General features: G+C 56.2%; 213 protein-coding genes and 4 tRNA genes (2 of these 217 cut by a window edge). 127 read left to right on the forward strand and 90 right to left on the reverse strand.

Translation table 11 applies throughout. The annotated features are described in order from the left end of the window. The 7 genes from LOS15_RS00555 to map all read right to left on the reverse strand — a co-directional run. A protein-coding gene (locus LOS15_RS00555) for a hypothetical protein (protein WP_263067407.1) crosses the window boundary here: on the reverse strand, window positions 1–389 show its 5' portion. It extends 1 nt beyond the left edge of the window; the window shows 389 of its 390 coding nt (coding positions 1–389); its start codon is at window positions 387–389; the stop codon is cut by the window's left edge — 2 of its three bases fall inside, at window positions 1–2. Continuing rightward, on the reverse strand, window positions 386–1558 hold the full coding sequence (gene dapE, locus LOS15_RS00560; protein ID WP_263067408.1) for a succinyl-diaminopimelate desuccinylase: 1173 nt from the start codon (window positions 1556–1558) through the stop codon (window positions 386–388). The genes LOS15_RS00555 and dapE overlap by 4 nt, the downstream gene beginning before the upstream one ends. Then, window positions 1545–2570 (reverse strand): 2,3,4,5-tetrahydropyridine-2,6-dicarboxylate N-succinyltransferase, encoded by a 1026-nt coding sequence (gene dapD / locus LOS15_RS00565; RefSeq protein ID WP_263067409.1) that lies wholly within the window; start codon window positions 2568–2570, stop codon window positions 1545–1547. Before dapD ends, dapE begins: the two co-directional genes overlap by 14 nt. Before the next feature lie 72 nt (window positions 2571–2642). Further along, a complete protein-coding gene (locus tag LOS15_RS00570) occupies window positions 2643–2987 on the reverse strand; it encodes a Spx/MgsR family RNA polymerase-binding regulatory protein (RefSeq protein WP_263067410.1) in 345 nt (114 codons plus the stop codon). 8 nt (window positions 2988–2995) lie between these two features. Further along, complete coding sequence (gene dapC, locus LOS15_RS00575; protein ID WP_263067412.1) at window positions 2996–4192, reverse strand: succinyldiaminopimelate transaminase; 1197 nt, start codon at window positions 4190–4192, stop codon at window positions 2996–2998. Window positions 4193–4282: 90 nt separating this feature from the next. Continuing rightward, window positions 4283–6958, reverse strand: a complete 2676-nt coding sequence (locus LOS15_RS00580) for a [protein-PII] uridylyltransferase (RefSeq protein WP_263067413.1) — start codon at window positions 6956–6958, stop codon at window positions 4283–4285. Next, window positions 6958–7749, reverse strand: coding sequence for a type I methionyl aminopeptidase (gene map / locus LOS15_RS00585; protein ID WP_263067414.1), 792 nt, complete (start codon window positions 7747–7749; stop codon window positions 6958–6960). The genes LOS15_RS00580 and map overlap by 1 nt, the downstream gene beginning before the upstream one ends. A gap of 363 nt (window positions 7750–8112) precedes the next feature. On the opposite strand from map, the gene rpsB reads away from it, so the two are divergent. The 18 genes from rpsB (at window position 8113) to tilS (ending at window position 28842) form a co-directional block, all read left to right on the forward strand. Next, the gene (rpsB, locus tag LOS15_RS00590) at window positions 8113–8862 is read left to right on the forward strand and encodes a 30S ribosomal protein S2 (RefSeq protein WP_263067415.1); all 750 of its coding nucleotides are present in this window, start codon (window positions 8113–8115) and stop codon (window positions 8860–8862) included. Between the two features lie 218 nt (window positions 8863–9080). Then, on the forward strand, window positions 9081–9950 hold the full coding sequence (gene tsf / locus LOS15_RS00595; RefSeq protein WP_263067417.1) for a translation elongation factor Ts: 870 nt from the start codon (window positions 9081–9083) through the stop codon (window positions 9948–9950). 120 nt (window positions 9951–10070) lie between these two features. Beyond that, window positions 10071–10841 (forward strand): UMP kinase, encoded by a 771-nt coding sequence (pyrH, locus tag LOS15_RS00600; RefSeq protein WP_263067418.1) that lies wholly within the window; start codon window positions 10071–10073, stop codon window positions 10839–10841. Between the two features lie 4 nt (window positions 10842–10845). After that, entirely contained in the window at window positions 10846–11403 is a 558-nt protein-coding gene (gene frr / locus LOS15_RS00605) for a ribosome recycling factor (protein ID WP_263067419.1), read from the forward strand. Between the two features lie 106 nt (window positions 11404–11509). Continuing rightward, window positions 11510–12295 (forward strand): polyprenyl diphosphate synthase, encoded by a 786-nt coding sequence (uppS, locus tag LOS15_RS00610; RefSeq protein WP_263067420.1) that lies wholly within the window; start codon window positions 11510–11512, stop codon window positions 12293–12295. Further along, complete coding sequence (locus tag LOS15_RS00615; protein ID WP_263067422.1) at window positions 12288–13109, forward strand: phosphatidate cytidylyltransferase; 822 nt, start codon at window positions 12288–12290, stop codon at window positions 13107–13109. The genes uppS and LOS15_RS00615 overlap by 8 nt, the downstream gene beginning before the upstream one ends. Continuing rightward, complete coding sequence (gene ispC / locus LOS15_RS00620) at window positions 13106–14293, forward strand: 1-deoxy-D-xylulose-5-phosphate reductoisomerase (protein WP_263067423.1); 1188 nt, start codon at window positions 13106–13108, stop codon at window positions 14291–14293. Before LOS15_RS00615 ends, ispC begins: the two co-directional genes overlap by 4 nt. Before the next feature lie 58 nt (window positions 14294–14351). After that, window positions 14352–15710 carry an RIP metalloprotease RseP gene (gene rseP, locus LOS15_RS00625; protein WP_263067425.1) on the forward strand — a complete coding sequence of 453 codons (1359 nt, stop codon included), beginning with the start codon at window positions 14352–14354 and terminating at the stop codon, window positions 15708–15710. Window positions 15711–15810: 100 nt separating this feature from the next. Next, complete coding sequence (gene bamA / locus LOS15_RS00630) at window positions 15811–18162, forward strand: outer membrane protein assembly factor BamA (RefSeq protein ID WP_411537275.1); 2352 nt, start codon at window positions 15811–15813, stop codon at window positions 18160–18162. A gap of 17 nt (window positions 18163–18179) precedes the next feature. Continuing rightward, entirely contained in the window at window positions 18180–18680 is a 501-nt protein-coding gene (locus tag LOS15_RS00635; RefSeq protein WP_263067426.1) for an OmpH family outer membrane protein, read from the forward strand. 52 nt (window positions 18681–18732) lie between these two features. Next, complete coding sequence (gene lpxD / locus LOS15_RS00640; protein WP_263067427.1) at window positions 18733–19770, forward strand: UDP-3-O-(3-hydroxymyristoyl)glucosamine N-acyltransferase; 1038 nt, start codon at window positions 18733–18735, stop codon at window positions 19768–19770. A gap of 133 nt (window positions 19771–19903) precedes the next feature. Further along, window positions 19904–20347: a 3-hydroxyacyl-ACP dehydratase FabZ gene (gene fabZ / locus LOS15_RS00645; protein WP_078090340.1), complete on the forward strand. Its 444-nt coding sequence runs from the start codon at window positions 19904–19906 to the stop codon at window positions 20345–20347. Beyond that, entirely contained in the window at window positions 20344–21111 is a 768-nt protein-coding gene (lpxA, locus tag LOS15_RS00650) for an acyl-ACP--UDP-N-acetylglucosamine O-acyltransferase (protein WP_263067429.1), read from the forward strand. Before fabZ ends, lpxA begins: the two co-directional genes overlap by 4 nt. 30 nt (window positions 21112–21141) lie before the next feature. After that, a complete protein-coding gene (gene lpxB / locus LOS15_RS00655; protein ID WP_263067430.1) occupies window positions 21142–22341 on the forward strand; it encodes a lipid-A-disaccharide synthase in 1200 nt (399 codons plus the stop codon). Continuing rightward, a complete protein-coding gene (gene rnhB / locus LOS15_RS00660) occupies window positions 22331–22948 on the forward strand; it encodes a ribonuclease HII (protein ID WP_263067431.1) in 618 nt (205 codons plus the stop codon). Before lpxB ends, rnhB begins: the two co-directional genes overlap by 11 nt. A 38-nt stretch (window positions 22949–22986) precedes the next feature. Next, window positions 22987–26490 (forward strand): DNA polymerase III subunit alpha, encoded by a 3504-nt coding sequence (gene dnaE, locus LOS15_RS00665; RefSeq protein ID WP_263067432.1) that lies wholly within the window; start codon window positions 22987–22989, stop codon window positions 26488–26490. A gap of 131 nt (window positions 26491–26621) precedes the next feature. Continuing rightward, window positions 26622–27578, forward strand: coding sequence for an acetyl-CoA carboxylase carboxyl transferase subunit alpha (accA, locus tag LOS15_RS00670; protein ID WP_263067433.1), 957 nt, complete (start codon window positions 26622–26624; stop codon window positions 27576–27578). Continuing rightward, the gene (gene tilS / locus LOS15_RS00675) at window positions 27559–28842 is read left to right on the forward strand and encodes a tRNA lysidine(34) synthetase TilS (protein WP_263067434.1); all 1284 of its coding nucleotides are present in this window, start codon (window positions 27559–27561) and stop codon (window positions 28840–28842) included. The genes accA and tilS overlap by 20 nt, the downstream gene beginning before the upstream one ends. Here the strand turns inward: tilS and ppx are convergent. Then, complete coding sequence (gene ppx, locus LOS15_RS00680) at window positions 28826–30364, reverse strand: exopolyphosphatase (RefSeq protein WP_263067435.1); 1539 nt, start codon at window positions 30362–30364, stop codon at window positions 28826–28828. The genes tilS and ppx overlap by 17 nt on opposite strands. Before the next feature lie 471 nt (window positions 30365–30835). Between ppx and rho the strand changes: the two genes are divergently transcribed. The 8 genes from rho to LOS15_RS00720 all read left to right on the forward strand — a co-directional run bounded on the left by rho (window position 30836) and on the right by LOS15_RS00720 (window position 37660). After that, window positions 30836–32095 carry a transcription termination factor Rho gene (gene rho / locus LOS15_RS00685; RefSeq protein WP_263067436.1) on the forward strand — a complete coding sequence of 420 codons (1260 nt, stop codon included), beginning with the start codon at window positions 30836–30838 and terminating at the stop codon, window positions 32093–32095. 71 nt (window positions 32096–32166) lie between these two features. Further along, window positions 32167–33660: a 4-hydroxy-3-polyprenylbenzoate decarboxylase gene (gene ubiD, locus LOS15_RS00690; protein ID WP_263067437.1), complete on the forward strand. Its 1494-nt coding sequence runs from the start codon at window positions 32167–32169 to the stop codon at window positions 33658–33660. Window positions 33661–33702: 42 nt separating this feature from the next. After that, entirely contained in the window at window positions 33703–34470 is a 768-nt protein-coding gene (locus LOS15_RS00695; protein WP_263067438.1) for an NAD(P)H-flavin reductase, read from the forward strand. A gap of 64 nt (window positions 34471–34534) precedes the next feature. Further along, complete coding sequence (locus LOS15_RS00700; RefSeq protein ID WP_263067439.1) at window positions 34535–34663, forward strand: hypothetical protein; 129 nt, start codon at window positions 34535–34537, stop codon at window positions 34661–34663. Between the two features lie 77 nt (window positions 34664–34740). Beyond that, window positions 34741–34884: a hypothetical protein gene (locus LOS15_RS00705; protein ID WP_263067440.1), complete on the forward strand. Its 144-nt coding sequence runs from the start codon at window positions 34741–34743 to the stop codon at window positions 34882–34884. A 314-nt stretch (window positions 34885–35198) separates the two neighbouring features. Next, window positions 35199–36269, forward strand: coding sequence for a 3-deoxy-7-phosphoheptulonate synthase (locus tag LOS15_RS00710; protein ID WP_263067441.1), 1071 nt, complete (start codon window positions 35199–35201; stop codon window positions 36267–36269). A 102-nt stretch (window positions 36270–36371) separates the two neighbouring features. Then, window positions 36372–36884, forward strand: a complete 513-nt coding sequence (locus tag LOS15_RS00715; RefSeq protein WP_263067442.1) for a DUF3087 domain-containing protein — start codon at window positions 36372–36374, stop codon at window positions 36882–36884. Window positions 36885–36931: 47 nt separating this feature from the next. Next, the gene (locus tag LOS15_RS00720; protein ID WP_263067443.1) at window positions 36932–37660 is read left to right on the forward strand and encodes an MliC family protein; all 729 of its coding nucleotides are present in this window, start codon (window positions 36932–36934) and stop codon (window positions 37658–37660) included. Window positions 37661–37675: 15 nt separating this feature from the next. Here LOS15_RS00720 and LOS15_RS00725 read toward each other — a convergent pair whose 3' ends face one another. Beyond that, a complete protein-coding gene (locus tag LOS15_RS00725) occupies window positions 37676–38746 on the reverse strand; it encodes a metal-dependent hydrolase (protein ID WP_263067444.1) in 1071 nt (356 codons plus the stop codon). Window positions 38747–38823: 77 nt separating this feature from the next. Here LOS15_RS00725 and LOS15_RS00730 point away from each other — a divergent pair, with 77 nt between their 5' ends. Genes LOS15_RS00730 through LOS15_RS00740 form a run of 3 tightly spaced genes read left to right on the forward strand, consistent with a single transcriptional unit; the run spans window position 38824 to window position 40211 of the window. Next, window positions 38824–39273 carry a DUF411 domain-containing protein gene (locus LOS15_RS00730; protein ID WP_263067445.1) on the forward strand — a complete coding sequence of 150 codons (450 nt, stop codon included), beginning with the start codon at window positions 38824–38826 and terminating at the stop codon, window positions 39271–39273. Window positions 39274–39291: 18 nt separating this feature from the next. Next, window positions 39292–39732, forward strand: coding sequence for a lactoylglutathione lyase (gloA, locus tag LOS15_RS00735; RefSeq protein ID WP_263067446.1), 441 nt, complete (start codon window positions 39292–39294; stop codon window positions 39730–39732). Window positions 39733–39758: 26 nt separating this feature from the next. Next, window positions 39759–40211 (forward strand): META domain-containing protein, encoded by a 453-nt coding sequence (locus LOS15_RS00740; protein ID WP_263067447.1) that lies wholly within the window; start codon window positions 39759–39761, stop codon window positions 40209–40211. Window positions 40212–40240: 29 nt separating this feature from the next. On the opposite strand, the gene LOS15_RS00745 is transcribed toward LOS15_RS00740, so the two are convergent. The 14 genes from LOS15_RS00745 to LOS15_RS00810 all read right to left on the reverse strand — a co-directional run bounded on the left by LOS15_RS00745 (window position 40241) and on the right by LOS15_RS00810 (window position 58437). Next, the gene (locus LOS15_RS00745) at window positions 40241–41386 is read right to left on the reverse strand and encodes an FAD-dependent oxidoreductase (protein ID WP_263067448.1); all 1146 of its coding nucleotides are present in this window, start codon (window positions 41384–41386) and stop codon (window positions 40241–40243) included. Then, entirely contained in the window at window positions 41383–43527 is a 2145-nt protein-coding gene (locus LOS15_RS00750; RefSeq protein WP_263067449.1) for an FAD-dependent oxidoreductase, read from the reverse strand. Before LOS15_RS00750 ends, LOS15_RS00745 begins: the two co-directional genes overlap by 4 nt. Window positions 43528–43603: 76 nt before the next feature. Beyond that, window positions 43604–44236 carry a TIGR04282 family arsenosugar biosynthesis glycosyltransferase gene (locus LOS15_RS00755; RefSeq protein WP_263067450.1) on the reverse strand — a complete coding sequence of 211 codons (633 nt, stop codon included), beginning with the start codon at window positions 44234–44236 and terminating at the stop codon, window positions 43604–43606. After that, on the reverse strand, window positions 44226–44972 hold the full coding sequence (locus tag LOS15_RS00760; RefSeq protein WP_411537283.1) for a TIGR04283 family arsenosugar biosynthesis glycosyltransferase: 747 nt from the start codon (window positions 44970–44972) through the stop codon (window positions 44226–44228). Before LOS15_RS00760 ends, LOS15_RS00755 begins: the two co-directional genes overlap by 11 nt. Beyond that, window positions 44920–45564: an ATP-binding cassette domain-containing protein gene (locus tag LOS15_RS00765; protein ID WP_263067452.1), complete on the reverse strand. Its 645-nt coding sequence runs from the start codon at window positions 45562–45564 to the stop codon at window positions 44920–44922. The genes LOS15_RS00760 and LOS15_RS00765 overlap by 53 nt, the downstream gene beginning before the upstream one ends. Before the next feature lie 24 nt (window positions 45565–45588). Then, on the reverse strand, window positions 45589–47271 hold the full coding sequence (locus LOS15_RS00770) for an ABC transporter permease (protein WP_263067453.1): 1683 nt from the start codon (window positions 47269–47271) through the stop codon (window positions 45589–45591). Between the two features lie 3 nt (window positions 47272–47274). Further along, complete coding sequence (locus LOS15_RS00775) at window positions 47275–48492, reverse strand: ABC transporter substrate-binding protein (protein WP_263067454.1); 1218 nt, start codon at window positions 48490–48492, stop codon at window positions 47275–47277. Window positions 48493–48516: 24 nt separating this feature from the next. After that, entirely contained in the window at window positions 48517–49551 is a 1035-nt protein-coding gene (locus LOS15_RS00780; RefSeq protein WP_263067455.1) for a phosphotransferase family protein, read from the reverse strand. Between the two features lie 138 nt (window positions 49552–49689). Continuing rightward, window positions 49690–50766 (reverse strand): TauD/TfdA dioxygenase family protein, encoded by a 1077-nt coding sequence (locus LOS15_RS00785; RefSeq protein WP_263067456.1) that lies wholly within the window; start codon window positions 50764–50766, stop codon window positions 49690–49692. 198 nt (window positions 50767–50964) lie between these two features. Continuing rightward, window positions 50965–53811, reverse strand: a complete 2847-nt coding sequence (locus tag LOS15_RS00790; RefSeq protein WP_263069578.1) for a valine--tRNA ligase — start codon at window positions 53809–53811, stop codon at window positions 50965–50967. Between the two features lie 100 nt (window positions 53812–53911). Next, window positions 53912–55102: an MFS transporter gene (locus tag LOS15_RS00795; RefSeq protein WP_263067458.1), complete on the reverse strand. Its 1191-nt coding sequence runs from the start codon at window positions 55100–55102 to the stop codon at window positions 53912–53914. 28 nt (window positions 55103–55130) lie between these two features. After that, complete coding sequence (locus tag LOS15_RS00800) at window positions 55131–55562, reverse strand: DNA polymerase III subunit chi (protein WP_263067459.1); 432 nt, start codon at window positions 55560–55562, stop codon at window positions 55131–55133. Between the two features lie 81 nt (window positions 55563–55643). Continuing rightward, on the reverse strand, window positions 55644–56765 hold the full coding sequence (locus tag LOS15_RS00805) for a branched-chain amino acid aminotransferase (protein ID WP_263067461.1): 1122 nt from the start codon (window positions 56763–56765) through the stop codon (window positions 55644–55646). A gap of 148 nt (window positions 56766–56913) precedes the next feature. Further along, window positions 56914–58437, reverse strand: a complete 1524-nt coding sequence (locus tag LOS15_RS00810; RefSeq protein WP_263067462.1) for a leucyl aminopeptidase — start codon at window positions 58435–58437, stop codon at window positions 56914–56916. A 133-nt stretch (window positions 58438–58570) separates the two neighbouring features. Here LOS15_RS00810 and lptF point away from each other — a divergent pair, with 133 nt between their 5' ends. The 6 genes from lptF (at window position 58571) to LOS15_RS00840 (ending at window position 63491) form a co-directional block, all read left to right on the forward strand. After that, a complete protein-coding gene (lptF, locus tag LOS15_RS00815) occupies window positions 58571–59650 on the forward strand; it encodes an LPS export ABC transporter permease LptF (RefSeq protein ID WP_263067463.1) in 1080 nt (359 codons plus the stop codon). Continuing rightward, window positions 59651–60715 (forward strand): LPS export ABC transporter permease LptG, encoded by a 1065-nt coding sequence (gene lptG / locus LOS15_RS00820; RefSeq protein WP_263067464.1) that lies wholly within the window; start codon window positions 59651–59653, stop codon window positions 60713–60715. Continuing rightward, a complete protein-coding gene (locus tag LOS15_RS00825) occupies window positions 60708–61226 on the forward strand; it encodes an RDD family protein (RefSeq protein WP_263067465.1) in 519 nt (172 codons plus the stop codon). Before lptG ends, LOS15_RS00825 begins: the two co-directional genes overlap by 8 nt. A gap of 158 nt (window positions 61227–61384) precedes the next feature. Continuing rightward, the gene (locus LOS15_RS00830; protein WP_263067466.1) at window positions 61385–61591 is read left to right on the forward strand and encodes a (2Fe-2S)-binding protein; all 207 of its coding nucleotides are present in this window, start codon (window positions 61385–61387) and stop codon (window positions 61589–61591) included. A 199-nt stretch (window positions 61592–61790) separates the two neighbouring features. Beyond that, window positions 61791–62276, forward strand: a complete 486-nt coding sequence (gene bfr / locus LOS15_RS00835) for a bacterioferritin (protein WP_263067467.1) — start codon at window positions 61791–61793, stop codon at window positions 62274–62276. Between the two features lie 192 nt (window positions 62277–62468). Continuing rightward, window positions 62469–63491, forward strand: coding sequence for a porin (locus tag LOS15_RS00840; protein WP_263067469.1), 1023 nt, complete (start codon window positions 62469–62471; stop codon window positions 63489–63491). 132 nt (window positions 63492–63623) lie between these two features. Here the strand turns inward: LOS15_RS00840 and sodC are convergent, their stop codons facing one another. The 5 genes from sodC to LOS15_RS00865 all read right to left on the reverse strand — a co-directional run bounded on the left by sodC (window position 63624) and on the right by LOS15_RS00865 (window position 68962). Next, window positions 63624–64160, reverse strand: coding sequence for a superoxide dismutase [Cu-Zn] SodC (sodC, locus tag LOS15_RS00845; protein WP_263067471.1), 537 nt, complete (start codon window positions 64158–64160; stop codon window positions 63624–63626). 68 nt (window positions 64161–64228) lie between these two features. Beyond that, the gene (locus LOS15_RS00850) at window positions 64229–65662 is read right to left on the reverse strand and encodes an ABC transporter ATP-binding protein (protein ID WP_263067472.1); all 1434 of its coding nucleotides are present in this window, start codon (window positions 65660–65662) and stop codon (window positions 64229–64231) included. Then, entirely contained in the window at window positions 65659–66486 is an 828-nt protein-coding gene (locus LOS15_RS00855; RefSeq protein WP_263067473.1) for an ABC transporter permease, read from the reverse strand. The genes LOS15_RS00850 and LOS15_RS00855 overlap by 4 nt, the downstream gene beginning before the upstream one ends. Continuing rightward, on the reverse strand, window positions 66483–67442 hold the full coding sequence (locus tag LOS15_RS00860) for an ABC transporter permease (protein WP_263067475.1): 960 nt from the start codon (window positions 67440–67442) through the stop codon (window positions 66483–66485). Before LOS15_RS00860 ends, LOS15_RS00855 begins: the two co-directional genes overlap by 4 nt. Beyond that, the gene (locus LOS15_RS00865) at window positions 67439–68962 is read right to left on the reverse strand and encodes an ABC transporter substrate-binding protein (protein WP_263067476.1); all 1524 of its coding nucleotides are present in this window, start codon (window positions 68960–68962) and stop codon (window positions 67439–67441) included. Before LOS15_RS00865 ends, LOS15_RS00860 begins: the two co-directional genes overlap by 4 nt. A gap of 150 nt (window positions 68963–69112) precedes the next feature. Between LOS15_RS00865 and LOS15_RS00870 the strand changes: the two genes are divergently transcribed. From LOS15_RS00870 to LOS15_RS00885, 4 genes are read left to right on the forward strand one after another with little or no spacing between them, the layout of a single operon-like run. Beyond that, entirely contained in the window at window positions 69113–69886 is a 774-nt protein-coding gene (locus tag LOS15_RS00870) for a pseudouridine synthase (RefSeq protein ID WP_263067477.1), read from the forward strand. A gap of 10 nt (window positions 69887–69896) precedes the next feature. Beyond that, entirely contained in the window at window positions 69897–70763 is an 867-nt protein-coding gene (gene tcdA / locus LOS15_RS00875; RefSeq protein ID WP_263067479.1) for a tRNA cyclic N6-threonylcarbamoyladenosine(37) synthase TcdA, read from the forward strand. Then, window positions 70760–70978, forward strand: a complete 219-nt coding sequence (locus LOS15_RS00880) for a DUF1653 domain-containing protein (RefSeq protein ID WP_263067480.1) — start codon at window positions 70760–70762, stop codon at window positions 70976–70978. The genes tcdA and LOS15_RS00880 overlap by 4 nt, the downstream gene beginning before the upstream one ends. Window positions 70979–71006: 28 nt before the next feature. Beyond that, window positions 71007–73052 (forward strand): ATP-dependent DNA helicase RecQ, encoded by a 2046-nt coding sequence (locus tag LOS15_RS00885; protein ID WP_263067481.1) that lies wholly within the window; start codon window positions 71007–71009, stop codon window positions 73050–73052. 25 nt (window positions 73053–73077) lie between these two features. On the opposite strand, the gene zigA is transcribed toward LOS15_RS00885, so the two are convergent. From zigA to LOS15_RS00900, 3 genes are all read right to left on the reverse strand, one after another. Continuing rightward, window positions 73078–74304 (reverse strand): zinc metallochaperone GTPase ZigA, encoded by a 1227-nt coding sequence (gene zigA / locus LOS15_RS00890; protein WP_263067483.1) that lies wholly within the window; start codon window positions 74302–74304, stop codon window positions 73078–73080. A 112-nt stretch (window positions 74305–74416) separates the two neighbouring features. Beyond that, window positions 74417–74692, reverse strand: coding sequence for a TIGR03643 family protein (locus LOS15_RS00895; RefSeq protein ID WP_263067485.1), 276 nt, complete (start codon window positions 74690–74692; stop codon window positions 74417–74419). 154 nt (window positions 74693–74846) lie between these two features. After that, window positions 74847–75461 carry a class I SAM-dependent methyltransferase gene (locus LOS15_RS00900; RefSeq protein ID WP_263067486.1) on the reverse strand — a complete coding sequence of 205 codons (615 nt, stop codon included), beginning with the start codon at window positions 75459–75461 and terminating at the stop codon, window positions 74847–74849. Window positions 75462–75567: 106 nt separating this feature from the next. Between LOS15_RS00900 and LOS15_RS00905 the strand changes: the two genes are divergently transcribed. The 8 genes from LOS15_RS00905 to LOS15_RS00940 all read left to right on the forward strand — a co-directional run bounded on the left by LOS15_RS00905 (window position 75568) and on the right by LOS15_RS00940 (window position 84349). Continuing rightward, window positions 75568–76983 (forward strand): ethanolamine ammonia-lyase subunit EutB, encoded by a 1416-nt coding sequence (locus LOS15_RS00905; RefSeq protein WP_263067493.1) that lies wholly within the window; start codon window positions 75568–75570, stop codon window positions 76981–76983. Further along, window positions 76973–77812: an ethanolamine ammonia-lyase subunit EutC gene (gene eutC, locus LOS15_RS00910; RefSeq protein ID WP_263067494.1), complete on the forward strand. Its 840-nt coding sequence runs from the start codon at window positions 76973–76975 to the stop codon at window positions 77810–77812. Before LOS15_RS00905 ends, eutC begins: the two co-directional genes overlap by 11 nt. 64 nt (window positions 77813–77876) lie before the next feature. Next, window positions 77877–78371, forward strand: a complete 495-nt coding sequence (locus tag LOS15_RS00915; RefSeq protein WP_263067496.1) for a CIA30 family protein — start codon at window positions 77877–77879, stop codon at window positions 78369–78371. A 162-nt stretch (window positions 78372–78533) separates the two neighbouring features. Further along, window positions 78534–78917 (forward strand): photoactive yellow protein, encoded by a 384-nt coding sequence (gene pyp / locus LOS15_RS00920; RefSeq protein ID WP_009100820.1) that lies wholly within the window; start codon window positions 78534–78536, stop codon window positions 78915–78917. A 98-nt stretch (window positions 78918–79015) separates the two neighbouring features. Continuing rightward, entirely contained in the window at window positions 79016–80146 is a 1131-nt protein-coding gene (locus LOS15_RS00925) for an AMP-binding protein (RefSeq protein ID WP_263067498.1), read from the forward strand. 22 nt (window positions 80147–80168) lie between these two features. After that, complete coding sequence (hutH, locus tag LOS15_RS00930) at window positions 80169–81749, forward strand: histidine ammonia-lyase (protein WP_263067499.1); 1581 nt, start codon at window positions 80169–80171, stop codon at window positions 81747–81749. A gap of 86 nt (window positions 81750–81835) precedes the next feature. Continuing rightward, the gene (gene aceK / locus LOS15_RS00935) at window positions 81836–83602 is read left to right on the forward strand and encodes a bifunctional isocitrate dehydrogenase kinase/phosphatase (protein WP_263067500.1); all 1767 of its coding nucleotides are present in this window, start codon (window positions 81836–81838) and stop codon (window positions 83600–83602) included. 33 nt (window positions 83603–83635) lie between these two features. Then, window positions 83636–84349 (forward strand): SIR2 family NAD-dependent protein deacylase, encoded by a 714-nt coding sequence (locus tag LOS15_RS00940; protein WP_263067501.1) that lies wholly within the window; start codon window positions 83636–83638, stop codon window positions 84347–84349. On the opposite strand, the gene bioA is transcribed toward LOS15_RS00940, so the two are convergent. Genes bioA through bioB form a run of 6 tightly spaced genes read right to left on the reverse strand, consistent with a single transcriptional unit; the run spans window position 84346 to window position 90072 of the window. Further along, window positions 84346–85626, reverse strand: a complete 1281-nt coding sequence (gene bioA / locus LOS15_RS00945) for an adenosylmethionine--8-amino-7-oxononanoate transaminase (RefSeq protein WP_263067502.1) — start codon at window positions 85624–85626, stop codon at window positions 84346–84348. The two genes, LOS15_RS00940 and bioA, sit on opposite strands and share 4 nt — an antisense overlap. Then, window positions 85626–86348 (reverse strand): dethiobiotin synthase, encoded by a 723-nt coding sequence (bioD, locus tag LOS15_RS00950; RefSeq protein WP_263067504.1) that lies wholly within the window; start codon window positions 86346–86348, stop codon window positions 85626–85628. The genes bioA and bioD overlap by 1 nt, the downstream gene beginning before the upstream one ends. Beyond that, a complete protein-coding gene (gene bioC / locus LOS15_RS00955; protein ID WP_263067505.1) occupies window positions 86345–87136 on the reverse strand; it encodes a malonyl-ACP O-methyltransferase BioC in 792 nt (263 codons plus the stop codon). Before bioC ends, bioD begins: the two co-directional genes overlap by 4 nt. Beyond that, window positions 87133–87873: an alpha/beta fold hydrolase gene (locus LOS15_RS00960; RefSeq protein ID WP_263067507.1), complete on the reverse strand. Its 741-nt coding sequence runs from the start codon at window positions 87871–87873 to the stop codon at window positions 87133–87135. The genes bioC and LOS15_RS00960 overlap by 4 nt, the downstream gene beginning before the upstream one ends. Then, a complete protein-coding gene (bioF, locus tag LOS15_RS00965) occupies window positions 87861–89015 on the reverse strand; it encodes an 8-amino-7-oxononanoate synthase (protein WP_263067508.1) in 1155 nt (384 codons plus the stop codon). Before bioF ends, LOS15_RS00960 begins: the two co-directional genes overlap by 13 nt. Next, window positions 89002–90072 carry a biotin synthase BioB gene (bioB, locus tag LOS15_RS00970; RefSeq protein ID WP_263067509.1) on the reverse strand — a complete coding sequence of 357 codons (1071 nt, stop codon included), beginning with the start codon at window positions 90070–90072 and terminating at the stop codon, window positions 89002–89004. Before bioB ends, bioF begins: the two co-directional genes overlap by 14 nt. Window positions 90073–90254: 182 nt before the next feature. Here bioB and LOS15_RS00975 point away from each other — a divergent pair, with 182 nt between their 5' ends. Then, window positions 90255–91019 carry a tRNA-uridine aminocarboxypropyltransferase gene (locus LOS15_RS00975; RefSeq protein ID WP_263067510.1) on the forward strand — a complete coding sequence of 255 codons (765 nt, stop codon included), beginning with the start codon at window positions 90255–90257 and terminating at the stop codon, window positions 91017–91019. Here the strand turns inward: LOS15_RS00975 and LOS15_RS00980 are convergent. From LOS15_RS00980 to def, 7 genes are all read right to left on the reverse strand, one after another. Then, window positions 91016–92269, reverse strand: a complete 1254-nt coding sequence (locus tag LOS15_RS00980; RefSeq protein ID WP_263067511.1) for a TraB/GumN family protein — start codon at window positions 92267–92269, stop codon at window positions 91016–91018. The two genes, LOS15_RS00975 and LOS15_RS00980, sit on opposite strands and share 4 nt — an antisense overlap. 67 nt (window positions 92270–92336) lie before the next feature. Beyond that, entirely contained in the window at window positions 92337–93785 is a 1449-nt protein-coding gene (locus LOS15_RS00985; RefSeq protein WP_263067512.1) for a TrkH family potassium uptake protein, read from the reverse strand. Window positions 93786–93834: 49 nt separating this feature from the next. Continuing rightward, window positions 93835–95208 carry a Trk system potassium transporter TrkA gene (trkA, locus tag LOS15_RS00990; RefSeq protein WP_263067513.1) on the reverse strand — a complete coding sequence of 458 codons (1374 nt, stop codon included), beginning with the start codon at window positions 95206–95208 and terminating at the stop codon, window positions 93835–93837. Window positions 95209–95331: 123 nt separating this feature from the next. Next, on the reverse strand, window positions 95332–95538 hold the full coding sequence (locus tag LOS15_RS00995; RefSeq protein WP_263067515.1) for a dodecin: 207 nt from the start codon (window positions 95536–95538) through the stop codon (window positions 95332–95334). Window positions 95539–95587: 49 nt separating this feature from the next. After that, a complete protein-coding gene (gene rsmB / locus LOS15_RS01000) occupies window positions 95588–96922 on the reverse strand; it encodes a 16S rRNA (cytosine(967)-C(5))-methyltransferase RsmB (RefSeq protein WP_263067517.1) in 1335 nt (444 codons plus the stop codon). Further along, window positions 96919–97905 carry a methionyl-tRNA formyltransferase gene (gene fmt / locus LOS15_RS01005; protein WP_263067518.1) on the reverse strand — a complete coding sequence of 329 codons (987 nt, stop codon included), beginning with the start codon at window positions 97903–97905 and terminating at the stop codon, window positions 96919–96921. The genes rsmB and fmt overlap by 4 nt, the downstream gene beginning before the upstream one ends. Before the next feature lie 137 nt (window positions 97906–98042). Beyond that, window positions 98043–98555: a peptide deformylase gene (def, locus tag LOS15_RS01010; protein ID WP_263067519.1), complete on the reverse strand. Its 513-nt coding sequence runs from the start codon at window positions 98553–98555 to the stop codon at window positions 98043–98045. A gap of 191 nt (window positions 98556–98746) precedes the next feature. On the opposite strand from def, the gene LOS15_RS01015 reads away from it, so the two are divergent. The 5 genes from LOS15_RS01015 to aroE all read left to right on the forward strand — a co-directional run bounded on the left by LOS15_RS01015 (window position 98747) and on the right by aroE (window position 103389). Then, entirely contained in the window at window positions 98747–99796 is a 1050-nt protein-coding gene (locus tag LOS15_RS01015) for a LysM peptidoglycan-binding domain-containing protein (protein WP_263067520.1), read from the forward strand. Between the two features lie 40 nt (window positions 99797–99836). Beyond that, window positions 99837–100958 carry a DNA-processing protein DprA gene (gene dprA, locus LOS15_RS01020; RefSeq protein ID WP_263067521.1) on the forward strand — a complete coding sequence of 374 codons (1122 nt, stop codon included), beginning with the start codon at window positions 99837–99839 and terminating at the stop codon, window positions 100956–100958. A gap of 69 nt (window positions 100959–101027) precedes the next feature. Further along, complete coding sequence (locus LOS15_RS01025; protein ID WP_263067522.1) at window positions 101028–101582, forward strand: L-threonylcarbamoyladenylate synthase; 555 nt, start codon at window positions 101028–101030, stop codon at window positions 101580–101582. 40 nt (window positions 101583–101622) lie between these two features. After that, a complete protein-coding gene (gene hemF, locus LOS15_RS01030; protein WP_263067524.1) occupies window positions 101623–102555 on the forward strand; it encodes an oxygen-dependent coproporphyrinogen oxidase in 933 nt (310 codons plus the stop codon). A gap of 9 nt (window positions 102556–102564) precedes the next feature. Beyond that, window positions 102565–103389: a shikimate dehydrogenase gene (gene aroE / locus LOS15_RS01035; protein WP_263067525.1), complete on the forward strand. Its 825-nt coding sequence runs from the start codon at window positions 102565–102567 to the stop codon at window positions 103387–103389. A gap of 122 nt (window positions 103390–103511) precedes the next feature. Here the strand turns inward: aroE and LOS15_RS01040 are convergent, their stop codons facing one another. Both LOS15_RS01040 and LOS15_RS01045 read right to left on the reverse strand, forming a co-directional pair. Next, entirely contained in the window at window positions 103512–103769 is a 258-nt protein-coding gene (locus LOS15_RS01040) for a hypothetical protein (protein ID WP_263067527.1), read from the reverse strand. A gap of 22 nt (window positions 103770–103791) precedes the next feature. Beyond that, window positions 103792–104595, reverse strand: coding sequence for a M48 family metallopeptidase (locus tag LOS15_RS01045; protein ID WP_263067529.1), 804 nt, complete (start codon window positions 104593–104595; stop codon window positions 103792–103794). A gap of 100 nt (window positions 104596–104695) precedes the next feature. On the opposite strand from LOS15_RS01045, the gene LOS15_RS01050 reads away from it, so the two are divergent. Continuing rightward, on the forward strand, window positions 104696–105565 hold the full coding sequence (locus LOS15_RS01050; RefSeq protein WP_263067531.1) for an ATP-binding protein: 870 nt from the start codon (window positions 104696–104698) through the stop codon (window positions 105563–105565). Between the two features lie 36 nt (window positions 105566–105601). Here LOS15_RS01050 and LOS15_RS01055 read toward each other — a convergent pair whose 3' ends face one another. The 15 genes from LOS15_RS01055 to LOS15_RS01125 form a co-directional block, all read right to left on the reverse strand. After that, window positions 105602–106216 (reverse strand): hypothetical protein, encoded by a 615-nt coding sequence (locus tag LOS15_RS01055; RefSeq protein ID WP_263067532.1) that lies wholly within the window; start codon window positions 106214–106216, stop codon window positions 105602–105604. Between the two features lie 186 nt (window positions 106217–106402). Beyond that, entirely contained in the window at window positions 106403–107806 is a 1404-nt protein-coding gene (der, locus tag LOS15_RS01060) for a ribosome biogenesis GTPase Der (protein ID WP_263067533.1), read from the reverse strand. After that, window positions 107803–108984 (reverse strand): outer membrane protein assembly factor BamB, encoded by a 1182-nt coding sequence (bamB, locus tag LOS15_RS01065; protein ID WP_263067534.1) that lies wholly within the window; start codon window positions 108982–108984, stop codon window positions 107803–107805. The genes der and bamB overlap by 4 nt, the downstream gene beginning before the upstream one ends. Next, window positions 108984–109643 carry a YfgM family protein gene (locus LOS15_RS01070; RefSeq protein ID WP_263067536.1) on the reverse strand — a complete coding sequence of 220 codons (660 nt, stop codon included), beginning with the start codon at window positions 109641–109643 and terminating at the stop codon, window positions 108984–108986. Before LOS15_RS01070 ends, bamB begins: the two co-directional genes overlap by 1 nt. Before the next feature lie 86 nt (window positions 109644–109729). Beyond that, window positions 109730–111025, reverse strand: a complete 1296-nt coding sequence (gene hisS, locus LOS15_RS01075) for a histidine--tRNA ligase (RefSeq protein ID WP_263067537.1) — start codon at window positions 111023–111025, stop codon at window positions 109730–109732. 75 nt (window positions 111026–111100) lie between these two features. Then, on the reverse strand, window positions 111101–112216 hold the full coding sequence (ispG, locus tag LOS15_RS01080; RefSeq protein WP_263067538.1) for a flavodoxin-dependent (E)-4-hydroxy-3-methylbut-2-enyl-diphosphate synthase: 1116 nt from the start codon (window positions 112214–112216) through the stop codon (window positions 111101–111103). Between the two features lie 8 nt (window positions 112217–112224). Beyond that, window positions 112225–113199, reverse strand: coding sequence for a RodZ domain-containing protein (locus LOS15_RS01085; protein WP_263067540.1), 975 nt, complete (start codon window positions 113197–113199; stop codon window positions 112225–112227). Between the two features lie 40 nt (window positions 113200–113239). Beyond that, window positions 113240–113932, reverse strand: coding sequence for a type IV pilus biogenesis/stability protein PilW (pilW, locus tag LOS15_RS01090; RefSeq protein WP_263067542.1), 693 nt, complete (start codon window positions 113930–113932; stop codon window positions 113240–113242). Between the two features lie 211 nt (window positions 113933–114143). Then, on the reverse strand, window positions 114144–115328 hold the full coding sequence (rlmN, locus tag LOS15_RS01095; RefSeq protein WP_263067543.1) for a 23S rRNA (adenine(2503)-C(2))-methyltransferase RlmN: 1185 nt from the start codon (window positions 115326–115328) through the stop codon (window positions 114144–114146). A gap of 84 nt (window positions 115329–115412) precedes the next feature. After that, window positions 115413–115838, reverse strand: coding sequence for a nucleoside-diphosphate kinase (gene ndk, locus LOS15_RS01100; RefSeq protein ID WP_263067545.1), 426 nt, complete (start codon window positions 115836–115838; stop codon window positions 115413–115415). A 165-nt stretch (window positions 115839–116003) separates the two neighbouring features. Next, a complete protein-coding gene (locus tag LOS15_RS01105; protein ID WP_263067546.1) occupies window positions 116004–116330 on the reverse strand; it encodes a HesB/IscA family protein in 327 nt (108 codons plus the stop codon). Between the two features lie 54 nt (window positions 116331–116384). Further along, window positions 116385–117563: an aminotransferase class V-fold PLP-dependent enzyme gene (locus LOS15_RS01110; protein WP_263069580.1), complete on the reverse strand. Its 1179-nt coding sequence runs from the start codon at window positions 117561–117563 to the stop codon at window positions 116385–116387. Between the two features lie 25 nt (window positions 117564–117588). Then, window positions 117589–118056: a Fe-S cluster assembly transcriptional regulator IscR gene (gene iscR, locus LOS15_RS01115; protein WP_263067547.1), complete on the reverse strand. Its 468-nt coding sequence runs from the start codon at window positions 118054–118056 to the stop codon at window positions 117589–117591. 77 nt (window positions 118057–118133) lie between these two features. Then, entirely contained in the window at window positions 118134–119009 is an 876-nt protein-coding gene (gene cysE / locus LOS15_RS01120; RefSeq protein WP_263067549.1) for a serine O-acetyltransferase, read from the reverse strand. A gap of 113 nt (window positions 119010–119122) precedes the next feature. After that, on the reverse strand, window positions 119123–119893 hold the full coding sequence (locus LOS15_RS01125; RefSeq protein WP_263067550.1) for an RNA methyltransferase: 771 nt from the start codon (window positions 119891–119893) through the stop codon (window positions 119123–119125). A 143-nt stretch (window positions 119894–120036) separates the two neighbouring features. Between LOS15_RS01125 and LOS15_RS01130 the strand changes: the two genes are divergently transcribed. Beyond that, a complete protein-coding gene (locus tag LOS15_RS01130; RefSeq protein ID WP_263067552.1) occupies window positions 120037–120831 on the forward strand; it encodes an inositol monophosphatase family protein in 795 nt (264 codons plus the stop codon). Window positions 120832–120925: 94 nt separating this feature from the next. Here LOS15_RS01130 and secF read toward each other — a convergent pair whose 3' ends face one another. From secF to queA, 5 genes are all read right to left on the reverse strand, one after another. Then, entirely contained in the window at window positions 120926–121852 is a 927-nt protein-coding gene (secF, locus tag LOS15_RS01135; protein WP_263067553.1) for a protein translocase subunit SecF, read from the reverse strand. Window positions 121853–121886: 34 nt separating this feature from the next. Then, window positions 121887–123740, reverse strand: a complete 1854-nt coding sequence (secD, locus tag LOS15_RS01140; protein WP_263067554.1) for a protein translocase subunit SecD — start codon at window positions 123738–123740, stop codon at window positions 121887–121889. A 133-nt stretch (window positions 123741–123873) separates the two neighbouring features. Further along, the gene (yajC, locus tag LOS15_RS01145; RefSeq protein WP_263067556.1) at window positions 123874–124200 is read right to left on the reverse strand and encodes a preprotein translocase subunit YajC; all 327 of its coding nucleotides are present in this window, start codon (window positions 124198–124200) and stop codon (window positions 123874–123876) included. A 77-nt stretch (window positions 124201–124277) separates the two neighbouring features. Continuing rightward, window positions 124278–125423: a tRNA guanosine(34) transglycosylase Tgt gene (tgt, locus tag LOS15_RS01150; protein WP_263069582.1), complete on the reverse strand. Its 1146-nt coding sequence runs from the start codon at window positions 125421–125423 to the stop codon at window positions 124278–124280. A gap of 16 nt (window positions 125424–125439) precedes the next feature. Then, on the reverse strand, window positions 125440–126471 hold the full coding sequence (queA, locus tag LOS15_RS01155) for a tRNA preQ1(34) S-adenosylmethionine ribosyltransferase-isomerase QueA (protein WP_263067558.1): 1032 nt from the start codon (window positions 126469–126471) through the stop codon (window positions 125440–125442). A gap of 113 nt (window positions 126472–126584) precedes the next feature. On the opposite strand from queA, the gene LOS15_RS01160 reads away from it, so the two are divergent. Then, a tRNA-Leu gene (locus LOS15_RS01160) sits at window positions 126585–126671 on the forward strand. A gap of 288 nt (window positions 126672–126959) precedes the next feature. Further along, window positions 126960–127697: a PRC-barrel domain-containing protein gene (locus LOS15_RS01165; RefSeq protein WP_263067559.1), complete on the forward strand. Its 738-nt coding sequence runs from the start codon at window positions 126960–126962 to the stop codon at window positions 127695–127697. A 61-nt stretch (window positions 127698–127758) separates the two neighbouring features. On the opposite strand, the gene LOS15_RS01170 is transcribed toward LOS15_RS01165, so the two are convergent. Continuing rightward, window positions 127759–128145: a glycosyltransferase gene (locus LOS15_RS01170; RefSeq protein ID WP_263069583.1), complete on the reverse strand. Its 387-nt coding sequence runs from the start codon at window positions 128143–128145 to the stop codon at window positions 127759–127761. A gap of 27 nt (window positions 128146–128172) precedes the next feature. Continuing rightward, window positions 128173–128565, reverse strand: coding sequence for a hypothetical protein (locus tag LOS15_RS01175; RefSeq protein ID WP_263067560.1), 393 nt, complete (start codon window positions 128563–128565; stop codon window positions 128173–128175). A 178-nt stretch (window positions 128566–128743) separates the two neighbouring features. On the opposite strand from LOS15_RS01175, the gene LOS15_RS01180 reads away from it, so the two are divergent. The 9 genes from LOS15_RS01180 to LOS15_RS01220 all read left to right on the forward strand — a co-directional run bounded on the left by LOS15_RS01180 (window position 128744) and on the right by LOS15_RS01220 (window position 137090). Next, complete coding sequence (locus LOS15_RS01180) at window positions 128744–129511, forward strand: helix-turn-helix transcriptional regulator (RefSeq protein WP_263069585.1); 768 nt, start codon at window positions 128744–128746, stop codon at window positions 129509–129511. A 116-nt stretch (window positions 129512–129627) separates the two neighbouring features. Continuing rightward, window positions 129628–129984 carry a RidA family protein gene (locus tag LOS15_RS01185; protein WP_263067562.1) on the forward strand — a complete coding sequence of 119 codons (357 nt, stop codon included), beginning with the start codon at window positions 129628–129630 and terminating at the stop codon, window positions 129982–129984. Window position 129985: 1 nt separating this feature from the next. Next, window positions 129986–130927: an ornithine cyclodeaminase family protein gene (locus tag LOS15_RS01190; RefSeq protein WP_263067564.1), complete on the forward strand. Its 942-nt coding sequence runs from the start codon at window positions 129986–129988 to the stop codon at window positions 130925–130927. 111 nt (window positions 130928–131038) lie between these two features. Next, window positions 131039–132112, forward strand: a complete 1074-nt coding sequence (dctP, locus tag LOS15_RS01195) for a TRAP transporter substrate-binding protein DctP (protein WP_263067566.1) — start codon at window positions 131039–131041, stop codon at window positions 132110–132112. Window positions 132113–132165: 53 nt separating this feature from the next. Further along, window positions 132166–132711: a TRAP transporter small permease gene (locus LOS15_RS01200; protein WP_263067567.1), complete on the forward strand. Its 546-nt coding sequence runs from the start codon at window positions 132166–132168 to the stop codon at window positions 132709–132711. Further along, on the forward strand, window positions 132708–133982 hold the full coding sequence (locus LOS15_RS01205; protein WP_263067569.1) for a TRAP transporter large permease: 1275 nt from the start codon (window positions 132708–132710) through the stop codon (window positions 133980–133982). Before LOS15_RS01200 ends, LOS15_RS01205 begins: the two co-directional genes overlap by 4 nt. 20 nt (window positions 133983–134002) lie before the next feature. Further along, window positions 134003–135034 carry a histone deacetylase family protein gene (locus LOS15_RS01210; protein ID WP_263067570.1) on the forward strand — a complete coding sequence of 344 codons (1032 nt, stop codon included), beginning with the start codon at window positions 134003–134005 and terminating at the stop codon, window positions 135032–135034. Next, complete coding sequence (locus LOS15_RS01215) at window positions 135031–136137, forward strand: class II histone deacetylase (protein ID WP_263067571.1); 1107 nt, start codon at window positions 135031–135033, stop codon at window positions 136135–136137. The genes LOS15_RS01210 and LOS15_RS01215 overlap by 4 nt, the downstream gene beginning before the upstream one ends. Beyond that, entirely contained in the window at window positions 136134–137090 is a 957-nt protein-coding gene (locus tag LOS15_RS01220) for a branched-chain amino acid transaminase (protein WP_263067572.1), read from the forward strand. The genes LOS15_RS01215 and LOS15_RS01220 overlap by 4 nt, the downstream gene beginning before the upstream one ends. A 29-nt stretch (window positions 137091–137119) precedes the next feature. Here the strand turns inward: LOS15_RS01220 and LOS15_RS01225 are convergent, their stop codons facing one another. From LOS15_RS01225 to LOS15_RS01240, 4 genes are all read right to left on the reverse strand, one after another. Then, the gene (locus tag LOS15_RS01225) at window positions 137120–138229 is read right to left on the reverse strand and encodes a pyridoxal phosphate-dependent aminotransferase (RefSeq protein ID WP_263067573.1); all 1110 of its coding nucleotides are present in this window, start codon (window positions 138227–138229) and stop codon (window positions 137120–137122) included. A gap of 160 nt (window positions 138230–138389) precedes the next feature. Next, window positions 138390–139718: a TRAP transporter large permease subunit gene (locus tag LOS15_RS01230; protein ID WP_263067574.1), complete on the reverse strand. Its 1329-nt coding sequence runs from the start codon at window positions 139716–139718 to the stop codon at window positions 138390–138392. Beyond that, window positions 139715–140230 carry a TRAP transporter small permease subunit gene (locus LOS15_RS01235; RefSeq protein ID WP_263067575.1) on the reverse strand — a complete coding sequence of 172 codons (516 nt, stop codon included), beginning with the start codon at window positions 140228–140230 and terminating at the stop codon, window positions 139715–139717. Before LOS15_RS01235 ends, LOS15_RS01230 begins: the two co-directional genes overlap by 4 nt. Window positions 140231–140319: 89 nt before the next feature. Further along, window positions 140320–141372 carry a C4-dicarboxylate ABC transporter substrate-binding protein gene (locus tag LOS15_RS01240; protein ID WP_263067576.1) on the reverse strand — a complete coding sequence of 351 codons (1053 nt, stop codon included), beginning with the start codon at window positions 141370–141372 and terminating at the stop codon, window positions 140320–140322. Between the two features lie 287 nt (window positions 141373–141659). On the opposite strand from LOS15_RS01240, the gene LOS15_RS01245 reads away from it, so the two are divergent. The 7 genes from LOS15_RS01245 to LOS15_RS01275 all read left to right on the forward strand — a co-directional run bounded on the left by LOS15_RS01245 (window position 141660) and on the right by LOS15_RS01275 (window position 150424). After that, window positions 141660–145322, forward strand: a complete 3663-nt coding sequence (locus LOS15_RS01245) for an ATP-binding protein (RefSeq protein WP_263067577.1) — start codon at window positions 141660–141662, stop codon at window positions 145320–145322. After that, a complete protein-coding gene (locus tag LOS15_RS01250) occupies window positions 145319–145948 on the forward strand; it encodes a condensin complex protein MksE (protein WP_263067578.1) in 630 nt (209 codons plus the stop codon). Before LOS15_RS01245 ends, LOS15_RS01250 begins: the two co-directional genes overlap by 4 nt. Next, a complete protein-coding gene (locus LOS15_RS01255) occupies window positions 145945–147210 on the forward strand; it encodes a hypothetical protein (protein WP_263067579.1) in 1266 nt (421 codons plus the stop codon). Before LOS15_RS01250 ends, LOS15_RS01255 begins: the two co-directional genes overlap by 4 nt. Beyond that, on the forward strand, window positions 147207–148073 hold the full coding sequence (locus LOS15_RS01260; RefSeq protein ID WP_263067580.1) for a hypothetical protein: 867 nt from the start codon (window positions 147207–147209) through the stop codon (window positions 148071–148073). Before LOS15_RS01255 ends, LOS15_RS01260 begins: the two co-directional genes overlap by 4 nt. 189 nt (window positions 148074–148262) lie before the next feature. Continuing rightward, window positions 148263–148997 carry a hypothetical protein gene (locus LOS15_RS01265; protein WP_263067581.1) on the forward strand — a complete coding sequence of 245 codons (735 nt, stop codon included), beginning with the start codon at window positions 148263–148265 and terminating at the stop codon, window positions 148995–148997. A 51-nt stretch (window positions 148998–149048) separates the two neighbouring features. After that, window positions 149049–149342 (forward strand): HigA family addiction module antitoxin, encoded by a 294-nt coding sequence (locus tag LOS15_RS01270; protein ID WP_263067582.1) that lies wholly within the window; start codon window positions 149049–149051, stop codon window positions 149340–149342. 119 nt (window positions 149343–149461) lie between these two features. After that, the gene (locus LOS15_RS01275; protein ID WP_263067583.1) at window positions 149462–150424 is read left to right on the forward strand and encodes a ribonuclease Z; all 963 of its coding nucleotides are present in this window, start codon (window positions 149462–149464) and stop codon (window positions 150422–150424) included. Between the two features lie 50 nt (window positions 150425–150474). Here the strand turns inward: LOS15_RS01275 and LOS15_RS01280 are convergent, their stop codons facing one another. Both LOS15_RS01280 and LOS15_RS01285 read right to left on the reverse strand, forming a co-directional pair. After that, on the reverse strand, window positions 150475–150792 hold the full coding sequence (locus LOS15_RS01280) for a CcdB family protein (RefSeq protein WP_263067584.1): 318 nt from the start codon (window positions 150790–150792) through the stop codon (window positions 150475–150477). Beyond that, window positions 150792–151037 carry a type II toxin-antitoxin system CcdA family antitoxin gene (locus tag LOS15_RS01285; protein ID WP_074397356.1) on the reverse strand — a complete coding sequence of 82 codons (246 nt, stop codon included), beginning with the start codon at window positions 151035–151037 and terminating at the stop codon, window positions 150792–150794. The genes LOS15_RS01280 and LOS15_RS01285 overlap by 1 nt, the downstream gene beginning before the upstream one ends. A 279-nt stretch (window positions 151038–151316) precedes the next feature. On the opposite strand from LOS15_RS01285, the gene LOS15_RS01290 reads away from it, so the two are divergent. The 8 genes from LOS15_RS01290 to LOS15_RS16965 all read left to right on the forward strand — a co-directional run bounded on the left by LOS15_RS01290 (window position 151317) and on the right by LOS15_RS16965 (window position 156613). Further along, the gene (locus LOS15_RS01290; protein ID WP_263067586.1) at window positions 151317–152441 is read left to right on the forward strand and encodes an RNA-guided endonuclease InsQ/TnpB family protein; all 1125 of its coding nucleotides are present in this window, start codon (window positions 151317–151319) and stop codon (window positions 152439–152441) included. 216 nt (window positions 152442–152657) lie between these two features. Then, entirely contained in the window at window positions 152658–153311 is a 654-nt protein-coding gene (locus LOS15_RS01295; RefSeq protein ID WP_263067588.1) for a DsbA family oxidoreductase, read from the forward strand. A 121-nt stretch (window positions 153312–153432) separates the two neighbouring features. Further along, window positions 153433–153573, forward strand: a complete 141-nt coding sequence (locus tag LOS15_RS16980) for a DUF1330 domain-containing protein (RefSeq protein ID WP_411537312.1) — start codon at window positions 153433–153435, stop codon at window positions 153571–153573. Next, window positions 153567–153728 carry a DUF1330 domain-containing protein gene (locus tag LOS15_RS01300; protein ID WP_263067590.1) on the forward strand — a complete coding sequence of 54 codons (162 nt, stop codon included), beginning with the start codon at window positions 153567–153569 and terminating at the stop codon, window positions 153726–153728. The genes LOS15_RS16980 and LOS15_RS01300 overlap by 7 nt, the downstream gene beginning before the upstream one ends. A 63-nt stretch (window positions 153729–153791) precedes the next feature. Then, entirely contained in the window at window positions 153792–154754 is a 963-nt protein-coding gene (locus LOS15_RS01305; RefSeq protein ID WP_263067591.1) for a calcium/sodium antiporter, read from the forward strand. A 73-nt stretch (window positions 154755–154827) separates the two neighbouring features. Beyond that, on the forward strand, window positions 154828–155523 hold the full coding sequence (locus LOS15_RS01310; protein WP_263067592.1) for an aspartate/glutamate racemase family protein: 696 nt from the start codon (window positions 154828–154830) through the stop codon (window positions 155521–155523). Between the two features lie 22 nt (window positions 155524–155545). Continuing rightward, complete coding sequence (locus LOS15_RS01315) at window positions 155546–155971, forward strand: lysozyme inhibitor LprI family protein (RefSeq protein WP_263067593.1); 426 nt, start codon at window positions 155546–155548, stop codon at window positions 155969–155971. Window positions 155972–155980: 9 nt separating this feature from the next. Then, entirely contained in the window at window positions 155981–156613 is a 633-nt protein-coding gene (locus tag LOS15_RS16965; protein ID WP_317629622.1) for a PAS domain-containing protein, read from the forward strand. A gap of 173 nt (window positions 156614–156786) precedes the next feature. Here LOS15_RS16965 and LOS15_RS01330 read toward each other — a convergent pair whose 3' ends face one another. Together LOS15_RS01330 and LOS15_RS01335 are read right to left on the reverse strand one after the other, a co-directional pair. Beyond that, entirely contained in the window at window positions 156787–157983 is a 1197-nt protein-coding gene (locus LOS15_RS01330) for an E22 family MetX-like putative esterase (protein ID WP_263067594.1), read from the reverse strand. A gap of 76 nt (window positions 157984–158059) precedes the next feature. Beyond that, window positions 158060–159232 carry a UbiH/UbiF/VisC/COQ6 family ubiquinone biosynthesis hydroxylase gene (locus tag LOS15_RS01335; RefSeq protein WP_263067596.1) on the reverse strand — a complete coding sequence of 391 codons (1173 nt, stop codon included), beginning with the start codon at window positions 159230–159232 and terminating at the stop codon, window positions 158060–158062. Window positions 159233–159328: 96 nt separating this feature from the next. Here LOS15_RS01335 and LOS15_RS01340 point away from each other — a divergent pair, with 96 nt between their 5' ends. Further along, a complete protein-coding gene (locus LOS15_RS01340; RefSeq protein WP_263067597.1) occupies window positions 159329–160186 on the forward strand; it encodes an NAD-dependent protein deacetylase in 858 nt (285 codons plus the stop codon). Here LOS15_RS01340 and LOS15_RS01345 read toward each other — a convergent pair. Continuing rightward, entirely contained in the window at window positions 160183–160773 is a 591-nt protein-coding gene (locus LOS15_RS01345) for a DNA-3-methyladenine glycosylase (protein WP_263067598.1), read from the reverse strand. The two genes, LOS15_RS01340 and LOS15_RS01345, sit on opposite strands and share 4 nt — an antisense overlap. 133 nt (window positions 160774–160906) lie before the next feature. On the opposite strand from LOS15_RS01345, the gene LOS15_RS01350 reads away from it, so the two are divergent. The 4 genes from LOS15_RS01350 to LOS15_RS01365 all read left to right on the forward strand — a co-directional run bounded on the left by LOS15_RS01350 (window position 160907) and on the right by LOS15_RS01365 (window position 164888). Continuing rightward, window positions 160907–162400 carry a protein adenylyltransferase SelO gene (locus tag LOS15_RS01350; RefSeq protein WP_263067599.1) on the forward strand — a complete coding sequence of 498 codons (1494 nt, stop codon included), beginning with the start codon at window positions 160907–160909 and terminating at the stop codon, window positions 162398–162400. Between the two features lie 235 nt (window positions 162401–162635). Further along, window positions 162636–163682: a DNA polymerase IV gene (gene dinB, locus LOS15_RS01355; protein WP_263067601.1), complete on the forward strand. Its 1047-nt coding sequence runs from the start codon at window positions 162636–162638 to the stop codon at window positions 163680–163682. Between the two features lie 104 nt (window positions 163683–163786). After that, window positions 163787–164596 (forward strand): alpha/beta fold hydrolase, encoded by an 810-nt coding sequence (locus tag LOS15_RS01360; protein ID WP_263067602.1) that lies wholly within the window; start codon window positions 163787–163789, stop codon window positions 164594–164596. 43 nt (window positions 164597–164639) lie between these two features. Further along, the gene (locus LOS15_RS01365; RefSeq protein WP_263067603.1) at window positions 164640–164888 is read left to right on the forward strand and encodes a thiamine-binding protein; all 249 of its coding nucleotides are present in this window, start codon (window positions 164640–164642) and stop codon (window positions 164886–164888) included. A 49-nt stretch (window positions 164889–164937) separates the two neighbouring features. Here the strand turns inward: LOS15_RS01365 and gabT are convergent, their stop codons facing one another. From gabT to csiR, 6 genes are all read right to left on the reverse strand, one after another. Continuing rightward, window positions 164938–166212 carry a 4-aminobutyrate--2-oxoglutarate transaminase gene (gene gabT, locus LOS15_RS01370; RefSeq protein ID WP_263067604.1) on the reverse strand — a complete coding sequence of 425 codons (1275 nt, stop codon included), beginning with the start codon at window positions 166210–166212 and terminating at the stop codon, window positions 164938–164940. A gap of 68 nt (window positions 166213–166280) precedes the next feature. Then, a complete protein-coding gene (locus LOS15_RS01375; protein WP_263067606.1) occupies window positions 166281–167219 on the reverse strand; it encodes a sensor domain-containing diguanylate cyclase in 939 nt (312 codons plus the stop codon). Continuing rightward, window positions 167206–168012 carry an EAL domain-containing protein gene (locus LOS15_RS01380; protein ID WP_263067607.1) on the reverse strand — a complete coding sequence of 269 codons (807 nt, stop codon included), beginning with the start codon at window positions 168010–168012 and terminating at the stop codon, window positions 167206–167208. Before LOS15_RS01380 ends, LOS15_RS01375 begins: the two co-directional genes overlap by 14 nt. 231 nt (window positions 168013–168243) lie before the next feature. Next, window positions 168244–169458, reverse strand: a complete 1215-nt coding sequence (locus LOS15_RS01385; protein WP_263067608.1) for a CaiB/BaiF CoA transferase family protein — start codon at window positions 169456–169458, stop codon at window positions 168244–168246. Window positions 169459–169500: 42 nt separating this feature from the next. Further along, window positions 169501–170679 carry an acyl-CoA dehydrogenase gene (locus LOS15_RS01390; protein WP_263067609.1) on the reverse strand — a complete coding sequence of 393 codons (1179 nt, stop codon included), beginning with the start codon at window positions 170677–170679 and terminating at the stop codon, window positions 169501–169503. Window positions 170680–170763: 84 nt separating this feature from the next. After that, window positions 170764–171453: a DNA-binding transcriptional regulator CsiR gene (gene csiR, locus LOS15_RS01395; protein WP_263067610.1), complete on the reverse strand. Its 690-nt coding sequence runs from the start codon at window positions 171451–171453 to the stop codon at window positions 170764–170766. 112 nt (window positions 171454–171565) lie between these two features. Here csiR and lhgO point away from each other — a divergent pair, with 112 nt between their 5' ends. The 4 genes from lhgO to LOS15_RS01415 all read left to right on the forward strand — a co-directional run bounded on the left by lhgO (window position 171566) and on the right by LOS15_RS01415 (window position 176461). Further along, a complete protein-coding gene (gene lhgO / locus LOS15_RS01400) occupies window positions 171566–172762 on the forward strand; it encodes an L-2-hydroxyglutarate oxidase (RefSeq protein ID WP_263067611.1) in 1197 nt (398 codons plus the stop codon). Between the two features lie 148 nt (window positions 172763–172910). Then, window positions 172911–173870, forward strand: coding sequence for a TAXI family TRAP transporter solute-binding subunit (locus LOS15_RS01405; protein WP_263067612.1), 960 nt, complete (start codon window positions 172911–172913; stop codon window positions 173868–173870). 24 nt (window positions 173871–173894) lie between these two features. Beyond that, complete coding sequence (locus tag LOS15_RS01410) at window positions 173895–174410, forward strand: DUF1850 domain-containing protein (RefSeq protein ID WP_263067613.1); 516 nt, start codon at window positions 173895–173897, stop codon at window positions 174408–174410. A 32-nt stretch (window positions 174411–174442) separates the two neighbouring features. Then, entirely contained in the window at window positions 174443–176461 is a 2019-nt protein-coding gene (locus LOS15_RS01415) for a TRAP transporter permease (RefSeq protein ID WP_263067614.1), read from the forward strand. Window positions 176462–176552: 91 nt separating this feature from the next. Here LOS15_RS01415 and LOS15_RS01420 read toward each other — a convergent pair whose 3' ends face one another. Then, window positions 176553–179081 (reverse strand): penicillin-binding protein 1A, encoded by a 2529-nt coding sequence (locus tag LOS15_RS01420; protein WP_263067615.1) that lies wholly within the window; start codon window positions 179079–179081, stop codon window positions 176553–176555. 193 nt (window positions 179082–179274) lie between these two features. Between LOS15_RS01420 and LOS15_RS01425 the strand changes: the two genes are divergently transcribed. From LOS15_RS01425 to eno, 12 genes are all read left to right on the forward strand, one after another. Next, on the forward strand, window positions 179275–180336 hold the full coding sequence (locus tag LOS15_RS01425; protein WP_263067616.1) for a pilus assembly protein PilM: 1062 nt from the start codon (window positions 179275–179277) through the stop codon (window positions 180334–180336). After that, window positions 180327–180899, forward strand: coding sequence for a PilN domain-containing protein (locus LOS15_RS01430; RefSeq protein WP_263067617.1), 573 nt, complete (start codon window positions 180327–180329; stop codon window positions 180897–180899). The genes LOS15_RS01425 and LOS15_RS01430 overlap by 10 nt, the downstream gene beginning before the upstream one ends. Further along, window positions 180896–181540, forward strand: coding sequence for a type 4a pilus biogenesis protein PilO (locus tag LOS15_RS01435; protein ID WP_263067618.1), 645 nt, complete (start codon window positions 180896–180898; stop codon window positions 181538–181540). The genes LOS15_RS01430 and LOS15_RS01435 overlap by 4 nt, the downstream gene beginning before the upstream one ends. After that, entirely contained in the window at window positions 181537–182058 is a 522-nt protein-coding gene (locus LOS15_RS01440) for a pilus assembly protein PilP (protein WP_263067619.1), read from the forward strand. The genes LOS15_RS01435 and LOS15_RS01440 overlap by 4 nt, the downstream gene beginning before the upstream one ends. 30 nt (window positions 182059–182088) lie before the next feature. Continuing rightward, entirely contained in the window at window positions 182089–184113 is a 2025-nt protein-coding gene (gene pilQ, locus LOS15_RS01445; protein WP_263067620.1) for a type IV pilus secretin family protein, read from the forward strand. Next, window positions 184113–184691 (forward strand): shikimate kinase AroK, encoded by a 579-nt coding sequence (gene aroK, locus LOS15_RS01450; protein ID WP_263067621.1) that lies wholly within the window; start codon window positions 184113–184115, stop codon window positions 184689–184691. Before pilQ ends, aroK begins: the two co-directional genes overlap by 1 nt. After that, window positions 184688–185794 carry a 3-dehydroquinate synthase gene (gene aroB / locus LOS15_RS01455; protein WP_263067622.1) on the forward strand — a complete coding sequence of 369 codons (1107 nt, stop codon included), beginning with the start codon at window positions 184688–184690 and terminating at the stop codon, window positions 185792–185794. The genes aroK and aroB overlap by 4 nt, the downstream gene beginning before the upstream one ends. A gap of 480 nt (window positions 185795–186274) precedes the next feature. Continuing rightward, complete coding sequence (gltB, locus tag LOS15_RS01460) at window positions 186275–190717, forward strand: glutamate synthase large subunit (RefSeq protein WP_263067623.1); 4443 nt, start codon at window positions 186275–186277, stop codon at window positions 190715–190717. Window positions 190718–190750: 33 nt separating this feature from the next. Further along, window positions 190751–192169 (forward strand): FAD-dependent oxidoreductase, encoded by a 1419-nt coding sequence (locus LOS15_RS01465; protein WP_263067624.1) that lies wholly within the window; start codon window positions 190751–190753, stop codon window positions 192167–192169. 138 nt (window positions 192170–192307) lie between these two features. Next, a complete protein-coding gene (locus tag LOS15_RS01470; RefSeq protein ID WP_263067625.1) occupies window positions 192308–193963 on the forward strand; it encodes a CTP synthase in 1656 nt (551 codons plus the stop codon). Window positions 193964–193974: 11 nt separating this feature from the next. Then, on the forward strand, window positions 193975–194838 hold the full coding sequence (gene kdsA, locus LOS15_RS01475) for a 3-deoxy-8-phosphooctulonate synthase (protein ID WP_263067626.1): 864 nt from the start codon (window positions 193975–193977) through the stop codon (window positions 194836–194838). Between the two features lie 68 nt (window positions 194839–194906). After that, window positions 194907–196196 (forward strand): phosphopyruvate hydratase, encoded by a 1290-nt coding sequence (gene eno / locus LOS15_RS01480; RefSeq protein WP_263067627.1) that lies wholly within the window; start codon window positions 194907–194909, stop codon window positions 196194–196196. Window positions 196197–196710: 514 nt separating this feature from the next. Here the strand turns inward: eno and fdxA are convergent. Further along, on the reverse strand, window positions 196711–197034 hold the full coding sequence (gene fdxA, locus LOS15_RS01485; protein WP_263067628.1) for a ferredoxin FdxA: 324 nt from the start codon (window positions 197032–197034) through the stop codon (window positions 196711–196713). Window positions 197035–197190: 156 nt separating this feature from the next. Then, window positions 197191–199770, reverse strand: a complete 2580-nt coding sequence (mutS, locus tag LOS15_RS01490) for a DNA mismatch repair protein MutS (RefSeq protein WP_263067630.1) — start codon at window positions 199768–199770, stop codon at window positions 197191–197193. Window positions 199771–199880: 110 nt separating this feature from the next. Here mutS and LOS15_RS01495 point away from each other — a divergent pair, with 110 nt between their 5' ends. From LOS15_RS01495 to LOS15_RS01535, 9 genes are all read left to right on the forward strand, one after another. Next, window positions 199881–200414 carry a CinA family protein gene (locus LOS15_RS01495; protein WP_263067631.1) on the forward strand — a complete coding sequence of 178 codons (534 nt, stop codon included), beginning with the start codon at window positions 199881–199883 and terminating at the stop codon, window positions 200412–200414. An 89-nt stretch (window positions 200415–200503) separates the two neighbouring features. Further along, window positions 200504–201568: a recombinase RecA gene (recA, locus tag LOS15_RS01500; protein WP_263067632.1), complete on the forward strand. Its 1065-nt coding sequence runs from the start codon at window positions 200504–200506 to the stop codon at window positions 201566–201568. A 39-nt stretch (window positions 201569–201607) separates the two neighbouring features. Further along, on the forward strand, window positions 201608–202072 hold the full coding sequence (locus LOS15_RS01505) for a regulatory protein RecX (protein WP_263067633.1): 465 nt from the start codon (window positions 201608–201610) through the stop codon (window positions 202070–202072). A 154-nt stretch (window positions 202073–202226) separates the two neighbouring features. Beyond that, window positions 202227–204836 (forward strand): alanine--tRNA ligase, encoded by a 2610-nt coding sequence (gene alaS / locus LOS15_RS01510; protein WP_263067634.1) that lies wholly within the window; start codon window positions 202227–202229, stop codon window positions 204834–204836. A gap of 106 nt (window positions 204837–204942) precedes the next feature. Beyond that, window positions 204943–206193, forward strand: a complete 1251-nt coding sequence (locus tag LOS15_RS01515) for an aspartate kinase (RefSeq protein ID WP_263067635.1) — start codon at window positions 204943–204945, stop codon at window positions 206191–206193. Window positions 206194–206387: 194 nt separating this feature from the next. Next, complete coding sequence (csrA, locus tag LOS15_RS01520; RefSeq protein ID WP_263067636.1) at window positions 206388–206576, forward strand: carbon storage regulator CsrA; 189 nt, start codon at window positions 206388–206390, stop codon at window positions 206574–206576. A gap of 124 nt (window positions 206577–206700) precedes the next feature. Beyond that, window positions 206701–206793 (forward strand) — tRNA-Ser (locus LOS15_RS01525). Between the two features lie 30 nt (window positions 206794–206823). Next, window positions 206824–206900, forward strand: a tRNA-Arg gene (locus LOS15_RS01530). Window positions 206901–206968: 68 nt separating this feature from the next. Beyond that, window positions 206969–207045 (forward strand) — tRNA-Arg (locus LOS15_RS01535). A 207-nt stretch (window positions 207046–207252) separates the two neighbouring features. Here LOS15_RS01535 and LOS15_RS01540 read toward each other — a convergent pair. Next, window positions 207253–208257, reverse strand: coding sequence for a tRNA dihydrouridine synthase (locus LOS15_RS01540; RefSeq protein ID WP_263067637.1), 1005 nt, complete (start codon window positions 208255–208257; stop codon window positions 207253–207255). A gap of 127 nt (window positions 208258–208384) precedes the next feature. Here LOS15_RS01540 and LOS15_RS01545 point away from each other — a divergent pair, with 127 nt between their 5' ends. The 3 genes from LOS15_RS01545 (at window position 208385) to LOS15_RS01555 (ending at window position 211894) form a co-directional block, all read left to right on the forward strand. Continuing rightward, window positions 208385–208642, forward strand: a complete 258-nt coding sequence (locus tag LOS15_RS01545) for an OadG family protein (protein ID WP_263067638.1) — start codon at window positions 208385–208387, stop codon at window positions 208640–208642. Window positions 208643–208735: 93 nt separating this feature from the next. After that, window positions 208736–210559, forward strand: coding sequence for a sodium-extruding oxaloacetate decarboxylase subunit alpha (gene oadA / locus LOS15_RS01550; protein ID WP_263067639.1), 1824 nt, complete (start codon window positions 208736–208738; stop codon window positions 210557–210559). Window positions 210560–210571: 12 nt separating this feature from the next. After that, on the forward strand, window positions 210572–211894 hold the full coding sequence (locus tag LOS15_RS01555; protein WP_263067640.1) for a sodium ion-translocating decarboxylase subunit beta: 1323 nt from the start codon (window positions 210572–210574) through the stop codon (window positions 211892–211894). 95 nt (window positions 211895–211989) lie between these two features. On the opposite strand, the gene LOS15_RS01560 is transcribed toward LOS15_RS01555, so the two are convergent. Together LOS15_RS01560 and LOS15_RS01565 are read right to left on the reverse strand one after the other, a co-directional pair. Then, window positions 211990–212610, reverse strand: coding sequence for an IMPACT family protein (locus tag LOS15_RS01560; protein ID WP_263067641.1), 621 nt, complete (start codon window positions 212608–212610; stop codon window positions 211990–211992). A gap of 36 nt (window positions 212611–212646) precedes the next feature. After that, the gene (locus LOS15_RS01565; protein ID WP_263067642.1) at window positions 212647–213051 is read right to left on the reverse strand and encodes a LexA family protein; all 405 of its coding nucleotides are present in this window, start codon (window positions 213049–213051) and stop codon (window positions 212647–212649) included. Window positions 213052–213318: 267 nt separating this feature from the next. Between LOS15_RS01565 and ccmA the strand changes: the two genes are divergently transcribed. The 13 genes from ccmA (at window position 213319) to LOS15_RS01630 (ending at window position 228828) form a co-directional block, all read left to right on the forward strand. Further along, the gene (ccmA, locus tag LOS15_RS01570; protein ID WP_263067643.1) at window positions 213319–213939 is read left to right on the forward strand and encodes a cytochrome c biogenesis heme-transporting ATPase CcmA; all 621 of its coding nucleotides are present in this window, start codon (window positions 213319–213321) and stop codon (window positions 213937–213939) included. Between the two features lie 48 nt (window positions 213940–213987). Further along, a complete protein-coding gene (gene ccmB, locus LOS15_RS01575; RefSeq protein ID WP_263069586.1) occupies window positions 213988–214686 on the forward strand; it encodes a heme exporter protein CcmB in 699 nt (232 codons plus the stop codon). A 14-nt stretch (window positions 214687–214700) separates the two neighbouring features. Continuing rightward, a complete protein-coding gene (locus LOS15_RS01580) occupies window positions 214701–215441 on the forward strand; it encodes a heme ABC transporter permease (protein ID WP_263067644.1) in 741 nt (246 codons plus the stop codon). Continuing rightward, complete coding sequence (gene ccmD / locus LOS15_RS01585) at window positions 215441–215689, forward strand: heme exporter protein CcmD (protein ID WP_263067645.1); 249 nt, start codon at window positions 215441–215443, stop codon at window positions 215687–215689. The genes LOS15_RS01580 and ccmD overlap by 1 nt, the downstream gene beginning before the upstream one ends. After that, window positions 215679–216188: a cytochrome c maturation protein CcmE gene (ccmE, locus tag LOS15_RS01590; RefSeq protein ID WP_263067647.1), complete on the forward strand. Its 510-nt coding sequence runs from the start codon at window positions 215679–215681 to the stop codon at window positions 216186–216188. The genes ccmD and ccmE overlap by 11 nt, the downstream gene beginning before the upstream one ends. 62 nt (window positions 216189–216250) lie before the next feature. Further along, the gene (locus LOS15_RS01595) at window positions 216251–218257 is read left to right on the forward strand and encodes a heme lyase CcmF/NrfE family subunit (RefSeq protein WP_317629623.1); all 2007 of its coding nucleotides are present in this window, start codon (window positions 216251–216253) and stop codon (window positions 218255–218257) included. Continuing rightward, window positions 218254–218781 carry a DsbE family thiol:disulfide interchange protein gene (locus tag LOS15_RS01600; RefSeq protein WP_263067648.1) on the forward strand — a complete coding sequence of 176 codons (528 nt, stop codon included), beginning with the start codon at window positions 218254–218256 and terminating at the stop codon, window positions 218779–218781. Before LOS15_RS01595 ends, LOS15_RS01600 begins: the two co-directional genes overlap by 4 nt. Next, window positions 218772–219242 (forward strand): cytochrome c-type biogenesis protein, encoded by a 471-nt coding sequence (locus tag LOS15_RS01605; protein WP_263067650.1) that lies wholly within the window; start codon window positions 218772–218774, stop codon window positions 219240–219242. The genes LOS15_RS01600 and LOS15_RS01605 overlap by 10 nt, the downstream gene beginning before the upstream one ends. Beyond that, a complete protein-coding gene (ccmI, locus tag LOS15_RS01610; protein ID WP_263067652.1) occupies window positions 219239–220486 on the forward strand; it encodes a c-type cytochrome biogenesis protein CcmI in 1248 nt (415 codons plus the stop codon). Before LOS15_RS01605 ends, ccmI begins: the two co-directional genes overlap by 4 nt. Before the next feature lie 37 nt (window positions 220487–220523). Then, window positions 220524–224027, forward strand: a complete 3504-nt coding sequence (gene smc, locus LOS15_RS01615; protein WP_263067654.1) for a chromosome segregation protein SMC — start codon at window positions 220524–220526, stop codon at window positions 224025–224027. A 537-nt stretch (window positions 224028–224564) separates the two neighbouring features. Then, the gene (zipA, locus tag LOS15_RS01620) at window positions 224565–226430 is read left to right on the forward strand and encodes a cell division protein ZipA (RefSeq protein ID WP_263069591.1); all 1866 of its coding nucleotides are present in this window, start codon (window positions 224565–224567) and stop codon (window positions 226428–226430) included. 89 nt (window positions 226431–226519) lie between these two features. Beyond that, entirely contained in the window at window positions 226520–228556 is a 2037-nt protein-coding gene (ligA, locus tag LOS15_RS01625; protein WP_263067655.1) for an NAD-dependent DNA ligase LigA, read from the forward strand. Beyond that, window positions 228553–228828, forward strand: a complete 276-nt coding sequence (locus LOS15_RS01630) for a YheU family protein (protein WP_263067657.1) — start codon at window positions 228553–228555, stop codon at window positions 228826–228828. The genes ligA and LOS15_RS01630 overlap by 4 nt, the downstream gene beginning before the upstream one ends. Here LOS15_RS01630 and mnmC read toward each other — a convergent pair. Continuing rightward, window positions 228822–230686, reverse strand: the 3' portion of a protein-coding gene (gene mnmC / locus LOS15_RS01635; protein WP_263067659.1) for a bifunctional tRNA (5-methylaminomethyl-2-thiouridine)(34)-methyltransferase MnmD/FAD-dependent 5-carboxymethylaminomethyl-2-thiouridine(34) oxidoreductase MnmC. The gene runs 166 nt beyond the window's last position; the window shows 1865 of its 2031 coding nt (coding positions 167–2031); its start codon lies beyond the right edge, outside the window — the gene reads right to left on this strand; its stop codon occupies window positions 228822–228824. The two genes, LOS15_RS01630 and mnmC, sit on opposite strands and share 7 nt — an antisense overlap.

A 230686-nucleotide genomic window follows, 5' to 3' on the forward strand; every position in this document is an offset into this window, starting at 1 on the left:
TAGCGCCCTGAATCTGGCCACTCAATGGCTTTTTCTTGTCCCCCTGGCAATACTTGCCAAAAACGGTCAGGGTCATCGCCTGGGTGCCAACCACCTAACGAGCAGCGCACTTCGGTTTGCAGCGCCTCGGCGGCGTGTTGGGCGCACTCTTGGTCGGTATGCCACGGCGTATGCTGGCTATCAAACCATAAGCTGGCAAAACCGTCAGCGGCCTTGTCAACTAACAGCACCGGAACGGCTTGACCTTCATGCTGGCCACGGGTTTTCCACTTACCTTTACCCGCCGGGTTGAGTGGAGGCGCGCTCAGCGACTCCTGCAGCCATGTGTTGATATGCTCCAACGACACCTGGGCAAGGTACACCTCAATATCTGGAAACCGCTCCATCATACGCTTACCTCTTCGCTGGTTAGCAGCGCTTGAAGCGTGGCCTCGTAAATGCGGCTTAGTTGATCAAGGTCGCTGGCGAGCACGCGTTCATTGGCCTTATGAATCGTGTCGTTCAGCGGGCCAAGCTCGACGACCTGGGCGCCAAGGGTGGCGATAAACCGACCATCCGAGGTGCCGCCGCTGGTAGAGAGCTGCGGGCGTTCGCCGGTCACGGCTGCCACTCCGCGAATCGCCGCGTCCACCAGTTCGCCTTCAGCGGTTAAAAACGGCTCGCCGTTGAGTGTCCAGTCAATATGATACTCAAGACCGTGCTGATCCAAAATCGCCTCGGTGCGCGTCCTCAGCTCTTCATGGGTGACTTCAGTGGAGTAGCGGAAGTTAAAGACAACTTCGACTTCGCCCGGAATCACATTGGTAGCCCCGGTGCCCGCTCGGAAATTAGAGATCTGAAAGCTCGTTGCGGGAAAGAAGTCGTTACCTGCGTCCCAGTGTTCCGTGGTCAGTGCATCAAGCGCTGGCATCGCTTGATGAATTGGGTTGCGTGCCAAGTGAGGGTAGGCGACGTGGCCCTGTATACCTTTGATATGCAAAACGCCACCTAGCGACCCACGGCGGCCATTCTTGATCATATCTCCCAAGCGGGAGGTGGATGAGGGTTCACCGACAATGCAGTAATCCAGGCGCTCATTGCGTTCACGTAGGTGCTCAACCACCGCACGGGTGCCGTCAACTGCCGGCCCTTCCTCGTCGGAGGTGATTAAGAACGCAATACGGCCATCGTGCTCAGGATGGGTAGTAACGAAACGCTCAACGGCGGTCAGCATGGCGGCCAGACTGCCCTTCATATCAGCGGCGCCGCGCCCACAGAGCATCCCGTTGTCATCGATACAGGGGGCAAAGGGCGGGAACTCCCAGCTGGTATGTGGCCCGCTGGGCACGACGTCGGTATGTCCGGCAAAGGCCAACACCGGACCGTGATGGCCGCGTACTGCCCAGAAGTTCTTTACATCGCCAAACGGCAGCTGCTCTACATGAAAACCGAGCGCCGTTAAGCGCTCGATCATAATGTCCTGGCAGCCTTCGTCATCGGGTGTCACCGATGCACGGCCCAGCAGTTCAAACGCCAGCTTCAGAGTAGGCGACAGCGCGTCAGGCTCAGTTATGGGCATGCAACGCCTCGTTCAGCGCAATGGCGCTTTTATTGGTCAGGCACTCGATACGGCCATTTTGCGAATTGCGACGTAGCAGCAGGTCATCTTGGTTCGCCAGCTCGCGGGCGGCCACGGTGTTGACTTCCTGGCCCTGGTCATCCAATAGGGTGACTTTGGAGCCTGCCGTGATGTAAAGGCCTGCTTCTACCGTGCAGCGGTCGCCTAGCGGAATGCCGATACCGGCGTTGGCGCCGATCAAGCAGCCTTCGCCGACTTTGATGATGATATTGCCACCGCCGGAGAGCGTGCCCATGGTGGAGCAGCCGCCGCCTAGGTCAGAGCCTTTGCCGACCATAACGCCTGCTGAGATGCGTCCTTCAATCATGCCGGGGCCTTCGGTGCCCGCATTGAAGTTGACGAAGCCTTCGTGCATGACGGTCGTGCCTTCACCCAAGTAAGCACCTAAACGTACGCGGGAGGTGTCGCCAATGCGAATGCCGGTGGGCACCACGTAATCGGTCATTTTGGGGAATTTATCAACGCAGTCGACCGATAGTGCACGGCCAGCCAAGCGTGCTTTTAGGCGGCGGGCGGGCAGCTCTTCGATATCGATGGCACCTTCGTTCGTCCAGGCGATGTTACGCAGCAGGCCGAACATGCCGGTCAGATCCAGCCCGTGAGGCTTCACTAAACGGTGGGAAAGCAGGTGAAGCTTAAGGTACACCTCGGGAGCGGTTTGCGGCGCCTGGTCGCTCTCTAGGAACATGGCTACCAGCGGACGGTGGCTAGCCGCCAATGATTCAGCAAGCTCTGCTTGCTCTGGATGGCCTGCCGCTTCCAGCGCTTTGGCCAGGCGTGTGCAGTCTTCCGGTAAGAAGCTGACCGGTGCATTGCCTGCCGGCGCATCTAGCGCTTCTTTCGCGGCGGCTACCAAGCTTTCTGCTGGGTTAAGCAGCGGCGCCGGGTAGTAAATTTCCAGCCAGTCGCCCTGAGTGTTTTGAGTGCCGATTCCAAGCGCGAAGCTCAGCATAACGCGTATTCCTTTAAGTTTTTAAGAGCGTGAAAGAGAGTAAGAGCGGTTAAGAGCGTATGAGTAAGGGGGCTAGCCGCTTAGTTTGTCGTAGTCGCCATCGCGGTAGCCTATCAAAATGGTGCCATCGTCCAGCTCCAACAGCGGTCGTTTGAGCAGAGTGGGATGCTGGAGCAGCAGCTGACGAGCCGAATTCGCATCGTAATCTTTCTCTTCATCCGAAAGTTCGCGCCACGTTTTGCTGCGTTTGTTGATCACCTCGACTAAGGGGACGCGATGTAAAATATGTTCTAGTAGTGCAGCAGAAAGACCGTCTTTGCGCAGATCGTGGGTTTTATAAAGCAGTGCTTTGTCATCCAGTGCTTTGCGTGCCTTGCGGCAAGTATCACAGTTGCTAATCATGTAGAGCGTTAGCATGCAGCCTCCTAGCTGAGTTCGATCAATTGACGTAGGCGCTTGGCCGCTTCTAACGTTGGCTCAAGCTCGGCCACTAGGGCCAAGCGTAGCCGGCCAGCACCGGGGTTATGACCGTTTTGCCCTGGGCGGCCCATCAAGCTGCCGGGCAGCACGCTCACATGCTGTTCGCTGAACAGCCGCTGGGTGAAGGCGATATCGTCACCGCCGGGCACTGCAGGCCAAAGATAGAAGCTTGCTTCTGGAGTGGGGAAATCCATCACTGGAGCAAGTACTTCCGTTACCGCACTGAATTTTTCGCGGTAGGCATCGCGGTTAGCGCGTACGTGGGTTTCGTCTTGCCAGGCGGCGATAGAAGCATGCTGTAGCGGCAGCGACATGGCGCAGCCGTGATAAGTGCGGTAACGCTTAAACGGGGCTAGCAGGTCCGCATCCCCCGCCACAAAACCAGAGCGCAGCCCCGGCAGGTTGGAGCGCTTAGAGAGAGAATGGAAGACCACACAGCGGCGGTAGTCATCGCGGCCTAGCTCGGCGCAAGCCTGCAGAAGCCCCGGAGGCGGCGTGTTTTCGTCCAGGTAGAGCTCGGAGTAGCACTCGTCGGAGGCGATGATGAAATCGTGCTCGTCCGCCAGCGCGATGAGCTGTTTGAATTCAGCAAGCGGCGTCACTGCGCCGGTGGGGTTGCCCGGTGAGCAGATAAATACAATTTGAACGTCACGCCAGGTCTCTGCGCTAATTGCTGAAAAGTCGGGGCGGAAGCCGTTCTCGGCGGTGCAATCCAGGTAGAGCGGTGAGCCGCCGGCCAGCAGAGTAGCGCCTTCGTAAATCTGGTAGAACGGATTGGGTACGGCTACGTTGGCCGGGCGAGTACGATCCAGCGCCGCCTGTACGAAGGCGAAGATGGCTTCGCGAGTACCGTTGACGGGCAGTACCTGGCGCTCGGCATCGAGTCCGGCTAAGCCAAAACGCTGGGTAGCCCAGTGCGCAATGGTCTCGCGTAGCGCAGGCAGGCCGTTGGTGGCTGGGTAGCGTGCCATCTCTAGCTGGTGAGCCATAAGCGCATCAAGCGCGCCTTGGTAAGGGGCGTGCTGAGGCTCACCAATCGTTAAGGGAATATGCGCAAGCCCCGCTGGGGGTGTCAGCGGCGCTTTGAGGGCGGCCAGCTTCTCAAACGGATAAGGATGCAGGGCGTTTAAGTCAGGATTCATAGCGTGTCCGTTGATGGCTGGCGGGCGTAAGCTGCCGATTATAGGCAAGCCCCGGTGTAGGCTCAAACCTAACCGGGTTTACAAACGTTATTAAACCCCTAATACCTCAATTAGGCGTTCACGAAGCTGCTGCTGGCGTTCGGGGTCGATAAGCGGCTCGCCTGCCTTGGTCGTGATAAAGAAAACGTCCTCCACCCGTTCGCCTAGCGTGGCAATTTTAGCGGCTGAGAGCGAGATATCCTGCTCCATAAAAATACGCCCCACCCGGGCCAGTAGGCCGGGGCGGTCGGGGGCGGTGAGCTCTAGCAGGGTGCGCTCGTTGGCGGGGTCCTGCTCAATCACCACTTCGGTGGGGACTTTGAAGTGCTTAAGCTGGCGCGGTGTGTGCCGAGTGACGATTTCTGGGTAGTCGTCTGGGTCATCCAGCTCTTCTACTAGGTGGCTGCGCATCTCTTCAATGCGTTCAGGATCGCGAATGGGCTGGCCGTGGCTATCCAATACAATAAAGGTGTTGAGCGTCCAGTCGTTGTGCGACGTGGCGATGCGGGCATCGTGGATCGAGAGCCCGAGCTGCTCCATGGCGGCAGCCGTGGCGGCGAACAGATCATCCACCGAACGGGTGTGAATAAACACCTTGGTGCCGCCTTCGGCCATATCCGCCGTGGGGGCGCTGATTAGCACCAGCGGCAGCGGCGATGGCTGATGATTGAGAATACCTTGGGTCTGCCAAACGATCTCGCTGGGCGCGTACTGCAGGAAGTAATCCTCTCCCAATGACTCCCATAACTGGTTGATATGGGCGCTATCGACACCGACCGTTTGCAGCAGCGAGCGCGCTTCGGTGCGAGTTTCGCGTACCCAGTCATCTCTGTCGGGTGGGTTGTTTAAGCCGCGCCTTAATGCGCGCTTGGTTTCAGCGTGGAGCTGACGTAGAAGAGAAGCACGCCAGCCATTCCATAGGGTGGGGTTGGTGGCGTTGATATCGGCAACAGTGAGCACGTAGAGATAGTCTAAGCGGGTTTCGTCCCGCACCACAATGGCAAAATCACGGATAACATCAGGGTCGCTAATGTCGCGTTTTTGCGCCGTCATCGACATCAGTAGGTGGTGCTCTACCAGCCAGCTGACTAAGTTGGTATCGCGCTGGGAAACGTGGTGGCGTTTGCAAAACTGCTCTACATCCCGTGCCCCAATTTCCGAGTGGTCACCGCCGCGGCCTTTGCCTATGTCGTGAAATAGTCCGGCTATCCACAGTAAGTCCAGTTTGGGCAGTTGGTGGATCAGCGTGGCAGCTACGGGAAAGTCGTCTTTGGCATCGGGCTTGCGAAAGCCGTGTAGAAATTTCAGCAGTCGCAGGGTGTGGGCATCCACCGTGTAGATATGAAACAGATCATGCTGCATTAGTCCCACGGCGCGGCCAAACTCCGGCAGATATTTGCCTAGAATGCCGTAGCGGTTCATGCGCCTAAGCTGGCGGGGAACATTGCCCGGTGCGCGAATAATGGCCATAAACAGTCGCTGGTGGCGCGGATCTTCCCGGTAGTGGTCATCAATTTGATGGCGGTGATCGCGAATTAAGCGAATCGTGTCCGCACGCACGCCCTCTATCTCAGGGTGTTTCGCCATGAGTAAAAACAGCTCTAGCATGGCCGACGGGCGCTCACGGAACAGGCTGCGCGAACGCACCTGAATATAGCCGCCTTTGGTCTCAAAGCGCTCATTCAGCTTGACCGTTTCCAGCGACTCTTTACTGCGCAAGATCACTTCATCGAAATGCTGCAGCAGCATATCGTTCAGCCCAGCAAGAGCGGTGACATGGCGATAGTAGCGCTTCATAAACTGCTCGACTGCCAAGCGCTCTGGCGTGTCTTTGAAGCCAAACATCTCGGCAATGGTGCGCTGATGATCAAAGAGCAGGCGGTCTTCGGCGCGTCCTGTCAGCATGTGCAGGGCGTAGCGTACTTGCCACAGAAAGGCTTGGCCTTGGCTAAGAATGCGCAGCTCAGCATCGTTCATAAAGCCGTTGGCGACGATGTCCGTGTACTGTTCCGTGCCAAAGTGGCGCTTGGCCACCCAGCCGATCATTTGAATGTCGCGCAGTCCGCCCGGCGAGCTCTTTAGATTGGGCTCTAAGTGGTATTCAGAGTTGTTGTAGCGGTAGTGGCGGGCAATTTGCTCTTGCCACTTGGCTTCGAAAAAGCGATTGGCAGGCCAGAGGTGGTCAGCGTTTAGCCGCTCGCGCATCTGCTCTCGCAGCCATTCGGGGCCAGCGATCAGACGTGATTCCAGTAAATTGGTGATGACCGTTACATCTGCTTCGGCTTCACGCACACAGTCGTTGAGCGAGCGCACGCTGTGGCCAATCTCCAGACCGATATCCCATAAGAAGGTAATGAAGGCGGTCAGCGACTCCCGGTAAGGCGTGTCATCATCACGTTCGAGTAGAAATAGTAAGTCGATATCAGAGTGGGGGTGCAATTCGCCGCGACCATAGCCGCCCACCGCTACCAGGGCGACGCAATCATCGGGCCATGTGTGCTGCGCCCAAGCAATGGCTAACAACTGATCGAGATACCACGCCCGTCCGCGCACAAGATCGCGGATATCAGCGCCGCCACGGAACTGCTCATCTAGCCGGGATTGAAGCTCACGTAGTGCCGCTTTGAACGGCGCGACGGGAGAGCGCGCCCCCGCAAGCTCGGTGCGAAAGGCGTCAAGATCATACAGTGCGGTGTCCGGCTCGAACCGGTAGTGGTGGAGTAGCATCAGCGATTCAAAAAGCTAAAGTCTTCATCACTGCGTGCGGTGAGCACTTCAACACCGGACTCGGTGACCAGCAGTGTATGCTCCCACTGCGCGGACAGGCTGCGGTCTTTGGTGACGGCGGTCCAGCCATCGCGCAGCACCTTTGTTTTGTAACCGCCGACATTAATCATTGGCTCAATGGTGAAGCACATGCCGGCTTCCAGCGGGATATCTGCATCTGGCGCATAGCCGTCGTAATGCAAAAACTGCGGGTCTTCGTGGAAGTCAGCGCCAATGCCGTGGCCGCAGAAGTCGCGCACGACCGAGTAGCCGTGCTCTTCAGCATGCTTTTGGATGACGCGTGCAAGTTCTGAGAGGCGAACGCCGGGCTTGATCAGTTCAATGCTTTTATAGAGACACTCTTGTGTGATGCGACACAGGCGCTCGCCCTGAATGGTCTCGCCGATCACAAACATCACGCTGGAGTCGCCGTGGTAGCCATCGGCGGTTTTGACCGTAATGTCCAGGTTCATGATGTCGCCGTTTTTAAGCTTTTTGGCATCGTCAGGAATGCCGTGACATACCACATGGTTAATCGAGGTGCAGGTTGCTTTCGGAAAACCGTGGTAATTAAGCGGCGCTGGCGTCGAGCCTAGCTCGTTGACAATGTACTCATGACACAGCCGGTCGATCTCCCCCGTGCTGATACCCGCTTTGACGTGGGGGGTGATCATTTCAATAGCGCTGGCCGCTTGGCGCCCGGCCTCACGCATTTTCTCGATTTCAGAAGGCGACTTAATAGGAACGTTCATGAATTCTCGATGTGGGGTCTAAGTAAGTGGTAGACAGTAAGTGCTGGAAAGCAAGTGGTAAACGGCAAATGGAAGTGGCGAAGTAACGCCGTTTTATGGACGGCGACTTCATCTTGGTAAGGATCTATGGTATAAAGCCGCGCGCTTTCCTGCAATCGCCATCCCACGCTTCTTGGCGGATAGAGCGATTAATAGAAGGCAATTAGATAGCAGCAAGGATACCCCTGTGCTGCTTAACAGCAAGCCTTGAAAACACACATGCACCGGCACATGGTCCCGGGTGCCTTTAGTGACGCTTAGCGGCGCTACTGGTCGGATCCATGGGGTGCGTGGAGGCCTAACCCGAGTTTCAGGAGTTTTATCATGTCTCACGTTAATATGCGTGACCTGCTGAAAGCAGGCGCTCACTTCGGTCACCAGACCAAGTACTGGAATCCGAAGATGGGTAAATTTATCTTCGGCGCGCGCAACAAGATTCACATCATCAACCTTGAGCACACTCTGCCTGCACTGAACGAAGCGGTCGATGTGATTGAGAAGATGGCGGCATCCAACAACAAAATTTTGTTTGTTGGCACCAAGCGCAGCGCTAGCAAGATTATCAAAGAAGAAGCGAATCGCGTTGGCCAGCCGTTCGTCAACCATCGCTGGTTGGGCGGCATGCTGACCAACTTCAAAACTATCCGTCAGTCTATCAAGCGTCTGCGTGACTTAGAAACCATGCGCGAAGATGGCACTTTCGAGAAGTTGACCAAAAAAGAAGTACTGATGGCAACGCGCGAGCAAGATAAGCTTGAGCGTTCTATCGGTGGTATCAAGAACATGGGCGGCCTGCCGGACGCACTGTTCGTTATCGACGTTGACCACGAGCGCATCGCGATCAACGAAGCCAACAAGCTGGGTATCCCGGTTATTGGCGTGGTAGATACCAACTCCAACCCAGATGGCGTTGATTACGTGATCCCGGGTAACGATGACTCTATCCGCGCGATTCAGATCTACGTGAAGGCGATTGCCGATGCGTGTGGTCGTGCAAAAGAAGGTCGTCCGGATGAGTTCGTCGAAGTAGCTGAAGAAGCCGCTTCCGCCGATACTAACGCTGCTGCCGAGTAAGACAGGTAGTAGGTGCGGCGGGCAGTGAAGCCGCATCGCGTTAAGAGGGGGCCTTATGCCCCCTTTTTCCCGCTTTGGGTACGCTCAAACGGGTCGAACACGCCGGTTACGTAACGCCGGCAAGCGCACTGCACAGTAAGTCGCGGTGGTCATCAACCGAGCTTATACTTTGTGGCGCGTTTAACTCTCAGCTAGAACCATTTCCGAGGTGAATTCTCATGGCAGCTATCAGCGCCTCCCAGGTTAAGGAACTGCGCGAACGTACCGGTCTTGGCATGATGGAGTGTAAAAAAGCACTCACTGAAACCAACGGTGATATCGAAGTCGCAATCGAGAATCTACGTAAAAGCTCTGGTCTTAAAGCCGCGAAGAAAGCAGGCCGTACCGCAGCAGAAGGCGCGGTGGTTACCCGTGTAGCCGAAGACGGCAGCTACGGCGTGATGGTTGAAATCAATTCCGAGACTGACTTCGTTGCCCGTGACGACAACTTCATCGCGTTCACCAACAAGATCGCTGATGCGTTCTTTGCGGCGAAAAACGAAGACGTTGCAGCAGTTATGGCGGGTGACCTTGAGTCTGCTCGCGAGCAGCTTGTTCAGAAAATTGGCGAGAACATCGGCGTACGTCGTGCCGTTGTCGTGAATGCCGTTGAAGGTGGTCTGGTGGGCGAATACGTTCACGGCGGCCGTATTGGCGTTTTGACCGTCCTGAAAGGCGGCACCAGCGAAGCCGCCAAAGACGTTGCTATGCACGTTGCCGCGATTAACCCGTCAGTCGCTCATCCTGAAGATATGCCTCAGGAAGAGTTGGACAAAGAGAAAGCGATCATCATGGCCCAGCCTGATATGGCCGGTAAGCCAGAGCAGATCGCTGAGAAGATGGTGGGTGGTCGTCTGAAGAAGTACCTGGCTGAAAACAGCCTGACCGAGCAGCCGTTCGTAAAAGATCCGAACCAGTCCGTGGCTGAGTTCGTGAAAGCGGCCGGTGGTGAAGTCGTTGGCTTTACCCGCTTTGAAGTGGGCGAAGGCATCGAGAAAGAAGAAGTCGACTTTGCTAAAGAAGTCATGGAACAGGCTGGCCGTCGCTAAGGTCAGAGGTTCAAGTAAGAAGATGGCGTGCGCGCGAGCGCACGCCTTCGTGTATCCGGCCCTTACTAAATTGGGCTACCTCCACCCACCGCTGCCTAGTTCTGCCTCAGGAGAGATGCCATGTCACATGATGCTCAAGAGTCTACCCCCGTTGCTACCGCGAAAATTGATAAGTCGAAATCAAAGTACAAACGTATTTTGCTGAAACTGTCAGGCGAAGCGCTGATGGGGGAGCACGATTTTGGTATCGACCCTAAAGTGTTGGATCGTATGGCGCTTGAGATTGGCCAGTTGGTCGGAATTGGTGTTCAGGTGGGGATTGTAATTGGGGGAGGTAACCTGTTCCGTGGCGCAGCACTCAATGAAGCGGGCATGGATAGGGTGACGGGTGACCATATGGGAATGCTGGCAACGGTGATGAACGCGTTGGCCATGCGTGATGCGCTGGAGCGCTCTAATATCCGCTCGCGGGTTATGTCAGCGATTCCCATGAGCGGTGTGGTGGAACATTATGACCGCCGTACCGCCATCCGCTATTTAACGTCGGGTGATGTGGTGCTGTTTTCTGCAGGTACCGGAAACCCTTTCTTCACCACCGACTCTGCTGCCTGTTTGCGCGGCATTGAAGTGGACGTCGACGTTGTCATCAAGGCCACTAAGGTGGACGGCGTGTACAATAAGGATCCGGTGAAGTACCCCGACGCCATTAAATACGACCAGCTCTCCTATGACGATGCACTGGAACAGAAGCTGGGCGTGATGGATTTGACCGCTATCTGCCTGGTACGTGACCATAATATGCCAGTGCGGGTATTCGATATGAACAAGCCTGGTGCCTTACTGAATTTGGTAGTAGGGGGCAAGGAAGGCACGCTGATAGACAGAGGGTAACAACGTGATCAATGATATTAAGAAAGATGCAGATTCCCGTATGAAAAAAAGTGTTGAAGCGCTGAATAGCAACTTCAACAAAATTCGTACAGGGCGCGCGCACCCCAGTATTTTGGATGCAGTAACGCTTGATTATTACGGCAGCCAAGTACCGCTAAGTCAGGTGGCCTCGGTGAACGTAGAAGACGCGCGTACGCTGACGGTCGTTCCTTGGGAGCAGAGCATGGTGCCGAAAATTGAAAAGGCCATCATGACCTCTGATCTTGGGCTGAACCCGTCAAGTGCTGGCAACGTCATCCGTGTGCCAATGCCGATGCTTACAGAAGAGACGCGTAAAGGCTATATCAAGCAGGCCCGCAGCGAAGCCGAACACGCCCGTGTCGCCGTTCGTAACGTGCGCCGCGATGCTAACGGCGATTTCAAATCTTTACTAAAAGATAAAGAGATCACCGAAGACGATCAGCGCCAGGGCGAAGATGAAATCCAGAAGCTGACCGATAAGTATATTGCTGAGATCGACAAGGCGCTTGCTGCCAAAGAGCATGATCTCATGCAGGTTTAGTGGTTGTTACTATCACTAACTGTTTTTGTTTAGTCGCGGGCAGTCAAGCGCTGCCCGTCAGGCCATGGCTTGGCTTACCTATGACTGATCTTTGGTGCGAGAACCCATGACGTCACCGCAGCTTCCTGACAAGCAGCCGGGCGGCGCAACGCCTTCTCACTCCGAGGAGTCGCTGCCGCTACATGTCGCTATCATTATGGATGGCAACAACCGCTGGGCGCGTGCACGCGGACTTTCTGGTGTGCGCGGCCATCGTGCGGGTGTTGAAGCCGTCAGAGCGGTGATTCAGCGCGCCGCCGAACGCGGTGTGAAAACCTTAAGCTTGTTCGCCTTTTCCAGTGAAAATTGGAAACGTCCTGCGAATGAGGTCAATGCGCTTATGGAGCTTTTTTTAATGGCGCTCAAGCGTGAAGTTAAAAAGCTTAATGAGCGTAATGTTCGCCTTTCCATTATCGGTGAGCAGCGCGGCTTTTCCCACGCCATCCAAAAACATATCCAGCGCGCTGAGGCGCTGACCGCTGCCAATACGGGCATGCATCTGGTGATTGCGGCTAATTATGGCGGTCAGTGGGATATTGCCCGAGCGGCAAGGCAGTTGGCGGAGCAGGTCGCCGCGGGAGAGATCGTGGCCGCTGATATCGATGAAGCGCGACTCGATGCGGCGATGAATACCCAGCAGGTGCCGCCGGTGGACTTGTGTATCCGCACCAGTGGAGAACAACGCCTATCCAACTTTATGTTGTGGCAACTGGCTTATGCTGAGCTGTATTTTTCCCCCCTGTTGTGGCCTGACTTTGACGCTGCGGCGTTTGATACGGCGCTGGATGATTTTTGCCAGCGCCGCCGCCGCTTTGGCATGACTGACGAACAAATAGAGGCGCAAGGTGCTTAAACAGCGGATTATCACCGCAGCCTGGTTAGCTCCCCTAACGCTGATCGGCCTGTTCGGACTGCAAGGCGGCGCGTTTGCGCTATTTACAGCGCTTATCGTGCTTCTAGGGGCGTGGGAGTGGGCCAACTTGGCCGGTGTTACCCGCCATCGTTCGCGGTTGCAGTATGTCGCAACGCTGGTGCTGCTCATGGTCTTCATGTGGGTGAGCGGTGCCGCTTTTGCTGTTTGGCCGCTATGGATCGGGGCCATTGGTTGGCTGCTGAATCTTTTTTGGGTCACTCGTTACCCAGAAGCTGGTGAGCAGTGGCAAGCGCGCTCTCGCCGTTTGTTGATGGGGGTGTGGGTGCTGTTGCCGTGTTGGGTCGGTTTCAACGTCCTCCGCGATAGCGGGGCTGTGTGGTTGCTGTTTGTCCTGCTGCTCGTATGGAGTGCCGATATCGGCGCCTATTTTGCTGGCCGCCAGTGGGGCAAGCGCAAGCTGGCACCGAAGGTGAGTCCCGGGAAATCCTGGGAGGGCGTTGCTGGGGGGCTAGTCGCCACCTCGCTGCTGGCCATCGGGTTTGCTTTTTGGCAGGCGCTAGGTCTTGTCGGCGGTTTAGCGCTACTCATTATCACCGCGCTGGTGACACTCATTTCGGTACTGGGTGATTTGCTAGAAAGCATGCTGAAGCGCCATCGCAATATTAAAGATTCCAGCCAATTATTGCCCGGCCACGGTGGCGTGTTGGATCGTATTGACAGCTTAACGGCGGCTATCCCGATCTTTGCGCTGCTCTATTTGCAGGTGCTTCAGTTACAGGTGAGTGCGTTATGAGTCAGCCGCCGCTGCAGCACGTCACAGTGCTTGGCTCTACCGGCTCCATAGGCACTAACACGCTGAATGTGATTGCCCGCCACCCTGACCGCTATCGGGTATACGCGCTAACGGCCCATACCTCAAAAGAAGTATTGCTGGCTCAGTGCAAAGTGCACCGCCCTCATGTGGCGGTGCTCAACGATCCGCGTGATGCGCAGTGGCTGCATGATGAATTAGCCGAGGCGGGTATCACTACTCAAGTGCTGGCGGGGCCAGAAGCGCTTTGCGATGTTGCCCGAGAGTCTCAAGTCGATACGGTGATGGCGGCTATCGTAGGTGCCGCAGGGCTACTACCCGCGTTAGCAGCAGCAGAGTCGGGCAAACGCGTGCTGCTCGCCAATAAGGAAGCGCTTGTCATGAGTGGAGCGCTTTTTATGGATGCTGTGGCGCGTTCAGGCGCAACGCTATTGCCGATTGATTCTGAACATAATGCTATCTATCAGTGTCTACCTGCTCAGCACCGGGGCGGACTTGCGCGCCACGGAGTACGGCAACTTCTGCTGACCGCTTCGGGTGGCCCATTTCGTACCTGGAGCTTAGAAGATATTGCCACGGTGACACCCGACCAAGCTTGCGCGCATCCTAATTGGTCGATGGGACGCAAGATTTCTGTCGATAGCGCCACACTAATGAATAAAGGCCTCGAATTAATCGAAGCCTGCTGGCTGTTCGATGCCTCCCCTGAGCAAATTCAGGTGGTCGTGCACCCCCAAAGCGTGATCCACTCTATGGCAGCATACGACGATGGTTCGGTGATTGCGCAGTTGGGCAATCCTGATATGCGTACGCCGATTGCTTATGGGCTGGCTTGGCCTGAGAGAATTGATGCAGGCGTTGAGACACTAGACCTTTTTCAGGTCGCTAGGCTCGATTTCGAAGCGCCGGATGAAAAGCGCTTCCCCTGCCTGCGCCTGGCCAGAGAGGCGATGGTAAAAGGCGGGGCAGCGCCGGCGATTCTTAACGCCGCCAACGAAGTCGCGGTAGACGCCTTTTTAGAGGGACAACTTGGCTTTAGCGCTATTGCAGAGGTGGTTGCCGAGGTGATGGGGCAGCCGTTTGAGGGCAGCGCGGATTCGCTTGAGCAAATTTTAGCGGCAGATAAGTGGGCGCGTGAACAGGCAGCGTTGAAAATACAGCGATAACACCAGTATGGCGCGCAGGCATCAGCCATTCGCTGAGCAGCGTGTAAAGGAGCGAAGTGTGGGCCTGATACAAAATATTCTTGCGGTAATCGTGGTGCTTGGGTTGTTGGTAACCTTCCACGAATTTGGCCATTTCTGGGTGGCGCGACGCTGTGGTGTGAAGGTGCTGCGCTTTTCCGTTGGCTTTGGTAAACCGCTCTGGTCCACCGTGGATCGTCATGGCACAGAGTTCGCCGTGGCAGCAATACCTCTGGGTGGCTATGTGAAAATGCTCGATGAGCGTGAAGCCCCTGTTCCTGAAGAGCAGCTTGACCGAGCCTTTAACCGCAAAAATGTTTGGCAGCGAATCGCGATTGTGGCTGCTGGCCCCCTAGCTAACTTTTTACTGGCTATCGTCGCTTATTGGGCGCTGTTTGTCGCAGGTACGACAACGGTAATGCCTATCGTAGGCGACATTGAGCCAAACTCGCCCGCCGCTGAAGCAGGCCTTGTTCGTGGCAGCGAAATCACGGCTATCCAGGGCGATGCGATGCGCTCCTGGGAAGAGATCAACCTCAAGCTGGTATCTATTATTGGCTTTAGCGGCGAGCTCTCCGTTGAGGCGCTACCCGAAGGGGCGAGTACGCCGCGCGCTTATCAATTGCCGGTCACTAACTACCTCGTTCGCCAAGACCCACCACAGCCATTGCAAAGCTTGGGCATTACGCCGTGGCGCCCCGATTTCCCTGCCGTATTGGGTCAAGTAGTGGATGGTCAAGCGGCGGCTCAGGCAGGGCTTCAGCCGGGTGATCGCATCCTTTCCTTAAATGGTGAGCCGGTGGGCGACTGGATGCAGTTTGTCGCCACTATTCGTGATAGCGCTGGTCAAACCTTAGACGTTCGCTATCAGCGCGGCGACGAGCAGGGTACGCTGTCGCTTACGCCAGGTACCAATACCCTAGAGGGTGGCAGAGAGGTCGGCTATATCGGTGCCGGCGTACAGCAAGTCTCATGGCCTGCGGAGCTTCAGCGTGAAATCCGCTACGGCCCTGTCGAGGCCGTTGGGCAATCGTTATCTCGCACCGGTGAAATGACGCTGCTGACGATAGACGCTATTCGTAAAATGCTGGTGGGGCTGATCTCGCCCTCTAATTTGTCTGGGCCTATCACCATCGCGCAAATTTCAGGTGACTCTGCCCGTGCAGGGATGGAAGCGTTTGTTGGCTTTCTAGCGTATCTTTCCATTAGTCTGGCGGTGCTCAACTTATTGCCAATCCCGGTGCTCGATGGTGGGCACTTGCTTTATTATTTTATAGAGGTCGTGCGTGGCCGGCCGGTCTCTGAACAAACGCAAGCGGTAGGGTTACGCATCGGGCTTGCCATGGTAGGCACCCTAATGCTGATGGCCCTCTATTTTGATCTGATGCGCCTGTGGTAATGACGCGTGTAGCGCGCTGGATGCCTTGTCATCCACCTGCACAAATGTATATGGTGCCTGTCTGGAACGACAGGCAGACCAACGCGAGCGAACTGACTGCATGAAAATCAAGACCCTTGGAATGGCGGCACTTTTGCTGGCAGGCGCCAGCGGCGCCCAAGCACAATCCTTTGATGTTTCGGACATTCGTGTGGAAGGACTACAGCGGGTTTCCGCCGCCTCGGTCTTTAATGCGTTTCCCGTGAGTGCCAATGACCGCGTTAGCGAACAGCAGCTGTCAGCGGCTGCGCGTGACCTATTTGCAACGGGCCTGTTCGAGGATGTTTCCCTGGCACGAGAGGGTGACGTTCTCATTGTTCAGGTTGTTGAGCGGCCGACGATTGCACGGCTAAATATCAGTGGTAACCAGCAGATTGATGAAGAGGATCTCCGTAATGGGCTGCGCCAATCGGGCTTATCCGAAGGCCAAGTGCTGCAGCTGTCTACGCTAGAAGAAATTCAGCGCGAGCTGGAGGGGGTCTATCAGGCCCAAGGCCGCTACAGCGCGGGTATTAATGTTGATGTTGATGAAATTGATGAAGGCCGCGTTCAGGTCAATATCAATATTAATGAAGGCGAAGTAGCAAAAATCCGTCAAATCAATATTGTTGGTAACGAAGACTTTGATGACGATACGCTACGCTCTGTCTTTGAACTCAATGATCGTCCTGGGCGGATATTTGGCTGGTTTTCAAAAGATGAGTACTCAAGAGAGGCGCTCTCAGGCGATATCGAGCGTCTGCGCTCTTTCTATCTGGATCGTGGCTATGTGAACTTCGATGTCACTTCTACCCAGGTATCAATTGGCCCAGAGAAATCTGAAATATTTATTACGCTCAATATTGATGAGGGTAATCAGTACCGCGTGGGGGATATCCGTTTTGCGGGTGACCTGCAGATTAGCGAAAACGAGGCGCGCCAACTGCTTGAAATTAGTAGTGGCGATACGTTCTCTCGTGGTCAAGTAAATGCCTCCACCGAAGCATTGCGTCAGCGTCTTGGCGCCGAAGGGTTTGCCTTTGCTGACGTTCAGGGCGTACCGGAAATGGCCGGCGATGGTGATACCGTCGACCTCGTCATAGCAGTGAACTCAGGCCAACGTGCCTATGTGCGCCGTATCGAATTCTTTGGTAACACCACCACTCAGGACGAAGTGCTGCGTCGTGAAATGATTCAGCTAGAAGGGGCGCCGGCATCGACTGAGTCGATTACTCAGTCCCGACAGCGCCTTGAGCGTCTTGGCTTCTTTAGCCAAGTGGAAGTCGATACTCAGCCTGTACCCGGCCAGCCTGATTTGTTAGATGTGACCTATAACGTTGAAGAGCAGCCCTCAGGCTCGGTTTCAGCCAGCGTTGGCTTCTCGCAAAGCGCTGGGGTGATTTACGGCGTTGGTTTGGCCCAAAATAACTTTTTGGGTACAGGTAACCGTGTCAATGTTGGTGCCCAGCGTAGCGATACGTTCACCAGCGTCAATTTTGCGTTTACCGATCCCTATTGGACACTAGACGGTATTTCCCGCGGCTATAACGTGTTTTACCGTGAGACGGATTACGCTGATTCGGATATTTCGACGTTCTCGACGGATGCCTATGGTGCGGGGATTAATTTTGGCTACCCGATAAGTGAGCTTTCGCGGCTTAATTTCGGTGCGAGTATCGAAGACTTAACGGTGAAAACCTATTTCGATACGGCATCAGAAATCCGCCGCTATGTAGAAGATCAAGGTGAAAATGCGCAAAGCCTTAAATTAACGGCAAGCTGGACACGCAATAACCTAAACCGCGGCATTATGCCCACGGCAGGTAGTTACCAACGGTTCTCGGCAGAAACCGGCGTGCCGGGAAGCGATGCGGAGTACTACAAGCTGCAAGCGCGTGGTCAGCAGCTATTCCCAATTAATGATGATCAAACCTGGGCGCTTAAATTTAGCGGTCACCTAGGCTATGCCGACACGCTTGGCGGCAATGACCCTTACCCCTTCTACGAAAACTTCTACGCAGGTGGTTTAGGCTCAGTACGTGGCTTTACCTCCAACACGCTTGGTCAACGCACAACGCCTGCGCGTGAAGGCGGTCGTGACCGTACAATGGGCGGTAACGTGCTGGTTCAAGGGAGCGCCGAAGTGCTCTTCCCTTTGCCGTTTATTGAAGACCAACGCTCGCTGCAAACATCGTTTTTTGTGGATGCCGGGAATACTTTCCTGACCTCTTGCTACGATGTGTTGGAAGAAGATGCCGATCGTCAGCGGTGCAGTTCAGGCGTTGATTTTGGTGACCTGCGCTACAGCGCTGGTATTGGTCTATCCTGGCTAACACCGGTAGGTCCGCTAACCTTCAGTGTTGCTGAGCCGCTGAATGATGAAAGTGGGGATGATACTCAGTTCTTCCAGTTCTCGCTGGGTCAAACTTTCTAATACAAGGAGTTATCACGATGCGTAAATTGGCAGCAGCTGTGTGTCTACTTGGAGCGATGGTGCTACCCGCTCACGCCGCTGAGGTTGCAGTACTTGATTGGCGCGCTGCGTTGATGAATACCCAGTCGGCTCAATCTTCGCTCAGCCAGTTGGAAGGGCAAATTGGCAGCCAGCAGCGTGAGGCGCAGTCGCTCGGCAATGAGCTTCAGCAGTTGCAGGAGCGACTGCAGCGAGAAGGCGACACCATGTCGCAATCTCAGCGAGATTCACTAATGGCTGAACTCCAACAGAAGGGCAGCCGTTTTGAACAGTTGCGTCGCGAAGTGCTTCAAGCCCAGCAGCGTTCTGAACAGCAGTTTTTAGAAAGCGCGGAGTCCAAGCTTGAGCGTGCCGTTGAGCAAGTGCTGGAGCGTCACAATATTGACGTGTTAGTAGAGCCACAAGGCGTACTGCACTCATCGACAGATCTGCCTAACGTGACGAATGAAGTCACACAGATTTTCGATTCGCTAAACTAATTTTATGACTGCGGGTGCGGGCTTGCCCGCACCATTGATTTTCTGGGCTCCTATGACGCACGCTTCTCACCACCTCACCCTAGCGGATATCGCACGTCACTTGGATGTAGCATTCGAAGGAGACGCCAATCAAACCATTCGAGGCTTGGCGACACTTAAAGAAGCTGCACCCGATCAAATTGCATTTCTGGCGAACCGTGCCTACTTAAAAGATTTAGCAACCACTCAGGCAGCCGCCGTGCTGCTGCATCCGGAGCACGGTAAAAATTGCCCGGTTGCCCGCTTGGAAATGGACAATCCCTACTTGGGTTATGCCAAGCTGTCCCAGCTGTTCGACCCACTTCCTGCACGAGATGTACCCGGTATCCATCCCACCGCCGTTGTTGCAGAGGGTGTGACGCTAGGCGCTGATGTGTCTATTCAGGCGCATGCGGTGATTGAGGAGGGGGTAGTGCTGGGCGATCGTGTCGTGATTGGCGCGGGCAGCGTGATAGGCGCCGACAGCATCATTGGAGAAGGCACGCGATTGCATGCCAATGTTACTGTTTGCCACGGTGTTGTTATTGGTAAACGCAGTATTTTGCAAAGTGGCTGCGTGATTGGCGGTGATGGTTTTGGTTTTGCCCACGATGGTGCGGGTTGGCACAAGATTGCGCAGCTGGGTGGTGTCGTGCTGGGCGATGATGTTGAAGTGGGCAGCTGCTCCAGTATTGATCGCGGTGCACTCGGCGATACGGTGATTGGTAACGATGTAAAAATCGATGGGCAGGTGCAAATTGCGCATAATGTGACGATTGGGGATCATAGCGCGCTGGCAGGCTGTGTGGGCATTGCCGGTTCAACTAAAGTCGGCAAACACTGCATGCTTGGCGGTGGCGTGGGGCTCTCAGGCCACCTCACCATTTGTGACGGCGTACAGGTTACTGGCATGAGCCTGGTCACTAATTCCATCCATGAGCCAGGTGTGTACTCTTCGGGGACCGGGGCAATGAGTAACGCACAGTGGCGTAAAAATGCCGTGCGTTTTAAACAGCTTGACGATATCGCTAAGCGATTGTCTCGGGTGGAAAAAAGTCAGCGCTCAGAGTAGTAGACGCTTGAGTTTCTTAGGTAGTGGCTTGAGGCTTGTTTATAGCAGGTTATAATCCACCGCCTTTTAACCAGCTTTGTGCTGGTGAGTGCCTGATTTTTTCAGGCCTTTTGTCATTTTAGAGGTCGTTACGATGGTTATGGATATTAACGAAATTCGCGAATACTTGCCGCACCGCTACCCGTTTTTGCTGGTAGACCGTGTGACGCAGTTAACCGTTGGCGAATCCATCGTTGCGTTCAAAAATGTTAGTATTAACGAACCGTTTTTCAACGGTCACTTTCCCCATCACCCGATTATGCCCGGTGTGCTGGTGGTGGAAGCGCTAGCCCAAGTGTGCGGTATTTTAGGTTTCAAAACGGTGAATAAACTGCCCGCTGATGGTTACGTCTACTATTTGGTGGGCAGTGATAATGTACGTTTTAAGCGCCCCGTGATGCCTGGTGACCAGCTGGTATTGGAAGCAAACGTGATTCGTGGGAAACGAGGGATTTGGAAATTTGCTTGTCGCGCAACGGTTGACGGTGAGCTAGCGTGCGAGGCTGAAATTATTTGTGCCGAGAGGAAGGTGGCTTGATACATCCTACTGCACTGGTGGACCCAACGGCGAAGCTTGCTGATGACGTCGAGGTAGGCCCTTTTAGCGTTATTGGGGCAGACGTAACGATAGGCGCCGGCTCAATTATAGGCCCCCATGTGGTGGTCAAAGGCCCGACGGTGTTGGGAGAGCGCACACGCATCTTTCAGTTCGCTTCGGTGGGTGAGGACTGCCAAGACAAAAAATACGCTGGTGAACCAACGCGCTTGGTGATGGGCGATGATAACGTGATCCGTGAAGGGGTTACTCTCCATCGCGGCACGGTACAGGATCGTGGTGAGACGACCATTGGTTCGCGTAACTTATTCATGGCTTACGTGCACGTTGGACACGACTGCGTGATCGGTAGCGACTGTATACTGGCGAATCAGGTAACGCTGGCAGGCCACGTTACGCTCGGCGACTTTGCCATTCTTGGCGGTCTGTCAGCCGTTCACCAATTCTGTCACTTTGGTGAGCACGCGATGGCGGGCGGCGGTTCGATTATTACTAAAGATACCCCCGCCTATGTGATGATTAACGGCAACCCGGCTGAAGCCCGAGGCCTTAATTTGGTGGGTTTAAAGCGCCGAGGCTTTAGCCGTGACGCGATCAATGCGCTAAGCACTGCTTATAAAATGGTGTATCGCCAAGGTTTAACTGTAGAGCAGGCAGTTAGCGAGATGCGTAGCCGGTTCGAGTTGCCGGAAGTCGCTCTCTTCGCTGACTCAATCGAGCGCTCGACCCGCGGTATTGTGCGCTAACCACTCATCTCCCATCGGTTTTCCCATCATATGACCCTTGAGCGCGTATACCTTGTGGCTGGCGAGCTTTCCGGCGATATCTTAGGCGCTGGATTGATGCGCGAGTTAAGCGCTCACCATCCCGGCGTCGAGTTTCGTGGAATCGGGGGGCCACGGATGGAAGCCCAGGGGCTTGCCAGCCGCTTTCCGCTGGAAACGTTATCGGTAATGGGACTGGTCGAAGTGGTCAAACACCTGCCGGAACTTATCCGTGTACGCCGAACGCTCCGTGCAGACGCATTGATTTGGCAGCCGGATATCATGATTGGTATCGACGCCCCCGACTTCAATATCGGCTTAGAAAAACAGCTGCGTGATGCTGGCCTTACAACCGCTCACTACGTCAGCCCCTCGGTATGGGCGTGGCGGCAGGGGCGAGTTAAAAAGATCGCTAAGGCCGTTGATGGCATGTTAACCCTGCTGCCTTTTGAAGCCGATTTTTACCACCGCCATCATGTGCCCGTCGCCTTTGTGGGCCACCCCTTGGCCGATGAACTGCCCCTTGAGAACGACCGCGACGCGGCTCGTCGTGAGTTGGGCTTAGTCGCAAACTCGCCTGTATTAGCGCTGCTGCCCGGCTCCCGTGGCAATGAAATCCGCTTTATGGGCGCTACGTTTCTAGACGCGGTCACGCTGCTCTGCCAGCGCCATCCAGGCCTGCAAGTAGTCATCCCTGCGGCTACCGCCCAACGTCACCAAGAGCTTCGCGAGCTGCTGGCTGGCTACCCCGCACTAGCCCAGCAGGTAACGCTACTAGACGGCCAAGCCCGAGAAGCGATGGTAGCCAGCGACGCGGTACTGCTGACCTCAGGGACGGCGGCGCTAGAGGCCATGTTGTGCCATCGAGCCATGCTGGTCGCCTACAAAATGGCTCCGGCGACTCACTGGCTGGCAAAACGATTGGTGAAAACCCAGTGGATTTCATTGCCTAACCTGATTGCTCAAGAGAGCGTGGTGCCCGAACTCATTCAGGACGCCGCCACGCCGGAAGCGATTGCCGGTCAGCTTGACCAGCTATTGGCGGATGAGACGACGCGGCACGCTCTGGAAAAACGTTTTGCACGCATGCATCAAAGCCTTCAGCGCAACGCCAGTCAGCGCGCTGCCCAAGTCATTACCGCGCTGGTGGCTGGTGACCCTTTAGATAACGATGAAATAGCGGGCCAAGAAGGGCGTCATCATGGCCGTTAAGCTCGCTGACTATCCAGCACTGGTCATTAATTACCAGGGTGATCGTCTGGCGGGTGTAGATGAAGTCGGCCGGGGGCCGCTGATCGGTAGTGTGGTGGCCGCGGCGGTGATTCTTGATTCTTCCCAGCCTATTGAAGGTCTGACAGATTCAAAAAAGCTCACCGCTCGCAAGCGAGAAGCGCTGGACGTGCAGATCCGCGAACGAGCGCTGGCGTTTGCTGTTGCCGAGGCAAGTGCTGCTGAGGTGGATCAGCTTAATATTTACCATGCGACCCACCTGGCCATGCGCCGCGCGGTGGATGCATTGGCTCCCCAGGCGGAGTACTTACTGGTGGATGGTAATCGGCTGCCGGGGCACTTTCTACCTGGCCAGGCAGTCGTAAAGGGGGATGCCCGCCATTCGGCGGTTGCCGCCGCATCTATTTTAGCGAAAGTTGCTCGCGATGCGCAGATGGTCGAGCTGGATATGCGCTATCCTGAGTATGGCTTTGCCCGACATAAGGGCTATCCAACCAAAGAGCATTTGGCGGCCCTCGCCGCTCATGGCCCGCTTGCTGAGCATCGCCGCAGTTTCGCGCCGGTACAGCGCCAGTTAGCGCTGCTGTAAGCCTCATCTATTTATCTAGTCTTGTTATTGAGAGTCCCATGACGGTTCCGTTCGTTCATCTTCGTTTGCACAGTGAATACTCGCTGGTTGATGGCTTGGTAAAGCTCAAGTCACTGGTCAGTACCACCGCTGAGCGCGGGATGCCGGCGTTGGCCTTGACCGACGAGGCCAATCTGTTTGGCTTGGTAAAGTTTTATAAAGCCGCCCAAGGAGCTGCGCTCAAGCCTATCATTGGCAGCGATTTGTGGTTGCACAACCCCCATGACGACGCTCATCCGTACCGCATTACGCTCTTAGCAATGGACAGCGTGGGGTACCGTAACCTCACCGAGCTTATCTCAAAAGGGTGGAGTGACGGACAGCGCCAGGGTCGTGCGATCTTGGATAAACAGTGGGTGCTGGATCAAAGTGAGGGGTTAATAGCTCTCTCTGGCGGGCGTGAAGGTGAGATTGGGCGCCATTTATTATCTGAGCATGAACGCGAAGCGCGGCTGTTGCTGAAAGAGTGGCAGCGCGCTTTCCCTGACCGTTTTTATCTAGAGCTAATCCGTACCGGAAGGCCGCTTGAGGAGGAGTGTGTTCACGCGAGTGTTCAACTGGCTATTGAGTCAAACACGCCGGTAGTCGCCACGAACGACGTACGATTTTTAGAGCGTGAGGACTTTTGGGCCCACGAAACCCGCGTAGCGATCGGCGAAGGCAAAGCCTTGGATGATCCACGACGCGAACGGCGCTACACCGAAGAGCAGTACTTGAAAAGCCCTGAGGAAATGGCCGCCCTGTTCGCGGATATCCCAGAAGCGCTAGAAAACAGTGTGATGATCGCTGAGCGCTGCAGCGTGGATGTGCGTTTGGGCGAAATTTTCTTACCAGAGTTCGAAATTCCTGAGGGCATGACCCAGGATGAGTTTTTCCGCAAGGTCTCCCACGATGGTCTCACCGAGCGGCTGGATTTTCTTTTTCCTGCTGAGCAGTACCCGCGTGACAGCGATGCCTACCGCGAGATCGATCAGCGCTACCGCGATCGGCTTGAGTTTGAGCTGAACGTTATTATCCAGATGGGGTTTCCTGGCTACTTCCTGATCGTGATGGACTTTATCCAGTGGGCCAAGGATAACGATGTGCCCGTCGGGCCAGGTCGTGGTTCGGGCGCAGGGTCACTGGTGGCCTACGCGCAAAAAATCACCGACCTGGATCCCATTGGTTATGACCTGCTGTTCGAGCGCTTTCTCAACCCCGAGCGTGTTTCCATGCCCGACTTTGACGTCGATTTCTGCATGGAAAAGCGCGATAAAGTGATTGAGTACGTCGCCGACCGTTACGGTCGTAATGCGGTTTCTCAGATTGTCACTTTTGGGACCATGGCCGCTAAAGCGGTGGTGCGCGACGTAGCTCGCGCCCAGGGCCGCCCCTACTCGCTGGGCGACAAACTCTCGAAGCTGATTCCTTTTGAAGTGGGCATGACCCTAGCCAAAGCGATTGAGCAAGAGCCCGCGCTCAAAGAGTTTATCGAGAAGGACGAAGAGGCCGAAGAGATCTGGGAGATGGCGCTCAAGCTAGAGGGCACCACCCGGGGCACCGGCAAGCACGCCGGGGGCGTGGTGATTGCCCCCACCAAGCTGACCGACTTCTCACCGTTGCTCTGCGATGAAGATGGTTCCGGCTTAGTGGTTCAGTTTGATAAAAACGACATTGAAGAAGCCGGGCTGGTGAAGTTTGACTTCCTCGGTCTGCGTACGCTGACGATTATCGACTGGGCGCTTAAGATGGTCGATAAAGTGCGGGGTGTTAACGGCCAAGAGCCGCTAAACATCGACGCTATTCCGTTAGACGACGGCAAAACCTTCGAGATGCTCAAGCGGGCTGAAACGACCGCCGTCTTCCAGCTGGAATCCCGCGGTATGAAAGAGCTGATCAAGCGTCTGCTGCCGGATTCGCTAGACGATATGATCGCTTTGGTGGCCCTGTTCCGCCCCGGGCCGCTGCAGTCGGGCATGGTCGATGATTTTATTAACCGTAAGCACGGCCGCGCGGAAGTCTCTTATCCACACCCGGATTATCAGCACGAGCTGTTGAAGCCGGTGCTCAGCCCCACCTACGGCATCATCTTGTACCAAGAGCAGGTTATGCAGATTGCTCAGGTGATGGCGGGATACTCGCTGGGGCAGGCGGATATGCTGCGCCGTGCTATGGGTAAGAAAAAGCCTGAAGAGATGGCCAAGCAGCGCGCAGGCTTTATGGAAGGGTGTGCGGCTAACGGCATCGATAAGGATTTAGCGGGCAATATCTTCGATCTGGTAGAAAAGTTTGCGGGCTATGGTTTTAACAAATCCCACTCCGCTGCTTACGCCCTGGTGTCCTATCAAACCGCTTGGCTGAAGGCTCACTACCCAGGGCCGTTTATGGCTGCGGTTATGTCCACGGAAATGGATAACCTGGATAAAGTGGTGCCATTAATTGAAGAGTGCCGCAACCTCAAGCTCACCGTTACCCCGCCGGATGTTAACGTCGGTGGCTACCGGTTCACCGTCGATACCGAGGGCCGTGTGGTGTACGGGCTGGGCGCGATACGTGGTGTCGGTGAAGGGCCGATTGGCGCCATTGTTGAAGCCCGCAATGCGGATGGCCCCTTCAAGGATTTGTTTGATTTCTGTCGCCGCCTAGACCCTAAACGGATGAACAAGCGCACCTTGGAAGCGCTGATTCGATCAGGGGCGCTAGATACGTTAGGGCCTAACAGGGCAGTGCTTGCCGCCGCCATGGAAGACGCCCTAAAAGCTGCGGCCCAAAACCATGCTAACCAGAACCTGGGCATGATGGATATGTTCGGCGAGGCGTTCACAGAGGCTGAGGAGCCGGTAGATCCTTATGCTGAGTATCGCCACGTGCGCGAGTGGACTGACCGCGAGCGGCTCTCAGGGGAAAAAGATACCCTGGGCCTCTACCTGACCGGCCATCCGATTGATGAATATGAGCGGGAGCTAAAGCGTTTTGTCTCTACTCGGATTAGCGACCTAAAACCTTCCCGCGAGCCGCAGCGGGTAGCGGGATTGGTCGTGGCAATGCGCACAATGAAGTCCAAACGCGGCGATACCATGGCGTTTATTACCTTGGATGACCGTACCGGTCGCATCGAAGCGTCGCTGTTTGGTGAGCTGTTCGAACAGTTGCGTGGTCAAATTGAGTCTGATCAGGTGGTGATTGTTGAAGGGGAAGTCTCCAATGATGACTTCTCTGGTGGATTACGCCTGCGCGGCAAAGACGTAACGCCCATGGTGACGGCACGTATACGCTATGGGCAAGCAGTAGAGTTGGCAGTAGATGCCGGTCAGATCAACGGTCGGCTGGTGGAAAGCCTGCGAGAAAGCCTGACTCCCTACCGAGATGAAACAGGCTTACCGGTGCGTTTGCAGTACCGCCATCCAGAGGCGGTGGCGTGGCTGGAGCTGGCCGATGAGTGGAAGGTGTCCCCCAGCGATGACTTGCTGCTAGCGCTGCGCGATGTTCAAGGGCAGGCAGGCGTGCAACTGCGCTATCGCTAGCGCTTGTGGATAGATAGTGCCCGGTTAAATGGCGGTAGGGCGGGTACCCAACTTGCGTGCCAGGGACAGGGTGCGATAATGCTCTTTATTTTCTTATTACATATGCATGCTACTTTGATCAGGCAGAGCCGATGAATCCTAACTACCTCGATTTTGAACAGCCCATTGCGGAACTCCAGGCAAAAATTGAAGAGCTGCGTTTGGTCAGCTCCGATAGCCAGGTGAATCTTTCCGATGAGATCGCTCGGCTGGAAGAGAAAAGCCGCAAGTTAACCGAATCGATCTTCAAGGATTTAACGCCCTGGCAGGTGTCCCAGATTTCCCGCCACCCCCAGCGCCCTTACACGCTGGATTATCTTGAGCATATTTTTACCGATTTTGACGAGCTGCACGGCGATCGTAATTTTGCCGATGACGCGGCACTGGTAGGTGGTATCGCACGCTTAAACGATGCGCCGGTTATGGTTATCGGCCATCAAAAAGGCCGTGATGTTAAAGAGAAAGTGCGCCGCAACTTTGGCATGCCGCGCCCAGAAGGTTATCGTAAAGCCTGCCGTTTAATGGAGATGGCCGAGCGCTTTAAGATGCCGATTCTGACGTTTATCGATACGCCTGGCGCTTACCCGGGTATCGATGCTGAGGAGCGCGGTCAGTCAGAAGCCATTGCGTATAACCTAGCTGTGATGTCGCGACTGAAAACACCGATTATCTCCACTGTCGTTGGTGAGGGTGGCTCTGGAGGCGCGCTTGCAATCGGTGTATGTGATGAGCTGCATATGCTGCAGTACTCTACCTACTCGGTAATCTCACCCGAAGGCTGCGCGTCTATCCTTTGGAAGAGTGCGGAAAAAGCCTCCGAAGCAGCACAGGCCATGGGCATAACCGCCGAGCGATTAAAAGAGCTGGGCTTTGTCGATGCGCTGATCAAAGAGCCATTAGGGGGCGCTCACCGCCACCCGCTCACAACGGCTGAGCGGGTTAAAGACGCTTTGTCAGCCAGTCTTGAGCGTTTACAAAGCTTTGATACCGATGCGCTGCTTGAGCGCCGCTACCAGCGTTTGATGAGTTATGGCGCCCCCGCTGCCTAAGCCACTGCTACGCTTGCTAAATGACGCCCTGGCGGAGACCCCGCCGGGGCGTACTGTTTGGGTAGCGCTTTCTGGCGGGCTGGATTCGTCGCTGCTGCTCACGTTAGCGGCCCACGTTTGCCAAGCTGCAGGGCGCCCGCTGCGTGCGATTCACATCAATCATGGGCTACAAGCAGCCGCTAGCGCCTTCGAAACACGCTGCCGGTTACTGTGTGATAACCTCAGTGTCCCGCTGACCGTCGCTCATGTGGTGGTGGATAGCCAAGGCAAGGGCGTTGAGGGTGCCGCGCGGCAGGCGCGTTACGGCGCCTTCAAACAGTCGATTCCCCACGGTGATACGCTTTGGTTAGCCCAGCATCAGGATGATCAGGCGGAGACTCTGCTGCTAGCGGCGCTGCGGGGCAGTGGTATCCGCGGTTTAGCGGGCATGCCTTATCGGCGATATTGGCAAGGATTAACCCTGCTGCGCCCCTGGTTAAGTATTAGTAGGCGCACGTTAGCGGAGACTGCTAAGGAGCTAGCGCTTGAGTGGTGTGAAGACCCCACCAACCTAGATGCCTCGTTAGACCGCAATCGTCTGCGCCACTACGTGATGCCGCAGCTCCAAGCGCGCTGGCCAAGCACTGCAAGCTCGCTGGCAAAAAGTGCTCAGCACGCCGGAGAAGCGGACCAGCTTCTGGAGGAATATGCGGCGGGCGAGTTGGCAAGTCTCTCTGTGGGAGACAGCTGCCTCAATGCTGCTGCGCTTAACCAGCGCAGTCCGCCCCGCCAGCGCTTGCTGGTGCGTACTTTCTGCCAACAGTTAGGTTTACCCACCCCGCCGCAAAAACGTTTGGAGAGCTTGCTGGCGCAGCTGGCGGTTTCCTCCGATGCCCAGGTGAAGGTGGTTTGGGAAGGTGTTGAGGCGCGGGTATGGCGTCAGCGGCTCTATCTTATGACCATCTTGCCACCGCTGCCTGACTGGGAAACGGTTTGGGATGGTCAGCCAGGACTTTCCACCCCCCTAGGCAAGCTGATGGTTTCAATACCGACGTCTCGCCCGTTGATGCTGCGTTGGCGCCAAGGCGGTGAGGTTATTGATCTTCCTGGCCGTGGCCGTCGGGATTTAAAACGGCTGCTACAAGAGAGCGAGCTGCCGCCCTGGGAGCGTCAGCGTCTAATCGTGGTGTTAGAGGGCGAGGCGTGCGTTGGCGTTATTCAGCCGCCTGACCAGGTTTTGTGGCAAGCGGCCGGGAGTCGCTTTGTGGCTACTCCAGTACGGTAAACGTAAACCCGGCGCCTGCCATATACGCCTGTTCCTGCTCCATATCAGTACTGAGCAGGGTGGGTTCATCGCTTGCAGGCAGCGTCAGAGTGAGCGCTGAGCCTTCTGCGCTAATGTCTGGTAGCGGCGGCGCGCTTTCTGGACGTGAGTGGTTAATCAGTACCGCCAAGCGCAGCAAGCGAGCAAGCTTGGCATAGCTTGCCTGTTGCGAGTCAGGGAGTGCTTGCCACTCTTTGAGTGGGAATTTGCGTCGGTGGGCGCGTACTAAAAACGCCAGTAATCGCTGTTCTGGGCGCGAAAAACCGGCGAGGTCAGAGTGTTCTAGTAGGTAAGCACCGTGGCGATGGAACTGACTGTGGGAAATAGCCAGGCCAATTTCATGCACATGGCTTGCCCACGCAAGATAATGTCCTTGAGGCTTTGTTAGCCCCCATGCTTGTTTTACGTTGGCAAAGAGTCGCATAGCGGTATCGGCGACGTTGTCGGCTTGCCGCGTATCTACATCGTAAACCCGTTTGAGCATTTCCAGCGTTTTAGAACGGGTGTCCTCAGCGCTGTTGCGTCCTGCCATATCGTATAACACGCCTTCACGGAGCGCGCCGTCGGCAAAGCGCATCTGGGTGAGGTCGAAAGCTTCAAATACAGCGCTTAAAATGGCCACGCCTGCCGGAAAGACTTTTGAACGATCAGGCTTTAAGCCATCCAGCTCAATTTTCTCCAGCTGCTTATATTTGAGCAGCCGCTCGCGGAGTTTCTTCAGCCCGCTACGGGTAATAACGCCTTCCTGCGTACTGTCGCCGTAAGCGAAGATAACGCTTGCCGCCGCTTTAATAGTGCCGCTGGACCCCACCGGGTCATCCCAGCCCAGGCGCTGGTAGGGGCGCTGTATATTGGCTAATTCCGACAGCGCCGCTAGCTCTGCGCGGCGCATGCGCTTTTCGCTTAGCTCACCGTCAGGGAAAAAGCGGCGGGTAAAGGTGACACAGCCCATGCGCAGGCTTTCCAGTGCTTTAGGCTCAAAGGACTCACCAATGATGAATTCGGTAGAGCCGCCGCCAATATCCACAATGAGTCTGCGGCCATTTTCCGCTAATGCGTGGGCGGCGCCTAAGTAAATCAAGCGAGCTTCTTCACGCCCGGCAATAATTTCGATGGCGTGGCCTAGCTGTGCCTCGGCGCGCTCGATAAAGGTTTGACTATTATAGGCATCGCGCAGCGCATTGGTGCCCACAATGCGCAAGTTGGCGCTCTCAATGTCTTTTAAAAAGGGCGCAAAGCGGCCTAAGCAGTCTAGCGCCCGCTGGATAGCGGCTTCGCTGAGATAACCTTGGTCATCTAGTCCGGCGGCTAACTGTACTTTTTCTCCTAGCCGGGCGACCACCTGCAAGCGTTCATTTTGGTAGTTCGCCACCAGCAGATGGAAGCTGTTTGAGCCTAGGTCGATGGCAGCCAAACGCTGCGGATCACCATGGTCAATGTCTTCCTTTATCGCAGTGCTAGGGAGTGAAATGTCCTTGGGCATGAGCTATCCTTCGTGTTGGCTATGCCAAGGTTGCGGCGCCCTATGACGATTGTCAATTGCCAAAGGCTTGCGTTTATCGCAGCCCTTGACTACCATCGAGCTACTGGCTTGATCCGAGCTAGCTTGTTAGCTTATTTAACACTTGTAGTAACCTAACAAGCACAGTAACTCGGTTATTCCAAGCAGTACGTACCTAGATGGCATCAGCCAGATGTCAAAGTCGTCAGATAACCCGCTGAAACAGCATTTTCTTTGCCGATCAGATTAACTAGTTTATTAGCACCCTCTCGCTAAGCAGTCATTGATGCCCTCATCTCTTATCCGGTATCTGATTTTTGACTGCCCAGCTTTCAGTATTCGAGCGTGTGCCTAGATGGGTTCTGAACGCATCACTCGGCGGAATAACCACGCCTCCTGTCTTATTCCCGGCGCTTGGCGCCCAGCTTTCATGAGCAACTTTCTAACACACCGATGAATCTCACTGAACTCAAGCAAAAACCCGTTCCCGAGCTGCTCGATATCGCCCGCGACATGGGGATCGACAACTTAGCCCGCTCGCGCAAGCAGGACATCATTTTCGCCATCCTCAAGAAGCACGCTAAAAGCGGTGAGGATATTTATGGCGATGGTGTGCTGGAAATCCTCCAGGATGGTTTTGGCTTCCTGCGCAGCGCCGACAGCTCCTACCTCGCCGGTCCGGACGATATCTACGTATCGCCGTCACAGATTCGTCGTTTCAATCTGCGTAAAGGCGACTCCATTTCCGGCAAAATTCGTCCGCCAAAAGAAGGTGAGCGCTACTTTGCGCTGCTCAAAGTTAGCCAGATTAACTTTGATCGTCCTGAAAACGCCAAGCATAAGATTCTCTTTGAGAACTTAACGCCGCTGTTTCCAGACGACCGCATGCGTATGGAAATCGGCAATGGCTCAACCGAAGACCTTACCGCTCGGATCATCGATCTGACTGCGCCGATCGGTAAAGGCCAACGTGGCCTGCTGGTGTCGCCGCCGAAAGCGGGTAAGACACTGATGCTGCAGAACATCGCGACATCGATTACGCGCAACAACCCAGAGTGTCATCTGATTGTCCTGCTGATCGATGAGCGCCCTGAGGAAGTGACCGAGATGTCGCGCACCGTGCGCGGTGAAGTCGTTGCCTCTACGTTTGATGAGCCACCGGCCCGCCACGTGCAGGTGGCCGAAATGGTCATCGAAAAGGCCAAGCGTCTGGTTGAGCACAAAAAGGACGTGGTGATTCTGCTTGATTCCATCACACGTTTGGCCCGTGCATACAACACTGTGGTACCTAGCTCCGGCAAAGTACTGACCGGTGGTGTAGATGCCCACGCGCTTGAGAAACCAAAGCGCTTCTTCGGTGCGGCGCGTAATATCGAAGAGGGCGGCAGCCTGACGATTATTGCCACTGCGCTTGTTGATACCGGTTCGAAAATGGACGAGGTCATCTTCGAGGAGTTCAAGGGTACCGGCAACATGGAAGCGCACCTTGACCGCAAGCTGGCGGAGAAGCGCGTATTCCCGGCGATCAACATTCGTCGCAGCGGCACACGCCGTGAAGACCTGCTGGCCTCTGAAGATGAGATGCAGCGCATGTGGATTCTGCGCAAGCTGCTCAACCCTATGGAAGACACAGCAGCAACAGAGTTCTTAATCGATCGTCTGAAAGATACCAAGACGAATCTGGAGTTCTTTGAAGCGATGAAGCGCCGTTAGGTGCGGCATTACGTTCAGGCACTAGCAGCTTAACGCCTGACAGCCAGGGCAAGTACCTTGAGGAGAGAGCCTTGAAGTACCACGACTTGCGCGATTTTATTGCGGCGCTTGAAGCGCAGGGTGAACTTAAGCGAATTAGCGCTGAGGTTGACCCTTACCTGGAAATTACTGAAATCTGCGACCGCACGCTGCGTGCCGGTGGCCCCGCACTGTTATTTGAGAATGTGAAGGGCCACGATATGCCGCTGTTAGGCAACCTGTTTGGTACGCCTAAACGGGTGGCGCTGGGGATGGGGCAGGATTCAGTAGAAGCGCTGCGTGAAGTGGGCAAACTGCTGGCGTTCCTAAAAGAGCCAGATCCGCCTAAAGGTTTGAAAGATGCCTGGGACAAGCTGCCGATCTTCAAACAAGTGCTAAGCATGGGGCCAAAGAGTGTTAAGCGTGCGCCTGTCCAGGATGTCGTGTATGAAGACGATGAGGTGGATCTCGGTCGCTTACCCATTCAGCACTGCTGGCCTGGCGATGCAGCACCGCTCGTTACTTGGCCGCTGGTGATCACCAAAGGTCCGCATAAAAAGCGTCAAAACTTGGGGATTTACCGCCAGCAGAAAATCGCCAAAAACCGCCTGATTATGCGTTGGCTATCCCATCGCGGTGGTGCCCTGGATTTTCTTGAGTTTCAAAAAGCCCATCCTGGCGAGCCGTTTCCGGTCGCCGTCGCGTTAGGTGCTGACCCGGCCACGATTTTGGGTGCCGTGACTCCCGTGCCCGATTCGCTCTCTGAATATGCCTTTGCCGGGCTACTGCGCGGCTCACGCACTGAACTGGTGAAATGTGGCCACGCGGACCTTGAAGTGCCAGCCTCTGCTGAGATTATTCTTGAAGGGTTTATTTACCCGGATGATATGGCACCAGAAGGACCGTTTGGCGATCATACCGGTTATTACAATGAGGTCGATCACTTCCCAGTGTTCACCGTGACGCGGATGACCATGCGCCGCGACGCTATTTATCACTCAACCTATACCGGCCGCCCACCCGACGAGCCTGCCATTCTAGGCGTTGCGCTTAACGAAGTGTTTGTGCCCATTCTGTGTAAGCAGTTTCCCGAAATTGTCGACTTCTACCTGCCGCCAGAAGGGTGCTCTTACCGTATGGCCGTGGTGACGATGAAAAAGCAGTACCCCGGGCATGCCAAGCGCGTGATGATGGGCGTTTGGAGCTTCTTACGTCAGTTTATGTACACCAAGTTTGTCATTGTGCTGGACGACGACGTGGATGCGCGTAACTGGGAAGATGTCATGTGGGCGATCACCACCCGGATGGACCCGGCTCGGGATACGGTCATGGTGGAAAACACCCCCATCGACTATCTCGATTTTGCGTCGCCTGTCTCGGGGCTAGGGTCCAAGATGGGGCTGGATGCGACCAATAAATGGCCTGGCGAAACCGACCGCGAATGGGGCACGCCGATTGTGATGGATGAAGCGGTGAAAACGCGGGTCGACGCGCGTTGGGATGAGTTGGGCATCGATATTCCGTTACCCGCATCTCGCCACAGCTAGTTCGGTGTCGCGGGCCAAACGACTTTCCACAAAGAGGCTTTAATGAGCGCAACGACGTTAACGTGCAAAACGCTAACCTGCCAAGTCACCGCCGTTGAGGATTTAAATCCTGACGTATTTGGAGTGACCGTTGAAGGGCGCGCTGAAGCCATGCAGCATGCACCAGGGCAGTATCTAGAGCTCAAGCTAGACGACGAAACGTGGGTGCCGTTTTCCATTGCCAGCGCCGACCGACGTGATGGCACCATTGAATTACATATTCAGCACTGGCCAGAACGCGATAATTCAGCGCGCTTGCGTGACCTGCTGCAAGTGGCCAACCAGCTAACAGTACGGCTGCCCAACGGCGAGTGTGTGTTGAGTTCGGAGGGTGAGCGCCCGCTGCTGCTGATTGCTGCTGGCACCGGTTTTGCTCAAATGAAAGCCATTATGGAAGCCGCCCTGCAGAGCCAGCCCGAGCGGCCTATCTCACTTTGGTGGGCAGCGCGTGAGCATCGCGATCTTTATGCTGAAAGCTTAGCGACTCAATGGGCGCAGCAACACGACAATGTGTCCTTTCAAGCAGTGACGGAATTTCCGCTAACTGAACCCCTCGCGCAGGGCGAGCGTATTTTTCATCATCAGGGCCGCGTAGATTTAGTGTTGGAGAGCGAGCTTGCCAATACGCCCATTACGCCCAGCGACTGTGATATTTACCTGTCGGGCTCGCCGGGCATGGTATACGCCTGTGTTGATGTGCTGGAGCGCCTTGGGGTCAGCAGTGAGCGAATGTTTTCAGATGTATTTGCCTACGCTCCGCGGCCTCAATAAAATGACCCACCACCCTACGCTATCTCTGTCTCGGTAAATTTCTACCTTAATAAATGGAGGCTTTATGGCCGATCATGACGACAACTTTAAAGATGAATCTGGTTTGCTTGCCATTGTGCTGGGCGTTGTAGTGCTGGTGAGTATGAGCGCACTACCTGCAACGATTGGCTGGGTACAAGCATTTAGCGGCTGATAGTTGCCATTTTGCGCATATGCAGGCAGGATTAAGCACTAGCCCTTTTGGCGAACTCATTAAACGAGAACACTGTTATGTATAACGCACCTTCTACACAGCGCCTTGCCGCCAAGCCGGAAACGGCCGTTAGCGCATATCCCGCTGTGCGTGTAAGTGCGTTTGCATTTGCTTATGCAGGTTATTGGTTTAGCCACGGTGTGCCCATGGCCGACCAGTAACGTCGCGCCAACAGGCACACCACCTTGGTTGCCTGCCGCATGCAAAGAAGCCTCGGTTGGTAACCCAACTGAGGCTTCTTTGGTTTCAAGCCTCTCAAAACGTCTACAGAACATTCATCAAGGAGCTGCACCATGTCTTACCGCGCACACGCTATCGCCCCTTCCATCGCCCTTTGCTATCTCGGCTATGGCTATGGCTGGCGATTTAGCGGCGCGCGGTCGGTGCAAGCTGCCACCTCCGACCGTGCCTGCTTGGGTGGCCCATTAGTCACAGGTAGTCATACGCGATGTCATACGCTTTCGGAGAGATAAACATGAATGCCCATGCCAGCCCTTTAAAGTCACCGCTGTCGCCATTAACAAATTCGCCGGTGGGGTCTTCCCAGCCACTGCCGCTGCCTACAGAGCTTCGCCGCCGTATAGGCGTTAGTGCGCCACTCAGTGAGCAAATTAACCAACAGCGCCTCGCCGTTCAGCGTGTACTGAATGGTCAAGACAATCGCCTCCTGGTTGTAGTGGGCCCGTGCTCTGTACATGATCCCGATGCAGCCCTTGAGTACGCCGACAGGTTAGCAGCACTGAGCGATGACATCAGTGAGCATATTCTGCCGGTCATGCGTGTTTATGTGGAAAAACCCCGTACCACTGTGGGATGGAAAGGGCTCGCTTATGACCCGGACTTAGACGGTAGCGGCGACATGTCGCGGGGTCTCGCACTCTCTCGAGAGTTAATGCACGCCGTCGCAGCACGGGGCCTGCCGGTGGCCACCGAGCTTTTGCAGCCTATGCTGGCACCTTACCTGGATGACCTGCTGAGCTGGGTCGCTATCGGAGCGCGAACGACCGAATCCCAGCTGCACCGAGAGCTGGCCAGCGATTTAAGCGCTGCCGTGGGGTTCAAAAATGCGACAAGCGGTGATGTGCAGGTAGCGATTGATGCCATGCAGGCAGCGGCCCACTCCCACCAGCGGTTTGCGATTGATAGCGAAGGTCGTCCAGTGATGCAGGAGACGGCTGGCAACCCTCATACTCACCTTGTACTGCGTGGCGGCCACGGCGAGCCGAATTACCAGGCCCACCATGTGCGCTCATCGGTCAATACCCTACAAAAAGCCGGTCAAAACCCGCGCTTGATGGTGGACTGCAGCCATGCCAATGCGCGTAAGGATCATCGCCGCCAAAGCGAGGTAATGCTGGATGTGCTTGCCCAGCGCAACGCGGGCGATGCCAACGTCGTCGCGTTGATGCTCGAAAGCTATCTACACGAAGGTAAACAGGCGCTTAAACCCAACAGTATGCGCTACGGGGTGTCGGTAACTGATGCCTGCGTGAGCTGGGAGACGACGGAGCGGCTGCTAAAAACCGCCGCTGAGCGAATGCGTTAGGCCGCGTTATTTGAGCATACGTGCTCACCATCCTCGATCGCCTCTTGTTTGCCCTGGCCAGCTCCGTATCATAAGAAGCTTCTATTGATAATGAGGTTGGCCATGGCTTTCACCCTTGAGCAGCACAGTCCCGATGCTTACCGTCGCAAAGCGCGTATGATCAGTATCGCGATGGCGGGTCAGCTAGTCGTGTTTGGTCTGCTGTTTTCGATGCTATTAGCCGCCACCTTTGGCGGCAGTTTCTGGATGAATGCCCTTGGCGTATTGCTCGGGTTGCTAGCCACTAGCGCGATGTTCGCGGTACTGCGTGACCGGCCCTGGATGACAGAAATGCGCTACGTCTGGCAGCTCAAACATCATCTTTCGCATATTAGTGGCTACCTAAAGCCCCTGCGTAAAGGGGTAGAGGAGAATAATCGTGTAGCGCTGGATATCGTGACTTTTTACCACCAGGGCATGACGCAGCTCGCTGAGTTAAATGGTCGTACTACCGACGATGATGCCGAGCGGCTGGCTGAAAAGATGCAGATAAAAATCAAGCGTGAAGAGTTAGGCCTGCCAGAGCAGGTTAATCGCTTTGACCCACAGGATTTGAGTGCTTTTAAACGCCGCTAGACGCTTGTTTAATGCCGTTAGGGTTATCCAACAGGGAGCATTGAGTCATGATCCACGCAAGAAAATCGCTCGTCGCCATGGCAATTATGACCACAACACTGGCTATCGCTGGCTGTGCCACGTCTACAACGGCGCCAAGTGAGTCTGCCAACATGACGGTAAACAGCAGTGCGCCTTTGCTGCCTGCCGCTCTATTCCCTGGTAGCGCCGAGAGGTTTGATGCCTGGGAGTGTCAACCTGCCAACCAGAACCTAGTAACCGCAGTGAACGATGACAATCTGCGTCTCTGGTCACTGCACGGCGCCTGGCGTTTACCTCAAGCCATTGTTGCCAGCGGTGCGCGCTACCAAGATGGTGTTATTAGTTTCTGGAACCGTGGCGATCAGGCGCAGGTAGAAACTCCACGCGGCCAGCTACAGTGCCAGCAAGGCTTAGCGCGCGAGGCGTCAACCCGTGCGGGTCACCCCGGCGTCATGTTTTTGGGGCGTGGTAATGAGCCAGGCTGGTCGATTGAGCTGGCCCATGACGAACCGGTAATGACCTGGACAACGGCTTACGGTACTGAAACGCACACCTTGCCCTATATGGTGAGCGTGATGGATAACGACGCGGGCCGTGTTGTGATTGAGAACGCCAATGCAGAGCGCTTTTTCCGCGTGCGTATCGAAGCTGGCGCCTGTTTTGATGACATGAAAGGCCAGCCTTATCCTGCCCGTGTGACACTGACGATAGATGGCCAGCAGTACAACGGCTGCGGCCAGGGCATCGCTCCGTAATCAATCGCTAACATTTTAGCAGTGGTAAAGGAAAGGAGCTGCGCGCCATTGAGGCTCAATAAAATCGCTAGCGCATAACGCCGTCACATTGCCTGTTGCTCTAGCCGCGAGCCTAGAAAGTGTTGTGAGCTGGAGCCCGCGTGAGGTGTCTAGCTCCTCGCTGATGTCGACGGGGCGCCAAAGCTCCCCATCCCGTGTTGCCAGGGTAAAACTGAAAGGGTGAAAACCCGGAAAACCGAGACGAATATCCGTCGCAACTAAGGTTTCCTGATTATCAATCCACTGCGTGTCATAACGTAGAAAGGGGCCAGTAAACCATGCTAACCGCTGTCCAAGCGGCCCTGCGAGCGCGCTCTTCTCAAGTGCGACATTACGCTTTATAGGCTCAAGCGTAGGGGAGCGCTGGCCATCAAAGACGCTGATTAGACTCTCAAAATAGCGATCGTCGTCAATCACGGTGGCACGCCACAAAGCAATATTAAACGGTGTTGGTTGAACCAATACGGGCGCCTCTTGCAAACCAGCGTCGGCTAATGCAGGCGCTAAACGTTGCTCAATGCTCCATTTCGCGCCAGCTGCCAGCAGCAAATAGAGGCTTGATACCGTTAATCCGACGGCGCAGGCTTTGCGTACTTTTTTAACTGTAACGGCGATAATCAGCGCAATCAGTAGGGGCAAGGTGTAGAAAGGATCGATAATAAAGACGATAGGCCACGCTGCAGGCGGAATATCGAGCGGCCAGAACAGCTGAGTGCCATAGGTGGTCAATGAATCTAGTAGCGGATGAGTGATCAAAATGAGCGCAAAAAAGCACCACCACTTTCCCAATGATATATCACGAGCAGGTGCGAAGCGGTGGCAAAGCAGTGCCAGTACCGTGGCTAACCCGGTCAGCACAAACAGTGAGTGACTAAAACCGCGATGCTCTGTCACATTGGCAACGGCATCGCCATAATCGAGCACTACGTCCAGGTCGGGTAAGGTGCCAAGCAGTGCACCGATCAGTACGGCTTTTCGGCCCAGTCGTTTGCCAAGAACCGCACCGCCAATGGCGGCCCCAAGAGCAGCTTGTGTGATTGAGTCCACGAATGTCTCCTTGGGGTGATCCCCGAATGCTAAGCAAGTAGCTTATTATTATACAGAACTGTAAAGAGGATGTTTGAATGTCGCAAAATCGTCTAATTAAACGTCTGGGAGTCACTCTTCTTGCTGCGTATTCGCTTAACACCCTGGCAGCACCTACGATTGACGTGCACAGTGACCCCAACTGTGGCTGCTGCGGTGCTTGGGTGAGCCACCTCGAAGAAGCCGGGTTTGATGTTAACCATCATCGCGATGGGGACGTTCGGGCTATCAAAATGGCCAATGGCGTTCCACCCGAGCTTGCCTCTTGTCATACGGCCATTGTGGATGGCTACGTGATTGAAGGTCATGTGCCCGCATCCGATATTCAGCGCCTGTTAGAAGAGCAGCCAGAGGTCGTTGGGCTAACGGTACCGGGTATGCCGCATGGTTCTCCGGGGATGGAGACAGGCCGCGTGGATGATTATGCGGTGCTCAGCTGGACGCGTAATGCTAACCCGCCCGCTATCTTTAGCGAATATACCCAGTAATGATGAAGGGAGAGTGACATGCAATTTTTGCACACCATGGTTCGGGTAAGCGACTTAGATGCATCGCTGACGTTCTACTGTGATCTGCTGGGCCTGAAAGAAGTGCGCCGCAAAGAGAATGAAAAAGGCCGCTTTACGCTGGTCTTTCTCGCTGCACCGGAAGACGAAGCGCGCTCAGAGCGCCTAACGGCCCCAGAACTAGAACTGACCTATAACTGGGACCCTGAAGAGTATACCGGTGGACGCAACTTCGGCCATTTGGCCTATCGAGTCGACGATATTTACGCGCTATGCAAAAAGCTTCAGGAGAATGGCGTTACTATTAATCGCCCTCCGCGGGACGGGCATATGGCGTTCGTGAAGTCGCCCGACGGAATCTCGGTAGAGCTGCTGCAAAAAGGTGATGCGCTCTCGCCCCAGGAGCCATGGGCATCCATGGAAAACAGTGGAAGCTGGTAACGTCAAATAGAAGGAGTAACGATAAGGTGAAAGGACTAACCCGTAATGCTTTGGTGGGAATGGGTCTGGCGCTTCTTGTCAGTGCATGCAGTAGCGCCCCGCAACAAGAGCGTGTAGATGTCCCGCAAAGCACTGAATTATCGGGCCCGATTGTCGATCAGCGTTGGAATTTACTACTGGTAGGTACCGATGAGCGGCTATCCATGCAAGAAACCCCGTTTTTCCGCATTGAGCGTGACGGTAAAGTAAGTGGTTCGGATGGCTGTAACCGCTTTACCGGTAGCGTGAGTTTAGGCGAAAGTCAGCGCATCGAGTTTAGCGAGCTGGCGTCCACCCGCATGGCCTGCCCTAATATGGAGGATGCCAAACGGGTAACCGATATGCTTGATACGGCTTACCGCTATCTGATCGACCACGACCGACTGGTGTTTTTTGGCCCAGATAGTCGCGTGTTAGGCGGCTGGCGCGAAGCCAATTAAGTCTTTAGCCACCACCTGATCGCCATTACTTATTGCTTAAAAGGCGGATTGAAGCGGGCGATAAAGCGCGCATCAATCCGCTTTTTCCATTCCCATACCCAACGGCCTGAAAAGCCGATGGCTCCCCGGCTAGCAATCGCATGACCGTCACCGGTGCCGATCAGGGCCAGAACGCGTTTAGGTGGCTGCCAAGCGGTCTGCGGTTCATGGTGGCAGGCGGCGCGCAGGTTCTCTGCCAGCACTGGCCCCTGGCGCACGGCGTATACCCCGGCTTTGGGTAGCGGAGGATTAAACTGGGCACAGTCGCCTGCGGCAAACAGCTGAGGAATACCGGTAACCGCTAAGGTTCGTTCGGTAAGAATAAAGCGTCTGTCATCGAGAGGCAGACGGGTCTCAGCCAGCCATGGATGCCCCGACGCGCCGGTGGCCCAGAGGACGATATCTGCTGGTAGCGTCTGCCCTTGCTCATCCTGTACGCCACCGTTCACCAAGGCAGCACCTCGCCGTTCAGGATGAACCTGAATACCGGCTCGCGTCAGGGCCCGGCGGGTTAACTGGCGAGGTAGCCAGCCAGCATCGCCGAGCAGCGTAGCGGAAGCGCTCAGCAGATGCCCCTGCCAATCAATGTCTGAGCGGCGCTGGCGCAGCTGGGCGAGTACGCTCATCAGGGTTTCGCAACTGGCGGCACCGCCGCCTACGCTGACAACCTGCTGGGTTGAACCGGCAGGCAGCGCCTGAATGCGCGTTTGCAGCGCCTGCCAACGTTGATGCAGCGAGCTTAACGGACGCATGGCCAGTAGATAAGGCCGCCCATCGTCGTGAGTTGCGGGGAGTTCCAGAGTAGAGCCAACGTTGATTGAAGCAACATCAAAGGAGAGTGTCTGACCGTTCGCTAGGGTGATCTGTTGAGCGTTGTGATCTAGCGCCACGACGGGTGATTCAATCAACGTTGCCTTGGCTTGCTGGCACAGCGCGGCCACGTCAATCTGAGTGTCACGCAGCGAGCAGTCACCGGCTAGCCACGCGGGCACGCTGCCAGAGTAAGCGGCCAGACCGCTATCGCTAACCACGGTAATAGCGATCGCAGGGTCCGGACGCTGGGCAAAGGCTTCTAGCACAAAGGCGTGAGCATGGCCCGCGCCAATCAGGACGAGTTTTTGTAGGGATGCGGTCATTTTTCCTCGCCACGACGCCAGCGAAAGTAACGTTCTAATAGAGAGAGAATGCGCTCGGGCTTGTGGGCGTTTTTCCATACCCCTGCGGTGGCTTTGGCGGCTTCGCCCAGAGTGGGGTAGGGGTGAATCGTGCCTAGTAGTTTGTTAAGCCCCAGCCCATGCTTCATCGCGATGGTGAACTCGCCTAGCCACTCACCCGCATTTTCCGCCACGATGGTCGCGCCAAGGATTTTATCTTTGCCGGGCACGGTAAGTACCTTGATACATCCTTCCGTAGCGCCTTCCGCAATGGCACGGTCGCTTTCACTCATGGCGTAGCGTGTGACTTCAAACGCCACGCCTTTGGCAGTGGCCTCTTTTTCGTTTAGCCCCACCCGTGCCACTTCCGGCTGGACGTAGGTGACCGCCGGCATAAAGCGGTAATCGACAGCAAAACTTTTCAGCTCACCAAACAGGGCGTTAACGGCGGCGTGCCACGCTTGATGCGCAGCGGCGTGGGTGAGCTGGTAAGGGCCGGCTAGGTCGCCGCAGGCCCAAATATTGGGCAAGCGGGTTTGCAGGCGCTCGTTGAGCGCTAGCGTGCCGCCCTCGGTGGTGGTAATGCCCAGCGCTTCTAGCCCTAACCCTTCTACATTGGCTTGGCGGCCAGCACTCACCAGCAGGTAATCGAACGCTAGGGTGCTGCGTTCCCCCAAGTGCTCAATGACAAGCTGGTGCTCGTCGCCTGTTTGGTTCACCTCCAGCGCTTTTGCGCCGGTCATCACGGTTACGCCCTCTTGGGTGAGCGTACGCTTCACGTGCTCTCCCACCTCGTTATCTTCCCGGCTCAGTAGCTGCGCCATGCCCTCCACGAGCGTTACATGGCTACCTAAGCGGGCAAAGCTTTGGCTAAGTTCGCAACCAATCGCCCCGCCTCCCAGTACGACCAAGCGTTTGGGCAGCTCGGTGAGCGACCATAAATTCTCCGAGGTCAGGAGGGGAGCGTGCTCAATGCCAGGAAGCGAAGGCACGCGGGGGCGTGCGCCGGTGGCCAGCACGATATGGCGGGCAGTGAGGGTTTTCTCACCCACTTTAATTTCCCAGGGTGACGTGAGCGTGGCGTGATCTTGATACACCGTCACGCCAAGCTTGGTATAGCGCTCGACACTGTCATGGGGTTCGATATCGGTAATCGATTGATGAACGTGGCCCATCACCTTAGCAAAATCGACCTGCAGCTCGCTGGCAGTCACCCCGAACCTGTTCGCCGTGCGAATCTCATGGGTGGCGCGGGCGGCACGAATTAATGCTTTAGACGGCACGCAGCCGGTATTCAGGCAGTCGCCGCCCATCTTGTGTTTTTCCACCAGCGCGACCTTGGCCTTAACGGCGCTGCCAATGTAGCTGGTGACAAGCCCCGCCGAGCCGCCGCCAATCACAACGATGTCGTAATCAAAGCGGTCCGGACGGGTGAATCCGCGGTAAGCATTGCGTTTTTGCACCAGTAGCGCAATGCGTCGGGCTATCCAGGGAAACACCGCCAGCAGCGCAAACGATCCCAGTAATCCAGGGGAAATAATGCCGCTAAGGTTTTCCAGCTCGCCCAGTTGTCCGCCAGCGTTTACGTAAACCGCCGTGCCGGGCAGCATGCCAAGCTGGCTTACCCAATAAAACGTGGAGGTTTTGAGCCGCGTTAGCCCCATCACCAGGTTGATCATAAAAAACGGAAAAATAGGCACTAAACGGAGGGTGAACAAATAAAAGGCGCCATCTTTCTCGACGCCACGGTTGACCGTTTCAAACTGGCGGGGAAAGCGTTTCTCAATCAGTTGGCGAAATAGAAACCGTGAAAGCAAAAACGCCAACGTTGCGCCGAGGGTGCTGGAAAAGGAGATAATTAGCAGCCCCCAGCCAAGTCCAAACAGCGCCCCGCCCAGTAGGGTGAGCAGTGTTGCCCCAGGTAGCGAAAGGGTGGTCATGACCACATAGACCGCAAAGAAAATACCCGCCACTTGCCAAGGTGATTGCTGAAACGCTGTTTGGAAATCGCTGCGATAGGCTTGCAGGGTTTCCAAGGTGAAAAACGTGTGGGCGCCGCTTAGGTAAAAGCCAAGCACGGCCAGTAGCAGCAGAGTGATAATCAGCAGGCGCTGACGGTTCATGGCAGGCTCCATCGGAACTGAGTAGTTTTAAAAGCAGAACATTCGTTCAGTGTCAGTGACGCGCAGCGTCAATTACTTACACGCTGGCTGCGTTCTGCAGGGTTTGTTGCCAGCGCTGCCAATCTTCTGGGCGGTCAATGTCCCACATGGTGTCGGGAAAGGAAGCTTTTAACGCCAGCGCGGCTAGCCGTTGACAGGTGACCTTGAGCACTTGCTCAGTGCCCCAGGGAATTCCCTCAAACAGGCTTGGGTGGTCGTCGTACGTGCCAATCAACCCGTAGCCGCCATCTTCGGCAGGTAAAATCACCACAGGTGCGCTTTCAAACGCTGCGCGGCACTGCTTTAGCATGCCAACGGTAATGCTAGGGCAGTCGGTGCCCATCACCATGGAGGGGCCTGGCGTGCTGTTGAGTGCATAGCGTACGCGCATTCCCACGTCACCCTGTTGTTGAGCGGCAAGGGCTATACCGTGGTGCGACTGGAGCTCCAAAAACAACGGATGCTGATGCTCCAGGGAGGTCCATAGTGTGACGTTCAATGCTCCTAATGCTTGGCAGGCGGTAGCAACGCAGTGGCGAACCATAGTGGCATGGGCTTGCGCCGCGCCTTCTGGCCCCAGATAAGGAATTAAGCGCGTTTTCGCCCGTCCTGGGAGGGGCGCTTTGGCCAGCAGGTGTAGATGGGGCTGTACGGTTGGCTTAACGGGCATGGCGATACTCCTTGGCCAGTTGGCTGGCGCTGACGCCGCGCCAGTAGCGGTAGCGCAACCGCCACATCAGGCAAATGGTTTTCCAAGCGCCGAACTGATCCCAGCGCCGTCCTGAGCTTACCACTTTAGTGCGTAGGCTAGCGGGGGAAGAAAGTGCCTTCAGCCGCTTGCTTAATGCGATATCTTCCATTAGCGGCTGATCGGGAAAACCGCCCACCGCGTCAAACGTCTCGTGGCGTAGAAACATTCCCTGGTCGCCGGTGGCGATACCGCTTAGCCGTGAACGCAGGTTCATCATTTGGCTAACGATGGGCAGCCAGCGGCTATGGCCTTCAAGCTGAATATCAAAGCGTCCCCAGCCGTGCGTGCTCAGCGCCTGGGTGATCTGTTCAACAGCGCCTTCGGAAAGCCGCGTATCAGCGTGTAAAAACAGCAGCGCCTCAGCGCGTGCGTGTTTGGCACCCAGATTCATCTGTCGTGCCCGGCCAGGCTCGCAGGCCAAGAGCGTATCCGCGAGCGGGGAGGCCAGTGCCACGCTGTGATCCTGGCTGCCGCCATCCACGACGATAATCTCAATGCCTGAGGCGCGCAGTGATTGCAGTCGCGCCAGCGTCGCTTGAATGCTGGCTGCTTCGTTGAGCATAGGAATGATAATGCTAAGTTTTGGCACTTCAGCGCCTGAATTAGCCAAGGGCAATAATCGGTCCTCCAGCAGCAGTAGCATCGGCTTCATCATGGGTGACCAGCAGGGCGGGCAGTCCCGCTTCCCGCAGTTGCCCAAAGACCAGCGCGCGCATCTCTTGGCGAAGCGCGGTGTCGAGTTTGGAGAAAGGCTCATCCAGGAGCACAGCGCGAGGTTGTGAAAGCAGTAAGCGTATCAGTGCTACCCGGGCTTGCTGACCGCCAGAAAGCGTGGCGGGATCGCGCGCCTCGAAGCCCGCCAGCCCCACCTGTTCAAGTGCCTGGGCGATTCGGGCTGTTTTATCGCGAACGCGGCGGGGTAACCCAAAGCGACAATTACCCGCCACGCTCAGGTGAGGAAACAGCATGGGGTCTTGAAACAGCAAGCCAATACCGCGCTGTTCGGCAGGCAGTGAAAGCACATTACGCTGGCCTAGGTGCACGCTGCCTTGAGCCGCAAAGGCGCTATTTAAAAAACCTGCCACAAAGGCCAATAGCGTGGATTTACCTGAACCTGATGGCCCCATGACGGTGAGCACTTCCCCAGGCGGCACCGTGGCATCGACGCGCAGTAGCTCTCGGTCTGTTAAGCGAATACGCACCTTATCTAAGATCAGCGCTTCAGTAGCGGTGTCGTTCACATTCATCCTTATTCGCTCATTGCTTGTTATTCAGGTGCTAGCCCTTGAAAACGTACGGCGGGACACGCCTATCCAGCGCGGCGCAGCCAGGGCGACGATAAAGCCCACCAGCGGCAGAGCTGCCTGAACCAGCGCCCATACGCCGATCAAGCGCCGATTTCCGCCGGAGGCCAGCGCCACGGCTTCAGTGGTCACCGTTGAGACTCTGCCCGCGCCAAGAAGTTGAGTGGGTAAATATTGACCAATACTCACCGCCAGCCCTACAGCAAACGCAGTGAGCAGGGGTGCCACCATTAAGGGCAAGCGCACCCGCCAAAAAGCGCGGTTGCGGGAAACGCCTAGCGATTGCGCGACCGACAGCCAGCGAGGGTCTAAGCGGCGGTAGGCCTCTGCTAACGAGAGGTACACATAGGGCAGTACAAACAGTAAATGGCCGGCTACCACGAGTGACAACTGTGGGCGAATTCCCAGCTTTTCAGCGGCGACTACCAAGCCAAACAGGAAGGCGATTTGCGGGACAAGTAGCGGTAAATAGAGCAGCCATAGCGCACGGGTAGGGTGAAGGTGCTGGCGCTGCTCATGCTCTAATGCCGCCACCACCAGCAGGGCGGCTAAGCCGGTTGAAAGCAGTGCAATGAGCGCCGTTGTGCGCAGTGGGGCCGCCAGCATGGCTGTGCTACGCTGCCAGTGGTCGAAGGTAAATGATTGCGGCAGTAGTTCTGGGAAGCGCCAGAAGCCTGCGAGAGAAAAAAGCACAAGCCCCACCAGCGCCACTAAGGCACAAAGGCTGGCAAGGGTTAACCCTCCGCGCCCGATGATTTTAAGGGCCGCCTCGCCACGCTGGCGGTTACCGTTGGTCAGCCATGGCTGGCTGATGAAACGCACTAGTTGCTCCAGTAGCCACCACGTCACAAGCGCCGCCAGGGTGACCCCTAGCTGCAGTACAGCCGCTGCAGATGCCATAAAACGGCGCGTAATATCAGGGTCGTTAAACCACCCCAGAATCGAGACACTCAAGGTGGGCGGTAAGCGTGGCCCTAGAATCAGCGCCATATCCACCACGGACGTTGCATAGGCGATAACCGCATAGACCGGTAGTCGAATGAGTGGATAGAGAGACGGGAGCACGACTTTTAGCCAGGCGGTCGTGGGTGCATAGCCCAGCGAGCGCGCCAGGCGTAAGCGTTTCTCCGAGTGCAGTTGGGGTAGTGCTGCCAAGCTCATTAGCAGTAAAAACGGCGCCTCTTTCAGCACCAGGCCGAAGGTTAAGGCAAGGCCCCAGGGATCATTAACAATCAGTGCATCCGGAGGGAATTCCCAGCCGGAAAGCCAGGGGGAAATAGCGCGTGACATTAAGCCAGAGGGAGCGATCAAGAAGGCTACGCCAAACGCGACTGCCGCGTGGGGAATGGCCAGCAGCGGCGATACTAAGCGGCGCAAGCTGCGATCCAGCCAGGTATCCTGATTGGCCGCTAAAAACAGCAGGACGATGAGTAAGGCTGCTGCAGTGCTGGCCAGACCGCTGGTAAAACTCACCGCAACTGAGCGCCATAACCCCGGCTGGGCGAACAGCATTTGCCATGGAGCGAGCGTTGCGCTTTCGCCGCCCAGCACTGGTAGATAGCCAAAGGCAGGCAGTAGCACCATGCCCAGCCCTGCGGCGACGGGCATCACCAGCAGGGCAATCATCAGTAGAGGGGCGAGTCTAAGCATCTATTAATTGACGCCATAACGCGTAAGCCATGCGTCCTGAAGGGCATTCATCCAGCTGGGGTGAGGTTCAGCCAAGGTGTTGGAAAGTGCATCAGCAGGCAGCGCCGAGGGGTGGTTTTCCGCTTGTTCAAACAGTGCCTTGTCGTTTTCATCTAATTGATTAACGGCCAATACGGTGCGGTCGCCCCACATGCTGAGTGACTGCTTCTGGGCCTGCGCTTCAGGGGAGAGCAGGAAGTTGGCCAACGCCATGGCACCCGCTTTATGGGGCGAGTTATAGGGAATCGCCACAAAGTGCACGTTGCCCAAGGTGCCGCCTTCCAGCACATAACTGCGCACGCTGTCCGGCAGCTCATACTCCATCACTGCCACAGCGGCATCGGTGGGGTAGAAGGAGAAAGCGAGGCTAAGCTCACCGTCACTCATCAGCGTGCGAAGATTGGGGCCAGACGCGGGAAAGCTACGCCCACTGCGCCATAAATGCGGGTGCAGTTCGTCTAAATAGGCCCACAGCGGCGCGGTGATCTCCTCAAACGCGGCGTCATCAACCGGTGCATAGAGGGCATCCTCTTGATCGGTCAGCTCGATGAGCGCCTGCTTTAAAAACGTGCTGCCGGTGAAGTCGGGGATACGTGGATAGCTGAACCGGCCAGGATTCTCGTTGGCCCAGGCGAGTAACTCCTCGATGCTTTGGGGCGGCGTGTCGGTTTGCGCGCTGTCGTAGTAGAACGTAATTTGCGCTTTGCCCCAAGGCGACTCGTAGCCTTCCGTGGGCAGGGTGAAGTCGGTCACCACTTCGGGGTTATCGTCTGGGTGAGTCAGTGCAAAGTTGGGCAGCGATTCGGCAAAGGGGCCAAACAGTAGGTCCTGTTCGCGCATGGCAGCGAAGTTTTCACCGTTAATCCAGATGAGATCGATACTCCCATCCTGATGGTTACTGGCTTGCTTCTCTCCGAGCACCCGCGCCACGGCGCTGCTGGTATCGTCTAATTTAACGTGCTCTACATCGACGTTATAGCTTTCCTGCATCCGCGCTGCCACCCAGGCAATGTAGCGGTTAGTGCGTGCATCGCCGCCCCAGGCGTTCCAGTACACGGTTTGGCCGTCGGCCTCAGCCAGCACGGCTTCCCATGCCTGCGGGTCGGGTTCAGCGACCGCAGGTGTGGTCAGGGTCACAAGAGCAAGCGCTACGGCGGAGGCCAGAGCAGAGCATGGATTCATTTTACACCTCATCAAATCAGTTAGTTATAGAGCAGCTTGTAGGCACTGAAGTTCACTGTGGACGTGTTCGATAATCGGCAGTGACAGATAGTGCTCAACGCGGTCGCGTACGTGGTCGATCACGGCCGCATCGGTTAACTCTGCTGACCAATCCTGGCCTCGGTGCTCGGTATCTGTACTTTGCAGGTGCTGGGCGCGCCACTTGGCGCACCACGTTAGCGACCACAGCCACGTGGCTCGGCGGCAGGCCACCAGGGTTACCGCACTGGGTGATTTGCCCATACGTGTCTGCCAGCGCTGATAAAAGGCGACGACTTCGTCCAGGCTGAGCACCGCTTGGCTGTTAACATCCCAGGTGGTGGAGGTGTAGAGCGAGGTGTGAGCTAAATCGATACCTGGTAGCCCGTAGCGGCATTTTTCTAAATCTACCAGCACTGCGCGGCCTTCTTGGGTTATCAAAAAGTTGCCAGGGTGGGTATCAAAACTGATCAGGCAGCGTTCGGCATCGGGTAGTGAGGTTGGAAGAGCGTTTAGCTCAGCGCGAATACGTGCAATAACAGCGCTACTTAAATTGGCTTTTTCAAGCCACTCGGCTTGGTGGCTGACTTCCTCACGCATTGCCTGCCAAGGGTCATTGGGGGCGAGTAGAGGAGCGGGGTGTGCTGGCAACGGCAGCTGGTGCAAGCTGGCCAGGGCCTCGGCGATACGCGGTAAATCCTGCGGGAGCTGCGCCAGACGACCTTCAATGGCATCGACCAGCAGTGCACCGCGGGGCAGGGCATCGCTTACGGGTAAAATGCCATGCAGGCGCGGCGTATGCTCGCCCTGGCTGGCGCGCTGGTAGCACGCGGCTTCATAGGCCAGGTTATCTGCAGGGGCAAGGTTCATTTGGCTCTGCTTAGGCAGCCGTGCCACCCAGTCATCCCCTTTGCGGTGAATCCACACGTGGTCATGAGCCAGCCCAGTATCGGCCATGGGCGACAGTGATTGATAATCAATTTTTGCCTTCTGCAGGACACTGTTTAGTGCCTGCAGGCGAACCTCTACAGGTGCGGGCATAGCGTTATCCTTGTTACACAAGCTTTTGTTGCCACGTCTATGTGGCTTTTCTAACGCTAACCTTACACGGTTCGTTGAAAAAAATGATGCAGGCGCGGCTGATAGGCACATTCATCCGCCGATAGAGTATCCAAAACACTAGTTTTGCATAGGAATATCATCTTTCCAGCGAAACCCAACGCCACCTGCTTTCCAAATGCCGTCTTCATTAAAGGGGTGGGGGCCATCCAGGTTGATGTATTGCGGTAAGCCAAAATGGGGGGCTAGGTTTTGTTTAGACTTAATAGTGACTCGATCCATAATCCGCAGGCCTTGCTCTTCAGCCGACATATGCGCTTCAGGCGCTGCTCGATGGGCGAGCGCCCAGTTGTCAATATAGAGTAAATCGCCGGTGTCATAGTGGTACCGTATGCCGTAGTTCTTCTCGAATGATGCATTCAACAAGTCGTTGTAGTCATTGAAAAGCTGTTGCATCTCGGTTCCGTTGAGTAAGCGAAGCTGTTCGACGCTGGCAGCGGCTTGCTGCAGTTCATCAATGGGTATGTCCTGTTCGGGCAACCGCTCTATGACCGCACCGGTCATGCCTAGGTGCAGCCACACGCTCTTGCGACCCGACACGGGGTGTGTATGGACAACGGGATGGCTAACACCGGATGCCGAGTTGACCGACACCAGTCTCTCCCAGAACGCTTGCTTTTCCTCCGGCAGCGCATCAAAGGCGGCGCCTTGGTGGGCAAAGTGCGTGCCGCCGCCTTGTTCAGGGGCGCGTGCCATGTAGTAGGCGGAGTGAGAGAACGTCGCTGCCTCGAAGCTGCCGTCGTTATGCCACTGAGGGCCAACGCCTAGAATGCCGTAGCGTTGGTCATTGGAGCAGCGAAATATATCCCGGTTCATATCCGGTGTTGCTGGGTGTACCCCATGCGTTGAGTGGATTTCCCCAGTGCTCCACCATTTACTTACGTTAATGAGTTCGTCGGCTGAAAGGGCAGCTTGGTGTTTAAAGACCACAAAACCTCTGTTCGCCATTTCCACTTCCAGCGCCTCAATAACCGGTTGGGGCAGCTTGGTGCGAACGTCAGCGCCGTAAATCTCAACGCCAAGCGGCTCCAACGGCTTTACTGTTAGTCCTGCGCCCTCTAACAGTGCAATTCGCTCAGGGTCTAACGGCGGTATGGTTGGCGATGTATTGCCGAGATTATTGGATAGTGACCGCATGATTATAGTGACCTCGGTGGGTGAGCTTGGTGTCGCTGAGCTCAGCAACAAAGGACTGAGTCACAGGAACAGATGATCTAGCCACATTGGTCAGGCGAGGAAAGGTTTTGTTCCTACTCCCGGCCGTATTCTGGCAGTAGGTTAAAACCAAAACGGCACCCCGCAGGGTGCCGTTTTGGTTGTGCAATCAGCGCTGAGTTACATTGCGCCGATCTTCGCCTGCTGCTCTTCCAGCAGCTTTTTGGCGGACTGGAATTCCGCCAGCTTGCCGCGCTCTTTCTCAATCACAGCGTCGGGCGCTTTAGCGATAAAGCCTTCGTTGCCCAGTTTCTTCTCAATGCTGCCGATGAGTTTATCCTGCTTCTCGATCTCTTTGGCAAGACGGGCAAGCTCGGCGTCTTTATCGATCAAATCCGCCATCGGCACCAGTACTTCCATATCGCCGACCAGCTGAGTAGCCGAGAGAGGGGCGTCGTCTGGGTTGGCCAGCCAAGTGGCGCTTTCCAGCTTGGCCAGCTTGGCCAGGAAGTGACGGTTGCTTTCCAGACGCTCGGCGTCTTCGGGCTGGCCTTTGGTGAGCAGCACATCCAGCGGTTTACCCGGGGCAATATTCATCTCGGCGCGGATGTTACGCACCGCGATGATCACGCCTTTTAGCCATTCGATATCTTGAGTGGCCTGCTCGTCGATTTTACTCTCATCGGCTTCCGGCCATGCTTGGAGCATGATCGAGGCGCCTTCGCCTACGTAAGTGCCCGCCAGCGGTGCCACGCGCTGCCAAATCTCTTCAGAGATATAGGGCATCATCGGGTGGGCCAGGCGCAGGATAGTTTCCAGTACCCGAACCAGCGTGCGGCGCGTTCCACGCTTAGCTTCGGCGCTGGCATTTTCGTCCCATAAGACAGGCTTGGAAAGCTCCAGGTACCAGTCGCAGTACTCGTTCCAAACGAACTCATACAGCGCTTGGGAGGCGTGGTCGAAGCGGTATTCATCCATCGCCTTGGTAACTTGCACTTCCGTTTTCTGTAGCTGAGAAATAATCCAACGATCCGCAAGAGAGAGTTTGACCTCTTCGCCGCTGGTGCCGCAATCCTCGCCTTCGGCGTTCATCAGCACGTAGCGCGAGGCGTTCCACAGCTTATTACAGAAGTTGCGGTAGCCATCCAGACGGTTCATATCGAACTTGATATCGCGCCCGGTGGTGGCCTGTGACAGGAAGGTAAAGCGCAGCGCATCGGTGCCGTGGGCTTCGATACCGTCTTTGAACTCGTCCTTGGTGGCCTTGGCAATCGCTTTGGCCTGTTTGGGCTGCATCATATTGCCGGTGCGTTTTTCCAGCAGCGCATCCAGCGTGATGCCGTCGATCAGGTCGATGGGGTCCAGCACGTTGCCCTTAGACTTGGACATCTTCTGACCCTGGCCGTCGCGTACCAAACCGTGTACATAGACGGTTTTGAACGGCACTTCGCCGGTGAATTTCAGCGTCATCATGATCATCCGGGCGACCCAGAAGAAGATGATGTCAAAACCCGTCACCAGAACGCTGGAGGGGTGGAAGGTCTCCAGCTCCGGGGTTTTTTCTGGCCAGCCGAGGGTGCCAAACGTCCACAGACCCGAGCTGAACCAGGTATCCAGCACGTCTTCGTCCTGGGTTAGCACGACGTCAGCGCCCAGGCCGTGCTTCTCGCGGGCTTCCTCTTCGCTTCTGGCCACGTAAACATTGCCCTCGGCGTCGTACCAAGCAGGAATGCGGTGGCCCCACCACAGCTGGCGAGAAATACACCAGTCCTGCAGGTCACGCATCCAGGCGAAGTACATGTTCTCGTAGTTCTTCGGCACGAACTGAATGTCGCCGTTCTCTACCGCCGCGATGGCGGGCTTGGCGAGGCTCTCTACCGCCACGAACCACTGATCGGTGAGCAGCGGTTCGATGACATCGCCGGAGCGGTCGCCATAGGGCAGGGTGTTGTTGACGCTCTCTACCTGCACCAGAAGGCCGAGTGCATCCATATCCGCGACGATCTGCTTGCGCGCTTCAAAACGATCCAAGCCCGCGTATTTGGCCGGTAGGCTAGCGTCTTCATCGGGCTGCGGCTGGCCTTTCAGGTCAAAAATTTCCGCCTGCTCCAGGATCGTCGCATCTTTGGTGAAAACGTTGATCAGCAGATGGTTCTGGCGCTTGCCGACTTCGTAGTCGTTGAAGTCGTGGGCCGGGGTGATCTTCACGCAGCCGGAGCCTTTCTCCATATCGGCGTGCTCGTCCGCCACAATGGGGATGCGGCGGCCTACCAGCGGCAGCTCGATAAACTTGCCCACCAAGGAGGCGTAGCGCGGGTCTTCCGGGTTAACCGCCACGCCGGTATCGCCCAGCAGGGTTTCCGGTCGGGTGGTGGCGACCACTACGTAATCGTTGCCGTCGTCGGTTGTCACGCCGTCGGCCAGCGGGTAACGGAAGTGCCAGAAGCTGCCCTGCTGCTCTTTGTTTTCCACTTCTAGGTCGGAAATGGCGGTGTGCAGGGTAGGGTCCCAGTTCACCAGACGCTTGCCGCGGTAGATCAGCTTCTCTTCATGCAGGCGCACGAACACTTCCTGAACCGCTTTATAGAAGCCGTCGTCCATGGTGAAGCGCTCGCGGCTCCAGTCGACGCTGGCGCCCATGCGGCGCAGCTGGCGGGTAATATGGCCGCCAGACTCTTCCTTCCACTCCCACACTTTATCGATAAACGCATCGCGGCCGAGGTCATGGCGCGTTTTGCCCTCTTCGGCGGCAATTTTACGCTCCACCAGCATTTGTGTAGCGATACCGGCGTGGTCGGTGCCTACCTGCCACAGAGTGTTGTTGCCCTGCATCCGCTTCCAACGCGTCAGGGTATCCATGATGGTGTCCTGGAACGCGTGACCCATATGCAGGCTGCCGGTCACGTTGGGCGGTGGAATCATGATCGAGAAGGGCGCGCCCTGGCCGGAGGGGGCGAAGCGGTTGTCGGCTTCCCAGCGCTCGTACCAGCGGGTTTCGATCTGTTCGGGTTGGTAGGTCTTTTCCATGGAATCACTCACAGCAGAGACGCCCCGCGTGGCGAGGTATCGAATTCATTGGTCGAGGATGCAAAATGGCGACAAGTATAGCGCGACTCGGGGGGAGTCGTCAGGCGCGTGTGGCTCGAAGATATAAACCGCGCATGGTGATTAAACCGATGATCGGCCCAGGCAGCAGCCACCAAATGACCCAGGGGCCTTGGCTTGCCCATAAAGTAGTGACTAGCGCAATGGATGGAATCGTGAGACCAAAGCCAATTGCATTCATCATGGCAAGCGCCGCGCCGAGGCGCTCCGGTGGGGCGGCGGCTGATGCTAGAGCGGAAAACTGCGCGGAGTCGGCAATCACGCTGATGCCCCAAACCCCTAACAGGGCGAGCAGTAGCCAAGGTGATGTGTCGCTTAGCAATGGATAGACCAAGCACAGCGCACCGGAGGTGGCGAGCGCCACACAGGCTACGCGTGCACTGCCCACTCGGCGACTCCACCAGCCAGCTAACACACAACCGGGGAGGCCCAATGCAATAACGGCAAAGCTTACCCATGGCTGGGCGCTGCTGGCCGCGCCCAGGCGCTCAAGCTCTCTTGCCACCAAAAACGGCACCAGTGCCCATAGGGCGTATAGTTCCCAGCAGTGGCCGAAGTAGCCCAGTGCGGCAGCGCGGAAGTGCTTTTGTCTGAATGCCGCAAAACCTGCCCAAGGACGTCCGCCATTAGCCTTGGCGGGAAGATGGGGGCCAACGCCCAATAGAAAAATCATCAGTGCCGCTAGCAGGGCAAGGGCCGAAGCCAGTAGCAGCGGCCACTGCCAGGGGAGGTGCAGGGTAAGCCCCCGCAGCAGGTGCGGCGAGGCAATGCCAAGCGTGAGCATGCCGACTAACCAGCCCAGGGCGGCGCCTGCATGGTTAGGTGTCCAGCTTACGACTAGCTTCATCCCGAGTGGATAAATGCCGGCGAGACACAGCCCGACCAAAAAACGTGCCACTGCTGCTAACCCCACGCTTTCTGCCATGCCAATAAACGTTGCGTTAATCAGTGCGCCAAGCACGGCAGAAATCGCAAAAAGATGGCTGGCACGTATCCGGTCGGCAAGGCCGGTAGTCGCAATCAACAGCGTACCGGTAATAAAGCCTGACTGAACAGCAATGGTAAGCAGCCCCAGGTCGCCTTCACTCAGGCCCACGGTTTCCTGCAGCGCCAAGCCAACGCCATTAACGCTAAACCAGAGTGACGTGCCAAACAGTTGGGCGATGACGATGACCGCCAGCGGTGTGCGGGCTAACAGGGCATGAGAAAGCATGGGGTGTCTCATCCATTGAGTGGTTGTTTTACCCTAATTTATGCGGCACGACCTCATGCCCCAGCGCTTTATAGCGCTGCCAGCAGGCGCGTTTAGCCACCAGCACGTGCTGGTGCTGATTGATAATTTCGGCAATGCGGGCGTAATGCTCAATACCTTCGGGAATATCGGGGTGTAGGTTAAGCAGGGCCGTCTCTGCCTGGGGAGTGGGCAGGGTTTGCCAGCCAAGGGTGATGGGCACGCTGGCGGCCATGTCGCTGTCTTCCAGGGCATGGGGCAGGTACGCGTCTTCACGAAACTGCCATAGCGCTTCGTCGGCCTGTTCTGCGAGGGTTTTATCTTCGCAATGTAGATGTAACCGATAGCCTTTGCGGTGAATGGTTTCCGCAAGTTTGCAGGCAAACTGCAGGCGTGCTTCCAGAGTGGTGTCAGGAAGAATATAAAAATCGATACGTGCCATCGGAGGCTCCAGCGGGGTCAACGCGCTTGGCAACCCCGCCGCCAAGTTAAGTGGCGGCGGGGTTTAGGTGATGCTAGGGGGTTATACCAGGCGGGTCAGCCAGCCGTGCTTATCTTCGCTGCGGCCGTATTGGAGGTCGAGCAGTGTCTTGCGGATACGCTTGGCCACTTCGTTGCTGCCATCGCCCTTGAGGCGAATGCGCTCGTTTTCTGTAACCAGCTCACCCACTGGGGTGATAACGGCAGCCGTACCGCAGGCGAACACTTCGGTAATCTCGCCAGACGCTGCGCCTTCGCGCCATTCGTCGATGCTGATCGCGCGCTCTTCCGGTGTTAAACCCGCATCTTTTGCCAGAGTCAGCACGGAGTTTCGGGTCACGCCTTCCAAGATGGTGTCGGTGAGGCGAGGTGTCACTAAGCGACCATCTTTATAAACGAAGAATAGGTTCATACCGCCCAGCTCTTCGATCCACTTGTTCTCAGCGGCGTCCAGGAAGGCGACCTGGCTGCAGCCGTTGTCTGCGGCCTCTTTCTGAGCGGCTAATGACGCCGCGTAGTTGCCGCCGCATTTGGCAAAGCCGGTGCCACCAGGAGCCGCACGCTTGTAGTGGGATGAAAGCCAGATAGAGACCGGCTCGATGCCGCCTTTGAAATAGGCCGCCGCCGGAGAGGCAATCACGTAGTAGTCCACCTCGTGGGCCGGGCGCACACCTAGGAAAGCTTCAGAAGCGATCATAAACGGACGCAGGTAGAGACTGCACTCGTCGGCATCGCTTGAGGGCGTGGGCACCCACACGTGGTCTTGAGCCAGCAGCGCTTTCAGCGAGCCAACGAAGTCCTCGTCCGAAAGCTCCGGCAGCGCTAGACGGCGAGCGCTACGGCGGAAACGCTCGGCATTTTTCTCTGGGCGAAACGTCCAAATCGAGCCATCGGCATGGCGGTACGCTTTGATGCCTTCGAAAATTTCCTGACCGTAGTGCAGCACGGAGGCGGCAGGGTCAAGGGTGAGCGGGCCGTAGGGGCGCACTTGGTGGCCGTGCCAGTCAGTGTCGACTGTCCAGCGAACGTGGGCCATATGATCTGTGAAGTGCTTACCAAAGCCTGGGTTTTGCAGAATGTTGTCACGGATCTCATCAGCCATCGGTTGATTGGACGGCAGTGTTTCAAAATGTGATTTAAGCTGGGTATCTGAAGCTGTGGGCACGGCGTGTTCTCTCCGCTTTAGCCTGGCCCCGAAGGGCGAATGCAAGTGATTGTTTGACGTAGCGTGCGCGCTGATAGCACGCACACGCTAATACCCTTAGATGTAACGTTTACGTCAACGAAAGGCAACCGTTGATCGTCTCGTGGTGTTATTTGGTGTCGCTATTTTCTACTTGGGCGTCGGCTTCACGATCCAGCAGGTACTGAGTTAGCAGCCCGACCGGACGACCGGTGGCACCTTTTTGCTTGCCAGAGTGCCAGGCGGTGCCGGCGATATCGAGGTGCGCCCACGGGAAACGGTCGGCAAAGCGCGATAAGAAGCAGGCGGCGGTAATCGTGCCCGCCGGGCGGCCACCGATGTTGGCGAGATCGGCGAAGTTAGAGTCTAGCTGCTCCTGATACTCATCCCATAGCGGCAGGTGCCAAGCGCGATCCCAAGCGGCTTCGCCTGCGTCTAACAGGTCAAGCGCTAGGTCGTCATCATTGGAGAGCAGGCCCGTTGCGTGGTGGCCAAGGCCAACAATGACCGCGCCGGTTAGGGTGGCAATATCAATGACGCTTGCTGGGGTAAAACGCTCCGCGTAGGTCAGCGCATCGCACAGCACTAGGCGACCTTCAGCATCGGTGTTGAGCACTTCAACTGTTAACCCTTTGAGGGTTTTGATGATGTCACCGGGCTTAGTAGCAGCGCCGTCAGGCATGTTTTCAGCAGCGGCAACAATAAAGACCACGTTCAGCTTGGGTTTGATGGCGAGCACGGATTTTACGGTGCCAAATACGCTCGCTGCCCCGCCCATGTCGAATTTCATTTCATCCATGCCTTCGCCGGGCTTCAGCGAAATACCGCCGGTATCGAAGGTGATGCCTTTGCCCACTAGGACATGAGGCGCTTCTTTCGGGTTTTCCGCGCCTTGATATTTCATCACAATCAGCCGCGATGGCTCTTGGCTGCCCCGTCCAACAGAGAGTAGCGAGTGCGCACCGAGGGCTTCTAGCGCCTCTTCATCTAAAATGTCGACTTCAAGCGCGCCTTGGGAGTCGCGGCCCAGCTGCTCGGCTTGCTCGGCTAAATAGCGCGGCGTACACACATTGCCCGGCAGGTTGCCCAGCGTGCGCGTAAGATTGATGCCCTGGCCAATAGCGGTGCCTAGCGCCGCGCCCTGCTTGGCCATGGGCGCGGCATCGGCGTCACTAATAATAAGATGTAACGTTGCCAAGCTTATGGGAAGCTGAGGCGATGATTTGAACTGGTCAAAGCGATAAATTGCTCGCTCGGCAGCCTCAAGGGTTTTGCGTGCTTTCCAGGTTATGTCACGATCTTCGAGGGGCACATCGGTAAAGGCGATGCAGGCTTCATCGATAGGCAGTTTCACCAGCGCCGTCATTGCCGCGTCCAGGGCTTTAATAAACGCCGTTTCTTGACATTTTTCGCGCTTACCCAGGCCTACCAGCAGCAAGCGTTCAGCGCCTAAACCGGGTGCAAAGGGGATAAGTTGCACATTGCCGAGGGCGGCATCGAAGTCGCCGCGCTCCAGAAGTTGGCCAATCAGCCGCTCACTGGCATCGTCTAATTTGGCGGCGGCAGGCAATAAATCACTACCTTTAAATACGGGGAGAACGAGGCAAGCCGTTTCGGCTTTGGCTGGGTTCGCGGTTTGAGCGGAAAATTCCATGACGTCTCCAACAAGACAAGCATCAAGTGATTCGGGATAATGCCCCGTTATTAGGGTTTGATAATAGTTGGATTAGTGTACCCAAGCCATGGGCGCATTGCATGGCAACCTGCATCTTTAGCCGGAGAGTGCGTTGATTTTATTTCGGTACTTAACTCGTGAAGTGCTACTGACCATGTCGGCTGTGGCCGGAATTCTTTTGTTGGTCATTATGGGCAGTCGCTTTATTCGCTACTTCTCTGATGCAGCAGAGGGCGATATTCCCGTAACGATTCTGGGCAGTTTAATGGTCTTCCATCTGCCGGGGTTTATGGAGCTGATTCTGCCGCTGTCGTTTTTTCTAGGCATCTTGCTGGCCTACGGTCAGCTTTACATGAACAGCGAAATTACCGTGATGGTAGCCTGCGGTATGAGCCCCACGCGGCTGTTGCGGGTAACGCTGCTGCCTGCTTCCGTGGTCGCCGTGTTGGTTGGGGTGTGTAGCCTGTGGTTAACACCCACTGGGGCACTGCTAACTGAAGCCACCTTGGAAGAGCAGCGCAGCCGACTGGATGTGTCCGTGTTAGCGCCGGGGCGCTTTCAAGACTTTGGCGGTGGGCGGACTGCATATATCAAAGATTTTAGTAGCGATGGTACGCAAATGCAGGATGTACTGGTGCATGAGCAGGCGCAGCCCCATGCAGAAATTACCCATAGCTACGTGACCCGCGCCGGTGCTGGTTATCAGGAAACAAACTTAGCCACCGGCAGCCGTTTTTTGGTGCTGGAAGAGGGTGAGCGCTATGGCGTGACGCCAGGACGCAATGACGCCGAACGTTTAACCTTTGAACGCTACACGCTTCGCTTAGGGCTGAGCCGCAGCCGACAGGAGCTAGACTCACTGGAGTACGCCACTACCTTTGAGCTATGGAGTGATCCTGACCCGCGCGCTCAGGCGCAGTTTCAGTGGCGAACGGGCCTGCCGCTCATGGTATTCATCTTAGCGCTGCTTGCTCAACCGCTCGCCCGTGTTAACCCCCGCCAAGGACGCTTTGCCAAATTATTGCCGGCGGTATTTATCTATGTTGCCTATTTGAGTCTGCTATTGGCTGCCGTCGACGCGATTGGCAGCGGCTCCTTATCAGCCACCATTGGCGTGTGGCCAGTGCACGCGCTGTTCCTGGGGCTTGGCTGTCTCCTGCTTTGGCACTCACAACGTAAGGGGATGCGCTAAATGGTGTTCGATCGTTTGGATCGCTATATCGCTCGTAATGTACTAGCCGCCATTGTTGTGGTGCAGATTGTGCTGTTAGGTCTGGACATCACCATTGCTTATATCGGTGATTTAAGCGATACCCAGGGGGACTATACCGCCCTCGATGTGCTGCTCTATTTAGGGATGCGCTTACCCTGGCGTTTTTATCAATATGCGCCGGTCGCGGTACTCATTGGCGCGTTGATTGGCTTGGGGAGTATGGCGTCAAGTAACGAGTTGACCGTGATGCGTGCGGCTGGCCGCTCTTTAGCACGCATTGTGTGGGGCGTGATGAAGCCCGTGCTGCTTGTGGTGGTGGTGGTACTGCTGGTAGCGGAATTTATCAGCCCGCGAACCGAGCAATACGCCGAAGCCTGGCGTTTAGAGCAGCGCCAAGGTGAAGGGGCCATGCTCACCAGCCGCAGCGGGTGGCAATTTGAGGGTGATAGTGTGTATCGCTTTGGTGCTATCCGAGCAGACAACGTTGTGCTGGATTTAACCCGCTATCGCTTCGACGAACGCCGCCTTGTTGAAGCGACTCATGCCCAGCGTGCTAACTGGGAAGGGGGGGAATGGCAGTTAGAAAACATTACAACCACCCATATTTTTGATGATCGCACCGCGTCAGGGTTTCAGGCACAGGCTCGATGGGAGACAGCCTTTACCCCAACCCAGCTAGAGCGCCTTCTGCGTGATATCGAGAGCCAATCGCCCAGTGAGCTTTGGGCTTACGCCAACTTCTTGGAAAGTCAGGGGTTACAGGCCGATCAGCCGCTGCTCTACTTTTGGCAAAAAATGCTGATGCCACTCACGATGGGCTCTTTAGTATTGATTGCGGCTTCCTTTGTTTTTGGCCCCTTAAGAACGGTAGCGGCAGGGACCAGGGTGTTCTATGGAGTGGTAACCGGGTTGATCTTTAAGTACGTACAAGACCTGTTAGCACCGGCGTCAACAATTTTTGGTTTTTCACCCGTCTGGGCCGTATTGGTACCCACACTTGCCTGCGCTGTGGTGGGGATCTACTTCCTGCGCCGCAATGGCTAGTGGCGGTGCAGCGGTTAATGAAGAGGAAACAGCAGTGACAAATACGCGACGCTTTAGCCAGTTAGACGACGTTTGGCCTGCCGGGCTGGGTCGCCGCTTAGGCGCTATGCTCTACGACGGCTTTTTAGTGACGGCTATTTGGATAGCGGTGACGGTCGCGCATCTGGCATTTTTTCGGTTGGCGCTAGGACAGCAGGCCGAAGAAATTGGAACGACGCCTTTCGATATCTGGAGCCTGCGGCTTATGTTGCTATTTTTTGTCACGCTGTTTTTCATTTACTCCTGGCGTCGAGGGGGGATGACGCTGGGCATGCAGGCGTGGCGGTTGCGGGTACAAACGCCGGACGGCCATGCAATTACGTTGAAGCAGAGCCTGATTCGCTGTGCGACCGCGTGGCTCTCCCTCGCGGCCTTCGGCATTGGCTATTGGTGGGTGCTATTTGATGGACAGCGCAGAAGCTGGCCCGATATCGCTTCCAAGACTGAAACTGTAGTGCTGCCTAAAAAATAATTTTGCGCCGGTAGATGTGAAAATAATCGTCCAAACAAGCGGTTGGCGAGTCCCTTGTTCGGCTGAAGGCGAATCGATACTAAAGAGCAACGTTTTCTACTTGAAAAGATGTATGCGAATCATTTACATTTGCCTCATGACTTTTATGAGGTGTCGCCATGTACGTATGCGTGTGCAAGGGAGTTACCGACCATCAAATTCGCCAGCAGGTTAGCGACGGAGCGCGCAGCTGGAGAGAAGTACGTGAAGCTACCGGCTGCGCTACCCAGTGCGGCAAATGCGCTTGCTTCGCTAAGACGCTTACCCGAGAGGCAGTGCAAGAAGCGCGCTGCGACGCCGATATGAGTCTCGCTTACGCAGTATGACGCGAATCACTCTTGTTATGGTTTTTGTTAGCAAATATATGATTCTTTTGAGTTTTTAGTCACTTTCTATATACTCCTTGTAGCGCTGGGAGTACGCTTTTTTATGGCCTATACTCTTTAATTAGCGTAATCAAGAGCATAGTCTTTTAGAGTGTAGTCTTTAAAAGCATAGTAATTGCACACTAAGAAAGGTGACGGCATGAAAGGTGATCCCAAGGTTATTCAGCATCTCAATATCGCCCTCGGCAACGAACTGGTAGCGATCAACCAGTACTTTTTGCATGCCAAAATGTACAAGGATTGGGGCTTTAAAGAGCTTGCAAAGTGGGAATATGACGAATCCATTGAAGAGATGCAGCACGCCGACAAGCTGATCGAGCGCATCCTGTTTCTTGAAGGCATTCCTAATCTTCAAGATCTAGGTAAGCTTCACATCGGCGAAAACGTCCAAGAAATGCTAGAAAGTGATCTAAAAATCGAGCATGACGGACGTAAAGACTACATCGAAGCGATCACTTACTGTGAAAGCGTCAAGGATTACGTAACGCGTGATCTGTTGCGCGATCTGCTAGCCGATGAAGAAGGTCATATCGATCATATCGAAACGCAGCTTGGCTTGATTGATAAAGTAGGTATTCAAAATTACCTGCAAAAGCACATGCAGCTGGCGACCGACGAAGAGTAACTCTCTCGGTTTAAGTAACAAACGGGCAGCCTTTTGGCTGCCCGTTTTGCTTTTCTAATGTCTGTCCTTCATAAGCGTTTCCCATTCACAACCTTTGAAACAACTGACTTAAATAGCCATTTTGTTATGTTATAATATTATTTTTGGTGTTAGCAGACTTCTATTAATACATTAACAAAGAAGGTGTCGGAAATGAGGGCAGTGCGAATGGCCGCTGCGGCGGTTGGTGTGTTGTGGGCAACCTCTGCGCAGGCTACGCCGATTTATGACCAAGCTGGAACAAAGCTCGATATTTATGGGCGCATTGCTATGGGGTTCTCCGGGGGTGGCGCGGAGTTTGATAGGACAGGCAGCCAGGTGGATAATGGCGTTGAGTTTAAAGATGTATACTCTCGACTGGGCTTTCGCATGAGCCACGCCATTAACGATGACTTAACGGCCTTTGGGCGACTTGAGTGGCGCTTTAGGAGTGATGAGAACCAAGCGGAGGCAGGTTTTAGTGAAACTCGCCAAAGCTACATAGGATTGGCGAGCGAGCGTTTCGGTACGCTACAGGCGGGCAATTTCGATAGCCTTTACTCTCAGTTTGTATCAGCGCCGTTTGATGTTTACCTCGATAGAGGCTTGCTCTTCAATTCGACAGGCATTCAGTCGCGTGGCGATTCAATTGGTTACTACACACCCGAGCTCAATGGCTTTACCTCTTTCATTCAATTAAAGCATTACAGCGAACGAGGCCTGTCAGTCGAGGAGCAGCGTAATGAAGGCAGCGAGGTAGCTACACAGGGAGGGATTCAATATAAACAAGGTCCTCTCACCCTTGGTCTTGGCGCGGTAGCGGATAAAGTGCGAGGGAAGGGTAACGGTGAGATGCTTTATGGCCTTATAGGGTCTTATGCATTCACAGATCAATTTGTAGCTCGTTTGGGCTTTGAGACCCAAGATAGCAGCACTCGTTTTGGGGGAGGTTTTGAAACTATCGGAGTAGGAGGCACCTACACCACCGGGCCTTGGGCGTTCACCGCTGACTATTATCACGTAAACCGAGATAATGAAGCTAACAGCAATGCCTGGGCTGCGGGTGCCTATTATAAAGTTACGCGTGCCTTTGATGTGTTTATGGAGCTGGCTGAAAGTGACGCTCCGAAACCCGCTGGCGTTAGCGGGTTATCAGAGGATGTGTACTGGTTAACTGGCGCACGTTACCACTTTTAAGAAAGGCTTATGCCAAGGTGCAGGGTTAGCCGACCGATAAACTAAAGTGTAATAAACGGGCAGCCTTTGGCTGCCCGTTTATTGTATTGCTAAGGGACCTGCTGATTTTTTATCGCTGTGTCACTTAACGACTCACGACTCTACAACACCACACACCATGCGGGCGCCGCCACCGCCTAGATGGGGCTCATCGGCGTAGGTATCTCCCCCGGCGTGAATCATCAGGCTTCGACCTGGCATATCCTCCATACTTAGGCGAGGTGCCAAAACCGGAAGGTTGGCTTCGCCATCTTCGTTCACTGTTAAGACAGGCAGGTCACCTAAATGGCCATTACTGTAAGGCCCTTGGTGTGTGTCGGTATTCTCAGGGTCATAATGACCACCTGCCGCCTGGGCTGCGGTCATTTCGCCGGCATCATTTTCAGCAGGTTCGCAGCTGGCGTTTTGGTGTACGTGGAAGCCATACACTCCCGGTTCAAGTCCGCTTAGTGAAGGGGTCAGCAGTAAGCCGTGCTCTGTGTGCTCAATAGAGACGCTACCAATGGCGTCTTCAATACCGTCAGAGCTGACTTTATTCATTTCCACTTCAAGCTTTTCATTAGCGTGCGCTGCTGACGTAGCGAGCAGTAACGAGGCAGCAATGGCGGTAAGTGGTGTTGAATAGCGCATAAACACTTCTCCTTCCTAATCCATGGAGCGCGATTTTACGTTGCTTATTTAAGGTAGCTGCCGGTTGCCTACACCGCCAACGTCAGTTGCCGGTCGCATACCTTCGCGATCAGTGATGGATCGTGACTAACCAGCATCACGGCGCAGGCCTGCTCTCGCGCAAGCTCGATGAGCAGGCCTAGCGTATGTTGTTGCGTCACCGGATCGAGCCGCGAAGTGGGCTCATCCGCAAACAGGAAATGCGGTTTTAGCAGCAGCACCCTTAGGATCGCAAAGCGCTGGAGTTCACCGCCAGAAATTTCGCCAGGACGCCGCGTCAGTAGACGCTCATCAAGGCCTAATCGCGTCATTAATGGCGCAACGGCATTCAGGTCTAACTGATGGCGTTGGCGTAGATCTTTAAGCAGCTGGCGCAGTGTCCAATGGGGAGAAAAAGCAGCAGGAGGGTCTTGGTAGAGTTTCTGGCGGCCCAGTTTAGGCATGTTACTGCCGTATGCTATGCGCCCACGGCTGGGTTTAGTGACGCCTAAAAGTATATCGCCCAGGGTGCTTTTGCCGCAGCCGGATGGGCCAACAACACCAACAATTTCACCAGGACGCACTGACACCTCTAATCCGCTAAATAGCTCACGCCCTCCACGTGCCATGCTTAGTCCACTGGCGCTAACTACCGGAGCGCTCTTTTGATGGGTGAATGGCGGCGGGGCGGTCCAGCGGCTCGGTTCAGCCCCCAGGAGCCGATTGGCGTACTCCGTCTGTGGCTGATTAAGTAGCTGCTCGGCAGGGCCGCGCTCAACTACTTTTCCTTTGCGAAGAATAATCACCTCGCCCCCCAAGCGCCGAGCGACATCAATATCGTGTGTGATGGTCAGCAGTGCTCCGCCGTTATTCGGGGTTTTGGCCAGCAGTTCGACGACTTCGTCCCGCCGAGGGGCGTCCAGCCCTTTGGTCGGTTCGTCGGCTATCACGATTGGCGCACCTGCCGCACTCGCCGCGGCAAACGCCACACGTTGCGCCATGCCACCAGAAAGCTCGCCAGGTAATTTATGCAACGCCTGCTCAAGGCCTAAGGTGGATAAGTCGCTCCGTGCAGCAGCCGTCGCGGCTTTCTTTGTTCTGCCTGCCACAATATGATGTGTTTCAGCCACTTGGTGAAGAGCACGCATGGTAGGGTCTAACGCATGCCAGGGTTCTTGGGGGAGCAGCGCCAGAGTGCGGCCCCAAAGGGCCCGCCGTGAGGAACTGTTTGCCGCTTCCAAATCCTGGCCTGAAATAGTCAATTGCCCTTTGGCAGTTAACCCTTTGGGCAGTGTGCCCATGACGGCCTGGGCGATTAGACTTTTGCCAGAACCCGTTTCCCCCAGTAGGGTTAGGCGTTCTCCGGCGGCCAGCGAAAAGGAAACCGGCGCAATCGTTACACCATCGCCCTCAATCGTGAGCGCTTTGACGCTAAGTAATGAGGTTGTCTGTGTTTTGGGCATTATGGCGGTCATAGACGTCATCGCGGATCCTTCCCTGCTAGCAGGTTTAAGCTCATCACTACCACAAACAGCACGATAATAGGCTGTGCCATCGCCCAAGGAGCTTCGTGATAGTAGGGCAGCAGCTCAATCATCATCAGCCCCAGCTCGGCAGTAGGTGGGCGCAGCCCAACGCTGACAAACCCTAACGCGGCCATCGCCAGAATCGCGCTGGCCGCGCCAAATGCCGCCAGGGTGAATACCTGCGGGGCTAACTCAGGCCATAAATGCCGGCGAAAAAGCATCACGGGCCCAAAGCCAAGTAGGCGACTCGCTTCAATTTGTGGTGTCGCTACCAGCGCTTGAGTACGGGCACGCACCACGCGGAAGTACTCAATCCATAGCACGAGCGAGATGCCGACGTAGAGCGCCCAGAAGTTACCCGGCGCAATGGCGACTAACAACAAGACCAGTAGCAGGCCAGGCAGTGCTAAACAGGCATCGGCCACGCTACCCAATAACCGGTCGCTCCAGCCGCCCCGCCAACCTGCTACAACCCCCAACAACACCCCCGGAATGGCCGCAGTGGTAACGCTCAATAAAGCCATCCCCAGTGAGAGGCGAATAGCTGCAGCAAGGCGAGCCAGCATACTGCGTCCTAAATGATCAGTACCAAAAGGTTCCGCCAGAGAGGGCGTTTGCAGAATGCGCGTAAGCTGCTGGCGGGCCGGATCAGCGTCGAATAACCACGGCACTAGCCAAGCAAACGTGAGTAGAAAGGCGAGCATGGCAGCCCCCAAGCATTGGCGCTGGGAGAGCTTGGGTAGCACGACGCGGGATGAAAAACGTGAAGTATTGGTAATCACGCCTGGCGCCTCCTTGGGTCAAGAAAGTGGCAGGCGATGTCTACCGTAGTATTCAACATGACAAACAGCAGCCCCATCACCAGTGCTGTGCCCTGGATCATCGGCACGTCGCGAGCAACAATCGCATGGACTAACGCATGTCCAATACCAGGCCAGGCAAATAAAGTTTCCACCACCACCACACCTTCAATCAGATAAACGAATTGCACGCCCAAGTAGGCCACCACGGGCACCGCAGCATTACGCAGGCCGTGACGCATAAAGCTTTGGCGCTCATTTAACCCTTTGGTGCGTGAGAACGCGTAATAAGCAGAGTGAGAAACATCGGCCATCGCGTTGCGTGCCACACGGCTTGAAACAGCGGCAAGGCCAAGTGCAAGCGTTAGTGCAGGCAGTAGGTTATGCAGGGCGCTCCCATGACCGGCGACGGGTAGCCAGCCTAAGGAGACGGCAAATAGCATGATTAACAGCAGCCCAACGGCAAACGGAGGCAGCGCCCGCAGCACGTTGGCAGCGACTTCGCTCAACCGGTCAAGCGCACCATGGGGCTTTAGGCCTGCCACCAAACCTAACGGCGGGCCGATCAGCAACGACAGTAAAACCGCCATAATGGCGAGACTTAACGAATGGCCTAGCTGGTGGGAAAGTTCCTGGATAACGGGCGTTCCGCTGACCAAAGAGCGGCCTAAGTCCAGCTGTAATAAGTCCCAAAGCCAGCTGAAATAGGCGCTGGCAGCAGGTTGATCCAGCGCTAACTCTGCTCGTACGGTTTCTGCGGCGGCGCCATCCACCATGTCATGACCGTACCTACCAGCAGCGATACGGTAGGCCATATCGCCGGGCAAGCTGCGGGTTAAAATGAACGTTAACGTACCGACCAACCAGGCGACTAACCCGGCCTGAAAAAGTCGCGATAGCAGCAGGCGGCCAAGGCCATGGCTTGCGCGAGAGGTCATTCAGCCCACTCCAGTTGATCTATACGGTAGCTACGCTCTAACGGGTCGATGGAGAAACCTTCAACGGCGTGACTCACCGCGGCAGTTTGTTGGTACCAGGCCACGGGAATCAGCGGCATTTCTTGATGTAAGCGTTCCGCTACTAGCGGTGCTAAGTCGTTTAGCGCCTGCTCATCGGTGGATTGACGAAGTTCATTCAACCACTGAGCCACGTCATCATCACGCCAATTCATGGTCCCCCAGTCGCCGCCCATGCCTTCCGGGTCATAGCCGATGTCATCCAATAGCGAACCTAGTGGATTAGGCACTAATCCGTAATTACGGCCCACCAGCCCGACCTCTAAGCTATCATCATGGTGGCCGGAGGGTATTGCACTGGCGTTACCCACCGCGACTTCAAGAGCAATGCCTATCTCACGCCATTGGCTCTGCAGCGCGGTGGCGACCACGGGAAGTTCAGGTCGATCAGAGTAGGTATGCAGCGTTAGTTGGAAGGTCTGACCATCTCGTTCTAATAAACTTTGATTGCCTATTTCCCAGCCTAGCTCGCTCAGCAACGCCTTGGCGGCATCAATATCTTGGGCGTTGCCGGGAGCCAAGCCTAGATGCCAAGGGCCAAGACTTTCAGGAAACAGCTCTGCAGCGGCGGACTCAGGTGCTCGCAGCAAGCCTGCTGCAATGCCTACACGGTCGATCGCCATGCTCAGGGCTTGGCGAGCACGGTGGTCATCTAAAAACGGGTGGCTAGCATTGAGCTTAAGCATAATTGTGCGCGGCAGCGGTTCGCTATGCAGGGACAGCTTAGCGTTGCGGCTTAAGCGCGCGTGGCTTGCCGGGTCAAGGGTAAAGACGATATCAGCATCGCCGCTTTCTGCCATTAATGCGCGAGTTTCGCCCCGGCTAACCGCCAAGTAGCTGGCACTGCTAATAGCTGGCGTGCCGCCCCAGTAATCGTCAAAGCGGGTAACGGTCATACGTTGTGGCGGGCTTAGTTGGTCAACTTGATAGGGCCCACTGCCGATCATCTGGACGACTTCTCCGCTTTCAGCGAAGGACGCCTTTGCCAATATTAACGTTGTTGAATGAGCGAGCAGTGCTGGCATGGGTGAGAAAGGGCTTTCAAGCTCAATGATGACGGTGCTGTCATTTGCATGGACTCGGCTGATAGGTGCGCTATCTAAGATGCCTGGTTTTGCCAGTGCAGCTTCAAGACTTTTGACCACCGCCATGGCTGAGACAGGCGTGCCATCGTGAAACTGTGCCCCCTCCTGAAGCGTAAAGTGCCATTGAAGGCCATCTTCAGAAACGTCCCAAGCGCTTGCCAAGCCTGCTGTCAGTTGGCCCTGGTTGTCAGTGTCTACTAGCGTTTCGGCCACCCGCATGCGGCTGAATACGTGCCCCGAGGTGGCAGGGTCTGCGCTTTTTATTTCCCAGGGGGCAACGATATCTAGACGATGATCAGCGGCCCAGGTAGTCGATGCGAGCAGTAGTGTAATTCCTGCGGCCAAAGCATTCTTCATTAAGGGGCTCCTGTTGAGTTAAATAAGTTATTTTATAACATAACTAATATTTTGTGAAAGTCATTCTCAATTGCGTAACAGATGACATCTCACGGCCAAGTCGCGACAATAGCGCCCTGTTTTGATAGTTAGCCTTTACCGGGGAGCGTTATGACGCCACTCAACATCCTCTATCAGGATGAGTATCTTGTTGCGGTGCATAAGCCATCTGGGCTTTTGGTGCATCGCTCGGCGTTGGCGCGTGGTGAAACTGAATTTTTACTCCAGCGTTTGCGGGATCAGTTGGGCAAACGCGTATATCCTGTCCATCGGCTGGATCGTCCGACCTCGGGCGTCATTGTGTTTGGCCTCTCCTCCGAGTCGGCCGGTCTGCTTAGCGAAGGGTTTAGCGAGCGTCAGGTAGAGAAGCGCTACCTGGCGGTGGTACGCGGTAAAGCACCAGAAAGCGAGCGTTTGGATTATCCGCTACGGGAAGAGGATGGCACCCGCCCCAAGGCAGAAATGCCCGCAATGCCCGCGATGACCGATATACGTCGCTTGGATAGCGTTGAGTTGCCGGTGCAGGTAGACCGCTACCCCGTCGCGCGCTACTCGCTGGTGGAGGCGCGCCCCTTGACCGGGCGACGGCACCAAATTCGCCGCCACTTATCCCGCCGCGGCTACCCGATCATTGGTGACGCCAAACACGGAAAAAGTGTCCACAACCGCTTTTTTGCCGACCAACTAGCCGCTTCAAGGTTACTGCTTGCCGCGACATATTTAGCCTTCGATCATCCGGTGTTGGCTAAGCGTGTACAATTAAGCTGCGCCTTAGACGACACCATGACCGCCCTGTTTCATCACCTGGGCTGGGCAGGACATCTGCCGCTGGATAGCGTGCGCACACCGCCACAAACCACACCTTCTGCGCTAAAAGCGCTATGAGCCTTCTGTTATGTCATTGAATGAGCCAACCACTTCGCCAGCGATTGGCGGCGCTTCCAACGATTATAATTTCCGCTTTGGCGGAATTCGGCGCCTCTATGGTCAGCGCGCTTTTGATACATTTCGACAGGCTCACGTCGTTGTCGTAGGCGTCGGTGGGGTGGGTAGTTGGACGGTGGAAGCGCTGGCGCGCTCGGGCATCGGCAAGCTCACGCTGATCGATCTTGATGACGTCTGTGTGTCAAACGTTAACCGCCAGCTACACGCGCTGGAGGGCACCATTGGTCAGCCCAAGGTTGACGTGCTGGCCAGCCGCTGCCGGCTGATAGCCCCTGAGATTGAGATTATCGCCGATACCGCCTTCGTCACGCCCACCAATCTGGCCGAGCGCATTCCCGACGATGCCGATCATGTGGTGGATGCCATCGACAGCGTGATTGCCAAGGCCGCGCTGATCGCTTGGTGCAAGCGGCGCAAAATCCCGATTACCGTCACCGGCGCGGCGGGCGGGCAAACCGACCCCACGCGCATTCAAGTGGCGGATTTGACCCGCACTGAGCATGACCCGCTGCTGTCCAAGGTGCGCTCCAGGCTGCGCCGCGACTACGGTTTCTCCCGCAACCCCAAACGGCGCTTCTCGGTGGAGTGCGTCTACTCCGATGAGCAGCTGATCTACCCCGGCGCCGACGGCGAAGTGTGCCTGCAAAAGCCCGGCAGTGGCGATGCTACACGGCTGGACTGCGCTTCCGGGTTTGGCGCGGCGACCTTTCTCACCGGCACCTTTGGCTTCGTGGCCGCCTCCAAAGTGCTGGAGCGGCTGGCCAAAAAAGCGCAACAGCCCGCCGCCACACAAACAACCGACGAGGAAAGCGAATGAACACCCCGGTCCCTGGCATTTACCGCCACTACAAAGGCAACCTTTACGAAGTGATGGGCACCGCCCAGCACAGCGAAAGCGAAGAGCCGCTGGTGGTCTATCGTGCGCTCTACGGCAACTACGGCCTCTGGGTGCGCCCGCTGACAATGTTTACCGAAAGCGTCACCAAAGAGGGCCGCACACAGCCGCGCTTTGCGTTGGAAAAGGCGTTTTAAGCCTCTGCTTTCTTAATCAGGATCTGTTATGCGCTCTACATCACCCCAGCAAACGCTGAAAGACGTATTCGGTTTCGATGGCTTTCGCGGCGGCCAGCAGGCGGTGGTGGAAAGAGTGTTAGCGGGGCACTCCACAGCGGCGATTTTTGCCACCGGCGCGGGGAAGTCGCTTTGCTATCAGTTGCCTGCGCTGCATCTGCCACATTTAACCCTGGTGGTGTCTCCGCTGCTGGCGCTAATGCAGGATCAGCTTTCGTTTCTAACCCGCCACGGCGTGGCCGCCGCCAGCATTGATTCCACCCAAGACCGCGAGACGACGCGCGAGGTCATGGAACGGGCTAAAAGCGGCGAGCTAAAAATTCTCATGGTCTCGGTAGAGCGGCTCAAAAACGAGCGCTTTCGCCACTTTCTACGCCAGGTTCAGATATCGCTCTTAGTGGTGGATGAAGCCCACTGCCTTTCCGAGTGGGGGCATAACTTCCGTCCCGATTATCTCAAACTGCCGGACTACCAGCGCGATTTCGCTATCCCACAGGTGCTACTGCTGACGGCCACGGCAACGCCCACGGTGATTGCTGATATGGGAGAGAAGTTTGCCATTGCGCCGGATAACGTTATCACCACTGGCTTTTACCGTCCCAATCTTGAGCTGCTGGTGGCACCGGCCATGGAAGATCGCCAGCAGCAGCTGATTAACTGGCTGAAGCCACAGATGCAGCCGGGTAGCGAAGCACCGACGATTATTTACGTGACCCTGCAGCAAACTGCCGAGCAGGTGGCGAAGGCATTGGCGGCCCAGGGAATTGCCGCCCAGGCCTACCACGCAGGGCTAGATTCAGGCCGCCGCGATGAGATCCAGCGCCAATTTATGGGCGGTGAGTCCCCATGTATCGTGGCCACCATTGCGTTTGGCATGGGTATTGATAAGGGCGATATCCGTAACGTGGTGCACTTTGACCTACCCAAATCCATCGAGAACTACAGTCAAGAGATTGGTCGAGCGGGGCGCGACGGCAAGCCCTCCACCTGCCTGACCATGGCCGGACGGGATGGCCTGCGGGTGCTAGAAAATTTTGTTTACGGCGATACCCCCGAATACGCGGGCATCTACCGTTTGCTGAAAGAGATCGCTACCGCGGGCAAAGCGCCAGATCGCCAGTGGGAAGTGCTGCTCAACACGCTTTCCCGGGATACCAATATCCGCCTGCTGCCACTGAAAACGTTGCTGGTGCGGCTGGAGATGCATGGCATTATCGCTCCACGGTATGCATTTCTAGCCGAGTATCGGCTGCGCTATCATCTTAAGCCTAATGAGCTGGTGGGTCGTTTTGAAGGCGAGCGTGCGGCGTTTGTACGTTTGCTAGTGGATAATATTCCTATTGCGCGCACTTGGGGCACGGTGGATTTTGAGCGTCTACACCAAGCGGGGCTAGCTCAGCAGATCGACGCCTCCCGCGGCCGAGTGATCACTGCGCTTGAGTACTTTCAGGATAAAGGCTGGCTGACACTGGAAGGCAAGCGGATGACTGATGTTTATGAGGTGTGTCAGCCCGGTTTTGCCATTGAGACGCTGGCGAGCCAGCTCTATGACGAGTGCCTCAATCGTGAGCGTATCGAAATTGAGCGGCTGCAAGCGATGCTGGCGCTGTTTGAGTCAGAAACGTGCCTCACGCGGCGATTAGCCATACACTTTGGTGATAGTACCTTTGGTGACAGCATATTTGACGCGCCCCGCGATGCACCGCTTCGGACTGAGCAGGGCCGCTGTGGGCACTGTTCGGTATGTTACGGCCACCCGGTAAAACTACCGGATGCGCCGCCTGAGCCAACGCTAACGGCGGCCGATTTTCAGCGCTATGCCGCGCCGCTGATTGAGCGCCACACCGAACAGTTCAGCCAGCCGCCCAATGCCCAGCGGCTGGCGCACTTTCTATGTGGCTTGACCATGCCGGTGTTTACCCCGCTCAAAGCTCGCAGCCTGAACGGCTTTGCGGTCTTTGAGCAGCGTGCTTATACTGAGGTGCGTGAGTGGGCGCAGGATTATATAGCGAACGCGGGCAACGGCAACGAGTAGTGTGCAGGCCTGGGCAGGCAGTATTTCACTCCCAAGCTGGGAATGGGTCGGGCAGCTGCTTCCACGCTTCCATGCCTTCCAGCAGCTCACCTTCACTCAATAGGCAGGCATCTAGCGCTGCACGCATTTTGGCTTGATCCATATTTTGGCCAATAAACACCAGTTCCTGGCGCATATCGCCAAACGGTTCCTGCCACTTTTCCATAATAAACTGGCGGTATTCGGGGTCCTCCGGCCAGCTGTCTTCCGGGATGGCTTTCCAAAATACTCCCGCCGGGCCGTGGTGGGCAATGCCGCCCGCTTGGCTCCATTGGCCTGCATAGCGTGGCCGTGTGGCAAGCCAGAAGAAGCCTTTCGAGCGCAGCAACCCTTTACCAAACCACTCTTGATTTAACAGGTCGTGGAATTTCTCCGGATGGAAGGGGCGGCGGGCATGGTAGGCAAAGCTGCCAATGCCATACTCTTCGGTTTCGGGCACATGCTCGCCGCGCATCTCTTTTAGCCAGCCGGGTGCCTGCTGGGCGCGTTCAAAGTTGAACTTGCCGGTATCGAGTACTTTCTCAAGGGGGACGCCACCTTGGGTGATCGGTACTAGCTCTGCGTCGGGGTTAAGCGAGTGCAGAATCGCTTTCAGCGCTTCTAGCTCTTTCTCACTGATCAGGTCGGTTTTACTAATCAAAAGGACATCGCAAAACTCAATTTGGTCGACCAGCAGGTCGGCAACGTTGCGCTCGTCGTCTTCGCCTAAACTCTCGCCAGCTTCTTCCAGGCTTTGCGCTTCACGGTACTGCTCAAGGAAATTGGCACCGTCCACCACGGTGACCAGTGTATCCAGCCGCGCAACGTGGGAAAGGCTCTGGCCGCTTTCATCTTCAAAGGTGAACGTTTCCGCCACGGGTAGGGGCTCTGAAATACCGGTGGACTCAATCACCAAGTAATCGAATTTACCTTCGCGTGCTAGTTGGCTGACTTCTTCCAGCAAGTCCTCGCGCAGGGTGCAGCAGATGCAGCCGTTGCTCATCTCTACCAATCGCTCTTCAGAGCGGTTGAGTGCCACGTCACCATCCAATGTCGACTCGCCAGGGCCGCCGCGTACCAGTGCGCCGTCGATATTCACCTCGCTCATATCGTTAACGATGACCGCCACCCGGCGACCTTCGCGGTTGGCAAGAATATGATTGAGCACGGTGGTTTTACCGGCACCTAAAAAGCCCGACAGTACGGTGACGGGCAGGGGAGAGAACGCGGTCATGGTAGTGAACCTCTAAACAGGCTTGTGTTATGTGATAATATAACAATAAAGAAGCGTTTTAAGAAAGCTCTGTTTTGATGACCACTGTTTAAGAGAATACGGGTTGGGGGAATTAACGCTTATATTGCGTAGGGCAGTAGCCCCGTAACACATCGGGGGAGCGCAAGGCTTTGTGTTTGGTAGCGCGACCGGTAACCCGCTTGCGCCATAGCCGGAATGAAGCGGATTTTAGCTGATGGCGCATCACCTCGATGACATCCGGCTCGCCCAAGCCAAACAGTCCTTCGATGGCTTCAAACGGCGTGCGATCCTCCCAGGCCATCTCGATAACGCGGGATTGCTCTTCTTCGGGTAAGCGACGGAAGCGTTTCACGGCAGCTTTAGGCATTGGACACCCTGAGTATTGGCTAATAGGCGACGCGTATAAATAGCGAAATATCTGGCTGTACAAATACTTTACGCGCCTAGGATGATTGTACTAAAAGTACGGATTAAAATGCAGGTTTTCTGAATGCGCTAGCTAACAAACAGCTTAGTAGGGCTTATTTTGTCGCCAGCAGGGCGCGGAATAAACCCTTCATAAGTACCGGTTCGTCGCGCTGAATGGTAAAGCCAGCCTGTTGTATAAGAGGCGTGGCCTGGCGTGTGATATCGGTAGCGATAAAAGAGGTGAAGGCGTTTAGCGCCCGCCTGCTTGGCCCAGCAGGTTGAACATCTGGCTGAAATTTGTCCATCACGCAGAGCTGGCCGTCTGGCTTCAGTACTCGGTTAGCTTCTGCTAACCCCTGTTCTGGGCAGGGCATGACCGCGAGGATAAGGTGCATTACCACCACGTCGAAGTGCTCATCAGGGTACTCCAGCGCGGCGGCGTCCATCACTCGGCACTCTACATCCCGCCTCGCTTTTTCTGCCCGTTCACGGGCGCGCTTCACCATGGCGGGCGTTAAGTCGGTCAGATGTGTTTCTAGCTCATGGGGCAAATACGGCAAGTCTAAGCCTGTGCCTGCGCCTACTAATAAAACGCGCATTCCCGGCTCCCAATCGACTTGGCCAAGGGCCATGCGTCGCGGCTTACAAAATGCTTTGGTGGCCACAAGATCATACAGTGGGGCGTAGACGGTATAGCGAAGTCGATTCCAAGCTGTTGTATTTATCATCTTACTTCTTAGCTCCCGCTTATTTTAACGGCTGACGTGCAGCAGATCAGCGGCTAAGTTAAAAGTCACCCATGCCTATTAGCATAGCTACTATAAGGGTGATGCGATGTCACAGTGTTATCACACCATGTTGGGAGAGCGTACCTACCGTTTTTCCAATTTAGCGGCATTAATGGCTAAGGCCACGCCGCCCCGTTCCGGTGACCGTTTGGCTGAGGTGATAGCGGAATCCGCTGAGGAGCGGGTGGTGGCGCAAATGGTGCTTGCCGAACTGCCGCTCACGACGTTCTTAAATGACGTTCTGATTCCTTATGAGCAGGATGAAATTACCCGGTTGATTATCGATGAGCACGATGCTGGTGCTTTTGCTCCGTTGCGACATCTGACCGTGGGGGACTTTCGTAACTGGCTGCTGTCTGATCATGCTACTAGCGAGATACTTGCCGCCGCACGCTCTGGTATTACACCCGAAATGGCTGCCGCGGTGAGCAAGCTAATGCGCAATCAGGATCTGATTTTGGTGGCCAAAAAGTGCCAGGTAACGACAGCGTTCCGCAATACGATTGGGCTGCCGGGGCGGCTCTCTACACGGCTTCAGCCCAATCATCCTACTGATGATGTCACCGGCATTGCCGCTAGTATTCTTGATGGACTGCTGTACGGCAGCGGCGACGCGGTGATTGGTATTAATCCTGCCACCGATAACGTCGCCCAAAGTATCAAGCTGATGCGCTTGATGGATGATGTCATTCAGAAATATGAAATCCCTACCCAGTCCTGCGTGCTTACCCATGTGACGAACACGTTAGAAGCGATTGAGCAGGGCGCCCCGGTCGATCTGGTCTTCCAATCCATCGGCGGTACAGAAGCGACCAACCGCAGTTTTGGGTTCGATTTGAGCACCTTGGCTGAAGCTGAGGCAGCGGCGCAGTCGCTCAATCGCGGGACAGTGGGCCGCAACGTAATGTATTTCGAAACCGGCCAAGGCAGCTCGCTTTCTGCTGATGCCCACCATGGCCTTGATCAGCAAACCTGTGAAGCCCGCGCCTACGCCGTGGCGCGTAAGTTCAATCCGCTGTTGGTGAATACCGTGGTGGGCTTTATCGGCCCTGAGTATTTGTTTGACGGTAAAGAGATCACTCGGGCGGGGCTTGAGGATCACTTCTGCGGCAAGCTGTTAGGGGTGCCTATGGGGTGTGATGTTTGCTACACCAACCACGCTGAGGCCGATCAAAACGATATGGATAACCTGCTGACGCTACTCAGCGTAGCGGGCTGCAACTTCATTATGGGCATCCCTGGCTCTGACGACATTATGCTCAACTACCAAACCACTTCTTTTCATGACGCACTTTATGCGCGGCGTGTACTGGGGCTAAAAGCAGCGCCCGAATTTGAGCGCTGGTTGGCGGACATGCAGATTTTCCAGGATGTCAGTACTTACCGTTTGAATGACCAGCTCCCCGCCGCCTTTGCGAACAGCCTACGTCACCTGCCTAAGGATCCGCGCCATGGTGCATAAACCCGTATCCCCCATCGTGGTGGAAAACCCTTGGCAGCGATTGAGTGCCTTTACCGATGCACGAATTGGCCTAGGGCGCGCTGGTGTCAGTCTACCCACCAGCAAGCTATTAGCGTTTCAGCTGGCCCACGCTCAAGCCCAGGATGCTGTTCACTGTGCGTTTGATGGTGAAGCTTTAGAGGCAGCGCTAACCGACACGCTTAACCTCACTGCGTCGCCTATTCGCTTACACACGCTTGCAAAGGATCGCGCTACTTATCTACAGCGGCCCGACTATGGTCGACGCTTGAGTGAGTCGTCGCGGGAGCAGCTGCAGCAAACTGCCGAGTCAGGTCAGCGCTTCGATTTGGCGGTGGTGATTGTCGATGGGCTTTCCGCGCTGGCGGTGCTGCAGAATAGCGCCCCGTTTCTTACTGCGCTGTATCGCGCTTTTGAGAGTGATCAGCAAGCGTGGCAGCTCGCACCTTTAACCCTTGTCGAGCAGGGCCGTGTCGCCATTGGCGATGAAGTGGGCGCGCTGCTTAACGCCGATGCGGTGCTGGTGATGATTGGCGAACGCCCGGGATTAAGCTCCCCCGATAGCCTCGGGTTGTATATGACCTGGGCACCTGAAGTGGGCTTAAAAGATGACCGTCGCAACTGTATTTCAAACGTTCGCCCGGCAGGGCTGAACCCCGAGGAGGCTGCTCGGCGGATGCTATTGCTATTAAAAGCTGCCCGGCAGCTAATGCTTTCCGGTGTAAAGCTGAAAGATCGCAGCGAAGATAACGTGCTAGAAGACAGCGCCGTTGCCACAGGTTTTAAGGGTAACTTCCTCGTCGCTGATTGAAGTCAATATTGCATTCATTAAGCGGTAGTGAAACGCTGGATATCCCACTTTTTGAGGAGCCACTATGACGTTAATCTTTACCGATCCAAGCGAACAGCAGCGCTGGTATGCCGTGGACGATGGCGTAATGGGCGGCGAGTCCCATAGTGGGTTTCGTATTGAAGCAGACACAGGCTGCTTTTATGGCGAGGTCTCATTGGAAAACGGCGGCGGCTTTGCCTCGGTACGCCGCGAGCCGAACCACGTTGAATCTTTTCTTACCCAGGGAGACGGCATAAGGCTTAGGGTGCGCGGCGATGGTCGCACCTACCAGCTGCGTTTAAAAAGTACATTGCTGGATGAGGCCAGTGCCTACCGGGTGGCGTTCACGCCTAGCAAAGGTGAGTGGGAAACCTGGGATTTTCCTTGGCATAGTTTTGAAGCCGTGCGCCGCGGCAAGTTGCTGGCCAATGCGCCGCTGCTAGACCCCGAAAGCATTCATCAACTTGGATTTTTAATTGCCGATAGAGACGCTGGGCCGTTTGTTCTCTACGTGAGTCGATTAGAGAAATTAAGCTGAAATAAGTAGGGCTTCTGTTTTCTCATCAAATAGCATTAGCTGTTTGCTTTGAATCTCTCATACTGCTAGATTCAAGTGGTAATTACAATTAATGTATACCTTTTGTATAGCTATTTGATTTGTTAAATATGTTTGCAAGGTATTCAGACAGGAGATGTGGTAATGGCAATGGAAACAGTACGTTTCGGCGGCGATGATATTGAAAATGCCCTAGCCAATATGGATGATAAGAAGCTTGATACGCTGGCTTTTGGCGCCATCCAGCTAGATGCCAATGGCAAGATCATTCAATACAACGCAGCGGAAGGTGGTATTACCGGTCGTGACCCTAAAAGCGTCATTGGCAAAAATTTCTTTACTGACGTTGCTCCCTGCACACAAAGCAAAGAATTTCAGGGCCGTTTCAAGGAAGGCGTTAAAAATGGTGATTTAAACACCATGTTTGAGTACGTGTTCGATTATCAGATGACGCCCACAAAAGTAAAAGTGCATATGAAAAAGGCGCTTTCTGGAGATACTTTCTGGATTTTCGTTAAACGCTTATGACCTAGATTACCCAAGGGCCGCCCGCTCAATGGATATTATGAGTGGGCGGTTTTGTGTTTAAACCGTACGATATTTCTGGCGTTATTAAGGATCATCCAATGCCCCAGTGGCTAAGCGAAGCCGATTGCAAGGCGGTGCTGCAATCTCTGCTAAGCGCTGAACTTGCTGCCTACCGCGGAACTCCCGCGCCAGACTGGCAACATCCACCCGCCATCGACTCCCTTGAAAGACTCCACCTTGCCGCCTGTGTGAACGAATTCTTTCGTTTACACGAGACCGGTGTAGAAGACCGTCTTCTCATGACCAAACACATCGATGGGTGGGCAGCCATTGTGGCTCAGGCGCTCGACGATACCTCAGGCCTTACGTTTCGCACGTCAGGGAGTACAGGAGATCCGACGACCCATGTGCATCACTGGGCCAACATACAAGCTGAAACGGACGCATTGATACAGCGTTTAGCCCCCGTTATGCCGATAAAGCGAGTCGTGAGCTGGCTGCCGCTACACCACCTTTACGGCCTTATGTGGGGCGTTGCCCTGCCAGCAAAGCTAAATATACCGCGCGTTAGTGTAGAGGGAGCCGCTATGCCCGCTTTGGCGCCTGGCGATATGTTGGTCACTGTGCCTGCGTACTGGGACTATTTGGCTCGTGCGGGTAAGGAGTGGCCTAATAAGGTAACGGGCGTTTCCTCATCGGCGCCTCTTTCTGCGGCAACATCAGACGCATTGATTCAACAAGGCTTAGCTGGCTTGCTCGATATTTATGGCAGTACGGAAACTGGAGGAGTGGCAACCCGTTGGCGTGCCTCTGAACCCTACCAGCTGCTAACCCACTGGCAACGCCACGATACACAGCACCTTCAGCGTGTTAATAGTGACCACCCGGTGCCGCTTCTGGACGCTACGCAGTGGGTCGACGATACCCATTTTACGGTGAAAGGGCGCCTTGACGATGTGGTCATCATTGGTGGTGTCAACGTTAGCCCCCAGCATGTGGCGCGTAAGCTATGCGCGTTAGACGATGTGGCTGATTGCAGCGTGCGGGTCGCTGGGTCTGCCGCATCGCCACGCTTAAAGGCGTTTGTTGTGCCTGTGCAAGACGAACATGAAACCGCTAGTACGATTGCCCAAGCTACGGCCCACTGGCCAGCAGCAGAGCGCCCGGTAAGCGTTACTTATGGTGCATCCCTGCCAACTAATGCGATGGGCAAACTCACTGATTGGTAATTTTTGTACAGGAAGTGCTGATATGAACGATGGCTCTCGGACGTTGGAAGAGATTGAAAACATCGCCCTTGGGCGTCAGATGCTTGTGCTGTCGCAAGAAGAAAAACGAGCGACCGCACAAGCACATGCTTTTCTGTGCGACGCTATTAACCAACGACGCCGTATCTACGGAGTGACAACGGGATACGGGCCGCTGGCCACCACCGACGTAGACCCTAAGCAGTCAGCGCTCCTGCAGCAGAATTTGGTCTATCACCTATGCAGCGGTGTGGGAGAGCCACTGGCACACACCCAGGTTCGCGCCATGATGGTGGCCCGCGTCGCGAGTCTAGTTCGCGGACACTCCGGCGCGAACCCTTTACTTATAGAGCGTTTGCTTGCATGGCTTGAGGCTGACGTGGTGCCTGAAGTGCCCTCGCGGGGCACGGTAGGGGCGAGCGGTGATTTAACGCCGCTGGCGCACCTGGCCCGCGCATTGAGCGGTGAAGGCAGAGTGAGTCTGCGTGGCGGCCGTTGGATCGACAGCGCCGAGGCTCACCGGCAGCTGGGGTGGGAGCCGCTTGTCCTACAAGGCAAAGATGCGATTGCGCTCGTCAACGGCACTTCGACCACGGCCGGTATTGCGGCGTTAAATGCCACCGCTGCGCAACGGGCGGTAAAGCTCAGTGCTTTACTGGTACTGCTTTACTCGGAACTACTGGGAGGGCATCGCGAGGCGTTTCATCCGCGGATTGGCAAGCTTCGCCCACACCCAGGCCAGCAGCAGCTTCATCAGTGGCTTTGGTCGCTATCCGCAACTAGCGATGCACTCATCCCCTGGCGGCCCGTATCGGAGCAGCTTCCAGAGATGCCCAGTGATATTACCCAGCACCGGCCGCTACCCCAGGATGCCTACACGCTGCGCTGCGCGCCCCAAGCGCTAGGCGCCGTGTGGGACGTTGTTGAGCAGCACGCACAAACGGTGCGCATCGAACTGGAAGCGGTCACTGATAACCCGCTACTGTTTGCCGATGACGGCTTGGTTTTGCACGGTGGGAACTTTTTCGGTCAGCACTTAGCCTTTGCCAGCGACCACCTTAACAATGCGCTTATCCAAATGGCGCTCTACAGCGAGCGTCGCATCGCAAGAATTACCGACCCGCTCAAAAATAAAGGCTTGCCAGCGTTTATGCAGCCGCTTGAGACGGGCTTGCACAGCGGTTTTATGGGCGCGCAGGTGAGCGCAACGGCGCTAGTGGCTGAGTTACGTAGCCACGCCATGCCCGCCTCTATCCAGTCTATTCCGACGAATGCGGATAATCAGGATATCGTGCCGCTAGGAACCATCGCCGCGCGCCGCGCAAGCACGAGTTTAGAGCAGCTTTATCAGATATTGGCGATTGAAGCCTTGGTGCTGGTGCAGGGCGCTGAGTTGAAGAACACCCATGCGCTTAGTCATGCTTCCCAAGCGTTCTGCCACTGGGTTCGAGACTTTATCCGCCCGCTTGAGCAAGACCGCCCTTTGTCAGAAGACATTACCCAACTCTCACAGCTGCTTGCCGACCCCGACCACGTTGCACCGCTGATGGCGCTGCTGGATACAGCCCCGCAGGAGAGCGCTTAACGCGCGCTCCTCCACTAAGGTCGTCTCGTATGTAGTCAGGCATTAAGAGAGTCTTTGTGCACTCTCTTTTTAAACGAGCAACCCTCATGAAGCTCTCTCCGGCCTACCGCTTAGCCGCCACAATTCTGCATGGTTTTGATGCCTATCGTGGGCGCTTTAAACAGATCACGGCGGATGCCAGTCGTCGTTTCCGCGATGCCGCGTGGCGTGAGGCGCAGCAAGCGTCCGCTGCCCGTATCAACCTCTACGAAGAGCGGGTAGGCGATACCCTAGAGCGTTTGCAGCGCACTTTTGAACATGATGTGCTGGCGCACTGTGAAACTTGGGGAGAAGCCCGCGGTCACTATGCCGAAATGATCGCGCAGCGGCTGGATTACGAGTTGGCAGAGACGTTTTTCAACTCACTCTTTTGCTCAGTGTTTCACTATCGCCACATCCGTAACGAGTGGATGTTTGTTTACAGCTCCCGCGAAGACGCTGCTCACCACTCGGGCATTGAACTGTGCCGAAGGCAAGCAGTCAACGGCGACTGGCAAGCGGCACTGGCCTGGGCGTTGGATGAGGCACCGTTTGATAACCCATTTGCTGACTTGGAGGGTGATATTGCCCTAGGGGCCGATCTGCTGAAAAGCCAGCTCCCAGCGGCTATTTTGCAGGCTGAAGATGCCCAGATTGAGCTGCTTAAAAACGTCTTTTATCGCAACAAAGGGGCGTACTTGGTGGGTCGTATTTTAGGCGGCGGCGAGCAGGTGCCGCTGGTACTGCCAGTGCTTCACGGCGAAGGCTTTGGTGAGCAGCAGGGCGGCGATCCGTGCCTGCATTTGGATACGGTGCTCACAGAAACGGATGAAGTCTCGATTATCTTTTCGTTTACCCGCGCCTATTTTCAGGTGGAAGTACCGGTGCCGAGCGAATTTGTCAGCTACCTAAAGACGCTGATGCCCCATAAGCCCGAGAGCGAGCTTTACGCGGCGATTGGCTTTTTTAAATACGGCAAAACGGCGTTTTTCCGGGCGCTTAATCTGCAGGTCGCTAAGCGCGAAGATCAGTTTATTATCGCGCCCGGTGTGCGCGGCATGGTGATGGCGGTGTTTGTACTCCCCAGCTTTCGCACTGTCTTTAAGATCATTAAAGATAAATTTGACCCCGCCAAGGAGGTTACCCACGCCGTGGTGCGCGAGAAGTATCGGCTGGTAAAGCGCCACGACCGGGTAGGCCGCATGGCGGATACGCAGGAGTTCTCTAACTTTACCGTCCGCAAAGACCATTTCGCGCCGGACTGCCTAGAGCATCTGCTGGAAGTCGCGCCCTCTACGGTATCGCTTAAAGATGACAAGGTGATCATCAAGCACTGCTACACCGAGCGGATGATGACACCGCTCAATATCTATCTTGAGCAGTGCAGCGCCGATGAGCAGGTGATGGTGCTCAAGGATTACGGCAACGCCATCAAGCAGATGGCGGCGGCAAATATTTTTCCTGGCGATATGCTGCTGAAAAACTTCGGTGTCACCCGCCATGGGCGGGTGATTTTTTACGATTATGATGAGGTCAGCTACCTCACCGAGTGTCGTTTTCGGCACATTCCCAAATCCTACGGTAACGACTTTCAAGGGGGCGGGGCCGAGAGCTTCTCCATTGGCCCCAACGACATCTTTCCTGAGGAGTTTGGCCCCTTCATGTTTGCCAACCCTGGGCTACGCGCCGTTTTTATGCAGCAGCATCCTGAGCTATTCGACCCGGATTACTGGCTGGAGCTGCAGCAGGCGATTGTCGATGGGCGGGTGATCGACGTTTATCCCTACCGTAATAAACAGCGTTTCGCGGGAACGATAGGGCAGCTGGTATATTAGTCTGTATGAAGAGCAACCTATTTGAGGAGCAACATGGCGTCTCCCCCACACTTAGTGGTTTTTACCGGTTCAGGTATCAGTGTCGAGAGTGGCATTAGGTCGTTTCGCGCCAGTGACGGGCTATGGGAGGAGTACCCTCTAGAGGAAGTGGCCACACCGCAAGGGTGGCGCCGTGACCCCGAACGCGTCTTGGAGTTTTATAACCAACGCCGAGAGCAGATTCGAAAGGCAAAGCCGAATGCGGCCCATAAAGCGCTGGCGGCGCTTGAAAAAGACGGCTTTAAAGTAAGCGTTGTGACGCAAAATATTGACGACCTGCACGAGCGAGCGGGGTCGCGGGAGGTGCTGCATCTGCACGGTGAGATTCTGCAGGCGCGCTCTTCTGTCGATATGCGTCTTCGCTACCGGCTGCCCAAGGGCGGTATTGCGCTGGGTGATGTATGCGATATGGGCAGCCAGCTGCGCCCCGATGTGGTGTGGTTTGGCGAGTCGGTGCCGCTATTTGAAGACGCCTGTGAGCTGGTCAGCGAAGCCGACTTTTTTCTGGTGGTCGGTACCTCCTTGGCGGTGATGCCCGCCGCTTCGCTGCTGAGCTATATCGACTACGATACCCCCTGCGCCCTAGTCGACCCCGACGCGGATTCACTTACGCCCCCAGGCGTGTTGGCCATTAACACTACCGCAGGCGAAGGCGTGCCCGCGCTTGTTAATCAGTGGCGTAAGCAGGGGAGTTTAATACTGCCTTAGGGCGTCTGATGCTCTAAAAACCATGCCTTCATCACCCCGGTAATCTGGGTGATCTCGGCGTCGGAAGCAATGTAGGCGGGCATGGTGTAGAGCCAGCGGCCAATGGGGCGCAGCCATACGCCGCGCTCCCGGGCGAAGCTTGCCACGCCTTTCAATACCTCGGCGCTATGGGCTTCAATCACCGCCGTGGCCCCTAGCACCCGCACATCGGCTACCGCTGGGTGGGCATTAAGCGCCGTGTCTTCCCGCAACTCACGATGTAGCGTTTGGCTAAGGGCGGCAATTTTCGCTAGGTAGTTCTCCTCTTCAAACACGCGAAGGCTCTCCAGCGCGACTCGGCAAGCCAGCGGGTTGCCCATAAAGGTAGGGCCGTGCATAAAGGCGTGATGGGGGCTGTCGCCGATAAACGCGTCGTGGACGCGATCCGTGGCAAGCGTAGCCGCATGGCCCAAGTAGCCGCCGGTCAGCCCTTTGGAAAGCACCATAATATCCGGTGTTACATCGGCGTGATTGGCCGCAAACAGTTTGCCGGTGCGGCCAAAACCGGTAGCAACTTCATCAAAAATCAGCAGCACGCCAAACTCATCGCATAGCGCCCGTGCGCCGCGTAGGTAGTGGGGCGAGGTCATGTTTAGCCCGCCCGCCGCCTGCAGCAAAGGCTCCATTAACAGCGCGGCAATCTCATGGTGATGCCGTTCAAGCACGCAGCGCAAGGCGCTAAGGTCGTGTTCGACCTGTTCCATGCTGGCATGGAACAGGGCGGTAGGTGCCGGGGCAAAGTGGTGTTGGGGCAGCAGGCTTGCGAACAGGCTGTGCATGCCTTCTTCGGGGTCGCACACCGCCATACAGCCGGTGGTGTCGCCATGGTAGGCCTTCATTAAAGAGAGCATCTTGCGTTTTTCGGGGTGGCCGATAAGCACTTGGTACTGCAAAGCCATTTTCATCGCCACTTCCATGCCCACCGAGCCGCTGTCGGAGTAGAACACGTGATTCAGCCCCGGTGGGGTAATACGCACCAGCGCTTGCGCGAGCTGGTCGGCGGGGTCGTGGGTGAGACCACCCAGCATGACATGGCAAAGCTCGCCCGCCTGCTCGCGAATCGCGGCCACTAAACGCGGATGGGCGTAGCCATGAATCATGCACCACCAGGAGCAGGTGGCATCCAGCAGGTGTTCGCCACTGTCCAGGGTAAAGTGGCTGCCGCGTCCCCCCACCACCTTGGGAGCCGGTGTTTGGGTTTTTAGGTGGGCGTAAGGGTGCCAAACAGGAGAATTCATTAGGTGGCTTCCTGGTGCAGCGTGGGCGCGTTAAGCAGCGGTGTTAACGACAGATAAGGATGGGCCTGCGCCGCATTCGGGGTCGCTAAATGGGGAATAATGCCCAGGCACGGCGCTGGCAGTGTGGCATTGAGGAGCGCTAGGTTAGCGTCAAAACGTGACTGATTTGCGGTAAATTCAGGGTCCACCACGCTGCCGACCCAGCCCGCAAGCGTTAGGCCATCGGCCGCGATTACCTCCGCGGTGAGCCGTGCATGGTTAAGGCAGCCTAATTTGAGACCCACCACCAATATCACCGGCAGTTGCAGTGCGTTGGGAATATCAGAGAAGTCTTCATGCGCGTTAAGCGGTACCCGCCAACCGCCCGCACCCTCTATCAGCGTTAGATCGTGCTGTGTGTGGTGAAGTGTTTGTTGCAGTACCTCCGTTACCTTCGCCACGCTCAGCACAGCGCCTGCTTCCTGGGCGGCCAAGTGTGGAGCAATGGCGGGGGCGAACGCCCAGGGGTTAACGGTTTCGTAGCGAACGGGTGGCGTGCTTTGCGCCTGAAGCGCTAGGGCATCGCTATTGCGCAGCCCCTCTGGCGTAGTACGGCTGCCCGAGGCTATTGGCTTAAGCCCTAGCGTACTAAGCTGCTGCTTTTTAGCGGCGCATAGCAGGGCGCTGGTCGCCAGGGTTTTACCTGCATCGGTATCCGTACCGGTGACGAAATAGGTGGTCATGGCGTTTTTTCCAGGTGCAGGGTGAAACAGTGGTAGCTAACCGGCAGCCCTTGAGGTTCACGTAAGGTTTCAAAACGTGCTTGGGCAGCGGCCAGTTCACGACGGGTAAGCTGTGCATTGGACCGTGTTACCTGAGCCCCCACGCCTTTTATCGAAGCCATAACGGCGCGTAGGTCGGGGTAATAAAATTGCCGCTGCTCGGCGGTGCTGCGAACCAGCGTTAAGCCGCTTTGGGCAACCGCACGTTCAACCGAGGCGGCATCGGGCATTTGCAGCAGTGCTTCTGGCCGCTGCCAGGCGGTGGCGACTTCTTTCAACGTGCCGGGTAGCAGCGTGGTTATATGTACCTCACCGCCGGGGGTGAGCACTCGCGCCAGCTCCTGCATTACGGCGTTTATATCGCTGCACCACTGAATTGCCAGGTTGGAAACAATCAGATCGAAACGGCTGCTCTCGAACGGCAGCGCGGCGGCGTCGCCCTGTTGCCAAGTAATCACATCACCGTAAAGCGCCTGGGCATGGGCGAGCATGCCCGGGGCAATATCCAGCCCCGTAAGGTGGGCGTGGGGGTAGCGCGCGGCCAGCTGCTGGGTCCAATAGCCGGTGCCGCAGCCGAGGTCTAGCACGCTCTTGGCGTGGGTGGGCAGCGCCCGCCACAGTGCTTTGCCTATTTCACGCTGGGCGCTGGCGAGCGCGTCGTATTGCGGGGCCGCCCGAGAGAAAGCCCGAGCGACACTTGCCTGCCAGTTCGGCAGCTGGGTGGTCGGCGTAGCTAGCGTGCTGCTCATGGCGTCTCCTTAACGGCCTGCTGGGTAAACGTGGCGGCGTGTTCAGTGATGACGACGGCCAACTCGGCGGGCTGTGAAAGCATTGGGCAGTGCCCCGCGTGGGCGAGTCGGGCAGCCTGCGCACGCTGGCCAGAAGGCACTAACGGGTCGTGCTCACCGACTAACCGACCGACCGGACAGGGCGCATCTTGCAAACGCTGGGTGTTGTCCAGGGTGGCCAGCCAGTGAAGCCCTTGGGACAGCGTGCTTGGCGTGGCACTTGGGGTGTCCCCCAGCAGGGTGCGCAGCTGCTGATAGGCGTGGCGAGCGTTAGGCTCACCCTGGCTTTGCCAGCGTAAAAAGTGTTGCCAGGTGGCGTTAGGGTCGCGGGCAAACGCGCGCTGAAAAGTGGCAAGCTCAGCGGGGCTTACGCCGTCATCGCTACAAAACCGCTCCCCTGCGCCAATCAGGATAAGGCCTCGCGGGGTGGGTAGGTGGTCAAGCAGCGCGGCTGCCAGAAGTCCGCCTAGCGACCAGCCCACCCACACAGCGTCATTGGGCAGCTGGTCAGCCATGGCATGGGCAAGCGAGGTAAGAGTGGCAGGTTCTGGCAGCGCGGCCACGTCACCGTACCCCGGCCACTCTACGCAGCTGACCTCACACCCATCAGGCCAATAGCCGACAAGGGGCTGCCAAATACGCTGATCGACTCCCCAGCCAGACAGCAGCACCAAACGTTGAGGTGCTAAGCGGGGCATGCCGCTTCCTCCCGCTGGCAAGCGGCAAGCCCTTCCAGCAGGCGATCAATATCGTGACAGGTGTGGCGGGCGCTTAACGTAATGCGCAGCCGCGCTGCGCCGTTGGGCACGGTGGGTGGCCGAATCGCCCCCACCTGAATACCTTGCTCGGTGAGCTGGCTGGCCCACGCCAGGGTGCGCGGTTCGTTGCTCAATAAGAGCGGTTGAATCGGGGTAAGTGATTCGGTGAGCGGTAAGCCAAGCGCTTGGGCCTGTTGGCGGAAGTAGCGGATGTTATGGTGGAGGCGCTGGCGGTGCTCTGGCTCGCGCTGCACGATTGATAGCGCTTCCAGGGTTGATGCTGCAATGCTGGGGGGCTGCGCGGTGGTATACACATAGCTGCGCGCAAACTGGGTGATATGCTCGATGAGTGCGGCATCACCGGCCACAAAAGCACCGGCAGTGCCGAGTGCTTTGCCCAGCGTGCCCACCAAAATGGGCACACGCTGGCTGTCGAAACCTTCCACGCAGCCGCTACCGTTATCGCCCAACACGCCCAGGCCATGCGCGTCATCAATCATCAGCCATGCGTTGTGCTGCTGACTGATAGAGGCAAGGGTGGCGATATCGGCAACGTCGCCATCCATGCTAAATACGCCGTCACTGACCACCAGCTGATGAGTGGCCGTGCTGCGCAAAAGCAGACGCTCAAGATCCGCGCTGTCACGGTGGTGAAAGCGCCGCGAGCGAGCACCGCTAAGCGCCGCGCCATCTAGCAACGAGGCATGGTTGAAACGGTCTTGAAAAATAGCCGTGTGTGGGTCGGCCAGCGCTTGCAGCACGCCAAGGTTCGCCATATAGCCGGTAGAGAACAGTAGCGCTCGCTCGCGCCCTGTCCAACGCGCCAGGGCGTCTTCCAGTGCGTCGTGTATCGCCAGATGGCCGCTCACTAGGTGCGACGCCCCCGCGCCTGCGCCAAAGCGGCGAGCCCCTTCTGCCTGCGCGGCCTGTACCCGAGGGTCGTGGGCTAGGCCGAGGTAGTCGTTTCCCGCAAAGTCGAGCCCGCAGTGGGTGTTTACTAACCGCTTACGCCAGCGCTGCTCATCAACACGCTGTTGGCGAGCGCTCGCTAAGCGTTTTTGCCACGCGTCAGACACTGGCATCTACCGCGAGCTCGGCGGCACGCTGCTGCTGTGTCTGCTGGGCGATGCGGGCCGCTTGAGTGTCTTCGCTTTCGCAGGTCTCACGTTTTTCAGGATGCAGGCCCAGTTTGGCAAACAGCGCACGGTCGCGATCCGCTTGGGGATTGCCGGTGGTCAGCAGTTTATCGCCGTAGAAAATCGAGTTAGCCCCGGCAAGAAATGCCAATGCCTGGGTGGATTCGCTCATCTGCTCGCGGCCTGCCGAGAGCCGCACATGGCTTTGCGGCATCATAATGCGGGCAACGGCGATGGCGCGGATAAACTCAATGGGGTCTAAGTCTTCGACGTTTTCCAGCGGCGTGCCGGGCACTTTTACCAGCATATTGATAGGCACGGATTCAGGATGCGGCGATAGTTTCGCCAACTGCTGTAGAAGCGCACTACGGTCTTGCGCGCCTTCACCCATACCGAGAATGCCGCCGGAGCACACCTTCATGCCCGCTTCGCGCACGGTGGCCAGGGTGTCCAGGCGGTCGCTGAACGTGCGGGTGGTGATAATTTCGCCGTAGAAATCCGGCGAGGTATCCAGGTTATGGTTGTAGTAATCGAGCCCAGCCGCCGCCAAGCGATTGGCTTGGTCGCCGTCAACCATGCCCAGGGTCATGCAGGTTTCAAGTCCTAAGGCTTTGACCTGGCGAACCATCTCTTCCACTAATACAAGGTCTTTGTCCCGCGGGCTGCGCCACGCAGCGCCCATGCAGAAGCGGCTGGCGCCAGCCTCTTTAGCGGCTTGGGCTTGGGCCACCACTTTTTCGATCTCCAGCAGCTTCTCTTTTTCTAGCTGGGTGTTGTAGTGGCCCGACTGTGGGCAGTATTTGCAGTCTTCCGGGCAGGCCCCCGTTTTGATAGAGAGCAAGGTAGAAACCTGCACCGCATTGGCATCAAAATGTGCCCGATGCACCTGCTGGGCCTTAAACAGTAGGTCATTGAAAGGCAGCGCAAACAGCGCGTTAATCTCTTCCAGTGTCCAATCGTGGCGGGTAGCAGTGGTGTCGGCAGTGAAGGCGTTGGCGGTCACAGGTAAACCTTTTTTCTTTTGAAAGTTGACAAGACTTTATCGGTGAGTTGCTTTTAGTGTCAACTTTAAAAGCTATACAGGTTTACTGGGGTGGCAGAAAGAGCGCGACGTTCGTCATGGTGGGCGGGCTGCTATATACTCTGCGCCCTTTTAATTGTCTTCTTTAAATCGTTGGAGCGCAGATGCCTGACGCTACCTCTCTGCCGCCTGAGCACACTGAACGTGATCCGGTCACGGGGCACCCACGACCGCCTCGGCGTGAATTTAAAGCGCGGGGTAGTTTTGTGACGCGCTGTGATGGGTGCAATCTACCTGAACTTAACTGCCTGTGCCCTTATCAAGTAAAGGCCGAGAGCGACGCCCAGGTGTGGCTAATCACCCACTCTATTGAGCACTTTAAACCCACCAATACCGGGCGGTTGATTGGTGATGTGCTGGCCAGTACCCGTGTGTTTACCTGGTATCGCACCGCGCCGGATGAAACGCTAGCGGCCCTGCTTGAAGACCCGCGCTACGCGCCCTTTGTGATTTTTCCTGACGATCAGCCGGACTACGCCGACCGGGTGGTGAATATCGACGCCGTCCATACCGCCAAGCAGCAGGCGCGCATTCCGGTGTTTATCATTTTAGATGGGACGTGGCGTCAGGCGCGGCGCATGTTTCGTAAGAGCCCTTACTTGGATACGTTGCCGGTATTGCCGCTACGTACCGAGCGTGAAACGCGCTATCGGCTGCGTAAGCCGGCTTCAAAAGCGCACCTTTGCACGGTTGAAGTGGCCATTGAACTGCTGCGCCAGAGCGGCGATGAAGATGCGGCAAGCGTCTTGGATGACTATTTTGATGTGTTCAACGACAGCTACGCTGAGAGCCGCTACTACCGCAAAATTGCAGAACCAACCGCTGCCATGCAGCGGTTGTCAGCTCGTCAAACGGAGGGCGGCGTTTAAGGCGCACCGCTACCAAACAGGGCGCCCGCAATTCTAAACCCGGCTACCCAGGTGCCTATCGCCGAGCCAATCGTTGCTAGCAGAAAGACCAGTAGGGTGCGCGAAACGCGGTTTTTCCACCAGCCTTTAAGCTCGGTGACATCGTGACGTAGGGTAGAGAAGTCGCGCACTTTGGGTTTGCGCATATAAAGCTCTACCCCAGCGGCCACAAACCCCGCGCCAATGGTGGGGTTAAGCGAGGTGAGTGGTGCGGCAAAGAACGTCGTAATCACCGTCACCGGGTGAGCGAGGGCGATAATTGTCGCGCCACCCGACAAAATACCGTTGATCAAAAACCACTCAATCACCAGCTGCCAGCCAAGCTCGGTATTGCGTGAAAAGCCAATCACAAACCCGGTGAGCACCAGCGCGGTAATCAGCCAGGGGGCGGCTTTCCAGAGTTTAGAGGGCGGCGGCGTCGCTTCTAGTGCTTCTCGCTCAGTGGTGGGGCTTTCCGGTAGCGGTACCTCAAGGTGCTCCACCGTGCCTTTCAAGTGGCCTGCACCGATCACCACCAGCACGTTTTTATAGCGTCCGGGCGGCGCCTCTTCGGCAAGGCGGAGCGCCATGTAGCGGTCGCGTTCTCGAATCAGCGGCGTATAAAGCGCTTCCGATTCGGCGGCAAATTCGTTGAAGGTAGCCTCCAGCATATCGCCTTCTTTGAGCTTCTCGATGTCCTCTTTGGACACGTCCTGGCGGGACATGACGCTGCCAATCAGCCCAGAGAAAAGCGAGAAACGCTGCCACCAGGGGACGTTGCGATAGATGCGTTTGAGAGTGATACCCACGTCCCGGTCAACCAGCAGCAGCGGCAGCTTACGCTCCTTGCAGGCGTCCAACGCTGCACGCATCTCTGCGCCGGGCTGGATGCCCGACTGCTCAGCAATACGCTGCTGAAATGCACCTAGCGCTAGGCTAGCGGCGACCATGCCGGCTTTGCCTTGTTTAAAAACCTGAAACAGATCCTGCTCGCCCATGGCGTCTGGGTTGTTCATGCTGTGGTGGCGGGCATCACATAGCTCAATCGCAACGGCGTCATAGGAACCGCTAGCGATGAGGTTGCGAACGTCATCAGCGCTTTCAGCAGAAACGTGGGCGGTTCCCAGCAGGGTGTAGTGGGTGTCGCCCACGGTGACGGTTTTTAAGGGCCCGCTGGTGGCCGGTGGGGAGGTCGGCGCCGCCGCCACTGATGAACTGTCGTCTTGGGTCATGACTATTACTCAATATGTAAAATAGGAAAGCGTAAATATAAAAGCGGTAGATAAAAGTAGCTTGGGGTTAACGGCGCCAAAATGCGGGCATAAACAGCACTAGAATGGTGAAAATTTCCAAGCGCCCCAGCAGCATTGCCATTACTAGAATCCATTTAGCGAGCGTTGGCATATCGCCATAGTGGCTGCTGGCATCGCCGAGTGCAGGACCCAGGTTATTGAGCGCTGAGCCGACGGTTGACCAGGCGGTCACCTGGTCGACGCCCGTTGCCATGACGCCAACGATCATCAAGAAAAACAGCATGACGTAGGCGGAGAAAAATCCCCATACCGCTTGGGCGATGCTGTCGGGTACGCTCACTTTGCCCACCTTAACGGCAATCACCGCGTTAGGATGGATCAAGCGCATTACCTCACGCATGCCCTGTTTCAAAATCAGAATAATACGGATAACCTTCATGCCGCCGGCCGTGGAGCCTGAGCATCCCCCCACAAACGCTGCCACAAAGAGAAGGAAGGGCAGGGCGCCTGGCCATGCCGAGAAGTCTGCTACGGCAAACCCCGCGGTGGTTGCCACCGAGACTACCTCAAACAAGCCGTGGCGTAGCCCCTCCATGGCGTCATAGGTGTCGGTCAGCCAGAGCGTAATGACAGTGAAGGTCGTCAAACCACCCAGAAACAGCATTAAAAAACGTGCTTCCGGGTCTTGAAAGTAGTGCAGCAGGCTTTTTTCACGCCAAGCAATGAAGTGTAGGCTAAAACTCACCGCTGAGATCAGCATAAAACCAATACAAATGAGCTCGATAGCGGCACTGTTAAAGTAGCCAATGCTGGCATCGTAGGTCGAGAAACCGCCAATGGCGACGGTAGAAAAGCTATGGCCTAGCGCATCGAACCAGTCCATGCCCGCAAGCATATAGGCCACCATGCAGGCGATCGTCAGGGTGGCGTAAATATACCAGAGGGCTTTGGCGGTTTCGGTAATGCGCGGCGTTAGCTTGGAGTCTTTTAGCGGCCCCGGTATCTCGGTGCGGTAAAGCGCCATGCCCCCGACCCCTAAAGTGGGAAGAATAGCCACGGCGAGTACGACAATCCCCATACCGCCTAGCCATTGGAGTTGCTGGCGATAGTAGAGAATCGATTCAGGTAAAAAATCGATGCCGGTAATCACGGTGGCGCCGGTCGTGGTTAAACCGGAAAACGATTCAAATACCGCATCGGTAATACCCAGCGCGCCTTCGCCAAACAGCATGAGAGGAAGCGAGCCGAACAGCGCCAGCACCGTCCAGAACATGGCGGCGATAATAAAGCCATCACGAATCCGCAGCTCTTTTCGAGCATTCCGGTTGGGTAAAAAAAGTAGCAGGCCAGTAATGACCGAGATGGCCATACCGCTCATAAAAGCGTGCCAAACACCGTCTCGAAACCACAGTGACATCAGTATAGGGGGCAGCATGGTGAGGCTGAATAGCATCAGTAGCAGACCTAAAATGCGTAAAATAATCCGCAAACTCATAGCAGTGGTTGCCTCATCGCAGTGGCCCCGTGTTGATAAAGAACATTGCCTAGAAGAACGTTAATCCCACTTGGAATAGCCGCTCCACGTCACGGATTCGCCGCTTATCGATCACAAACAGAATGATGTGATCGCCGCTCTCTACCATGACATCATCGTGAGCAATGAGAACCTCTTTGCCACGCACGACGGCACCAATGGTGGTGCCTTCTGGGAGATCGATTTCGCGAATGGTACGGCCCACCACCTTAGAGGACTGCTTGTCGCCGTGGGCAATGGCTTCAATGGCTTCGGCGGCTCCCCGGCGCAGTGAATGCACGTTGACGATATCGCCTCGGCGCACATGGGTAAGCAGGCTGCCAATGGTGGCCTGCTGGGGGGAGATGGCAATATCAATGTCGCCGCCCTGTACGAGATCGACGTAGGCGGCATTATTGATCAGCGTGAGTACCTTTTTTGCCCCCAAGCGTTTGGCGAGTAGCGACGACATGATATTGACTTCGTCGTCGTTAGTTAGCGCGCAGAAGATATCGCAGTCTTCGATATTCTCCTCTTCCAGCAGCCGCTTGCTGGTAGCACTGCCGTGGAGTACCACGGTACGGTCAAGCCGCTCAGAGAGCGTGGTACAGCGTTCCAGGTTGTGTTCGATGATCTTCACCTGGTGGCTGTGCTCCAGGTGCTCAGCGAGCCGCTCACCGATATTACCGCCGCCTGCGATCACCACCCGGCGAAAATCACGCTCAACCCGGCGCAGTTCGCTCATTACCGCGCGAATATCTCGCCGTGCGGCAAGAAAGAACACTTCATCGTCGGCTTCAATGATTGTGTCACCGCGGGGAATAATCGGTCGGTTGCGACGATAGATGGCGGCTACTCGGGTGTCTACGTTGGGCATGTGCTTGCCCAAGAAGGCGAGGTCTTGGCCTACCAGCGGGCCGCCATAAAAGGCTTTTACCGCCACCAGCTGTACTAAACCTCCCGCAAATTCCAAAACCTGCAGGGCGCCGGGGTGCTCGATTAGGCGGCGCACGTGGTCGGTGACCACTTGCTCAGGGCTGATCAATACATCGATGGGAATGGCTTCGTGGGCAAACAGGCCTTTGCGGGTCAGGTAAGCCGTGGCGCGCACGCGGGCTATTTTCGTGGGGGTGCGAAACAGCGTATGCGCGACTTGGCAGGCGATCATATTGATTTCGTCGGTGTTGGTCACCGCAATCAGCATATCGGCGTCTTCACAGCCCGCTTGGCGCAGCACAATCGGGTAGGAGCCTGCGCCGGTAACGGTACGAATATCCAGCTTGGTGTGCAATTCGCGCAGTTTGGCTGCATCGGTATCAACGACGGTAATGTCATTTTCCTCGCGGGCGAGGTGTTCCGCTAGGGTGCCGCCGACCTGGCCGGCGCCAAGAATGATGATTTTCATTGCTGAGCATCGGTTCCGTTGTAAGCGCCAGCGCATTCTGCCACTGGATAATGTAGGTGGGTGTGCACTGCAATAAAGACGGCGGCCAGTGTAAACCAGCCGCCGTCAAAAAGCAGGTAGAGCTTATTCTAGCGTAAAGCCGATTTTGACGGTTACCTGCCAATGCGCAACGCGGCCATCTTCAATATGACCACGGGTGTCGGTGACTTCCAGCCAGCGCATGTGCTTCACCGTCTCAGAGGCTTTAGCCACGGCGTTCTGTACGGCTTCCTCAATACTTTTCTCAGAGGAGCCGGTTAGTTCAATGTGCTTGTAGGTGTGATGACTCATGGTATCTCCATTCTTGTCATGAATTCACTGCCTTGGGTGAAGTAACCGCTTAGGCAGGTCGCTTCTCTAGTCTGGCATAAAAAAAGCCATCGTGACTGCCCTGCGCTGGAAAGAGCTGGCGGCCTTCTCCGCTGGGGATGCCCCAGGCCACGTCGCTGGGCGTGGACACCTTGGCATCCGGTGTGCGGGCAAGGAAGGCCTCAATTTGGTCGGCGTTCTCTGCGGGTAGCACAGAGCAAGTAGCGTAGAGCAGCGTGCCGCCGGGGCGCAGCAAGGGCCAGAGATTATCCAACAACTGCTGCTGGAGCTTGGCAAGTTGACGAATATCTTCCTTACGACGCAGCGTTTTAATATCCGGGTGGCGTCGAATAACCCCGGTGCCGGAGCAGGGGGCGTCGAGCAAAATGGCATCAAACAAGGTGCCGCCCCACCACTCTTGCTGAGTGGCATCGGCGTGCTGTAGCGCCGCCGTTAGCCCCAGACGGTTGAGCGTATCGTCCACCCGGCCTAAACGCTGGTTGTCACTATCAATGGCGGTCAGCGCAATATCGAACTGTTCCAGCAAGTGGGCTGTTTTACCCCCTGGGGCGCAGCAAGCATCTAGCACGTGGGCGCCAGGGCGCGGCGCAAGAGCCGGGCCAAGCAGCGCAGCAGAGAGCTGGGCCGCTTCATCTTGAACGCTCACATGGCCGTGCTCAAACCCTGGCAGCACGGAAACATCGCAGGGGGTATTAAGCGTGATGCCGTCAGGCGCATGGGGGCATAAATAGCCGCTTAAGCCTTGCTCAACCAGTTGCGCTAGGTACGCTTCGCGGTCGTTGTGGTGCTGGTTGACCCTTAGCGTCATGGGCCCCGGTTCGTTATTCGCCTCGGCAATGGCGCGCCACTGGTCAGGCCAAGCATCGCGTAGGGCGGCGAGTAGCCAGGGGGGGTGCTCTAGGGCAACGTGCTCTTCGCGGTCGACATCGGCCTGGAGCTCTTCTGCTTCTCGCTGGAGGCGGCGCAGGCAGCCGTTAAGCACGCGGGTAGCCCACTCTTTGCCTATCAAGCGCGCAGCCCCTGCGGTTTCCCCCACGGCGGCGTGGGCAGGAATACGCATATACAGCAGTTGATAAATACCGATGAGCAACAGCGCGTGAACGTCGCTATCGCGCTTCTTGAAAGGCTGCTTAAGCAGTTTATTGGCCAGCGCTTCCAAGCGGGGCAGCCTGCGGCAGGTGCCGTAGCACAGCTCTTTCAGCAGGCCGCGGTCGCGGGCGATAACGCTGTGTTCATCAAGCCCGGCGAGGGAGCCTTTATCGGTAAGAACAGGGACAAGCGCACGGGCGGCAGCAGCGCGCACCTCTTGGCCACTGCCGCCTTTTGCGGGGCGCTGTTGGCTCATGGGGTAACTCCTTGTTGAGGTGCGGGCAGCCCAAGTTGGGCGCCAATGGTGAGGGGTGTTTGGCGGGCATTGAGCAGATCACGTACGGCCATGGCTTTGCCCCCGGGTAGTTGGGCGCGGCTAACGCAGAGCACTTCTTGGCCCTGTTCGCCGCAGGCAATGCGCAGGTGTTCGTCGCCGTGTTCAAGCAGCGTGCCGGGCGGAAACGGCGGCTGTTCGCCTGATTCAACACTGGCCATTAATAAACGTAGGCGGTCATTGCCTAGCGTGCACCAGGCCACGGGCCACGGGTTGAAGGCGCGAATTTTACGCGCCAGCTGCTCGGCGGGTTGGGTAAAGTCTAGCTCGGCCTCGGCTTTGCTTAGTTTAGCGGCGTAGGTCACGCCCTCTTCGGGCTGCGGGGTCGCTTCCAGGCTGCCGTTGTCCAGATTATCCAGCACGCTCACCAGTGCGTTAGCCCCTTGGATTGCAAGCCGGTCATGCAGGTCACCGCCGGTGGTGCGTGGCGTGATCGGTGTGCGTACTTCGTAAAGCATCGCGCCGGTATCGAGCCCTGCATCCATTTGCATAATAGTGACGCCAGAAGCGCTGTCGCCCGCTTCGATGGCCCGCTGAATGGGTGCCGCGCCGCGCCAGCGGGGTAATAACGAGGCATGCACGTTAATACAGCCTAGCCGAGGCGTGTCCAAAACGGCTTGGGGCAGCAGCAAACCGTAGGCAACCACTACCATTACGTCGGCTTCAAGAGCCGCTAGCTCGGCTTGGGCATCCGCGTTCTTTAAGCTGACGGGTTGATACACCGGTATTTCATGCTCAAGGGCAAGTTGCTTGACCGGGCTAGGGGTAAGCTTGCGTCCTCGGCCTGCAGGGCGGTCGGGCTGGGTGTAAACCGCCACGACGTCATGCTCGCTTTCGAGTACGGCGGCAAGACTGGAAGCGGCGAAATCAGGCGTGCCAGCAAAAACAACGCGCAACTGAGACATGGGCGTAACTACCTAACAGAAGTGGGAACGGGGATGCGTCTAGCGAAAAATGCCGAACAGCAAATGAGTGCGCCAAGTAATATCCAGTGGGCGTTCATCATTTTGCGGCTCGGCTTAGGGTACTTGGCAGTAGCGACTTAAGCGTCCTGCATTAGCTTGTGGCGTTTTTGCATTTTTCGCAGCACCCGATCACGCTTGAGTGGCGATAAGTAGTCAACAAACAGTACGCCTTCTAGGTGGTCATACTCATGCTGAATACAGTGCGCAAATAGACCATCGGCCTCTAACTCATAAGGCTCGCCGTTACGGTCGAGCGCATTGAGTTTTACTTTGAGGAAACGCGGCACCTCGGCGTAATACTCTGGGATAGATAAGCACCCCTCGGAAAGCGGCTCTTTCTCTTCGCCTATCGGCTCGTAGCGTGGGTTGATAAGCACCAGCGGCTGGGAGTTATCGTCGCTAACATCCATCACTACCACGCGGCGATGTACATCGATTTGCGTGGCCGCAAGACCGATACCCCGTGCGTCGTACATGGTCTCCAGCATATCGTCGACGAGCTGGCGAACCTCATCGTCAACGGTTTCCACCGCTACCGCCTTGGTACGCAGGCGCTCGTCGGGGAATTCGAGAATAGGAAGTTTGGCCATGGCGTTACAATCACCGTTAAGCTGAGTCTTTAATGAGTAGGCCTCACTGTCTGTGTCGGCGGGCCTAAGTGCATTACTATAAGTGGTTTTCTATCAGCCATCATATCATGCTGTTGGTGTTCCTGGGCACGTGCGTTCCTTGCGACGGCCCTTGAGAATCAATCGATCAGCGACTGCCTAGGGAGAACAGGATGGCGGCAACAAAGCCTCTTTATTATAGCGTCTTTGGCGCCCTGCTAATGTGTATCGCCTTACTGGTGAGCCATCCGGTATTAGCGTGGGAGCGGCTGCGTGATGACGCACCAGAGCGTTATGACGTGGTGCGCGGTGATACGCTGTGGGATATTTCTGCGCGCTATTTACACTCACCCTGGCAGTGGCCTGAACTTTGGCAGGCAAACCCACATATTCGCAACCCCCACCTTATCTACCCAGGCGATGTGCTGGTGTTGGGAAGTTGTCAGGGGGAACCCTGCTTATCGTTAGAACGGGGTCAAAGCGTGGTAAAGCTAACACCTCAGATGCGCACCGTGCCGGAACGGGAAGCCATTGCACCGCTTCCCCTGGACGTGGTGCGTGCTTTTTTACGTGAACACCGGGTGCTGGAAGAGGGGGAAGCGCTGCGAGAGCTGGCCTACGTGGTAGGTGGGGAGAATCGGCGCTTGATCAGCGGTGCAGGGGATACGCTGTATGTGCGGGGTGAGCTTCCTGATAGGGCCCAGCTGGGGATTTATCGTCAAAGCGATCCTTATATTGCCAACGATGGAACGCCGTTGGGGATGGAGTTGATCAAGATTGGTGAAGCGCGTCAGTTAATTACTGAAGGCGATATCGCTCGAGTAGAAGTGTTGAGTGCCTATCAAGAAGTGCGTAATAACGACATTCTAATGCCGCTTGATCAGCGTGAATGGGGAGAGGCTTTCCAGCCCCGCCCACCGTTAAATAGCGTGTCTGGAAATATTGTGGCGGTTCCCGGCGGCGTGCGCTTTATTGGGCGCTTACAGGTGGTAGCGATAGACCTGGGTACCCAAGATGGCCTTCAGCCAGGGCACGTGTTACGGGTCGACCAGCAGGGCGAGCTGGTGAATGATCCCCGTACCCAAGAGCTTATCCAACTGCCTGCAACAGAGGCGGGCCAAATTATGATCTTCAAGCCTTACAACCGTGTGAGCTACGCCTTGGTCATGCAGGCATCGAACGTACTTGCCGTGGGCGATGCGGTACGTACACCGGTTAGATAACACGTTATTCAAGAGCCACAGCGAACAGAGGAGGCTTCGTATGGATGCCAAGGAGTGGCTGGTAGTGAATGCCCTGCCCGGTATGGGCCCCCACCGTATTACTCAGCTGGTTGCCCGCAGTCCGCAGTGGCCCCAGGGCTGGCTGGCGGCGCTACCCAGCGCGGCAGCCACGGCGCTGCGCTTATGGCTTGAACATCCAGAGCGCAGCCCGCTGCAGTCTGTCGTCAATGCAACCCAAGCCTGGCAGCAGGATGGCCCTAACCGTCATCTGCTCCACCGGGATCACCCCGCATGGCCCGCGTTGCTTAACCAGCTGCCTGACCCGCCCGTTGTGCTATGGGCACAGGGCGATCTCCGCGCGTTAGACGGCCCCAAGCTTGCCATGGTAGGAACACGTAGGCCTACCTCAGAAGGCAGCGGTAATGCCCAAGCGTTTGCTCGCGAACTGGCCCAACGTGGCTGGTGCATTGTCAGCGGGATGGCGCTGGGGGTCGATGGGGTCGCCCAGCATGCGGCGCTGGCGACCGGCGGGCACTCCATTGCCGTATTAGGGTGTGGTGTCGATGTGATTTACCCTGCTCGCCACCGGGATTTATACGAACAGTTAAGCACCGCGCCAGGAGGGTTGCTGCTCTCCGAGCATCCACCGGGCACGGTGGCCCGTCCCGCTTTTTTTCCTCGCCGGAATCGAATTGTCACCGGCCTTAGCTTAGGCACCCTGGTGGTCGAAGCGACCGAGAAAAGTGGCTCACTGGTGAGCGCCCGTTTAGCCCTTGAGCAGGGTCGCGAGCTGTTTGCGCTGCCTGGGTCGCTGCACAATGTCCAGGCGCGTGGCTGTCTACAATTATTGCGCACCGGCGCGACACTCGTGCGTCATGTAGACGATATACTTGAAGAGTTGCAGCATTGGGCAAGCAGTTTCCTGCCCCCCGAGCTTGAGCCACTTGCTGATGATACAGACGCCATTAAGCCCAGCGGCAATGCACCGCCGAGCGATAACTTATTAAGCGCTTTAAGCACCACGCCAACCCCGATTGATGTGCTGGTTCAGAACACTGGCACGACAGTGAGCGAGTGCCAGCAGCGGCTATTGATGTTGGAACTTGAGGGGCATGTTACCCAGCAGGCGGGCGGCTGGGTGCGTTTGGCACGGCCATGGTAGGATGCCAATAACTGACTATTTGCGCTGGCTGAGCAGTGGCAAGTCATGACTTTTTCACGAGGAGCATCTATGGATTCGGCTGAATTAAAGGCGGCGGTAAGCGCGTTGCGCTCGGGTGGTGTGATTGCATGCCCCACTGAAGCCGTATGGGGACTTAGCTGTGACCCGGATAACGATGAAGCGCTGGCGCACTTAATGCGCATGAAAGCGCGTGACCCTGCCAAAGGGGTGATTTTAGTCGCCTCTACGATTCATCAATTTCAGCCCTGGTTAAATCAGCTGCCGCTCGCTCTTCATGCCCCCTTAGCCGCTAGTTGGCCTGGGCCCAACACTTGGCTGGTGCCGGATAATGGCCGCAGCCACGGGCTGGTGCGTGGCGCCCATCAGTGCGTGGCGCTGCGGGTAACCGACCATCCTCTGATGAAAGGATTGTGCGACGCGTTTGGCGGTCCGCTGGTCTCCACCTCGGCCAACCGCGCAGGCGACCCTCCCGCCATGAGCGCTGAAGAAGTCGCCTCAATATTTGGCGACGACGTCGCAGCCATCGTACCCGGTGCGTTAGGCGGCAACGCTCGCCCAAGCACGATTCGTGACTTAGTCACCGGTAAAGTGCTTCGCCAGTAAATGCAGCGGCCCACTCAATTTATTTATCCTGGGAGTTAATGTGGCTCACGAGCACCTAGACGATGTTAAGCACTATCTACTAGACCTGCAGGAACGGCTGTGTACAGGCCTTGCCGCTGCCGACGGTAGCGCGCGCTTCAAAGAGGACAGCTGGGAGCGTGAAGAGGGCGGTGGCGGTCGTTCACGAGTGATTGAGCATGGCGCTGTGTTTGAAAAAGGCGGCGTGAACTACTCTCATGTATTTGGTGCAACGCTCCCGCCCTCCGCCACGGCGGCACGGCCTGAGCTGGCCGGACGCAGTTTCCATGCGGTGGGGGTGTCGTGGGTGCTGCATCCTGAAAACCCCCATATACCGACTAGCCACGGCAACGTGCGTTTCTTTATTGCCGAGAAACCTGGCGAGGCGCCTGTCTGGTGGTTTGGCGGTGGGTTTGACCTAACCCCCTACTACCCGGTGTTTGAAGACGCGGTACACTGGCACCGGGTAGCAAAAGCTGCCTGCAGCCCCTTTGGTGAAGAGATTTACCCCCGCTACAAAGCGTGGTGCGATGAGTACTTCTACCTCAAGCACCGTGATGAAACCCGAGGCGTGGGTGGCCTGTTTTTTGACGATTTAAATGAAGGCAGTTTTGAGGACTGCTTCGCTTTCCAGCGTGCCGTGGGCGACAGCTTCCTGGATGCCTACGTACCGATTGTTGAGCGCCGCAGAAAAGATGCCTGGGGCGATCGAGAGCGTGACTTCCAGCTGTATCGTCGTGGCCGTTATGTGGAGTTCAATCTGGTTTGGGATAGAGGCACGCTGTTTGGCCTGCAAAGCGGCGGGCGCACAGAATCCATCTTGATGTCGATGCCGCCCTTAGCACGTTGGGAGTACGCTTTTACACCCGAAGCGGGCAGCCCAGAGGCGAGGCTTAATGAATACCTAGTGCCCAGGGACTGGCTGGCTGAAGCCGCCCAGCAGGGCGAGGCATAAGGAGGCTTTATGGCTGATCGTTATTGCGTCTTTGGCAACCCGATTAAACACTCCAAATCATCGCTCATTCACGGTGAGTTTGGACGGCAAACCCAACAAGACATGACCTATACCAGTGAGCTAGCACCAATTGATGGTTTCGCTGCTGCTTGGCAGGCGTTTGTCGCAGAAGGTGGGCGTGGTGCCAACGTGACCGTGCCTTTCAAGGGAGACGCGTTTGCGCTGTGTGACACGCTGAGTCATCGCGCTGAGCGTGCCCAGGCGGTTAATACTCTGATTGTGGGAGGTAATGGCCGTACCTATGGTGATACGACGGACGGCGTGGGGCTAGTTCGCGACCTGGCGTATCACGGCGTGCCTGTTCAAGATAAACGTGTGTTGGTGATAGGCGCGGGCGGCGCCGTGCGCAGCGTGCTGGAACCGCTGCTGGCTGAAAAGCCCGACGAGCTGGTGGTGGTGAATCGAACCGCAGAGAAAGCCATCCAGCTGGCGAAGGACTTTTCCGATCTGGGCGATGTGAAGGGTGGAGGGCTTGACGCCATAGAGGGTCAGTTTGATGTAGTAATTAATGGCACCAGCGCCAGCCTATCCGGTGATTTACCGCCGCTGCCTGACCAACTGTTTACCCCCCACGCCTGGGCATATGACATGATGTACGGCGCCGAGCCAACGGTGTTTCTACAGTGGGCGGGGCCGCGTGGCGCCAAGCTGCTAGATGGGTTAGGGATGCTGGTAGAGCAGGCCGCAGAGTCGTTTTTCCTATGGCGTAATGTACGCCCGGACACCGCGCCGGTGCGCTCGCAGCTCAGGCAGTCGCTGAATTTTAGCGATTAATGCTTCTATCGGTTAATGCTTCTGTGTATGAAGGCATGGATCGCCAAAAGAGCAGTGGATAATAAATAAAGGGGCAGCTTGGTAGCTGCCCCTTTACTGTTGCTGGCGTTATTGCGCGGTGTTTAACGGCGCTTGGTATAAAACCCTACCATGCACATCGCCAGCCCCAATACAGACATGAGCATGCCTCCGTTGACCAGCAGCGGCGAGCGCTCAAGCCAGGACACAAACGGCTGGGGCGTATCGCGGCAGGTGCTTTCGATGTAGTCCCAGTAGCCACCATCAAGTTGGCAGGCGCGTACATCGCCAAGTTCCCAAAAAAAGACGCCCATTAGTACTAAAAGGGGCAGTACCAGCAGCAGTAAACCAAGTCGAATCATTCAAACCTCTGATGTGGGCCGCTTAAGGGCGTGGGCAGTTAGACGTGCGCCCACTGTTACGTGCCTGTTCGTAGCTTGTCAGCGCTTGATCCATATTCGCTTGAAGCCCCTGGATGCGCTGGCCTTGGCTGGGGTGGGTAGACATCCAGGCGGGCGGTGCGCCACCGCCAGACGCTGCCTGCATATTCTCCCATAGCGTGATGCTTTCCCGCGGGTCGAAACCGGCCTGGGCCATCAGCTGTAGGCCAATAACATCTGCTTCGCTTTCATGGCGGCGTGAGAAGGGGAGCGCAATGCCGTACTCAGCCCCCATGCCCAGCACGCCCATTAACTGCTGGCCGCCGGGAGACTGCATGCCTGACGCGCTGGAAATGACCGATAAACCCAGCGACGTGGCGCTTTGGGTAGAGGCGCGCTCGTTGGCATGGTTAGCAATTACATGGCCGATCTCGTGGCCGACCACCGAGGCGAGCTGATTCTGATTGGTGGCTATATTCAACATGCCCGTGTTAACACCCATGTAGCCGCCGGGTAGCGCAAACGCGTTCGGCTGCTCGGACTCAAACACACGAATTTGCCAGTCGAGGCTGCGCTGCTCAGCGGGGAGTACGTCAACAATCGCGTTGGTTATACACTGAACGTAACGGTGACTTGCCTGATCAGCGGTGGGTATATCTTGTTGATACTGAGCAAAGGCCTGTTGGCCCATTTGGTTGAGCTGGTCATGTGAGAGCAGTAACAGCTGTGAACGGCCGGTGGGAGAGGTCGCACATGCCGCAATGGAGGCACACAGCGCAGTAATGGCCAAGGGACGAAGCCAACGCATAGACGGTTTCCTTATAGACGAGCGGGGATCCTTGCCGACAAGATAACCACTGTCGGTGGTAAATCAAACCCCCTTATCATAACTCACTCCGAGGATCACGATGGATGCTGAATTGAGTCAACGCCTTACACGGCTATTAGATCATGTTGATCACTGGCTGCCCCCTGCACCCACACCGGTGGATTGGAGCACTCACATCGCCGCTATCTGGCAACGCCACCCACTTGGGGGCTGGCTAGTGCCGGTACCGCCCCGCGATACGCTGACACTGGATGACCTTCTCGGTATTGAGCGGCAAAAATTAGCCCTGCTTGATAACACGCGGGCATTTCTACAAGGGCTCCCCGCTAACCATGCCCTGCTGTGGGGTTCTAGGGGAAGCGGAAAGTCATCCATTATACGCGCGCTGCTTAACTCCCTAGCCGAGGAGGGGCTTCGCTTGATCCAGGTAGACCGCCATGATCTTTGTAGTCTACCGCTGCTCGTGGAGCAGTTACGTCATCAGCCGCAGCGCTTTGTGGTGTATTGCGATGATCTCTCTTTTGAGGGTAACGATGATGCTTATAAAGCGCTTAAAAGCGTGGTGGATGGCGCCTTAACCGGGCCGCCGGATAATGTGTTGCTCTATGCCACGTCGAATCGCCGCCATTTGTTGCCGGAGTCCATGGATGACAATAGTGGCAGCCGTTTGGTTGGCGAGGAGTTGCACCATGGCGATGCAGTGGAAGAGAAGATTTCGCTCTCTGACCGGTTCGGATTATGGCTGGGATTCCATCCCTTCAGCCAAGCAACGTACCTTGAGGTGTGTCAGCACTGGGTTAGCCACCTTGGTCAACCGCAGGATTGGAGCGATGCGACAAAAGCTGAGGCTATTCGCTTCGCCACCCTAAGGGGAGGGCGAAGCGGCCGCACCGCATGGCAGTTCGCGGCCCACTGGGTAGGCCGCAAGCGGCTTCAAGAGAAGGGATAGCCGAGAAAAGTGAGCGCCTCTTCCACGGCCTAACGATTAGCGTTGGGGAATCAGCTGACCATCAGCCCCAACGTTGAGGCGAAGGGTGGGCGTGAAGAGACCTGATGGTAGCGTCATGCCCAAGCCGCGCAGATCGCCAGGGGTGATGGCTAGCTCGCTACCGGCAGGCAGCTCGCCTTGCGATGCCAATTGGCTGGCAAGGTCTATCATCGGCCGCATCCGCTGTGGGTCAGTGGCAAGAATATCGAAGGCCACCGGCAGGCGCAGTTTGGCATCGTCGCCTGGGGTTAGCATCACATCCTGTTGATACTGGCCATTTACGGGGTCGACTCCCGGCATATCCAGCGTCCAGCGAAAGCCGGACATCTCAACGGCAGGCATGCCAGCTGGCAGCCCTAGGCCCATCGCCAGCGTCGCCTGAATAGGCAAGCTACCGGCGCCAAGGCTAGAAGCAATCAGGCTGGTTAAATCGCTGGTATCAAGCCCTGCCTGAACGCTGTAGGGACCAATGCGCACTTCTTCAATGCCCAGTGAGGTAACGGCTAAGCGAAAAGCAAACAAACCCGTTTGGGGTAGCGCCAGGCAGCCAGTTAAAAGGCTTGCCATGGTTAACATCGCAAATCCGCGCCAGCGGCTAACGGCAGTTATCATAAAACTCCCTCCTAGGAAGGGCTAAGATTCAGGGTGAGGCAAGGCTGAAAAGCGCGGCTATTTGAGGGCTAGCGCGCGCATCTGTCAAGCTAATTTGCTAACACCTCTTACCACTAAAAACGCCTGCTGGATTGCTCCAGCAGGCGTTTGCTACATCCGCGTAGGCGGTGCGACCGTTATCCAGGCTCAGCGACGGCTTTTGCGCGCTTCTTTGGTGCGGTTAAGCTCGCGTTTTTTAGCCTTCTCTTTATCGCTGGCGCCCGCCATATGGTCGAACGGGTTGTCGCCCGTCCGGAATTCAAAGCGCATTGGCGTGCCGCGTACCTTTAACACTTTGCGGAAGGTGTTGGTCAGGTAGCGACGGTACGCCTCAGGCAGCGACGCGGTTTGATTGCCGTGTACCACAATGATTGGTGGATTGCTGCCGCCCTGGTGGGCCATGCGCAGCTTAATGCGGCGGCCATTCACCATGGGAGGCGGATGCTGGCTTACGGCGTCTTGCAGCAGCGTGGTGAGGCGGTTGGTCGACCAGTGCGCATTAGCGGCGTTAAAGGCGCGCTCAATGGACGGGTACAAATCGCCCACCGCCGTACCGTGCAACGCTGAGATAAAGTGTATTTCGGCGTAGTCGGCAAAGCCCAGGCGGCGTTTGATTTCCGCGCGCATCTTCTCTTTAGCCTCGCTCTCAAGGCCATCCCACTTATTAATGGCCAGCACTAGCGCTCGGCCGGTGGTCAGCACGTAGTCCAGCAGGTGTAAGTCCTGCTCGACAAGACCGCTGCGGGCATCCAGCACCATCACCGCCACGTGGCTCTCTTTGATCGCATCCAGCGTTTTGATGATCGAGAACTTTTCGGCGATTTCACGCACGTTCTTACGCCGCCGAATACCGGCAGTGTCGATCAGTACGTACGGCTTGCCGTTGCGTTCAAAAGGAATTTCGATGGCGTCACGGGTGGTGCCTGCTTCATCAAACACCACCACACGCTCTTCGCCGAGCAGACGGTTCACCAGCGTGGATTTGCCCACGTTCGGACGGCCAATCACGCCAATACGAATGCCTTTACTGCCGGTATCCGCAGGAATACTGGCGTCGCGCTCGGGGTATGGCTCCAGCACCGTATCGATCAGTAGCGATACGTTGCGTCCATGGGCGGCGGCGATTGGCCAGGGGTCTCCCAAACCAAGCTTCCAGAAGTCGGCCATGGCCGAATGCTCTTCCAAACCGTCGGTTTTATTGACCACTAACCAGGTCTTTTTCTGGTTAACCCGCAGATGGTTGGCAATCGCTTCGTCAGCGACGTTTAGCCCTGCCCGCGCATCAACCAAAAACAGCACAATATCGGCTTCATCGATAGCGGCTAACGACTGCTCAGCCATCGCCGCATCAATGCCTTCTTCATCACCGCTAATACCGCCTGTATCAATCACGGTATACGACTTGCCGCCCAACATGCCATTGCCATATTTGCGGTCACGAGTGAGGCCAGGAAAATCAGCCACGAGCGCATCACGCGAACGCGTCAGGCGGTTAAACAGCGTCGATTTACCCACGTTGGGTCGACCGACTAAAGCAATGACGGGTGTCATGGAGTTACTTCCAGGGTTTCCAGGCGACCATTATTCGCCTGAACATGAATGATGTTGCCTTCGGTGACCGGGCGCACGCTAATACCTGAGCGGTGCACACGGGTACGGCCGACGATATCGCCTTCACGCGCGTCGATCAGGTGCACGTAGCCTTCAAAGTCGCCTAGTACCAGGCGTCCGTCAGCGAAGGCAGGCGCCGTTAGCCAGCGGTCTTCTAAGTTGTTGTTGCGCCAAATTTCTTGGCCAGTATTAGCATCCAGGGCAACGACCTGGCTGTTATCGGTAACAACAAACAGGAAGTTGCCTACCAGGATGGGCGTGTGGCGGCTAGACAGGTTGCTCTCCCACAGCACGCCACCTTGGGTAGCTTCAAGGGCGACGACGCGGCCGTTATAGCTGGTGACAAACAAGCGGCCATCCGGGCTTAGCACCGGTTGTCCCGATAGGTCGACCAGGCGCTCAACATCGCTGCGCCCTTGTGGCGTGGCAATTTGCATGTCCCAAAGCGGCTGCCCGTTGCGGTTATCCAGGGTGGCTAAACGACCATTGGCCATGCCGACAAAGGTAACGGGGTCGATCACCATGGGCGTGCCGGTGCCGCGAAGCGTTAACGAAGGCTGCGAGCTGGTATACACCCAGCGCTCTTGGCCGCTCGCCCTATCTAGCGCGGTGACCTGACCATCGATGCTTTGTACCAGCAGTAGCTGCTGGTTGGCCTGCGGGGCGGCCAGCACTTCGCTAGAGACCCGAGCGCGCCAGTTGATGCTGCCATCGCGTTGGTCGAGGGCAATCACTTCACCGTTGCGGGTGCCTAGGTAGACGTTGCCTGCCACCGCATTTAGAGCGCTGGAAACAGGCGTGTCCAGCTCGGTTTGCCATTCGCGCTCACCGTTATTGGCGTTGAGTGCCATTACCAGGCCTGTGGCGTCAGCGGCAAATACCGTATTGCCTTCACGGGAGGGAGCGATGGGGTAGCGTGCGCGGCCTAAGCCATCGCCGACGTTTCTACGCCACACGCTATCCAGCGATGACGTCTCGTCAAAGCTGCGTAGCTCTTTCGGCGTATAGGCAGGCTCTTCTTTATTTGCACACCCGGCTAACAAGGCTAAGGCCGTTGCACCCAGCGCCATGCGTAGCCACTGCTTGGAAAATAGCGGTCTTGCCAGACTATGGTTCATCACTGTGTCGCCTCCTCAGCGCCAAGGTCGTCAAGCTTAAACTGTACGCCATAGAGGGCCTGGTTTTGGGTTTGGGCCAGATCTAGCGCGGTTTGCCAAGCGTCACGCGCTTGCTCTGTGTCGCCCAGCGCTGCATAGGCGTCGCCCCGTACATTAGCCTGCTGGGCGGCGAGCGACTCTGTGATCGGTTCATCAAGCAGGCTTAGCGCAGCGTCTGGGTTGCCATCAGCGACTTCGATCCGCGCTAAGCGCAGCCAAGCAAGGCTTTGTACGAAGGGCCGCGAGGAACTGTTGGCCAGGCTCTCTAGGGACGTTTTTGCGTCGCGTAGATTGTCTTGCTGTACGGCAAGGCGCGCATCCAACAGCAGCCCTAGCTCGGCGTATAGCGTATTACCATGCTCGTCATTAAGCTCGCTGATTAACGTGCGGGCGGTAGCCAGCTCATCATCTTCTAATGCGTTGCCCGCTGCCATATTCACCAGCTGTTGGTAGCGGGCAGAGGCGGCTTCTGCCTGGCCTTCCTGGTAGTTTTGCCAGGCATTCCAGCCAAACACCCCCGCTGCTGCAAGCACGGCGCCTGCAATAAGAGAGGTTCCATTCTCTTTCCACCAGCGCTTGATGACATCAAGCTGCTCTTCTTCGCTTCTCAGCTCCGCCACGGGCGGCCTCCTGTGCTATGGCATAGCCGCGTAAGCGGCTAGCAAGTATTCATCTGCTGTTTTCATATCGCGTCACAGCAGTAGTGTTAATGGGTAATGAGTTCGCGCAACGTGGTTGCCAGTTCAGCGTAAGCCACACGCTGCTGCTCGCGCTCTTCGCGCAAAAACTTTAGCGTAACTGCGTTTTCAGCCAACTCGTCTTCGCCCAGCAGAACGGCAATGGGGGCAGAGCTTTTATCGGCTTTCTTCATGCGGCTTTTGAAACTGCCGCCACCGCAATGGAGCTGTAGCCGCAGGGCTGGAAGCTCACTGCGCAGCTGTTCTGCCAGAGTGAGTGCGGCCACCGTGGCGCTGTCGTCCATGGGCAGAAGGTAGACATCGCACCCGCCGAGCGCAGCGTCAGGCACCAAGTTGAGCGTTTCCAGCAGTAGCACCAGTCGCTCGATGCCCATGGCAAAGCCTACCGCCGGGGTGGGTTTGCCGCCAAGCTGTTCCACCAGGCCATCGTAGCGGCCCCCGGCGCAGACGGTGCCTTGGCTGCCCAGTGCCGTCGTGGTCCACTCAAACACCGTGCGACAGTAGTAGTCCAGGCCGCGCACGAGGCGAGGGTTGACCACATAAGAAATGTTCGCGGCGTCAAGCATCGCTTTTAGCTGCTCGAAATGATCCCGGGACTCATCGTCCAGGTGATCCATCAGCTGCGGGGCTGCATCGAGCATCTCGGCCATGGCTGGGTTTTTCGAGTCAAGAATACGCAGCGGGTTGCTGGTCAGACGCCGTTTAGAGTCTTCATCCAGCACGTCGTGGTGCTGTTCAAAGTAGGCCACCAGCTTATCGCGGTAGGCCGCGCGTGCTTCTGAGGAGCCTAATGAGTTGAGTTCTAGCGTGACGTGTTCTAACAGCCCCAGCTCACGCCATAGGCGGGCTGAGAGTAGGATCACTTCCGCGTCGATATCGGGGCCGTCAAAGCCGTAGGTTTCGACACCCACCTGATGGAACTGGCGGTAGCGACCCTTTTGCGGACGCTCGTGGCGGAACATCGGCCCTTGGTACCAAAGCCGCTGGGTTTGGTTATAGAGCAGGCCATGCTCCATGGCGGCACGCACACAGCTAGCAGTGCCTTCAGGGCGCAGCGTGAGGCTATCCCCATTACGGTCGTCAAACGTGTACATCTCTTTTTCGACGATATCGGTGACTTCACCAATCGAGCGGGCGAACAGAGCGGTTTGCTCGACAATCGGCGTGCGAATTTCATCAAAGCCATAGCGATGCATTAACTCACGAACGGTGGCCTCAAAAAATTGCCAGCGAGGACTGTCGCTGGGCAATAGGTCGTTCATACCACGAATCGCTTGAATCTTTTTGGCGGCGGACTTACTCAATGAAAACTCCTTGTATGGGAGGCAGCGTGGGGCGAGCGATCACCTGTCGCCCCCGCTAGGCAGTCTGGCTCGGCACTAAACGCTGCGAGCGATCATGTCATCTTGCTGCTGCTGTTTTTGACGCACTTTGTCACGAATTAACTTCTCTAAGTCGTCCACAAGATGGTCATTGCGCAGCTTGCTGGCGGGTTTGCCGTCGATATACACCAAGTTGGCAGGGGAGCCGCCGGTCAGGCCGATATCCGTCTCTTTTGCTTCACCAGGGCCGTTCACGACACAGCCAATCACTGAAACATCCAGTGGTGTCATCACGTCTTCCAGGCGCTCCTCGAGTTGGTTCATGGTGCTGATAACATCAAAATTTTGCCGCGAGCAGCTAGGGCAGGCTATAAAATTGATGCCTTTAGAACGCAGTTTGAGGCTCTTGAGCATATCAAAGCCGACTTTAATTTCTTCGACCGGGTCAGCCGCCAGGGAAACACGAATGGTATCGCCGATACCGTCCATCAACAGCATACCAAGACCGATAGACGACTTGACGGTGCCGGCGCGCAGCCCGCCCGCTTCGGTAATACCCAGGTGTAGCGGTTGCTCAATACGCGTAGCCAAGTCGCGGTAGGCCGCTACGGCCATAAACACATCCGAGGCTTTTACGCTGACTTTAAATTCTTGGAAGTCTAGGCGATCCAGATAGTCGATATGACGCATGGCAGACTCGACCAGCGCAGCGGGCGTAGGCTCGCCGTACTTTTTCTGCAGGTCTTTCTCTAGCGAACCGGCATTGACCCCAATACGGATGGGAATGCCGTGGTCACGAGCGGCACTGACAACGGCACGCACGCGATCTTCGCGACCAATATTTCCAGGGTTGATGCGCAGGCAGTCCACACCCAGCTCGGCAACGCGCAGCGCGATTTTGTAATCAAAATGAATGTCGGCCACGAGCGGGACATTGACGAGCTTCTTGATCTGGCCAAACGCTTCAGCAGCATCCATATCGGGCACGGAAACCCGCACGATATCGGCACCGGCCTTTTCCAACTGCTGAATTTGCGCCACCGTGGCGGCGACATCCAATGTGTTGGTATTGGTCATGCTTTGGACGGCGATCGGTGCATCGCCACCTACGGCGACGTTGCCAACATGAATTTGGCGAGAAAAGCGGCGTTTAATGGGAGAAGGGGCGTGCATAAGACGGGTCACTCTCCTAAGGTGAAGCGGGCAACATTGTTGGCACCGGCGCGTTGGGGAAGGTCAATGACATCGCCTTGGTAGCGTAGCTCTACGCCGGTGGCATTGCCGATCGTTAACCGAAACGGTGGCTCGCCTTCGACCGTTGCGGTGGTGCCAGGTGTTTGGAGGCCAACAAATACGCGTTGGTTATTGGCATCAAAAATTTCGGTCCAAGACTGCTCGTTAAAGGTCAGCTCCAGAGTGTTAGGTGCGGCTACCAGCGCTTCTTCAGCGGCAGGCTGCTCTTCGCTGGTCTCGCTCTCGGACACACTGCTTTCTGCAGCTACCTGTTCTGCGGCTTGTGCAGCATCCTGTTCTGCGGCTTGTGCAGCATCGTCGGCGACCTCAGGTGCGGGTTCTGGTGTCTGTGCAGCAGCGGGTTCATCCAGCGGCTGTGAGGAAGGTTCCGCCGCTGGTTCATCTGCTGCTGGTGCGTTAACGGGCGCTGGCTCTTGTTCCGCGGTGGTACTAAGTGCCTGCTCTTCCTCAATCGACGGTGAAGACCCCATGCTCGGTGGCTCACTGCCGCCGCGGCTTTGCCACCACATCACGGTAACGGCGATTAAGCCGACAATAACGAGCAGCGTCACAAGCTTAAATAGCCAGGCGCCAATCTTTGAGGGTGGGCGGCTCACGGAAACGGGGGTGACTTTGCGGTCAGTATCCAGGCTGCCATTTCGCGCCTGATAGGCCTCGAGCACTAAGCGGTCGTCCATGCCTAAATACTTGGCATAAGCGCGCAAGTAGCCGCGACGATAGGCGGCAACGGGGATTTCGGCGTAGCTGTCTTGCTCCAACCCCTCCACCACGGCAGGGCGTAAATTGAGCGCGCGCGCCGCATCCACCAAGGGGACGCCAAGTGCTTCGCGTTGGCGCAAAAGGAGTTCACCCGGTGAGGCGGTGTCAGTGATAGCGTTGTCGTCTAACTGTGTGTCGCTCATAGCTGAGCATCCTTCAGTAAATAGGTGATCAAGGCATCTGTTACTTGGCGTTCAGCATGCGCTGGAAATCGGCAGCCGCGGCGTGGTCGCCGCGGGCGTGGGCGATGTCAATCGCCATTTCCAGTGTTGCTGGGTTCGGCCCGGCTAGCTGCAAATAGACCTGCAGTGGCTCCCAAGCCTGCCCGTAATTGCCTTGTGAAACTTCAAGTTCGGCTAACATTAAATACCCACGCGGGTTGCGTGGGTCGATACTCTGTGCACGCTGAAAACTCTGGCGGGCACTATCAAATTCGTCCAGCGCCACATAACACTGCCCTAAATTGGTAAATAACAGGGCACGGTTGGCGTACTGGGCATCTTGTGATGCGATTTCTAGCTGTTCACAAGCCGCTGCAAACTGCGCCTGTTCATAGAGGAAGGCGGCGTAGTTGTTACGCGCTCGGGTAAACGAGGGCGCTGCGTTAACGGCCTGTTCGAAGTAGCGGTTAGCAAGCTCGCTCTCTCCTTGCTGCTGATAGACCAGCGCAAGGGCCTGAAGTGCCTCAGCGTGACGAGGGTTGATGTCCAACGCGCGATCGAGAGCGTTCAATGCGCGGGGAAGGTTATCACGCTCTAGATAAGCGACGCCCAGCTGAGTGTAAGCCTCAGCTGCATCTTGGTCGCCTTCAATTGGGGCGCTGCTGGGGGTAGCACAACCGTTTAGCAGCATGCTGCTAATAAGCACGCAGAGCATAGAGGCTCTGGATGGAAAGCGCCTGCAAAGACCGGTCATGTACACCCTCTTGATGGTTGCCTTTACTTCATGCCGCTGAGAACGGTTGTTCCTAGATATTTTTTTAATGCCTTAAAACGTTAAAACAGTGTTTGTCGTAGCCAAGCCCTTGGCGATCACAAAACGGAACCATCAAAGCGCTGTGCTCAATGGAAGTCAAGGTCATCAGCGTTTAGTCAGCATCTAGTTGAACCGACTGAATGTAACGGGCGCTGCGTTTGGTGCGATCTTTGACACGACCAACGAGCTGGCCGCAGGCCGCATCAATGTCTTCACCGCGCGTCACACGGACGGTGGCGTTGTAGCCTAAGTCGTAGAGCCACTGTTGAAAGCGCATAACTTGATTGCGCGAGGGCTTTTCGTATCCTGAATTAGGGAACGGGTTAAACGGTATCAAATTGATTTTGCAAGGCAGTTCTTTCAGCAGTGCAGCAAGCTGCTCGGCATGCTCCTGCTGGTCGTTAATATCATGAATGAGCGTATATTCAATCGTGACCTGGCGGTTGTCAGGGCATTTCGATAGGTAGCGGTGGCAAGCATCCAGCAGCGCACGAATATTGTACTTACGATTGATGGGCACTAATTCGTTGCGCAGCTCATCGGTGGAGGCATGCAGTGAAATCGCCAGGCTGACATCTATCTCGTCGCCAAGCTTGTCGATCATCGGTACAACGCCGGAGGTGGAGAGCGTCACCCTGCGTTTAGAGAGTCCATAGCCGTTATCGTCCAGCATTAGCTTCATCGCGGGCACTACGTTGTCAAAGTTGAGCAGTGGCTCACCCATGCCCATCATAACAACGTTCGTCACCGGGCGGTTGGCGGTGTCGCGGCGTGGCCCAACGCTGCGCTGCGCAACCCATACCTGGCCGATAATTTCAGCGGCGGTTAGGTTGCGCTGAAACCCCTGCTTACCGGTTGAGCAGAAGCTGCAGTCCAGCGAGCAGCCTACTTGGGAGGAGACACACAGCGTGCGTCGCTTACCGTTTTCAGCAGGAATCAGCACCGTTTCAACGTAGCTGCCGTCTTCCACTTCCAGCACCCATTTGCGTGTGCCGTCGCTGGAGGTGCCTTCGTAGACAACCGCTGGCCCGCGAATTTCGGCCACCTTCGCCAGCTTTTCCCGCAGCGGCTTTGATAAGTTGGTCATTGCCGCGAAGTCATCGCTGCCTTCCTGGTGTATCCACTTCATCACCTGGGCGGCACGGAACTTCTTTTCGCCAATCGACAAAAAGAACGACTCCATCTGCTCGCGGGACATGCCGAGCAGGTTCTCGCGCTCTAACGCTGGGCTAGCGGTAGGCGCGTGTTCGGTTGAGGAGTGGGGGGCAGGCGTATGTTGAGCTACGGTGGTGGTCATGGCGGTCAGCGTTCAGAAAGAGGCGGGGGCGAAGCCCCCGCAAAAATGGCCGGCAACGGAGGTTGAAACGGCGGCGCGTAGTGCTTAGCGCGGGCAGATTTCGTCGTTACCGAAGAAGTAGCTAATTTCGCGCTCAGCGCTTTCTGCAGAATCAGAACCGTGGACGGCGTTAGCGTCGATAGTTTCTGCAAAATCAGCGCGGATAGTGCCAGGTGCGGCTTCTTTCGGGTTAGTAGCGCCCATCAGCTCACGGTTTTTCGCGATAGCACCTTCACCTTCCAGCACTTGCACAACGACCGGGCCAGAGGTCATGAAACCAACCAGGTCTTTGAAGAAGGGACGCTCTTTGTGCTCGGCGTAGAAGCCGCCCGCTTTCTCTTCAGAAAGATGGGTCATTTTCGCGGCAACCACTTTCAGGCCTGCTTTTTCAAAACGCGCGATGATGTCGCCAATCGCGTTTTTAGCAACGGCGTCGGGCTTGATAATCGAAAGAGTGCGTTCAGTAGCCATGCAGAGTTCTCCTTAATTGAGATAAGCAAAATTGCCGCCCCGGAAAGCCGAGGCGGCGCAGGAAATGTGGTTCGGCACACGTGTAAAAGCTTCACCGAGTGCCGAGTGGCCGCGATTATAGCGTTTCCCGGTGGGGATGAATACCGGTGATGTTGCCCGGCGTGCTTAAACAGTAAAGCTTTCGCCACAGCCACACTGATCTTTGACATTAGGGTTGTTGAAGCGGAAAAAGCGGTTCAGCCCTTCACTGACATAATCCACTTCGCTGCCATCCAGCATTTCTAGGGCATCAGGCGCGACATAAACGCTGGCGCCATGCTCCTCAAAGTGAACCTCGTCGCCGTTCGTTTCATCGGCAAAGTCGAGTACGTAGCTATAGCCGGAGCAGCCGCTAGGCTTAACAGAAACGCGTAAGCCGAGCCCTTGGCCGCGCTCGTCAAGCACACGATGAATTTGTTCAGCTGCTGCGGGTGTAATGTTGAGAGTTGCCATTGGGGCGTCCTCCGTAAGAAATCTTGAAATAGAGCGCCAATACGTCACAGCGGGTTAGTACGCTGAGGCGCGCAGGCCGCTCACCGCATGACGAATAAGGCTTAGCGCATGATCAATGTCTGCGTTTTGGGTAAAGCGGCCAAAGCTAAACCGCAGCGATGAAAGGGCAAGCGAGCGGGGAGTGCCAATGCCCAGCAACACATATGAAGGGTCAACGCTTGCAGAGTTGCAGGCTGAGCCTGTTGACACAGCAACATCGCGCAGCGCCATCAGCAGGGCTTCCCCATCGATGCCTTTAAACGCGAGATTCAAAATGTTGGGTACCACGTGCTCTAACGGCGAGTTGGCAACAATGCCATCCAGGTCTTCCAAGCCGCTTAAGAAGCGTGCACGTAGCTGCGTAATGTGCGCTTGGTCAGCTTGCTGCTCTTGCTGTATCAGCGCAAACGCTTCGCCCATGCCGGCGATTTGGTGGGTGGGCAGGGTGCCAGAGCGCATGCCGCGCTCGTGCCCGCCGCCATGGATCAAGGCTTCAACATGAATGTCTGGGTGGCGTTTAACGTAAAGCGCGCCGACGCCCTTAGGGCCATAGGCTTTGTGGCCAGAAAGCGACATTAGGTCGATAGCTTGTGCCACTACGTCCAGGGAGATTCTACCCACTGCCTGGGCAGCATCCGTATGAAACGCGGCGCCAAATTCGTGGGCAACCGCTGCCAGCGCTGCAATATCGTTAATGCTGCCCAGTTCGTTATTGACCGCCATCAGCGACACCAGGGCGGTGTCATCGCGCATTGCGCTGCGCAGCTGCTCGGGGGTTATGCAGCCGTCGCGCCCCGGGGTTAGCCAAGTAACCTCAAACCCTTCGCTTTCGAGCGCCTTTGCCGTATCCACAATCGCTTTATGCTCGATGTGGGAGGTGACCAAGTGCATGCCACGCTCGCGGTTAGCGCGCATGTAGCCAATCAGCGCTAAGTTGTCGGCCTCTGTGGCCCCGCTGGTCCAGACTATTTCACGTGGGTCGGCACCTATGGTATCGGCCACTTGGCGACGCGCCTGCTCAACCACTTGTTCTGCCTGCCAGCCGAGCATATGACTGCGTGACGCCGGGTTAGCAAACAGCTGGTCAACCGTCAGGTAGCGCTGCATCACTTCCGCCACGCGGGTGTCCACCGGCGTCGTGGCGGCGTAGTCTAAATAAATCGGCAGCGATGAAGGTGAGGTAGTCGTGGTCATGGCGTCCAGCGTGCGGTTGAAGCCTTCAGGGAGAAGAGGCAAGTATGCCTGCATCTACACGATGTTGTTGCCGTAAGGCGATGCGTATAACGTCGGGGCGCTGCATCAGTTGAGCAAGGGTAATATCGTCAAAAAAACGGCGGATTTGCCCGGATAGCTCGCACCACAGCGCATGGGTTAAGCACGTATCGCCCTGCTGGCAGTCTGATAGCCCCTGGCACCGTGTGGCGTCGACGGTCTCATTAACGGCATCAATCACTTGCGAAATGCTGATCTGTTCTGCAGGGGTGGCCAGTAAATAGCCACCGCCGGGGCCTCGCACGCTGGTGACCAGCCCCGCACGGCGTAAACGGGCGAAGAGCTGCTCAAGGTAAGAGAGAGAAATCTCTTGGCGCTGCGAGATATCGCTTAGGCTAGTAGGCCCACGCTGCACATTAAGTGCCAAATCAAGCATGGCAGTGACCGCGTAGCGGCCTTTTGTGGTTAAGCGCATGACAGGAACCTCGACGCTGAGCCATCAGCGTGCTCACGGCAAATGTACCGCCATTATGGAAATCCCGAGTGCTTTGGTCAACTATTGCGCGTTGAGCTAGGGGTGGAAGCGCTTACTGCAGTGTCGTTACGTTCGCTGCGCTCACGCGCGCCAAGCCCTGGGCAGCCGGTGTCGTTCTCATCAAGAATGTCGGCAAAATCCTCATCTCGCAGTTCAGGCAGCTGGCCATCTCGGTAACTGGCGTCCAGCTTGCGAAGGGTTGAGCACATGCGCTCAATACGTTCATCCACTGCGTGCATATGATCCAGCATCGCCTGCATGGAGCGCGCAACAGGGTCGGGCATGTCCTGGCTAACGCCGTATGCATCGAAGCCAAATTTCTGGCAAATGGCCTCGCGGCGGGCGGGGTCAACATCCAGTGCTTCTTCTACATCCGGGTCGGCGCGCTTAACAATTTTGCCGGGAATACCTACCACGGTTGCGCCGGGCGGTACCTCTTTCGTAACAACGGCATTAGAGCCAATTTTAGCGCCTGCACCCACGGTAAATGGGCCAAGAATTTTGGCGCCAGCGCCGACAATTACGCCGTCTTCAAGCGTGGGGTGGCGCTTGCCTTTATTCCAGCTGGTGCCGCCTAAGGTGACGCCTTGGTAGAGCGTGACGTTATCGCCCACTAAGGCGGTTTCACCAATCACAACGCCCATGCCATGGTCGATAAAGAAGCGCCGCCCAATGGTCGCGCCAGGGTGAATTTCGATGCCTGTTAGCCAGCGTGAAAATGTCGAGAGGGTGCGCGCCAGCCACTTTAGGTTTTTATTCCAAAGCCAGTGGCCGCAGCGGTGCAGCAACAGCGCGTGTAGGCCTGGATAGTTGGTGAGTACTTCCAGAAAGTTACGGGCCGCAGGATCGCGGTCGAATACGCTATTAATGTCTTCACGCAGGCGTTGAAACATGGATGATCCTTGGGCGTTAAGGGCGGCAGCGTCGCATAATGGAACTGAGCATAAAGGAATAACGTTAGCAGGAAGGCAATGTTGGGGCGCGAAGCCACGACTTCAAGTTTAGGTCATTCTTGTTGATTCTGCGGTTGTCGCTGAAGCGGTGGAGTGCCAGCGGTTTTTTCGGTGGCCGATAGCACACCACGTAGAATATTCATTTCCATTTTTTCTGGACGCGCGCGTAAATACAGACGGCGCAGTCTAGCCATTAGCTGGCGTGGTTGAGCGGGGTCATGAAATTCAATGGCAATGAGCGTGCGCTCTAAATGCTCGAAGTAACGCTCAAGCTCTGCGTGGGTTGCCAGCTCGTCCTCATGTTCGTCGGTTGGTGTAAGAGGCGTTTGGCTTAACCACGCCATGCGGCACTCGTAAGCAAGTACTTGGACAGCGGCGGCTAAGTTGAGCGAGCTGAAGTCTGCATTGGTGGGAATATGCACATGGGCGTGGCAGCGCTGAAGCTCGGCGTTAGTTAAGCCACTGTCTTCGCGGCCAAAGACCAGTGCGACGCGAGCATCTGGATGCTGGCACTCGTTGGGCAGGCGCTCGGCCAACTCGCGGGGTGAAATCATCGGCCAGGGGAGCGTACGCGAGCGCGCACTGGCACCTACGGCCAATGTGCAGTCAGCAACAGCATCCTCAAGAGTGGAGTGAATCACCGCGTGATGAAGCAAATGGTCGGCGCCCGAGGCCCGGGAGATGCTGTCCTGGGTGATCACCTCGCAGCGAGGCGCTACCAAGGCGAGGTCGGCCAAACCCATGTTGTGCATGGCGCGCGCTACGCCGCCAATGTTGCCGGGATGGCTGGTGCCGATAAGAACAATACGAATGCGCTCAAGCATGATAGGCCCAGTAATCGAATGCGGAAATCGTGCAGTTTAGCATGAGTCGATGGCATGCCCGAGGGGCCTCTGTTAGAATTGCGCGCCAAAGGTAGCACTGCGACTGCCCTCGTTCTTTAACATCACTGTGACAAGGCCCGATCATGAATCCGATGGTCCAATTTACGCTGCGCGCTGCGCGTGGCGCTGTTGAACACTTTTTGCGCGTCCGTGAGCGAATTGAAAACGCTCATGAAGAATTTAATCTCGACCGGTTGCTAGAAGACACTGCGCGTAAAGCAGAAGCGACCATCGTTCAGCAGTTGGAGCGTGGCTACCCCCACCATGGTGTTACTGGCCGTTATACGCCGTATAAAGCAGGTGAAGGCGAAGGCGCGGATACTGTCTGGAAAATTGAACCGATGCACGGCTACTCCAATTTAGCCGTCGCTGGTAAGGGTTTTGCACTCTCAGTGGTGTGTCTTGTTAAAGGCCGTCCCGAACATGCGGTGATTCTCTCTCCCTTTGGTGACGATGAGTATATCGCCAGCCGTGGGCGCGGCGCTCAGCACAACGATAAGCGTATGCGGGTCAGCAAGCCGACCGCGATTGCGGGCACCCGCATGGCAATGAGCCTGCCTGAAGCCTGGCTGCGCCCCAACCATTTGCCGGCTTACCTCACCATTGCACAACAGCTAGCTCCTCAGGTGGAAACGTTGGTAGCCACCGGCAGCGGCCTGCTGGATATGTGCGAGTTGGCCGCTGGCCGCGTCGATAGCGTCTTTGTGCTGGGCCTTGAAGAGCAGGATATGCAGGTGGGCACGCTGCTGCTGAAAGAAGCCGGTGCGCTAATGGGCACTCCGGATGGCAAGCCCACCGTGAATGCTGAAGGCCAGCTGATGGCCGCAGGCCCCCGTCTCTACAAGGCGATGATTAAGCAGCTGGCGCCGCACTTCTAAGAAAACTGCGCTAGGCATGACGATATGAAAAAGGCCCTGACGGATGATTCCGGCAGGGCCTTTTCGTTGGCTGCTGGTGTGATGTTTATTTACATCAGGGCAGCTCTTCTTCCTCTTCGTCGATCTCTTTCTTGGTGGGAATCAAATCTTCCCGAGAGAGATTGAGCGGTATCAGCAGCGCGCCAGAAATGTAGATGGAAGAAAAGGTCCCCACCAGTACCCCGATTAATAGCGCAACGGCGAAGTTTTCGATCATATCGCCACCCAGTAGCAACAGGGCTAGCAGTACCAGCACAGTGGTGCCTGACGTTGCCAAGGTGCGTGATAGCGTGGCGTTAATGGCTTCGTTAAAGATTTGTGGCATATCGTCAATGCGCGACGTACGAATCGTTTCACGGATACGGTCGTACACCACAATCGTATCGTTCAGTGAGTAGCCGATAACGGCTAGAATCGCTGCTAGCACCGTTAGATCAAAGTCCAGCTGGAACAGTGCAAAGATACCCACCACGATAATAACGTCATGCAATAGGGCAAAAAGTGCGCCGATGGCAAACTTGTACTGGAAGCGAAAAGCCACATAGAGCATCACGATGCCCAGCGCCACCAGCATGCCCAAACCGCTTTGGTCGCGTAGTTGGTCACCGACCTGTGCGCCAACAAACTCGGCTCGCACTAAGCTAACGCTATCGCCTTCGCCGCGCAGCAGGTTAACGACTTCGTTACCTACTTCTGGGTCAAACGCTTGCTGCAAGCGGATGAGCACTTCGGTGGAGGCGCCAAAGGTTTGCACGGATACATCTTGGAAGCCGCTGCTTTCCAGTAGCTGTCGGATAGCATCCAGTGACGGCGCTACGCCATAGCGGACTTCCACCAGCGTACCGCCGGTAAAGTCGAGCCCTAGGTTGAGCTGCTGAAACAGAATGGCGCCAATCGACACAATAAGCATCGCGGTCGAGACGATAAACGCAAGGTTGCGCCGCCCCATAAAGTCGATCCGCAGGTGTGATAGGGGTTTCATTACCACCTCTTAAATTCTGAGCTGAGCACGTTTTTCAGATCCACAGCTTTTTGACGGGTTTGCTGCCATAGGTCAGGTTGACCATGGCACGGGTCACCAGCAGAGCGGTGAACATCGACGTCAAAATGCCGATGGAGAGCGTAACGGCAAAGCCTTTAACGGGGCCGGTGCCAATAGAGAAAAGAATGACGGCGACCAGCAGCGTGGTGATGTTGGCATCCACGATGGAGGTAAAGGCACGTTCGTAACCTGCGTGTATCGCTTGTTGGATAGACATGCCGTTACGCAGCTCTTCGCGTATCCGCTCAAAGATCAGCACGTTGGCATCCACCGCCATCCCCAGCGTCAGCACGATACCGGCAATGCCTGGCAGCGTGAGCGTGGCACCCAGCATCGACATCACCGCCACCAGCAGCGTCAGGTTAAGCGCCAGCGCGATATTGGCAAAGATGCCAAACACCTTGTAACGCACGAGCATAAACAGCACGACCAGCAGCAGGCCGATTTGCACCGAGAGCAGACCGCGCTCAATGTTTTCAGCACCCAGGCTTGGCCCAATGGTACGCTCTTGCACGAAGTAAATCGGTGCCGCCAGCGAGCCAGAGCGCAGCAGTAGTGCAAGCTCAGCGGCTTCGGTGGGGGAGTCGAGACCGGTAATACGGAAGCTGTTGCCGAGTGCACTTTGAATGGTCGCAAGGCTAATCAGTCCGCGCTCGGTATAAGGTTCGCGAACGATGGTCTCTGCGCCGGTTTCTGGGTCTACTTCAATGCGGTCTTCGCTTTTGTGCTCGATAAACAGCACCGCCATATTGCGACCGATATTAGTGCGCGTGGCGCGGTTCATCAGCGTACCGCCAGTGCCGTCCAGGTTGATGTTAACCTGGGGACGGCCGTTCTCATCAAAGCTGTTGCTGGCGCTGGAAACGCTGTCACCGGTGATGATCACATCACGCATCAGCTCCGCCGAGCGTGATGGGTTGTTACGGAACTCGAAACGCTCGGTTTCCATATCTGGCGTATCGTTGCGCGCTTCTAGGCGGAACTCTAGGTTGGCTGTTGCCCCTACAATCCGCTTTGCTGCTACGGTGTCCTGAACGCCGGGCAGTTCCACCACTATCTGGCTCGGGCCCTGGCGCTGTACCATCGGCTCGGCAACGCCCAGTTCGTTCACGCGGTTGCGCAGCGTGGTCAAGTTTTGGTTGATGGCGTAGTCCTGAATCTCGCTCACCGTCGTATCGCTAAGCGTCATGACAAGGCGTGAAGAGCGGCCATCGCCTTCGCTACTGTAATCAAAGTTGGGGAAATCGCGGCTAATCAGGCGACGGGCGGCATCCCGGTCGTCGGCGCTGCCGAAATCAATCGAGAGCGAGCGCTCGTCGATGTCGGTGTTGCGGTAGCGAATACGCTCGCCGCGCAGCAGTTCACGCATGGCGCTGGCATTCACTTCCAAGCGCTGGGTCAGCGCAGCGTCCATGTCCACTTCAAGCAAAAAGTGGACACCACCGCGTAAGTCTAAGCCTAGCGTCATTGGGGAAGCAGAAAACGCTTGCAGCCAGCTGGGGGTGGCATCGGCCAAATTAAGTGCAACGGTTGCATTGGGGCCGAGCACCTCCGCGGCAATGTCCCGGGCATCGAGCTGGTCATCATCGTTTTGTAGGCGGATTAGCCACTGGCCATTGGATTCTTCAACGGCTTTGACGGCGATATCGCGCTCATTAAGCGCTTCTTCAATGCGGGTAATTTGCCGTTCATCCAGGGCGTTGCCTTGGGCGTCGCTCACCTGGATAGCGGGATCTGCGGGGAATAGATTGGGAAGTGAGTAGATAAGGCCAACCACCAGGACGACCAGTATCAGCAGATACTTCCACAGGGGGTAACGGTTGAGCATGCAAGCCCTGCCTTCAATTACATACGGAAGTGCTGCACCCGGCTAGACCGTGTGCAGCAACGTTCACCATCGACGCTACCATGTCACCCCTGCCGGGGTGGCTGGCACTGATTCGGCAGGGGGACTTCAGGCGTTAGATGGACTTAATAGTTCCCTTGGGCAGAACGGCAGCGACGGCGTTTTTCTGCACGTTGACTTCGTTGCCTTCTGAAACCTCTAGCGTTAAAAACTCATCGCTTACTTTGGTAATGCGGCCCACTAAACCGCCGCCGATGACGACTTCATCGCCCTTGGTCAGGCCAGAGACGAGCTGTTTGTGCTGCTTGGCACGCTTGGCTTGGGGGCGCCACAGCAGGAAGTAGAAAATCAGTACAAAACCGACCAGCATGACAATTTGCGCGATGCCACCGCCAGCGGCGGCTTCTTGGGCATGGGCTGGTGAGATGAAGAAATCCAGCATTGCAGGGAACTCCTGGGTTAGAACACTCAATGGGTGAACGGGTTAAACCACCCGCAGCAGCGAGTGGTTATTATTGATTAGGTGTCAGCTTCTGCAAGGGGAGGCACCGGCAGGCCGCGCCGTGCATAGAAGCTTTCCACAAAGGTCGTCAATGTACCCGCTTCGATTGCCGCGCGCAAATCAGCCATCACACGCTGGTAGTAGCGTAAGTTATGGATGGTATTGAGCATCGAGCCCAGCATTTCGTTGCAGCGATCCAAGTGGTGCAGATAGCCACGGGAGAAATTCTGGCAGGTGTGACAATCGCACTCTTCATCCAGCGGGCGGGTGTCAAAGCGGTGCTTGGCGTTGCGGATCTTCACGGTGCCATCTGACGTGAACAGGTGGCCGTTACGCGCATTACGTGTGGGCATCACGCAGTCAAACATATCCACACCGCGGCGCACGCCCTCAACGAGGTCTTCGGGCTTACCCACACCCATCAGGTAACGCGGGGTGTCGTCTGGCATCCAGGTGGGAAGATAATCCAGTACCTTGATCATCTCCTCTTTGGGTTCGCCCACAGAGAGCCCGCCAATCGCTAAGCCATCAAAGCCGATGTCCATCAGCCCTTTTAGCGAGCGCTCGCGCAGCTCAGGGTGCATGCCGCCTTGAATAATGCCGAACAGTGCGGAAGGCGAATCGCCATGGGCATCGCGAGAGCGCTTAGCCCAGCGCAGCGATAGCTCCATGGATTTTTCGGCTTCTTCAAAGGTGGCGGGGTAGGGCGTGCACTCGTCAAAGATCATCACCACATCAGAGCCCAGCGAACGCTGCACGGCCATTGACTCTTCTGGCCCCATAAACACTTTGCTGCCGTCCACGGGCGAGCGGAAATGCACCCCTTGCTCAGTGATTTTGCGCATTTCACCCAGCGAGAACACCTGGAAACCGCCGGAGTCGGTCAGAATCGGCTTATCCCACTGGGCAAAGTCGTGTAAGTCGCCGTGGGCTTCAATCACATCGGTGCCGGGGCGCAGCCATAGGTGGAACGTATTGCCCAGGATGATCTCTGCGCCAATCTCTTTAACCGATTCTGGCGTCATGCCCTTAACCGTGCCGTAGGTGCCTACGGGCATAAAGGCAGGGGTTTCCACCGTGCCACGGGGAAAGTGCAGGCGGCCACGGCGCGCACGGCCGTCTTCGGCTAAGCGCTCAAAGCGCATAAAGCATTCGTTTCGCATCACAATAACTCGTTAATTAGCGGGTAAGCAGCATGGCGTCGCCATAACTAAAAAAGGCGTAGCGCTCTTCTACGGCTGTATGGTAAGCCTGCATCATGTGTTCATAGCCTGCGAACGCTGACACCAGCATCAGCAGGGTGGATTCGGGCAGGTGGAAATTGGTAATCAGGGCATCCACGCAGCGCCACTGGTAGCCGGGATAAATAAAGATATCGGTGTCGCCGCTGAACGGGGCAATTTGGCCATCGCTACTTTTCATGCAGGCGCTTTCCAGGCAGCGAACGCTTGTGGTGCCCACGGCAACCACGCGTTTGCCAGCAGCCTGAGTGTCGCGCACCTGTTGGCAAGTGGCCTCGCTCACCTCAATCCATTCGCTGTGCATATGGTGCTCAAGGATGTTGTCCACGCGCACCGGTTGGAAGGTGCCCGCGCCAACATGAAGCGTGACAAACGCGCTGTTGATGCCTTTTTCAGCGAGGGCATCCAGCAGCGGCTGGTCAAAGTGCAGGCCAGCCGTGGGTGCGGCTACCGCTCCATCACGGCGTGCATACACGGTTTGATAACGCTCGCGGTCGCTCAGCTCGTCTTCCCGGGTGATGTAAGGCGGCAGCGGCATATGGCCATGCTTTTCCAGCAGCGCGATCATCGGCGTCTCGCCTAAAAAGCGCAGCTCAAACAGCGCATCACGACGGCCTTCGACCACGGCATGGATATCGCCCTCAAAGATCAGTTCGGTGCCCGGCTTGGGTGATTTGCTTGAGCGGATGTGCGCAAGGCCTCGGTGTGCATCCAGCGGACGCTCCAGCAGCATTTCTACTTTTCCGCCGCTGGCCTTATGGCCGTGCAGGCGGGCAGGGATCACGCGAGTGTCGTTAAAGACCAGTAAATCGCCCGGTTCGAGAAGCTGAAGTAAGTCGGTAAACCGGCGATGTGCCAGCGCGCCGCTTTGACCATCCACACACAGTAATCGGCAATCGCTGCGCTGCTCGGACGGATAGCGGGCAATTAGCTCATCGGGTAGCTCGAAGTGGAAGTCCGCACGCTGCATGGAAATGGCTCTTTTCAGTGGTCAAACAGGCGGCATAGGATAGCGCTTTCGTAAGATAAAGTCAGTCGATGTGATTGACCTGAGGGGTTATCTCCGTATAATGCGCATCCATTGCCGGTGTGGCGGAATTGGTAGACGCAGCGGATTCAAAATCCGCCGCCTTTACGGGTGTGCCAGTTCGAGTCTGGCCACCGGCACCATCTTTAAAAAAAGGCACTTAGGTGCCTTTTTTTGTGCCTGCCATTTGAGCTTTTCCCTCCTGAATCGCGGTATCTGTTCAAAAGTGTCAACAACGCACGCGTCCCGTCCCCGTGTTTCCCATTGCCTGTCTTTTGGCTAGCGCGTGGGTAGAGGCACCTTTATCAGGTTCTATTTGAGCAGTTTGAAAATTTCTTGGGGCTTTACTACGTTGAAAGTGTCCGTAGCGCAGCGTTGCCAATGCAGTAAAACGCACGCTCCATGACTCGTTAAACATTGGAGGTATAACGATGGCTACTTTTCCCCTTAAGACCACACTTGCAGTTGCTATAGCAGCAGTAGGTTTAAGTTCCATTGCGCAAGCCCAGCAGTATGGTGACGGCGATGATGTTGTTGCCATCAGCGCTTGGAACTATGACGATTTATATAACAATGGCGGCTTTGATGCTGGCTGGCTGCTCGATAGAGATGTCTCGACAGCCGACGAAGATGATATTGGTAGTGTCGAAAATGTGCTGCTGAACGACAATAACCAGATTGAAGCGATCATTGTTCAGATAGGTGGTATCTGGGGCATTGGTGATACACACGTTGCGGTACCCTGGGATCAAGTCGATATCTCTAACGAGCATATTCAAGTACCGCTGAACGCCGATAACTATGAAGACTTCAATCTGTTCGCAGGTGGTAATGAGCGTCTCACCAAGAATGCCCTGCAGCAGACAACGCAGGTCGACGATGATGTGGAAGCTGGCGGCCAAATCTGGAAAATCACCGATCTTCTAAATGATTACACTTCGGTGAGTTCAGGTGCTGGTTACGGTTACATTGATAACGTATTGTTCAACGACGATGGTCAGATTCAGGCCGTTGTAGTTTCCGGTGGCTATGGTATGTATGCTTTTCCCTTCTATGGCTATGGTTATCGCTGGGATCCGTCTTATGAGTCCTACAATTTGCCCTATTCCGCTGAGGAAGCTGCGGGCATGGAAACCTTCAACATCGATAGATATGTTGGCAATGAGTAATTTTTAACTCATTACGCCCTACCAAGAGCCCCAAGCCCCGCTTGGGGCTCTTTTTGTACTGCTATTCAACGACTTCTGAAAGAAGTTTGCTGGGCTTTCCATATGAATTCAGGAGACACCGCTTCTTAGCTACCTTTTGATAGAGCGTAACAAGCTCAGCGCACTTGGCGTCTTCGTGCCATCTAGTGGCATAGGTCAGGGCGCGCTCGGCGAGCTGTTGGCGCAGGGTGTCATCGTTTAGCAGGCGGTTAACCTGGGCGGCGAAGTGGTCATGGTTCTCCTCGACGATTAGGCAGCCTTCTCCCTCTCTCAGTACATCTAGCGTGCCCATCATGGCATTGGAAACCACTGGAGTGCTCAGGGCCATCGCTTCCAGCAATACCAGCCACTGGGTTTCCGTGCGTGATGCAAAGACAAAAACGTCAGCGGCACGGTACGCGGCTTGCAGTGGGCCGTTGCGGTCAAGGCAAGCAGATCACCGTAGCGCATCATACGATCTTCCGGATCTCCGGGCACTGGGCGCGAGCGGATACGCAGCCCCCCCCGGCTCGTCTACCTGGCCGACCGAGTAATCAGGGCAGATCAGCGAGACCGAATGACCCAGCCTTTCGAGCGAGCTGCGAAAACTGGCAATAGAGGTGGAAACGCCATTGACGCGGGGAAAGTAGACATCTGGCAACATCAATATTTTCAAGCTTCCCGGCTGAGTCTCAACCGTTGTTGATACTGAATAAAGCTGCGTAGACACAGATGCCAGCCGTGGCGCTCGGTCGGCTTTACGCTTTAGGTTCAGGGCATTGCCGTTGGCTAAATGGGTGAGAACCGCGACTTCCTGGGCATTGAGAGGAGCACGTCGGCGCTGTAGCATGATGTTTGGACTCTTATGGCAGCTTATTTCTACCCTAACTCGAGTTCATGCCCGGCGGATGACAGGCATTGCACTGATCATGGGGAGCGTTTACCCACAGTTGGCAACCTTCTCGATTTTGTCGCCTAGCCGTTTTATAGTGAATGTCCATTTCCAGTATCCATTTAACGGTATGCCCATGGCCCAGTTTGAGCTGCATAGCCGCAATTTGGCCCCAGAGCAGGTGTCCCATTCCCACGATTTTCACCAGTTAATCTTGGCAACCTGTGGCGTTACCGAGCTTGCCATGGAAGGCCAGGGGGAGCGAGTGACCGCTCGCCGTGGTTGTTTGATCCCTTCATCGCGCCATCACGAGTATCAGGGTGATGGCAGCAATCGCACGCTGGTGCTAGATATTCCCGTGCAGCACTTAGCCACGCTGGAAAAAGGCAGTGAAATTGAGCGCTTATTTGATAAGCCGCGTTTCTTTACCGTGCCGCCTGCTTTAAACCAGCTGACCCATGCGCTGGCGCATCAGCTGGATCAGTGCCCGGCGCTGCAAAACGAAATCGCCGTTCTGCTGCTGCGGGCACTCTATATGTATCTGCAGGATGCGCCAAAACAGACGGCCGACCAGCTTGGGGCGCGGTGTATCAGCGAGCGTCTCGATCTCGAACGTTTAGATGCTTGGCTAGACCAACATTTGGCAGATGAGGTGCGCGTTGAGCAGTTGGCGGCCCTATGTGCGTTAAGTCCTGGGCATTTTCATAGCTGCTTTCGTGAGTTAACCGGGGTAACGCCGCTGGCTTATGTACAGCGCCGGCGCTTAGAGCATGCGCGTACGCTAGTGCGCCATAGCACGCTGAGCCTGGGCCATATTGCCATGCTGGTGGGCTTTCGCGATCAAGGCAGTTTCTCCCGCGCTTATCGGCGCTACTTCGAGATTTCCCCTTCATCTGACCGCTAATCATTGCCAGCTCTCTCTGCCTGACTTACGGGCAAATTTCCCAGAGTTTCGGGCAAGCAGGCGGGGTTGCATCGTCGTAGTCTCAAGAGGAACCCCACCTTCCTTGGAGAGACCCCATGGGCGTGACCTATCAAGACAGCAATACCCGCATGAGCCAAGTGGCCATTCATAACGGCACCGTGTATCTCGCAGGCCAAGTACCCACAGACGCCACCGCCGATATGCGTGGTCAAACGGAGCAGGTACTTGCTCGAATCGACCAACTGCTGGCCCAGGCGGGTACTTCTAAAGAGCATTTGGTCTCAGCGCAAATTTGGGTCACCAGCATGGCGGAGTTCGACCACATGAACCAAGCCTGGGATGCCTGGGTAGTGCCGGGGCGCCCACCGGTACGCGCCGCTGTGGAGGCCAAACTGGCTAAGCCCGAGTGGAAGGTGGAAATTATGGTTACTGCAGCGCTGCCGGAGGCTTGATATGCAGGTTGTTTCGGCTGCAGAGGTGGCGACACACCTTGCTTGGCGGGGCGTTATCGACCGCTTACGGCATACCTTTGTCAATGGCGTAGAGTCGCCACCGCGCCACCATCACGCCATGCATCGTCCTGACGGCGAAGCCACCATGCTGCTGATGCCTGCTTGGGAAGCTGCAGGCTATATCGGTGTGAAAATGGTCAATGTGTTTCCGCAAAACGCCGAGCACGGTATTCCCGCTATTTCGGGCCTTTACCTGCTCAGCGAGGGCAAACACGGCCAGCCGTTAGCCTGCATTGATGGCAGCGAATTAACCCGTCGTCGCACCGCCGCCGCCTCCGCTCTGGCCGCCCAGGCGTTGGCCAATGAAGACGCCGAAACGCTGCTAGTGGTAGGCACTGGCAAGCTGGCGCCGATGGTGATTGAAGCCCACGCCAGTGTTAGGCCCATCAAACGCGTGCTTATCTGGGGGCGAAACTCCAGCAAGGCCGCCGCGATTGCCCAAGAGTACGCAGACCGCTTTGATACCCAGGTAGTTGACGCTTTACCTGCCGCCGTGGCGGAAGCCGATATCGTCAGCTGCGTGACGCTCTCCACTCAACCGATCATCCAAGGCGAATGGCTGACGCCTGGAACCCATGTTGACTTGATCGGCGCGTTTCGGCCGCAAATGCGCGAAACCGACGCGGCGTGTTTACGCCGTGCGCAGGTGTTTGTGGATACCTACGCCGGTGCACAAGGCGAAGCAGGCGATATTCTGCAAGCTATTGAGGAAGGCGCTTTCCAGTTTGGTGACATCCAGGCGGAATTGGCTGAAGTGCTGACAGGAGAAAAACCGGGGCGTTTGAATAAAGAGGCTATTACGCTGTTTAAATCGGTAGGGGCGTCCTTGGAGGATCTCGCCGCTGCGATCGAGCTATGGGAGTCACTGCCCAAGCATCATTGATAAATCCCGCTGCGGGCATGGGCCGCACAAAAACAACCAAGGCCACCATGCCCGCCGCGCAGCAACGCCACTCATAAAGAAAACTAACCAATAACCAAAATGAGGTGTGTGATGAACGCGAATCGCTCTTTACTCTTTACGGCCCTTGCCGCGCTTCCGCTGGCAATCGCCAGTGCCACGGCCCAGGCCCAATCCTATGAAATGGTCATCGCCACCCAGCTGCCGGAGGATATGAGCAATAACGAAATCTATCCGGCGCTGGTGCATTTCAAAAACCTCGTCGAAGCCCGCACTGACGGCGATCTTGAGGTGACTATTTTTGGCGGTGGCCAGCTCGGTTCTGAAGTAGAAAACGGCTCGGAAGTGCAGGGCGGCCGTACGCTGCAGTCCACCATTATGTCCGCCGGGGCCATGTCCTCGTTTTATGGCGACTATCAAGCCGTTACGGCTCCTTTCCTATTTACCAGCTGGCGCCAGGCCTGGACGTTCTTCGATAGCGAGTGGTTTGCTGACTTTATGTCGGGCACCGTGGATGCCGCGAGCATGCGCTATCTGGGCACCTTCGATGACGGCGGCGGCTTTGTGGCCTTTACCAATAACGTCCGCTTGATCGAGACCCTGGAAGACCTAGAAGGGCTCAATATTCGTACCGAAGAGAACCCGGCCCACGTCGCCATCATGCGCTCGTTAGGTGCGTCGGCCACGCCGCTGCCCTGGGGCGAGCTAATCACCGCGCTGGAAACCGGCTTAGCCGACGGCCAGTTCAACGCCCCGGTACTCAACACCACCTTCAACTTCGATGCAGTGACCGACTACACCACGCTCACTGGGCATGTGTATAACAGCGCGCCCTGGGTGGTGAGCGAGTCCTGGTATCAAACGCTGCCAGAAACACATCAGCAGGCGCTGATTAGCTCGGCGCGTGAGGCAATTCAGCTCAGCCACGGTATGTCGGGCGCGTTAGCTACTGCTAGCTGGGTCGAGTCCTGCGAGCGCTTTGAAGCCTGCTACCTGATGCCCGATGCCGAACGTGAGCGCATGGCCGAGATTGCCCGCCCCGCTTGGCAGGAGTGGATCGTGAACGACTTCGGTATGGAAGAGGCGCGTGTTCAAGGCCTGCTGGATGAAGTTGAGCGCGTGGGGCAGCAGCTGGCTGAGGACGATCTACGAATTTACGGACAATAACGCTAAGTGATCGAGCAACGCTGGGGCCATGCGCCCCAGCGTGAGGAAAAGCCATGGGCGTTCTAACTCCTTTGCGTCGCGTAAGCGATCTGGTCAACCAGGTGGCTATCGTGGTGTGTGTGGGCTGTATTCTGGCGATGCTGGGCATCTCCTTTACTGCGTTTTTATACAAATTGATCACCGGCAGCACGCTGAGCTGGACCTACTCGCTGGCGCGGCTGTTTCTGCCCTGGATTGGTTTTCTCTCCATGACGATTTCACTGCGCTACGGCGAGCACGTTGCCATGACGCTGCTGGTACGCAGCTTGCCTAGAATAATGGTGCAGGTGGCCGCCGGGCTTTGTTTAGCAGTGATTGGCCTGTTTGCGCTGATGCTCACGTGGTACGGCTGGGGCTATTTTAGCAATGCCACCCAGGTGTATATGGTCTCCGACCAAATCCGTATTCCCAGCAAAGTCACCGCCATTGTGGTGCCGATGAGCGGGGTGATTATGCTGCTGCACTTGGTGCATGGCTTTGCATTGCTAGAACACTTTATTGATGAGCAGGACGTGATTGGCGAGCTTATCGACACCGCAGATGGGGAGCACCGCTCATGACGCCTGCGATTATTGCGTTTGTCGTATTGCTGTTGATCGGCGCGCCGGTGGCGGTCGTGATGGCGATGTCTGGGTTAGCGGGTGGTTTTGCCATTGGTGGCGAGCGCATGCTCGGCATCATCGCCGACCGCATGTTCTCCGGCGTCTCGGGCTTTTTGCTGATCGCCGTGCCCTACTTTATCTTCACCGCAGAGTTAATGAACCAGGGCGGGCTGACCCAAAAGCTGATCGCGTTCAATAACGCGCTATTTGGCCGGGTGCGGGGCTCGCTTTCCCATGTGAATATCTCGGTCTCGGTATTCTTTGCGGGGTTAACCGGTGCGGCGGTAACCGATACGGTGGCCATCGGCAAAATCATGATTCCTGAAATGAAGCGGCAGGGCTACGATGCCGAATATGCCGCTGCGGTGACCGCCTGTTCCTCGATCATTGGGCCGATTATTCCTCCTAGCGTGGTAATGGTGGTCTACGCCACGCTACTACGGGATATTTCGGTGATTGATTTGTTTGCCGGCGGCATTATCCCTGGCCTGTTGATGGCGTTAGCACTACTAGGCGTTAGCTTCTTTCTGGCCTGGAAGCGCAACTACCCCAAGCAAGCACCGACGCCTTTTAAAGCGGCGATAGTCGCGTTGCTAGTGGCGCTGCCTGCCATGGTGGTGCCGCTGATTATTCTTGGCGGCATTCTCTCAGGCTTAACGACGATTACCGAAGCATCGGGTTTCGCTGCGGTCTACGCTATCGTAATTGGTGTGGTGTTCTACCGTAACCTGACGTGGCGCAAAATTTGGAATGCGCTGGTCACCACGGTGCGCTTTTCCGGCGTGGTGTTTTTCCTGCTGGCCACCTCGGCGGTATTGGGCTGGTTTGTTACCCGTTCAGGCATTGCCCGGGATGCGGCCAGTATCATCACCACCTTCAGCGACGCGGCCTTTGTACAGCTGATGCTGGTATGCCTATTGCTACTGATCATAGGCACCGTTATGGATGTGCTGCCTGCCCTGGTGGTGATGGCGCCGGTACTCGTGCCCGCGATGATTCAACTTGGATTTGACCCGCTCCACTTCGCTATCCTGATGATTGTGGTGCTCAATATCTCTAACGTAACACCGCCGGTGGGGATGACGCTGATGACGGCCGCGCGAATAGCGGAGGTGCCCTATGAGCGTGCGATCGTGGCATCACTACCGTTTTACGTCTCTTTTTTGGTGGTGATTGTATTGCTGGCGGCGTTCCCAGCGCTCTCCACCTGGATACCGTCACTGCTGTGACCAGCTAAGGACTGCGACCCATGAAGTGTTTTTATCACCCTGACCAGGCGTTGCATGCGCCGTCCACCTTCCTGCTACGCGGACAGCCTGCCCCTTCGCCTGAAGGTCCGGTGCGTGCCGAGCTGCTCACCCAGGGGTTAGCCAGTGCTGAATGTGTGTTGACAGCACCAGTGGAGACGGACTCCCCCAAGCTGCGTAAGCGCCTGGAGCAGATTCATACGCCGCGTTATTTAACGTTTTTGGAAACGATCTATGCCCGCTGGCAGGCGCTGCCCAATGCGGCCGAGTTTGTAGCCCCCAATATTCACCCTTGCGGCGGTGGCCACCACTACCCCCGCCACCCGATTGGGCAAGCGGGCTGGCACCTGCACGATATGGCCTGTCCGCTCAGCGCGACCAGCTTTCAAGGCGCGCTGGCCTCGGCGGCCACCGCCGAGGCGGCAGCAGAAGCGGTGCTGGAAGGAGAGGCGGTTACCTATGCGCTGTGCCGCCCGCCGGGCCACCATGCCGGGCCGGAGCGCGCCGGCGGCTTTTGCCTGCTGAACAATTCCGCGCTGGCTGCCACCGTGCTGCGCGAACGCTTTGCCAAGGTGGCGATTATCGATGTCGACCTGCACCACGGTAACGGCACCCAGGATATCTTCTACGCCAGAGGCGATGTATGGACCGGCTCGCTGCACGCCGACCCCAGCGACTTCTACCCCTTTTTCTGGGGCGGTGTAGAGGAAGAGGGCAGCGATGAAGGCGTGGGGGCCAACGTGAACCTCCCTTTGCCGGTAGGCAGCGATGGCGAGGTCTATTTAGACGCGTTGGCGATCCTTATCGACCAGCTGCAGCGCTTTGAGCCGGAAGCGGTAGTCGTAGCGCTGGGGCTAGATGCCCATAAAGATGACCCGCTAGCGGGCCTTAATGTGGAAACCGAGGCGTTTATCGAGGTAGGCAAACGTTTGAGAGCGCTCTCGCTCCCGATGGTGATTGTGCAGGAAGGCGGCTACCCTACCGAGCATTTAAGCGCCAACCTAGCGGCCTTTATGCAGGGATTTAGCGCATGAGCAGCACCGGCTTTTACTGGCATGAACGCTGCTTTTGGCATGACCAGGGGGCCATCGGCGTGTTCTCCGCACCAGGCGAGTTCTTGCAACCCCAAGCCGCTTCAGAAAGCCCGGAGAGCAAGCGGCGGCTTAAAAACATTCTGGAAGTCAGCGGGCTGATTGACGAGCTTCACGTGGTAAAGCCTCCCGCCGCCACGCTGGAAGACCTGCTGCGCTTTCATACCCCGCGTTACCTGGATGAACTGCAATCCGGGGACGAAGCACAGGGCGGTAACGGCGGCGACTGCGCCCCCTACATGCCGGGCAGTTGGGCAGCGGCGACCCGCTCAGCGGGGCTGGCCATCGCCGCGGTTGAGGCGGTAGCACGGGGCGAGGTGGATAACGCCTACGCGCTGTGCCGCCCGCCGGGCCACCATGCCGAAGCCGATCAGGGTCGAGGGTTCTGCCTGTTAGGCAATATCCCTGTGGCGGTGATGCGTGCCCGCGCCCTGGGCCAAGCCTACCGGGTCGCGATACTCGATTGGGATGTTCATCACGGCAACGGCCAGCAGGCGGCGTTTTATAACGACTCCGACGTACTGACCGTTTCGTTACACCAAGCCGCGAACTACCCGCTGGACACCGGCGGTTTTGACGAGCAGGGCGAAGGGGCCGGGTTAGGCACTAACCTCAACCTGCCGTTGCCTCCTGGCTGTGGCATTGGGGCCTACGCGTATGCGATGGAAACGCTGGTGCTACCCGCGCTGGAAGCGTTCAACCCCGACCTGATCGTGGTGGCCTGTGGCTATGATGCCTGCGCCAAAGACCCGCTAGGCAAGATGCTGCTCAATAGCCAAGCCTTCGCCACCATGACCGCCCAAGTGAAGGCCGTGGCAGAACGCTGCTGCAGTGGCAAGCTGGTGGTGGTGCATGAAGGTGGCTACTCAGAAGGCTATGTGCCGCTTTGCGGCCATGCGGTGATCCAAACCCTCGCGGGTAGCGACACCTCTGTTTTTGATCCGCAAAATGACGAAATTGCCGCCTGGGGCTACCAATCGCTGCAGCCGCATCAGCAGGCGTTAATCGATGGCTGGCAACAACAGTGGGAGCAAATAACCCGATGACACCGCTTTATGATCGTGACGGCTGGATCTGGCAGGATGGCCAGTGGCTTGCCTGGCGGGACGCCAAAGTACACGTGTTTACCCATACGCTGCACTACGGCATGGGCTGCTTTGAAGGCGTGCGCGCCTACGCAGGGGCGCAAGGCCCCCAACTGTTTCGGGTGGCAGAGCATACCCGCAGGCTAGTGGAAAGCGCCCACTCGTTGGACATTCCGCTGCCGTTTAGCGAAGCCGAGCTGATTGATGCCCAGCGCGAAAGCGTGACCAAAAACGGATTAAGCAGCGCCTATTTAAAGCCCACCGTTTTTCTAGGTGCCGAAGGCCTGGGGCTGCGTGCCCAAGGGCTGACCACCCATGTGATGATTGCCGCCTGGGATTTAGGGCCGTACATTTCGCCTCACGCGGCGTCTCACGGCCTGCGCGCTTTAACTTCTTCCTGGGCGCGCCACCACGTCAATATCAGCCTATGCCGCGCTAAAACCAGCGGTCACTACGTGAATTCGATGCTGGCGCTCAACACGGCAGTGAAAGCCGGTTTTGATGAAACCATCATGCTCGACCCAGAAGGCTATGTGGCCGAGGCCTCGGCGGCGAACGTCTTTTTACTGCGTGATGGCGTGCTGCATACCCCAGAAGTGACCTCCTGCCTGCAGGGCATCACCCGGGATAGCGTCATTCAACTGGCCCGGGATGTATTAGGGATTGAGGTCAAAGAGCGGCGTATTACTCGCGATGAGCTCTACACCGCCGATGAAGCGTTTTTAACCGGCACCGCCGCCGAAATTCTGCCGCTAAGAGAGCTGGATGGGCGCAGAATCGGCACTCGCGCTGGGGCACCGCCACCCAGCGAGCCGATTGCCGCCCAAAGCGTGACGGCTCAGCTGCAGCATCTCTACCGCCAAGCGGTACGCGGCGAGCTAGACGCCTACCGGCACTGGCTAACTCCGGCCTAACCCTTGGCATAGCCCCGGGGTTAATGGGGCTAGCCGTGCTGCTGAATCGCCTTCTCCAGCGCGGCTAATCTGCCTGGGGCCAGTGCATCTTCCACCGCCGTAATACGGATCACGTTGGCCAGTTCAGGGTGGGCCAAGCGTGCCACCAACACGCCCTCGGCCAGCAGCTCCTGGTGAACCGCTGCAGCCAATTCCGCGCTGGAGAGCCGAATGCCGATGAAGTTCGTCGCGCTGGGCAGTACGTCGGCCCCCCGGCCGATAAAGTGCAGCGCCAGCTGCTCACGGCGGGCTTTCACCGCTTCAATGTGCTGCTGTACTTCCTCGGGGTGATCGAGCACGACTTCAGCCGCCGCCTGGGTGAACGACGACACCGCGTAGTGAATACGCACCTTCATCATCATCGCCAGCACGTCAGGCTCGGCAATCGCGTAGCCAATGCGCATCCCGGCAAGGCCGTGGGCTTTGGAGAGGGTGCGTAGGCGAATCACCCCCGGCAGCGCTTTGCCGAGAAAATCGCTGCCTGCATCGTCACGAAAATCCCCGTAGGCCTCATCCAACAGCAGCCAGCACGCCTCCGGCAGCGCCTCGCGCAGCTTGATAATCGCGCTATCGCTATGCAGGTGGCCGCTGGGGTTATCGGGGTTCGCCAAATACACCAACCGCGCCTCTTCTTGATGAGCCGCTGCTGCCAGCGCTTCTAAGTCCGGGGCGAGTACGCCGGGGGCTTCATGGTAGCTGGGCTCAACCAACCGGCAGCCCTGGCCCTGGGTGAAGTAACCAAAGGTGGGGTAGGTGCCTGCGGTGCTCACCACGGCATCGCCCGCGGTGCAGGTGGTGCGCAGCGCCAGGGCGATTAGGCTGTCGGCACCGGCATCGACCAGCAGGTGCTCCAGGGGGATGTTCTGCTGCGCGCTCACGCGTTGGCGTACCCCTAATGCCTCGGCATCGCCATAGCAGTAAACGTGCTGCGCCACCGCATCGCCAAAGTGCTCCCGCAGGGCGCGATGGGGCATGTCTAACCCCTCGTTAGAGCCCAGCCGATGGGGCAGCTCTCGGCCAAGTTTACGCTCCAACACTTTAATGCCGGGGAACGGGTTTGCAGGGCCTTCGCCTGTGAGGTGTTTAGGGTAGCGGGGCATAACGTCTCCAAAATAAATCGCATAAACGGTAGCTTAGCACTGCAGTGGCTGCACTCGAATCAGCATACTGTATAAGCGCTCATTCGCTGTGCATCGTGTGACACCATTAAAAAAGCCGCCCATAATGGACGGCTGAAAAATACCACGTTATATCATTGAGTTAGCGCCATGAGGGGCCGCCCATTACATCAGGTAACCAGAGGGCGATTTGTGGGAAGGCTAATACCAACGCTAACACCACCAATTGCGCAAGGATAAAAGGCACAACCCCTTTATACATATGCTTGAGTGTCACTTCTGGCGGGGTGATCGCCCGTAAGTAGAAGATTGCCGGTGCCAGCGGTGGGGTGAGATAGCTGGTTTGTAGCACGACCAGGAAGGCAACACAGAACCAGATCTCATCAAAGCCCAGCATCCTGACAATCGGCATGGCTACCGGGATAATAATCAGCACGACGGAGATCAGGTCCAGCACAAACCCTGCAATAAACGCGATGAGTAGGATGAGACCTAGAATCATCCAGGGGCTTAATCCGGTTCCCATCAAGAGCCCTTGCACCGTGGCCATCCCGCCAGAGGCAAAGAACACCCCAGCAAACATACTGCCGCCTAATACAATCAGCAGGATCATCGCGGAAATGTTGACGGTCTTGATGGCAGAGGTCCACATAACCGACGCATTCAGGTTACGATAAGCCGCCGCTAAAATAATGGCTCCCAACGCACCGCACGCGGCTGCTTCAGTAGGCGTTGCCATACCTAACAGAATGGTGCCCAGCACGGTGAAGATCAGCAGCATGGTCGGCACTAACGCAATCAACGTGATACGCAGTTTTTCACCGAGGGGAACATCGGGCTCCTGCTCTTGAATGCGCGGCGCCATTTCTGGCTTTAAATACGCAACCCCAATGATGTAGGCCATAAACATCAGCGCCATCAAAAAGCCTGGGATCAGCAAGCCGCTGAACAGTGAGCCTACTGATACTCCGGCAACAGGGCCAAGTACCACCACGGTGATAGAGGGAGGTATTGCCGTGCCCAGAGAACCGCTGGCGCAGATGGTGCCTGACATCAGGCTTTTGCTGTATTGGTGCTTGAGCATGACGGGAATGGCCAGCATGCCAATCACCGCTTCCGTTGCCCCCACCACGCCGCTGGAAGCAGCAAACAGCGTTCCTAAAATGATCGCCCCGATGCCCAGCCCGCCGGGTAGGCGGCGCGTCCACATATGAATCGCTTCAAACAACCGCTCGGCAATGCCGGAACGCTCAAGCATGGCGCCCATAAAGATAAATAGCGGCACCGCTGCAAGAATCGAGTTAGACGCGGTATCTTCGATTTTGGTCAACAGCTGATAAGCGGCCACATCGCCAAACTGAATAATGCCAAAGCCGGTGGCCACCAGAATCATTGAAAAGGCGATTGGAAACCCCGCAATGATTAACGCCATCAGCGCGGGGAACATCAACAACGCAAGGTAGCTACTCATTCGGCCGACTCCTCTGTGGGATGTTTACCCATGAGCAAACACAGTGACTTCAGAAGCTCAGCGACTACCTGCAGTGCCAGCAGCGCAAACCCGACAAACCATACCGTGAAAATCGGCCAAACGACCGGGTTCCAAGCGGAACGGCCTGAGCGCTCATTGCTTTCAAACGCAGACAACGCATACTTGGAGAGCTCCCATACCAGCCACACCAATATGGGGAGAAAGAGCACGTACCCTATCGCGCGGATAGCCGCATTCGCACGCTGGCTGAGCTGTAGCGCGACAATATCCACACTGACGTGTTGGCCAATACGCAGTGCATTAGCCATACCCAGCATGAACATTGCCCCCATCACCATGTAGCTCACTTCAAAGGCCCATAAGGTAGGCCTGCCAGCTACGTAGCGGCTAAATACTTCAATGATTAAGGCGCCGATCAAGGGAAAGACGAGAAGGGCGCCCAACCAGCCAGCAAAGCGGGTCAGCGCCTCTATGGATCGAATTAGTTTCATGAGGGGAGTCTCAGCGGATCAAAGGGACATAAGCCAATAAACAAAAGAGAGGCCTGTTAAGGCCCCTCTCATTGTTTTAAAAGTGGCTACTAACGGCCCATCACACCAATAGGCAGTCGATATTCAGACCAGTTGTTCATGCTATCTTTAAACGAGCGCTGAGATTCGAGTACTCGCGCAAACCACTCATTGTCAGCGGCATACTCATCTTCCCACTTGGTTGTTTCTTCATAAATGGCATCGATGAAGGACTGGTCCAGCTCGATCAGCTCGTTGGGGCCATCGACCAGCGCTTGGTATGCTTCAAGGTCAGCGAACGAGCTCGCAAGCCACGTATCAAACACAGATAGCTTGCCGGCCAAGCGCAGCATGCTCTGGTCTTCCTCGGATAACTCATCCCACGTGCTGGTATTTACTTGGCACTCAAGGAAACCGCCTGACTGGTGAACGCCAGGCGTAATCACGTACTGCGCGACTTCCTGGAACCCAGTGGGACGGTTCATTTCAGGGCTACCCCACTCGGCAGCATCAATCACGCCACGTTCAAGGGCGCTGTAGATATCGCTACCCGCCATGACGACCGTAGACGCGCCCAGACGAGAAGCAATTTCGGCCCATGCGCCGGAGGTGCGCAGGCGCAGCCCCTGGAAGTCTTCAAGCGTTCTAACCGGCTTGTTAGAGTGGAGAAAAATTTCAGTACCCAGAATGGCACAAGGGAAGGCAACCACGTCAAACACCTCACGACGATACTCTTCGTACAGGTCAGCACCGCCCCCTTCGTACATCCATAGCATGAACTCTTCCGGCGTTAGGCCGCTGGAGTGGCCTGCTAACAGGGCCGTTGTTGGGTCTGTGCCATAGTCATAGTTAATATAGTTATGGCTAACCTGGGCAACGCCAGATTTAACGGTGTTGGTAACACGCAGTGCGCTGCCGAGGGTGCCGCCAGGGTAGACCTCGATAGCAATTTTATCGTTGGTGAGTTCGTTAACGCGGTCAGCAAACATCTGCGCATCGCGCTCAAGCCACGGGCCACCACTCCAGGGGGTGGCCATGCGCCAATTGATTTCTGCAGCGGAGGCAGCGGCCGATACGCCAACACTTAGGCCGACTGCTAAAGCAATTTTATTTACGTTATACATGATGATTTCCTCTTGCATGGAGCGTTATAAGTTTGTTCGCTGGCCATTTTTTATGGTTATCGTTATTTGAAGTTACCACCTTCGCGAATGCAGCATTTGGCCCAAACTCAGAAGTATTATGCTGAACCTCAGCACTGGGCATGCCAAAAGCATCAAGTTTGGCGAAACAAGCCTTGACGACAATCATACTTACAGAGGTTTTGGCTACGGTGCGGACAAACGCAATGTTAGATTAGCGTGGCCTTAAATTATTTGAGAAAAAAATAGCAGCAGACCAAGGATACGGCATGGCTCACTTATTGCGCATCGTGATGATTCACGGCCACCTGAACGGCGTGGTCGAACTCAGTGTGGACGGCCACACCAATATTTGCGGCACCAACGCCTCCGGTAAAACCACGCTGCAGCGGCTGGTGCCGGTGTTTTACGGCGAGCTACCCAACAAAGTCGTTCCCAAAACGCGCATGAAGTTCGATGCGTTCTATCTGCCCCACCGCAACAGCTACCTGGTGTACGAATACCGCCGTGAGGCGGGCAACGTGTGCCAGGCGGTGCTGACCCGCAAGCAGGAAGGCGGGGTGGAGTACCGTTTTGTGGGCGCACCTTACCAGCCGGAAGATTACTTGGTAGACACCGAGCAAGGCCCGCTGGCGCTGGACTACACCCAGTGGGCCAGTGGCCTGCGCCGCAGCGGCACGCCGGTGTCGCCTAAGCTGGGCGCTACTTCTGAATTCCGTTCGGTGATCCAAAACGACTTCACCCAGCTGCACGGCAACAGTCGCGATGGCCTAAAGCTGCGCCAGATCGCCGCGCAGTTCAGCTTGGTGAACCCCGAGCGGCGCATTCGCCATATCGAAAAGCTGGTCTCGGCGGTGCACGCCAAAGAGGGCAAGATGGACACCCTCAAAACCATGCTGGCGGCGATTTTCGAGGAAGATGGCGTCGAGCTGCCGGTGACGCGCATCCGCAGCGCCAAAGCCCGCGAGTGGATTGCTCAGATGCGCCAGTCCATGCGCCTGGAACCGCTGCAGGCCTCGTTGGCCAAGCTCTCTGGTATCGACCGCGAACTGGCCGAGCTCGACACCACCCTCTGGCAGCTCAAGCCCCAACTGGCCGCTGACCGGGAGCAGGCGCAGCGGCAGATCGCGGACCTAGACAGCGAACTCAACCGCCACCAGCGGGAGTTTCAGGCCGAAGAGCAGGCCTACACCGAACAGCGGGATGCGCTCAACGACCAGCACAGCGAAGTGGCAAGCCGCCTGCAGCACACCCAGCGCCGCCTCAACGACCTGCAAGCCCAGTTCGAGCACTACGCCGATGCGGACATGCCCGGCCTGGAACGGGATATCAACGCGCTGCCCCAGTGGCGCGAGCAGTACGAAGAGCTAAAGAAACATTTGCAGCTTCTTCAGGATAAGTTCAAGGAGAGCCAAGCGCGTTTAGATGGCCGACTGCGCGAGCTATCCGAAACCCTCGCTCGCCAAACCCAAGAGAGCCAAGAACTGATTGACGCGCTGGTCGAGGAGAAAGCTGAGCGCCGCGAGCAGCAGTGGCAAACCGAGCAGCAGCACAACGAGCGCTACCAGCAGGCCCGCCAGCGGTTAGAGAGCGAATACCAAGCCCAACTAGAGCTAGGCGTTGAGCAGCTGGCCGAGCTAAAAGCCCAGCTCGCCATGCCCAGCCAAACCCGCGAGGAAGCCCAGGAAGCCGAGCTTGCCCAGGCGCGATTGGATGACGCCCAGCAGGCACGTAGCAGCGCCGCCGCCACCTTGGAAGCGCTGCGCCGCGAGCTGGAAGCCCACAAGCGCGAACGCGATACCGCCGAGCAGCATCTGGTGCAGTGCCGCCAACAGCGCGAGTGCGCCGAGCAGCACTGCTACACGCTCTACCAGCAGCAAACCCCCGAGCAGGGCAGCCTGCGTTACTTCTTGCGCTACCAGTGCCCCGGCTGGGAACAGCAGCTCGGCAAGGTGATTGCCCCCGAGCTGCTGGAGCGCCGCGATCTCGCCCCTCAGCTAGCCGAAAACGCCAGCGACGACCTGTTCGGCCTAGCGCTGGACCTTTCCGCCATTGCACTGCCCGACTACGCCCAGGATGAAGCCAGCCTGCTGGCCACCATTGAAGAAGCGGAAAGTGCCAAAGCCCGCGCCCAGAGCGCCTGCGTGGCCGCTGAAAAAACCCTCAAACAGCACAATGAACGCGTGCAGCAAACGGATGACGCCCAGGACACCGCCCGCCTAGCCCAACAGCGCGCCGAGCAGGAAGTGGAGTACGCTCTGGAAGCGCGCCGCCAGCAGCAGGCCCGCCACGCGGAAAGCCAAAAAGCCCGCCGTGCCCACATCGAAGCCGCGCTAACCCGACAAGAGCAGGCGCAGGCCGAGCTACGCGACGAGAAGCGCGACGCGTTGGCTGAACTGGCCGAGACCCACCAAGGCCAGTTGCTAGAGCTCAAGGCCGACGCCCAAAGCCAGCTCGATAGCCTGGATGCCCAGCTGCGCCAGTATAAACAGCAGCTCAGCGATGCCAACGCCGAACACCTGCGCCAGCGCGAAGAGCTGGATGCTGCCTTCAGCCAGGAGCTAGCCGAGCAGGGCGTCGACCCCAACCAGCTAAAAGCCACCAAAACCCGCCTGGATGAGCAAAGCGAGCGCATACGCAAAACCGCCGCCCGCCAGGAAGAGCTGGCCGAGTACCAGCGCTTTATGCGCATCGAGTGGGGCCAGCACAAACCGCAGCTCGTAGCGGAAGAGGCTGAACTGGCCCAACGCGATCAGCAGCTAAAGCGCGATAAAGCCCACCTGAAAAACAGCTTCCACGCCGCCCGGGATGCCCACCAGCAGGCGGTGAACGGCCTCAAAACCCAGCGCGATAGCGCCCGTGGCACCCTGGAAGCCCTCACTCCGCTGCTCAACCAGCTAGAAAGCCTGGAGCTAGTGGCCGAAAGCGCACCGGTTGAGACCAGCGTGGGCGATGTGGACGAGCGCATTGAGCGCACCCGCCAAGCGCTGACCAGCCGCCACCAACAGCTAGAACAACTGCGCCGAGGCTGCCTGGACGTGGAGAGCCAGCTGATCAAAGATGCCAGCAGCGGCTTTGCCGATGCGCTACAAAGCGAGCGCGACAAGCTGCCCAGCGACAGCCCACGGCTGCTATTACCGCTGCTGCGCGGCATGCTCAAACTGCTCGAAGACCAACAGCAGCAGCTGATTCAGGAAGGGCGCAACCTCAGCGACGACCTAGATAAATTCTTTATTGTTTTCCGCGACCTAAACCGGCGCATCAGCTCCCAGAGCCGTCGGCTATCAGAAGAAGTCGCCGACGACCTGCGCCTGGAAAGCATCAGCAAAGCCGAAGTGCGTATCCAGTCCACCATCGACGAGCTGGGCTTTTGGGAGCCGCTCAAGCTGTTTGCCCAGCGCTACAAAGCGTGGCGGGAGTCCGGCCAGACGCTGCCCAGCGACGACTACCTCAACGCCCTGGCGGATGTGGTCGACCTGCTACGCAGCGACCAGCAGTACAGCTTCGAAAGCTTGCTGCGCCTGGAGCTGCACCTAAACGAAGGCGGCACGGATCTGGTGATCAAAAACGACCGCCAGCTGCTGGAATCTTCCAGCCACGGCATGGCGTATTTGATTTTATGTAAGTTCCTGCTGGCGTTTACCCGCCTGCTGCGGGGCGATGCGCAAATCGCCATCCACTGGCCCATCGATGAGATCGGCACTCTGGCGTATCACAACGTCGAGAAGCTGTTCGACGCCTGCGACAGCAACCGTATTCATATCGTCGGTGCTTTCCCCAACCCGGAATCCGACGTGCTGCTGCTGTTCGCCAACCGCTACCTCATCGAACGGGACGCCAGTAACCAGCAGCGCCAGCTCAAGCGTATCGAGCCGCGCCTTAGCGCGCTGGCGCAGAAGATCAAGCAGCGCCAACAGGAGGTGAGCGCATGATCGAACACGGCCCCCTACTAGAACGCCTGCTGGCCGGTGAGTTTGTCTGCGCGGTCAGCGACGACAACGCCTACCGTCACCTGGCCAACGAAGAGACCCGCGAGGCCATCGACGCCTACCTGCGCCCGCTCAACCGACGGCTGGCCAGCAACGAAGATGCCAGCGTCTACTTTCTGGCCTGGCGACAGCTCAATGATGCGGCGCGGGAGCAGCTCTCCCGCCAGCTCGCCGACACGCTCAACAGCCTGCTACCCATGCTGGAGTGGCTCCAGTTGGTGCAAGAAGCCCTGGGCCACGACGCTCTGGCCGCCCCCGGTGATGTGCTCAAACCCGCCGAATTCAGCGCTAAGTGTGAAGATAACCAAAGCCTGCGCGAGCGCCTGGAACGGCTGGCCACGGATAGCTTCTTTGGCTCCCAGAGCGACCAGCTGGATGCCCAGGTGAAACAGATCTTCAAGCGGCTTAAAGAACACTGCTACCTGATGCAGCCCCATAGCGAGCGTCAAGTGTTCGTGGTGACCGGCAAGATGGATTACCTGGTGGACGTGGTGCGCTTCATTCGCGACGAGGAGAACCTGCCGATTGACGCCGACGAGGTCGCGGGCACGCAGGAGGCCCTGTTGTGAGCAAAAGTGTGGGCAATGGTGCGGGCAATAGCGTGAGCGAGCTGGAGAGCCGCCTGCTGAAAACCGGCGCGGAGCGCCTAGCGCTGCTGGGCAAACACGCCGAGCGACTGATGCAGGGCTACACCTGCGACGAGGTACCGCTGGAAGGCCTGAGCGACGGCGCGCTGCGCAAACTGTTGGCTGCCCGTGTGCTATGGCGGCCCGACGAGCAGAGCGGCGTGAAGCTCTCGCCCAAGGTGCGCGACCTGATTGCCGAAATGCTCGCCGACGAAACCCGGCGCCACGTCAATGCCGACGTGGCGGAGACCCTAGAGCTGATCCGCACCCAGGTAGACAGCTACCGGGAAGCCCGCAGCAAAGGCGAACATTGGCGGCAAGAGCAGCAGCTACTGCGCCTGCGCCAAGAAGTGGACGACCTCAACGGGCGCTTTGCCGATGCGATTGATAGCCTGTGGCAGCGGCTCAACAGCGATTTCGGCTTCGTCAGCCAGCTAAACGACAAAATCCGCGAGAACGACCGCGCCCAAAAGCAGATCGTGCGGCTACTCGACGGCCTTGCGCTGATCGACTTCGACGAGCTAATTGCCCTGGTAGGCAGCGACGGCAGCCTGCGCAAGCTGCTTATTAGCCAGCTACAGAACCGCCTAAGCCACCACTACACCAGCCTTCGGGAAGTGCAGCGGCGGCTAATCGAACTGATGGCCCGCTTCCGCAAGCAGCAGGCTCGCAGCCGCCTGATGACCGGCATGGCCGCCTTCATGCGCGAACACCCAGGCTTCGTGCCCGGCAACTACGCCCACAGCAGCGAGGTGCCCGCGCTGTTCAACCGCGCCGCACCACTCAACCCCGCCGCCGCCCCAGCGCTAGACCGCGCCCTGGACGTCCGCGTACTCGCCGAGCTGCTGCATAAGCTGCCCGCCCCGCGCCACGCCGCGCAAAACGTCGCGGTGGCCAACGCCGTGCAACCCGCCGAAGAGAGCATGGCCGCCGCCCGCCAGCAGGCGCTAAAGCTAGACGTAGAACGCTTCTACCTCGCGGTGCTCGACCAGCCACCGGCCGAACCGGTCAGCGCCCTGGCGTACCTGCAAGAGAGCGGCCTGGAATGGGCGGATGAGATTTGGCTATTCCAGGTGATTGCCGAATACCAAGGCCTGCCGCGTAACGAACAGCAGGCGTTTCGCCTTCAACAAGAAGAGAGCAACGCCAGCGTATATAACGACCTGCGGCTGATTCACGATGTGGCTTTGGAGGTGGCGGTATGAACCTGCCCAGCCGCGCACGCAACGGCCTTAACGGCGTCGCCCGCGAACTACTCCGCCAGCCCACGGTGGAGAAGCCCCGCCGCCAGTGGGTGGAGGACGTAGTGGCTTGGTGCCACCAGCATGACATTGATCTAGCTACGCGCATTACCAGTAAAGCGGTGCGTTTTGACACCGCTTTGCTAGCGCAGATTAATGACGTACTAGAGAGCGCCCGAATAGCGCCGCTAGGTCGCTCGCTCAGCGGCCTGTCCAGCAGCGCCCAAGCGAAAGAGGGCGTAGAAGAAGACAAAGCCACCCGCGAAAGCCCAAGGGCACGGCGGGTACTCGTCAGTTTGCCGCCTCAACCAATAACCGGGCTTGCCAACGAGCCGCGCACTATTCGCGATGTGGACGTGCATACGTTAAAGCTGAGCGCGTTCAGCGCTCTAATCCAGGTCGAAAACCTGGACAGCTTCTATGAGTTTTCGCCGGATATTTCAGCGCTAAGTAGCTACACAAACCCGCTGGTCGTCTACCGTGGTGATAGCCATTATGGCGGTGGTTTTGCCTTACTGGCGGATGCTTGGCATAAAACCCGAAGGCCGCATATTTACGCAGGCGACTTCGACGCCAAAGGCGTCACCCTGGCGCTCGACAGCGGCGCCACGCACCTGCTGCTCCCAGAAATAGAATGGCTCACCCAACACGCCACGCCCCTTCACCAGCCCGCAGGACAGCTCCCCTATCAACGGCGGCTGCGCCAACTTCACGTCAGCTTACCGTTACAGCACCCGCTGCGGCATTATCTGGCGATACTCGAAAAACAGCGCGGGCTGCTGCAACAGTGGTTTGAGGCGGAGGTGGTATGTGTGGGGTTTTGCTAGGAACCATCGTATGTTGACGGTTACTCCCAACCGCCGTTATTTCATGCTGGGCCTTGGATATGCGGCCTGTTGTTCTTTGCTTCTAGGCGAGGCAGTCAAATAAAGTGGCTATAAAACCTCAACCAATGAGTGCACACGTTTATCGAGATTGTGCAGCCTTTCGTATGATCACTGCTACAGGGCTAAATCATGACCTCTGATCTTAAAAGAACTCTAGCTCTAGATAATGAATTGCTAAACGCAGTCAGGTTGATAAAAGCTGGCTTTAGCCAACTTCAATCCATTGGTGCTGGCAACGATTTTTACCATCTTCCGTTACTAACGTTGGCTAGCGGTTTTGAACGGTTTATGAAAGTTACGTTGTGCCTTCGCTGGCTTGAGAAACATGGCAGTTTCCCGACTAGCAAGGCTTTTCCATCAGGGCGAAGTGGGCATGATCTCAAATGTCTGCTCGAAAAAATTCGCACGGAATGCTTTTTAGATGATTACGTTAATAATATCCCAATAGCTCAAAGTGACGTCGAATACTTAAATTCAGCGGGGCTTCTTTCATTTATTTCTGTGCTTAGTGACTTCGGGCAAGCAGCACGGTATTACAGCCTGGACGTAATCGTAGGCCGCAAAGTACAAACTGACGACCCTGATGCAGCGTGGCAACTCCTCGAAACTGAGATCCTTTTAGCTCGCAAGGATTTAATGGATGAGATAGAAGAGAATCCTGCTAGCAACCGAATTCGTTTAGAGGTCAACAAAGAGGTCGTTGCTCGACTTGAAAGGTTTGCACGGGCTATCGCAAGGTTATACACAATAGGTAGGATTGGAACCGAAGCAAAAAGATACTTGGCTTACATTGGTTGTTTTCTTCATCTGTCAGATGCTGAGCTTGGAACAAAGAATTATAGGCTTGCAGGTAGCGCCCTGTAACAAGGCCAGTCACGGCAACGCCTACATTCTTGATTATGAGGATTATCACTAATGACGATGCATAATCCGCCGCATCCTGGTGAATTCATTCGGGAAGTGTATTTGGAACCCTTTGGCATTAGCTCGCGTCAGCTTGCTTCGAGTCTGGGCGTTTCACCGTCCACGTTGTCCCGGCTGCTCAAAGGAGAGAGTGGCATTAGCCCGGAAATGTCGCTGCGCTTGTCGAAGGTGCTCGGACGTACCCCGGAGAGCTGGCTAGCAATGCAGGATATGTATGACCTATGGATGGCTCGCAGCACAATTAATTTGGACGACCTTCAGCCGTTGGATTTTGAAGCCGCTTAGCGATAGCTACTGTTGTCGTTGGCCATCCGGTCGTAAAAAAGCTGAGCAACCAAACGTATTGGAAATCTGTATGCCGCCAGCCTAGGTTCAGGTTTCTAACGAGAAAGCACGGACGCGTTATGAATTTACTATTCCTAGGCACCTCCGCTGGTGTACCCACCAAAACAAGAAACGTCTCCGGCATCGCCTTGCGTGAGAGCAAGGGCAAAGGCTGGTACCTGATCGATTGTGGCGAGGGCACCCAGCATCAGGTCTTGCATACGAAGCTATCGTTTCATTCATTGAAAGCCATCTTGATTACCCACGTACATGGCGACCATTGCTATGGGCTGCCGGGCATACTGGCCAGCGCGGCCATGGGTGGGCGCACGGCACCGCTGACTATTGTGGCCCCGGCGGGTATCAAAACTTGGCTGGAAGCGACGTGCGAGGTAACGCAGCTTTGCTTACCTTTCGCGTTGGAATTTATCTGCTCCGATGACCTGCCCAGCGTTGAGTTTGAAAACATGGAGGTGGCGACGTTTGCGCTTTCCCATCGTGTGTCGTGCTATGCCTATGCGTTCACCGAGCGCAATGTAGATGCTGCCCTGGACGTGGACAAACTGGATCAGCAAGGCATTCCCAGAGGGCCGTTGTGGGGGCAGTTGAAGCAGGGGAGAGATGTGGCGTTTGAAGGCAAGCAACTGCGTAGCCAGGATTATCTGCTGTTCAAACACGCCCCTAGAAAAGTGGTGATTGCCGGAGATAACGACCAGCCCGAGCTGCTGGCGGAAGCGTGCGCCGGGGCGCAGGTGTTGGTGCACGAAGCCACCTACAACGAAGAGATGGCTGAAAAGGCCGATGAGGTAGGGCATAGCTACGGCAAGCAGGTGGCGGCGTTTGCCGAGCGGGTCACGTTGCCTAACTTGGTGCTCACCCACTTTAGCCCCCGTTATCCGCTTATCTCTGATACCTCGCCCTCCATTGAGGATATCCGTAAAGAGGCGCAAAGCGTTTATTCAGGCGCGCTCTACTTGGCGCGGGATTTTAGCGAATACAGTTTGGATAAGGCGGGTCACTTTTCTGAAGTGGTGGGCGAGTAGTTTTTTTGAGGTTCGGCCTATACGTCATGAGTTTAGTGCTGTTTTGAGCATCAAATTCCAGTAACGGCGAGATCAAGCGCACCAATAATCTGGCTTCTAAAGTGCTCAAGGGTGCCGATGGGATTTCTAAGATGTTTTTCTGGTACTGACGAGATTTGTGGTGTCAGTAACAATAGCGCCTGGTCATTGAAGGTTATTTCCGGCGTGAGGCCCTGCATGGCGTTGCCATCAAAAGCTGCTCGATTACCCAATGGGATCACGATGCGGGTTGCCAGATCCGTTAGTAGGCTACTTTGGATATCCACCAAGTACGGATAGTGTGCTCTGCTGGTCTTGCTAGGGTTAGGGTAAACATCGAACTGAGCCATCAAAACTCCCGAAATTCGTCACCGAAGCAGCCATGCTGCTCGACAAATTCGTTGTAGCTTGTGATCGCCGCTCGATTTTCTTCGACCCACTGGGAAGCCTCGCATTTTGCTAACTCTTCTCGTAATGCTCGCTCTAGTGTGGCCGAGAGATTAATGTTCAAAGCGCGAGATTTTTGAAGCAAGTCGCTGTTAACCGACAAATTAGCGGCTTTTTTCGGTGCTGCGGTGTTATATAGCGCGGCCATTGCAGCCCCCCTGTGACTGTCATAAGCGTATAAATAGCATATGCGCATGGCGATGCGCATTCAAGCGGCTAAAACGTTAATATCGTCAGCTGTCATTGCGCTGCGTTTGCCGATACGGTACAGCTTCCCAATCTGGTGCTGACGCACTTCAATCCAGACAATTCCTCTCTTTTACCAAAACTGCGCGTAAAGCGTCGCCCAATCGGGCGGTGATACAAGCGCGCACCGCGCAGCGGTGCTGTATTGATACCGCCTCAATAAGCTGATAATTTATCCAGTATGATAAAGCGTGCCTACAAAGAACGGCTCTATCCCACCCCCGAACAGACTGAGCTGCTGGCGCAGTCGTTCGGGTGTGCCCGCTTTGTCTGGAACAACACCTTGGCCTATCGAACCACCGCCTATCAACAGCAGGGTGAATCGGTCTCGCACTCGACAGCGGAAAAGCGCCTGGTGTCACTCAAAGCCGACTACCCGTGGTTGAAAGACGTGTCCAGCGTGATCCTGCAGCAGACGTTGCGCGATCAGAAAACCGCCTTCGACAACTTCTTCAACCCAAAGCTCAAAGCACGGTATCCGCGTTTCAAAAAGAAGGATGGCCGCCAGTCTATCCGGCTAACCAGGGCAGCGTTTCGCTATCGGGATGGCGAGATCACTATTGCCAAAGCAAAGACGCCATTGCCGATCCGCTGGAGCCGTCCGCTGCCCAGCGAACCCTCCAGCATCACGATTTCACGCGATCGTGCCGGACGCTATTTCATAAGCTGTCTGTGCGACTTCGTGCCAGAAGCCTTCCCGGTCACGCCAAAAACGGTAGGCATAGACCTTGGCCTGAGCGACTTGTTCATCACCAGCGACGGCGCAAAGTCCGGCAATCCGCGTCATCTGAAACGTTACGAAGCCAAGCTGGCTCGCCTGCAGCGCCGACTGGCGAAGAAGCAGAAAGGCTCTCGCAACCGTCAAAAACTGTGCCAAAAAGTGGCGCGACTGCATGCCAAGATCGCTGACTGTCGCCGCGACGCCATCCATAAAGCCTCTCGCACGTTGATCAACGAAAACCAAGTCATCTGCGTCGAGTCGCTGAACATCACCGGGATGGTCAAGAACCGTTCATTGGCCAAGGCCATCAGCGATGCCGGCTGGGGCGAGTTCGTGCGCCAGCTTGAGTACAAAGCCGCCTGGTCGGGCCGGCAACTCGTCAAAGTGAGCCAGTGGTACCCCAGCAGCAAACTGTGTCACGGCTGCGGCCACAAGGTCGAGAAGCTGCCGCTATCGCAGCGCCATTGGCACTGTGAGGGCTGTGGCGAGGCCATCGACCGCGACATCAACGCGGCCAACAATATCCGAACCGCCGGACTGGCGGGGTTCGCCTGTGGAGCGACTGGAGCGGGGGCAGCGGCGTAGCCGCTGTCTAGTGAAGGCGTGGGGAAGCAGGAAGGTTTTTGGGGTGACTCAAGAACCCTCGCCCAACGGGCGGGGAGTGTCAGTGGTAGTAATGATCACAGGCTTGTGATCGTCGCAGACCTGTTGCTGGGCTGGTTGCGGTGATGTGTTTCGTGATACAAGCCAGGGCATATCGTCATTTCGCCCTGATGACCGAGCCCAACAAGGAGTCTACTCATGCAAAAGGTAAGAATCGACCTGGTATCCGACGTGGCCTGCCCGTGGTGCGCCATTGGCTACCGGCGCTTGGAGCAAGCGTTAGAGACACTTAATGGCGAGATCGACGTTGAGCTGGTCTGGCAGCCCTTTGAGCTGAACCGCGATATGCCGCCCGAAGGGGAGCCGATTTTGGAGCACTTATGCCGCAAGTACGGCAAAGATGCGGCCACCATGGAGCAGTCCCAGCGCGAGATTATGGCCGCCGCCGAAGAGCTTGGCCTGAATTTTCGCGGTGCCCTGGAACGCCGTGCGAACAATACCTTCGCTGCCCACCGCGTGCTGGCGTGGGCTGGAACGCAACATCAAGAGACGGCGCTTCAGTTGGCCCTGTTTGAGGCCTACTTCGGTGAGGCGAAAAATCCCGCCGACCCAGCGGTGCTTCGCGAGAAGGCCATTGAGGTGGGGCTGGATGGCGACACCGCCGAAGCCATTGCCCGCTCTGATCAGTATACGGATGAAGTACGTGAAGCAGAGCAGCGCTTTATGGACGCAGGGGTGAGCGCGGTGCCGGGGTTTATCCTCGATGGTCGCTATCTGATCGCGGGTGCCCAGCCCGCCGACGTGCTGGTTGATGCGCTGCGCCAAGTGGCCGAAGAAAACGCTAGCCGCTAATAGGTGAGAGACTCCAGCCTGACAGAGGGTCGGGTGTTAGTAGCACATACCCGGCCGTGCACTGAGTGCACCTTTTCGCTACACGTCGGCTTTTTGCCCACGTTAGATTGGGGGAGATTTTATGGCGGCATATGTGATTGGTCACATCAGCGTGAAGGACGCTGAGAAATGGGCTGAGTACAAGCGTGGGGTTCCTGCGACGATAGTGCCATTCGGGGGCGAGCTAGTGCTGCGAGGGCAGCGAAACGAAAGGCTGTGTTAGGCGGAGAGCATCGTCACACGGATACGGTGGTGATTCGCTTTCCCGATATTGAGGCTGTTGATGAGTGGTTCCACTCCGATGCTTATCAGCAGCTTATTCCGCTACGCACCCAGGCGGCAGACGTTGATTTGATCAGCTATGAATCCACGTCGTAGTTGTTAGAAGGTTCTATTTGGCGCTGTCATTTCGACCTAATTTGCAACAGGAAACCCATCATCATGTTGAACCTGCTGTTCGTTGCCATCGGAGTGCTGCTTCTGACAAGTGGCGGTGAAGCGTTGATAAGAGGCGCTTTAGCGGCTTCGCATAGGCTAGGTATTTCTCCGCTGCTCAGCGGCTTGATTATTGTTGGGTTCGGGACATCGGCACCGGAGCTTGTGGTCTCTATTGAGGCTGCGCTTAGTGAGCGGCCCGACATCGCCATCGGTAACGTGGTGGGGAGTAATATCGGTAACAGCATGCTGATTTTGGGGGTATGTGCCCTCATAACGCCGCTTGCTGTGAAGCCGCTGGTCTTGCAGCGTGACGGTGTCACGGTGGTGGCGGCGAGCGTTTTATTTCTTGTGCTGGTGGGTGGCAATGCATTGGAAAGGTCTGATGCGGCTATCTTCCTTTTAGCACTGGCCGCGTACCTGCTGTGGGCATACTGGACTGAGCGCTCTGGAGCAGTGCCTTCCGCCGAGGTGCACATAGCGGAAGGGAAAGAAGTGACCGCGTTGCCCAAAACAACGCTGTGGATTGTAATGGCCGTTGTGCTGGGGTTGGGGCTTTTGATCGTAGGCTCGCAGGTATTGTTGAAGGGCGCCGTGGGAATAGCCGAGTCGCTGGGTGTCTCAGAGGCAGTGATAGGGTTGACCCTGGTTGCCGTTGGCACGTCGCTACCCGAGCTTTCGATATCGGTCATCGCAGCATTTCGCCGACATGCCGATGTGGCGATTGGGAATATCCTTGGCAGCAATATTTTCAATCTTCTCGGCATTTTGGGCATTTCCGCGCTGTTGCAGCCGCTGCCTGTCCATGATCGCATCCTGCATTTTGATCAGTGGGTGATGCTAGGAACGTCGCTGATTTTATTGTTCTTTCTCTATACTGGCCGTCGGCTGAGTAGGTTTGAAGGCGGTTTGCTACTACTAGGTTATGGCGCCTATATCGCGCTAAGCTTCACCGTATTTGGTACCTAATTGCCATCGCTTTGATGGTGGGCTGTGTGAGCACTAGCAGATGCCGTTGAAGGCCCTTCAGAGGAGAGTACCTATGAAAACCATCGGCTTAATCGGCGGTATGAGCTGGGAATCCACGCAGACGTATTACCGCCTCATCAACCAAAACGTGCGCACGGCGTTGGGCGGGCTGCATTCGGCCAAGGTAGTGCTGTACAGCGTCGATTTTGCCGAGATAGAGACGCTGCAGCACCAGGGCAACTGGCAGGCCACCGCCGAGATACTGGCAGCGGCGGGCAAAGCGGTTGAGGCGGCAGGAGCCAATTTTTTGGTGCTGTGTACCAACACCATGCACAAGGTGGCCGAGCCGCTGGAAGCGGCGGTCTCCATTCCGCTTTTGCATATCGCCGATGCTACGGCTCAGGTGCTGCAACAGCAGGGCATTACCTGCGTGGGGCTGCTCGGCACGCGCTTCACCATGGAGCAGACGTTTTATATCGAGCGCCTGCAACGCCACGGCATCGAGGTGGTCGTGCCCACCGAGCCACAGCGCGAGCGCGTGCACTCGGTGATTTATCAAGAGCTGTGCTTGGGCGTGGTGAAGACAGATGCCAAAGCTGACTACCTAAATATCGTTGACTCGCTTGCTGAGCGCGGCGCGCAGGGCGTGATTTTAGGCTGTACCGAGATTGGTTTACTGATTCAGCAAGCCGATACGAGCGTACCGCTGTTTGATACCAGCGAGATCCACGCGAAGCAGGCGGTTCAGCGGGCGTTGGGGAGTATTTAAGATGTCAGCTCGGTGCAAAAACATGCGCAGAATAGCCTTAGCGGTAGTAGGTCTTAGCTTTGCGGTTATGGCGATGGCGGAGGATAAGCCGCTCGATTGTGATAACGCGATGACCACGCTCGATATTAACCAGTGTGTTGCCGTGCAGTTGGAGTCAGCTCAAACGGAGCTGAGCCAGTACGTGGAGGCGAGCGTCAATCACCATGCTGATGACCCTGAGCTGGTGACCGCTATCGAACACTCACAGCAAGCTTGGGAGGCCTATGCCACCGCTCACTGTGATGCGGTACATGCTCAGTGGCGTGATGGGTCTATCCGGGGCGTGATGGCGCTGACGTGCAAAACTCAACTGACACAGCAGCGCACCCACACCGTTTGGGCATCCTTTTTAACCTATATGGATAGCACGACACCGGTGCTTCCCGAGCCAAACCGCCTAGTTAAATGATGAAGGGTTATGACACATATGTCTGAGCAAGACAGTATCTATGAAAGTATTGCGACGCGGATGAATGGGTTTTTGTATCGCTGTCGCAATGATGAGCATTACACCATGTTGAACCTGACCGGTAGGGTGCAGGAACTAACAGGACATATGAGTGAGGATTTAATTGGGAACCGTAAGCAGTCTTATGTTGAGCTCATTCATGGCGAGGATGCACCTGGGTTGGATCAGGCTATCGAGCGTGCCATCGCGTCGGGCAAGAACTGGCACGCCGATTATCGACTGCGCTGTAAAGACGGTAGCTTACGCTGGGTGAGTGAGTATGGCGGCGCTGTCAAAGATGAAGAGGGTAACGTAATTTATCTTGAGGGCGTGGTCACCGATATACAGCAACGGCGGCAAAGCGAGGAGCGGCTTGGCTCGATCAGTCGGGATATTGCACTCGAAACGGAAAAAATTGCTCACTCACTGAAGATGCTGCAGTTACTGAGTATTAATGCGGGTATCGAAGCTGCCCGAGCGGGTGAGGCTGGTAAAGGGTTTGCTGTGGTGGCCGAGCATGTGCGCCGCCTAGCGGATGATACCAACAGCTCGGCTAAGGTGATTACGGGCCTTATGACTCAGCTAAATCAATCACAGGAATGAGAAATTTCTCGTTGTTAAACAAGGTGATAGAGAATTAGTGTGACCATATCGGGCGTATGTCGCGGGGGTAGGGCGCTCTCGCGAGACCGAACGCTATTTTAGTGTGGCAAGTTAAAAACAGGTGATGACCCTGTCGGTAGCGCTGGCTCCCAAAGAAGCCAGCGCTTTCTCCCTTACTGCAAAAACTCCCGCAGCGTATCGCTGGCTTGCTCGATGGAAACAACGCCATCTAGGTGGCCCCGGTTGCCCTCCAGCGTTTCCAAAGTCACTTCGGTGCCGTCGGCTTCAATCAGTTCGGCGGTGCGGCGTACGCCTTCGGGGGCGAAGACTAAATCATTCTCGCTATACAGCATCAGCGTGGGCGCTTCGATGGCGGCTAGGCCTGTTTCTAATGACTCTCCGTAGCCTGCCATAAAGGTTTGGTTGGCGCGCACTAAGTAAAGCAGATGGTTGGCGTCGGAAAGCTCTGCACGGGCAGCGGCGACGTCATCCAGGGTTTGCTCGATGGCGTAGCGGGCGTTGATGTCTTGGGCGGGGTCGCGGGCGTCATCAGCCCAATCGCGGTTGAACGCTTCGTTGGCCCACTGCCAGTGGTTGGCATTAAGCGTGACCAGCTTTAGCGCCTCTTTAAGCCCGTCGGTGGGCGGCGCGCCGTTGTAGTAGTCGCCTTCATTCCAGTTGGCATCCAGACGAATGGGCGCAGCCCAGGCGCTTAGCGTGGCCAGCAGCCACGGGTCGGCCACGCCGCCACCAATCACGGGTATTAACCGCTCAACGCGTTCAGGGTAAGCACTGGCCCACTCAATGGCCTGCAGGGCACCCATGGAAGCGCCCATCACCGCATGCAGGGATTCTATGCCTTGGCTCTCTAGTAGGGCGCGCTGCACGTCGACAAAGTCACGTATGGTCACCACCGGGAAACCCATGCCCCAAGGCTCGCCGGTATCGGGATTAATGGTGGCAGGCCCGGTGGTGGTCACGTTTGGGTCATTTGCCCCCAGATTGACCAACGTATCGGAAGAGATAATGTAGTACTCATCGGTATCCAGCGGTTTGCCGGGGCCGATAATGGCATCCCAGTAGCCGGTGGGTTCGCCATCGGCGTCATAGCGGCCTGCGGCATGGCTGGTGCCGGAGAAGAAGTGGGTAATCAGAATCGCGTTGTCGCGCGCCTCATTAAGCTCGCCGTAGGCTTCCCAGCCTACCGTCACGTTGGGAATCGTCTCGCCGCCCTGGGTGGTAAAACTCTCCATCTCGAACGTTTGCTTCTCGACCACGCCATCCCAAGCCCATAAGGGCGTAGCCAATAGCAGACCCAGACCGGTTAACGAGGCAAAAGTGACCCGTGCATATGGTTGCTTGCGTCGCATGCGCTTTCCTTTTTGAAGGGGTGTTGTGATTGTTTTGGGGCTGCTTATCGCAGCCACCCCCTCAGCATAGTCAGCGTTAGATGATTTTGAACGGATTTAGCCCATTGGCCTGCTGCATCATCATACGTTTGGCCAGCGGTACGCGTTCGGCAAGGTGCAGGCTTAAATCGCCTAGCTGGCGCAGCGGTCTGGAGCCAGTAAACAGATGGTGAAAGCTATCGGTGGCGGCAATCATCGCTTGGTTAGCCGCACGGCGCTGGCATTCAAAGCGGAGTAGGTTGAGGTAGTCTCCGGGGTCGCGGCCTTGCATGATAATTTCGGCTAGCGTGTCGGCATCGTGCAGGCCAATATTTAACCCTTGGCCTGCCAGTGGGTGCACCACGTGGGCTGCGTCGCCAATTAGTGCTAAGCGCTTGCCGATATAGCGCTGGGCGTGTTGGCGCTTAATGGGGAAGCTGGCTTTTGCGACGATACGGGTGAGGTTACCCAGGCGTCTAGGGAAGGCCATTTCGATGGCGGTCGTTAGAGCGTCGTCGTCCAACTGTTCCCGCGCTTTGGTGGTCTCTTCTCGGTCGTACCACACCAGGGAGGCGCGATGGCCGGGAAGAGGAAGCATCGCAATGGGGCCGGTTGGGGTAAACACCTGCCAGCTGACATCCTGCTGGGGCAGCTCGGTTTCGACGTTAATAATCATCGCCCGCTGATGGTAGTCGTAGCTGGTAACGTCAATGCCGGCTAGCTCGCGTAGGGTGGAGCGGGCGCCGTCGGCACCTACAATCAGCCGGGCGCTCAGCGTTTTGCCGTTATCCAGCTCCAGCATGCGGCCAGTGCTGGCTGCCATGGTGCTTAGTGGGGCGCACTGGGTGTAGCAGGTAACGCTGGGCAGCTCTTCGAGGCGCTGCCAAAGCGCGTACTGCAGCGTGCGGTTTTCAATAAAAATGCCGAAGTCTTGCATGCCGCTCTCTTCGGCAGAGAATATGGAGTGGCCGGTGCCGTCTTGATTGGCGACATCGATATGCCGGAACGGGCAGCAGCGCTCTTCTGGCAGCTCGGTGCCGCTGGCTTTGACAAACGCCAGTGACCGGGCGTTGAGCGATGAAATACGCAAGTCGTAATCGCCGCTCGGTGCGCTGGGGGCGCTGGCACGCTCCACAAGGCCTACCGAAATGCCTGCTTGGCCGAGCCTGGCCGCTAGGGCCGCGCCCACCATGCCGCCGCCAACAATAATAATTTCGTGATCCCACTGCATGAGAGGCTCCTTACGTCGCTATCTGTGGCACATTGCATGTACGTATATTGTCATACAGTATCGTTGACTTGTCTCAGTATTGCCTAGGGTGATCCATTGACGCAGGCCGTGGAAATATCAAATAACGTCGTAACCGCCGGTGAAGCGCTCGCAGGGTTTATTAAACGCCATCCTAAATTGTGGGTAATTACCGGCGCGGGGGTGAGCACCGACAGCGGTATTCCCGATTACCGCGATGCCGATGGCCAGTGGAAGCGCCCACCGCCTGTGCAACACGGCGATTTTATGAGCTCCTTCGCCGTACGCCGGCGTTATTGGGCGCGGGCGCTGGTGGGCTTTAAAGCTATGCGTGAAGCCCAGGTGAGCGGGGCGCATCGGGCGTTGGCGGCGCTTGAGGCCATGGGCCATGTGGAACTGCTGGTCACGCAAAACGTAGACCGCTTGCACCAGCGGGCAGGTTCAAAAAAGGTAATTGATCTTCACGGCAGGGCGGACGTGGTGGCCTGTATGGCGTGCGGCTATCAAATGATGCGCCACGCCATGCACAGCGAAATGGCCCGCATGAATCCTGCCTTTGCTGCGTTGGATGCCCGCCACGCGCCGGATGGCGATGCGGATCTGGAAACCGATTTCTCTACCTTTAAAGTTTTGGACTGCCCCCGCTGCCGGGGCATTCTCAAACCGCAGGTAGTCTACTACGGCGATGTGGTGCCTCCAGCTCGGCGGCTGGCGGCCCAGGCGGCGCTTCAGCAAGCCGATGCGGTGCTGGCGGTGGGTACGTCGTTGATGGTCTATTCTGGCTACCGCTTCTGCCGCGATGCCCACGCCATGGGCCTGCCCGTGGCATCGCTCTCGCTGGGCGTTACCCGCGCCGATGGATTCTTAACCCACCAGTGGCGCGCGCCGCTAACGCCGGTGCTGGAACAGGCGGTGGCCTGCTTGAAGGGCGCTTAACGCGCTTTAGAGACCCACGGATTGCCTTCGCTCCATAGCCGCCAGGGGGCGTCGCGGTCGGCGGGCTGGGCGTAATCGATGCCTACCCGTGGGCCGCTGGCAATGGCGCTGGGCGGCTCACCGGATGTAATCCATAGCCCGTTCGTTAGATCGCCGGTTTGCGTCATAGCGTGACCGTAAAGGACGCTATCGATACGCAGTGCTCGGGTGAGTTTGCCGGGGCCGTTACTCAGGTTACGCCCCGCCACGCTGCGCCATTCGCGCATGGCAGGCTCGCCGATCACCGGCTCTACCGCTCGAATCAGTACCGCGCAGGGGTTGCCTTCCGGCTGGGTGACGACGTTTAGTAGCCAGTGCATGCCGTACACCAAATAGACATAGGCGTGGCCGGGTGGGCCAAACATCGCCTCGGTGCGTGGCGTTCTGCGCCGATGGGCGTGGCAGGCGGAGTCTTCCGAGCCGCGGTAGGCCTCAGTTTCCACGATGCGCGCCGCCATGACTTCGCCGTCTAGTTGGCGCACCAGTAGGCAGCCCAATAAGTCCCGGGCGACGTCCAGCGTATCGCGATTATAGAAAGCCTGAGGCATGGGCGTGAGTGCCTCTTGCTCTATCGGTAACTTAACACGAGTTAAAGCGTCTCTATGCGGCATGCTATCGCCAATTACTTGAGTAAAATGCTAGGGTATTACCTAGGCTATTAAATGAAAAGCGGAGTTGCCCGTGCTGACCTTCGAACACCAGTTTGCCACGCTGCCAGAACCCTTGTGGGCCGCTTGCCAGCCCACGCCTGTGGTCCATCCCAGCCTGATCGCGTTTAACGACGCCCTGGCCGCGCAGCTAGGCATGCAAACGCGGCCCGATGATGACACGCTGGCCCAGTGGTTCAGCGGTAACCAGCTGCCGCCCGGGGCCGAGCCTAAAGCGTTGGGCTACGCCGGCCATCAGTTTGGTAACTTTGTGCCCCAGCTAGGTGATGGCCGCGCGCTGCTGTTAGGCGAAGTGGTCGATCAGAGCGGTTTACGGCGCGATGTGCAGCTAAAAGGCAGCGGCCGCACGCCGTTCTCTCGCGGTGGCGATGGCCGCTCGCCCCTTGGCCCGGTGCTGCGGGAATATCTGGTGAGTGAATTTATGGCCGCCGTGGGCGTACCCACCACTCGCGCCCTGGCTGCCGTCGCCACCGGCGAGCGGGTTAATCGGCAGTTACCTGAGCCTGGAGCGGTATTTACCCGCGTGGCGAGCAGCCATATTCGCGTGGGCACGTTCCAGTTTGCTGCCGTTCGCCGTGATGAAAGCGCGCTCAAAGCGCTGGCCGATCATGTGATTGCCCGCCATTACCCAGAAGCGGCCAATGCCGAAGACCCGTACCTTGCGCTGTTAGAAGCCGTTACCGCCCGCCAAGCGGCGCTTGTGGCGCGCTGGATGAGCCTGGGCTTTATTCACGGCGTGATGAACACCGACAACTGCAGCATTGCCGGTGAAACCATCGATTACGGTCCCTGCGCGTTTATGGAGCAGTTTGACCCGCAAAAGGTGTTTAGCTCCATTGATCAGGGTAAACGCTATGCTTTTGATAACCAGCCTGCGATTGCCCAGTGGAATCTAGCCCGCTTTGCCGAAACCCTGCTGCCGCTGATGCGTGAAGAGGGCGATGCGGTGGTTGAGCAGGCGACTGAGATCATCCGTGGCTTTACCGCCTGCTTTAGCGCCGAACAGCGCCGCCTGCACGCCAATAAGCTGGGCCTCGCCTCAGAAAGTGACCGTGCCGCGCCGCTGATGGAAGCGCTGGAAATCCAGATGCACCAAGGCCGCATGGACATGACCGCCACCTTTGATGCGCTGACGCACTATACCAAAGAGCTTGGTGCCAAAGCCCTGGAAACGGATACGTCAGAGCAGCCCCAAAAAGAGGCGCTGCTGGCGCTGACCACTCAGCCAGACGGCCTGGCCGCTTGGCTGGCTGACTGGGAGAGCGCCCAGCAAGCGAGCCAGCAGAGTGAACGCCTGGAGGCCATGCGCCGCGCCAATCCGGTGGTGATTCCTCGTAACCATCGCATTCAAGAGGTGATTGGCGCGGCGGTAGAAGGCGATTTTGCGCCTTTCCACGCACTGCTCGCGGCGGTCACACAGCCCTTCGATGAATCCGAAGAAGCGCGCCGCCTAGCCGCCCCGGCCACAGAAAACGAGCAGGTGTTGCGCACCTTTTGTGGAACGTGATTTAAATCAGCGGGTATGGGCGGAAAACCCGTAGCGGGGGTCTTTCGCCAGGGCCGGAATAACGTTCCCTACTATTCCGGCATTTCCACCATCCATGGTGGTCAGATGGCGAAAGTAGCGTCCAGGGAGGGGTTCACAGCGCCCCCGCCTAGGGTTTTGCTGCGCATCAGCGCTGTAGCATACCCTGTGATAAACTGTGCTTTTTTACAGGTAAAGGCGGAGGCAAGGTCGGCCTGTGCGCAAAATTATCCACTGCGACTGTGACTGCTTCTATGCGGCGGTAGAGATGCGCGATAACCCCGCGTTAACCGATATCCCCATTGCTATTGGCGGCAGTGTGGAGCAGCGCGGGGTGGTCGCCACTTGTAACTACCCGGCGCGCAAGTTCGGCATTCACTCCGCCATGCCCATGGCCCAGGCGCTCAAACGCTGCCCCCACCTCACGGTGATTCGTGGAGATATGTCGAAGTACAAAGCCGTGGCCCGCCAAGTGTTTGCCATCTACCGCGATGTGACCGAACTGATCGAGCCGCTCTCGCTGGATGAAGCCTTTTTGGATGTCTCGGAGGTCACACTGCACCACGGCAGTGCTACCCGCATGGCCGAAGCCATTCGTCAGCGGGTGAGGCAGGAAGTGGGCATCACCGTCTCGGCGGGCGTGGCACCCAACAAGTTTCTCGCCAAAATCGCCAGCGACTGGCGCAAGCCCGATGGATTGTTTGTGATCACGCCAGACGATATCGATGCTTTTGTGCAGCAACTGCCGGTGAAAAAAATCCACGGGGTAGGGCCGCGCACCGCTGAAAAACTCGCGGAGCTAGGCATTCAGACCGGTGCGGATCTGCGCGCCCGGCCGCTTACCGAGCTGGTGGAGCGCTTTGGCCGCTTCGGTCATCGCCTGCATGAGCTCAGCCACGGCCGAGATGAGCGCCCGGTCAAAACCCACCGCGAGCGCAAGTCGATTAGCACCGAGCAAACCTACTCCCAAGATTTACCCACCCTGGAAGCCTGCCGACGACAGCTCCCTGAGCTGATTAGCGATTTAGAACGCCGCTACGCTCGCCTAGACCCGGCCCCCGCCGTGCGAGGGGTAATGGTCAAGGTGAAGTTCAACGACTTCACCCAAACCACCGTTGAACACGCCGACCCCGCGCCTAACCTGGAGCAGTTTGAAACCTTACTGAACGTGGGCTGGGCCAGAGGCGAGCGCCCCGTGCGCTTGTTAGGAGTGGGCTACCGTTTGGCGGAAGAGACCGCCGCCCAGCAACTCTCGCTATTTTAATTAGTCGGTTAATTCTTGAGTGGATTGACGGCTATCCATCGGCGAGTTAAAACAGACGTATGATAGATAGCGCCTCTTCCCGTTAGCCGACCCGTGAGCCTGCCATGCCTGCCGATGCCACCCATCAACGCCCCCGTTTAGTGTTTGCCCATGCCAACGGCTTCCCAGGCTTAAGCTACCGCAGCCTGTTAGACCCGCTGGCAGCATCGTTTGATTTACACCCGCTAGACCGTTTGGGTCACCACCCGGATTACCCGGTGAATCACAACTGGGGCAACTTGGTGGACGAACTACTGAGCTACCTACCGGATACCGACGCACCGCTGCTGGGTGTGGGGCATTCGCTGGGCGGCACGTTGATGGCCATGGCCGCTGATAAGCAGCCAAAACGCTTTTGTGGCGTGATTATGCTCGATCCGCCGCTGATGCTGGGGCCGGATGCCTGGGCGATGAAAGCAGCCAAACGGTTTGGGTTTATGGATCGCATTACGCCGGCAGGCAAAACCAAAGGACGGCGCAGCGTATGGCCTAGCCGTGAGGCCATGGCGACCTCGCTGCGCCGCCGTGGACTATTTCGTCGCTTTACCCCCGAGGCACTAAACGACTACATTGAAGCAGGTACGCGCCTGTTGGACGATGGTAGCGCTGAGCTAACCTTTGACCCGAGAATCGAGCTGGAAATTTTCCGCCACTTACCGGATCACCTATCCAGCCTGCCGCAGCGTGTAGGCGTCCCCATTCAGCTGGTGGCGGGGCAGCAGTCTCATTTGATGACGTCTTCTCGGCTCAAGCGCATCGCCCGTCGTGGGCTTCCGGTGAGTATGGTACCTGGCACACACATGTTTCCGATGGAGCACCCGGACGAGACGCGCACGGCGATTTTGGCCGCGTGGCAGCAGTTTCAAACCGCGTAGACCGTGACCAATATCCTTTGGAAAATAGAGAGAGGGGAGCGATATGTATCTTTCCGTACAGCTAAGCTACTACCCGCTGGCAGATGATTTTAAGCCGGTAGTTAAAGAGGTGGTAAAACGTTTGGAAGCCACAGGATTAGAGGTTCATCCGAATCGAATGAGTACCCAAGTATTTGGTGAATTCGATGATGTGATGGCGGCACTGAGCGACGTGATGAAGTGGTCATTTGAGACGCATGGCAAAGCTGTGTTTACCGCTAATTTCTTGGAGGGCGATCGACGGCCGCGTTAATCTAAAACGCCGCCCGTTGGGGCGGCGTCTTGCTAGGTGTGAACAGCGCTTAGATGAGCGATTCCAGGCAGGATTCAATAATATCCAGGCCTTCGTTCAGCACGTCGTCTTCGATGGTGACCGGCATCAAGAAACGGATGGTGTTGCCGTACATACCGCAAGAGAGCAGGATCAGGCCTTCTTCTCGGGCTTTTTTGCACAGCGCTGCAGCTAGTTCCGGATTCGGCGTGCGGTCGGTTTTGTTGCTCACCAGTTCGAATGCCGCCATGGCGCCCATGTTGCGCACATGGTCGATACAATCAAACTTGCCTTGCCAGTCGTTAAAGCGGGCCGCCAGCTTCTCACCCAGTGCCTGACTCTTCTCGAGAATGTTCTCCTCTTCGAAGACTTCCATTACCGCTAGTGCGGCCGCACAGGCGGTGGGACTGCCGGTGTAGGTGCCGCCCAGGGAGTTAGGGCCAGAGGCATCCATGACTTTATCGGTGCCGACGATGGCTGAGATGGGCATGCCGTCGGCCATACTCTTGGCCATAGTCATCATGTCCGGCTCTACGCCGCTATGCTCGATGGCGAACATCTTACCGGTACGGCCAAAGCCAGACTGCACTTCGTCGATGATCATCAGCATGCCGTGTTCATCGCAAATTTCGCGGATCTTCTCTAGGAAGCTCTTGGACGCAGGATAAAAACCACCTTCCCCTAGCACCGGCTCCAATACAATAGCCGCGGTGTCTTTTGGGTTGGCGTCGGTTTTCAGGGTCATTTTCAGACCACGAATGGCTTCGTCTTCGCTCACCCCGTGGTAAGGCACTGGGTAGGGCGCACGAAAAACGGTACCCGGCATCGGACCGAAATCGGTTTGATAGGGGGCTACCTTGCCGTTCATAGCCATGGTGTAGAAGGTGCGGCCATGGTAGCCGCCATCAAAGCAGATAACGTTCGAGCGGCCGGTGGCGGCACGGGCAATCTTCACCGCGTTTTCGAGCGCTTCGGCACCGGAGTTGGCTAGCATCACCTTGGCGTGGCCACGCACAGGAACGATATGGCTCAGCTTTTCAGCCACTTTGACGTAGCCTTCGTAAGGCATGACCGTTTGGCAGGTGTGCATGACCTTGTCCAGCTGGGCTTTCACAGCAGCCACAACTTTTGGGTGACGATGGCCAACGTTTAACACACCGATACCGCCCGCGAAGTCGATGAAGCGGTTGCCGTCGGCGTCCCAGATCTCAGCGTTTTCGGCGCGGTCCGCAAAAGCGGTAGCGGGGCTGGCTGCGCCCGCCGCGACGTATTTGTGCTTTAGTTCGTTTAGCTCGGCATTGCTCATGGCTCGCTCCTATTGGTATAGGTAATGGGGACAGGTTGTCGTTTTAGCATAGTGTGAAATACGTGTTATCACATGGCTGACGATGCAATAACGACACGATTGCGCCCTGCCGTTTTAGCTTGATACATCGCTTTATCAGCACGATCAAGCATTCGGGTACTGGATGCTTCAACATAACATGCAATGCCCGCTGATAGCGTGACAGTCAATTTATGCTCTGTACACGGTGATTCAGCGACACATTGTCGAATACGCTCAACGGCTGTATGTGCAGCTTGAGCGCTAACCTCTGGCATGATGATGAGGAACTCCTCTCCACCCAGCCGGACTTGCAGATCCGTCGCACGAAGCTGGGCGTTGACGGTGGCCGTGACTTCTTGGAGCACAGCGTCGCCTGTCGCGTGACCATAAGTGTCATTGATCGCTTTGAAGTCATCCAGGTCAAACATGGCAATACTGAGCTCTCCTCCGTAGCGTTCGCAGCGCTCCAGCTCTTCCTCAAGACGCTTCAGTCCTTGCCGCCGGTTTACAAGCCCAGTCAGTTCATCGTGATTGGCCATATATATCAAGCGCTCGTTGGCTTGCGTTAAACGCTCTTCAAGCCGCTTGCGCTGGGTAATATCAATAATAAAGGTGACTTTTCTTGGTTTGTCGTCATCGCCAATAATGCGCGCAGCTTCGGCAATAATGGTGCGTGTTTCGCCGTTTTTACAGCGCACTTCCCACTCTTGGCGAAGTTCATGGGTGTCGTTGCCTTGAATGAATTCATCGTGTAATGCTGCCATTTGCTGGCGGTAGGCGGCGGGCACGACTAGCGTAAAGTGATAGCCGATAAGCTCCTCTTCACGATAGCCATAAAATTGGCAGTAGGCGGGATTGACCATTTCAAAGCGCCCGTTTGGATCGGTAATACAGATTCCCAAGGGAGCTTTTTTAATCACGTTTTCAGTATTTTTCTTAGAGCGATTGAAAAGTGCAAAGAGATGCTCAGTGCTAATGGCGGTCATCCAGTGCTCCTGCAGCCTGTACCTCTGCTCTTAACTCCAGTAGGAGCGGAGTAAGGTGGTTGCCCAAGGAATTGATGGCCGGTTTGGCAAAAAAGAAGCCTTGCTGACGCATAATTCCTGCGTTTGCTAACCATAGCGCTTCTGCGCGAGTTTCCACTCCTTCGGCGATCAATGTGGTATTCAGCTCTTTTGCGAGCAGAACAATGGCATTGAGTAGGGCTTGACGCCGTGGTTCATGATCGCAGTTCATCACCAGTTCACGGTCGATTTTTAGTTTATCTGGCGTGAGGTCAGTCAGAAGATCTAGGTTGGCGTAGCCGTTGCCGAAGTCGTCCAGGGCAGTTTTAAACCCCATCGAGCGATACGCATCGATGATGTTGCGTAAATGTTGCCGGTCGCGCACTTTCTCGGTTTCAGTGATTTCAAAAATCAACCTGTCAGTGGGCCAGCCTACGCGCTCTGACACCTCTAGTGTGGCTTGAATACAGGCTTCTGGCTCATAAACAGCATTGGGCAGGAAGTTGATGGAAAGATCCGTCTGCATGTTGAGCGCGCTTGCCATTTCAATCGCTTTGACACGGCAGGCTTGGTCAAAACGGTAGAGCAACTCGTCAGTGACCTGGGAGATAACGCTCCAGGCGGACTCGCCGTTGATGCCGCGCACAAGGGCTTCATGGGTGACCACTTTTGCAAGTGAGATATCCACGATAGGTTGAAACGCCATGGTGAACTCGAAAGGCAGCTCGCCTTCGCAGCGTTTGCACACTCCATTAACCCGTGCACAGTTAGCCATAATGTCTCCTTTTTATGACGCTCAGTAATTTTGGGGTGCAAGCTCTTGCTACTGACACTGGTCGATTAGCGTGAGTTTAGTGGATTTGCTTAATACCTTTAGTCTAGTCGCTTGTGAACGTGTTGTACATGTATTGTATAGAATTCGAATAAAATGATATGGCAACAAAAAGGCGCCCATTGGGCGCCTTTCAAGAGAGCTTTTCAAGATGGCTTTTCAATCAGGGGAGCGTTAAATAATCCCCGCCTTTCTTAGCGCTTGGCGCTGCTCGAGGGTAATGCCGACCTCCTCCAGGACACGTTCGGTGTGCTCGCCCAAGTAGGGGGGCGCAGTCGTCGCACTCATGGATTCGCCGTTAATACGGATCGGATTAGCTACTAGGTCTACCTGGCCTGCTTGGCTGTGCGGTAGCGTTTGTTTGAGGCCACGGGCCTTCACATGAGGGTCGTCAAAGACGCGATCCAGGGTATTGATTGGCCCGCAGGGGACGCCCACTGCTTCAAAGGCCGACAGCCAGGTGTCGGTAGGCTGTGAAGCTAGCGCCAGTTCGAGCAGCGGCACTAAGGTGTCGCGATGCTGTACACGGCTACCGTTGGTGGCAAAGCGCTCATCTGAAGCAAGCTGCGGTTGATCAATCACCTGACAGAAGCGTTTGAACTGCTCGTCGTTACCCACCGCCACAATCATATGGCCGTCTGCCGTGGCAAACGCTTGGTAGGGCACGATGTTGGGGTGGGCATTGCCTAGCCGCTGCGGCACGTGGCCAGAGGTCAGGTAGTTCAGCGCCTGATTGGCGAGGACGCCCACCTGCACATCCATCAGCGCCAAATCGATATGGCAGCCTTCGCCCGTGTCGCGGCGCTGGTAGAGCGCTGCCAGCACTGCGTTGGCAGCGTATAAACCGGTAAAAATGTCGGTAAACGCCACGCCGCTTTTGACCGGGCCGCCGCCGGGTTCGCCGTCCGGCTTGCCGGTCAGGCTCATAATCCCGCCCATGGCCTGAATCATAAAGTCGTAGCCCGCCCGGTGGGCGTAGGGGCTTTCTTGGCCAAAGCCGGTAATGGAGCAGTATATAATACCGGGATGAATCGCCTTTAAGCTGGCGTAATCCAGGCCGTACTTCTTTAGCCCACCGACTTTGAAGTTCTCCAGCACCACATCCGATTGAGCAGCGAGCTGTTTAATCAGCGCCTGGCCTTCGGGTTTGGCCATGTCCACCGTCACCGAGCGCTTACCGCGGTTTGCACACAGGTAATACGCTGATTCCGTGCTGCCGGAGAGCCACGGAGGCCCCCAGTGGCGCGTATCATCGCCGCTTTGGGGGCGCTCGATTTTGATCACCTCGGCACCCATATCGGCCAGCATCTGCCCGCACCAGGGGCCTGCCAGTACGCGAGAAATATCGAGTACTTTAATGCCTGCCAGGGGCTTTGCGGCTGTGCTCATTGGGTGCCTCGCGCTTAGTTGGTATAGCTTTGTTGATATAGCTTAGAAGAATGACTGAATGCCGGTCTGTGCGCGGCCCAGAATCAGGGCGTGCACATCGTGGGTACCTTCGTAGGTATTCACGGACTCCAGGTTCACCATATGACGAATCACGCCGTACTCATCAGACACGCCGTTACCGCCGTGCATATCGCGGGAGACGCGAGCGATATCCAGCGCTTTACCGCAGTTGTTGCGCTTGATCAGCGAGATCATTTCCGGGGCCCAGTTGTCGCTGTCCATCAGGCGGCCCACCTGCAGGGCAGCTTGCAGGCCCAGGGTGATTTCCGTCTGCATATCGGCGAGCTTTTTCTGGATCAGCTGGTTGGCGGCCAGCGGGCGGCCAAACTGCTTGCGGTCTAGGGTGTACTGACGTGCGGCGTGCCAGCAGAATTCAGCGGTGCCCATCACGCCCCAAGCAATGCCGTAGCGCGCTTTGTTCAAGCAGCCGAAGGGGCCTTTCAAGCCACTGACGTTAGGCAGCAGGTTCTCTTCAGGAACGAAGGCATTGTCCAGCACGATTTCGCCGGTGATGGAGGCTCGCAGCGATACTTTGCCTTCGATTTTTGGGGTAGAGAAGCCTTCGGTGCCGCGCTCAACAATAAAGCCTTTGATCTGGTTATCGTGAGCGGCGGATTTCGCCCATACCACGGCAATATCGGCAATCGGGCTGTTGGTGATCCACATCTTCGCGCCGGTCAGGCGGTAGCCGCCATCGACTTTTTCTGCGCGGGTGATCATGGAGCCCGGGTCGGAGCCATGGTCGGGTTCGGTCAGGCCAAAGCAACCCACCATCTCGCCGCTGGCAAGCTTAGGTAGGTATTTATGCTTCTGCTCTTCAGAGCCGTAGGCTTCAATGGGGTACATCACCAGCGACGACTGCACGCTCATGGCAGAGCGGTAGCCGGAATCGACACGCTCTACTTCGCGGGCAATCAGGCCGTAGGCCACGTGATTCACGCCTGCGCCGCCGTACTCCGAGGAAACCGTCGCGCCTAGCAAGCCCAGTTCACCCATCTCCGACATGATGTCGCGGTCAAAACGCTCTTCACGGAACGCGCTGAGCACGCGTGGCTGCAGGTTTTCCTGGCAGTAGTCGTGAGCCGCATCGCGGATCTGGCGCTCTTCGTCGGTGAGTTGGCTTTCCAGCAGTAGCGGGTCGTCCCAGTTAAAGCGTGTCATGGCGTGAACTCCGAATAGTGATCTTGTTGAGTCCAATGTATCGCCGTTATTTAAAAATATCTACATTTTTTTAAAACGCAGAATTTAACGGATGCCACGGGCTTGAAGTACCCGAGTAATGATCGGCACCGGCGTCATTAGGTGGTCACGCATCAGGTTGGCGGCTTGCTCAGCATTTCGCGCCAGAATTACGTCTACCAGTGCGGCATGCTCTTGGCGTTTGGTTTCAAGGGCTTGGGGCGACATGACGGTCTCTTGCAGCCATAAGTGGCGGTAGCGCTCTACCTGATCAAACAGGGTGTCGCGCATTTGCAGCAGGTGCGGCGAGTTACAGCCACTGGCGATGGCGGTGTGAAATGCTTTGTGGCGTAAATCCCAGCCGTCCAGCAACTCATCGGGGGAGCTAACCTCGGTCACCTTGGCTAAGCGGTGAGCGGTCGCCAGCACGTTGGCTTCCCAATCGTCATCGCCGCGCTCAATCGCCAAGCGTAAAATCAGCCCTTCTAACTGGGCGCGGGCATCGTAAATATCGTTTAGCTCGGCCAGGGACATCGCGGCCACCCGATAACCGCGCTGGCTAATTGCTACTACTAAACGGTCGGCCACCAGTTGGGAAAGCGCTTCGCGTAGCGGTCCTGTGCTTACTCCGTAATACTCTTTTAAGCGGCTCATCAAAAGCTTCTCTTCAGGCGCATAGCGGCCGCGAATGATGTCGTGCTTTAGCGCGTGGTAGGCGCTAATCGCGAGGTTTTGGCGCGGCGCATCGTGCTCCATAAGAACTCCTTAGACCCATCTAGGGGTAGACCAATGTCGGGGCGTGGCGGTCAACGTTGAATAACGGCTATTATCAATAAATTTTAAAAATTTGGCACAGGTAACGACATTTATGTGGGATTTCATCATTGTGGGCGGCGGCATACTGGGGTTTTCCACCGCGATGCAGCTGCAAAAAGCCTACCCGGATAAGCGCCTGCTGGTCATCGAGAAAGAGGCGGGGGCGGCGCAGCACCAAACTGGCCACAACAGCGGGGTGATTCACGCGGGGGTGTACTACACGCCGGGTAGCCTGAAAGCGAAGTTTTGCCAGGAAGGCAACCGCGCCACGCGTGAGTTCTGTGACCAGCACGGCGTGAATTACGACATCTGCGGCAAACTGTTAGTCGCCACCAACGCGCTTGAAAAACAGCGCATGGAGGCGTTGTGGGAGCGCACTGCCGCTAACGGCCTGGAGCGTGAGTGGCTAGAGGCCGATGCGCTCAAGGAGCGCGAGCCCAACATCACCGGTGTGGCGGGCATTTTCGTGCCTTCTAGCGGCATTGTAAATTACGCCGAGGTGACTCGCGCCATGGCGGCAGAGTTTACGCGCCTCGGCGGTGAGATCCGCTTTAACCACTGTGTCACCGGCCTCGAAGAGCGTGCCGATGAGGTGGTGGTGACGACTCAGCAGGAAACGTTTACCGGCCGCTATTTGGTCTCTTGTTCGGGCTTAATGGCGGACCGGGTCATTCGTATGCTGGGCAAAGACCCGGGCTTTATGATCTGCCCCTTCCGTGGTGAGTACTACCTGCTGCCCGAGCGCCATAACCAGATCGTGAACCACTTGATTTACCCGATTCCTGACCCTGCTATGCCGTTTTTAGGGGTGCACCTTACCCGCATGATTGACGGCACGGTGACCGTTGGCCCTAACGCGGTGCTGGCGCTGAAGCGCGAGGGTTACCGTAAGCAAGATATGTCGCTCAGCGATATGGGCCAGATGTTTACGCATCCTGGTATTTTGAAGGTGTTAGGTAAACACCTGAAACCAGGGCTGTTTGAGATGAAAAATTCGCTCTACAAGCGCGGTTATCTTGAGTTGGTGCGCAAGTACTGCCCCAGCTTAACGCTTGACGACCTAACGCCTTACCCGGCGGGTGTGCGTGCTCAGGCAGTCTCTAACGACGGCAAGTTGGTGGATGATTTTCTGTTTGTGAATACTAAGCGCACGGTGAATGTGGGCAACGCGCCTTCGCCTGCGGCGACCTCGGCACTGCCCATTGGTGCTCATATCGTGGAGCAAGTGAAGGCTCAGCTTGGCGAGTAATGTTGCTATTGGCATCAAACGCGCAAGCCGTGCTAACTTCTCTGCACCGCTTCTGCTTGCCGTTTACGACAGCGAGAAGCTGGGGCACTACACCTCCCTAATTCGTCAACCATACCTATAAGTCCAAGTAAGGACGGAGGAAACGCTCATGAGAACGCTAAAATACGCAGCGGCAGCATCCATGTTAGCCGTAGCACTGCCTGCCAGTGCGCAACAGCTTTCCATTGCTACCGGTGGTACCGGCGGCGTTTATTATCCGATCGGCGGTGGCTTTGCCGAGATGATCAACAATCATATTGAAGGTGCTCAGGCCACGGCCGAAGTGACCGGTGCGTCTGTCGAGAACATGGGTCTGATCATGCGCGGTGATGCTGACCTGGCGCTCGTATTGGCTGATACCGCCTATCAGGCCTATACCGGTACTGGGGATTTTGAAAGCCGTCAAATCGAGAATACCCGTGCGTTGGCCTCTGTGTACCCCAATGCTGTTCAGCTTGTTACGCTGGCGGAATCCGACATCCATACCATTGCAGACCTAGCCGGTAAGCGAGTTTCCGTGGGCGCACCGGGTAGCGGCACCGAGCTTAACGCTCGTGCGGTGCTGGAGGCGAATGGCGTCAGCTATGAAGACTTCACCCCTCAGCGTCTTAACTTTAACGAGACCGCCGATGCGATCCGTGATGGCGATATCGATGCCGGTTTCTGGAGCGTTGGGCCACCCACTAGTTCTATTCTGAACTTGGCAGCCACACGAGATATTCGCCTGATTGGCTTATCAGACGAAGAAATTGCCAACGCCCAGGAAACAGTAGAGGTTTTTGCTCCCTATGAGCTGGCCGCAGGCATGTACGATGGCATGGACGAAGCGGTGCAAACCATCGGTATTCCCAACGTGCTGGTCGTCAATGCGGATATGGATGAAGAGCTGGCCTACCAGCTAACCCAGCTGCTGTTTGAAAACACCGATGAGCTGATTGCCGTTCATCCGGCGGCCAACGACACTACCGTCGAGTTCACCATGAACTCCACGCCGGTGCCGCTACACCCGGGCGCGATTCGCTACTTCGAAGAAGTAGGCGCTGAGATTCCGGATCGTCTGCGTCAGTAAGCAGCGCGTGGAGGACTGTTCGCTATGCAGTGCCGAGCAATACGGCTAATAGCGCTCCTCTTGATATGTTTACCATTCGCCGAAGTGGGGGCTTCCTCCGCTTCGGCGTCTGCGTCTGGGCGGTTAACGGTGACCACTGAACAGGGCGATGCCCTAGTGGACGTGGTGGTACCTGAGGGCGGCCGGTGGTGTATCCAGTGGCAGCACTCAGTCGAGCACTTCACGGTGCTGGACTGTTACCGCAATGCAGGCGGCATCATGCAGCTAGAGCGTAGCCACCAGCCGGACTTTGCCGCCGGGCTTGGGCATATTGCGGGGCGTGGCGAGCAGGTATCCGATGGCGAGGGCGGCTACTGGATTAACGCGATCGACGAGCCGGTGGCGAACAATCGCTATGTGCTGCGGGTGGGGTCAGCGGCCGTGAACCACCGTGTGATCTGGCCTGATGGTGAGCATCCTATCGTGAGCTTAAGCCATAGGGTGGCCGGGCAGCGTGTGACTATTCAACTGACACCGCCTGACGCGATCCCGCGTAGATAAAAAACAAGCAAGACAACGCTTCCGAGGACTTCATGAGCGAATCCACGCCACCGCCGGTTGTAATGCCAGGCGGTAATGCGATTCAACCCCGCATGGTGCTGTGGTGTATCACCATTGTGGCGGTGGGACTTTCCTTGTTCCAACTTTACTCTGCCGGCATTCAGCCATTGGGGCTGTTTTATCAGCGTAGCATTCACTTAGCGCTGATTATGTTGCTGGCATTTCTTATGTTTCCGGCTTTCGGTCCAAAGCGAAAACGTGGCGTGCTTGGCTGGGGAATAGATTGCCTGTTCTTAGCGGGCGCACTGCTTACTGGCGGCTACTTAGTCCTTAACCTGGACGCGATTTTTAGCCGTGCTGGGTTCTGGAACGAGACGGATATTCTGGTCGCCTGTATTGCCACGGTAACCGTGTTAGAAGCCAGCCGGCGCGCGGTAGGTTTTGGCATGACGGTGATTGGTCTGCTGGCTATTATCTATGCCTTTGCAGGGCCGCGGGGGGAGCTGCCTTGGTTAGGCGAGTGGATGCCCGGTATTCTCTCGCATCGTGGTTACTCCCTTGACCGCGTAGCGGGGCAGCTCTACCTGGGCCAGGAGGGTATCTTTGGCCTGCCGTTAGGGGTGGCGGCGACGTATATCTTTATCTTTGTACTGTTTGGCGCGTTCCTAGAAAGCACCGGGGCGGGTAAATTCTTTATCGATATGGCCTACGCTGCTACCGGGCGCCAGCGCGGCGGCCCGGCGAAAGCCGCCGTATTAGCCTCGGCGGGAATGGGGTCGATTTCCGGTAGCGCCATTGCCAACGTAGTGACGACCGGCGCGTTTACTATCCCGCTGATGAAAAAGCTCGGTTATAAGCCAAAGCAGGCCGGGGGTATCGAAGCGGCCGCGTCTACCGGTGGGCAAATTATGCCGCCGCTAATGGGCGCTGGCGCGTTTTTGATTGCGGAATATACCAATACGCCTTACTTAGAGATCGTCAAAATCAGTATTCTTCCGGCGATCATGTACTTCGCGACGGTCTATCTCTTCGTGCACATCATTGCTTTGAAGCAAGGCATGCAGGGCTTGCCGAAAAGCGAGTTGCCGCAGATGCGCCAGGTCATGAAGGATGGCTGGCACTTTTTGCTACCGCTGGCGGTGTTGGTATGGCTTCTGGCGATGAATATGTCGCCCATGCGGGTGGGCTACTACGCGGTAGTGACCATGGTAGTAGTGGCGGTATTACGCTATGCCTTGTGGTACTTCTTTGTGGCCCCCCATCAGGGACAGCCAGTGACGTTTGAACGCACACAGGGCGTTGTATGGGCAGGCCTCGTCAAGTTAGTGCAAGGCCTAGAGCTAGGCGCACGCAATGCGGTGGCGGTCTCCATGGCCTGTGCGGTGGCGGGGATTATTGTTGGGGTTGTCGGCCTGACAGGGCTGGGGCTTAAGTTCTCCTCCATGATGCTGGCGTTCTCAGGCGGTAATTTGGTGCTGGCACTGGTCATGGTGCTGCTGGCAAGTTTAATTCTTGGCATGGGGCTGCCGGTCACCGCGAGCTACATTGTGTTGATTGTACTGGTCGGACCGGCGCTGACCGCTGAGTTTGGGGTGCCGCTATTGATTGCTCACTTGGTAGTCTTCTGGTACTCGCAGGATTCTAACGTGACGCCGCCCATCGCCTTGGCTGGCTTTGCTGGGGCGGCCATTGCGGGCAGTAAACCTATGGAGACCGGTTTCCAGGCGTGGAAATTTGCCAAAGGGCTCTATTTGATTCCGCTGTTTATGGTGTTCAACCCGGAAATCATTGTCGGCGGCCCGGTGCCTGTCGTGATTTGGAATGCGATTATCGCGATTCTTGCTCTGGGTGCCTTTGCGGCCTCTTTAGAGGGCTATCTCTTCACTAAAATGTCGCTGGTACCACGCTTGGCGATTGGCGCTGCTATCTTCGGTGTGTTCTACCCGAGCTTACTCACTGAGGTGGCGGGTGTCGCCGTCATGGTGGTGGCGATAGGGGCTAATTGGCTGGCAAGTAAGCGTGAGTCCCAGGCAACCCCCATGGCGGGTTAAGCGGCCCTAAAAACACCAACATGCTGACGTAAAAAAGCCCGGAAACCATGTGGTTTCCGGGCTTTTGCTTGCCGTGGGAGTGACGGCGTGATTAGAAGATCGACTCTGCCGTGCCAGACCCTTGTGATCCCCCTACCTCTTCTAGTTCACGGCTAATACGGCCGGTCTGGACGTCAGGCAGATGATCCCGATGGAACAGCTCAGAGATACCGCCTGATTGATTATCTGGCAGGCGGCGACCTGTGTCGGCATCAACTCGGGCCGAAATCACCGTGTCCGGACGCTCGGGGATAGCCGAGGGGGTGCCGGCTAGAGCGCCACCCATGAACTCAATCCAGATAGGTAGCGCCGCGTTCGCGCCATACTCGGCAAGCGTTTCGTTGCTGTCCTTACCCACCCACACGGTGGTGACAACATCGTTATTGAAGCCGGCGAACCAAGCGTCACGCTGGTTATTTGTGGTACCCGTTTTACCCACGATATCGTCACGGTTAAGGCTCAATGCTGCTCGGCCCGTCCCCGAGGTAATAACGTCGCGCAGCATGTCGCGCAAAATGTATACCGCAGCAGCATCTGCCACGCGTGGCGCAACCGGATACTCTTTACCGTCGATTTCAACGGTTTCCTGGCCATCAGCGCAGCTTGGGCAAGCAACTTGTGGCGTGGCTTCATCAATGACTTCGTTATCATCATTACGAGTGACCCGCTCGATAAACCAGGGTGCGACCTGGAAGCCTCCGTTTGCAATCACCGAATAGGCGTTGGTCATCTCCATGGGGGTTAAGCTGGCACTGCCCAAGGCAAGGGATAAACCGCGTGGTAAACGGCTAGGGGCAAATCCAAAACCTTCTAGGTAGTTGATTGTATGATTCAGCCCCATGGTTTGCAGAACCCGAATCGTGACGAGGTTGCGCGAGCGGGCAAGCGCAGGGCGCAGCCGCATTGGGCCTTGAAAGTCGCGGCTTGAGTTCACCGGGCGCCACAAAGAGTTGCTGCCATCATCCAGTACCACAGGCGCATCATTGACAACGCTCGCGGCGTTCATCTCGCCATCTTCCAGCGCGGCTAGGTAAATGAACGGCTTAAAGATAGAGCCAGACTGGCGCTGCGCTTGAACGGCACGGTTGAACTTGCTGGCGTTAAAATCAAAGCCGCCCTGCAAGGCTAAAATGGCTCCGGTTTGTGGGTCTTGTGCCACAAGCGAGCCTTCCGCATCAGGCCGCTGAGATAAACGTAAGGTGCCGTCCTCATTTTCAAATACACGCACCAGATCGCCGCGCACAGCAATTTGATCGGCTGAGCTCGGTTCGGCGCCCCGGCTACGTGGGCTTAGGTATTGGCGCGCCCAGCTTAGGCCGCTCCACGCAATGGTGCGCAGTTCGCCACCACGTGTTAGCACCTGCATTTCACGACCACTGCTCTCTACCACAATGGCGGGGCGCAGCAGGCCAAAATTGGGGGTGCGGTCCAGCACTTGTAGCCAGTTGCTTACATCGCCCTCAATGCCTTCCACTTCCGTCTGGCTGCGCTGAGCTGCTTGACGCGCCGTTTGACGGATTTCAGGAGACTCTGCAAGCTCCTCTTCTAGTCCTTGGGTAGCGGTCTGTTCTTGCGCTTCTACTAAGCTTGCTGCGATGTCACGCTGTTCCGCTCCTCGCCAGCCATGACGAAGGTCGTAAGCAATCAAACCATTGGCGAGCGCTTGGTGTGCAAACGGCTGCATTTCGCTATCAATGGTGGTGTAGATGCGGTATCCACCGGTATAGGCCGTGTCGCCAAAGCGCTCCACCGCGTACTGGCGTGCCATTTCAGACACGTAAGCGGCATCCACTTCTGTTTGGGTAAAGTAGCGGCGGGCGGTCACTGGCGATTGAACCGCCTCCTGATAAGCAGCGTCGTCTATATAGCCTAACTCACGCATACGGAACAGAATCCAGTTACGGCGAATCAGCGAGCGTTCAGAGTTTGCTAACGGGTTAAAGGCGGAAGGCGCCTTGGGCAGTCCTGCAATCATGGCAGTTTCTGCAAGCGTCAGTTCTGCTAGCGGCTTGTCGTAATACGTTTCTGAGGCAGCGGCAATGCCATAGGCGCGGTTGCCCAGGAAAATTTTGTTAACGTAGAGTTCAAATATCTCCTCTTTGCTCAGCACCTGCTCCATTTGCAGGGCAAGCAGAATTTCACGGATCTTCCGAGTAAACGTTTGGTCCAGCGTCAGCATGTAGTTACGCGCGACCTGCATGGTGATGGTGGAGCCGCCTGATTGAATCGTACCCCCGCTTTGTACCAGCTCTACGGAAGCCCTTGCTAACCCCTTTGGGTCAACCCCCGCGTGGTCAAAATAGCTGGCATCTTCAGCGGCAATCAGGGCATTGATCATGTCCTGGGGGATGTCATCAAAGTCGATCGCCATACGGCGCTCTTCACCAAACTCACCTATCAGTTTGCCGTCGTTGGTGAAGATACGCAGCGGCGTATGTAGCTCGAAATCTTGCAACTGGCGCACATCGGGTAGACCAGGAGAAAAATAAATAGCGGCACCCACCACTGCTAAAACGACAGCGCCTGTGAGCGCAACGATTAGCGAAAAAAGTGACAGGATGAGGGTTCGAAAAAACGTCATGAACAGAGTACACCCGTGGAAAGGAGAATAGACACGGTGTCTAAACGACCGTATCACGCAATTGGCAGCCATTATAGGAAGGCAGCGCAGCGGTCACCAGTGTTGATGTGCCGCAATGCCATTCGCGTGTGACTTAACTAAAAATCATGTAACCTCAGAACTCGCGAGATTGGCAGGCGGAGCCGAACCCCACATGCGCTTACTTAAACCCACAAAAGGGTTGATTGGTGTCGATATTACGTCGGCAACCGTCAAGCTGTTAGAGCTCAAGCAGTGCAACGATAATTATCAAGTAGAAAGCTACGCTGTACGTCCATTGCGTGAAGGCGCCGTGGTAGAGCGCCGCATCCGCGATATTAACGATGTGGCTAACGTGCTAAGTCGTGCGGTGGAGCATGCCAAGCCGTCTACGCGTAAAGCAGCGGTAGCCGTGCCAGCCAGTGCCGCTATTACCAAAACGCTTACGTTTCCGGCATCGCTTAGCGAAGATGAAATCGAAGAGCGGATTGCATCGGAATCTGACCGTCATATTCCTTTTCCGTTCAGTGAAGTGGCATTTGACTTCCAGTGTTTGGGGCCAGCGCCATTCGACGAAGACCAGCAGCAGGTAGTGTTAGTCGCCTGTCGTCAGCAGGATGTGACTCAGCTCACTGAAACCCTCGAGCGCGCGGGGCTTGAACCGGCCGCTGTTGATGTAGAAACCTTTGCTATGGAGCGCTCGCTGGCCGAGCTGCGCCGCCAGTTAAATGTTGAAAACGACCCAACGGCGTGTGTCGGGCTAGTGGATATTGGCGCCAATATGAACGCGTTTCACGTGGTACGCGGTGGGCAAATTGTCTATAGCCGCGACACAGTGTTTGGTGGGCGCCAGCTTACCGATGCGATTCGTGACCGCTATTCGATGAGTAATGAAGAGGCCGGGTTCGCTAAAAAGCGCGGCGGGTTACCCGACGATTATCAGGCAATGGTGCTGAATCCATTTTTAGAAACCGTGGTACAGCAAGTGGGACGCTCGCTGCAGCTTTATTACACCGCTGCTCGCCAGCATGAGGTGCAGCACATTGTGTTAGCGGGAGGTTCAAGCGTTATTCCTGGGCTTGCCGAACGTATTTCAGAAGATAGCGGTATGTCGGTGACCATTGCGAATCCGTTCCAGCGTATGCGCATCAATAAGCGCCTAAATATTGAAGCGCTCACCAACGATGCCCCTGCCATGTTAACGGCCGGGGGGTTGGCAATGAGGGTATGCCAGTGAGTATCAATATCAACCTGTTGCCCTGGCGTGAGGAGCGGCGTGAGAAGCGAACCCGCGCCTTTTATGGTGCGGTGCTATTTATGCTGTTACTGGGGGGAGCGCTTGCCTACACGGTTTCGTACTTTTACCAGCAGGAACTGGTTGCCCAGCAGCAGCGCAACGCCTACATCACTGCTTATATAGAGCGGTTGAATCGGGAAATTGCTGATGTGCAGCGCTATCAGGCCGATGCTGAGCAGCTAAATGAGCAGCTCCAGCTATTTCAAACGCTGCATCATGAGCGCATCAATACTGTACGGCTGTTTAATGATTTAGCCGCCAGTGTGGCCCAGGGCGTGGTTTATCAACGCCTTAGCCGAAGTGGCGAACGTATAAGCCTTTCTGCGGTGGCAGGAAACGAGCGTCAGGTATCCGAGCAGCTGCGTCAAATTGCTAATATGCCAGGGTTGGGGGTGCCCGTGCTTTCAGAAGTGGCGAGCGGGCAAAGCGGCAGTGAGCGCGTTTTTCAATTTGAAGTGGTTCAGTTTGCTGAGGAAGCGGCGTCAGAGGAGCAGGAACCATGAGTTGGAGTCGTGAACGCTGGCGCTTAGAGTGGCAACGCTTTCAACGGCTGGATTGGCAAGCGTTGGACGTTAAAGAGGCGGGAGAGTGGCCCTTTCTACTTAAAGGGCTCTGCGGCGTACTCGCCTTCTTGCTCATGTTTGGCGGGATCAGCTGGTGGTTGGTGGGCGAAAAGCGTGAGCAACTGGCCATCGAGCAGCGCCAAGAGGTGCGCTTGCTAGGTGAGTATCGCCGCAAAGCAACAGAAGCGGCTTACTTACCCGAACTCCAACATCAGTTGGCCACATTGGAAGAGCAGATGGTGACAATGCGAACCATGCTGCCCACCAGTGCTGAAATACCATCGCTGCTGGATAGTATTAGTGATGCCGCCGTAGATCACCGGCTAACGATTGAAACGATACGTTTACGGCCGACGGTGAGCAACACGCACTATATTGAGCACCCGCTGGATATTCAGGTGCGCGGAGGCTACCACCAGCTAGCGCAGTTTGTGGCGGACATAAGCCAAATGGCGCGGATTGTTACCCAGCATGACTTCACGCTGGCGCCTGTCGACCAGCAGGGTGATGCGCTAAGGCTCTCTCTACTTGCGCGTACCTACAGCTATGTAGAAGAAGCCAATGAGGAGGGTGCGCCATGAAGCGCTGGGTGTGGGTGTGCTGCAGCCTTGTGTTGGCGGGGTGTAGTGATGCACGCATCGACCAGCTAGATGCCACGCTGGCCGACATACGCCGTGCTCCTGGTGGCCAAGCCCCGAATATCATATCGCCGATGCCTGACCCACAGCCGCTTGATTATCGGTATGCTGAGGCGCGTAGCCCTTTTCTTGCGCCGGAAAGTGTGCAAAGCCAGGCGCTGTTATCACGGCAAGAAGCGAGTGAGTTTGCCCCTGACCATCAGCGTCCTACGGAGCCGCTAGAGAGCTTTCAGCTAGAGGCGTTACGGTTAGTAGGAACGTTAAGAATGGGAGAGCAGCATATCGCGCTGATTGCCACGCCCGACGGGAACGTGAACAGCGTGCGTGAAGGAAATTATTTAGGCACTAACCACGGCCAAATTACTCGTATCAGCTCCCAAGAGATCACGATTGTGGAGCGAGTATTTAGCCAACAGCAGGGGTGGCAAGAGCGCCAAGCAGCGCTTGTCATTGATGAATAGTCTTTTTTACTTGTTACTGGATACCACGCTATGGTCGCCGCGCTTCGTCGAATTACGCTGTTATTGCTAGCCCTTACCCCGTCATTAAGCTTGGCTTCGGTGCTTACGCACATGGATGTACACCAAGCAGATAGCGGGGAGGTGGAATTGGTGCTGCAGTTCAGCGACGGTGTGGCCGAGCTAACCGGCTACCGGCTGGATGCGCCGCCGCGCTTAGCGCTGGATTTAGCCGACACTCAAAGCGGCCTAGCGCAACGCCGGCTAAATGTGGGCAGCGGCGGCGTTGAACGAGTTACTGCCATTGAAGGTAACGGCCGCACACGACTGGTAGTCGATTTAGCTGAGCCCCTTGATTACCGCTCCCGGGTGGAGGGTGACCAGTTGAGGATATCCTTCGTAGCCTCTAGCAGCAGCAGTGAACCGGCTCCTGCGCTGGAAACGCTACAAGGCCCCAGCGTTGAAGATATTGATTTTCGTCGCGGCCCTGATGGTGCTGGCAGGCTGCTGATTACCTTTGATCGAGACGGTGTGGTAAGCCAAGTGCGTGAAGGCAGTGAAGGGCGTGTTGTTGCCGAATTGCGCGATGTTGACCTTCCCGATGCGCTTAATCAGATTTATGACGTGACCGATTTTGCCACACCGATTACCCGCATTACGCCGCGCCCTGGCCAGCGAGATGTATTGCTTGAGCTGCAAACTGACGGCCCCTACGCGATGATTTCTTCTCAAAGCGGACGCACGCTGACGATTGAAGTGCAACCCGTGACGCCTGAGGCGCAGTCTGATCGCGAGCCACAAGAAAATAGCTTCACCGGCGACCGGCTCAGTCTCAACTTTCAAGATATTGAAGTGCGCGCCGTGCTGGCCACGCTTGCTGAGTTTACCGGGCTTAATTTAGTGGCAAGCGATAGCGTCACTGGCCGCGTGACGCTCAACTTAAACGACGTACCTTGGGATCAGGCGCTGGCGCTGATACTTCAAAGCCAGGGACTATCAAGTCGAGAGCAGGGCAATGTGATTGTCGTCGCTCCCGCCAGTGAATTGGCGGCGATTGAGCGTCAAGAAATTGAGGCGCGTAATCAACGCGAAACGCTCTCGCCGCTGGTCACTGAATTTATCGAAGTTAAATATGCGCGTGCAGAAGACCTCGCTCAGCTGTTGCGCGGCGGCGATGGATTTGGCTTATTAACCGATCGTGGTCGCGTGAGCGTCGACCAGCGCACCAACACGCTGCTGATTCAGGATACCGCTGATCAAGTGCGTGACATTATGCGCACGTTAGATCGTCTGGATGTGGCGGTGCGCCAAGTACAAATTGAGGCGCGCATTGTGATTGCTCGGGATACCGCTTCGCGTGAGCTGGGCATAAATTGGGGGCTTGATAGCACCCGTGGCTTTTTAGAAGGGGAAGATGGCGCGTTTGAAAGACGTAATATTAACCCCAATCGCATTAATCGTGCCCAAGGTGGGCTGGCCGTCGATCTCGGTTCAACGGGAGCCGCAGGCACCGGCTTTAGCTTTGGCTATCTCTCTGGCGATATATTGCTGGATCTTGAGTTGCGAGCGCTAGAAAGCGAAGGCAAAAGTCAGACAATTTCCCAGCCCCGGGTGATTACCGCCAACCAGCGCACGGCCATTATTCGCCAGGGTGAAGAGCGTGCCTTCCAAAGCGTCGACTCTCAGGGTAACCCCGATACCGAGTTTAAAGAGGCGGAGCTCTCGTTAGAGGTGACGCCGCAAATCACGCCAGATAACCGCATCATTATGGATCTGGTGATTAAAAACGATAGCTTTCGCGAGAGCGAGTTTGGTGGCGAGCCACCGATTGATACCAACCAGATTGAAACCCAGGTGCTGGTGGATAATGGTCAAACCGTGGTGCTAGGCGGTATTTTAACCACAGAACAGCTAAGCCAAATTGCCAAAACGCCCTTGCTGGGTGACCTGCCGCTGGTAGGTCGTCTGTTCCGCTATACCCAAGAGAGTAATGAAAAGGTAGAGTTATTGGTCTTTATTACTCCACGACTCCTTGATGATGGTTTGATGATTCGCTGATGCAGGATTTACCCAATCTTTTTTTAATTGGCCCTATGGGGGCTGGTAAAAGCACGATAGGCCGTCTATTGGCGGGAGAGCTATCGCGCCCTTTTTATGACAGCGACCATGCCATACAGGATCGCTGCGGGGCTGATATACCCTGGATATTCGATGTCGAAGGGGAGCCCGGTTTTCGCCAGCGTGAGCTTCAAATGATCGATGAGCTTACCCAACTGCCAGGGGTGGTGGTAGCCACCGGTGGTGGTGCGGTTCTGCGCGAAGAGAACCGCCGCGCCCTTCGCGAACGCGGCACCGTGGTGTATCTCATGACCACCGTTGACCAGCAACTGAAGCGTACCGCCAAAGATCGTAATCGCCCCCTGCTGCAGTGCGCCAACCGCGAGCAGGTGCTAAATGATATGTTTGCCGCCCGAGACCCGCTTTATCGCGCCACGTCGGATATCACCGTGCGCACCGATAGACGCAGCCCCCGGGCCGTGGTTAATGAAATATTGCGCCGTGTGCACCGCTTGGTAGACCCGCTGGAAGCCGCTGGAGGGCCAAATAAAGTGCCGAACAAGAAGGTAACGCAATGACTGAAACGCTCAATGCCCAGCGCACGTTAACGGTGTCACTGGGTGACCGTAGCTACCCTATTCACATTGGTGCAGGGCTGCTACAGCATGCCAATGTGCTGACGCCTTACTTAGCGGGTAAGCAGGTGATGGTAGTGACCAATGACACTATCGCGCCGCTTTATTTAGAAGCGCTTTGCGCCACACTGCCTGACCACCTTGACGTGCAACGCGTGGTGCTTCCGGATGGCGAACAGCATAAAACCATCGAGCAGGTGGGGCGTATTTGGGATGCACTGTTAGAAGCGGGTTTTAATCGTCGCTGCACGCTCATTGCCCTTGGCGGCGGTGTGATTGGCGATATGGTGGGCTATGCCGCTGCCGCTTATCAGCGCGGCGTAGCGTTTATTCAGGTGCCAACGACGCTGCTCTCTCAGGTGGACTCCTCTGTGGGGGGGAAAACCGGTGTGAATCATCCGCTCGGTAAAAACATGATTGGCGCGTTTTGGCAGCCTAAAGCGGTGCTGGTGGATACCGATACGTTAACCACGCTGCCTAGCCGCGAGCTTTCTGCAGGGCTTGCTGAGGTGATTAAGTACGGTTTGATCCGCGATGAGGCATTTTTAAGCTGGCTAGAAGACAACATGCAGCCACTGCGCAGCGTTGCCCCTGATGTGATTGCGGAGGCCATCGCCAAAAGCTGCCAGATCAAGGCAGACATCGTTGCCGAAGATGAGACCGAGCAAGGCGTCCGCGCACTATTGAATCTTGGCCACACCTTTGGACATGCGATTGAAGCGCACCAAGGTTATGGTAACTGGCTGCATGGCGAAGCCGTCGGCGCTGGTATGGCGATGGCGGCAACGCTGTCGCATCGGTTAGGTTGGATTGACGCGGCGGCGTTGAAACGAGCGCACGCGGTGATTCAAAGCGCCGGGCTGCCGCTGGCAGCGCCAGCGAATATGGCGGCGGATGATTTCTTAGTGCGTATGCGATTAGATAAAAAGAATATCGACGAGAAGCTTCGCTTGGTGCTGCTCAACGCCTTAGGCGATGCCTGCGTGAGCGATGCAGCGCCCGCTGATACCCTGCTGAACCTGCTACAGGACTATCCTCGCCACTAAAACGCTTTACCCGCTGTTCGCTATGAACACTGAATACCTCTTTTCGCCCATATGGATGAACCCGCCGCTGTGCGGGTTTTTTATTACCTGCGTGATAGATGGAAAATCACCTGGATTTTAATCCGCATGCCTTATGCGCTATCGGCATGGGGTTTTAGGTCAATTTCCGACTAAAGTATATATGCTATTTTTTATCGTTTAAAAATCGTTTTATGGGTTTGCAAGTAGTTGAAGTGTATGTGTTTTTTATAATTGAGTAAATGTAACTGTAGGATTTGGCGAGGGTTTTAGGGGGTTCAGGCGCTGTGAAAGATTGCGCGCGCTGGGGGCGAATCGCTATGCTGAACGGCCATTTCTTGCAGCAGCGGTTAGGGGAAGCTCCCTGTATGGGCGGGTTATAAGAGAGCCATAAAAAAAGAAAAACCTGAAAATATACCATGTAAACGCTGCTAATAAAACACGCTTAACAGAGGCACGCCCATGAATAGAGGTCTCCACCAGCCCGGCGAGTTTCGCGACAACTGCGGCTTCGGCTTAATTGCCCACATGGAAGGGCAGGCCAGTCACGACTTGCTGAAAACGGCGATTGAATCACTGACGTGCATGACCCATCGTGGAGGCATTGCGGCCGACGGTAAAACCGGCGACGGCTGCGGGCTGCTGCTTAAAATGCCTGTTCAGTTTATGCGCGAGGCGGCCAAAGAGGCGCTGGGTGCAGAGTTGGGCGAGCAGTTTGCCGTCGGCGTGGTTTTTCTCCCCGATGACGATGCGCGTGCCGCCAAGGCCAAAGAGACGCTGGCTGCTGAGCTAAGCACCCGTGGCCTGGACGTATTGGGTTGGCGTGTGGTGCCCACGGACTCCAGCGTTTGCGGCCCCATGGCGCTTGACTGTCTGCCGCGCATTGAACAGCTTTTTGTGCAGCCCGGTAGCAGCGAAAGCTTTGCTGTCGATCTATTCATGGCCCGCCGCTATGCCGAGCAGGCGCTGCGCAAAGAAGAAGAGTTTTATGTTGCGTCACTTTCGTCAGAAGTGGTGTCTTATAAAGGCTTAGTCATGCCGGAAGATCTGCCGGCGTTTTATCAAGATTTAAACGATCCGCGTCTGGAAACCGCTATTTGTGTGTTCCACCAGCGCTTCTCAACCAACACGGCGCCGCGCTGGCCGTTGGCCCAGCCGTTCCGCCTGCTGGCCCATAACGGCGAAATCAACACCATCGAAGCTAACCGTGGCTGGGCAAACTCCCGTAAAGCGAACTTTGTTAACGAACGCCTGCCGGATATCGCCGAGCTGGATGAAATCGTTAATACCACCGGTTCTGATTCTTCCAGTATGGATAACATGCTGGAAGTGCTGCTGACCGGGGGCATGGAGCTACACCGCGCCGTGCGTATGATGGTGCCGCCTGCCTGGCAGAACGTAGAGACCATGGACGCCGAGTTGCGTGCTTTCTATGAGTATAACTCCATGCACATGGAGCCCTGGGATGGCCCAGCGGGTGTGGTGATGACAGACGGTCGCCAGGCGGTCTGCATGCTTGACCGTAACGGCCTGCGCCCGGCACGTTGGGTGATCACCAAGAATGGCTACATCACGCTGGCGTCCGAAATCGGTACCTACGGCTACAAGCCGGAAGACGTGGTCGCAAAAGGCCGTGTTGGCCCAGGCCAGATCCTTGCCGTGGACACCCAAACCGGTGAAGTGCTGCATACGCATGATATCGATGCCCGATTAAAGTCCGCGTATCCCTACAAGCGCTGGCTGAAGCAAGAGGCGAACTACCTGGAGTCAGCGCTAACCGAGTTGGCGCGCTTCCAGACGATGGATACTAACGCGCTTAACGTGCAGCAGAAAATGTTCCAGGTAACGTTCGAAGAGCGCGACCAAGTGTTACGCCCGCTGGCAGAGAGCGGTCAGGAAGCGGTGGGTTCTATGGGGGATGATACGCCCATGGCCGTGCTGTCGAGCCGTCCGCGCCTGCTGACTGATTTTTTCCGTCAGAAGTTTGCCCAGGTTACCAACCCACCGATTGATCCGCTGCGCGAAGCGATCGTCATGTCGCTGGAAACCTGCTGTGGGGCGGAGTTGAACGTGTTCAAGGCCACGCCTGAGCATGCTCACCGGTTGATTTTGACCACGCCGGTGCTTTCACCGCGTAAATTTACCGCGCTGGTCAGCCAGGATGATCCCGCCTTTGCCAGCCACACGCTGACACTGGGCTACGATCCAGAAAGCACCAGCCTGCAACAGGCGGTTACGGCGTTATGCAAAGAGGCCGAAGCGCAAGTAAAGGCAGGTAAGGTGATTCTGGTGCTCACCGATGCGGAGTTACCTAAAGGTCAACTGCCTATTCAGGCCGCGCTAGCGGTCGGTGCCGTGCATTCTCATCTTGGCCGTTTAGCGCTTCGCCCAAATGCCAACATTGTGGTGGAAACTGGCTACGCCCGAGATGCCCACCAAATGGCGGTGCTTTTTGGTGTAGGCGCGACGGCGGTCTATCCATGGTTGGCGTACCAGGTCATGGCGGATATGCACCGCACCGGGGAGCTGAGCGGTAATCCGGCCGATGCGCGGGAGAATTACCGTAAAGGCCTGCAGAAAGGGCTCTTCAAGATTCTCTCTAAAATGGGCATCTCGACGCTGGCCTCCTACCGTGGCTCCATGCTGTTTGAAGCGGTAGGTTTATCCGATGAAATCATGAACACCTGCTTTGTGGGCATGGCGTCGCGTATTCAAGGTACCGGCTTTGCCGAGCTTCAGCTGCAGCAAGAACTACTGGCTAAAGATGCCTGGATTGCCCGTAAAGGGATTTCCCAAGGCGGCATGCTCAAATACGTGCATGGCCACGAATACCATGCCTATAACCCTGATGTGGTGAAGTCCCTTCAGGAGGCGGTGCAGGAAGGCAGCTACGCCAAGTGGAAGAAGTTTGCGCAGCTGGTAAACGAGCGCCCAGTGGCCACCATTCGTGACCTGTTAACGCTCAAGCCCGCTGAGACGCCCATGCCGCTGGAAGAGGTTGAGCCGGTTGAGGCGCTGATTCCGCGTTTTGACAGCGCCGGTATGTCGCTGGGGGCGCTCTCCCCTGAGGCTCACGAAGCGCTGGCCCAGGCCATGAACGAGGCGGGTGGTCGCTCCAATTCCGGCGAAGGTGGCGAAGACCCGGCCCGCTACGGCACCATTCGCAGCTCGAAAATCAAACAGATCGCCTCCGGTCGTTTTGGTGTCACCCCAGCGTACTTGGTGAATGCCGAAGTACTGCAGATTAAAGTGGCCCAAGGTGCTAAACCCGGCGAAGGCGGTCAGCTGCCGGGCGGTAAGGTCAATCAGCTGATTGCTCGCTTGCGCTACTCCGTGCCCGGCGTCACGCTGATTTCACCACCGCCGCACCACGATATTTACTCCATCGAAGATCTGGCGCAGCTAATTTTTGACCTCAAGCAGGTGAACCCAGATGCCCAGGTGTCAGTGAAGCTGGTCTCCGAGCCCGGCATTGGAACCATCGCCACCGGTGTCGCCAAGGCCTACGCGGATCTGATCACCGTCTCTGGCTATGACGGCGGCACGGCGGCCAGCCCGCTTACCTCCATTAAGCACGCGGGTTCTCCTTGGGAGCTTGGCCTGCCTGAGGTGCATCAGGCGCTGCGCATTAACGGCCTGCGGGACAAAATTCGCCTACAAACCGATGGCGGCCTGAAGACCGGCCTGGATGTGGTCAAAGCGGCAATTCTCGGTGCCGAAAGCTTCGGTTTTGGTACGGCGCCGATGGTGGCGCTGGGCTGTAAATACCTGCGTATTTGTCACCTGAATAACTGTGCCACCGGTGTGGCAACACAAGATGACTTTCTGCGCGGCGAGCACTTCCGCGGCACCGTGGATATGGTCAAAAACTACTTCCGCTTTATCGCAGAGGAAGTCCGCGAGCTGATGGCGATGCTTGGCGTTCGCAAGCTGACCGATCTAATCGGTCGCACCGATCTGCTTGAAGTGTTAGAAGGCAGTACGGCGTCCCAGCGCAAGCTGGATCTCACGCCGCTGCTCGCCAATGATTTTGTGCCTAAAGATGCGCCGCAGTTCTGCGAGGTGAGTCGCAATGTGCCCCACGATCCGGGTGCTAAGAACCAGGAAGTGCTAGCAGCGCTGAAAGAGGCCATTGAGTCTCAGTCGGGCGGCACCTTCGACTTCACGATCACCAACTGCGACCGCAGCGTAGGTGCTTTAACCTCTGGGGCAATTGCCAAGCGTTACGGTGAAGATGGCCTGGAAGCAGCGCCGGTCACTGCACGCTTTACAGGTGTGGCGGGGCAAAGCTTTGGGGTGTGGAACGCACGCGGCCTGAATTTGTACCTGGAAGGCGATGCCAACGACTACGTCGGCAAAGGTATGAACGGTGGTAGCATCGTGATTGTGCCGCCGAAAGTCAGCCAGTTTGAGAGCCACAAAACCGCCATCATTGGTAACACCTGCCTCTATGGGGCAACGGGCGGCACGCTGTTTGCTGCCGGTACCGCTGGCGAGCGCTTCGCGGTGCGTAACTCCGGTGCGACCGCCGTGATCGAAGGCGCTGGCGACCACTGTTGTGAGTACATGACCGGGGGGTTGGTCTGCGTGCTGGGTGAAACCGGCGTTAACTTTGGTGCGGGCATGACCGGCGGTTTTGCCTACGTGCTGGATGAAGACCGTACCTTTGTCGACAAGTACAACCATGAGTTGGTTGAGATCCACCGGGTCAACACAGAAGCGATGGAAGCGTATCGCCGCCACTTGCGTGAAATGATTGAAGCCTATGTTGCGGCAACAGGCTCTGATCGTGGCGCGGCGATTCTGGAAGACTTCGGCGACTACGCGCGCCACTTCTGGCTAGTGAAGCCAAAAGCGGCAAGTTTGGGTAGTTTGCTGAATCAGTCTCGGCGTCAGCCGGAATAACCTACCAGCGCTTACGCTTCGAGGAGAGAGATCATGGCCAACCGTTTAAATAACGATTTCCAGTTTGTTGATGTGGGTCGTAAAGACCCGCAGAAAAAAGCCGCGCACACCCGGTCAAAAGAGTTCGCGGAGATTTACGAGCCCTATAAACCCACCGATGCAGCTAGTCAGGCGCATCGCTGCCTGCACTGCGGTAACCCCTACTGCGAGTGGAAGTGCCCGGTACATAACTATATTCCCAACTGGCTGCAGCTAGTGGTGGAAGGCAACATCATCGAAGCGGCCGAGCTGTCACACAAAACCAACTCGCTGCCGGAAGTATGTGGTCGCGTGTGTCCGCAAGACCGTTTGTGTGAAGGCGACTGCACCCTGAACGACGGCTTTGGCGCCGTGACGATCGGCTCGGTGGAGAAGTACATCACCGACACCGCCTTCGCCATGGGCTGGCGCCCGGATATGTCCAAAGTAGAGTGGACTGACAAGAAGGTTGCCATCGTCGGTGCAGGTCCTGCGGGCCTGGGCTGTGCTGATATTCTGGCGCGCAACGGCGTGAAGCCGGTGGTATTCGATAAGTACCCTGAAATTGGCGGTCTGCTGACCTTCGGTATTCCAGAGTTCAAGCTGGAAAAGAACGTTATGGAGCGTCGTCGTGCGGTGTTTGAGGAGATGGGCGTTGAATTTCGTTTGAATACCGAAATCGGCACCGACGTAGAGTTTGAGACGCTGCTGCAAGAGTACGATGCGGTCTTCCTGGGCATGGGTACTTACAAATACATGCAGGGCGGCTTCCCCGGCGAAGACCTGCCTGGTGTTTACAAGGCGCTTGATTTCCTGATCGCCAACGTCAACCGTCGCTTGGGCTTCGAGAAAGATCCGAATGACTTTATCTCCATGGAAGGTAAGCGCGTAGTGGTGTTAGGCGGTGGTGATACCGCCATGGATTGTAACCGCACCTCAATTCGTCAGCGGGCCGCTAACGTGACGTGTGCCTACCGCCGTGATGAAGAGAACATGCCAGGTTCGCGCCGTGAAGTCGCTAATGCGCGCGAAGAGGGCGTCGAGTTCCTGTTCAACCGCCAGCCGGTGGCGGTCGTGGGAGAGGATAAAGTCGAAGGCGTGAAAGTGGTTCGCACGCGCCTGGGTGAGCCGGACGAGAATGGCCGTCGTCGTCCAGAAGTCGTTCCAGGGTCTGAAGAGATCATCGCCGCCGACGCGGTCGTGGTGGCGTTTGGTTTTCAGGCCAGCCCGGCACCTTGGTTCAATAGCGCCAAGATCGACGTTAACGAGTGGGATCTGGTCAAAGCCCCTGAGCACGGCCAATACGCTTTCCAAACCAGCAACGAGAAAATCTTTGCCGGTGGCGATATGGTGCGCGGCTCTGACCTCGTGGTCACCGCGATTTATGAGGGTCGCCAAGCGGCAGAAGGGATTTTGGACTACCTGGGCGTGTGATATTGGATAGTGAGGGGCGATGTCGTCCCTCAACTAGAGCAGTTCAAATTGAGCCTTTAGGCGTACTCTGCTATTCTGTCGTCCCATCCTGGTGTGGCTTTCTGTTACGCCTTTTGATCACGTTTCGACAGGTTTTCCATGACACGATATATCTTCGTGACCGGCGGCGTTGTGTCCTCTCTTGGCAAGGGCATTGCGTCTGCCTCGCTGGCGGCGATTCTAGAGGCCCGCGGCCTTAAGGTCACCATGCTCAAGCTCGACCCCTACATCAACGTGGACCCGGGCACCATGAGTCCTTTCCAGCACGGCGAGGTGTTCGTCACCGAGGATGGCGCCGAGACGGATCTGGACCTTGGTCACTACGAGCGCTTTATTCGTACCAAAATGACCCAGGGCAACAACTTCACCACCGGCCGTGTGTATGAAAACGTCCTGCGCAAAGAGCGCCGTGGCGACTACCTGGGTGGCACTGTCCAGGTCATTCCGCACATTACCGATGAGATCAAGCAACGCGTCTACGCCGGTGGTGAAGGCTTCGACGTAGCGCTGGTGGAAATCGGCGGTACGGTGGGCGACATCGAGTCGCTGCCGTTCCTGGAGTCGATCCGCCAAATTCGCAGCGAGCTAGGGGCAAGCCGCGCGATTTATATGCACCTGACGCTGGTGCCGTATATCAAGACCGCAGGCGAAACCAAAACCAAGCCGACCCAGCACAGCGTCAAAGAGCTGCGCTCTATCGGTATCCAGCCGGATATTTTGATTTGCCGTAGCGAAGTGGAGCTTGAGGAGAGTGAGCGCCGCAAGATCGCCTTGTTCACCAACGTGGAAGAGCGTGCGGTGGTGCCGCTACAAGACGCTGACACCATTTACCGTATTCCGCTGATGCTTCACGAGCATGGCCTGGACGATATCGTCTGCGACAAGCTGCGCCTGGAAGCCGCGCCTGCGGATCTTTCTGAGTGGGTGAAGGTACTGGATGCCAAGCTCAACCCGCTGAAGTCTGTGAGCATCGCCATGGTCGGTAAGTACATGGAGCTGCTGGATGCTTACAAGTCGCTGAACGAAGCGCTGATCCATGCGGGCATTCAAGGCCGTATTAAGGTCAACATCGACTACATCGACTCCGAGGACATCGAACGTCACGGCACCGAGCGTCTGGCGGGTAAAGATGCCATTCTGGTACCTGGTGGATTTGGTGAGCGCGGCGTGGAAGGCAAGATTCTGACCGCGCAGTTTGCCCGCGAAAACAACATCCCGTACCTGGGGATTTGTTTAGGTATGCAGGTAGCGGTGATTGAGTTTGCTCGCAATGTGGCAGGTTGGGAAGACGCAAACTCCACCGAGTTTACCCACGATACTCAACACCCGGTGGTGGGCCTGATTACTGAGTGGATTAACGCAGAAGGCAAAATCGAGCTACGCGACGCAGCCTCTGATTTAGGTGGCACCATGCGCCTAGGCGGGCAGGTTTGTCACCTGGCATCGGGTAGTAAAGCGCGTGCGGCCTATGGTGCCGATGAAATTGTTGAGCGCCACCGCCACCGCTTTGAGGTCAATAACCAGTTTATTGATGAGCTGGAAAAGGCAGGCTTGGTGATTTCAGGTAAGAGCGTCGACCAATCACTGGTCGAAGTGGTGGAGCTTGCCGATCACCCTTGGTATGTCGCGTGTCAGTTTCACCCGGAATTTACCTCGACACCTCGCGACGGTCATCCGCTGTTTTCAGGGTTTGTTAACGCCGCCGTTGAGCATAAAGCAGCACGTACCCGTGCCCATGCGGCGCCTCAAGAGTAAAGGGGGGAAGCATGGCTTCTCACGCACCAACCCCAGAGCGTCATATCAACGTTGCCGGCCTAACCGCCGGCAATTCTTTGCCGCTGATGTTATTGGGCGGCATGAATGTGTTGGAGTCGGCGGAGCTTGCCGATGAAGTGGCACAAGCCTATGTGAATGTGACGCAAAAGCTGGGTATGCCTTATGTCTTTAAGGCCAGCTTCGACAAAGCGAACCGCAGCTCGATTCACTCCTACCGTGGTCCTGGGCTAGAAAAAGGCCTGCAAATCCTGGCCGATATTAAAGCCCGCTATAATGTGCCAATCATTACTGACGTGCACGAACCCTGGCAGGCCGAGCCGGCTGCCGAAGTCGCTGATATTATTCAGCTGCCCGCCTTTCTTGCCCGCCAAACCGATCTTGTAGTGGCCATGGCGAAAACCGGCGCGGCGATCAATATCAAAAAGCCGCAGTTTTTGGCTCCCCATGAAATGCGTCATATCCTCACTAAGTTCCAAGAAGCAGGTAACGACCGGCTAATGTTGTGCGAGCGGGGCACCAGCTTTGGCTACAACAACCTGGTCGTGGATATGCTAGGCGTTGGCGATATGAAGCAAACCGGTTACCCGGTATTTTTTGATGTCACCCACGCGCTGCAGCGCCCTGGTGGCCGTGCGGACAGCGCCGGTGGCCGTCGTGCCCAGGTGGCAGAGCTGGCTCGTGCGGGCGTCGCTGTGGGATTGGCAGGGATTTTCTTAGAGGCCCATCCCGATCCCGACAACGCCAAGTGTGATGGCCCCTGTGCGCTGCCGCTGGACCAGCTAGAGCCGTTCTTAGCGCAGCTGTCGCAGTTGGACACTCTGGTAAAAGGCTTTAAACCCTTAACCATCCGTTAATCGCGGCGGTCATCCGTGGTATACATTGGATTTCTTATCTATTAGACCGACAACCTAAGGACACTGTCATGACTAAAATTGTTGAAATCAGCGCGCTGGAAGTGCTCGACTCTCGTGGCAACCCAACTGTTCAAGCGACCGTCCGTCTTGAAAGTGGCGCGGTTGGTGAAGCTTGCGCTCCGAGCGGAGCATCCACGGGCTCTCGTGAAGCACTTGAGCTGCGCGATGGCGACAAGACACGCTACCTCGGCAAAGGTGTTTTAAAAGCCGTTGAAGCTGTGAATGGCAAGATCCGTGATGCGTTGTTGGGAATGGATGCACGGGATCAGCGTGGCTTGGATAACGCCATGCTGGAGCTGGATGGTACCGAAAACAAAGCAACCTTGGGTGCGAATGCTATTTTGGCGGTCTCTCTGGCTGCGGCCAAAGCGGCAGCTAACGCCAAAGGCGTGCCGCTGTATGCTCACATTGCCGAGCTATACGGCCAGCCCGGCCAGTACAGCATGCCGGTGCCGATGATGAACATTCTGAACGGCGGCGAGCATGCGGATAACAACGTTGATATCCAAGAGTTCATGGTGCAGCCGGTAGGCGCTGCGAACTTCCGTGAAGGCCTGCGTATGGGCGCAGAAATTTTTCACGCGCTGAAGAAAGTGCTCTCTGCCAAAAGCCTCTCCACCTCGGTGGGTGATGAGGGCGGTTTTGCCCCTAACTTGGCGTCGAATGCTGATGCCCTGGCGGTGATCAAGCAGGCGGTGGCAGATGCGGGCTACACGTTGGGTAGCGATGTGACACTAGCGCTGGATTGCGCCTCCTCTGAGTTCTACAAAGATGGCCAGTACAACCTCTCTGGCGAAGGCAAAAGCTATGATGCTGAAGGCTTTGCTGACTACCTAGCCGGTCTGTGTGCTGACTACCCCATCGTCTCGATTGAAGACGGTATGGACGAATCTGACTGGGCAGGTTGGAAAGCGCTGACCGACAAGCTGGGCGAGAAAGTGCAGCTGGTAGGTGACGATCTGTTTGTGACCAATACTAAAATCCTTAAGCGCGGTATTGATGAGCAGATTGGGAACTCCATTCTGATTAAGTTCAACCAGATTGGCTCGCTGTCGGAAACCCTGGATGCTATCAAGATGGCTCAGGATGCAGGCTTCACAGCGGTGATCTCTCACCGTAGCGGCGAAACAGAAGATACCACCATTGCCGATTTGGCGGTGGGTACCTGCGCAGGCCAAATCAAAACCGGCTCACTGTGCCGCTCTGACCGTGTAGCGAAGTACAACCGCCTGCTGGTCATTGAAGCAGAGCTAGGTGAAGTGACGTATCCGGGCTTGAAGGCGATTAAAGGTCAGTGAACGTGAAACGTTACGCTGGCGTGTAAGAGATATCTCAAGATTTTGTAAGAGATCTCTTACAAAAGCCGACGACATTCGCTCGGTTTGGGTAAGATAAAACGAAATTTTCCACTAATCTTAATTTAAGTGGCTGATTTTGAATAAGTTAAAAAATAAAGGCGAGCCGACAAGGCTCGCCTTTTGTGGTTTTAGCCAACTTGTGATGGCCTCATTATCTGCCACAATACATACAGGACTAGGGGAGGCAAGGATGCTTCAGGCAGGATGCAACGGGATGCAGGTAGGTGCGCCGGGTGACACAGTGATGTGAGCCCTGGCAAGGACGTCACCTAAGGAAGTTGACACAGGGAGTGGTCAGAGGAAGTGCTTGGAGCGGGCGGCCTACGGGCCGCCTTTTTTTTGTGCGGGCGCTACAGCCGTAAAAAACCAGCGTAAACGCTGGTTTTCATGGTGACGATGAGTCTTAAGGAACTATGAACCTTAAGCAGCTACGAGCCTTAAGTAGTATTGGAACTCAGCGCTCTAGCTTCTCAAGTTTACCGGTTTTACCATCCCACTCTTCTGCATCAGGCAGAGGATCTTTCTTCTCAGCGATATTTGGCCATACGTCGGCCAGTTCCGCATTGATCTCGATAAACTGCGTTTGATCATCGGGCAGCTCATCCTCGGAGAAGATTGCTTCAGCAGGGCACTCAGGTTCACACAGGGCGCAATCGATACACTCGTCTGGGTGGATAACCAAAAAGTTAGGACCTTCATAGAAGCAATCGACCGGGCAAACTTCCACGCAGTCAGTGTACTTGCACTGGATGCAGTTCTCGGTAACGACAAACGTCATCTTGCTATCCCTCTTGCAGGACCAGAAACGCTTCCGGTCATGGTCAATCGTGAATGGTTATAAATCAGCCGTTTTTTATAAGCTAAAAAGTATGAACGACATTCTAGAGGTGCCCTTACCCATCGGCAAGCGCCAGTTGCTCTTGTATGAAACCGATTAAAGCAGTGCTCGCCATTGATACAGAAGCGCGAGCGCCTCTCGAGGCGATAGATCATCCACCTCTGCTTTTGCAAGTGCTTCTACAACGGGGTGTGGGGCACTGGCAAAGAGATCGTTTTGCTGAGGCACGGCTTTTTGGGCATCTGTTGAGACATGACCACGCTGCTGTTGATCAACGTCTCGCTGCTCCAAAGCAATCAGTTTTTCCCGTGCACGGGCTATGACAGGTGTGGGAACGCCAGCAAGCTGCGCGACCTGTAAACCGTAGCTTTGACTTGCCGGGCCTGCTTCAATCCGGTGCATAAAGACAATACTATCGCCGTGCTCGGTGGCAGTGAGATGAATGTTGGCTACCCCGTTTGCCTGTTCAGGCAGGGCGGTCATTTCAAAATAGTGGGTGGCAAACAGCGTTAACGCACGGGTTGTTGCTAAGTGTTCGGCGCTTGCCCAGGCAAGGGAAAGGCCGTCGAAGGTGCTGGTGCCGCGTCCAATCTCATCCATCAGCACTAAGCTTTGCTCGGTCGCGTTGTGCAGGATGTTGGCGGTTTCGGTCATTTCCACCATAAACGTGGAACGCCCGCCTGCTAAGTCGTCCGATGAGCCAATGCGGGTAAAAATACGGTCGATAGGGCCAATATCAGCGGCGTCAGCGGGCACAAAGCTGCCGCTATGGGCCAGTAGCGCGATTAGCGCCGTTTGGCGCATATAGGTCGATTTACCGCCCATGTTGGGGCCGGTAATAATCAGCATGTGCTGGTCGGGCGATAGCGTGACATCGTTGGGTACAAACGGCTTGTCGCTTACCTGCTCAACGACCGGATGGCGGCCTGCGCTAATGCTTATGCCTGTGGCTTCAACTAATTGCGGGCGTACCCAGTTGAGCGCTTCAGCGCGCTCGGCAAACGCGCAGAGCACATCCAGCTCCGCCAGTGCCCGAGAGGTGTTTTGCAGCGCGTGAAGCAGCGCATTGAGCTCGCTCATTAGCTGGTCATAGAGCCATTTTTCCCGTGTCAGCGCCCGCGATTTAGCCGAAAGCGCCTTGTCTTCAAACTCTTTAAGTTCTGGAATAATAAAGCGCTCGGCGTTTTTCAGCGTTTGGCGACGAATATAGTCAGCGGGTGCCTGCTGAGCCTGGGCGCGGGGTAGTTCTATAAAGTAGCCGTGTACTCGGTTATAGCCCACTTTCAAGTTGGCAAGCCCCGTGCGTTCGCGTTCGCGTAGCTCTAGCTGCACCAGATATTCGCCGGCATTTTCAGCCATGCCGCGATGCTCATCCAGCTCGGCATCATAACCATCTGCAATGACGCCGCCATCACGGATCACCACGGGCGGGTTTTCGACCAGTGCGCGGGTTAGTGTATCGGCCATCTCCGGATAGGGGCGAATGTGGGGCTTAAGGCTATCCAAGGCGCTGCCGCTTTCCACGTTAGCTAACAGCTGCTCAAGCTCGGGTAGGGTAACCAGCGCATCACGTAAGCGCGCTAAGTCACGCGGGCGGGCGCTATACAGCGCAACACGGCCAAGAATACGTTCTACATCGCCCACGTCGCTTAAGGTGTCGCGCAGCGCCATATAGGCAGCGTCGATGGATAGCAGAGCTACACCGGCTTGGCGGCCCGCTACAATATCTCGCTGGCGCAGCGGGCGATTCAGCCAGCGCTTTAATAGCCGAGAACCCATCGCGGTGGCGCAGGTGTCTAGAACGCTGGCGAGTGTGTTATCACTGTTGCCGCCCAGGTTTATATCGATTTCCAGATTGCGCCGGCTGGCGGCGTCAATGACCACCGCATCGTCGCGGTTCTCGACGCTAATCGCCGTAACGTGGGGCAGGCGTGAGCGTTGGGTGTCTCGGGCGTAATCGACTAGCACGCCAGCAGCAATGAGCGCAGCGGTTAAATGGGCACACCCAAAGCCGCGTAAGTCCTGTACTTCAAACTGGTCGCATAGACTGCGGGTAGCGCTCTCCAAGTCAAAAAGCCATTCGCCCTGACGGCGCAAGCTACGCTTTTGCGACCACGCATCAGGCAGCGTTAGGCTTTCCGGTACTAGCAGTTCGGCAGGAGAGAGGCGGGTGAGCTCGGCGAGCATTTCTGCCTCAGTCTCTACTTCTAGTACGTTAAAACGCCCGCTGGAAAGCTCAAGCCACGCAAGGCCAAAGGTCTCTTTTCCTGGGGCGACGGATACTAGGACGTTATCGCGCCGAGCATCTAGTAGCGCTTCATCGTGCAGCGTACCGGGGGTCACAATGCGCACGACCTGACGATCAACGGGCCCTTTGCTGGTGGCAGGGTCGCCGATTTGCTCACAAATGGCGACTGACTCGCCGCTGGCCACTAAGCGCGCTAAATAGCCTTCAGCGCTGTGGTAAGGCACCCCTGCCATGGGGATGGGTTTGCCCCCCGATTGGCCGCGTTGGGTGAGCGTAATGTCCAGCAGTGCAGCGGCGCGTTTAGCGTCGTCAAAAAACAGCTCGTAAAAATCCCCCATGCGGTAAAACAGCAGTACCTCGGGGTGGTCGCGTTTAATCTTAAGGTATTGCGCCATCATGGGCGTATGAGTAGGGCTGACCTGTGACATGGGTGTCCTGATTGAGCGTGGCGTAAGCCATGGCGGTTTACGGCATGTTCTTTGCGCAAGATAAACGCTGTATTCTACGCTGAACTGAGGTCTTACTTGAAGGAGTCACCATGACGCCCAGCGTTTCCAGCCTGAAGAACCTGGATTTATCGTTGCTTGCTCAGCGAATGGGAAGGTTATGCCAGCAGCTTGGCGTAGAAGTCACCACTGCAGAGTCTTGTACCGGTGGTGGTATCGCAAGTGCCATTACGTCGGTAGCGGGCAGTTCGGCTTATTTTACCGCCGGGTATGTGACGTATTCGAACGCCGCGAAGAGCCGTCTATTAAAGGTGCCAGAAGCTACCCTGGAAAGCGTTGGGGCGGTGAGTGAACCGGTCGTAAAAGCAATGGTAGCCGGTGCCTGCCGAGAAAGCGGCGCAGATGTAGCCGTGGCGGTGAGCGGTGTGGCAGGCCCGGAAGGCGGTAGCGAAGAAAAGCCGGTAGGTACCGTATGGTTGGCGTGGGGTAACGCTGAGGATCAGCAGGCCGAGTGTTTCCACTTTCCCGGCGACCGCCAGGCAGTGAGAGAGCAGGCCGTACGCGAAGCGCTAGCCGGATTGGTAGTGCGTCTCACCGAGCAGGCACAGGGTAGCAAAAAGAAATAATCGTTAAATATAGCGCTGAGGATTTGTTTAACCGCTAATCTTTGGCATACTACTGGCTAATTATACAGCTTGTTATGAGGAATCTCTGAATGGCTCAGGATGATAACCGCACAAAAGCACTCAATGCAGCGCTAAGCCAAATCGACCGTCAGTTTGGCAAAGGAACCGTCATGCGCTTAGGCGACGCGCCGCGCGTTGTGATGCCGTCGGTTTCAACCGGTTCGCTAGGGCTGGATATCGCACTTGGTATCGGCGGCTTGCCTTTCGGGCGCGTATGCGAAATCTTTGGTCCAGAGTCATCAGGGAAAACGACGCTGACGCTTTCAGTGATTGCTCAAGCGCAGAAGCAGGGCAAGGTGTGTGCCTTCGTAGACGCTGAGCATGCCCTTGACCCAAGCTATGCCGAAAAGCTCGGGGTCAATTTAGATGACCTGCTGGTTTCTCAGCCGGATACCGGTGAGCAAGCGTTAGAAATTACCGACATGCTGGTACGCTCTGGCGGTGTTGACGTGATTGTTATCGACTCTGTGGCGGCGTTAACACCGCGAGCTGAAATCGAAGGCGAAATGGGTGACTCCCACGTGGGCCTGCAGGCACGCTTGATGTCTCAGGCGCTGCGTAAAATTACCGGCAACATCAAAAATGCCAACTGCTTAGTGATCTTCATTAACCAGATTCGAATGAAAATTGGCGTGATGTTTGGCAGCCCTGAAACCACCACCGGTGGCAACGCGCTGAAGTTCTACTCCAGCGTGCGCTTAGATATTCGCCGCACGGGGTCGGTGAAAGTCGGTGACGAAGTCACCGGTAACGAAACGCGTGTCAAAGTCGTTAAAAATAAGGTGGCCCCCCCGTTCCGCCAAGCCGAGTTCCAGATTCTTTATGGCAAGGGTATCTACCATGCCGGTGAAGTGATTGACCTCGGTGTGCAGTGCAACTTAGTCGATAAAGCGGGCGCTTGGTACAGCTATAAAGGTAAAAAAATCGGCCAGGGTAAAGCGAATTCAGCTCTGTACCTGGAAGAACATCCAGAGATTATGCAAGAGATCGAAACCCAGATCCGTGAGCAGCTGTTAGCCAAACCAGATCCTAAGAAGGAAGAGACTGCGCCGGTGGCCGATGTTGCCGCAGACAGCGACGATGACGTGCTATAACCCCTTCGGGATGCGTTTTTGAAGTGATAGGGGGTCGCTATGTTTGCTTCTGGCGGTAACGCCACTCCGCGAGAGGTTGCGATTCAACTGCTAGCTCGGCGCGAGTACTCTCGCGCCGAGCTAGCCCGCAAGTTGCGTCAAAAAGAGTTTGAGCCTGATGCTATCGACAGCTGCCTAGATACTTTGGTTGAGCAATCGCTGCAGTCAGATGCACGGTTTGCAGAAAGTTTTATTCGCTCGCGCATTGCACGTGGGCAGGGCGTTATTCGCATCAAGGGAGAGCTACGTCAGCGGGGTGTGGATCAAGAAACGTTAACGACGGCCTTCGCCTCAGTAGAAGAGCGGGAAGCCGTGGATTGGTTTGAAATTGCCCGCGCAACCCTAGCGCGGCGTTACTCTTCTCCCGGTGATACGCCTAAAGAGCGCGGTAAGCGTGAACGTTTTTTGGCAACACGCGGCTTTGATTTCGAACAAATTCGTTACGCGCTCTCCTGCCTTTCCTAGCCTTTTTCTACCTAAATACGTCTTCTGTTTGGGCCACTGCCACTAACTGCGGCTTTAGTCGTTTGACAACTGCGTTATAATGGCTCTTTTGCGACCCCAGCGGGTAGCGGCATTAGCGCCCTGGGGCATCACGCTTTCTTGTCACGGATACCCTATGAAAAGCGCAGAGATCAGGCAGGCTTTTTTATCGTTTTTTGAAGACCAAGGGCACACGATTGTGCCTACCAGCTCCTTAGTGCCGGGTAACGATCCGACGCTACTCTTCACCAATGCCGGCATGGTGCCGTTTAAAGATGTGTTCCTGGGCCGGGACCCGCGCCCCTATGTGCGCGCCACCTCTGCTCAGCGCTGCGTGCGCGCAGGCGGTAAGCACAACGACTTAGATAACGTTGGCTATACAGCGCGCCACCATACGTTCTTTGAAATGCTGGGTAACTTTAGCTTTGGCGATTACTTCAAGCGAGATGCAATCCGCTTTGCTTGGGTGTTTTTAACCGAAACACTGGGGCTGCCGAAAGAGAAGCTTTGGGTCACGGTGCATATCAGCGACGATGAAGCCGAGCGCATCTGGAAAGATGAAATCGGTATCGACCCTGAGCGCTTCTCCAAGCTGGATGAAGATAACTTCTGGCAGATGGGCGATACCGGCCCCTGCGGCCCCAGCTCCGAAATTTTCTTCGATCACGGCCCAAATGTTTGGGGTGGCCCGCCAGGAAGTCCGGAAGAGGATGGTGATCGCTACATCGAGATCTGGAACTTGGTGTTCATGCAGTTTGATCGCGATGCCCAAGGCACGCTGAATCCGCTGCCAAAGCCGTCGATTGATACCGGAATGGGCTTAGAGCGCGTGGCTGCTGTTATGCAGGGCGTGCACTCTAACTATGAAATTGATCTGTTTCAAAACCTACTCAAGGCCGCTGCCGATGCCACCGGCCACAGCGATACCTCGACGCCATCGCTGCGCGTGATTGCTGACCACATTCGCTCCTGTGCCTTCTTGATTGCTGACGGCGTGCTGCCCTCCAATGAAGGTCGTGGTTATGTGCTGCGCCGGATCATTCGTCGGGCGATTCGTCACGGCCACAAGCTGGGCGCCGCTGAGCCGTTCTTCCACAAGCTCGTGAGCGCGCTAGATGCTGAAATGGGCGAGGCTTATCCCGAGCTACACGAAGCCAGTGGGCAGATCGCCCGCGTACTACTGAAAGAAGAGGAGCAGTTTGCCCGTACGCTAGATCATGGTATGGGCCTGCTGAACGCGGTGCTTGAGGAGCTTCAAGGTGACGTGCTGCCCGGTGAAACCGTGTTCAAACTCTACGACACCTACGGCTTTCCCTTTGATTTAACCGCCGACGTTTGCCGCGAACGGGAAGTGTCCCTGGATGAAGCCGGTTTCCAGCGTGAGCTAGAAGCACAGCGTGAGCGGGCGCGTGCCGCCAGCCAGTTTGGCGCCGATTACACCGCTTCCATTGAACTGGAAGGCGAAACCCAGTTCACTGGCTATGAGGTGCTGGAAGATCAAGCGACCGTTACCGCCATTGTGGATAGTGAAGGCAACGACCTAGCCGCGCTGGAAGCAGGCCAGAAGGGAACGGTGGTATTGGATCGCACGCCATTCTATGGAGAGTCTGGCGGCCAGGTGGGTGATACCGGCTACTTGCACGTCGATGGCGGTCGCTTCCAGGTGACAGATACCCAGAAGCAGAGCAGCCACCACCTTCACCAAGGCGTGATGGTTGAGGGTACGCTGAGCGTCGGTGCCAGCGTGCGCGGTGAGGTGGATGCAAGCCTGCGCGGCGCGACGATTCGCAATCACTCAGCGACCCACCTGTTACACAAAGCGCTGCGCATGGTATTGGGCGATCACGTTCAGCAGAAAGGCTCGCTGGTTAACGCGGAGCGCCTGCGTTTCGACTTTAGCCACTTTGAGCCAATGACCGCCGAACAGCTTGCTGAAGTCGAACGCATCGTTAACGAGCAGATCCTGGCCAACGCACCGACCAAAATCGAGCAGATGAGCCTGGCGGACGCTAAGGCCAAAGGCGCAGCTGCCCTGTTTGAGGCTAAATATGCGGATAACGTGCGTGTACTGACTATTGGCGCCGATGACTTCTCTATCGAACTGTGTGGCGGTACTCATGTGGCCCGCAGTGGTGACATTGGCTGCTGCCATGTGGTGAGCGAGGTGGGCATTGCCTCCGGTGTGCGCCGTATTGAGGCTATTACGGGTGAAAACGCGCTGGCTTACTTCCGTGAGCAAGAAGCCCGCGTACAGCGCCTTGGCGAGCGCCTGAAAACTAAGCCCGAGCAGGTAGAAGCGCGCGTTGAATCTCTGGTGGAGCGTAATCGTAGCCTAGAAAAAGAGCTTGAACAGTTGAAAGCCAAGCTCGCGAGCGCGGCAGGCAGCGATATGCTCAGCCAGGTGCAAGAGGTTAATGGCGTTAAACTGCTGGTGACGCAGCTTGAAGGCGTTTCAGGTAAAGATTTGCGCGGTATTTTGGATCAGTTGAAAAACAAGCTTGGTTCAGGCGTTGTCATGCTGGGTACGGCGGATGCCACGGCGGGTAAGGTCAGCTTGATTGCTGGTGTAACCCAGGATTTGACCAACCGCGTCAAAGCAGGTGAGTTGGTGAACCACGTGGCTTCCCAAGTAGGCGGCAAAGGTGGTGGCCGTCCAGATATGGCACAAGCGGGCGGTAGTCAGCCCGACGCCCTGCCGGATGCGTTGAGCAGCGTTCCGGCTTGGTTGGAAAACACGCTTAGCTAATTATTAAGGCCGGTGGCATTATCTGCTACCGGCCTTTTTATTAGTTAAGTAAATTAGCAATAACAACATTCACCCTCCATTCCCGAACCCATAGGAAAAACGGCATATGGCATTATACGTTCAGAAGTTCGGCGGCACCTCGGTGGGCTCTGTCGACCGTATCAAGGCCGTGGCGGAAAAGGTCAAAGGCTTTCGTGATCAAGGCCACCAGGTAGTGGTCGTGGTCTCTGCAATGAGCGGCGAAACGAATCGCCTGACTGAGATGGCGCAGGCGCTTAACGATGAGCCCGCACCGCGCGAAATGGATATGCTGCTGTCGACTGGCGAGCAGGTCACTATTTCGTTGTTGGCGATGGCACTCCAGCACATTGGGGTTTCTGCCACGTCTCACACGGGGGCTCAGGTAGGGATTCATACCGATAGTGCTTACACTAAGGCGCGCATCCAGCGCATTGAAACCGACGATCTGAAAGCTGACCTAGATTCAGGCAAGGTAGTGGTGGTAGCTGGTTTCCAGGGCGTTGATGAGAACGGCAATATTACGACGCTGGGGCGCGGCGGTTCAGATACGACTGGTGTTGCACTGGCGGCGGCGCTAGGGGCCGATGAGTGCCAAATCTATACGGATGTAGACGGTGTTTACACCACTGACCCCCGTGTATGCTCCAAAGCGCAACGCCTTGAGAGCATTACAGTGGAAGAAATGCTTGAACTGGCGAGCTTAGGCTCCAAAGTGCTGCAAATTCGTGCGGTAGAGTTTGCAGGTAAGTACAACGTTCCGCTGCGGGTGCTATCGAGCTTTGAAGACGGCCCTGGCACTTTGATTGTTGCAGACTCAGACCAAGACGAGGACTCTATGGAAGAACCGCTAATCTCCGGTATCGCGTTTACCAAAAACGAAGCCAAGCTTACTCTGTTGAACACACCTGATGTGCCTGGCGTGGCCTCACGTATTTTAGGACCCATTGCTGACGCGAATATCGAAGTGGATATGATCGTTCAGAACGTGGCGCCAGCAGGGGACTACACAGACTTTACCTTTACCGTGGCTAAAGGTGACTACAAAGCGACTAAGAAGCTTCTTGAAGAGACCGTTATCCCTGATTTAGGCGGTGGCGAGCTGCGCGGTGATGATAATATTGCCAAGGTATCGTTAGTAGGCGTCGGTATGCGCTCTCATGCGGGGGTTGCTTCTAAAATGTTCCGCGTCCTGGCTGATGAAAACGTCAATATCCGTATGGTGTCGACCTCTGAAATTAAAATTTCCGTTGTTATTGACGAAAAACATATGGAGCTTGCGGTTAACGCGTTACACAAGGCTTTCGGCTTAGATAAGACAAATATAGAATCTGAATAACAATTATGCCTTAAACCTTCTACGCTGAAGGGTAACTCGCTACTGAGTGGTGGTGAGCTTTCTTTCAACGGGAGGTTAAGGTGTCATGGAGCCAGAGAGCCTTGGTGACGGCGACGCCATGCAGCATAATAGGGTGGCGTCGCTTCTGGCGGACACATCCCGTTGTACTAAAACGTCTGAGAAGGAGATCAGCCATGCTCATCCTAACCCGCCGCGTTGGCGAAACGCTGATGATTGGTGATGAAGTGACCGTCACGGTGCTCGGTGTAAAAGGCAACCAAGTGCGTATTGGTGTGAATGCACCAAAAGATGTCGCGGTTCACCGCGAAGAGATTTATCAGCGTATTCAGCGTGAGCGTAGTAACGAAAGTGACGCCGAGTAAGTGGCCGTGATTGTCACGCCCAGCGTAGGGCGTTTGAGCGGTAAGCGTTGGTCGGTGCGAAAAATATTAGGAGAAGACTAGACAAAGGACGTCATAATCGGTAATATTCGCGCCGTGCCGTTGAGGAGAGGTGGCCGAGTGGCTGAAGGCGCTCCCCTGCTAAGGGAGTATAGGGTTTATAGCCCTATCGAGGGTTCGAATCCCTCTCTCTCCGCCAACTGCATTATGTAGCATCACAATTTGATACGCGCCCGTAGCTCAGCTGGATAGAGTACCTGACTACGAATCAGGGGGTCGGAGGTTCGAATCCTCCCGGGCGCGCCAAGTTGCAAGAGTAAGTGTTTGATGTTACAGTAATTTCATTGCTTGCTGTATTAAGTAATGAACGTTAAGCGCCCGTAGCTCAGCTGGATAGAGTACCTGACTACGAATCAGGGGGTCGGAGGTTCGAATCCTCCCGGGCGCGCCAGAATTTAAAAACCCGCTCTCAAAGAGAGCGGGTTTTCTGTTTTCTAGCCTGATCAACGTGGCTCGCACGTTGGTCTTGCGATCGTGTAAAGCGCCCCCGCATTTGCGGTAGGGCGCTTTTTTTTGCTCCACTCGATCTATCTGTTAGGTGATGCGCTGCGCGGCCGCGCTGTATTGGGTACTGTTGTTAGTGGATGCTATACATTGCCTACGCCGGTTCACAGGTAGGGCGTAAGGTGCTGCTGGGTAATAAGTTAGTTAATAGCGTATCAAGGTCCGTCAGGCGCTTTAAACGCTGAAAGTGTCGGTCGGCCTCTGCGTTGCCTTGGCGCATTTGCGCTAGCCACTGTTTTACGAGTGATACGACGACACGATCAGGCAGCCCCTGTCGCTGTATGGCGGCATACTCTTTGAGCATGCTGACCCGCATATCCCAGGTAGTATCAGGAAGCCGCTCGCCGGTTCGCTGCCAGTGGCGTATGCGGGGGGCAAGCCAAGGGTCTGCTAGCGCGCTTCGTCCCAGCATAACATCGCGACAGCCGGAGAGCGTTCGTGCTTTCCAGTAGTCTTCGAGTGTCCATATATCCCCGTTGGCGACCACAGGAATAGACACCTGGTGGCGTATTTTGCTGATCCATTCCCAGTGGGCGGGTGGACGGTAACCCTCATCTCGGGTTCGGCCGTGCACCACCAGTCGCGCGGCCCCGCCTGCTTGTGTGGCCTGCGCGCAAGCCACCGCTAAGCGACGATCAGAGAAGCCAAGACGAATCTTGGCCGTCACCGGTATTTGGCCTTCCAGGGCCTCGGCAACCGCTTTTACCGCGTGGTAAACCCGTTCTGGGCGACGTAGGAGTGAGGCACCGCCGTCGTGGCGATTTACCAGCTTTGCCGGGCAGCCGAAGTTTAGATCGATACTGAGTGCGCCCAAAGAAAGCGCCTGGCGAGCGTTTTCAGCCAGTGCCGCTGGGTCAGAGCCCAATAGTTGAAGATGCACCGGTACGCCGCTGGGTGTGGCAACGGGGCGTTGACTAAGCTCGGGGCAGTGTCGGTAAAACACGCGCGGCGGAAGGCGTGCGTCAACTACCCGCACAAACTCAGTCACCGACCAGTCAAAACCTGCTTGCCGGGTGAGTAAGTCGCGGGTGAGCGCATCAATAACGCCCTCCATGGGCGCAAGGCCTATTTCGCCGTTTTGTAGTAAATTAACAACCATGACTTCCACTATGGCGCCATTGCAATCTATCCTAGGTGTGGCAGGTTAGTGCATAGTCCTCACTGCGCCAAGTGCCTTAGTAGGCTTTTGAGGTGCCGATAAGCATTTGAAATAAGGAGAATGCGGTATGCAAGAGTCAGAGTTGCTCCAGGAGGGTTTGGCCTTGATGGGCCTTGGTATGGGGTTTGTTTTTGTTTTTCTTACGGTTTTGGTGGTTAGCGTTACGCTAATGTCAACGTTGATTGGCCGCTTTCAGCCAGTGCCGACGGCGGTGCCTAGCCGGGGAAATGGCAAAAAAACGACGGCAGCAACGAATCAAGACGATGAGGTGTTGGCCGTGATTAGTGCCGCTGTTCACCGTTATCGCTCTTCGCGACGTCCTTGAGCAGCATTTTTTGTAGTTATCTTTCCTTGCTGCTAGCACTTTCTTTGTTAAATTTACTACAAATTCATAACGTACCAACTGTGAGCCACGACCATGAACGAAACAAAACGTCCTCTGGGAATCACTGATGTTGTCCTCCGCGATGCCCATCAATCGCTGTTTGCTACCCGGTTACGTCTTGATGACATGCTGCCGATTGCTGAAAAGCTCGATAAAGTGGGTTATTGGTCGCTTGAAACCTGGGGTGGCGCTACCTTTGATGCGTGCATTCGTTACCTGGGCGAAGATCCATGGGAGCGCATTCGTGCGCTGAAGGAAGCGATGCCTAATACACCCCAGGCGATGCTGCTACGCGGTCAGAACCTGCTGGGCTACCGTCACTACGCCGACGATGTCGTCGATAAGTTTGTTGAGCGCGCAAAAACGAACGGTGTTGACGTCTTTCGCGTATTTGATGCGATGAATGACCCACGCAACCTGGAGCGTGCAATAAAAGCGGTGCGCCAAGTGGGTGGCCATGCGCAAGGGACTATTTCTTACACGGTAAGCCCGGTACATACCCTGGATAGCTGGGTAGATCTAGCCAAAACCATTGCCGCAATGGGTGCTGATTCGCTGGCTATCAAGGATATGGCGGGGCTGCTAACGCCCTATATCGCATACGAGTTAGTGACACGGCTGAAAAAAGAGCTGTCGATTCCGGTGCACTTGCACTGCCATGCCACTACGGGGCTCTCTACCTCTACCATCCTTAAAGCGGTGGAAGCGGGCGTGGACAATGTCGATACTGCTATCTCTTCTATGTCGATGACTTATGGCCATAGCCCCACTGAGTCTGTGGTTGCGATGCTTAAAGATACCGGCCGAGATACTGGGCTGGATTTGGAGCTTTTAGAAGATATCGCTAGCTATTTCCGCGAAGTGCGTAAAAAGTACGCCGCTTTTGAGGGGTCCCTCAAAGGTATCGACTCGCGCATTCTCATCGCTCAGGTGCCGGGCGGCATGCTCACCAACATGGAGGGCCAGTTAAAAGAGCAGGGCGCTGGTGACAAGTTGGATGATGTGCTGAATGAAATCCCTCGTGTGCGCGAAGATCTCGGCTTTATTCCGTTGGTAACGCCGACATCGCAGATTGTGGGCACCCAAGCCGTTATGAACGTCATGATGGGGGAACGCTACAAGTCAATCTCCAAAGAAGTTCAGGCGCTATTAAAAGGAGAGTACGGCTCCGCGCCTGCGCCGTTTAATGCAGAGCTGCAAAAGCGTGTGCTTGAAGGCGGCGAGCCGATTACTTGTCGCCCAGCGGATAATCTGTCGCCTGAGATGGATAAGTTGGCGGCTGAGCTCAAAGAAAACGCTAGTGCAGATAACATTCGTTTAGCCGACGGCGAGCGGGAAATAGATGATGTGCTGACGTACGCGTTATTCCCACAGATTGGCTTGAAGTTCCTGAAAAACCGCGATAACCCAGATGCCTTTGAGCCAGCGCCCCAGGCGCCTGAGGCGAGTGCGTCAAAAGCGCCTGCCAAGGTCGAAAAGAGTGCCAACGTCCCGGTGGCCGCGAGCGGTCCAGAAACCTATACCGTGAAGCTTAACGGCAAAGCGTTTGTGGTGGAGGTCTCCGAAGGGGGCGACATCAGTGAGGTGAAAGAGCAGACGACGAGTGCCTCAAAAGAGCCGGCGGCCAGCAATGAAGTTGAAAGCAGCGGCGAAAGCATTGATGCACCGCTAGCGGGCAATATCTTCAAAGTCAATGTGCGTCCTGGCGACCAAGTAGCGGAAGGCGATGTGGTGATTATTTTGGAAGCCATGAAAATGGAAACCGAAGTTCGCGCCAGCAGTGCCGGTACCGTATCGAAAGTTAACGTCAGCGAGGGTGACAGTGTCACCGTCGGCGATTCGCTGATCGAGCTTTAAGGGCATTCGGCAATGGATAAGTTAATCACCTTATGGGAGGGCTCGGGGCTTTATAACCTCGAGCTTGGTCAGGCGGTCATGATTTTGGTAGGGCTCGGGTTGCTCTACCTCGCCATCTACAAGAAGTTTGAGCCATTGCTGCTAGTGCCGATTGGGTTTGGCGGTATTCTTGCCAACATCCCTGAGGCAGGCTTGGCAATTTCTGCGTTAGATCAGGCGATCGAGGTCGCAAAACCCGCTGTACTGCAACAAATGGCCACTGCGCTGGGCGCTACCCTTGATCCATTAAGCGGTGTAGAAGCGTGGCGTGAGACGCTGAAGACGATCGCTTACGATACTGCGGCACCGGATCAGTTGCGTGCGGCGAAAGACGTTGCCATGAACGTTGGCTACGGCGATGGCATGCTTTATAGCTTCTATAATGTAGCGATTGCCTCAGGTATTGCCCCGCTGCTCATCTTTATGGGTGTGGGGGCAATGACCGACTTTGGCCCGTTGCTGGCTAACCCGCGTACGCTCTTTTTAGGGGCAGCTGCTCAGTTTGGTATTTTTGCCACGCTGTTTGGTGCCGTTGCGCTCTCTTCGCTGGGGGTTATGGACTTCTCCCTCAACCAAGCGGCAGCCATTGGTATTATCGGTGGTGCTGACGGCCCGACCTCTATTTACGTGTCGAGTGTCCTTGCTCCTGAGCTGCTGGGTGCGATTGCGGTGGCAGCGTATGCCTACATGGCGCTTGTGCCGCTGATTCAGCCGCCCATCATGCGCCTGTTGACCACCCAGAAAGAGCGTAAAATCACCATGACGCAGCTGCGTCCAGTATCCAAGCTGGAGAAAATTGTTTTCCCGCTGATGCTGCTAATATTGGTTGCGCTCTTTTTGCCCGATGCAGCGCCGCTGTTAGGCATGTTCTGCTTTGGTAATTTGATGCGTGAGTGCGGTGTAGTTGAGCGTTTATCAGATACCGCGCAAAATGCGTTGATCAATATCGTGACGATTATCTTAGGGCTATCGGTAGGCTCTAAGCTGATGGCAGAAAGCTTTCTAACGTTCGAAACGCTAGGAATCTTAGGCTTGGGTATTGTTGCATTTGGGATTGGTACCGCCGCAGGCGTGTTGATGGCGAAGCTGATGAACGTAGTGAGCAAAATGCCGATTAACCCGTTGATTGGTGCCGCTGGGGTTTCGGCAGTGCCAATGGCGGCTCGTGTAGCCAATAAAGTGGGCTTGGAGTCTAACCCGCATAACTTCCTGCTAATGCATGCCATGGGGCCCAACGTAGCAGGCGTTATTGGCTCTGCCGTGGCGGCTGGGGTAATGATTAAGTATTTAGGCTAGTGTTAGGGACTACCCGGCATTAGCAACATGTCATGCCCGATAACGCAGCTTGCTAAGCAAGCTGCGTTTTTTTGGTGCTGCTTTTTAGCAAACAGCTACAGCACTTTGTGGATAGTGAGAGGCATTTTTAGGCGGTTTTCTAACGCTTCAAGGCTAAGAGGGACGTCTTGAGGCCAGCCAACGGTCATACCGACACCTTTGCTGTCGTAGTCGACGTGCTGAATGGGAATCTGCTGCTCGTCGCACCAGGCGCGCACTATTGCCTCATGGGCAAAACTTACGCGCAGCAGGTAATTTTCCCGCTCAATTATCTCTCGCGTCGGTAGTGTCTCTAGCCCGGCATTGACCGCTTGGGCATAGGCACGGGCGAGTCCCCCGGTGCCTAATTTAGTGCCACCAAAGTAACGAGTTACAACACAGCCGATTTCACCTAACCCGCTGCCCAACAAAGCTTGATACATAGGTCTTCCTGCTGTTCCTCCGGGTTCGCCATCATCTGAAAAACCAATATGCGTTTGCTCTCCAGGTGGGCCGGCAATAAAAGCGCTGCAGTGATGGCTAGCGTTGGGGTGGGCCGTTTTGGCTGCTTGAAGCAGCGCATCAAAGGCTTCTTTGTTCGGTGCATGGCACACCCAGGTGAGAAACTGGCTTTTTTCTACCTCGATAACGGCAGTGTGCCACTGTGTGGGGGGTAAATCAGGGATGCGATAACGCACTCATTACTCCTGGGAGTCGTGAGGCCGGGGTGAGCCTTAATGATGCCGTGGTGGTGAGTCATGATGCTCAATACCCATCACCATACCTAAAACTTGAATATCACAATTATGCAGGAATACCGCAGGGGTTGCTGCGTCTTCAGGCAATAAATGGACGCCCAAACGACTAATCGAGAGCTGCTTTAACGCAACTTCACGCTGATTAATAGTCGCAACCGCCATTTCATGCTGGGAGTCATACTGATAACGGCGAATGATAATAACATCGCCATCGAATAAGTTGCTGTCGTGCATGCGGTCACCGCGCACTTTGAGTGCGTAGGTGTTGCGCCGTGTAATGTGTGAAGTGTTAGCTTCTCGCACGACCGTAGAGGATCGTGGTGTTGGCTGAAAGGGGGTGCTAGGTGTAGGGCGTGTTGCGAGCATCGACGTTGTCATCATGATTTCTCCAATGCAGCGCCCGTTCCTTAGGCGTTTGGTTAAAATGAGTGCTGTTTTTTTATAAAGTGTTTTTTCATACAGTATTCACAGTATAAGCCTGTTTTTGCATACAGTTCCAGTGGTGGGTTTTTCGTTATTCCTCGCACACATTTTTTGTGCCTTTATTGCGATATGTCATGCTGCGACCCAAGGCCGCAGAGTGCGACTGGCGAGAAAGTGGCTTTCCGTGTAGAGTTCGACCCGAATTCTATGTGGCTGGAGAAAGCTTTGAGCCTGTGCCTGCAAGCCCGCCAGCTGGCCTGTGAACGCGATGACCGTTGGCTATTTGAAGGGCTCGATCTTGATATTCACAGTGGTGAGATCGTGCGCATTGAAGGGCCCAATGGCAGCGGCAAAACAACGCTGTTGAAAATTCTCTCGGGTCAGCTGAGTGACTATCATGGCGAGCTTTACTGGAATGGCGCATTAATGCGTGAAGGTCGTGAACATTTTCTCGCCAATTTGCTCTATTTAGGACACGCCCCTGGGGTTAAATCAGGACTAACCCCCTTAGAAAACCTAGCCTGGTATCAGGCGCTTAGTGGTGAGTCGGGGTCTGAAGAGCAGCGTGAAGAGGCCCTGGCTAATGTGGGGTTAAGAGGTTTTGAAGACGTACCAGCAGGTCAGCTTTCTGCGGGCCAGCAGCGCCGGGTGGCGCTGGCAAGGTTAACGCTTACCCCGCGTGCCCTCTGGGTGCTGGATGAGCCATTTACCGCCATTGATCGTGATGGGGTGGCAGCACTTGAGGCGCAGCTTGTTACGCATGCAAAGGCGGGGGGATGTGTACTGGTTACCACCCACCATGAGCTAACCGCTTCACCCGTGCTTAGAAGAGTACAGTTGGGGTAAAAGGAGATAGTGTTGCCCAGTACAAATGCCACCGCCAGTGCTCCAGTAATGCTTATGTACGAGCCCCAAGGAGGGCTTCTAGTGGCACTAAGCGCCACGCTTAAGCGTGATTTAACGCTGATGCTGCGTAGGCGAGGGGAAGTGCTTAATCCGCTGGTGTTTTTTGCCCTAGTGATCACCCTTTTTCCTATCGGTATTTCGCCTGACCCTCAGCTATTAGCGGTTATTGCTCCAGGGTTACTGTGGGTGGCGGCATTATTGGCAGCGCTGCTTTCTTTAGATAGCCTGTTTCGCAGCGATTACGAAGATGGCAGCCTGGAGCAAATGCTGTTAGCACCGCAGCCTCTGGCAGCATTAGGCTTAGCAAAAGTGGCGGTGCATTGGCTGCTGACCGGGTTGCCTCTGGCACTAATGGCGCCAGTGCTCGGCATTATGCTGGCACTTCCCGCTGGCAGCTATCTGGTACTAGCACTTTCATTGGCACTGGGTACGGCTAGCTTAAGCTTAATTGGTGCGATTGGCGCCGCGCTAACCGTAGGCTTGGCACGGGGAGGGGTACTGCTCTCGTTGCTGGTACTGCCGCTGTATATTCCAATACTTATTTTTGGAGCCGGTGCGGTACAGGCCGCGATTATGGGCGATGGCGTGGCGGCACACTTGGCAATTCTGGGCGCGTTATTGGCTATGGCGTTGATGCTTTCACCCTGGGCAATTGCCGCGTCACTTCGCATCAGTATCAACGGCTAAAGGACGGAAAATCCATGTGGGCCTTTATTAACAAACTAAGATCACCCAAGTGGTTTTACACGATTAGCGCAAAGCTGCAGCCCTGGTTTTGGGCAGTAGCCGCGTTGCTGTTGATAGTCGGTACGGTTTGGGGGCTTGTCTTTGCACCTGCGGATTATCAGCAGGGGAATAGTTTCCGTATTATTTACGTTCATGTGCCAGCGGCTTTTTTAGCCCAGTCGGTTTTTGTTTCCATGGCCATCACTGGGCTGGTGTTTATGGTGTGGAAAATCAAAATCGCTGATATGGCCGCGACCGTAATGGCGCCACTAGGCGCGGCGATGACATTCATCGCGCTTTTTTCGGGGGCGGTGTGGGGAGTGCCCACTTGGGGAACGTGGTGGATGTGGGATGCACGTCTCACTTCAATGCTGATTTTACTGTTTTTATACTTGGGCGTTATTGCCTTACGGGGAGCGTTTAGCAGTCGCGATAGCGGCTCACGCGCAGCCTCCGTATTGGCGATGGTGGGGGTTATCAATATCCCGATTATTAAATACTCGGTGGATTGGTGGTACACGCTTCATCAGCCCGCCACCTTTACGATCACTGGCCGAGCGGCGATGCCGATGGAAATGTGGGCACCGCTACTGATTATGGTGTTGGGGTTTTACAGCTTTTTTATTGGCTTAACGCTAATGCGCACGCGTAGCGAGATCTTACGCCGTGAGGCCAGCAAGCGCTGGGTGCGTGATTTGATAGAGGAGTCGCACTAATGGCTTTCTCGTCGATGAATGAATTTCTCGCAATGGGCGGTCATGGGCCTTACGTATGGGCTGCCTGGGGCGTTACTGCGCTGCTGTTTTTAGTCATCTTGTGGCATGCACGACGGGAACGTCGCCAGTTGCTTAACGGCTTGAAGCGTCGTGCTCGCCGTGAAAGACAGGCGAACAGCTACCCACCAACAACAGCAGCGCAGGCACCGGTTAAACCTGTTCAAGGGGACGTTCATCATGACGCCTAAACGTAAGCAAAAGCTATTTGTCATTTTAGGGTTAGTCTCATTAACGGCAATTGCCGTGGGGCTGACCCTTTATGCGCTGCGTGCCAACATCAATCTGTTCTTCAGTCCGGTACAAATTGCCCAAGGTGATGCGCCTATCGAACGTCAAATCCGCGCGGGTGGAATGGTAAAAGAGGGGTCGGTTTCACGCGACCGAGAAAGCTTAAATGTTGAGTTTTTGGTGACGGACTACGTCGATGATCTTAACGTTTATTACAGTGGGATTTTGCCGGACCTCTTCCGTGAAGGGCAAGGAGTGGTCGTCGTTGGTGAGCTACAGGCCGATGGACGTTTCCGCGCTGACCAGGTGCTGGCACGCCATGATGAAAATTATATGCCGCCAGAAGTCGCGCAAGCGCTGGAGGAAGCTGGCTACTCGCCTGCAGACTTCCAAGCGAAAGCGGCTAAAGTCGGCGAACGGTTGGAGCAAGAAGGCGTTCCACACGCTAGCGAATACTAACAACGCTCAGGCTGCCCTGCTGCGCAGCATGCTGTTTTGCCCAGTGCTATCTCGGAGCGCTCATGTTCATTAAAATGATTCCTGAAATTGGCCATTTTGCCTTGGTTATCGCTCTATTAATGGCGATAGTTCAGTCCGTCATGCCGCTGGCCGGTGCCGCTACCCGCCGGCCACTATGGATGGCCTATGGGCGTCCTATGGCCGCCGGCCAGTTTCTCTTTGTCGCAATTGCTTATCTTTGCCTTACTACCAGCTACATGCTGGATGATTTCAGCGTTGCTAACGTTGCCAATAACTCGAACTCGCTATTGCCCTGGTATTACAAATTTAGCGCCGTGTGGGGAAACCATGAAGGTTCGGTACTGCTATGGAGCCTAATGTTAGCAGGCTGGGGGTTTGCCGCATCGGTGTTCTCTGGCGACTTGCCGCGGGATATGGTGGCGCGGGTTCAAGGCATTATGGGGATGGTATGCGTTGGCTTCCTGCTGTTTATCTTAATGACCTCGAATCCTTTTGAGCGCCTGTTACCTAACATGCCGCAGGATGGCGCCGATCTAAACCCGCTGCTTCAAGACTTTGGTCTCATTGTGCACCCCCCCATGCTTTACATGGGCTATGTGGGCTTTTCCGTTGTCTTTGCCTTCGCTATTGCCGCCCTGTTAGGCGGCCGATTAGATGCAGCTTGGACGCGGTGGGCTCGCCCCTGGACTAACTTAGCCTGGGCGTTCCTTACCGTGGGCATTGCGTTAGGCAGCTGGTGGGCGTACTACGAGCTTGGCTGGGGTGGCTGGTGGTTCTGGGATCCGGTCGAAAACGCGTCGCTGCTCCCCTGGCTTACCGGCACTGCATTAGTGCACTCTTTAGCAGTCACCGAAAAACGTGGTTCATTTAAAAGCTGGACGGTACTATTGGCGATCTCAACGTTCTCACTGTCGCTAATGGGTACCTTCCTGGTGCGCTCAGGGGTCTTAACGTCGGTACACGCGTTCGCCAATGACCCTTCTCGCGGCTTCTTTATTTTAATGCTGCTAGCGATCACCGTTACGCTCTCGCTGCTGGTGTTTGCGTTACGCGCACCACGCGTCAGTCACAAAGTGGGGTTTAACTGGCTTTCACGGGATTCACTGTTGCTGGTTAACAATATTCTGCTGGTTATCATGACCGTCACCGTATTGCTGGGAACGGTATACCCGTTAATTCTCGACTCCCTGGGGCTGGGGAAAATCAGCGTAGGGCCTCCTTATTTTAACACCCTGTTTGTGCCCCTCACGATTGTGATGTGTATGTTTATGGGCTTAGGCCCTGTTGCCCGCTGGAAGGGCATGGAGGCGGGCGAGCTTGTCCGTAAGCTATGGATTGCCGGTGCCGCATCGCTTGTGCTTGGGGCAGCAATGCCGCTGTTGTACGGCGGGGAGTGGAACCTGTGGGTCTCATTAGGGATTATTTCAGCCCTGTGGATTGTGCTGCCCATGGTGCGCGACTTGTTTGATAAAACTCGCCATGCGAGTTCCTTCGTCGCTGGCCTGCGTAAGCTCTCGCTGTCTTATTGGGGAATGGTGCTCGGGCATGTGGGAATTGCGGTGACTATCGTGGGTGTGGCGGTTGTTTCGAATTACAACATTGAGCGTAACGTGCGCATGTCGCCGGGCACCACGGTGGAAGTCGCAGGCTACCAGTTCACGATGACCGAGCTAACCAATCGTCGTGGGCCGAACTTCCTGGCAGATACGTCGATCATCCAGGTGCAGCGTGGTGAAACAGGTCGCAGCTTCGTTATGCGCCCAGAAAAACGTCTTTATCTAGCGACCGGTATGCCCATGACTCAGGTAGCGTTGCGCCCTGGTCTGTTCCGCGACCTGTATGTGGCGATGGGTGAAGACCTGGAAGATGGCAGCTACGCCATGCGAATTCAGTATAAGCCGTTTGTGCGCTGGCTTTGGTTGGGTGGCTTATTGATGGCATTTGGCGGTGTATTGGCCGTGGTTGATAAGCGCTACCGTCGAGTAGCTGCGCGTAAATCGGCGCCTGCTGAGGCTGCTCAAGCGTCGTCGAAGGAGGCTACGGCATGACTCGGCGCCTATTACTGCTACTGCTACCGGTTAGTTTTATAGGGGTTGCGCTGTTTCTCTACCAGGGGTTAGGGATTAATCCCTCTGATCGTGACTCTGCACTGATGGCGAGGGAGTTTCCTGCCTTTGAGGCCAGCACCCTACGCGATGCCAACCGTCATGTGGATCAGTCGCTGCTTACCGGCGAGGTTACCCTCGTGAATGTATGGGGTGAGTGGTGCCCCGCCTGTAAGCAAGAAATGCCTCAGTTATTGGCATTGGCGGATAACAATATCCGCATGGTGGGTATTAACTATCGGGATACCCGCGAAAAAGGACTGGAGTTTTTAAGCGAGTTTGGCGACCCCTTTGAGGTCAATATCTTTGACCCCGAAGGCAGCTTGGGCTTTGACCTTGGCGTTTACGGCGCGCCAGAAACTTTTCTGGTCGATGCTAACGGTGTAATTCGCTATCACCATAAAGGTTACGTATCGCCTGATGATGTCCGCGAACGCATCCTGCCGGAGGTGGAAAAATGGCGCTAATTCGAACGCTCTCAGTGCTCTTAATGTTGCTCTTCACCGCCAGTGCGATGGCGGGGGGGATAGAAATTCGCGAATTTGATGATCCGGTAATGGAGAAGCGCTACCGCGACTTAACCGCCTCCATGCGCTGTCCTCTGTGTGAAAATCAGGCCATTGATGACTCTGATGCGCCGATATCAGGCGATATGCGAGACCGAGTTTACCTACTGCTTCAAGACGGACGATCGGATATTGAAATCATAGACCACATGGTACAGCGGTTTGGAGATTACATTCTTTATAACCCACGCCTGGAAAACCGCACCTACTTACTATGGGGGCTGCCTATTGGGCTGGTTTTCATAGGGGGGCTGGTTGTTGTTCTGATGGTTCGCGCCCGCCGCAACGCGTCTGCTAAAGCCCTTAGTGCCGAAGAACGCGCCCGTCTGGATGCTCTGATCAACCGCGAGAGGTCTTCATGACACCGCTCTGGATTGCAATTGCTTTACTGTTACTGCCAGCACTTTGGCTGCTGATATCGCCTATGCGCAGCGCCCGTTCATTAAGTGACCAGCTACATCATTTTGAAGCTAACGATACCTCTGCCGAGCAAAATGTGGCGATATTTAAACGCCGGCTAGCCTCTCTAGAGTCCGCCCACGAACGGGGGGATATTGATAAAGCTCGCTTTGAAGAAGATCGGTTAGAGCTAGAGCGCAGCCTGTTAGAAGACACCGTTATTCAAACTAAGCGCCCGCTAAAAGCCGCTACTGCAGGCAAGCTTGTGGTGCCAGTCGTTATGGTGGGCGTCGTCGTTGCTAGCGTGTTTTGGTACCAACAACACGGCGCTGAGGGAGACCTGACGCTTTATGCGATTCAGCAAGAAGTGAGAAACGACCCGGACGCATCGTTGGCCATGTATCTGGAGCGTATGGAGGCGGAAGCTGCCCGTCAGCCAAATAACCCTAGCGTGTGGAGCTTACTGTTCCCGCTCTACCGCGAATCAGGCCAGCCTGAAAAAGCGGCCGCTGCCTTGGAGCGGTTGATAGATATTGATGGCCGCATTGCACCACTGCTGGCCCAATTAGCCCAGCTGCGCTTCTTTATGGCCGAGCGCGAACTAACGTCAGAGGTTCAAGCATTAGTGGATGAAACCCTGGCGCAAGATCCGCGCCAGCCAACCGTCTTAGGTATTTTGGGCATTCATGCGTTTGATAACGGTGAGTATGAAACCGCCATTGATCATTGGCGCCGCGCCCTTGCCAATATTGAAGACCCCAATACAGCCTCTTCACTGCGCGATGGTATTCGTGTTGCCCAGCTACGTTTAGGCATTGAGCCAGAAACAGCGAATGTAGACGCTGCGCAGAGTCAGGGCGTGCGGGTCACCGTGTCGTTAGATGAGGCCCTGATGGGCAGCGTTGATGATGATGCAACGGTGTTTATCACGGCGCGTGATATAGAAGGTGAGCTGCCGCCGTTAGCAGTGGTGCGTGGTCAAGTCTCTGAGCTGCCGATGACCGTGATATTAGACGACACTGCGGCTATGTCGCCAGAAGCGCAAATTTCTCAAGTCCGCGATGCACGTCTCATAGTGCGTGTTTCGCCTTCTGGCCAAGCCACGCCTCAACCGGGGGATCTGTTTGGCGACCTGGAAAGTGTGAGCGTAGGGCCCATTAGCGAAGATGAAGCGGCCAATGTTGTCATTAACCGGGTTTTTGAATAATCGCCACGCACGCAAGTAGCTGCTAAGAAGGGGCGCAATGCGCTTAACCTCTATTCGCCTGGTTGGGTTTAAGTCCTTTGTTGACCCTGTCACGGTGCCCTTCGATGGCAATATGACGGCCATCGTTGGGCCAAACGGCTGTGGCAAATCCAATATCATTGATGCCGTCCGCTGGGTTATGGGGGAGTCTTCCGCCAAAACCCTGCGCGGTGAATCCATGGCCGATGTTATCTTCAACGGCTCAACAGGACGTAAGCCCATTGGCCAAGCGTCCATTGAGCTCAAGTTTGATAATCGTGATGGCGGTATGGGCGGCGTTTACGCTCAGTACGCAGAGATCGCCGTCAAGCGTTTGGTTACCCGGGACGGTCAATCCAACTATTTCTTTAATGGGCAAAAATGCCGTCGGCGAGACATCGCGGACCTGTTTATGGGCACCGGCCTAGGCCCGCGCTCCTACGCGATTATTGGACAGGGGATGATATCGCGGTTGATTGAAGCTCGGCCCGATGACCTGCGCGCCACATTGGAAGAAGCTGCGGGTATCTCTAAGTACAAAGAGCGCCGTCGGGAAACTGAAAACCGTATGCGCCGTACCCAGGAAAACCTAGAGCGCCTGGACGATATTCGTGAAGAGCTGGATAAGCAGCTTGAGCGCCTCAAGCGCCAAGCCGAAGCGGCGAAGCGCTATCAAGAGCTAAAACAGCAGGAGTACCGACTCAAAGGTGAGCTGGCGCTGCTGCGCGGTCGCACGCTGCGTATTGAACAGTCCCATCAAGAGAGCCGCGTCCGCGAGCTGGAAATTGCGGTTGAAAAAGACGTATTTGGCGTTCGCCAGTGTGAAACCCGCTTGGAACAAGCCCGCGAGCAGCACGATGAGCTAGCCGATGTGCTGGACCGCCATCAGCAACAGTTTTACGAAACCACCACCCGCATTGCCCGTTTGGAGCAAGACCAAGCCCACCGTCGCAGCCGCGAAGCCCAGCTGGCCAGCGACATGGCTACCGCCCGCCGAGACCTCGATGAACAGCGTCGAGTCAGCGAGGGTGACCAAGAGCGCCTAGCGACTATTGAGACGCGTTTTGATGAGCTGCTTCCAGAGCATGAAGCGCTTGAGGAGCAGCTTGAAATCCTTGAGCAGACCCTGGCCGACGCGACACCAGCGTTAGAGGCTGCCGAGCAGCAGTGGGCGGATGCTGAAAACCGCTGGCGCGAGACCAGCCGCGATGCCGACCGTAGCCAGGACCAGTTACGTCACCTAGAACAGCGCATCACCCGTTTACAGGTGGAACGTCAGCGCCGTCAGCAGCAGCAAGCGGAGTTAGCAGATGTCTCTGCGTTACACTCCGAACATGCCGAATGTCAGGAGCAGCGTGAAGCGGCAGAGCAGCGCAGCAACGCTTTTCAAGCCGAACGTGACCAGTGGCAGCAGCGTTACAGCGATGCCAAAGCCGCCTACCAACAGGCTGTCCAGGCCCGTGACCAGCAGCGCGCGGCTCTCAGCCAGCAGCAGGGCGAGTTGGCTTCGCTGCAAGCGCTGATCGACGCCGCCCTGGCCGACCACGATCCCCAGCTAAGCGACACGCTGGCCGCCCATGGCCTCGCGGACGCGCCCCGGTTGGGTGAAGCAATTACCGTGAGCCAGGGCTGGGAGCGGGTCATTTCCTGGCTGCTGGCGCCCTGGTTAAACGCCCGGCTGGTAGCCGCGGAACAGCTACAGTCACTGCCCGAGGCGCTGGCCACGGAGTGGTGTTTGATTGACCAGGCATCACCGGCTTACTCCGCTATTGCGGGCTCAGGGCAGCGACTTAGCGGTGTGGTAAAAGGGGCTGGCGCCCTTGGTGAGTGGTTAGCACGTATTCACTACGTTGATACCGCCGAGGCCGCAGAGGCGATGTTGCCCATGTTGGCCCCTGGCGAGAGCGTTGTTAGTCAAGACGGTGTATGGCGCGGGCGGGGCTGGCTGCATCAGCAGGCCAACGGCGAGGGCGTGGATGCGCTTTTGGTGACCCGACGCCGTTATGATGCGCTCGCCGCTCGGCGTGAGCAGGATGAAGAAGCGTTGGCGCTGCTAGACGCACAGTGTGATGCTGCCAGTGATGCCATCGAAGCGTTGGAGCTTGCTCGAGACCAGCAGGCATCAGAGGAGCGCGCCCACGCGGCAACACTCCAGCAATTGGCGGTGCAAGAGCAGCGCCTTGCCCAGCGGCTGGAGCATTTAGAGGGTCGCGCTAGCGAGCTGAGCGAGGAGCTGGCACAGCTGCAGGAGGATGAGGCGGAACTAACGCTAACGTTAGAAGAGCAGCGTGCCCGTTGGCACAGTGCCATGGAGCAGTTGGAGGCCGCCGCTGAAGTACGGGAAACCAGCGAGGAGCAGCGCCGTCGCCAGCGCGAGCAGCGCGAGCAGTTAAACCAGCAGCATGCGCCGCTTAAAGCACGCCAGCAGTTACTCGCGCTTGAGCGTGAGCGGTTAAAAGCCGAGAGAGATAGCCTGCGTGCGCAGCAAACCCGCTCAATCGATACTGAAGAGCGTTTGGCACTACGTATTGCCGAGTTAGAAGAAGCGCGGGAAATGCTGGTAGAGCCAGATGAGCTCGCCGCCGAAGAGCTCGAGGAGCTGTTTCATCAACGCGAACAGCAAGAGCGTCGTTTAAACGAGACTCGCCAACAAGCTCAAGCGTTAGCAGAGCAGTTGCGTAATGACGAGCTAGCCCGCCAGCAGCATGAGCGCAATTTAGAGCAAACCCGAGAACAGTTGCAGCAGCGACGCATGGACGTGCAAGCTCTGGTGCTAAAAGCCGCTACCCAGGATGAGCAGTTAGACGAGCTTGGCCACGATGCTGAGGCACTTGCCGAACACTTGCCCAGCGATGCCAATGAAACAGCGTGGCAGGAGCGTTTAGAGAGCACGTCAGATAAGATTCGTCGTCTGGGCGCCATTAATCTCGCGGCGATTGAAGAGTACGATCAACAGGCCGAACGGCGTAACTACTTGGAAGCCCAGCACGCTGAACTCACCGAAGCGCTGGAAACCTTAGAGCGGGCGATTAAACGGATCGACCAAGAAACCCGCGTGCGCTTTAAAGAGACCTTCGAGCAGGTGAATACTGGATTACAAGCGCTTTTCCCCCGCGTGTTTGGCGGCGGTGCGGCCTGGCTAACGCTGACCGGAGAGGATCTGCTTGAGACCGGGGTGGCGATCATGGCTCGGCCACCGGGTAAGAAAAACAGCACGATCCACCTCTTATCAGGGGGAGAAAAGGCGCTAACGGCGCTCTCTTTGGTATTTGCAATTTTTCAGCTCAATCCAGCACCGTTCTGTATGCTCGACGAAGTCGATGCGCCGCTGGACGACGCCAATGTTGGCCGTTACGCAAAGCTGGTGAAAGAGATGTCCGAAAGCGTGCAGTTTATCTATATTACCCACAATAAAATCGCGATGGAGGCTGCCGAACGCCTCATGGGGGTCACGATGCAGGAGCCGGGTGTGTCGCGGTTGGTCTCGGTAGGGATTGATGAAGCGGCAGCGCTAGTCGACTAGCAGGCGCCTGAACCCACTCATTCACGTCAGTGACGTTGCACTGGCTTAAGCGCACAGAATTTTTTACGGAAATTCGCAAGAAACATAAACGTTCACTAGGATTACACTTAGTAATACTTGGAGTGCGGTAGTAACAGTGGTTAAGCACTTATCACTGTTTAAAATACGCTTGATAGTAGGGCAGTTGAAGTACTGTATTACCGCTGAAAATTAGCCATGCTAAAATTGAAATTTATTTAAATCAGTAGGATAGGCGCTGTCGTAAGCGGTTCTCCGATTAGTTAGCGTAAAGCGCTTATAAGAAGAAACCCAGGATCGGTGTTAATAAGCACTAAAATTGCACTTTTCATGGTTGATACGGTCGGAAAATTGCCTTAAAAACTTCTAATGCGTCGTACTAACGTAGAAAATAGCAAAAAGTGGCCCTTTTCGTAGCAATCGCGCTATGCTTGGTGATAATTAGTGACTATCTAAAAGGTTTCCGTCTTCAGGCATAGCGCCTTAGCAACCGGTTAAATGACCCATGGAATGCTCGACATGGAATTAAGAGAGTGGTTAATCATTCTAGGACTGGCACTGGTTTCGCTTATCGTGGTCGACGGTGTGCGAAGACTTCAACGTCAGCGGCGTGTCCCTCAGCTAGACCAGGCAGCCAAAGACCTACCGGCTGTTAAACCGGAAGAGTTTGACGATGCCGCTAAAGAGGCCGAAATCAATTGGGAGCTGCCTAATGGTGGCGCCAGGGTCGTTAAGCCCGCGGATTATAGCGGCCTTGGAAACAAGCCCAAATTAGAGCGCCAAGAGCATCCTGGGCCGTCGAAAGTGCTCAATGATTTTAAACGCTCATTCTCTAAAGCGATGCCTAAACAGAAGCCCGTGGATAAGCAGAAAGTTCAGCAGACATCCGCACCTGTTCCTCCAGCTTCTTCTGGCTCTCAATACAGCGCATCTACAGCCGCCTCGCACAGCGAGCAGCCGGCATGTGAGCAAGAGCGCCGCGAGCCTAGTGTGTCTATGGTCGAGCCCAGTGTATCGATGGTGGAAAACGATAGCCCCACGGCTTCAGCACCTTCCCAGGCTAAAGCTACAAACAAAGTTGAATCTACCGACTCTGAGCCACGTGTTTCCGATGAAAGGCGAGCGGATGAAAAACCACCGGTAGAGCCTGTTCAAACGTCTGCGTCGACAGAAACCGCTGCAACAAAGCCTGCTTCAGACGCGGATGCCCTTTCTATGCCGCTCTCCACGATTGAGACGCCTACCTCAGAAGCCGAGACGCCGAAGCAAGCGGTTCACCAAGAAGAACCAGAACCTGTTTTGCGCGCCGAACCGGAAGACGCCGTATTTGCAAAACAGTCGTCTGATGCACCCAAGCGCCGGCAGCTTCGTCAAGAGACGGCAGGCGAGCACGAGGAGCTTGATGACGATGAAATTGACGAATACCGGTTGGTCGATTTTGAGGGTATCGGCCGCTCCTTCAAACGCCGCTTAATTGAGCGCCGTAAACAGAAGGCGATTAAGAAAGCGGAAAAAGCCAAGCGTGCCGAAGCATTAGCCAAACAGAAGGCTGAGCGTAAGGCCCTGGAAGCCGAACAGCGCCGCGAGGCGAAAGAGGCTGCTGACGCTGAAAAAGCCCGCATTGCCCAAGAGCGTGCGGAAGCCCGAGAGGCAGCGGCCAACGCTGCGGAAGCTCAGCGCATTGCAATGCAGCAAGAGGCGCGTGAAAGTGCCGCCGCTAGCGCCTCAGCGCCTCGTCACGACGAGGATCTTCAACAAGCTCACTCTGCACAGTATGCCAACGACTATTCCCAGGGTTATGACAGCGTCGATGAGTATGATGAATACGTCACCGATGCTTACGCTGAGCAAGATAGCGTGGTACGTACCCATCCAGCGCTTGAAAAGGCGTTACGTCACGACGTGAATGGCGCGCATGCCAAAGAAACGTTGACCAACGCCGATGAAATGGTGGTGATTAGCGTTCTCTCTCGTGATCCTGAAGGCTTTGATGGCGGCAAGTTGCTTGAGCTAATGATGGTATGTGGGCTGCGCTACAGCCGTGAAATGGGCGTTTTTCACCGCTTTGAAACCGAAAGTGCGGAAAGCGAGCTGCAGTTCTCAATGGTTAACGTGTTAAAGCCGGGTACGTTCCCCATTGAGGAAATGGATGAGTTCGTGACGCCAGGCATTACCTTCCTGATGCCACTGCCCGGTGCTGCGGATAGTTCCGCCGCGTTTGAGGCCATGGTAGAAACCGCGATGGTGCTAGTGCGCCATATGGGCGGCGAACTGAAAGATGAAAACCGCAGTGTGATGACCGCACAAACCATCGAGTTTGCCCGTCAACGGGTGCATGAATTTGAGCGTCGACACCGTTTACATCGCCAATTGCAGGCGCGCTAATCGCCGCGTTGTTATACCACCCGCCTTCCACGAAGGCGGGTGTTTTTGTTATTAAACGTCCGTTTTTCTTTGTACGCCGGAACCCCTGAATGAGTCAGCCTGCCCCCCATTTGCTTGAAGAGATTAGCCAGCTTCGCGCCGAGTTGGACGATGCTAATTATCGCTACTATGTGCTGGACGAACCAACACTGACGGATGCGGATTATGACCGTAAGCTACAGCGCTTAACGCAGCTAGAGGCTGAGCATCCTGCACTGATAACGCCCGACTCGCCCACCCAGCGTGTTGGCGCTTCACCGGCAGATGGGTTTCCCGAGGTTGCCCACGCCATACCGATGCTCTCGCTGGATAATACCTTTAGTCGTGATGATATTGTGGCGTTTGCCGAACGCGTGGCGGAGCGCTTGGAGTGTCAGGCCGGTGAGATTGAGTTTAGCTGTGAGCCTAAACTCGATGGTGCTGCGGTGTCGCTCGTGTATGAGCGGGGCGCGTTAGCCATCGGTGCGACTCGGGGGGATGGCCGGACGGGAGAAGGCATTACCTCGAACCTGCGTACCCTGCGCTCCGTTCCGCTCAAGTTAATAGGAGAAGACATCCCAGCGTTGCTTGAAGTGCGTGGTGAGGTGATCATGCGCCACGCAGGGTTTGAGGCGCTTAATGACCGTGCCAGAGATGAAGGAAGCAAGGTATTCGCCAACCCGCGTAACGCGGCTGCGGGCAGCTTACGCCAGCTTGATCCGCGCATTACCGCGACCCGCCCGCTAGAGTTTCATGCCTATCAAGCGGCACGGTTGCAGCCTGATATGGGAGACACTACCCACAGCGCGCTGATGGCACGACTATCGACGCTTGGGTTTCGCACCAGCACCGAGCTAACCACGATGCACGGCCCAGAGACCGTTGCCGACTATTGCGAACAGTTAGGTGCAAAACGCGACCAGCTTGGCTACGACATTGATGGCGTGGTGATTAAGGTGAATGATCTTCGTCATCAGCGGGAGCTGGGTTTTGTGGCCCGCGCCCCTCGCTGGGCGGTGGCGTTTAAATTTCCGGCCCAGGAAGAGGTTACCACGCTGAACGATGTGGAATTTCAGGTGGGGCGCACCGGCGCCATTACGCCGGTGGCGCGCCTGGAGCCGGTCACGGTGGCCGGTGTTACCGTCTCCAACGCCACGCTGCATAACGCCGATGAGATTATCCGCTTAGGCGTGATGATTGGCGATACCGTCGCCATTCGCCGTGCAGGAGATGTTATTCCCCAGGTGGTGCGGGTGGATGAAGAGAAGCGCCCGGTAAATGCCCGCGCGATTAGCTTCCCCAACCACTGCCCAGTGTGCGGCTCGGAGATCGAACGCCTGGAAGGTGAGGCGGTGGCGCGCTGCTCTGGCGGGCTTTACTGCGCTGCTCAGCGCAAAGAGGCGCTAAAGCACTTTGCTAGCCGCAAGGCGCTGGATGTGGATGGGCTGGGTGAAAAACTTATCGAGCAGTTAGTGGACCTAGACTGGGTGAAAACGCCTGCCGACCTTTTTCATCTAAGCGTGGAGCAGTTAAAGAGTCTGCCGCGCATGGGTGAAAAGTCGGCGACGAATTTGGTCAATGCCCTAGAGAAGGCCAAGCAGACCACGCTAGCGCGATTTATTTACGCGCTAGGCATCCGTGAGGTGGGCGAAGCCACGGCCGCCAACGTGGCTAGCCATTTTGGCACCTTGCAAGCCCTGCAAGACGCCGACCTAGCGGCGTTGGAAGCGGTGAACGACGTAGGCCCCATTGTCGCTAAGCATATTCATACGTTTTTTCGCCAACCCCACAACCTAGAAACGCTGCAAGCGCTGATTGAGGCGGGCATTACCTGGCAAGAGTCAGAAGTCACCCAAGGCCCCACGCCGCTAGAAGGCCAAACGTGGGTGCTGACCGGTGCCATGGAGAGCATGACCCGCGATGAAGGCAAAGCGCGGCTTCAGGCGCTGGGGGCTAAAGTGGCGGGCAGCGTATCGAAAAAGACCACCTGCCTAGTGGCGGGCGAAGCCGCGGGCAGCAAGCTCACCAAAGCCGAGCAGTTGGGCGTTGAAGTGATTGACGAAGCGACTTTTATTGACCGTTTAACCGCCTGGGAGCAAAGCGAATGAGCCGATTTATCGAAGTGCCGGCACGCATGCTGCCGCCGGAAACACTGAATGCGCTGCTGGAAGCGTTTGTGACTCGCCAGGGCTATGACACGACCGATACGACGGGCGAAGGCATGCATGGCTGGGTAGCGGAGCTAAAAAAGCAGTTAGAGCGTCACGAGCTGATTATTGCTCATGACCTTGAGCTGGAAATGACCGAAGTCATGACGCTCGCCCAATGGCGCTCCTTTGGGCGAGATCTGGCGGATGATGAGGAAGAGGGCGACTACTGAGCACGCACCAGCGCGCTGATAATGCGTCGTCCTGGGTGTAGGTGGTCGATGAGCGGTTGCTCTAGCGGTAGCGGCTCATCACAGATGCGTGAGGCGATCACCTCCGCGCACAGCGGCGCGCTGGCTAGACCCCTTGAACCATGGGCGGTGGATATCCATAGACCTGGGTAGTGCTCACCGTTAACCGTCGGCACTTTAGAAGCATCTTTGCGCAGCACAGCGTAATCCCGCTGCCACGCCTCTGTGTGGGGCACTGGTCCGGCGTAAGGGGTTTTATCGGGGCTGGCCGCTCGAACCGCTGCACGACCTTCTAGCTGTTCCGGGGTGAGCGCCGCACCGCTCGCCTCAAGCATGGTCACCCACGCTGGCAACGCCTGTCTCAGCTCATCGATATTGCGCTGGTGCTCTTCCTCGACCACTTGCGTCGTGGCGTTATTGGGCACGAAGCTCGCACCAAAGGTCAGTACGTTCTCCATCGGTGGCGATACATAGCCACCCGCGCACACCACTTTTGTGGGCACCTTAATGCCTTCTGGCAGCGTTAGCTCACTCACTTGGCCACGCACTTGCTGCAACGGCAGCTCGGCGGTTTGGGCAAACTGGTTCGCCAGCGATGCCGTGGCGATCACCACCTGATCAGCCTGCAGCGTTTCACCGCTGGTCAGCACTACCCGCCACTGCGGGGCTTTGTAGGCTTGCCGTAACTCGCTGACCTCGACCTGCCGCAGGGTAATATTGGGGTGTTGCAGCAGCTGTTCGCAGAGCCTTTTCGGCTGAACCCACCCCGCCTGGGGATAAAAAAGCCCGTGCGCGGCGGATACCGGCACCCCCGCTAGGCTGCTCAGCGCGTCAGTCTGGGCAGATACCACTGATGCCGGTAGCGGATGATTAGCCATAAAACGCTGCTGGCGGGTGGCCTCTTTATCGCTTAATGCAAGTTGTAGCACGCCACAGGGCTGCCAAAGCGGCGGCTCCTGTGGAAAAGCGGCGGCCAGTTGGCCCAGCCAGCGCTGGCTATACAGCAGCCCGGCTAGGTAAACGCGGCTTTGATGGTTGGTTTCCACCGCCAGCTTTACATAGAGCGCCCCCTGGCGGTTACCAGAGCCGCCTGCGCCAGGGGTAACGCGCTCAATTACCGTCACTTGCTTGCCGCGCTTTGCCAGCGCTGCCGCCACGCTACTGCCTGCCATGCCAGCGCCAATCACTACAACGTGTTTGGCTTCGTAGTGGGCAGGCGGCATGAACCAGGGCGTCGAGCTGCGTCGTGTATCCGTCGGTGGGGCGTCAATGCCGCCCGCGAGCATCTCCCGCTTGCGGCCAAAGCCAGGCACTTTCTTCCACTGAAACCCTGCCGCCTTTAACCCGCGCTTCACAATCCCTGCACAGGTAAACGTGGCAAACGTAGCGCCGGGGCGAGAGCGGGCGGCCATGGCTTCAAACAGTTCGGGTTGCCACATATCCGGGTTTTTAGAGGGCGCAAAGCCGTCTAAAAACCATGCGTCTACCTGGCCCTCCAGCAGGTTCAGTCGCTCGGTGGTGTCGCCAAAGTGCAGGTCGAGGGTCACACGCTTGCTGAGGTGCAGGCGGTGTACGCCGCTCACCGCCTCCGGCCATAGCGTACACAGTACCTGTGAATAACGGGCCAGCGACGGCCAGGCGCTTAGGGCGCGGGTCAGCGAATCTCGGTCGAGAGGAAATTTTTCTGTGGATAACAGATGCAGCCGCGCGTTGGCTGGCGCATGCTGTTCAAAACAGGCCCAGGCGCAGAGCATATTCAGCCCGGTGCCAAAGCCGGTTTCGCCAATCACAAAGGCGCGGGTGGGCTGCCATGTGGCAAAACGCTCGGGTAGCTGATTGG

Source organism: Halomonas sp. 7T (genome assembly GCF_025643255.1).
Taxonomy (GTDB): domain Bacteria; phylum Pseudomonadota; class Gammaproteobacteria; order Pseudomonadales; family Halomonadaceae; genus Vreelandella.

Bases quoted from the DNA above. Each gene is read 5' to 3' on its own strand.
- bamA (WP_411537275.1), top strand. From the start codon at position 15,811: ATGAAAATCAAGACCCTTGGAATGGCGGCACTTTTGCTGGCAGGCGCC.
- LOS15_RS01435 (WP_263067618.1), top strand. From the start codon at position 180,896: ATGAGTTGGAGTCGTGAACGCTGGCGCTTAGAGTGGCAACGCTTTCAA.
- LOS15_RS01470 (WP_263067625.1), top strand. From the start codon at position 192,308: ATGACACGATATATCTTCGTGACCGGCGGCGTTGTGTCCTCTCTTGGC.
- LOS15_RS00720 (WP_263067443.1), top strand. From the start codon at position 36,932: ATGATCCACGCAAGAAAATCGCTCGTCGCCATGGCAATTATGACCACA.
- ispC (WP_263067423.1), top strand. From the start codon at position 13,106: ATGAGTCAGCCGCCGCTGCAGCACGTCACAGTGCTTGGCTCTACCGGC.
- ccmE (WP_263067647.1), top strand. From the start codon at position 215,679: ATGACGCCTAAACGTAAGCAAAAGCTATTTGTCATTTTAGGGTTAGTC.
- LOS15_RS01465 (WP_263067624.1), top strand. From the start codon at position 190,751: ATGGCCAACCGTTTAAATAACGATTTCCAGTTTGTTGATGTGGGTCGT.
- LOS15_RS01290 (WP_263067586.1), top strand. From the start codon at position 151,317: ATGATAAAGCGTGCCTACAAAGAACGGCTCTATCCCACCCCCGAACAG.
- aroK (WP_263067621.1), top strand. From the start codon at position 184,113: ATGCAGGATTTACCCAATCTTTTTTTAATTGGCCCTATGGGGGCTGGT.
- pilQ (WP_263067620.1), top strand. From the start codon at position 182,089: ATGGTCGCCGCGCTTCGTCGAATTACGCTGTTATTGCTAGCCCTTACC.
- LOS15_RS01295 (WP_263067588.1), top strand. From the start codon at position 152,658: ATGCAAAAGGTAAGAATCGACCTGGTATCCGACGTGGCCTGCCCGTGG.
- fabZ (WP_078090340.1), top strand. From the start codon at position 19,904: ATGGTTATGGATATTAACGAAATTCGCGAATACTTGCCGCACCGCTAC.
- LOS15_RS01555 (WP_263067640.1), top strand. From the start codon at position 210,572: ATGGATAAGTTAATCACCTTATGGGAGGGCTCGGGGCTTTATAACCTC.
- secD (WP_263067554.1), bottom strand. From the start codon at position 123,740: ATGCTCAACCGTTACCCCCTGTGGAAGTATCTGCTGATACTGGTCGTC.
- ccmB (WP_263069586.1), top strand. From the start codon at position 213,988: ATGCTTATGTACGAGCCCCAAGGAGGGCTTCTAGTGGCACTAAGCGCC.
- LOS15_RS00995 (WP_263067515.1), bottom strand. From the start codon at position 95,538: ATGAGTCATCACACCTACAAGCACATTGAACTAACCGGCTCCTCTGAG.
- LOS15_RS00905 (WP_263067493.1), top strand. From the start codon at position 75,568: ATGTCACAGTGTTATCACACCATGTTGGGAGAGCGTACCTACCGTTTT.
- LOS15_RS00895 (WP_263067485.1), bottom strand. From the start codon at position 74,692: ATGCCTAAAGCTGCCGTGAAACGCTTCCGTCGCTTACCCGAAGAAGAG.
- LOS15_RS01240 (WP_263067576.1), bottom strand. From the start codon at position 141,372: ATGTATAACGTAAATAAAATTGCTTTAGCAGTCGGCCTAAGTGTTGGC.
- LOS15_RS01125 (WP_263067550.1), bottom strand. From the start codon at position 119,893: ATGCTTGAGCGCATTCGTATTGTTCTTATCGGCACCAGCCATCCCGGC.
- LOS15_RS01580 (WP_263067644.1), top strand. From the start codon at position 214,701: ATGTGGGCCTTTATTAACAAACTAAGATCACCCAAGTGGTTTTACACG.
- bfr (WP_263067467.1), top strand. From the start codon at position 61,791: ATGAAAGGTGATCCCAAGGTTATTCAGCATCTCAATATCGCCCTCGGC.
- LOS15_RS01225 (WP_263067573.1), bottom strand. From the start codon at position 138,229: ATGCCCCGCTACCCTAAACACCTCACAGGCGAAGGCCCTGCAAACCCG.
- LOS15_RS01600 (WP_263067648.1), top strand. From the start codon at position 218,254: ATGACTCGGCGCCTATTACTGCTACTGCTACCGGTTAGTTTTATAGGG.
- LOS15_RS01280 (WP_263067584.1), bottom strand. From the start codon at position 150,792: ATGGCTCAGTTCGATGTTTACCCTAACCCTAGCAAGACCAGCAGAGCA.
- trkA (WP_263067513.1), bottom strand. From the start codon at position 95,208: ATGAAAATCATCATTCTTGGCGCCGGCCAGGTCGGCGGCACCCTAGCG.
- accA (WP_263067433.1), top strand. From the start codon at position 26,622: ATGAATCCTAACTACCTCGATTTTGAACAGCCCATTGCGGAACTCCAG.
- LOS15_RS00840 (WP_263067469.1), top strand. From the start codon at position 62,469: ATGAGGGCAGTGCGAATGGCCGCTGCGGCGGTTGGTGTGTTGTGGGCA.
- dprA (WP_263067521.1), top strand. From the start codon at position 99,837: ATGGATGCCAAGGAGTGGCTGGTAGTGAATGCCCTGCCCGGTATGGGC.
- LOS15_RS01360 (WP_263067602.1), top strand. From the start codon at position 163,787: ATGCCTGCCGATGCCACCCATCAACGCCCCCGTTTAGTGTTTGCCCAT.
- dnaE (WP_263067432.1), top strand. From the start codon at position 22,987: ATGACGGTTCCGTTCGTTCATCTTCGTTTGCACAGTGAATACTCGCTG.
- LOS15_RS01545 (WP_263067638.1), top strand. From the start codon at position 208,385: ATGCAAGAGTCAGAGTTGCTCCAGGAGGGTTTGGCCTTGATGGGCCTT.
- tcdA (WP_263067479.1), top strand. From the start codon at position 69,897: ATGTCATTGAATGAGCCAACCACTTCGCCAGCGATTGGCGGCGCTTCC.
- LOS15_RS00985 (WP_263067512.1), bottom strand. From the start codon at position 93,785: ATGAGTTTGCGGATTATTTTACGCATTTTAGGTCTGCTACTGATGCTA.
- eno (WP_263067627.1), top strand. From the start codon at position 194,907: ATGACTAAAATTGTTGAAATCAGCGCGCTGGAAGTGCTCGACTCTCGT.
- LOS15_RS01405 (WP_263067612.1), top strand. From the start codon at position 172,911: ATGAGAACGCTAAAATACGCAGCGGCAGCATCCATGTTAGCCGTAGCA.
- LOS15_RS01265 (WP_263067581.1), top strand. From the start codon at position 148,263: ATGACCTCTGATCTTAAAAGAACTCTAGCTCTAGATAATGAATTGCTA.
- LOS15_RS00695 (WP_263067438.1), top strand. From the start codon at position 33,703: ATGAGCGCAACGACGTTAACGTGCAAAACGCTAACCTGCCAAGTCACC.
- LOS15_RS01250 (WP_263067578.1), top strand. From the start codon at position 145,319: ATGATCGAACACGGCCCCCTACTAGAACGCCTGCTGGCCGGTGAGTTT.
- LOS15_RS01425 (WP_263067616.1), top strand. From the start codon at position 179,275: ATGCGCTTACTTAAACCCACAAAAGGGTTGATTGGTGTCGATATTACG.
- bamB (WP_263067534.1), bottom strand. From the start codon at position 108,984: ATGAACCATAGTCTGGCAAGACCGCTATTTTCCAAGCAGTGGCTACGC.
- LOS15_RS01275 (WP_263067583.1), top strand. From the start codon at position 149,462: ATGAATTTACTATTCCTAGGCACCTCCGCTGGTGTACCCACCAAAACA.
- LOS15_RS01285 (WP_074397356.1), bottom strand. From the start codon at position 151,037: ATGGCCGCGCTATATAACACCGCAGCACCGAAAAAAGCCGCTAATTTG.
- LOS15_RS00770 (WP_263067453.1), bottom strand. From the start codon at position 47,271: ATGCTTAGACTCGCCCCTCTACTGATGATTGCCCTGCTGGTGATGCCC.
- LOS15_RS01165 (WP_263067559.1), top strand. From the start codon at position 126,960: ATGGCTACTTTTCCCCTTAAGACCACACTTGCAGTTGCTATAGCAGCA.
- der (WP_263067533.1), bottom strand. From the start codon at position 107,806: ATGACACCCGTCATTGCTTTAGTCGGTCGACCCAACGTGGGTAAATCG.
- csiR (WP_263067610.1), bottom strand. From the start codon at position 171,453: ATGGAGCACGATGCGCCGCGCCAAAACCTCGCGATTAGCGCCTACCAC.
- bioD (WP_263067504.1), bottom strand. From the start codon at position 86,348: ATGACCACCTATTTCGTCACCGGTACGGATACCGATGCAGGTAAAACC.
- LOS15_RS01440 (WP_263067619.1), top strand. From the start codon at position 181,537: ATGAAGCGCTGGGTGTGGGTGTGCTGCAGCCTTGTGTTGGCGGGGTGT.
- LOS15_RS01110 (WP_263069580.1), bottom strand. From the start codon at position 117,563: ATGACCACGACTACCTCACCTTCATCGCTGCCGATTTATTTAGACTAC.
- dapE (WP_263067408.1), bottom strand. From the start codon at position 1,558: ATGCCCATAACTGAGCCTGACGCGCTGTCGCCTACTCTGAAGCTGGCG.
- hutH (WP_263067499.1), top strand. From the start codon at position 80,169: ATGAACGATGGCTCTCGGACGTTGGAAGAGATTGAAAACATCGCCCTT.
- LOS15_RS01085 (WP_263067540.1), bottom strand. From the start codon at position 113,199: ATGAGCGACACACAGTTAGACGACAACGCTATCACTGACACCGCCTCA.
- LOS15_RS01375 (WP_263067606.1), bottom strand. From the start codon at position 167,219: ATGACCGCCATTAGCACTGAGCATCTCTTTGCACTTTTCAATCGCTCT.
- LOS15_RS01045 (WP_263067529.1), bottom strand. From the start codon at position 104,595: ATGCGTTGGCTTCGTCCCTTGGCCATTACTGCGCTGTGTGCCTCCATT.
- LOS15_RS01365 (WP_263067603.1), top strand. From the start codon at position 164,640: ATGTATCTTTCCGTACAGCTAAGCTACTACCCGCTGGCAGATGATTTT.
- LOS15_RS01130 (WP_263067552.1), top strand. From the start codon at position 120,037: ATGAATCCGATGGTCCAATTTACGCTGCGCGCTGCGCGTGGCGCTGTT.
- uppS (WP_263067420.1), top strand. From the start codon at position 11,510: ATGACGTCACCGCAGCTTCCTGACAAGCAGCCGGGCGGCGCAACGCCT.
- LOS15_RS01040 (WP_263067527.1), bottom strand. From the start codon at position 103,769: ATGATTCGACTTGGTTTACTGCTGCTGGTACTGCCCCTTTTAGTACTA.
- ccmI (WP_263067652.1), top strand. From the start codon at position 219,239: ATGACACCGCTCTGGATTGCAATTGCTTTACTGTTACTGCCAGCACTT.
- LOS15_RS00800 (WP_263067459.1), bottom strand. From the start codon at position 55,562: ATGGCACGTATCGATTTTTATATTCTTCCTGACACCACTCTGGAAGCA.
- LOS15_RS01245 (WP_263067577.1), top strand. From the start codon at position 141,660: ATGGCTCACTTATTGCGCATCGTGATGATTCACGGCCACCTGAACGGC.
- rlmN (WP_263067543.1), bottom strand. From the start codon at position 115,328: ATGACCACCACCGTAGCTCAACATACGCCTGCCCCCCACTCCTCAACC.
- LOS15_RS01335 (WP_263067596.1), bottom strand. From the start codon at position 159,232: ATGCAGTGGGATCACGAAATTATTATTGTTGGCGGCGGCATGGTGGGC.
- queA (WP_263067558.1), bottom strand. From the start codon at position 126,471: ATGCAGCGTGCGGACTTCCACTTCGAGCTACCCGATGAGCTAATTGCC.
- LOS15_RS16965 (WP_317629622.1), top strand. From the start codon at position 155,981: ATGACACATATGTCTGAGCAAGACAGTATCTATGAAAGTATTGCGACG.
- lhgO (WP_263067611.1), top strand. From the start codon at position 171,566: ATGTGGGATTTCATCATTGTGGGCGGCGGCATACTGGGGTTTTCCACC.
- LOS15_RS01345 (WP_263067598.1), bottom strand. From the start codon at position 160,773: ATGCCTCAGGCTTTCTATAATCGCGATACGCTGGACGTCGCCCGGGAC.
- csrA (WP_263067636.1), top strand. From the start codon at position 206,388: ATGCTCATCCTAACCCGCCGCGTTGGCGAAACGCTGATGATTGGTGAT.
- lpxD (WP_263067427.1), top strand. From the start codon at position 18,733: ATGACGCACGCTTCTCACCACCTCACCCTAGCGGATATCGCACGTCAC.
- LOS15_RS00730 (WP_263067445.1), top strand. From the start codon at position 38,824: ATGTCGCAAAATCGTCTAATTAAACGTCTGGGAGTCACTCTTCTTGCT.
- LOS15_RS01315 (WP_263067593.1), top strand. From the start codon at position 155,546: ATGCGCAGAATAGCCTTAGCGGTAGTAGGTCTTAGCTTTGCGGTTATG.
- def (WP_263067519.1), bottom strand. From the start codon at position 98,555: ATGGCCAAACTTCCTATTCTCGAATTCCCCGACGAGCGCCTGCGTACC.
- LOS15_RS00710 (WP_263067441.1), top strand. From the start codon at position 35,199: ATGAATGCCCATGCCAGCCCTTTAAAGTCACCGCTGTCGCCATTAACA.
- map (WP_263067414.1), bottom strand. From the start codon at position 7,749: ATGAACGTTCCTATTAAGTCGCCTTCTGAAATCGAGAAAATGCGTGAG.
- LOS15_RS01015 (WP_263067520.1), top strand. From the start codon at position 98,747: ATGGCGGCAACAAAGCCTCTTTATTATAGCGTCTTTGGCGCCCTGCTA.
- fmt (WP_263067518.1), bottom strand. From the start codon at position 97,905: ATGTCTCAGTTGCGCGTTGTTTTTGCTGGCACGCCTGATTTCGCCGCT.
- iscR (WP_263067547.1), bottom strand. From the start codon at position 118,056: ATGCGCTTAACCACAAAAGGCCGCTACGCGGTCACTGCCATGCTTGAT.
- LOS15_RS00885 (WP_263067481.1), top strand. From the start codon at position 71,007: ATGCGCTCTACATCACCCCAGCAAACGCTGAAAGACGTATTCGGTTTC.
- LOS15_RS01050 (WP_263067531.1), top strand. From the start codon at position 104,696: ATGGATGCTGAATTGAGTCAACGCCTTACACGGCTATTAGATCATGTT.
- tsf (WP_263067417.1), top strand. From the start codon at position 9,081: ATGGCAGCTATCAGCGCCTCCCAGGTTAAGGAACTGCGCGAACGTACC.
- LOS15_RS01385 (WP_263067608.1), bottom strand. From the start codon at position 169,458: ATGAGCACAGCCGCAAAGCCCCTGGCAGGCATTAAAGTACTCGATATT.
- LOS15_RS00765 (WP_263067452.1), bottom strand. From the start codon at position 45,564: ATGAATGTGAACGACACCGCTACTGAAGCGCTGATCTTAGATAAGGTG.
- LOS15_RS00790 (WP_263069578.1), bottom strand. From the start codon at position 53,811: ATGGAAAAGACCTACCAACCCGAACAGATCGAAACCCGCTGGTACGAG.
- dctP (WP_263067566.1), top strand. From the start codon at position 131,039: ATGAACGCGAATCGCTCTTTACTCTTTACGGCCCTTGCCGCGCTTCCG.
- LOS15_RS01310 (WP_263067592.1), top strand. From the start codon at position 154,828: ATGAAAACCATCGGCTTAATCGGCGGTATGAGCTGGGAATCCACGCAG.
- LOS15_RS01420 (WP_263067615.1), bottom strand. From the start codon at position 179,081: ATGACGTTTTTTCGAACCCTCATCCTGTCACTTTTTTCGCTAATCGTT.
- kdsA (WP_263067626.1), top strand. From the start codon at position 193,975: ATGGCTTCTCACGCACCAACCCCAGAGCGTCATATCAACGTTGCCGGC.
- LOS15_RS00975 (WP_263067510.1), top strand. From the start codon at position 90,255: ATGCCTGACGCTACCTCTCTGCCGCCTGAGCACACTGAACGTGATCCG.
- LOS15_RS01210 (WP_263067570.1), top strand. From the start codon at position 134,003: ATGAAGTGTTTTTATCACCCTGACCAGGCGTTGCATGCGCCGTCCACC.
- pyrH (WP_263067418.1), top strand. From the start codon at position 10,071: ATGTCACATGATGCTCAAGAGTCTACCCCCGTTGCTACCGCGAAAATT.
- LOS15_RS01410 (WP_263067613.1), top strand. From the start codon at position 173,895: ATGCAGTGCCGAGCAATACGGCTAATAGCGCTCCTCTTGATATGTTTA.
- LOS15_RS01205 (WP_263067569.1), top strand. From the start codon at position 132,708: ATGACGCCTGCGATTATTGCGTTTGTCGTATTGCTGTTGATCGGCGCG.
- lpxB (WP_263067430.1), top strand. From the start codon at position 21,142: ATGACCCTTGAGCGCGTATACCTTGTGGCTGGCGAGCTTTCCGGCGAT.
- LOS15_RS00880 (WP_263067480.1), top strand. From the start codon at position 70,760: ATGAACACCCCGGTCCCTGGCATTTACCGCCACTACAAAGGCAACCTT.
- LOS15_RS01540 (WP_263067637.1), bottom strand. From the start codon at position 208,257: ATGGTTGTTAATTTACTACAAAACGGCGAAATAGGCCTTGCGCCCATG.
- lptG (WP_263067464.1), top strand. From the start codon at position 59,651: ATGGTGTTCGATCGTTTGGATCGCTATATCGCTCGTAATGTACTAGCC.
- bioA (WP_263067502.1), bottom strand. From the start codon at position 85,626: ATGAATTCTCCTGTTTGGCACCCTTACGCCCACCTAAAAACCCAAACA.
- dapC (WP_263067412.1), bottom strand. From the start codon at position 4,192: ATGAATCCTGACTTAAACGCCCTGCATCCTTATCCGTTTGAGAAGCTG.
- LOS15_RS00750 (WP_263067449.1), bottom strand. From the start codon at position 43,527: ATGAACCGTCAGCGCCTGCTGATTATCACTCTGCTGCTACTGGCCGTG.
- fdxA (WP_263067628.1), bottom strand. From the start codon at position 197,034: ATGACGTTTGTCGTTACCGAGAACTGCATCCAGTGCAAGTACACTGAC.
- ndk (WP_263067545.1), bottom strand. From the start codon at position 115,838: ATGGCTACTGAACGCACTCTTTCGATTATCAAGCCCGACGCCGTTGCT.
- LOS15_RS00810 (WP_263067462.1), bottom strand. From the start codon at position 58,437: ATGGAATTTTCCGCTCAAACCGCGAACCCAGCCAAAGCCGAAACGGCT.
- LOS15_RS01390 (WP_263067609.1), bottom strand. From the start codon at position 170,679: ATGACACGCTTTAACTGGGACGACCCGCTACTGCTGGAAAGCCAACTC.
- oadA (WP_263067639.1), top strand. From the start codon at position 208,736: ATGAACGAAACAAAACGTCCTCTGGGAATCACTGATGTTGTCCTCCGC.
- LOS15_RS01055 (WP_263067532.1), bottom strand. From the start codon at position 106,216: ATGATAACTGCCGTTAGCCGCTGGCGCGGATTTGCGATGTTAACCATG.
- LOS15_RS00705 (WP_263067440.1), top strand. From the start codon at position 34,741: ATGTATAACGCACCTTCTACACAGCGCCTTGCCGCCAAGCCGGAAACG.
- LOS15_RS01220 (WP_263067572.1), top strand. From the start codon at position 136,134: ATGACACCGCTTTATGATCGTGACGGCTGGATCTGGCAGGATGGCCAG.
- rpsB (WP_263067415.1), top strand. From the start codon at position 8,113: ATGTCTCACGTTAATATGCGTGACCTGCTGAAAGCAGGCGCTCACTTC.
- bioC (WP_263067505.1), bottom strand. From the start codon at position 87,136: ATGAGCAGCACGCTAGCTACGCCGACCACCCAGCTGCCGAACTGGCAG.
- LOS15_RS01235 (WP_263067575.1), bottom strand. From the start codon at position 140,230: ATGAAACTAATTCGATCCATAGAGGCGCTGACCCGCTTTGCTGGCTGG.
- LOS15_RS01515 (WP_263067635.1), top strand. From the start codon at position 204,943: ATGGCATTATACGTTCAGAAGTTCGGCGGCACCTCGGTGGGCTCTGTC.
- LOS15_RS01175 (WP_263067560.1), bottom strand. From the start codon at position 128,565: ATGCTACAGCGCCGACGTGCTCCTCTCAATGCCCAGGAAGTCGCGGTT.
- rnhB (WP_263067431.1), top strand. From the start codon at position 22,331: ATGGCCGTTAAGCTCGCTGACTATCCAGCACTGGTCATTAATTACCAG.
- tgt (WP_263069582.1), bottom strand. From the start codon at position 125,423: ATGCGAAACGAATGCTTTATGCGCTTTGAGCGCTTAGCCGAAGACGGC.
- LOS15_RS00980 (WP_263067511.1), bottom strand. From the start codon at position 92,269: ATGACCCAAGACGACAGTTCATCAGTGGCGGCGGCGCCGACCTCCCCA.
- LOS15_RS00700 (WP_263067439.1), top strand. From the start codon at position 34,535: ATGGCCGATCATGACGACAACTTTAAAGATGAATCTGGTTTGCTTGCC.
- rsmB (WP_263067517.1), bottom strand. From the start codon at position 96,922: ATGAGCCAACAGCGCCCCGCAAAAGGCGGCAGTGGCCAAGAGGTGCGC.
- recA (WP_263067632.1), top strand. From the start codon at position 200,504: ATGGCTCAGGATGATAACCGCACAAAAGCACTCAATGCAGCGCTAAGC.
- LOS15_RS01185 (WP_263067562.1), top strand. From the start codon at position 129,628: ATGGGCGTGACCTATCAAGACAGCAATACCCGCATGAGCCAAGTGGCC.
- LOS15_RS01105 (WP_263067546.1), bottom strand. From the start codon at position 116,330: ATGGCAACTCTCAACATTACACCCGCAGCAGCTGAACAAATTCATCGT.
- LOS15_RS01025 (WP_263067522.1), top strand. From the start codon at position 101,028: ATGGATTCGGCTGAATTAAAGGCGGCGGTAAGCGCGTTGCGCTCGGGT.
- LOS15_RS01270 (WP_263067582.1), top strand. From the start codon at position 149,049: ATGACGATGCATAATCCGCCGCATCCTGGTGAATTCATTCGGGAAGTG.
- mutS (WP_263067630.1), bottom strand. From the start codon at position 199,770: ATGTCACAGGTCAGCCCTACTCATACGCCCATGATGGCGCAATACCTT.
- LOS15_RS16980 (WP_411537312.1), top strand. From the start codon at position 153,433: ATGGCGGCATATGTGATTGGTCACATCAGCGTGAAGGACGCTGAGAAA.
- LOS15_RS00635 (WP_263067426.1), top strand. From the start codon at position 18,180: ATGCGTAAATTGGCAGCAGCTGTGTGTCTACTTGGAGCGATGGTGCTA.
- LOS15_RS00785 (WP_263067456.1), bottom strand. From the start codon at position 50,766: ATGCGGTCACTATCCAATAATCTCGGCAATACATCGCCAACCATACCG.
- LOS15_RS00915 (WP_263067496.1), top strand. From the start codon at position 77,877: ATGACGTTAATCTTTACCGATCCAAGCGAACAGCAGCGCTGGTATGCC.
- LOS15_RS00760 (WP_411537283.1), bottom strand. From the start codon at position 44,972: ATGATGAAGCCGATGCTACTGCTGCTGGAGGACCGATTATTGCCCTTG.
- aroB (WP_263067622.1), top strand. From the start codon at position 184,688: ATGACTGAAACGCTCAATGCCCAGCGCACGTTAACGGTGTCACTGGGT.
- pilW (WP_263067542.1), bottom strand. From the start codon at position 113,932: ATGCTCTGCGTGCTTATTAGCAGCATGCTGCTAAACGGTTGTGCTACC.
- LOS15_RS01505 (WP_263067633.1), top strand. From the start codon at position 201,608: ATGTTTGCTTCTGGCGGTAACGCCACTCCGCGAGAGGTTGCGATTCAA.
- LOS15_RS01380 (WP_263067607.1), bottom strand. From the start codon at position 168,012: ATGGCTAACTGTGCACGGGTTAATGGAGTGTGCAAACGCTGCGAAGGC.
- LOS15_RS00850 (WP_263067472.1), bottom strand. From the start codon at position 65,662: ATGACGTCTATGACCGCCATAATGCCCAAAACACAGACAACCTCATTA.
- LOS15_RS01330 (WP_263067594.1), bottom strand. From the start codon at position 157,983: ATGCGACGCAAGCAACCATATGCACGGGTCACTTTTGCCTCGTTAACC.
- LOS15_RS00960 (WP_263067507.1), bottom strand. From the start codon at position 87,873: ATGCCCCGCTTAGCACCTCAACGTTTGGTGCTGCTGTCTGGCTGGGGA.
- LOS15_RS00745 (WP_263067448.1), bottom strand. From the start codon at position 41,386: ATGACCGCATCCCTACAAAAACTCGTCCTGATTGGCGCGGGCCATGCT.
- gabT (WP_263067604.1), bottom strand. From the start codon at position 166,212: ATGAGCAATGCCGAGCTAAACGAACTAAAGCACAAATACGTCGCGGCG.
- LOS15_RS00775 (WP_263067454.1), bottom strand. From the start codon at position 48,492: ATGAATCCATGCTCTGCTCTGGCCTCCGCCGTAGCGCTTGCTCTTGTG.
- bioF (WP_263067508.1), bottom strand. From the start codon at position 89,015: ATGCCAGTGTCTGACGCGTGGCAAAAACGCTTAGCGAGCGCTCGCCAA.
- cysE (WP_263067549.1), bottom strand. From the start codon at position 119,009: ATGTTTCAACGCCTGCGTGAAGACATTAATAGCGTATTCGACCGCGAT.
- LOS15_RS00755 (WP_263067450.1), bottom strand. From the start codon at position 44,236: ATGCCCGTTAAGCCAACCGTACAGCCCCATCTACACCTGCTGGCCAAA.
- LOS15_RS01200 (WP_263067567.1), top strand. From the start codon at position 132,166: ATGGGCGTTCTAACTCCTTTGCGTCGCGTAAGCGATCTGGTCAACCAG.
- ccmD (WP_263067645.1), top strand. From the start codon at position 215,441: ATGGCTTTCTCGTCGATGAATGAATTTCTCGCAATGGGCGGTCATGGG.
- LOS15_RS01495 (WP_263067631.1), top strand. From the start codon at position 199,881: ATGACGCCCAGCGTTTCCAGCCTGAAGAACCTGGATTTATCGTTGCTT.
- zipA (WP_263069591.1), top strand. From the start codon at position 224,565: ATGGAATTAAGAGAGTGGTTAATCATTCTAGGACTGGCACTGGTTTCG.
- LOS15_RS00570 (WP_263067410.1), bottom strand. From the start codon at position 2,987: ATGCTAACGCTCTACATGATTAGCAACTGTGATACTTGCCGCAAGGCA.
- tilS (WP_263067434.1), top strand. From the start codon at position 27,559: ATGGCGCCCCCGCTGCCTAAGCCACTGCTACGCTTGCTAAATGACGCC.
- LOS15_RS00580 (WP_263067413.1), bottom strand. From the start codon at position 6,958: ATGCTACTCCACCACTACCGGTTCGAGCCGGACACCGCACTGTATGAT.
- LOS15_RS01190 (WP_263067564.1), top strand. From the start codon at position 129,986: ATGCAGGTTGTTTCGGCTGCAGAGGTGGCGACACACCTTGCTTGGCGG.
- zigA (WP_263067483.1), bottom strand. From the start codon at position 74,304: ATGACCGCGTTCTCTCCCCTGCCCGTCACCGTACTGTCGGGCTTTTTA.
- LOS15_RS00925 (WP_263067498.1), top strand. From the start codon at position 79,016: ATGCCCCAGTGGCTAAGCGAAGCCGATTGCAAGGCGGTGCTGCAATCT.
- LOS15_RS01415 (WP_263067614.1), top strand. From the start codon at position 174,443: ATGAGCGAATCCACGCCACCGCCGGTTGTAATGCCAGGCGGTAATGCG.
- LOS15_RS00780 (WP_263067455.1), bottom strand. From the start codon at position 49,551: ATGCCCGCACCTGTAGAGGTTCGCCTGCAGGCACTAAACAGTGTCCTG.
- ligA (WP_263067655.1), top strand. From the start codon at position 226,520: ATGAGTCAGCCTGCCCCCCATTTGCTTGAAGAGATTAGCCAGCTTCGC.
- LOS15_RS00900 (WP_263067486.1), bottom strand. From the start codon at position 75,461: ATGATAAATACAACAGCTTGGAATCGACTTCGCTATACCGTCTACGCC.
- pyp (WP_009100820.1), top strand. From the start codon at position 78,534: ATGGCAATGGAAACAGTACGTTTCGGCGGCGATGATATTGAAAATGCC.
- LOS15_RS01230 (WP_263067574.1), bottom strand. From the start codon at position 139,718: ATGAGTAGCTACCTTGCGTTGTTGATGTTCCCCGCGCTGATGGCGTTA.
- LOS15_RS00870 (WP_263067477.1), top strand. From the start codon at position 69,113: ATGACGCCACTCAACATCCTCTATCAGGATGAGTATCTTGTTGCGGTG.
- aceK (WP_263067500.1), top strand. From the start codon at position 81,836: ATGAAGCTCTCTCCGGCCTACCGCTTAGCCGCCACAATTCTGCATGGT.
- LOS15_RS01430 (WP_263067617.1), top strand. From the start codon at position 180,327: ATGCCAGTGAGTATCAATATCAACCTGTTGCCCTGGCGTGAGGAGCGG.
- LOS15_RS01180 (WP_263069585.1), top strand. From the start codon at position 128,744: ATGGCCCAGTTTGAGCTGCATAGCCGCAATTTGGCCCCAGAGCAGGTG.
- LOS15_RS01305 (WP_263067591.1), top strand. From the start codon at position 153,792: ATGTTGAACCTGCTGTTCGTTGCCATCGGAGTGCTGCTTCTGACAAGT.
- rho (WP_263067436.1), top strand. From the start codon at position 30,836: ATGAATCTCACTGAACTCAAGCAAAAACCCGTTCCCGAGCTGCTCGAT.
- yajC (WP_263067556.1), bottom strand. From the start codon at position 124,200: ATGCTGGATTTCTTCATCTCACCAGCCCATGCCCAAGAAGCCGCCGCT.
- sodC (WP_263067471.1), bottom strand. From the start codon at position 64,160: ATGCGCTATTCAACACCACTTACCGCCATTGCTGCCTCGTTACTGCTC.
- LOS15_RS00830 (WP_263067466.1), top strand. From the start codon at position 61,385: ATGTACGTATGCGTGTGCAAGGGAGTTACCGACCATCAAATTCGCCAG.
- aroE (WP_263067525.1), top strand. From the start codon at position 102,565: ATGGCTGATCGTTATTGCGTCTTTGGCAACCCGATTAAACACTCCAAA.
- alaS (WP_263067634.1), top strand. From the start codon at position 202,227: ATGAAAAGCGCAGAGATCAGGCAGGCTTTTTTATCGTTTTTTGAAGAC.
- gltB (WP_263067623.1), top strand. From the start codon at position 186,275: ATGAATAGAGGTCTCCACCAGCCCGGCGAGTTTCGCGACAACTGCGGC.
- gloA (WP_263067446.1), top strand. From the start codon at position 39,292: ATGCAATTTTTGCACACCATGGTTCGGGTAAGCGACTTAGATGCATCG.
- LOS15_RS01260 (WP_263067580.1), top strand. From the start codon at position 147,207: ATGAACCTGCCCAGCCGCGCACGCAACGGCCTTAACGGCGTCGCCCGC.
- LOS15_RS01215 (WP_263067571.1), top strand. From the start codon at position 135,031: ATGAGCAGCACCGGCTTTTACTGGCATGAACGCTGCTTTTGGCATGAC.
- LOS15_RS01595 (WP_317629623.1), top strand. From the start codon at position 216,251: ATGTTCATTAAAATGATTCCTGAAATTGGCCATTTTGCCTTGGTTATC.
- LOS15_RS01565 (WP_263067642.1), bottom strand. From the start codon at position 213,051: ATGATGACAACGTCGATGCTCGCAACACGCCCTACACCTAGCACCCCC.
- secF (WP_263067553.1), bottom strand. From the start codon at position 121,852: ATGAAACCCCTATCACACCTGCGGATCGACTTTATGGGGCGGCGCAAC.
- LOS15_RS00865 (WP_263067476.1), bottom strand. From the start codon at position 68,962: ATGAAGAATGCTTTGGCCGCAGGAATTACACTACTGCTCGCATCGACT.
- ispG (WP_263067538.1), bottom strand. From the start codon at position 112,216: ATGCACGCCCCTTCTCCCATTAAACGCCGCTTTTCTCGCCAAATTCAT.
- eutC (WP_263067494.1), top strand. From the start codon at position 76,973: ATGGTGCATAAACCCGTATCCCCCATCGTGGTGGAAAACCCTTGGCAG.
- smc (WP_263067654.1), top strand. From the start codon at position 220,524: ATGCGCTTAACCTCTATTCGCCTGGTTGGGTTTAAGTCCTTTGTTGAC.
- LOS15_RS01630 (WP_263067657.1), top strand. From the start codon at position 228,553: ATGAGCCGATTTATCGAAGTGCCGGCACGCATGCTGCCGCCGGAAACA.
- LOS15_RS00795 (WP_263067458.1), bottom strand. From the start codon at position 55,102: ATGCTTTCTCATGCCCTGTTAGCCCGCACACCGCTGGCGGTCATCGTC.
- ppx (WP_263067435.1), bottom strand. From the start codon at position 30,364: ATGCCCAAGGACATTTCACTCCCTAGCACTGCGATAAAGGAAGACATT.
- LOS15_RS00860 (WP_263067475.1), bottom strand. From the start codon at position 67,442: ATGACCTCTCGCGCAAGCCATGGCCTTGGCCGCCTGCTGCTATCGCGA.
- LOS15_RS01605 (WP_263067650.1), top strand. From the start codon at position 218,772: ATGGCGCTAATTCGAACGCTCTCAGTGCTCTTAATGTTGCTCTTCACC.
- dapD (WP_263067409.1), bottom strand. From the start codon at position 2,570: ATGCTGAGCTTCGCGCTTGGAATCGGCACTCAAAACACTCAGGGCGAC.
- LOS15_RS00825 (WP_263067465.1), top strand. From the start codon at position 60,708: ATGGCTAGTGGCGGTGCAGCGGTTAATGAAGAGGAAACAGCAGTGACA.
- LOS15_RS00715 (WP_263067442.1), top strand. From the start codon at position 36,372: ATGGCTTTCACCCTTGAGCAGCACAGTCCCGATGCTTACCGTCGCAAA.
- LOS15_RS00940 (WP_263067501.1), top strand. From the start codon at position 83,636: ATGGCGTCTCCCCCACACTTAGTGGTTTTTACCGGTTCAGGTATCAGT.